Origin of the sequence: Wolbachia endosymbiont (group A) of Dendrolimus pini (assembly GCF_964026835.1) — a bacterium.
Lineage (GTDB): Bacteria > Pseudomonadota > Alphaproteobacteria > Rickettsiales > Anaplasmataceae > Wolbachia > Wolbachia pipientis.
Window position 1 is genome coordinate 1,095,758 of the sequence record NZ_OZ034702.1, and the last position, 230,686, is coordinate 1,326,443.

The following is a 230,686-nucleotide window of genomic DNA, read 5'->3' on the forward strand; positions in this document are numbered from 1 at the left end:
TGGGAGAAGCAAAATATTAAAGGCAATATTCAGTTACAGGCACGAAAAGCACGGTATAAGTTACTAGCAGAGTGGTGTAAAAATAATAATGTTAAATATTTACTTGTTGCTCATCACAAAGATGATCAAGCAGAAACGTTCTTGTTAAGATTAGAGCGAGGTAGTGGCGTAGATGGATTATCATCAATGGACTACAAGTCTTTCCTAAATGGTATTTATATATTTAGGCCATTGTTAAATTTTAGTCGTAGTGAAATAGAAAAGTACGCTAAGCTTCATCGGTTAAAATGGATCGAAGATAGAAGCAACTATGACTTAAAATACAGGCGAACTTTATACCGTAACTTACTTAAAGCAAGTGATAATCAAGAGATTTTAACAGAGCGAATATGCCTCACAGCCCTTCATATGAAAAGAGCTGCAAAAGCGTTGATGCACTACACACGCCTTGCGTTTAATGACTGCGTTAATGTGCATGATCTTGGTTATATTGAAATTAAACTAAGTGAGTTTTATCAATTGCCAGAGGAAATAGCCTTGAGGCTTCTTCTTTACTCCATAATGGCAATTGCCAGTAAACATTATAAACCAAGGTACAACAGCCTTATCGTAATATTTAATAAAATATTGCAAAAGGATAGTAATGTTAACTGTACACTTTCTGGGTGTAAAATAAGAAAACATGGAGAAAATATCTTGATAATTAGAGAATCGTCAAAGATACAAGAAATTACCTTAAACCTACCTTTAAATGAACCTACTCAATGGGATAACAGATTTAGCTGCACAATACTCGGAAATCAAGAGTGTTCAGTTATCATCGCTCCATTAAAAAAAACACAAAAAGTTCCTGAATTTCTGAAGGATTACAACTGCTGCCCTGAAGTTTTCTATTCTTTGCCTGTAGTGCTAAAAGATGGAAAGGTGCTTGCTTATCCTGATGTAAATTATAACGGAAAAAATACCAATGACGATAAGGTTCAATGCATTATTAATAGCACGATAAAACAAAATTTGGTAAGCTTGATTAGTATTTAGTTAGAAATAGAAATGAAAAAATTTTTAGAAGGCTTATTGATCTGGTTAGTAATTATTGTTCTTATTTCAGTTGCTTATATTCAGTTCAGCGGAAATGTAGGTAAAAGTAAAACAATTATACCTTTTTCGGAATTTTTAACTAGACTAGAAGACAATGATGTAGAAAATATTGTCATAAAAAACCAGAGCATTGAAGGCAAGTTCAGGGACGGTTCAAGTTTCAATTCAAGCGGTGTCATATATAGCGACCTAATAAAAAATTTACATGATAGAAAAGTGAGATTCTCCTTTTCAACTGGAGATTCTGCCATGAACGTAATTGGTGGATTACTTATCTCATGGGTCCCAACATTTATCTTTATTGGCTTCTTGCTATTCTTTCTTAAACAAACACAAGCGGGGGGCAACAGAACTATAAGCTTTGGCAAATCAAGGGCTAGACTCATGACTAGTGGAAAAAAAGTAACATTTGATGATGTTGCCGGAATTGATGAAGCAAAAGAAGAGCTAGTAGAGATCGTTGATTTTCTTAAACAAAGGCAAAAATTTCAAATATTAGGTGGAAAAATACCAAAAGGGTGCCTTTTGATTGGCTCTCCTGGAACTGGTAAAACTTTACTTGCTCGTGCAATTGCAGGAGAAGCTAATGTGCCATTCTTTAGTATTTCTGGATCTGATTTTGTTGAAATGTTTGTGGGTGTTGGTGCAAGTCGTGTTCGTGATATGTTTGATCAAGGCAAGAAAAATGCTCCTTGTATAATTTTTATAGATGAAATAGATGCGGTGGGTAGACATCGTGGCATTGGTCTTGGTGGCGGCAATGATGAAAGAGAACAAACATTAAATCAGTTATTAGTTGAGATGGATGGCTTTGAGTCTAATGAAGGTGTAATAATAATTGCTGCGACTAACCGTCCGGATGTCTTAGATCCAGCACTGCTTAGACCTGGTCGTTTTGACCGACAGATTACTATTTCTTTACCCGATATAAATGGGCGTGAAAAGATATTAAATACTCATATAAAGAAAATATCAATAGCACCAGATGTAAACGTGAAAACAGTTGCAAGAGGAACACCAGGTTTTTCAGGGGCTGATCTAGCAAATTTGGTGAATGAATCTGCACTTATCGCTGCAAGAAGAAACAAGAAGATTGTTACCATGGATGATTTCGAATATGCACGTGATAAAGTGATGATGGGCGTAGAAAGGCGATCTCTCATTATGACAGAAGAGGAAAAGAGACTGACTGCATACCATGAAGCTGGTCATGCGATGATTGCTGTTAATATGCCTGCTTCTGATCCTATACACAAAGCAACAATTATTCCACGCGGTAGGGCACTCGGTTTAGTTATGAGACTACCAGAAACAGATAGAGTGTCCCTCACAAGAGAAAAGATGCTAGCAGATATAACTGTTGCAATGGGTGGAAGAGTGGCAGAAGAGCTAATTTTTGGCTACGATAAAGTCACAAGCGGTGCATCTTCGGATATAAAACAAGCATCTGATTTATCACGCGCTATGGTAACAAAATGGGGAATGAGTGACAAAATAGGCCCGATCTATCACAATCGCGAACAAACCATACATGGTTCTGAGATAATTTCTGAAGATACGTTAAAACTTATAGATGAAGAAGTGAAGAAAGTTGTATCTTCTTGCTATGAAAAAGCAAAAGACATTTTGACCAAGCATAAGAAAGGCTTAGATCTCATTGCCGAAAATCTACTGGAGTTTGAAACTTTAACAGGAGATGAAATAAAGGACATATTAAATGGAAAAAAAATTGTTAGAGAGGAAAATGAGAAGAATGAGAAAATAAAAAAATCCTCTCTCTATGAGAGTTGACCTCATCTTAAAAATGCTAATCAGCTAACGCTGCAATAAAACATTCAGAATTGTAACTGTCAATATAAATTGTATTAAAATATTCATAATATTGCATTTTCATCACAATAATGCTATCATTCAGTTAGTATTAATGTTTAATGAGGTGTGAGTAATGATTGATATAGCTTCTATTGGTGTAAGTACAGTTATTGATCAGAATTATAGAAGAAAAGCACAATTATGTTTATCAGGATTATTTGTAACTGTGTCAATAGCAACTGTTACCTGGTTTATTTTCCCTGCGTCACAAAATGTATTAGCTCCGTTTTTACTTCCGGCTATGTTCTTGCTCTTCACTTTATCGATGGGTTATTACATGTTCATATTTAGTTGTGAAGAAAAATCTTTGGTAAAGAATGTTCTTGGTATGGTTGAACCGGCTGAATCGGTAAAGAGAGTGCATTGCCAAGAAAATATTAAGTCCTTATTAGCAGAAGTGAGAAGTACTACGAAAGATAGGTTTCGTAACGTGCTTGTTAATCTTTGTTTTGAAGATCGTAGTAAAGCACACAAACTTGCATTATATGTGAAAGAAATTGACGATATTGTGTCTTCAATAAAAAATAAAGACCTCTTAGACCATTTTGATCAATTTTTTACTATTACTGAAGTAAGCAATAAAAAAAATAGAAGTGAATTAATGAACCTCGCAAGGGCATATAAGATGATAAGTGAAGAAGATCCAGACAAAATACAGGATTTTTTAGCTACTCAAACAAAAAGTTATTCATATGAAATAATGTTACCTGAAATTGATAATTTTCTATCACAAGCTAGGTGATTTTATCAATAATTTCATTGTGTACGTGATTATCATTTTTTGTTTCAATTCCAGTGATAACACTGCACCTAACGGGCTCTTTTATGGCTATTTCCTGAAATCCTTTTCTGACCTTATTGTAAAAATTAACATCCATTTCTTCATATTTATTCTTGTCTTTTGCTCTATTTAACCCAACTTTAACATCAATATCTAGAATGAATGTAATATCTGGATATTTAATTTCCACTAGCTTATGTAAGTCCCTTATTAGCCCTAAGTCAACTCCAAACCCATATCCTTGATATGCAATAGTTGAATCAATAAACCGATCACAAATCACTATTTTTCCTTCTGCAAGAGCTGGTAATATTAATTTTTTCATATGTTCGTGCCTCATCGAGATAAGTAGCAAGAGTTCAGAAATAGGATCAATATTATTTGTTAACAACACTCCTCTTATCTTTTCTGCAAAATCAGTACCACCTGGTTCTCGAGTCAATACCACATTATTTTCGCCGTGAATTTGCTTAAAATGATTTGCAAGTAGCTTAGATTGTGTTGTTTTACCAGAGCCGTCTATTCCTTCGAAAGTTATGAACATAAGTTTTATAATTATAATACTAAAAAAGAATATGCAAACAGTATACATAGAAACCGTTTGACATTTAAATAATAAGACCGTAAATTACATGTGGTATAATAATAGTCTATGGTTGCTCTGAATACTCCTAAAGTCGATTTTAGTTTTACTGCAAAAGATTTTAATCTTTTGGGAGTAGACAATAAATATTATGCATTAAGTGACTGTTGTGGAAAAAATGGTCTTATTATAATGTTTATATGCAATCACTGTCCTTACGTTCAGTCAATTATTAGCAATCTGGTAAGCGATGTTGATCAATTGAAAAAAGATTATCAGGTAAACACCATTGCAATAATGCCAAATGATGTAAATGAATATCCAGAAGATTCCTTTGAAAATATGATTAATTTTGCCAAGGAAAATAAGTTTACATTTCCATATTTAATTGATAGTACACAGAAAATAGCTAAAGAATACGGGGCTGTTTGCACTCCTGACTTTTTCGGCTTTAATTCCAATTTAAACCTTTGCTATCGTGGACGTTTTAACGACACAAAAAAAGAAAAGGTTCAAAGCTATGAAGTAGGAAGTAGTGACTTATTTCAAGCTATGAAATTTATTGCAGAAACTGGTAATTCTCCAATTGACCAAAAATCAAGTATTGGCTGCTCAATTAAATGGTCTAATTCTACAGGTTAAATATCATGCACAGTGGCTCTCAGCATTTGTTTGATATTATAATTTTGCTTTCTGCTGCTGTGTTTATAGTCATAGCATTTTGGAAAATGAATATTAGTCCAGTGCTTGGTTACTTCGTTGCAGGTGCAGTTATTGGTTCTCACGGATTTAATCTGATACACTCAGCTGAAGCAATGGATAATCTTGCAGAATTTGGTGTAGTTTTTCTATTATTCATTATAGGCCTTGAATTGACATTTGAACGCCTGATCGCTATGCGTATTCATGTATTTGGGTTCGGTTCTCTTCAAGTTATAGTTACCATGGTAGCAATATGGTGCATCGCTCTTGCTTTCGGAGTGAATACGAATATAGCAACAGTTATTGGTGGTGGGCTTGCGCTATCCTCAACAGCAATAGTGTTGCAGGTTCTGCAAGAAAAAGGTTCTCAAGCAAGTCAGGTTGGTAGATTGTCGATAGCAGTGCTATTAATGCAAGATTTTGCAGTGGTACCATTAATAGTATTGGTACCTTTACTTACTGGCAATTCTGAGCACAGCCTGATAAGCTCATTGGCAGGTTCATTGGTGCAAGCAGCTATTGCATTAGTGCTGATATTTATAACTGGTAGATTATTGCTTAGACCTTTATTTTCGGTTATTGCTAAAATGGAAAGTAATGAGATCTTTATATCAACAACGCTTTTAATAGTATTAGGAGCAGCATTTATTACTGAGCAATTCCATTTATCGTTAGCATTAGGTGCATTTGTTGCTGGATTGTTAGTTGCAGAAACAGAATATAGACACTCAGTAGAACACGCAGTATTGCCATTTAAAGATTTGTTTCTTGGCTTATTTTTCATGACTGTTGGTATGTCCATCAATACCGAACTTTTACTCAATAAGTTACCACTAATTACTTTATTATCGATTATCCTTATCGTTTTAAAAACATCTATTATATATATATTGTGTAGATTTTTTGGGTTTAAGAGTGCACCTGCTATACAAGCTGGGTTACTGCTTTCACAAGGCGGTGAATTTGCGTTTATTTTGTTTCGCTTAGCAGATGAGCTAAATGTGCTACCAAGTGAAATCGCTCAAGTACTTATGATGGTAACTACAGTAACCATGGCTTTCACTCCTCTTTTATCGGGGCTTGGAGATTGGATAGCAAACTCATTTAGCACTGAGAAAACAATATTAGATGATGAAGCTGTTGAAACAGATACACAAGATCTTTATAACCATGTGATAGTTGCTGGATTTGGTAGAGTGGGATATATGGTAACAAAAATGCTTACGGCAGAGCATTTAAGTTACGTTGTTGTAGATATTCAATCGAAAATAGTCAAAGAAGGAAAAAGTGATAGTTTTCCTATATATCTTGGAGATGTTACAAGATGTGAAATTTTAAAATCGGTAGGAATAGAAAGAGCTCAAGCTCTCGTTATTTCAATAAAGAATGAAGTTACTATAAAAAAAGTTGTTTCTTTAGTTGCAGCAAATTTTCCGCATGTAAATATTGTAATACGCTTACCAGATCTGAGTAATGTGGAGGTTTATAGAGATCTAGGAGCTAGTAAAATTATTCCTGAAACATCTGAGATAGGATTGCAGCTAGGTGGAGCTGCACTGAGCCTTAGTGGTATTAGCGAAAGTGGAGTTACGTTTTTAAAAAGTAGATTCAGAAAAGGCAATTACAGTATGTTAAAAGACCTTGGTAGTGATAAAGATGAATAACTACTTCTCTAATTTTATGTACAGAAAGCTTCAAGCTTTATTGAGGTTTTGCCTATAGTAAATTACGCACATAATCAACCAAATTAAGGAAAGTGCAAACCAAGTGATTGCATATTCCAAATGCTTCATTGGCTGTATAGCTACTTTGCTGCCAAAATTGTTCGGCCACAATACACACTTCTCTAGCTTAATACCTAACTCATTGGAAATTTCTTCTGTACTCAGGGTAAACCATATATTCGAAGCAGTATCGTTCTTGATAAACCAATTTTTACTTTTATTGCTATCGCAATATAAAATTCCATCTGCAACTACTTTTTCAATTTTTACTTTTTTCTCCTTTTTTTCTCCGACTATTCCTTTATTCACCAACATGTAACGTCCAGTGGTGAGCAACATAGGAGACAGCACGTGATAGCCGTGTTGCCCTGCAAAAACATATAGTTCTATGTCACTTAGAATCCCATCAATCTTGACATGCCTATAGTTAAATTTTTCAAGGTCGTTATTGGGCAATAGATGAACCACTGGAAGACTCATACTTTTAATAATATTATTCTTCCAGTTCAATCTGAATATTTGCCATAACCCTAATAAAAAAAGAAGTGAGCAAGGTATAATTAAAATAAATACTATCTTTTTTAACACTCTATATTTGTGTTCTTAAATAGTTTTCAACACCCATTAGTTCAATAAGATCGATCTGTTTCTCAATCCAATGAAAGTGCTCTTCTTCATTTTTTAACATCTCTTCTAATAACATTACACTAACAAAATCCTTTTCTTTCTCAGCGATAGAAATCGTTTCTTTGATATCCTTAATACCTTTTCCCTCTAATTTCAAATTAGCTTCTAAGATTTTCCGTATTGTGTCTTTTGTAAACTTTCCATCATACTTTGATATTTCGTTTGTATCCTGAAAATTTGGGACTCCTTTAAATAACAAAATTCTTTCTGCCAACTTGTTTGCATGTTCAAGTTCTTCGTTAAGCTCATTTTTTACCTTTTCTGCAAGTCTATTAATTCCATTGTTTTTGAGAATCGCAAAATGCAAAAGATACTGGCGTACAGAAGTCAGCTCATTGGTCAATAATTTGTTCAAATGTTTTACTATCTCTTCATTCATAATCTTCCCTTAGTTCAATTCATCAGCATAATTTATATGATAACGATAGTTATAGCAACTCATTTAATAGTTCCTTTGATAACAACCGTATTAAATAGCATGTCGTGGTATGTCTGTTTTTTCTTAGAGAAGCAAGCAACTAGATACCAGCAGAGAGTGAGCAGCACCGTTAATATAGTGAGTAGCACTATTAATATATCGAAAGCGTTTATTAACACGTCCTGTTCTTGGAAAAGCTCGATAAGGATAACTATTATGTTATATAATAGAGAAAGAAAAAACTGAGAAATGCTTCTATCAAATGCTAAACTCAAATCTATTTTAGAACCGTCCAAGCTTATGGTATGTATGTTCATTAATTGCTGACCAGGAGTTGCTTGGGCTTTTGAAGATATAAAATATGTGAAGTAACTGCAATCTATACACATAGATGAAATTAACGGAAAATTCTTTAACAATAGTCTGATTAATAAGTTTGGAATTAATAAAATTGCTCTATCTATCAAATATGCGCAAAAGCGTCTTGTTATACTGGCAATCTCTGTAACAGCGGTCATTACCTATCTTCTAAATACTTTATTACAAAATCTGTAAGTTTATCAAAATGTTGAAAACATAACAAATCTTCATAACCGCTTATTGATTGACCGTATATAATAGGTAAACAATTGGCATTTTGTGCACACAGAACATCTGTGATGCTATCACCAACGAAAAACACATTTTCTCTATTTATAGGCAACGTACTCTCTTCTAATGCAAATAGCAGTGGGGTTGCAGATGGTTTATCTTCTGCAGTATCGCATGACCCAACCACTCTTTCAAAGTAGGAATCTAGTAAAATAGGCAACTTCTTTACGTAAATTAGTATTTTTCTTATTACTTACTATTGCTAGATAAATATTGTGGCTTTTCAGTGTCTGCAACATTTTCTCTACTCCTTGATTCAAAGCAATGTTTTGCAATAGTGCATCATCTAAATATTGTTGATATATCTGATTCGCTTTTTTCCACTGATCGCCAAATAAATTGACCATATAGCTCTTTCTCGACTCATGGGAATTTCTATCAGCAGCTTTATTACTATACCCCATTGAGTTTATGGTATGCTTAATAGCATTAAAAATGTTATCTTGAGTGTCAACTAAGGTATTATCCCAATCGAATACTACTGCTAATGGGCTGTTTTTCATTTCTATATTGTTATATATTTTAAATTAATAAGTAAATAACATTTTAATAAAAAAAATATAAATAGGACGCTCTACCACAAGTTATGTTAACTGTTTTTTATATAATTAGCTAACATACTGGTTATATGATATGTTTTAATAGGTAACAGGTATGGCCCAGACATCTAAAGAAAGTGTTGAAAAAAAGTTTAAAGATGTTTTTGAACGTTCTCCAGGTGCTTTTCCAGAAGGTACCTCATTAGAAAAGAAGGTTAATTATATCGCAAAAGGAACAGAGGCTCTAAAAGCTGTGAAAAGTAAGGAGCTTGAGAACAAAATGAAAAACGTTGCAGAATTGAGTCAGAAATTTGAAAGTCAAAAAGGACGTGCAGATGAAAAAGTACGTCAAGATTTTGAAAGAATTGCTGAGCTTGACCAACAATATAAAGGGAAGGGCATCTTCACAAGTGAAAAAGTTGCAGAGCCAAAAAGTGACAAAAAATTCCAAGACACTCCGAGAAAAACTACAACAGCAGTTAAAGACCTTGAACATAATACACAAAAAAAGACTACTGAAGCTTCTGTGCAAACAGCATCAGAGCACGATTCACAAACCGTTAATCCCTCAGTGAGCAAGAGTTCTGTAAAAGAGAAGCTCAACACTGAGCCGGACAAAAAAGATAACACGCCTCAACCACAAGAAAATCAAAAAGAAGAAGGGTTTTTGAGTCTTCTGAAGCGCTTTGTTAAGAAAATATTAGAAAAATTTTTAGGTGAAGGTGAAAAGGATGTAGAGAATGCTCGTGGCATGAAAGAAGATGCTCAAAGAGATACGTCAAATAACGAAGAGCAACAAAAGAGTAAGCAGCTTGATGAAATTTTAAAGGACAAAAGTGTAAGCGAGGGTTTGAAGCAGGCAACAAAGCTTGAGAACTCGGCAATAACGCCTGTTAATACTCCTAAAGTGAATGAAGTAAACACGGGTCGTGAAAGGTGATCCGCTTTCAAGCTTCATTATACCGCCACGAACCGTCATACCGCCGCGGTATCTCATCCGCTAACAAGTAGCGGGATGACGATTGTCAGGGTGTCATCCCAGTGTCCCTATGATGTCATCCCAGTGCCCTGACTACTTGGATCTAGCAAGCTTTGCTTGCAAATAAGTCTAATACGCGTCGCGTTTTATGCCAAAACACAATTGGAGTTACATGCAAAATAGATCCCAGTGTCAGCTACTCGGATGACAAAAAAAGGAGCACTGGGATGACACCATTTGTTGTATTTAACAAAGTTCGTACTTAGCTTCATGTTAGCTATAAACATTAAGAAATTTACCAAGCGAAAAAAAAGGCAAAAGAAGCCCCAGCTAATATCTATTTTAGAACATTGGCGTTTTTTAAGTCTTAAACACTGCAATTTAGCTGCTTTTAAATGCAACTCACCTTAGTTTAAATGTTTAAGAAATTTACTAAGCAGAAAAAAAGGCAAAAGAAAACCCGTGTTAGCTAGTTGTCACTCCCTAATCCTGCAAATTGGCGTACTATACTGTCTTAAACGACTTATAAGCGCGTTTCAGCTTGTGTAGGTAAAAACCTAGAAATATTGTGAAGACATAAGGTGCACATAGTGCAAAAAATTAAAAATAAGACGCCAACTACGTTGTTTTCTTGCTGTTTAATCTGCACAGATGAAGATAACTGAATACCTTCAGTTTCATGATAAGGGGGCTGGCGGAGTTTGTCAAGTAAGTTTTTTCGTTTCTAACGGTTGTTGCCAAAAACTATGCAAGAAGTCTATTGACAGGTGATTAAATTATAATGTAGCCTATCGCCGTATATCCGGGGGTGGGTTGTTGTGAGGCTTTTTCACTTTTTATTCTTGTTAATGTGTTTTTCTCTGTATTACTATGCGGGTTTTATATTTTCGCCCTGCCCAAAAGCTACGGTTTGCTTTTCACCTGGAGAAGATTGTGCTGTACCGATAATCAACGTAATAGATCAGTCTAAAAAATCTATCTTAGTTCAAGAATATACATTTACTCTTGGAACAGTTGCAAAATCTTTGATTAATGCTAAAGAACGCGGTGTTGATGTTAAAGTCATCTTAGATAAATCGCAACTCTACTCAAAATATAGTGTTATAAATGAATTATTTTCAGGTGGAGTACCAATTTGGATCGATGATAAGCCAAAGATTGCTCATAATAAGATAATGATTGTTGACAATCAAAAAGTCATCACAGGGTCATTTAACCTTAGTAAGACAGCTAAAAAAGGAAATGCTGAAAATTTATTAATTATTACAGATTATCCTGAATTGATTCAGCAGTATGTGAAAAACTGGGAGGCACGAATGTCACAATCTTACAAATACGCTCCCAACTAATCGAGAGCGCTTGCTCAAAATCAGTTTTAAAAACAGCAAGGGAGAGCTTTTTTGATTGATTGGCATAATGATTATGATATAATGAACTAAAAATTTAAGGAATAAAGTAATGGATTATATAAATGATGCTGCCGGTAGCTACACTGCTATTCATGATTTTTTTCAAAACAACGGTGTTGGAGATTACAAAGTTCAATGCAATTATGGTGGGGTGCCGTATGCTACTGATGAGTACGTGCATTCTGGCGATAAATTTTGGAGTAATAATTTCATAGACTCACATTTTGGCAGGGAAATAAAAATGTATCCTCAAAGTGAACTTTTAGCTAAAGAATATGCTGGAAATACGTTGCCAGTTTCAATATCACTAGATAAGGATTTAATAAAAATGAAGGAATGTCAGAAAAAAACGAAATTTGTGGAACTAGAAAGGGAGTCAGGTGATTTAGTGCATGATAAGCAAAAGTATGTAAAGTGTTACACAACAAAGCTATCATATGATGATGTACATATTTACAATAACGATAAAGTTTCAACATTTAGCATAAAATACGACGTGCCAAATGATCCGAAATACAGTTTAAATATAACATTTACAAAGGTTAATGATAATAAACCAGGATTTTGGCAGAAATTTAAAAATATGTTTTAACGTGACCATTCACTGGTTTTTACTCAATCAACCAACAACAGTTAATATCAAATTTTTATAATTAAAAAATATGCTATTTTTTAAAACTTTCATTCTCCTTGACTCTGTCAACTTCACAAAACAACTCTTGGACCAAATGTATCTGGCATAACACCTTTTGGTAACTTGCTACTTCTTTTTTTCCGCATCTCCGACAACAGCCATTGATATTCCACTACATAAGGCTTGATTTTTGGTAGATCAACTTTTTTATGAATAATACTATGCTTCTCCTTAAATTGACCATTTACCCTAAACGCTATTAGCTTCCTTAAAATTTACATTAATGCCTATTTTGCCTAAACTGAAGCGTCTTTTCCAATTTTTTCTAGCATCAACTCAGCAGCTTTTTGTTCAGCAATCTTTTTACTAGAAGCGCATGCAGAAACTTTACCATAATCTTCTATGCAAACTGATATAGTAAATTCAGGATTGTGCGCTGGTCCAGTTTGTTTTACAAGCTCATACTCTGGTAAAGGCAATTTGTTTTTCTGAGTCCACTCTTGCAGTGAGGTTTTAGGATCTTGAGGGGGGTCAAGCATGCCTTTAGCTAGCTTTTCCCAATATTGGATAATAAATTTTTCAACATTTTCAAGCCCGCCATCAATATAAATTGCACCTATTAGTGCTTCAAGCGAGTTTTCTAAATTTTTTAAGTTACATCTCCCTCCATTGCAGCGTTCACTATTATTCATGATGATAAAGCTGCCTAATTTTATTTCTTTAGCAACATTAGCAATGGTATTGCCACAAACTAAATCCGTCTTTCTTTTTGCCAATGCTCCTTCTTTTTCTTCAGGAAATAGTTTAAACAGTGTGGCAGATACAACCATATTCAAAACACTATCGCCCAAAAACTCTAGTCTTTCGTAGCTTACAATCTGGTTTTTGCTATTCCTTTTATTTACGCTTGGGTGAGTTAGTGCCTCTTCTAATATTGCATAATTTGTAAATTTATAATCAATGATCTTAGATATTGCATCATTCAAACTCTTCATACCCATTATTTAAAAGAATAACACTTCCTACCACACCTTTATACCAAAGAATTAGTTTTGTTTTATTAAAATAATACCAACAACTTCCAAAATATACAGTTTAATAGACTTCTTGCATAACCATTATTTGAATAATGATTCATCGATGTTATTCCAGTGTCGGCTACTTAGGTGACAGAGAAGATGCTTAATGTATACAACCCACCACCTCACTAATGTTACTAAATCCATCTCTCCTTATTAGTTCTGCAAGTTCTAGATTAATTTTGTTTACAACTTGAGGTCCGTGGTATATGAGAGCAGTGTACAACTGCACCAAAGAAGCTCCTGCCTTTATTTTTTTATATGCATCAGCACCACTTGAGATTCCTCCGCATCCTACCAACAATATTTTGCCCTTAGTAAGTTTGTACATATCGCTCAATAACTCGGTTGAAAGTTTAAACAGCGGTTTGCCACTCAACCCACCACTCTCGTTGTGGTGGGAATGTAAGTTATTCCGACTGATCGTAGTGTTGCTCACTGTTAATCCGTCAATCTTATATTCCAACGCAAGCTCAGCGATATTTTCTTTCGTTTGCTGATCTATATCTGGTGAGATTTTTAATATTATTGGTATGGATTTAGAATTATCAATTGATTTCCGGGTTAGAGTTACGGATTTCAACAATTCCGATAATTCTTGCTTATTGTGCAGATTGCGTAAATTAGGCGTGTTTGGGGATGAGATGTTCAGCACTATATAATTGCTTTTTCCATATACTATCTTTATTAAGTCAACATAATCGCTGATTTGGTCCTTTGATGTACTGTTTTTTCCTATGTTGATGCCAAAAATGCAATCATCAAGCTTGGTTTTATCTATTTGTTTAAGAAAGTAGTCTATTCCTTTATTGTTAAATCCCAATCTGTTAATTACCCCTTGATCTTTAATTAACCGAAAAATTCTTGGTTTTTTGTTTCCATATTGTGGATTACGAGTTACAGTACCAGTTTCAATAAATCCAAAACCAAATGAAAGCATAGGCCTTATAACTTCTGCATTCTTGTCAAAACCTGCAGCCAGACCCACGGGGCTTCTGAGCTTATTACCAAAAAAATTCACACTCAAAGATTCTGGTAGCTCTATAGGATTCTTATAAGGTATTTTCTTTAATGCCATAATTGCCAAAGAGTGAGCAACTTCGGGCGGCAGTAAAAACAATAAATCACGTAATATCATTTTGTAAAACACTTTGCTTATTTTTAGTTTATTTTTTACCATGAAACGCTATAAGAGTATAACCATAACTTGAAAAGAAATTGATTTTACTTATGAATAATTTTCTCTATAGGTTACACACTTAAAGCTACTGTTGAATTGAGCAACTTTTACAAGATATAGAAAATGAAAGAGGCCGGGACCGGAATTGAACCGGTATAAAAGGATTTGCAGTCCTCTGCATAAGCCATTCTGCCACCCAGCCGTTTTTTATGTGTAGATATCCATTATATCTTTTAGCATAGATAAAGCTTCCTCCCTTTTGCGTTGGAAAGTGTTACGTCCAATGATTGAACCATTACCACCACCCTGCTTAATTTCTTTCGCTTCATTGCATATGTCATTCACTGATTTCGACTCGCCACCAGAAAAAACTACTATTCTTTTTCCTGCAAAACAAGATCTTTTAACATATTCAATTCTTTTAGGTAATGATTCAATATTTTCTGTTTCTATTTTCTCCCTTTCCAAATATTTAGTTGGAAGTTTTACTTTTATTATATTAGCGCCAAGCAAAGCTGCCATGTGTGCAGCATAGGCAATAACATCAACCGCTGTTTCACCTTCTTTGGAAATTCCTTCACCGCGTGGATAAGACCATAACACTACTGCAAGCCCATAAGATTTAGCTTCAGCTACGATTTCACGGGCTTCTTCCATCATATCGAAACACTTAGCAGAACCAGGATATATAGTAAATCCAACAGCCAAGCAGCCCAAACGCAGTGCATCTTTCACAGAAGAGGTTATTGCTTGATCAGAAGTCAGATTCTTCGAATGTAAGGAGTTGGAACTATTAAGTTTCAAAATAAGTGGGAGCATTCCAGCATAAGTTGAAGCACCAGCTTCAATCATACCAAGTGGAGCAGCATATGCACTTACTCCCGAATCAACTGCAAGCTGAAAATGATAATGTGGGTCATAAGCATCAGGGTTAACTTCAAAACTTTTTATTGGCCCGTGTTCAAACCCTTGGTCTACAGGGAGAATTACTAATTTGCCAGTGCCGCCAAGCTTTCCATGCATGAGAATACGAGTAAGATTTGCTTTTACCCCAGGGTTTTCACTTTCGTAGTAGCTTAGGACTTGTTTTACTTTATCACTTATCACTATAATTCAAATTGAATTTAAGTTATAGATTGTAACAAAGATGAAGTTCAATACAAGGATTTTAAACTATATCAAAAGCAATTTTATTTTCTACTTTATTCATATAGATTCTTAATTTCTTTCCTTTTATTAATTTACGATTCAGTATTTCTTCCGCTAAGTAACTTTTTATCTCTTTTTCAATAAGTCTCTCTATCGGACGTGCTCCCATTTCCTTACTATAACCCATTTGTACAAGATAAGATTTCACTTCATCCTCTACCAAGCAGTTTATGCCTTTTTGCGTCAGCTGCTTTTTCAGTTCCTGAATAAATTTATCTACAATATGCAGAATTATATCCGCATTTAAGTCAGAAAAAGAAATAATCGCATCAAGACGATTACGAAATTCAGGGCTAAAAACCTGTTCTATCGCTTTTTCACTATCACCAGTGTTAAATTTTTTATGCCCAAAGCCAACAAAACTTTTGCTGCGTTCAGCTGCTCCTGCATTAGTTGTCATAATTAAGATTATATTGGAAAAGTTAACTTTACGTCCGTAAGTGTCTGTAACGCAACCATAATCCATAATTTGTAGCAATATATTATAGATATCGCTATGAGCCTTTTCAATTTCGTCAAGCAGCACAACACTATATTGATTATTAGATACAGACTCTGTGAGTAATCCACCCTGATCATAACCTACATATCCAGGAGGAGAACCAATCATCCTTGATATCGTATGAGACTCAATATATTCGGACATATCAAAGCGTATAAGATTCATGCCCATGCTTTCTGCTAATTGTTTTGCTAGCTCGGTTTTACCAACACCGGTTGGCCCTGCAAAAAGATAATTTGCTAAAGGCTTATTGTAATTTCTCAACCCAGATTTAGCAATTTTAATAGAATTAACAAGAGATTCTATTGCCTGCTCTTGGCCAAAAATCACCTTCTCTAGATTAGCTTTTAAAGACTTTACTTTCTGCAAATCATCAGATTCAGATCCGCAAGGCACATTTGTAATTCTAGTAATGGTATTCTTAATATCTCTACTATTTACAATTTTACCCCTGTTTCTTAGCAATTTACAATATGCCCCTGCCTCATCAATAACATCAACCGCTTTATCAGGTAATATTCGCCCAGTAATATACTTATGCGAAAGTTCAGCCGCAGACCTAATGGCATTCTTTGTATAATATACTCCATGATACCCTTCATAGTAGTGCTTTATACCATCTAGTATCTTTATCGTTTCGTTAACAGAAGATTCCTTAACATTAATTTTTTGAAACCTCCTCGCTAATGCTTTATCTTTTTCAAAACTATTGCTGTATTCTCTATATGTAGTTGCACCTATACAACGCAGTGTACCTCTTGCAAGCGCAGGTTTGAGTAGGTTACCTGCATCAAGAAAGCTACCACTTGTAGAACCTGCTCCAATGATAGTGTGTATTTCGTCAATAAAAAGGATAGCACCTGGTTTTGCCTCAATCGCTTTTATTATAGATTTTATTCTCTCTTCAAAATCACCTCTATAGCGTGTCCCTGCAAGGAGTGACCCTAAATCCAAAGCATAAATTATACTGGACCTGAGCGCACTTGGAACACTGTTTTCAATGATTTTGAGTACCAAACCCTCAACTATTGTGGTTTTGCCAACACCTGGATCTCCAACATATAAAGGGTTGTTTTTTCTACGCCTCAATAATATTTCTATAGTGCGATTTAATTCATAATCACGACCAATAACATAATCTATTTTTTTGCTTCTTGCATAGTCATTTAAATTTTTACAATAACTTTGTAGAATTTCCTCATCTTTTAGTAGCTCACCTTTATTTACTGTAGTAGGAGCATCATTATTTTTATCAAGTTTTACTTTATGATTAGTGGTGTATTCATCTATATCGTTAGAGTATTTCATGTTAGATATGTGGTAAATCAAATTGGAATCTTTCGCACTTTGTTTCTGCAATAGATCTTCAACGTATAAATCTTGCCCAGACAAAATTTCTACTAGAACACTTGCTCCATTTATTTCTTTTTTCCCCAAGCTATGAGCCCGTATTATTGCTCTGTGTATTATGCATTGAAACATTGAGCTAGGTTTAACTCCACTGATAATCAATTCAGAACTGCTTTGTAAAAACCCTTTTATATTATTATTATAATCATTAGCCTTAATATTGCATCTTGATAGAATGTTATCCATACTGATGATTTCATCGGCTCTGATATTACATCTTGATAAAACGTAATTTACATCCACGTCTTTAGTTAACGCCAGCAATAAATGTTCTACTTTCGCATATTTAAGATTAAAATTAGAAGCAATGAATAGTGCTCTATTCAAACTTGCCTCTAAGTTTTTGGAAATCATCTCCTATTCTCTTTAAAAGTGGGAACTCATATATAATGAATAGCACACAATTATTAAAAAAATTGAAATCCAGCAGTTCGCTGTAGCCAATTTGAATCCCACTCTGGATCTACGTCATAGCACCGCAATATCTCAGCATAGATTCCGCTAATGAGTAGCGGAATGACGAGTTTTACGCTTATCAAATTGTAGGTAAATCCTATTTAATACGCTTTTTCTAGTACTCTGCTTTTCTTCTTAAATGCATTGATCTTTTTTCTACCGTATTTAGTCTTTAACGTACTTGGCCTTTTAAAGACCTTTTTGCTGTTACGTTTTTTAAATTGCACACTACAATCAAAATTTAGCTCTCCTTCTTTGTCTGCCAGTGCAGGCAGTCTTCTCTTATCTTGAGGTGTAACAAAAGATAGCGCATACCCTTCAGCTCCAGCGCGTGCAGTTCTACCTATACGATGAATATAGTCAGCTTGCGATTGTGGTGCATCATAATTGATAACATGTTGAATGTGGGGAATATCAAGGCCGCGAGAAGCAACATCTGTTGCAACCATGATTTGATTACGGCCACGACGAAAAGAATTAATGACCCTTTCGCGCTTGTGCTGCCTTAAATCACCATGAATTGCTAAAGCGCTATAGTCATCTTTGTGCAATCTGTTAGCTAGCTGATCCGCTCCTCGCTTTGTTTTGACAAAGATAATGATTGATCCTTCGCGCTGACATAGTTGTGTAACAAGCTTTTCATATTTTTCTGATTCTGATGCATAAACAATTTCTTGCTTAATTTTTACAGAAGTTGTAACCTCACAATCAACAGAAATACGTTCTGGTCGATTAAGGTACTTCTCAGCAAGTTTTACTATATCTCCAGGAAGAGTTGCAGAAAACATAAGAGTTTGCCTTATTTTAGGCAAATGCTTCATAATTTCTTCAATCTGAACTCCAAAGCCCATATCAAACATACGATCCGTTTCATCAAGCACAAGAACGCTAACATTGCGAGTAATCAAAGTTTTACGCTCAATATGGTCTATAATACGACCAGGAGTACCTATTACAATTTGTGGTTTTTTCTGAAGCTGATTTAGCTGCCTAAAAATAGGCTCACCACCAATCAACAAAGCGACCCTTAGTGCAGAATTTTGAGATAAGAGTTTTCTTATCTCATTTGTTACCTGATGCGCAAGCTCTCTGGTTGGCACGATGACTAAAGCTGAACCAGTGTTAGGCTCATTCAGCAACTTAGCAACCAACGGAATAGCAAATGCTAAAGTTTTTCCAGTCCCCGTTTGAGCAGATCCGAGAATATCTTTACCTTGTAGCGCTAAGGGAATCGCTTGTATTTGAATCGGAGTTGGGACGAAAAGATTATTTTTATCTAGAGCTTGTCTAAGCGAAGCTGGGAGACCCATCTCATGAAAATTATTCACAATACGTTAATCCTGTTAAAAGACTTCATAATAGATTAATCTTCCAATCTTAAATTTATTGCAGATTTTTTATCTTCTCCGTTTCTACCGCGCTCCTCTTTAACCTCATAACTCACCCTTTCTCCTTTTATTCCCTTCTCTTTATTCTCTCCTTTAAGTGCCTCAGGTCTTATTCCCGAACGTTCCAATGTGCTAATATGTACAAAAACGTCACCCCCTTTACCTTCTGGCTTGATGAAACCATAGCCTTTTTCGGCATTAAACCATTTTACATTACCAAATTCCATTTAAACAACTCCTAAATTATTAACTAACATTACTAATGTGATGAAAAACTTTGGAATTACGATTGAGAATGCTTTAAGCTTAGCTATTGAAACTAAACCTTTATACTCCATAGTCTATTCTTAACATTACATGACAATAATACACAATTGTTGTACTTGATGCAAATAAATTTTTTAATCGTTAAGCGAACCTGCAACCGTCATTTCGCTAACTTTAATCGTTGGTGAATTAAATTGCCCACAAAAAGTTAGATCATCTGCAACGACTAAATTGCTAAACATATCCTTCAAATTGCTAGCAATGGTAATCTCATGTATTGGATACGTTATTTTTCCATTTTCTATAAAAAATCCGGAAGCGCCTTGGCTGTAATCGCCATTGATTAAATTGACACCAAAACCAAATAAATCAGTTACATATATTCCCTCTTTCACTTCCTGAATTAATTCTTCAAACGATACATCACCATTCTCAATGTAGAGGTTACTAGCTGCAGGAATAACTGCAGCATTACTTGCACGAGTTGCACTTCCGGTTGTTTCTGAGTCTAATTTTCTAGCCGAGTATAAGTCTAAAATCCAATTTTGTAATATTCCGTTTTTTACAAATATATTTTTCTTGCTAGTTATCCCTTCTCCATCAAATGGTCTCGATGCTATGCCTCTTGGCAACAATGGATCATCGATAATATTAATTCTATCGTTGAAAATCTGAGCGTTTAAACTACCCCTCAAGAAAGAACTGTTGCTTATAATACTGCTCCCATTTATAGCAGAAGCAAAACTTTTTACTAGCCCTTTTGCTGCTCTTTTTTCAAAAATAACTGGAAATTTACCAGTTTTCATTGTACGTGAATTCAATTGATCAACTGCTCTTTTTGCTGCTTCTTTTCCCATTAACTCTGGCAACTTTAAATCACTAAAATTACATGCTATATCATAATCGTAACCAACCTTCATTTCACTTTCTCTTCCAGCAACAACAGAGACCTGATTAGCAAAGGTTGATTTACTAAACGAGCCAATAAAACCAGAAACAGTCGATAATACTGTATTCACTAAAGCGTATGAAGAAGAGGCTCCTTCAGAATTAGTGATACTCTTATGTGCAAGGGCTGAATTTTCTGCAGCTTCAGCAATTTCTTTTAGGTTATCAACGGTTACAACATTATTATCTGAGATACTTAAATCTGCAGAAGAGATATAATTACTACCATTTACAGCAAAATTAATGCAAGGATCTTCTGGCGCATTCTTTGCCATTTCTACCACTTGGCTTACTGTATCACTCAGATTATTCAAATCGTTTGTAGAAATATACGCAGCTTTGTTTTTACCTGCTATAGCTCTGATTCCTACAGTGCAATTTTTAGATTGTGATATTTGCTCAATTTTTGATAGACGCTGAGAAACTGAAGTCTTATTAGTTTCATATATTGTAACTTCCGCATCTTGATTTTGCTTTTTTATTAGTTTAGTAATATCTGCTGCAATATTTAATATATTCATTTTCTATTCCTTAGATTTCTATAAAGATTCTGCACCACCTATAACTTCAATTAAATCAGTCGTAATCGCTGCTTGACGAGAACGATTATAAAGCAATGCTAATTTGTTCAGTATCTCTTTAGTGTTTCTGTTTGCTGATTCCATAGCAACCATTCTAGCACTATTCTCACTCGTTGCACTTTCAAGTAAAGCAGAGTAAAGAGCAATTACAACGTAATCTTGAACTAAAGATTTTAAAATAAATTCAATATTTTGTGGTTCATACTCATAGCCGTAATCTGTTGTTGGACCAGCCAGAGAGCTATCAATCAAGGATGAGTCTTTACTCCATGGTTTTATTGTTTCCAACATTGGTTTTTGCGTGAAGGTATTATAGAATTTACTATAAAAAACTTTAACTTTATCGTATTTACTTAAATCTATACCATCAACCAAAGCTTCTACGTGCTTTAACGTGATTCCCTTACTATTTTCAATTTTTAAGATACTTTTAGAGTCAAATCTATTTTTACCTACATCAAAAGCTTTTTTACCAAGAAATACAATATCTACTTTTTTGCCATTTGCGATTGACTTATTTACACGCTCTTGACTAAATTTGACAATAGAAGAGTTAAAGTTGCCGCACAAGCCACGATCAGACGCAATAATGAATACTAGGTAAGAACCGTCGTTACTGACATTTAGAATTTTTGCCAGTAATTCTTGATCAACTGATAGCATTAATGAAAAAATAATGTTATGCAGCTTAGATACATATAATTTTGAATTTAATAACTTCTTTTGGCTTTGTAACAACTTTGCTGCAGAAACCATTTGCATTATTTTCGTGGTTTTCTGTACAGACCTAATATTCTTAATTCTTAAGGATAATTCCTTTAAGCTCTTCATTTTGTATACAACCCTGATTTATTAAAATATATAACTGTTAGTGTCTAAAAGCAAGTTTTTTTGACATTAAAACCAAGTCTAGCTAAGAAACTTGCAGGTTTATTGTTTGGAGATAAGGATTATATTAAGAAAGTGCTCTAACTTCAGCAATATCAATGTGAAAGTAGCCTAATGGTAATTTCTACACTTTGTGGAATTTTATAATATATAATAAACACAATTAAAACTATTACAACTTGAACACTTATGATCCCATTGTTCTAGTTCCCTGTTACAATTTTTACATTTCCAGCCTGGATCAGGCAAAGCTTCTGAGTCCATCTTGTTTAGCCAATAAATTACCTTGTCGTGTTCTTGCAATGTAACCTTGAGTTGTATTACAATAAAGTAGATTGACATGTAATTAGCTTTTTTCATAGCAGTGTCTAAATATTGACTTGCAAGATCATATTTACCTGAACTCATTGAGGACAAAGCAAGTAAACAGTAACTAAAATAATAATCAGGGCGTAAGTTGTATAGTCTTTCAGCACCTTTACTATTTAAATTGATGTACATTTTAGCTGACTGAGGAGTAGGATTTACTGTATACTCTGCCTCTAGCACTGCAGAAGCTTTTCTGATTTTTCCAAGTTTAATATATAATTCTGCCTTTAAATAATTGATGGGCTGAAAAATTGCACTATAACGTTGTGCTCTAAATAAAGACTTTATAGCCTCCTTAAAATTTCCTTTACTTTCATATTGCTTTGCTAAAGCGCAATAAAACACTGCAAACATTTCTTTATGATCAAAGGGGAGAAAAATATTGGACTTAACTGCTTCCTTCAACCTCAAAATTGCATTAATCCAATCTTCTTTCAATATGCAATGCTCTATTTGAAAGGGAATAGATAGCATTTTATCGTTAATTGAACTAGAGCAATATTCTATAAATTTTTGAAAGACTACTTTTTCTTGTTTGAGGTGGACAATCAGCTTATTGGCTAGAAGTAGAGCTAAGTTACGATTTTTATTTGCAATATTTGTTAAACCGTTACTGAAAAAGCTGTAATTTCCCGTCTTACCTGAGTTAAAGAGCTTTATTAAAGACAACCTATCGCTCTCCTCACTCAGACTTTTAACTAGCTTTTGGGCATTCTCTATATTGTCTAAGTCTATGCTAAAGAAAGCTTCAAAGAGAAGCAATTCTTCCCTATCCCTTCTTCTATTTCTTATGTTGGCAAATGTTGATGAAATGGAGGAAAAAAAGCGTACAAGTGTAATTAATAAAAATAATAAAACTACACAAGTAAAAATAATGAAATATAGATCAATACTTATAGTGTAATTGCCTAATTCCAATTTTATTACTTCACCACTTACCTTGACCCATATACCAAATAAAAACGAAAAAGCGAAAATTATAAAATAAATCATGAGATATATTGTAATAAGTGATGATATATTGTTGAAATATTCTTAGAAGCTACAATAAAACCATTCAATTTATTCAGCCATGGCTTGAATTCTGAATGCGTTAAATTGCTTACTGTAACAGTTATATTTTGCCAATCATTATCATTTATTGACTCCTCAATTTCTGCGAATTTTACTCTTAATGGATCATTTCGGTCGTCTACCTTTATCCAGTTTGAAATGATTTTTTTAGACAATGTACTTTTGTTGTAATCGATAGTATCAATAGTTTTTTCAAAAGATAACTTCAATTCGTGTAAGGTATTTATCTCTTTCAAATTTTCTAATTCATCTACTGCATTTTCTATCTCTGGATCGTCAAGCTCTGATATCAAAGGCTTTATTGAATTTATATGGTTATCAAATTTTGCTTCTCGCAATAACGAATTCTTCATTTTAACCACAAGTAATAGCAATTTTGCAAGGTTCTTACATCTTGAGTTATTATCACCTTGCTCACATTGAGTATGCTGACTTCTCTTGAGGTCAAATATCTTTTTTTCTATTCTAGATTGATTAACTTCAAGCAACATTCTAAATTCATCCATGTTTTCCGTTAAAGCTTTCACATTGTTTTCACTCTCTTGCTGATTTATTTTTAAAAAGATTATGTTATTTATTGTGATGTAACCGGTAAATAACAATACAATTAAGAACCAACCTATGTACTTTTGCTGAGTATCATTCATAACGTAATATCTCCGCAGGATCTTGTGCAGCTGCCTGTAATGCAGGAGCAATTGTCGCTAAAAATGATAAGAATAATGCAAGTGCAGAAATGTTCACTACATCTTGAGGAACTAATATTACTGGCAAACTTGAAAAAAAGTATATCATAGGATCAAACAGCTTGACATTAGTAATGTTTTCTAAAAACACTCTAATGCTTTCGATATTGAGAGAAAAAACGACACCTATAATACAGCCAAGACAAGTTCCCGTAAAACCGATTAATAGACCACAAGCACAAAATATGCGCATAATGCTTCCACTTGTTGCACCAAATGTACGCATAATTGCAATCGCGGATTTCTTTTCTCGCACTATCATCATTAAATTTGAGATAATATTAAACGCTGCTACAACTATAATCAAAGTAAGAATTAAAAACATCACATTTCTTTCAGTTTTTAAAGCACTAAAATAATGGCTTTGCTGTGATTGCCAACTTTCAGCTTCCATTCCTATTTCTTTTTCTATAGCATCTGCCAGCTTATCAGCTCTAGTAACGTCGTCTACAAGTACTTCTATATTTTTTATGCTATTTTCATAATTAAAAAAGGCTTGTGCTGATTTTAGAGGCATATATATCAAGGTATTATCATACTCAAACATACCCATATCAAATATTGCTATAACTTTATATTTTTTCATTCGTGGCATTTCACCAAGTAATGCATCAAATTCTTCAGATGATATAAACGTAATTTCGTCGCCATAGTCAATGTTCAAAGCTTCTGCCAATCGTGCTCCTATTATTATCCCTTCATCAAATTTTTTTACATCACCTATAATTACATTATTTGTAACGGCAGTACTATCAAGCAAGTCTTTAGTTGACACACCTCGCACTACGCTACCTGCAATTTTACCATTTGCTGCAATAATGACTTGATCATTGGTCATAGGAGTAGCTTTTAATATACCAGGAATTCTCTCAATAGATTTTGAAACTGCGTAGTAATCTGAATTTATGTTCCTATCAAAATAAACGTTAATATGGCCATCAATGCCAAGTATTGAGTCAAGCAACTTTGCTCTGAATCCGTTCATCACAGACATCACCACTATTAGTGTTGCAACTCCAAGGGCAATGCCGATAATAGAGAACAAAGTCATTATAGAGCAAAATCTGGCATTTTTCGCTCGCAAATAGCAAGCAGCCATAGTAATTTCAAAGGCAATGGACATTACAAAATATTTTGAGGTTAGACATTATATTTTTGAAACTTCGTATAATTGTAGACTTTTCTTTATTTGAAAACTAGAGATTTTTGCTTCCTTAAATTTAGCAGACTTATAGAGTATCTTTAACATTAGAATTTCAAAATCTTCCATATACATCATCCAACCTCACTATATCATTATCAGATAAATGCTCTCCTATCTGAAATTCAACTATTTCAAGTGGAAAGCTTGTGCTTCTATTTTCAATCCTATGGGAAACTTCCCTTGGGATTTCTATCATATGGTCTTTTACTATAGCATATTCTTTGTCGTCTAAACTAACATACCCAACTCCTGATAGTACCATATGGTATTCATCTCTATAGTGATGGAATTGCTTAGAAGTGCAGCTTAATGGATTTATAAAAAGATATTTTATGAGAAAATTTTCGCTCATTAAAATTATACTACAAAATCCCCATGGTTTAACTTCTTTCCTTATCGCCTTTACTTTCTTAACTTTATGAATAAATGAAATTAGACTTTTGTTTGGTTGCTTACAAGCTCCACCCAATAAATTTTTATTACTTTCTGTCGTTGAAACTGGTTCTTTTTCTCTAATCACATGCTGAAATGGCACCGGTTCTTTACTAAACTTCTCACTCAATTCTAAAACTGAATTCCAAGTTCCAACATCCAACCAATCGAAATTAGCTTCTATCATTGCAACGTTTTTTGCTTTCTCCATCACCAAATAATCAATGGATATGTCTTTAATTCCTGCAAAATCTTGTTGTTTTAAATATAGAAATCTCTCTTGCGGTGTGAAATGTTTAAAACATGAATTGTAAAGATTCAGGGCAGATTTTTTGATCTCATCTATGTAGCGTTTTGCTTTAAACACAAATATTCCAGAGTTCCAATAATGATCGTTACTTAACTTACGCTCGGGTTTTTCTGTAAAATCTTTCACTATATGATATTTTTCTTTCTGATCATAAACTGCATTTATATAACCGTATTCAGAATTGAATTCATTAGGCTTAACCCCAAAAGTGACTATAGAGTTAGTTTCAGAGGCTAACTTAGACGCTTTTTGAGTAGAAGCATAAAAACTATTCAAATCACCTATGAAATGATCTGAAGGCAGAATTAACATTGTCTCGTTTTCATTGCAGAGAAGCGCAGCAATTAATATTGCCGCTGCTGTTCCAATTTTCACTGGTTCGAAAATCACTTTATATTCTTGCAGTGCATGCAATTCCTCCATCACTAATGACTCGTACTGTATATTTGTAGCAATTATGGGCGGCATATAATCGCTTTTCAGCCTCAACAAAGTGTTGTGAAACATAGTGTTCTGACTAAATATTTTCTGAAATTGCTTTGGCTTAGATAAAGGCCAAAGTCTGCTACCACTACCACCACACAATATTACAGGGCGCATTTAGTTAAGATATTAATTAAATAATTAATATCTTATACTGAGGGCAAAATACATGCAAGTTTTTGTTGTGGAATAGTTAATAAAGAAAGTAAATGTTGATTTAAAGTAATTGCTAATGAGAGTGATCATGTGTAGCGCCTTGCCCTTGCTGTGAATTTCTTCTATTTTGTAATTCCTCAACATGACCTTTTCTTTTATCACTTAATATTTCATTACCCTTATTTTGTTCTTCCTCAGGACTCTTTAGTATTTCATTACTCTTGCTAACTTCTTTATCATTCCCTTGTTTCTTTGGCCTTCTAGCGTTAAGCTCATCCCATGTGCCCACTATACTAAGTGGCTTATGATCCTTTTGCCCTGGCTTTAGCCTTTCTCCACCCTTAATAACATTAAAGTCACTTTTTGCTTCTTCCCAACATCCTTTCAATTGGTGTTTCCACATAGTGAAGTAAGCATCACCATATTTTTTCTCATTTGCTACAAACAATAAAATTGGAGCCTTAAGTATGGTAGCTCCCATATCCACTAAATTTTTTACTGCCGCTGCAGGAGTGAATAAAAGATAACCAAAAGACTTTGCAATTGGGTTTTGTTTGCTTATTAAATGCTCCCCTAACTTTATAGGAAGAGAAGTCAACAATTTAGTACAAACTTTAGCCAAGCTTGTAGCAAAAACGATAGGAACAGATATAAGACTTTTATCTAGCTCTAAATTACCATTCTGATCTCTAATTTCTGAAAAATGGGTGCTTAGCTTTTTGTAATCACTAGTGTATAATAATTCTCCATTTCTTCCTTTTTCATCAACAACTTCCTGAACTTTACCTTCTTTATTTTTTACCTCTTTAGTTAGCACAGAAGAGTTAGTTAATTCAAACGGATATTGAGGATCTTTAGTTTTTTCAGCTTCAAAAATTGGCACGTGTTTTTTCAAATCCATTCTCGAAAAGCCTAATGGCTCAAAATATGACTTATGCAACTCATTTATCGGAATTTGCTTACCCTGATTGTCTATGTAATTGATAGTAAAATAAGATCTATCATTATCTTTATCTTTGGTAACTAAAGATAATCTGAAACTTGGTTGTTCTCCATTCTCATCTTTTTGACCATACAAAAGTTTATAGGTTGGATTTTTATCTTTATCTAGTATAGCATTTCCATGCATATCCCTGTTTTCTATGATTTTAGCAGACTGTACAATTTGATCATAATTTTTTGGATACTGGCATTTCCTTCCATCATACATCATTACCTTTCTAAGGTCTTCGACGTAAACTTGAGATTCAGGTGAAGTAAGCAGACCTTTTGCTTTAAGTGTAAGATCTATTGCTCCCTTTTTTAATGCTTCAAACATATTGTCAAACCAAAATCGCTATAATGCTATAGTTCAATAATAAAACTAGTACACTAATAATATATTAACACAGCACCGGTGATTTTACAAGAAAATATGCCTGTAGAAGATAAAGATTGTAAAAGCGAGGGTTATATAAGTAATGCTTGATAAGTACTTTATGCATGTAATTGTAAAAATCCTCAAAGGTACGCTGTGTATATAATCTTCGCATACTACCTGCATTCCAAGAACTGCGTGCCAAAAAATGCAAAACAACAATACAACAAAAAATAAAAGCTCTAGAGGGTGATTAATAAATTTTTCACTAAAAGACAAAGAGCTATCAGTATAAAATGTGCAAGAAAATGAATAGATAAACCAAGGAAACAGGAACAGTAAAATTACCGCAGAAACACGCTGAACCCACCAATGATGTACTGAATTTCCAGACTGACTCATATAAACATAAATAAAAAAGCCATAGTAGAAAGAAGTAGCGTTACTGTCAGCAGTATAGCACTCCTTGAAACGCCAGTAATTTCTAAATTAAGCCCAGCATCCCACAATAAATGACGAATACCATTAAGAAAATGATATACAAAACTTATAAAACATAAGACATAAGCTAATTTAGCAACAGGAGTGAATAATAATGCATTTAAGTACCTTACTATAAGTAACTCAGGAAAGTAAACATGTAATATGAAATACCAAGAAAGTATCATTAATAAAAGGAATAGCAAGATACCAGTCAATCTATGCATAATAGAGAAAAAACTAGTAACTTGTACTTTATATATTTGTAAATGTGGAGAAAGAGGTCTATCACTCATAAAATCCGTTATCGGGAAATTAAAATAAAGTAGAAGTAAAGACAGCAGTATAGCACATAACAACACCATCATTAAAAATGGTAAATTATGTGCAAAGCCTAAGGAGGTAATCCAGCTGCAGATTCCCCTACTGCTACCTTGTTACGACTTCACCCCAGTCACCGATCCCACTTTAAATAACTCCCTCCTTGCGGTTAGGTCGTTAGCTTCGAGTGAAACCAATTCCCATGGCGTGACGGGCAGTGTGTACAAGACCCGAGAACGTATTCACCGTGGCGTGCTGATCCACGATTACTAGCGATTCCAACTTCATGCACTCGAGTTGCAGAGTACAATCCGAACTGAGATGGCTTTTAAGGGATTAGCTTAGCCTCGCGACTTTGCAGCCCATTGTAGCCACCATTGTAGCACGTGTGTAGCCCACTCCATAAGGGCCATGATGACTTGACATCATCCCCACCTTCCTCCAGTTTATCACTGGCAGTTTCCTTAAAGTCCCCAGCATTACCTGATGGTAACTAAGGATGAGGGTTGCGCTCGTTGCGGGACTTAACCCAACATCTCACGACACGAGCTGACGACAGCCATGCAACACCTGTGTGAAACCCGGCCGAACCGACCCTATCCCTTCGAATAGGTATAATTTCCATGTCAAGGAGTGGTAAGGTTTTTCGCGTTGCATCGAATTAAACCACATGCTCCACCGCTTGTGCGGGTCCCCGTCAATTCCTTTGAGTTTTAATCTTGCGACCGTAGTCCCCAGGCGGAATGTTTAACGCGTTAGCTGTAATACAGAAAGTAAAACTTCCCATATTTAACATTCATCGTTTACAGCGTGGACTACCAGGGTATCTAATCCTGTTTGCTCCCCACGCCTTCGCGCCTCAGCGTCAGATTTGAACCAGATAGACGCCTTCGCCACTGGTGTTCCTCCTAATATTTACGAATTTCACCTCTACACTAGGAATTCCTCTATCCTCTTTCAATCTCTAGATTAGCAGTTTTAAAAGCAATTCCAAGGTTGAGCCTTGGGATTTCACTTTTAACTTACTAATCCGCCTACGCGCCCTTTACGCCCAATAATTCCGAATAACGCTAGCCCTCTCCGTATTACCGCGGCTGCTGGCACGGAGTTAGCCAGGACTTCTTCTGTGAGTACCGTCATTATCTTCCTCACTAAAAGAGCTTTACAACCCAAAGGCCTTCTTCACTCATGCGGCATGGCTGGATCAGGCTTTCGCCCATTGTCCAATATTCCCCACTGCTGCCTCCCGTAGGAGTCTGGACCGTATCTCAGTTCCAGTGTGGCTGATCATCCTCTCAGATCAGCTATAGATCATTGCCTTGGTAGGCTATTACTCCACCAACTAGCTAATCTAATATAGGCTCATCTAATAGCAATAAATTTTTCCCCCGTAGGGCGTATACGGTATTAGTTGCCGTTTCCAACAATTATTCCGTACTACTAGGTAGATTCCTATACATTACTCACCCGTCTGCCACTAAGTTATACTATAGCAAGCTACAATATAACTCCGTTCGACTTGCATGTGTTAGGCCTGCCGCCAGCGTTCATTCTGAGCCAGGATCAAACTCTCAAATTTAGACTTCAACCTATAAAAGGTTGACGGTACATCGGATAAATCCGACAAAAAAATAATTTAGCTTAATACTGCTGTCTTTATTTCTACTTTAGAAATATTTTAATCTCCAACTATTCAAACAACTTTGAGAACATTATTATGTGATATAATCACTATGTCAATATGTTTTTGCAAATCAAAAGCATTAATGTATAAATATATAACTATTTGGAATATTACCATGAAAAAATACATCTTTCTGCTTGCACTCGCGCCAATGTTAGTTGGCATCACATTATACTTATTGCGCAACATTGATAACACAAAACAATCTATAACTGCAGGTGACAAGTTTTACGAAGTATTATTCTTAAAAAAAGATAATAAGCCGCTGCTAGAAGAAATAGATTCAAATTGGGAGTATTTAGCAAATTTTGAACGCGCATTCAATCATATCTCAGATTCAATGCCAACAGACACAGCATCTATTTATAATGATTTGGCAGATGATAAAGATGCTCCTGATGTTTTTCGTGAGTTAGCACAATATTTAGAAGTAATGAGCTTACTTCACTCCAACGGTGAAAAAATAAATAAAGACAAAATTGATAATTTAGAATCAAGCACAGTATACCCTTATTCAAGCCAAGAAGCCATCGCTATAGTAAAGATACACAATAACGACGTTAAGGGTGCAACTGAAATATTACGTTCCCTATTAAATGATAGAAAATGCCCTATCCTAATCAAAGCTAATGCACAAGAATTACTCAGGATATATGGGAGTTAACTCATTAGACTTTTTACATAGCTTTTGGCAGCGCATTGGATGAAACGAAAAACTTCCTTGACAAGCCTCGCCAGCTCCCTTATCATGATAGTGAAGCTATTGTATTTGCTTTCGCCAATCTGCAGATTAAAAGGTAAGGATTACTTAATGTATCGGCGTCTTATGTTCAATTTTTTGCAGTATATAGATACTGTATGTCTTTACAAAACTTCATCTACATCTAGATTTTTATCTAAATAAGCTGAACGCGCTTATAAAGCGTTACAAGACATCAAAAAATGCCAATACTCGACAGAGATAGTAAAAGACTAGCTAACTCGGGGATTCTTTGTCTTTTTTTCTGCTTAGTAAATTTCTTAAACATTTGCAGCGTAAGTTAGTTGCAATTAAAAGCAGCTTAATCTTGCTTGTCAAGCGTTTAAAACATAAAAAACGCCAATATTTTAAAGCGGATAATAACCCCAGGGCTTCTTTTGCCTTTTTTTTCATTTGGTAAATTTCTTAATATTTATGGCTAAACGACAATCGTCATCCCGCTACTTGTTAGCGGGATCTAGAGATACCGCGGATGAATCGCGGTATGACGTGTTGAAACAATCCGATAAGCGTAAACCTCGTCATCCCGCTGCTTGTTAGCGGGATCTAGAGATACCGCGAATGAATCGCGGTATGAGGGACTGCTGTTATTCCAGTGCTCCTTTTTTTGTCATCCGAGTAGCTGACACTGGGATCTATTTTGCATGTAACTCCAATTGTGTTTTGGCATAAAACGCGACGCGTATTAGACTTATTTGCAAGCAAAGCTTGCTAGATCCCAGTGTCAAGCACTGGGATGACAGGAGAAGGCACTGGGATGACAGGGGAGGGAGGCTACTTGCATGACACCGAAGGGGCTACTGCCCTCTTGGATGGAAACCAGTGTCAGCTACTTTCATGACACCAACAGTTGATATTGGTTTGTTGCTTTACTGGCAGCTACTAGCTATGCCTCAAGTTTCCTATTCAAAACTTTCAATATTAGATCCAATTCATTTGAATTATTATACCGTATCATAACTTTACCCTTAGAATTGTTGTCATTAATTTTGATCTTTAAACCAAGTTGAGAAGATATAGCGCCTTCTATTACCGTCATATCTTGATTTCTAGTATATTTCTGCTCTTTTTGGTTGTTGCCTTGATGCAAATCTTTTATCAATTTTTCAGTTTGTCTAACGCTTAAGCCTTGAGAAACTATTCTTTCTGCAATACCTTCAGCATTTTCAACATTAATCAACGCTCTTGCATGACCCATAGATAGTTTTTTTTCGTTGATCATTGTTTTCACCCTACAGGGAAGTGACAACATCCGAATCATATTGGTTATGTGGCTGCGGCTTTTGCCTATAGCTGAAGCTAATTCCTCATGTGTATAGAAAAACTCATCTATCAGTTTCTTATACGCTTCACCTTCTTCTATTGGATTAATATCTTGTCTTTGTATGTTTTCAATTATGGATACTTCCAAGCATTCCTTGTCGCTCAGATCTTTTATGATAACCGGTGCACTATTAAGATTTGCAATCTTGCTTGCTCGCCAACGACGTTCCCCGGCTATTATTTCATAACCGTCATCATTTGAATCTTTGCGTACCACGATAGGCTGTATAATGCCACTTTTCTTTATCGAATTTGCAAGTTCTCTTAATGACTCCTCGTCAAAATGTTTCCTCGGTTGAAATTTGCTTGGGTGCAGTAATGAAATAGGCAAATGCTCTTGTCGATCTTCTTTATTATCATAATTATCGCCTATGAGGCCGGCAAGACCTCTGCCGAGGCGTCTATCATCCTTCATACTACGCCCTCGCTTACTAGTTTCTTCTCCTTACAACTGCTCGCGTGCTTTTTTAAAATTTCCCTTGCCAAACTTATATATGCTTGTGCACCAGGACACTTAAGATCATACACAATAGCAGGTTTTCCATGAGAAGGCGCTTCTGATAACCGTACGTTACGTGGAATAACAGTCTCATACAATGGGATGATAGTTTTGTATACTTTATCATTTAAATACTGGCAAATATCGTTTTTAATCTGTTCACTGAGTTTGTTACGCCTGTCATACATTGTTAACACTATCCCTTCTATTGCCAAAAAAGGGTTTAGGTTATTCCTTTTTATCAGCTCTACAGTTTTAACTAAATGGCTTAATCCTTCCAGAGCAAAAAATTCACACTGAAGAGGGACAATAATAGAATTAGCAGCAGTCAAAGCATTTATGGTTAGAAGCCCAAGTGATGGAGGGCAATCGATGATTATATACTCATAATTATCGCGTATCTTCTCTAATGCGCTTTTTAGCACAAATTTTCCTCGCTCAAGTTGCGATAATTCAATTTCTGCAGCTGATAAATCAACTACTGACGAAATTAGTGATAAATTTGGAATTTCCTTTATATTGAAAATTGCCGATTCTATCAATTTATTTTCGCTGCTTAGTAGTATTTTGTATATATTTTTTTCTTCCCTACTACGATAAGAAATCCCGAGCCCGGTGCTAGCATTTCCTTGAGGATCAAGATCTACCAATAAAGTGCTTTTTCCCACAGCAGCAAAGGCTGTCGATAAATTTATACTAGTTGTGGTTTTGCCAACTCCACCCTTTTGATTTACTATTGCAATAATCTTGCTCACGCCTTTTATCTTATGTATAAAATAATTCTATTGTATATATGCAAGAAACTTTTGCATTAGAAAATTTTTTTGTTGTTAACCACACTAAAATTAGACTGTCTTTTTTGCTTTGTGTAACACACTTTGAACCTTGTTTCCTAATTCATTCAGAGTGAATGGTTTTGGCAAAAAGTGAAAATCTTCTATATTGATGTCATCACTCTTTAAAAAAGCATCTTCTGCATACCCAGAAATAAAAATAACGTTGATATTTGGCCTATGGATCAATGCTTCTTTAACTATTTCTGGGCCGCTCACCTCTGGCATGATTACATCAGTGATTATAAGATCTATGTGTTGACTTTTTTTACTGATTATTTCTAGCGCCTCGCTGCCTATGCTTGCTTCTATTACATCAAATCCTTTCCTTTTTAGTGCTTTAGCAATGAATTCCCTTACTGAATCTTCATCTTCAATCAATAAAATTATACCTTTACCTTTAATTTCACTTACTACCGGTCTTTCTATTTCTTCACTATCTTCCTCTCTCAGATTTTCATCTGATATGTAAACCATGGGCAAAAATATGCTAAATTTAGTTCCATGATTTACTTTGCTAGCAACATAGATGTATCCTTCAGTTTGTTTAATAATGCCATATACAGTAGAGAGGCCAAGACCTGTACCAGAGGTAATATCTTTGGTAGAAAAAAATGGGTCAAATACCTTTCCAATTGTATCACTTGTCATTCCACATCCAGTATCAATTACTTCAATCACAACATAATTTCCATGTTCGATCGTTTCCTTGTCTGGAGAAAACATATCCTGAGATGTAGAATTTAATGAGTCAATCTTTTGATTAAAGGTTCGTATAGTTAATTCCCCGCCCTTTTCCATAGCAGCACTAGCATTGACTGCTAAGTTAAGTATAACTTGCTCTAATTGCCCTTGATCAGCCCTAACAGCACCCAAGTCTCTACCATAATAAATGTTAAATTTTATATTTTCACCTATTAATCTTTTTATCATTTCATAAAGATTAGCTATAGTTCTATTTACATCAATAATTTTTGGCTGCAAGGTCTGTCTTCTTGAAAAAGCAAGCAATTGTCTTACTAAATTTGATCCACGCTTTGCATTTTGCTGTATCTGTATTATATCTCCAAAAGATCGATCACCAGCTGAATGCTGGAGTAAAAGCAAATCGCAAAATCCTATTATCCCAGTCAATATATTGTTGAAATCATGCGCAATACCACCTGCTAACTGCCCTATAGCTTGCATCTTTTGATAATGCTCAAGCTTTATCTCTAGGTTTTTGTGTTCAGTATTGTCAATAAAATAACAAAGTATGAAGATCATTTTATTATGAAGAAACTTATTGAAATATATTTTTATGTTATTACCGCCGTTGAGCTGTACATCAAAAGACGCATTATTTATTCTATTACTCGAAAAATATTCACGTATTTTCACATGATAACTATCCAATATCAACGTAAAGATTGAATTATTATCTGACCCTGCAAGCTTTATTAGTGCCGTATTTTTCTTTACAAAGTTGCCGTTTATGTCACATTGTGCAATAGCAATTGATGAATTTGCAAAACAAGGGTGTAATTGATAATCAACAATATTTGATTCGGTTGGTGTTATAAAGCCATATATATAGCTATGGTTGTATTTATCACAAAATATAGCAGTGCTCATATAAGCCTTGAATGGAATACCACTTATAGTAAAAAACAAAATTTCATTATCGGTTGTTGTATTGTTATATTTAGATTGAGATATAAAATCACTGATTGAGCTACCTTTTTCCAGTTTTTTTAGTTCAAATATGTCTAAAAATCTTTTATTTACAGATAAAATCACCCCTTTGGCATTTGCAATGTAAGTTCCTATGCTGTGTTTTTCTATTAACTCTTCATATATCTGCTCCTTGTTTATCTGTGTTGCTTTTAATACAAAATACCCATCTGGCCTTGCTATTGGCACTAATGATAAATTTAAAATCTTATTACTATTTATAGCAATTTGGGGATTATCTGGTATCGGCTCAAAGAGCAAAAGAAAGTTAGATACTCTATTCTTCTTGTTTAAGGAAATGCATACCTGTACAGAAGAGTTATTTTTTAGTGCATGATAGAGTACTTTTTTGTCTGCTTCTGAAACATCTCCTATTTCAAGAATCTTGCCTAACGTAATGTCATTATCTATTATATGATCTTTAAACCTTTCGTAGAACCTTGCATCAGCATAAATAACACCCTCATCTTTATGTAAAATAAGGCAAAATTCTGTATTATGATTTAGTGCATTTGCAAATATTGCATTTTGAAATTCTATAGTATTAAGTAGGTATCTGTAGCGTTTTACATTATATATCATAAAGAGAGTTGTTAGAATGCTAACTAATAAATTAATCTCTATATTAATATGCTGACTATATATATCAAAAAAGTAGAGTATCGATATTGCTACTGAAGGTAAGAGCATAATAACTGCCATCACAACAATTGACATTCCATAATTTCTTAGTATGAAGTCAACCCTGTTCTCTTTTTTGTTATCTATGTATCTTTTATTCATTATTGTTACTTGGCATTGTTGTACATACGAAAATGTTCTATTATATTGATTTAATTATTATAGATTTATTAACGTCTTTGATAGATAATTACCATCCAAATCTAATTAAGTTCCTTAAGTATCAGATATAACAATGTTAATAAGCTAGTAAGAGGATATTATGGAAAAACAAAAAACACAAGCACTTAAATGGTTCTGTGCACTAAGAGATAAGATCATAGAATCTTTCTTATCAATTGAAAAACAATCATCCGCAGAACCAAAGATCGAAAAGAGAAAGTGGGATCGCCCAGGTGGTGGAGGTGGTGAATCTACAATTATTTTTGGTAATGTTTTTGAAAAAGTTGGAGTAAACGTTTCAAAAGTACACGGAAAATTTGCAGATTCAGCCATTAATGAGATTCCTGGTGCAAGTGAAAGTAACGGAGAGTTTTGGGCAAGCGGTATATCTTTAGTGTCTCATATGCAATCGCCCCTTATCCCTGCAGCACATATGAACACAAGGCTGATATATACTTCAAAACAATGGTTTGGTGGAGGAATGGATTTTACGCCAATATATAAAAATGAAGAAGATTGCAAGTATATCCATGAATCAATCAAAATGACATGTGATAGATTTGACACCGGATATTATCCAAAATTTAAAGAGCAATGTGACAATTATTTTTTCTTACAACACAGAAAAGAGCCACGTGGTATTGGTGGCATTTTCTATGATAATCTGAGTTCTGGCAACTGGGAAAACGATTTTGAGTTCACAAAAGCAGTAGGTGAAGCCTTTTTGGAAATTTATTCGCACGTCATACGTAAACATATGCAAAAATCTTGGACAAAAGAACAACGAGAAAATCAATTAATAAAACGTGGCAGATATGTAGAATTCAATCTGTTATACGATCGTGGCACAAGGTTTGGTTTAATGACTGACGGCAATCCAGATGCAATTATGATGTCAATGCCACCACTTGTTAAGTGGTTATAGAGAGCTGCTATTAGTAGAAAATAAATCATCATAGTTTAAAATTGTACCATGGTAGTGAGCTTTTATATAGGGGGTATAATCATGGGCATAATAGATAATTTTTTAATTAAATCTGTCAAAAACAATGACATAAAAGGTGTTAAACTGACTCTAATGCTCTATGATGCATTAAATAGTTTTAGAAAATTCTTTTCAAAGACTATGTCTTTCAAGAATACAGGATCATTTGATATAAATAATAATCAAGCTTTAAATCAGGCTTTAGGACATGCTACAGATCACAAAATAATGGAATTGCTGATTAATCGTGGAGCTGATATCCACTCAATAGATGAGAATGGAAAGAATGTTATAATTCGTGTTATTGAGAGTTTAGCAGAATCAAAAAATCTAAAATTGGATAGTGAGAAAAACTTACCAGCAGAGATAATTCTTCACCCCACAGTTTCCTTTTTACTAGGCAGTGTCGACATTTATTTTAACCAAAGATAAATGCCAGCAATGTGAACAAAAGACAGAAAAGCTATGGCCAATTTGTCGTAGCGTGTAGCAACTCTGCGGAAGTGCTTGATTTTGTTGAACATCCTTTCGATTAAGTTTCTCTCTTTATACAATTCTTTGTCATATTCTCTTGGTGTTTTTCTGTTGGAACGCGGTGGGATTACTGGCTCAGCATTTACAGCTTCTGCAGCCTCAATCATATAATTTGCGTCATACCCTTTATCGGCAATAAGTGCCTCCATGTTCTTGCCTTCTATCAGGTCTAAAGCTTTTACGTAATCCGATCTTTGCCCTGCAGTAACAAAGAATCTCAGTGGGTTGCCCAAAGCATCACAAGCAGCGTGTAATTTGCTTGAAAATCCTCCTTTGCACCGTCCCAGCTCTTGTTCTTGTCTACCAGTTTCCACATTTTTTTCTTGCACCAGCAGCATGTTGATGTGCCCTGATTATTGTTGAGTCTATCATGAGCCACTCTGTGTCTCCATTAACAGCTAATGTGTTGAAAATCATCTGCCAAACACCAGATTTTGCCCACCTTATAAAACGTTTATGTACACTTGACCATTTTCCATACTCAGCCGGCAATGCTCTCCATGTTGCTCCTGTTCTACCTATCCACATTATTGCAGCTACGAATCTCCTGTTATCTTTTGCGCTTCTTCCTCTATCTCCTTCCTTACCTGGCAGACTGTTTTTTATTCCATACGCGTCAAGTTAAGAGATTGTGAGCAAATTTAGAGAGGTTAAAGTGGATACTCTAGCCCTTCTACGTTTGTCTTTTAATGAAAATCGCGACCAAGTTATAGTGAGTTTTTTAAGAAATGCTTTTAAACTATTAATTTTGGTTAATACTAAAAATAACTCTCTAACCCGCCTTTTTAGCTCAATAAATGCCTTTGTTAAGCTAAGTTCTGTATTCTTTTTCACTTCTGTGCAACCAACTATGCCGTGAAATATAAGAATTGCGCACAATTTAGCATATAGTTCACATAATACTCTGCATGGCTTTCCTTTTAGCTTATCAAGCCTGATATGGCTTTTATACAATTTAAATAATAACTCAATTTGCCACCTTACTCTGTAAATCGTTAATACTTGCTCAGCACTAATTTTATTTTCTGGAACATTAGTTATAAATATTGACCAGTTCAACAATTTTTGATTTCTTTTAGAGGATGTATATCCCTGCGATCTTGCTAATCTATTAGCTTTCCTTCTTCTGGCCATAGACTGTTCTTCAGTTAGTTTCTGACATATAATTCTTACTCTAATTTTTGCTTCTTTTCCTAACAATACCTCGTTTTCTAAAAATAACTTATCCTCTAAACATTCTAATAACTCCATTTTTTGATTTGTTTCTACATCATATATGTTGGTATCGGATTTATAACGACTTATGAAATAAGCTCCTATTTCATTGATTTGTTTAAAAGAACTTGGCACAAAATAACCGAGATCAGATATTAGCAAATCATTGCTTAATATATTACTTAAATGTTTCCTATATCCCTGGTCTGATCTTACCCCCTCCGTTAAATTAAGTTGGTCTATTATCTGATTCATGTAGTCGAAAACTAATTGTAACTTTATTCCAGACTTAGTATTGCTTTCATAGCCACTGTAGCTAGTACCATAACCTTTATACATCTCTTCCATACTGTTAGGTAGAGTAATATAGCTACTGTCCAATAATTTAACACTATTAAATTGCTGTAAGATTTTGCAATCAACTTGCAAGATATTTTTAAAGAGAATCACAGATTCATTATACATCCTTTTCATAAATTCCACTGCTTCTTCAGTAAATCTAAAATCCAAACCTTGTTTTGTTATATCTATCGAGTCCTCGTTTAGTAATTGACACATTGTTTCTACGCTACAATTATCAACTCCTATATTACCCAAGACCATGGCTTTTACGAATGATGAACCTTTTAGCTTTCTCTTTCTTTTTATAAACCTTGTTGTAATTGAGATTTTCTCTGCTTTTTCATTAAAAAATTCTTTGAGCTTTTTTGATAAGCAAGTTATTTTATTCATTGGTTCTCTCACTAAAAGTATATCTGGGAGAACTTATACCTTATTATTCTATCTCTTTCATACCTTTATTTCCTTAACTTGACGCGTATGGTTTTTTATTCTCTCCCATTGCTCATCTTTTAAATCATATAGCATTCTCTTTACCTATTAATAAAGAGTACTCTATATCACTATTTTTTTATGTCGACAAGACCTAGTTAGAGACTTAAATCCAGAGCAAGTAAAAGAAATTTTACCTCACTTAAAAGTGGATCAGTTCAAAGCACTTATTAAAACTTTAAATGACGAGCAATTTACAGTGCTTGCAAAAGACTTGGCTGAGCACCACTTGACAATACTCTCCAAAGAATTAGAAGGTGATCAGTTGAAAGCTTTAGTAAATAGTCTGCAAGAAGAACAACTGAAAGACTTAGTTAATAAGCTTGATCATGAGAAACTCGAAGCAATTGCTCAGGATTTAACTGATTCTAATAAGATTCAGATTATCATTAAGTCTTTAGTTGATAATCCAGAAAAACTTCAAGCTTTTGCTCGCAATATGTCTAATGAGCAGTTTAAAGAACTTTTGGATAACGTAGGTGCAGAAGAGCTTAAAGACATCATTCACAAACTGCCTTATGAGAAAGTGACAGCTGTGATTGGTGATCTTGGCAATCAAGATCAGTCTAAAGCTATTATTGATGCGTTAAAAGAGAAGTTTGATGAACAAAACAAGAAACAAGAGGAAATGAAAGAAAAACTTGAAGAACTTAAGGAATTGCTGGAAGGTGATGATATAGTTAACCCCAATCAATTTAGCTATCAACATTCTTCTGTAGTAAATGAAGAGTATTACCTTAACAGTAATGATGCTTATACTGTTCAGGATTACTCCATATCTGTTTAGCAGATTACAGAAGATAATGAATAACATTATTTTTAATATTATTATTTAAGGAGTTAATAAATATGAGTAATTCAACAGAAGATAAAAAATTTAATGTGGAGTTAATTGAGGCACCACTAAAAGAGATAGAAGGAAAGACAGGGATGGTAAAAGTTTCCACATTTGTAGAATCAGTCAATCCCATAATAAGACATATCAATAACGTAGTAAGCAAAACCACACAGCATTTATCTACAATAAAGAAGGAAATTGGTGATGAAGATTCAGGTTTAATTGAGAAAATCGATAAATTGAGAGAAGAAGTAGATTCATTCACGGATTCTGACATAATAAACCCCAACACCTTTTTTTCTCCAGAGTTAAATCCACTAGGATAGAAAATAGCTAATAATTAGCAAAAATAAGAAAAAGTAATAGCCCACTGGGCTATTACTTTTTTCACATATCATTTCAATGTAGCTGAGTTGATTTTGAAAATTATAATTTTTTATAGGAGTTAATATGAGTGATTACAGTATGAAGGCAACAGGAAAAGACTTTGAATTAATAGGCATAATAGGCGGAGATAACTCTAGAGTAATAGATGACATAGAAGTCAAAATTAAGCCTAAATCTTTTGAGAGCAATAAAGAAAAGAATGCGTCGGTTGGCTATGTTCATAAAGTTCTAGACAAACTAGTCGAAGATTTAAACGACACATTTGTTTCTGGCTTGGATTACCAATTGAGGCTTAATGCAAACTATGTTCAGAATAAATTGAGTAAGGATTTATATGATTTAGACAAGGTAGTTATGGGTACTAATCAGAATTATGAAAGTTTGGAAAAAAACTTTAATAATCTAAGAGAAGAAGTTGAAAAATTAAAAACAGGAACGGTTAGTGATGACGACATAGATGAATGGGAAGCACCAACTCACTCTGATATATTGTAGTAGTTAGGAAAGTCACAGCTTGCTAGCAGGCTGTTACTCTCTCTACATACTATTTCAATATAGCCAGATTAAGGAATCTATTTTAAAACTTTCGGCATATAGTTCTCATCATGTTTTGCAAACACCGTATCTGCAAGAAAGGTACTGTTATCAGACATTTTACCTTGCACAACAATACCACTTTTTTCTGAAAACATTGGTGGAAGTATTCCCTGATATTTCACCATAACGCTCTTATTAAAATCTGTCATTTGAAAAATCACTTCACTTTCGTTGCGTATCACGCTATTTTCAACAACCATTCCACCAACACGGATTAGTTTTTGACTATTTGGTAAAACTATTGCCTCACTTACTGTATAGAAAAATGAGATATTTTCTTTGAGCGTTGTTAAAATAAAAAAAACTGCACAACTTAAAAAGCAGAAAATTCCTGAAGTTATAAGTAATCGCTTATGTTTCTTCTTCATTATTATCTTTCAGGCTTTCTAGAATTTTTTTACTTTTAATATAGCAAGAAATGGTAAGAATCAGTTCTCCGGTAATCAATGTAAGACTAATAAGGTAAGCAAAAATCACATACGTGTTCATAATATATCGTTAATAAATAACTCACCTGCATCAAAATAAATTAAGCTTCCATCCTTTTGCTGCAACACCAATTTACCACTTTCATCTATATCAGCAAAAATTCCTTCGTACAATTTGTCAGCTAACTTTACACTGATTTGCTCGTTCATCTTGAATGCTCTTGTGAGCCACATTTTTCTTATAGCATAAAACCCATCAAACAGCCATTGCTTTCTTAGCTTATTAAAATTTATTATTAATTTCTCTAATAGATCTATGTTAGACACAGATTCACCGTAATTGCTAATACACGTTGTTCCTGGAAGTGGTGCATGATTGACATTAATTCCAATTCCTACAATAAGCCAATTCGAATTGGATCTTTTTTCAAGCAATATTCCACTGATTTTTTTACTATCAACTAGGACATCATTTGGCCATTTATATTGAATGTTACTATCATCCATAAATGACAGTAAAGTATTCCCTACAACAAGAGCAGTCACAAAAGTCAATTCTGTTAATTTGCTGATGTCTTTAACTTGACTCGTTAAGCCTACTGTTATCCCAGTACCATCCGATGTCATCCCAGTGCTTGACACTGGGATCCATGCTTCTTGATTCCTAGATTCCAGCGTCACGCACTGGAATGACACCGAAAGCTGGCTTTCATTCAGATAATCGTTAAAGAGGTTTATCACCAAACTCGCATAGAAATTACCTTCTGGAGAAACCCAACTTTTTCCGGTGCGCCCCCTGCCTTCTGTTTGTTTATCGGCAATAATAACAGTTTCATTTGATATTCCTCTGTTAATTAAGTCCAGTGCTTTTCCATTAGTGCTTAAAACTTCTTTGTAATGATGAATATGAAAACCCTCAGGGATCACCTTGTCAGCCCTTTAGTTCAATGAGTGAGTAAAACGTACAAGAAAAGAACGAGGTTAATCAGTGAAGCCACCGAAGTGATAATGAATAGACCCTTAGAATAAGTAACCTTATTACCACTAGCTTTATCGAAATACATAGCTTTTATAATATTTAGATAATAGTAACACGATATAACACTTGCCATTACAAGGATCAAAGACAGGGTGATAAAGCCAGAATTTATTAAACTTTTGAATATAAAAAATTTAGCGATAAAACCCGCAAGTGGAGGTATTCCCGACATCGAGAGTAACAGCACAGAAAGATGAAATGCTACAATTGGGCGTTTCTTCCCTATACCAGACAAGTTTGCAATATCACAATCGTCATCGTCAATTTGTACGAGATATGAGAATAGCCCTATGCTTGTGATGATATATATCACCAGATACATTAAGGCACTATCTGTTCCTGCTTGTGTAAAAATAGAAAGTGAAGCAAATATAAAACCAATGTGACCAATTGAACTGTAAGCAAGCAGCCTTTTTAAGTTTTGCTGACGCAAAGCCTCAAAAGCTGAGATAAGCACAGACAATGCTGAAACGTATAAGAAAATAGGCTGAACATAACTTTTTACATTTACTAACTCTTCATTCATCAATCGAATTAAAAATGTTACAAGTGCAGCTTTTGGGGCCGTAGAAAAAAACGCAGTTACTATGGTAGGTGCACCTTGATAGACATCTGGAGCCCACATATGAAAAGGAGCAATAGCAAGCTTGAAACACAAACCAATAAGGATAAAAACTAACCCAAAAACTATTCCATAAGTTATCTGATGGCTTTGCAAGAATGAACCGAGCTCAGAGAAATTGACTTGTCCTGTATATCCATAAAGCAGCGACATTCCATATAGCATAATGCAGGAAGATAGTGCACTAAGTGTAAAATATTTCACTCCTGCTTCACATGAATAAGCTGAATCTTTATTAAAGCTCGCAAGAACATACAAAGATATACTCATCAACTCAAAAGCTAAATAAAAAGAAATCAGACTATTTGCTGAAACCAAAGTTATCATGCCAAATAGCGCAAAAAGAATCAGTATTGAAAATTCATATTTATAGTCATATTTTGATAAATTCAGCATCAAAAGTATTAAAATTCCTGTGCTGAGAATTAACCCTTGGGCTGACCTGATGTATAAATTGAGTTTTAACAACGAATTAAAGAGAAAAATTTCATTGTTTTCTGCCGAAATAATTAAAATAATCAAAGTTACCACTGTGCAGCCAAGTGCTAATAAGTTGATAGTTCGGCGGTTAAATATAATTCCAAGCAGTAGCAACACTAACGAGGAGATAATAGAGAACGTTTCCGGCAATATCTGTATATAATTCATAGCGCATTATATTTGACTAACAAATTTGCCATACATGGCTTCAAATAATTCAGTGCAAGGGTTGGGTAGAATCCAAGCAAAATAACAAACACTGCAAGCAGAATTAAGACAGAAAATTCTATGCTATCCAAGCGGTTATTTAATAATTTAGAATAGCTAACCCCCCATATTATTTGCTTACATAAATTCAGCATATAAACTGCGCTTAAAATAGTGCCAAGTGCGATAAATCCTGTAAAAAACCCTATGCTCTTAAACATTCCAACCATAGCCAAAAACTCACCTATGAATCCAGATGTTCCAGGTAGCCCTATTGAAGCCATTGAAAATAAAATGAACATAAAACCAAATTTTGGCATTGTGTTTACTATGCCAAAATATTTTGCAATCTCCAAAGTTCCAGTTCGAGTATATAGCATTCCAACACACAAAAATAAAGCAGCAGAAATAAGGCCATGACTAATCATTTGAAATATGCTACCCAGTACTCCTTCCTCACAAAATGAAAAGAGGCCAGCAGTAACGATCCCCATATGTGCTATTGAAGAATAAGCTATTAACTTCTTTATATCATCTTGAGCAAACGCAACTAGCGAAGCATATATCACCGCAATAATGCTCAGCACAACAACGAAATTTGAAAAATATAAACTTGCCTGAGGAAGCATTGGAATAGAAAACCTTAAAAATCCATATCCTCCCATTTTAATAAGCAAGCCAGCTAAAATCACAGATCCAGAAGTTGGTGATTGTACATGCGCATCAGGAAGCCAAGTGTGAAATGGAAACATCGGTACTTTTATTGCAAAAGAAATAAAAAATGCAATCCACAGCAATGACTGCACTTCAAGATCAAGGCTTGGCACTAATGTAGCTAATTTTTGTATATTAAACGTTCCAAAAATGTTATAGATGTAAACCAATCCAAGTAGAAATAATAATGAGCCAGTTAATGTATAAAGAAACAACTTAAACGTTGCATATACCCTGTGTTTTCCTCCCCAGATGCCAATAATAAAGAACATTGGTATTAAAACAGCTTCAAAAAACACATAAAAGCTTATAGCATTCAGTGAAACGAAAAAACCGACTACAAAACTCTCAAGCAGTAGAAACAATGCCATATAGGCTTTTAGGGTCGTATAACTCATTTTGCAGTTGTAGAGTATACAAATTACAAACAAGAAAGTTGTAAGCAGAAGGAAAAGCAACGATATACCATCTATCCCTATTCCAACATTTCTAATTGGGTAGCTGACAAACTGAAAGTCCGCATTGTTATAATCAAATTCTATACAAACTACAATGCTAAGCAAAAATGGAAGTACAGCAAAAAATAGAGCAAGGAATCTTAGGTGTATAGATTGATGATTAATCCTGATTAAGGATAAAATCAACGCTCCTATCAGTGGAAGCAAGAATATACTAAGTAACAACACCTTCTATTTAATTCCAATAATATATAAAGCACCGATTATTAGAGTAACAAACATAATAAATGCATAATCAAATATATAACCAGTTTGTAACTTTATAGAACTTTTTGAACATTCATTAACCAACCTTACAACACCATTTGGTCCAAATGAATCAATAGCCTTAACATCAAACTTCCATAGAAGCCTAGATATAAACCTTATCGGTGCAATTATAACAAACTCATACACCTCATCAAAGTACCATTTATTCTGCAAAAACTTAAGTAAAAATTTACTCTTAATTTGCCTAATTACTTGATATTGGTAAATTAGGTACGCAAGTGCTATTCCACTTAGGCTTGCTAAGGTTGGCAGTAGTTTTATAAAGAAATTATGAACTCCATGCTCATCAATCATCACTAAACTTGATTTCCAAAACGCATTACTAGTTATGTTCAAAATATTTGCTCCCCATATTCCAGAAAATACTGATCCAAAAGCGAGTATCAGTAATGGTATAAGCATAATCTTTGGTGCCTCATGTATATTAATTTTACTTTGTTTTTGGCTGTGGAACACAAGAAGCAATAACCTCCAAGAGTAAAACGCTGTGAAGAATGCAACAACTAAGCTTATTACAAAAGCAAAGCTATCCGTGCTATAAGCATGTTCAATTATCAAATCCTTTGAATAAAAACCTGCAAATGGGAATATCCCAGAAAGCGCAAGAGATCCAATCCACATGAGAGCGTAAGTGCAAGGGATTTTCTTCCAGCAATTTCCCATTTTCTGAATGTTTTGCTCATGATGCATTGCATGAATCACATTGCCAGCACCAAGAAATAGTAGAGCTTTAAAAAAAGCGTGTGTCATTAAATGAAAAATAGCAACATTGTAAGCAGAAAGCCCACATGCCATGAACATATAACCAAGTTGACTGCAGGTTGAATAAGCAATTATTTTCTTTATATCGTTCTGAGTAATTGCAACGGTGGCTGCAAAAAAAGCAGTGAGTGCTCCAACGATAACTATTAATTCTCGTGCCACATTTGATAACTCAAACAATGGAGAACACTTTGCTACTAAAAATATACCTGCTGTTACCATCGTTGCTGCGTGAATAAGTGCAGAAACAGGAGTTGGCCCTTCCATTGCATCTGGCAACCAAACATGTAAACCAAGCTGTGCAGATTTACCCATACAGCCAATAAAAAGTAATATGCATATTATATGAGTTACTTTGAATTCACAGCAGAATGCCCTAATGTTCTGCGTGCCAAGAAGATCAGTTGTGTCGAAAACTTCAGTAAAATTCAAAGAGTGAAATGTATAATAAATAAGAAAGATTCCAATCAATAGTGCAAAGTCTCCTACCCTATTCACAACAAATGCTTTAATTGCTGCATTATTTGCAGAATATTTTTGGAACCAAAATCCTATGAGTAAATAAGAACATAGGCCAACCCCTTCCCAGCCAAAAAAAAGCTGCACGAAATTATCGCTTACAACCAGCACAATCATGCAAAACGTAAATAGCGATAGGTAAGAAAAAAACCTCGACTTCCCCTTATCATGCTCCATATAACCGATAGAGTAGAGATGTACTACCAGTGAAACGGTGGTAATAACAATAAGCATTAAGGATGAGAGAGCATCCACACTAATTGCCCAATTTACTTTTAAGATGCTCAATGAAAACAAAGGAAATAAACTCAAGTGATAATTTTCAGAGAAGGTGAGAAAAACATACCAAGATAAAACTGCAGATATTCCAATCCCTGCCGTTGTAACTAACTGACTTTTTCTAAAAAGTGCTGCAAATAGCGAACCAAAAAGTGGCAAAAATACTATTAATTTCAGTATATACGTCATACTTTTATTCTTTCATTAAGTTCGCTTGTTCAACGTCTATATTGCCACGGCTTCTATAATATACAACCAATATTGCAAGCCCAACTCCTGACTCTGCTGCCGCAACAGTCAACACAAACATCACAAAAATTTGCCCAACTATATCATTCATAAAGGCAGAAAAAGCAACTAAGTTGATATTAATTGCCAGCAATAATATTTCTATTGATAACAATATATTGATTATGCTCTTACGGTTGATGAAAATACCGCACACTCCAATAGTGAACAAAACAGCAGCAACTATCAGAAAATGATTTAATCCTATTTCCATTCTACTCCTTTTCCAAATTTAGCCTTAATCAATTTTACAGATGAAGATTGCGTCAATTGCTTTAACACATTCTGTTTTTTAACTCCTTTTTTCTTATCCTGCAAAGTAAGAGCAATTGCACCGACAATTGCAACAAGCAGCAAAATTCCAGAAAGATGAAAAGCATACATATAGTCAGTATATAGCAAATTACCAATAGCTTTCACGTTATTAGTATTATAGTTTATAACATTGCTTATATTCGGTGCTGAGCTGCGGATTACAAAGCTGATGATTAGAAAAAACACAACACATAATATAGCACCAAGAGTGAAATGCTTTGCAAAACCCTGGCGCAACCTTATGTAGTCAATATCGAGCATCATAACTACAAAGAGGAATAACACTGCAACTGCACCGATGTATACTATCAGTACCATCATAGCAATGAATTCAGCTCCAAGAAGAATGAAAAGCACTGCAGAGTTAACGAAGGTGAAAATTAAAAATAATACTGCATGCACAGGATTTCTTACGCTAATCACGCATACAGCAGATAAAATGCTTAGAATTGCAAAAAAATAAAAGAAAAAAGGCATTGATACTTTAACTGCAACAATAGTTACTAATTTAAAGTGACTATTGTTGTAAAGTCAATACTAAATGCCTACCTTATGGATGAACTTGCGATTGTGATTTTAAACACTCAGGAGTAAGGACATTCTTAATCACAGTACCTATGCTCATATGGCGATCCTTTTGCCTTTCTTCACTGACCTTTTCACAAGATTTTCCAATACCATAACCCACCAGTGCACCAACAACAGTGGCTGCAATAAATACTGCAACAGCAACAATAGCAGGAGCTAAAGTGGCAGCTCCTGCAAGGTATGCTATAGCTGCTCCAATAATTGCACCACCACTTAAAGCACAACAAGTTCTACAAGCGTTTGGCTTGCTTTTAGGATTTGAAATCTCTTCTATTATTTTAAGTTTTTCTGCTACTAAATCACTACCTTGTTATTTTTCTTCATCATTTAACTTACCAAATTTATATAAAATCTTTGAAGTGCATTCTAAGTATTGTCCAACAGATTGCACATGTTCTTTTAGTGCATCTATTGTTACTCCTTCATTAAAGTGTTCTCTCAAAGTATCATGATCAAGACGATCAAGTTCCCACATAAATGAAGTATGTATCTCATTGATTTGCTTAATAAATTCCTCAAAGGGCTCCTTTATTTGTTCAACATAATAACTTATTATGTCAGTCGTTTTTTTAACTGATTCAACATTATGGATTCTTAAATTTTCCACAGATGTTAAAGACGTAATAACTATCCGTTCTTCAAGTGAAAGTTTTCTTTGCTCATCAGAATTAGTAGGCATATTTTCTCCTATTTACTATACTTAACATACAATAATTTTAACTAATATTTTCACAATTGTCAAATTTAGGCGTCCATTTTTCTCAAAGTTCAAAGTACACAACAAAAACTTTACAGAGTGCAAGTAGTAAAATTCTTGACAACTTTAATTTATTAATGCATAATATATGTATATTAATAATCAGCGGTAGCTCAAAATGTACAACATATTTGGTTATTTCAAAAGCAACAATAGTTCTAATACCAATTCCCGCTACACAAGTAACGGATAGACAATAATAGAAAAAAAGCCATACTGAAGTAAGTAAAGTAGCGAGGTTTAAATGGCATTAAGATCAAAATTATTGGATGAAAAAGTGGTGGAATCAGCAAAAGAAATGCTGAAGAAAGTAAGAAATAACGCATATGTTGCAAAAAAACTAAATGCTGTAATTGCAGCAAAAAAGCACAGTATAACAGCCGTAGCAAAGATATGCTGCATTTCAAGAAAGGCACTTACTGCATGACCTAAAATTTGGCAGAGAAGAAAAATTATTTGCTCCGCCTCAACGCCGTAGAAAAACTATATTGAATCAAAGTCAACGTGAACAAGTTGAGGTGTGGATAGAGGAAAACCCCAATATTACTATAAAAGAAATGAAAATAAGAATTCAAGAAAAGTTTGGTTTGAATATCAGCAAATCTACAGTACACCGTAATATGCAAAGAATGAAATTCTCATATATCACACCAAGACCAGTGCATAACGGACAAGATAAAAGTAAACAAGAGGAATTTAAAAAAAAATCTTAATGAAACTATTGTCATGTATCATGAAAAAGAGCTATTTTTCTTCGATGAATCGCGGTTTGGCACACATTCAAAGATTGGACACGGGTGGTTTAAAAAAGGCATTAGGACACAGGTTAAGGTAAAACTAGGTAGGCAAAATTTTTATCTCTATAGTGCAGTTAATCCCAGAAATGGAGAAAGTTCTAGCTCAAACGTCAATACTGATTGTATGAATATATTCCTTGAGCAGATGTCACAATATTTAGGAACAAGGGAGGCATTTCTTATCATGGATTGTGCTAGTTGGCATAAGTCAAAAAATTTAAAAGTACCTAAAAATATCGACATTATATACCTACCACCATACTCACCTGACCTCAATCCTGTTGAGAGGTTTTGGTTATATATAAAACAGAACATTTTGCGTAACAAAATCTACGACACAATTGCTTTGCTTGAGAGCGCTTTGTGCAAATTTATTACCTCTCTTTCTCACTCCACAATTAAAAAACTCTGCAATGCCGCTTATTTGATTCACTAGTAATGAGAATTGGTATAACGCACAAAGTAGCAGACTAGATGGAGAAAGTTATCAATACACCACAAGAGACTATATGACAATTTACTTTAATAACACACTAGCAAGTTTCAGTAGATCATTGAGAGAATTTAAAGAAAAAGCGTATGGATTTATGTATGATATCGGAACTTGGTTGAAAGAAACATATGAAAATCTCACTGAACGACCTGCAACGCATAATCGCTATACCCCAAAAGAAAAACCCCTTGTTGAAGTTGAAGAAATAGAAATGAAGGAACTAAACCGTACATATAAGCCATTCCAAACTCCACTTATCCACCCAACAAGCAGAAGTTCTGGTGCCAATACCTCAAATCAAGTTGTTGTTACTCGACATACACCTGAAACTACTAAAACAAAATAGATGTAAAACCTACGTTTAAATATGTAGTACTTGAGTGAAGCATTCTTTAACTGTTCTATTCAATAAAACCTTTACAATATTTCAATCATAGGTTTAACTTTACGAAGTTATAATCTATAGGGCTACGATGAACGATTATCTCTCACTGCTAAATCCAGAACAACAATCAGCTGTAACTAACATAGATGGACCGGTTTTAATATTGGCAGGAGCCGGAACCGGAAAAACAAGAACGATTACTTCAAGAATAGCACACATAATTAGAAATGGTCACGCTTATTCTGATGAAATATTAGCTGTTACATTCACAAATAAAGCAGCAAATGAGATGGTATCAAGGGTACTTGAGCTAACGGGCACAAACATACCATGGCTTGGCACTTTCCATGCAATTGCAGCAAAAATTTTGCGCCTGCACGCAGAAATTGTGGGCTTAAACCCCAATTTTACAATCATTGGTGTGGATGACCAATTACAGGTAATAAAAAATATTATCAATGAAATAAGCCCTGATTACCTATCAGAAAAATGTAAGACCATTATGAATATTATTCAGCAATGGAAAGAGAAGTGCTTATTGCCATCTGAAGTGGAAGATATTCAATCATTTAGGCCAGTGTACGTAACTGCACTCAAAGTCTATCACCAGTATCAGGAAAGGTTGAGATTCCTTAACTCTGTCGATTTTGGTGACTTATTGCTATATAACATACAACTCTTTAATCAAAAGACCGAAGTTCTGTCCTACTACCAAAACAAGTTTAAATATGTCATGGTAGATGAATATCAAGATACAAATGCGATACAATATCTTTGGCTAAAATACCTTGCAAAAGAGCACTCAAATATTTGCTGTGTAGGAGATGATGACCAGTCGATATATAGTTGGCGTGGTGCAGAAGTTGAAAATATTTTGAAGTTTTCTGATGATTTTAAAAATGCAAAAACCGTTAAACTAGAGTGTAACTACAGGTCAACATCCCACATACTTGCAACTGCGTCATATGTTATCAATCACAATAAGACTCGCTTAGAAAAAAAATTGTGGACAACAAACATTGAAGGGGAAAAGGTAAATCTAATAAAATTATGGGACGGAAAAGCTGAAGCAAGGTTCATAAGCGAACAGATATTAAAGCTCAATAAATACAGATTTAGTGACATTGCAGTGCTGGTAAGGGCCACTTTTCAAACTAGAGTTCTCGAAGAGTATTTTATAAAATATTCAATTCCCTACAAGATTATAAGTGGCGTAAAATTCTACGAACGTCAGGAAGTCAGGGATATAATTGCATATTTAAGACTCGTTACAAACAATAACGATGACTTAGCTTTCGAAAGGATCGTAAACCGGCCAAAAAGAAGCATAGGAGCTACAACTCTAAAGAAAATATACACGACTGCTCAGGATAACAAAATTTCTTTTTTTGAGGCAGCAAAAATATTAGTTAATAGTAATCAAGTAACCGAAAGAATTAAACTCTCACTAAATGATTTTTTAAATAAAATTAAAGCTTGGGAAGAAATAGTAAGCGTAAAACCACTGCATGAATTCGTTAAAATCGTAGCAAACCAATCAGGGTATATTGAAATGCTTGAAAATGAGGAGGTAACAGGCTTAGCACGAATAGAAAATGTCAAGGAGCTCATCTCATCTTTAAAAAATTTCGATAATGCCACAACTTTCTTGGAGCACATAAGTTTGGTGATGGAAGTGGATAATATGAATAACGATGACACCGTATATGTTATGACTCTTCATGCAGCCAAAGGACTTGAATTCCCGTGCGTGTTTCTACCTGGTTGGGAAGAGGGATTATTTCCTCATCAAAGATCTTTTGATGACAAAAGTGGTAAAGCTTTAGAAGAAGAAAGGAGACTCGCATATGTTGGCATAACCAGAGCCAAAGAAAGGTTAATCATTTCATGTGCAGATAGGAGGGAAATTAACAACCAGTGGCAACCGATGCGCACTTCTCGGTTCATTAAAGAATTGCCAAGAGAAAATGTTGAGGTAATTAAAAGCAACATTGCCTACTGTTGAAGCTATAATTGCAGATAAACATATCTTACAAATCTGAATTACTTTAACTATATGTTTCTCCTGGCAAAAATTCTGTAACCGTTCACACTTAATTCTTCAATCTCATACCAATTTCTATTACATAACAAACAAATAGACAATAGAAGTGAGAAGGTTATACTAAGGCAGTATAATGATGGAGTTTTGGAATGGCATTGGTATCAGGTTGCAATTTTAGCTTACATTGTGCCAATCTTTCTTCAATTGCTGCTCGCATAAATTCTGCCTGTCTTTTAGTTCTGCAGTGCACTATCGCATCATCCACATATCTTTCAAATGGTACTGTTGGGTGATTTTGTTTCATCCATATATCAAATGCATGGTGCATAAATATGTTTGAAATGATTGGGCTTATTGAACCTCCTTGCGGAACTCCTTTTTTCCCTAACTACCTTACTGCCATCTGCTTGCTGAATAGGGGATTTCATCCACCTTTCAACATACAGTATGACCCATTTGCAGTCTGTGTGCTTCTTGATAGCCTGCAGTGCTAAATTGTGGTCCAGATTGTCGAAAAATCCTGTAACATCAACAGCTTTCTTGGTAATCGTATCCTGTCTCCAATAAACAGCGGTTTTGCTATGTATCCTTGATCAGCAAAAAACTTACGTAAAGTTGGAGCCTTGTATTTAGCTTGAGTGAAAAGATTTAGAGCACCATCACGATCTTGAACACTTGCACTATGAACATCAGCCGCAATAATTAAGCCCACTGTATCTACAACAATATGACGTTTTCTACCCTTTATTTTTTTTTCAGCATCATATCCTCTGGATCCCCTTTTTGAGTGGTTTTTACTGATTGACTGTCAATTATTCCTACTGAAGGTGTTTCATTTTTACCAAACATTTTTCTTACCTCTTTTACTAGCATATTATGTATTTTTTCCAATTTGCCATTACTACGTCACCTGAGAAAATAGTCATACACCGTCTTCCATGGAGGAAAATCTTTCGGCAGCATTCTCCATTGACAACCACCTCTCATTATATACCTTATTGCATTAATAATTGTTCTGATATTGTGCTTTCTTGGCCTCCCTATCTTTCCTTGTGCAACATGTGGCTCCAAAATTTCCCATTCCTTATCACTTATATCACTTGGATACAATTTTCCCTCCTATTTTTTACTTACACTATCATATTTTTTTCCTCATTCCTTTTCAAGACATACTCTTAGACAACTGGACGTCAAGCCTATCCTAGTGCTGCATATCAAGCTCATACTCAGTATGTAAATCTTTGACTAAAGCTACAGCGCATTCTTTTTGAACAATTATACTGATTTTGATTTCAGATGTTGTGATAGCAAGTATTTCTATCTTTTTTTCGCTTAAAACCTTGAGTGTGCGGTGCATCACTTCAGTGTTAGACATAACACCAATACCAATTATTGAAATTTTAGCTACATTATCGTTTATAGCATAATTTTCATTCTTATTCAGTAACTTTTCCATTAAATCAATATCAAATTTGGAGATAACAAAACTTGACCCATGTATCATATCAATTTTAACGTTTGCTCCTGCTATGTCTCTTAAAGTGCGCAAGTTATTTGCAAGGTTAGTGAAAGTTACAAGAGCTTCATTAGTGCTATAAGCTATTCCAGTAATTAAGTATCTCTCTAGTACCTCCCTTTTGTGTAGCACTGTGGTGCCTTCTACTTCCTTAAAAGTGGATAGCACTTGCACTTTAATGTCATGTTTCATTGCAAGTTGTACTGAACGATTATGCAATATTTTAGCACCAGATGACGACATTTCCAACATTTCATCGTAAGAGATAAATTTGAGCTTGCGTGCCTTTGGAACAATTCTCGGGTCTGCTGTATATATTCCATCAATATCAGTAAAAATTTCGCAAGTTCTAACACCAAAGGCTACCGCGAAGGCAACTGCTGATATATCAGAGCCTCCTCTTCCAAAAGTAGTGATTCTATCATCATTTATACCCTGAAAACCAGCAATGATCGCAGCAGTATAACCCTCAGCAAAAGATCTTTTCACACGTTCAATCTTTATTGTTTTTATTTTAGACTCAGAATAAAAATCATCAGTTACAATTGGTAACTGCCAGGCAAGCCACGATTTAGCATTAACTCCGATCGATTGGAGAGTGATAGCTAATAGACCGCAAGAGATTTGTTCTCCTGCTGAAAGCATAACGTCATACTCTGATAACTCTTGTCTATAACTTAAATTTGAGATTTGCCTAGCCTGAAAAACCATTTGGTCAGTAAATCCTGCAACAGCAGATACAACAACGATTACATTACAACCTTTCTCAATATCGTTTTTTATCAAATTTGCAACTCGGTTTAAATCAGTTAGCGAAGTCCCACCAAATTTTTTTATGATTATTTTGTCCATAGTTACAATATAACTCTCTTCTGAAGAAAAATATAGTTTTTGTAGAGATAGCAGCTTGCAAGCCATTCAGAAAAGGGAAGACAAAGCTATAGCTAACGCGTCATACCACGATTCATTCCATAGCTGTACGAACATTCATTTTTGAAGGTAAATTGCACAGCAAATGGTGTCATCCCAGTGCCTAGACACTGGGATCCAGAAGACTTAATTTCAACCAAGTGGCTGCATAATAAAGGCTGGATTCCAGTGCCAAGCACTGGAATGACACCCTCCCTTGTGGAAATTGCTCTCAAATCACAATGTTCGTACAGCTATGGATTCATTCGCGGTATAGATTCCGCTAACTAGTAGCGGAATGACGAATTTGTTGTTTTAAAATTGTCAGTAAATCTAAGTTAGTTTAGCTATATAGCACGAACTAAACCACTAAGCAGCAGAAGACCTTGCATGACCTCCAAAAAATGCTTTTACTCTTTCAAGATAAGTAGGTGGTTCTGCAGGGATTTCTATTTCATCTATTTTAGAATATATTGCCGCGTCTACGACTTCATCCGTTATTAACTCCCTTAACCTTTGTTTTATCTGCCCTCTCTGAATATGCTCCCCATAGTCGTTATAAAACTTTACATATAATTCCTTAAACACGAATTCTTTTATAGCATCTCTTGTATAAGAAATGCCGTCCTTTACTTCATCACTCACGTTGCTCAAATCCACCCCAGAACTTGGTGAATACAAATTATCAAAATTTTCTTTCAAAACTTTTATTTTATGGTAGTGCTTATCCACATATTTCTCAAGAAATCTTTTAGTAGCATTACCAGCCAACTTCCCCATTAGCTGAGGCTCCAGTTGAGCTGCAAAGTTGTTTTCTGCTTCAAGGCCACTTAATGCATAAATAATACGGAGAAGCATTCCAGGACCACATTGGCGGTTACTTTCTTCAAAGCGAACCAGTAATATAGATTTCAATAGTTCTACGTCTGCATTTTGCTCTCTTGCCGCAATTAAAACTAAATTTATAGCCTGTGTCAATGTCAATCCGGTTTGTGAATCTACCCAATTTACCCACTCCCCAGTTTCATAACCATCCAATCTTAGATAAGGTTCTATCATTCGTTTTTGCTGACTTGTTAAACCGCTTATATAACTTTTAAACTCTTCATCCAACTCATTTAACGGCGTACCATGTTCTTCCTTTAATTTTTTGGCACATTCAATAACGCTTTGCTGAAAACTTCTAGTATGAACGCTCTGACTACTAGTACCCACATCACTTACATTAAACAAAAAGCTTAGCTGCTTTACATTCAAACCCAAAGGTGAAAAGAGTTTTACTGATGGATATTTTATTAACTCAAGAAGTGCTACTGGAATTAGCAGTGCATAATTTAACAATAATAAACCAAAATTAAATATAAGAAACCCACGTAGAGCTGATACCTTTGATGCAATATACAAAAATGGAAGCTGTAGGTAATATATCAAGTGTATACTGAAGAATAAGATTTTGTCCTTTAATTTTATTGTTGGATCTTTATAAACCTCAAACAACATGCTATTGCTATCAATATTGTTGTTTTTAAAGGAGGTATAGTTGTTTATGATCTTCTCTTGCAAGGGAAGAAGCATTTTATTCAGGCAAATAAACGCAGCAATAACAATAAAACCTGTAGCCAAAAATGCTAGTGCAGGGCTAGAAGTGCTTGTAGATAAATAGGCATAAAGACCATCAACAATTAAGTTTTTGTATAATCTTTCAAAGGGACGAACTAGAATCGGGTCAAGGATATAGTTAACAAGAAGATTTAAATAATACACGAGAAACAAAAGTGCAATCAAAAATGCAATAATACTACAAACAACCAAAAATGCTTTTAATCTCGGATTCATAACCCCCTCTTAATAATCTGTTAATATAATCTATTTTAGGAATAAATTGAAAAAAATGCAAGTTTTTATGTTAAAAGATCAATTGAAATTTCTGAGTTTAGGGTATATTGTTAATCTATTTAGATAAGAATTATTGTGTCAAATAAAATAGGTTTTTGGGCTATTTTTGCCTTAGTGATTAGCAGCCAAATTGGCTCTGGAATTTTTATGCTTCCAATTAGCCTTGCTCCATATGGCATGTATAGCCTTATAAGCTGGATAATATCAGGGCTTGGTGCTATATCTCTTGCTTTAGTTTTTGCCTCACTCTGCGCAAAATTTCCGGAAACGGGTGGCCCTCACGTCTATGTAAAGCATGCTTTTGGCCCTGCTGCAGCTTTTTTTGTTGGTTGGACGTATTGGGTGATCTCATGGGTTAGCACAACAGCCGTAATAGTTGTGGGTGTTGGTTATCTTACAACATTTTTCCATGAAGATATTCAAAACGTACATCTGTTTTTAGAGATGTTATTACTTACAATTATTACACTAATAAATTTTAGAGGAGTAGCTACTGCTGGACGTGTTGAGTTTTTATTGACGGTGATAAAAATTTCTGTATTGCTTGTAATACCTATAGCAGCATTGTTTTTTTTTGATAGAAATAACTTCATCATAAGTGAAGAAATATCAAATCTTACAACATCGCAGATTCTTGCCCGTTCTACACTTATTACTCTATGGGGTTTTATTGGAGTTGAATTGGCAACAGCACCTGCAGGGTCAGTTGATAATCCAGCTAGAACAATACCAAGAGCTGTGGTACTTGGAACAATCTCTGTTGCTGTTGTGTATTTTATCAACAATCTTGCAATTATGGGATTAATAAATGGCAATGATTTAGCAAGTTCAAGAGCACCATATGTTGACGCAATAAAAATTATGGCCTCTGGCAATTGGCACTTGATTATTTCTATAACTGCGTTCATTTTTTGTGTTGGTACTTTAAACGCTTGGGTACTAGCTAGTGGACAAGTGGCCCTTGGCCTTGCAAAAGATAAACTGATGCCACAGTTTTTTGCTCAAAGAAACAAGCACGGTTCTCCTTTCTGGGGCATAACAACTAGCTCAGTTGGAACTGCAACTTTACTAATCCTCACTTCAAGCAACAATTTTGCTAAGCAGATCACATCAATTATCGACTTTTCTGTAGTTTCATTTTTATTTGTTTACCTTGCATGCAGTCTTGCTTTTCTCAAAGTTATTGTGCAAGAAAAGAGTTGTTACAAATTTTTAATTGGCAGTATAGCAACAACCTTTTGCTGCTGGGTAATATTTGAAACTTCTGTGAATACCTTGCTGATCGCAAGCTTATTCACTGCAAGTGGCGTACCTCTTTATTTATTTTGGTATCGCAGAGTTTCTGTATAGCAAATGTTATGTATCTGTTCAGCAGAGTGGCAAAATAAGGTAGACGAGAAAAGACAACTATAGGAAGAAATGGGTGTCATGCCAGTGCGTGACACTGGCATCCAGTTCTTTCGCGCAGTTCCATCAAAAACGTTGTAAAGGATTAATCGCTTTCGTGTTTACCAACTTAGTGCCCAATCTGGATCCCAGATACTGTCTCTGCTGTCAAACAAATTATCCAACAAAATTACAATTAAATGGTTGATTATTTTTAAGAATACCAAAAAAGACATGCATTAATTTTCGCATTAACGCAAGAACTATGACTTTTGGACATTTGCCTTTACTTGCTAGACGCTGACAAAACTTTTGAAAATGATTATTATGGTTTTTGACTACTATAGCTGGCATATAAAGAGCTTTTCGAATACGCTCAGATCCTATTTTGCATATGCAACTTCTCTTACTTACTGACGATCCCGATTGATAATGTCCTGGCAGCAAAAGCTGTAAATTGTTTAGCATTGTCAAAGTTATCAACTGATGGCATTTCTGCGACAACAGCAACAGCAGTAAGATATCCTATACCTTTTATAGTCTTAAGGTTTTCCACCATATTTTTTAGATGTGGATAGTTATTTATATGCTCATTAATTTCTTTTTCGAGAACAATAATTTGCTCCTCTATTGCCAAAATTACTTTAGATATAGCTTCTTTGCAACTGGAATGCATATTTTTGTTTTCCAAGCGATTTGTCTGTTGCACCTTATCATCTTTTAGCGATTGCATGCAACGGTAAAGCTCCCTCAAATGCCTCATTTCAGGTGCAATGGGCTTCCAAAGAGCAGGTTTGTTGGCGATACAAAATCTAGCTATCATAGCTGCATCTGATTTATCTGTCTTATTTCTGAGCAGCTCACTTTTGCCAAAAGCTTTCTGGGTTTACTATACTGACATTATGTCCTAAATCGTGCATAAAAGTAGCCAAATCTTCTCCATACCAACTAGTTGCTTCAAGACATAAATGAGTAAGATTTGCTCCATGGCCATTGCACCAAACTACAAGTTTTGCAAAACCATCTTGATTATTTTGAAAGACTTTGTGTCGTTTTTTACTTTCCACTAACAAACAAACATCAAATTTCTTTTTTGAAATATCCACACCCAAAATAGCATTTACTTGCATAAAATTGCCTCCAAGACTATAAATAAACTGAGAGTTTAGACTAACCTTGTAATACGGGATATAATTCCAAAAGATACTGTTCAGTCTTTAACTCTATGGGAGGGAAGCAAAATCTGGCTTAATGGCATTAGTGTCGCATCAGCTTCACCCTCCCTGTGAGGTATTTTAGCTCTAATGCCTCACATCATAAAGATACAAGTGTCACGCACTGGGATGACGAGAAAGGAGCACTGGAATTTTTGTTTCAATATTTGTACATGAGCCATGCATCTGAACCATACGCGTCAAGTTAAGAGATTGTGAGCAAATTTAGAGAGGTTAAAGTGGATACTCTAGCCCTTCTACGTTTGTCTTTTAATGAAAATCGCGACCAAGTTATAGTGAGTTTTTTAAGAAATGCTTTTAAACTATTAATTTTGGTTAATACTAAAAATAACTCTCTAACCCGCCTTTTTAGCTCAATAAATGCCTTTGTTAAGCTAAGTTCTGTATTCTTTTTCACTTCTGTGCAACCAACTATGCCGTGAAATATAAGAATTGCGCACAATTTAGCATATAGTTCACATAATACTCTGCATGGCTTTCCTTTTAGCTTATCAAGCCTGATATGGCTTTTATACAATTTAAATAATAACTCAATTTGCCACCTTACTCTGTAAATCGTTAATACTTGCTCAGCACTAATTTTATTTTCTGGAACATTAGTTATAAATATTGACCAGTTCAACAATTTTTGATTTCTTTTAGAGGATGTATATCCCTGCGATCTTGCTAATCTATTAGCTTTCCTTCTTCTGGCCATAGACTGTTCTTCAGTTAGTTTCTGACATATAATTCTTACTCTAATTTTTGCTTCTTTTCCTAACAATACCTCGTTTTCTAAAAATAACTTATCCTCTAAACATTCTAATAACTCCATTTTTTGATTTGTTTCTACATCATATATGTTGGTATCGGATTTATAACGACTTATGAAATAAGCTCCTATTTCATTGATTTGTTTAAAAGAACTTGGCACAAAATAACCGAGATCAGATATTAGCAAATCATTGCTTAATATATTACTTAAATGTTTCCTATATCCCTGGTCTGATCTTACCCCCTCCGTTAAATTAAGTTGGTCTATTATCTGATTCATGTAGTCGAAAACTAATTGTAACTTTATTCCAGACTTAGTATTGCTTTCATAGCCACTGTAGCTAGTACCATAACCTTTATACATCTCTTCCATACTGTTAGGTAGAGTAATATAGCTACTGTCCAATAATTTAACACTATTAAATTGCTGTAAGATTTTGCAATCAACTTGCAAGATATTTTTAAAGAGAATCACAGATTCATTATACATCCTTTTCATAAATTCCACTGCTTCTTCAGTAAATCTAAAATCCAAACCTTGTTTTGTTATATCTATCGAGTCCTCGTTTAGTAATTGACACATTGTTTCTACGCTACAATTATCAACTCCTATATTACCCAAGACCATGGCTTTTACGAATGATGAACCTTTTAGCTTTCTCTTTCTTTTTATAAACCTTGTTGTAATTGAGATTTTCTCTGCTTTTTCATTAAAAAATTCTTTGAGCTTTTTTGATAAGCAAGTTATTTTATTCATTGGTTCTCTCACTAAAAGTATATCTGGGAGAACTTATACCTTATTATTCTATCTCTTTCATACCTTTATTTCCTTAACTTGACGCGTATGTGCATCTGAACAGATACAATGTTATAACTAGAGATAATTTTTAAATGATTGATATTTATGAACTACGACTTTTCTTGTTGTCCACTTGTTCAACATTACCCTTCTCAAGTTTACTATCTAGTTCTTTTGTGTGTTCATCATCTATACTAGTTTCATCTTTTATCTTACTAGGGTAATCTTCCTGCGATTTTTTATATGCTTCCATGTTGTCATATATAGGGTTACTGATGATTTCTATTTTTTCAGGTGTGAAAATCCTTGCTAAAAATCTCCTTATTATTGGTATTGACCTTAAGAGATCTCTTAGCTTTGAAGATTCTTGTCTTTTGTTTAGAGACTGTTGGTCTATTTTAGAGGTTTTTACACCATACTTTTTATCATCAAAATTTATTGTAGGCTTTCTTTTATTCGAAAGAACACTTTGGGCCTTTGATCCATTGGTTCCTTCAGGCCCTTGAGGTGTAGACATTGCAGGTTTAACCTTAGTTTCATCGTATTCCTTACTCATCTTTCATTTCATTATGTAATATTACTAATATTGCATAATAATAGCTAAATTACAATTAATTGCAAGGTAAAAATATTAAAACAATTGTAAATTTTGTCAGTAAAAATATAATAGAACTTTAAAATTAGAGGTTCATCTATATGAGATACAAAATTGCTGTTATTGGAGCAACCGGAAGAGTAGGGCGTGAGGTATTAAGCACGCTTGCTGAATTTCAAGATGAGGCGATAGATTGCGTTATTGCACTTGCATCGAAAAAATCAGAAGGGAAGAAGGTGAGCTTTGGTGACAAAGAGTTAACAGTTTTATGCCTTGAGGATTATGACTTCGTTGGAACTAATGTAGCCATTTTCTGTGCTGGATCTCATGTTTCTGAAGAGTATGTACCAATTGCAACACAGGCTGGATGCATCGTGATAGATAACAGTTCCCATTTTAGAATGAAAGAGGGTGTGCCACTCATTATTCCAGAGATTAATAAAGAAAAAATTATGGAATATAAAAACCACAACATAATATCCAATCCAAACTGTACTACAATACAGATGCTGCTAGTACTACATCTATTACACCAAAAAGCAAAAATAAAGAGAATCGTTGCTTCAACTTATCAATCAACTTCTGGTGCAGGCAAAGCAGCAATGGATGAGCTCTATGACCAGACAAAAAAAATCTTTATGAACGAAGCTAAAAAACCCAAGATATTCTCTAAGCAAATAGCATTCAATTGCATTCCCCATGTAGGAGAATTCATGGAAAATGGCTCTACAGAAGAGGAATGGAAAATGCAAGAGGAGACAAAAAAAATTTTAGAGGAAAATATAAAAGTTACTGCAACTTGTGTAAGGGTACCCGTCTTTATCGGTCACGCTATGGCAGTAAATGTGGAATTTGATCAACATATCACTGAAGAACAAGCTCGTGAAGTGCTAAGTGAAGCCGAAGATAGTGGAGTTTTAGTGTACAACAGGCGTGAAGATAGTGAATACATAACTCAAATTGATGTTGTACAGGAGAATGCTGTATATGTATCGCGTATTAGAAGAGACAATACTGTTGAGCACGGATTAAATATGTGGATAGTGGCTGACAACCTGCGCAAAGGCGCAGCATTAAATATAGTGCAGATTCTTGAGATTTTGATAAGAGAGCATTTGTCAATCAAGTGCATATAGAGCGCACGTACGTTGTAATTCGAAGGAAATTGTATATCACATGGCAGCGCGTGACGCTGGAATGGCTTTGTTGCATCGCTACTTATGAAAGGCTAACTATAATTAGGATTATAAGCAACTTATTGAAAATCTTGTTTTTTTTGCAATCAATCTGATCAAATTTAAGAATAGTAACTTGTTATTTATATTAATAAATTTAATTCTATTGAAAATAGCTAAAGCATTGAAATTCTTGAATTTTAGCCGGATTAGTGAGTGGTAGTGAAATTTCTTTTACTCAAATTTAGGTATTCACTGACCGTTCTTGTTATAAATACCAGAATAATAAGCTACTGATATTCTCCACCTTTTTTATCTTTAATCCATCATAGCTAGCGATGCAACAAAGCCGGCTGGATTCCAGTGTCAAGCCCTGGAATGACACCATTTGCTGTGCAGTTTACCTTCAAAAATGAATGTTCGTACAGCTATGGAATAAATCGCGGTATGACGGTTCGCAGCGGTATAGTAACTCGTCACCCCGCTACTTGTTAGCGGCTGAGATACCGCGGCGGTATGACGTAGAAGCTATACTTTTATACTCACCAACTCAGTATCCAATCTGGATCCAAGTAGTCAAGCTATTCGGATGACACCCTCATAAAGTGAAATGAGATCCCGCTAACACGTAGCGGGATGACGGGAAAAGAGGTACTGGGAGACATCCCTCCTGGTAGACCCAAATCACAATGTTCGCACAGTTGTGCGTCACGCGCTGCCGAACACTGTATGGTTATACAAGAAAAATTAAGGCTTAAAAGGAAACTTAAGCAGCTAATAGGACCTAAGCCTTCTTAATAAAACATAAAAAGCCCCTTTACCACCATGTTTTTTCGTAGCTTGCTGGTAGTATAGAACCATATGCTGGATTTTAGTATCATTTAACCACTTATTTAAGTTATTCTTTATAGTGTCTGTTTTATTTGTTGCACTGCCGTATCCCGTAATTACTAATAAACATCTATTTCCTGCTCGATAATTTTTGATAATAAAATCTATCAATTTACAGTAAGCATCCTCTATATTATAGCCATGCAAATCGAGCTTATCGCTTATAAAATATTTACCCCTATCAACTTTTGATTTTGTGTTTTTGTCAAGACAAAATGATGAGTTACCATTATTGGTATTAAGAAAATTCCTTTGTAAGTCGGAGGTACCTTTATCAACCATAGACTTTATATTTACTTTATGATCAACTTTTAAAGTAACTTTTCCACATTTTATTGGCTTAACATTTTTTTGCCAATCCAACTCATCGTCCGACATAAACGCATTAATCGAATTGTATAATTTTACAACAATATCCAAACATAGTAAAATGTTGCTTATTCTATGAAAATCCAATTTTCGATAATACGATGAAATCGTCAAAAACTAATGAGAATTTTTGGCTGTATGGAAAGCACACCTGCATGTCAGCACTGAAGAATAAAAATAGGCGGTGTATAGAACTGTTAGTAACAGAAAATTTCTATAGAGAACATGAAAAAGAAATTAGGCAATGTGCAAATAGTAAGGGCATTAAAGTTCGATTAGTAGAAAACAAAATACTTAATGACGTTTTACCCAAAGGTGCTAACCATCAAGGAATTGCTTTAAATGTTGCCCCTATTCTTTATAACTTAAGCATCGAAGAAGTAGCTGAAAGCTCAAACGACAGCTCTACTATAGTCATTTTAGATCAAGTCACTGACACACACAATATTGGGTCAATTTTAAGAACTTCGGCCTGCTTTAATGTTAACGCATTGGTTTTACCACATAACCATTCACCAAGTGAAAATGCATCTATTGCAAAAGCAGCAAGTGGAGCTTTAGATATCGTTCCGCTAATATACGTTACAAATATAGTGAAAACTATGGAGTATTTAAAAAAGGTCGGTTACTGGTGTTATGGGTTTGATTGCAATACTAAAGAAAATATAGATGAAATAAAGAGTTTTGAGAAAAAAAGAGTAATTATTTTTGGTTCTGAAGAGAAAGGGGTACGAAGACTAGTTAAAGAAAACTGTGATTATCTTTTAAAAATACCAATGTCAAATGCAATTAACAGTTTAAATGTTTCAAATGCAGCAGCAATAGGCCTATATTCTATTTATATTAAAACAAATGCCAGCGCATAGCTGTTTATAATAAAAATACTTGATAAAAATGTGGTTTTATATTATAATGTGTTAAATAATAGACAAAAGGAGTTATATTATGTCTTACATGAGAAATGAACAGGATATTCGCTCTCAAGGCGTTTATTATAGTGCTGGGCTTAGAAGTTACCTAACTAAAGTATACAATTACATGGCTTTAGCTTTGGGCGTCACAGGACTTGTTGCATTTTTAACGGTGTTTTCTGGTCTTTTTCAGGTGATTTATTCTAATCGCGTCCTATCGCTTGTGGTAATGTTATCTCCGGTTGCATTGGTGTTCTACATGTCTTATAGAATTCAACACCTAAGTGCTCAGTCTGCCGTTACTATATTTTTCTCGTTCTCAGTGTTAATGGGGCTTTCCTTATCTTATGTTTTTATAGTTTATACTGCAGAAAATATAGCAAGGGCGTTTTTCATTACATCAATCATGTTTGGCTCTATGGCTTTATATGGCAATACTACAAAAAGAGATCTTACAAGTATGGGCTCTTTCTTGATTATGGGAGTCTTGGGGATAATTATAGCATCCATAGTAAATTTATTCCTTGGAAGTAGTCCTCTCTACTTTGCAATATCGTTCATATCAGTAATAGTCTTTACCTTAATGACTGCGTATGATGCTCAAAGAATCAAGGACGTTTATTATAAACATAATGACGGATCAGAAGTTGCTACTACTAAATTGGCAATACTCGGTGCAACTAATCTTTATTTTGACTTTATTAATATATTTCTCAATCTACTCAGGTTACTTAACTTGTTCAACAATAGGGATTAGATGTTTTCCTTTTTAAGGAAAGGCAGTAAGAATTCTATAGTTTTCTTTCTAATATCTCTAGTTGTATTGATGTTATGTCTTGCATATGCATCGGTGCCTCTATATAGCATTTTTTGTAAAGCTACTGGGTATGGTGGCACAATAAGAAAAGTAACTAACACAACAACAAATATAACTAACCAAAAGATCAGGGTCCATTTCAATGCTGATATAATGTCCGATCTACCTTGGGAGTTTAAATCAGAAACTAACTACTTTGACGTAAACATAGGAGAACAAAGTTTAGCGTTTTATTACGCAAAAAATCTATCTGATCAGCCTTCATTTGGTATGGCAGTATATAACGTTACGCCTTTCAAAGCAGGTAAGTATTTCAATAAAGTTGCATGTTTTTGCTTTGAAGAACAAATGTTGCTAGCAAAACAAAAAGCAGCTATGCCCGTATCTTTCTATATAGATCCTGAGATAATGCTTGATAGTAATACAAAAGATTTGAGCGAAATAACACTATCATACACGTTTTTTAAGCTTAAGTAATAAACTTTTTCCTATTGTCACCCAAGCAGCGTGAGCTATAGCTAAACTGACTTAGATTTACCGACAATTTGAAAAACTGTCATTCCGCTACCCGTTAGCGGGATCTATGCTTTGAGATACCGCGGCGGTATGACGTAATCCGATAAGGTAAACCTCGTCATCCCGCTACTTGTTAGCGGGATCTCCGCGGCGGTATGACGTGTTAGCTATAGAAGGAGTGCGTTGTTATTCAAATAATGATTAGGCAACAGATCTATTGAATTGAGCAGGAGTTCTTATTTGCTTTTTGCGCACCGACTACTTGTGTCTCAGTGCTTGGTGTTATCAATTCCCATCCTTCATTATTTGCTTCACAAGCATCCCAATACTTAGCCAATTCCTTATTATTTTTTACAGAATTTGGCACTTCTATGTTGGGATTTTTTTCTAATGTATGCTTAATTAGAATCTTACAGCAATCTTTGCATTCAATTGACTTCTCTGCATCATATAATTTAGTAACACAATCTAAAGCGGTATTTCCACCGTAGTGTTCATGTGGGCTATCACTTACCCCCGCTTCTATGAGAGCCTTTAACACATCTGGAGAACGCGTCAAAGCGCAGGCATGTAAATATCCTTTCTCATTTTGCACGTTAGCCCCTGCTTTTATTAAAACTTGCGCTAGATTTGGTAAAGCGTAAGGCTTGTGATTAATAGCAATAGAAAAAAGACTATCTACTGGAAAGCCATCATAGTCTTTCAAATCAAATTTGTGATTAATATCAAAACCTTTTTTTTCCCAAGAAGCATATAAATATTCATAATAGTTTTCTTTGCTTGAAGTTCGCATTCCACTTTCTAGCCTTTCTTTTATTTTTTTTATTATATTACTAGTATCTAAATCGTTATCTTCATCCACTTTGTACAACACATTATACAAAACACTATAAAGCCAAGTTTCTCTATTCATTATAATTTATACCTTAAAACTATTAATATACACTTATGTAGTATATAAACTCTAAATAACATTTTGCAAAATATTAATTGTTAGATAACATAATCAAAGTTTTTATCTTACATTCATCATGGTTAGAGCTATACAAATAAAAAAAACTGGGGGACCAGAAGTATTAGAATTTGTAGATAAGAGTATAGGTGAGCCAAAAGGCGAGGAAGTCTTAGTGCGTCACACAACTATCGGCTTAAATCGTTATGATTTAGAGCACAGAAAAGGTACACGCAAAATTAAAAATTTACCATCAGTGCTTGGAGTGGAAGCAGTGGGAGTTATTGAAAAGCTTGGTAAAAAAATCAGTGATGGGTTGAAGGTCGGAGATAGAGTTGGATATTGCACAGCTCCTCCAGGGGCATATTGTGAAAAGCGCATTATACACCAGAAATATCTGATAAAAATTCCAGATGACATATCTGATGAAGTTGCTGCTGCAGTGCTGTTTAAAGGTATGACAGCTCACTATTTAGTTAATCAATCTTATAAAATCAGGCCTGGTGCTTTCGTGCTAGTTCATGGGGCTAATGGTGGCTTAGGACAAATAATATGCCAATGGGCAAAGGATAAAAAAGGTGTAGTGATAGGTTCTGTAAGCTCTGATGAAAAAATGAAGATAGCTTTACAAAGTGGCTGCACATACGCAATAAACTACAATGATAAAGACTTCGTTTCTAAAATTATGGAGATTACGCAAAACAGAGGAGTAGGTGCAGTATATGACCCCATAGGTTACGCTACAAGCAAGCTCTCTTTTGAATCTTTAGGCAGGTTCGGCATATACGTTTCCTATGGGCAGATATCAGGTAACGCTCCTATTAGTTTTTCTTTACTTAGTTCACGTTCGTTATTTGCAACTGGAACCTCAATATACCATTATAAGCATGATAGATTCACATTAGTGCTTACCACAATGGAAATCTTTGAGATGATAAGAAAAAAACTTTTAACTGTACGGATCAATAAAAAATATAAATTTGATGAAATAATTCAAGCACATCGTGATATGGAAAATAGAAAAGCGAGTGGGTTAAATATTATCAAAATCTCTTAAATAAATTAGTAATTTAAACTAACCATTCATTAAGTCATATCAACTAGAACTTCACATATTTAATTCTCCTTTTGGGGGAATTAAAAGCATATAGCTAAACTGACTTAGATTTACCGACAACCGTCATCCCGCTACTTGTTAGCGGAATCTATACCGCGAATAGACTTCTTGCATAACCCAAATTAAGTAGAAAAAGGTATCATCCGAGTAACTGACACTGGTTCCTTTATGACGGTAGTAGCCCTCCTTCTCCTGTCATTCCAGTGCTCTCTTCTTGTCATCCCAGTGCCCAGACACTGGGATGGCTTTGTTGCATCACACTTTATGAGATGGTGATTTATGGTAAATTCATGTAACTATCTCAAATTTAGCCATACCAATATCAGTGAATTTATTAAGCAAATAGCATTTGATTAGCAGTTCTTTTTCTCGATTTATCTCAGATTTATTCCTAAAACTAAATCCGAATATTTGCTTTAATCTTGAGAAAAACCCTTCAATATAAGATCTTTTCCCATAATTTACTTCTTTTTTCCATTCTTTCATGCCATCTTCACCGTATAATTTTATTAACCTAATAGCAGCATTCCTGTCAGACATATAATCTATTTCTGGATGTTCTGCCGCATTGTTTATTGGTGGAATTTTTGTCTTTATATCATATTCGTTACACAACTTATAAAACTTGTGCCTATCACATGCTCTATCTGCATATAGTGCTTTTATGGCATGCTGAAAATCAACTTCTTTTAGCAAATCACAAGCTCCATAGTGATCAGAGTAGACACCGTTACTGTATTTTACAGCTATGGCTTTTTTGTTGTTTATATTCAACATTACGTGCAATTTTCTCGTTTGCTCATAGCCACGATATTTTCTGTCAGTGCTATCAACTATGTTTTTTAAAAATTTTTTTATTTGTGTAATTTTGCAAATTATATGGGCAATAAAAACCCGTTTGTCATAGAAATAGAATTTTATATCAAACAGCTACCACAGCAATTTCTGCTTAAGCTAATGAATATGTGCTTTAAGTCTGTGTGGACGCACATATTCATTAGCCAATTTCAGTTACCGTTGTGAAGATTTTTAAGTATGCAAATTAATTGCTTCTTTAAGTCTTGTATTAGCAATTACTATAATTTTACGCATTAGGGCTGTTATAGCCACCATCTTCTTCTTACCACTTTCAACAAGCTTAGAATAAAAGGCGCCAAGTATAGATTTCGACCTTGTAGCAGCCATAGCGGCTGTAAAGAGCTTTGAACGAACGTTACTTCTACCACCTGTAATCCTTCGGTAACCAACAGCTTTACCACTTTCTTTTGGATGCGGTGCAACTCCGGCAAGACTTGCTACTTCTTTTCTATTTAAGTAACCAAGCTCTGGCATTAAACACAAAAAATCTTGTGATAACTTTTTACCTATTCCAGGAACTGTTTTAAGAATTTTTTGGCGTTGTTGTAATTCGCGGCTTTCATCAATAATCTTTTGTATAGTATCATTGAGTTCGTTTATTTGACTATCGAAAAACTCAATGGTCTTTTGACAGCTTTCTTTTATATGATCATTTTCCGGTGCTTCAAGTCTGCATTTTTCTTGAGTTCTCATTTGCGTAATATCATCACGACGTTGACAAAGTGCAGCCAAAGTTGATTGTTCTGTAGAGGTAGGTACAAATAGAGAGATAGTTCTATGGCGTTCAAATCCATATTGAGCAAGAGCTCTTGCATCTGATCTATCAGACTTTGCTAAAGTTCCGTGAGATAAAATAAAGCTTTTTACTTTACGAGTATTAGCTCGATGCACGGCAATATTTTTGTCGGTAAGAAAATGTGATAAGCCAAGCTCATATTTCCCTGTATTTTCTAAAGTCACTAAAGCATTAGGTAGAATATCTGAAAACTCTTGAAATAATTGTTGCCAACCAGAAGCATTATTATCAAATTCGACAGCATTCTTCTGTTTGTGAATTGCAACGACATTTTTAAATTTTCCGATGTCAATGCCAATAAAATTTTGATAAGATGTAACCATAATAAACCTCGATAGTTTTAGTTAATTTAAGATTGTAAACGGGTGCATATATATGTCCCAAGCAACTATTCAAACGTATCGAGAGATAGGGCTAGCGTACCTTGATACCAACGGTTGTAATACCAATTTCCTTTCGGTCGCGCACGCCCGCTATTCCTAGTGAGCAGGGTTATCTTTCTCTCTTATCTCTTTTATATCACGTTTTTAACTTACAATTTCTTCTAATGTACCAATAGCAGTAGGTTTTCTTGCTCCCTTGTTAGCAGGATCTATTTTGAGTCTAGCTGTTAAGAGCATTTATACTAGAAATGGGAAAGAGTTTAATCATCAGACTAATATTTTATTATTGTTTAACTTTGACCAAGAATGCGAAAATTTTTCAAAGAGTGATAGGACTAAATTAAAGTGGCTAAAAAATTCAGTTATTTTGAGCAACACAATCTGTACATCTTTAATGTTTTTCGGTGTGGGATTAGATTTAGTTGCCAACGGCTTTGGTATAACTAACTCTATGATGTTATCCGGCTTATTACTTTCATTACCATTCACGCTTTTAATTGTTACTTCACCTATTTTAAATGCTGCAAGTAATTATATTCTCAAAAAGACAGCTATAAATTCAATTGAGGAGCAATTTAAAGGTGATGATCAGTTTATAGAAGTCGATAACGAAAAGCCAAGCAGTACTATGAGCAATCAAAGTTATTTCCCCATCGGTCAGTTATAGCTCTTTCCATAAAAGTCCGGATGTGATAGGATAAGGGTAGATGATGATAAGGAGGTTGAATGCCAGCAGCATATAGTTATGATTTAAGAAAAAAAGCAATGGAAGCGCTAGACGAAGGAGAAAGCAGAGAAACAGTGGCAGCAAGATTTAAGATTGGACGAACTACTTTATGGGAGTGGCAGCAAAGAAGAAAAGAAACAGGAGACTTTCAATCAAAAAAACTTGGAAATGGGGGTTACAATCACAAAATTACCGACTGGGATACCTTTGCCAAATTTGCCAGAGAACACGGAGGAAAGACTCTATCGGAAATGGCTAAACTTTGGAACAACGTTAGTATCCAAACGATCTATCGAGCCCTTAAAAAAATTGGATTTACGCGCAAAAAAAGACATATGGATACAAGGAAAGAAACGAAGAAAAACGTGCTGAATTTTTGAAAATTATAGCGACAAAAGAACCTAAAAACTTAGTGTATATAGATGAGTCTGGCATTGATAACACCGAAGACTACCCCTACGGATATTGCCAGAAAGGACAGCGGTTTTATGCCTTAAAATCTGGAAAGAAAACTCAACGAATCAGTATGGTTGCAGCCTTAAGTGGAAGAAAGATAGTTGTTCCGTTAACCTTTGAAGGCCACTGTAATATGGATGTTTTTAATGGATGGTTTGAGCAATTTTTGACACCGATCTTGGAACCTGGACAGACTGTCATTCTTGACAATGCTACTTTTCATAAGTCTGATAAGATTATCGAGCTTGCTAAAGGGGTTGGTGCAGAAATTTTGTATCTGCCGCCTTATTCTCCAGATTTCAACAAAATTGAGCATCATTGGTTTGCTATAAAAAACAGAGCCAGGAAAAACATTCCTCTATTCGAATCCTTTCGTCGTGCTGTTGATTCTGCCTTCCTATGACCTGTTCGGACTATTATGAGAAATGCTATAATATCATCAAAGTTAGCTATTCTCCATAGCGAAGTCTCTAGCTAGGAACAATGAGCCACAGATTAGTATGGTTTTGACGTTTTGGGTAGAGGCTTTTAATATGTGATTTGATATTGCATCGCCAATTGATTCACATTCAACTGCTTTTATTCCTATGTTATTGGCTTTTTCCCTAATCAAATTTGTATTTGTTGCTTTAGGTTCAAACTTAACACAAACCGCACATAGTAGCTTGATATATGGCTTTAAGTGCTCTAAGAACTCTTCCACATTTCTGTTACTAGTAACACCAAAAACCATATAAATACCTTCAGCAAAATTATCTTTTACCCACTGAGATAGTACTCTAGCACCATCATTATTGTGTGCACCATCTAAAAATAATTGCCAATCTTTCGGTAGTAGGAAAATTAAATTACCTTCTTTTATAGACTCTAGCCGTGCAGGCCAATAAGTGCACTGTAAACCTGAAGTGATATCCTCTTCTCCAATATCAAATTCATACTTTCCACTTAAAATACTACATGCTGCAATAGCATTGCCTGCATTAATCACCTGATGATCACCCTTTAAAGATGGCAAAGGAAATTCTATTGATTGAATAGCTGATTGAAAAACCATTTTGTTGTTCTTTTTTTTGCAATTCCATTCAAGACCTCCTCTATACAAGGGAGATTTCTTATTTATTGCGTGGTGTTCTAGCGTGTTCACTATAGATTTTTCTTGCGGTGCTATTACGCAAGGAACATTAGGTTTCATTATTCCAGCCTTTTCACCTGCTATAATTTCTACAGTAGGGCCAAGATATTCCGTATGATCAAGTGCAATGGAAGTAATTATTGTTAAAATCGGATTATCTATAACATTTGTTGCATCAAGCCTTCCACCCATACCCACTTCAACTAAAGTTATATCGGCTTTATGACGAGAAAAAGCTAAAAAAGCTGCAATAGTTGCAGCTTCAAACAGAGTGATAGGTTGTTCTGCAATTACTGCACGACATTCTTCTAATAAGCTATATAATTCATTATCGTCGATATAGCTGCCGGCTATCACTATCCTCTCATTAAAACTCACTAAATGTGGAGAAGTGTATGCGTGTACCTTATACCCTGCTGCTTGCATTATATATCTTATAAATGCTAGTGTTGAGCCTTTCCCATTAGTTCCAGCTATATGAATTACGGGAGGCACTTTTTTCTCGGGGTTATCTAGTTTGCTAAGAAAGCCTTTTATGCGATCAAGAGAAAAATCATTCGGCCTGCTACCAAGTGGCTTAGGCCAATGAGGCATATATATCATGGATTGTTATTGCATTTTAATTCAGCTATAACGCTTGCTATGCCATGCGTGTCGATTTTTTCACTAAATTGATAACGTTGATTAATAGCAATACTTATTCCACTCATTACAACATCACTTATCAAGAAAGAACTGTTATTTTTAGTAACTTTAAAATCAATATTTGTAAATTCTTCATCACCGTAAGAAAATCTTGTACCAATTAAGCAAGTTTCATCGTCAACTGCTTTTGTACTCATTATGATCATTTCACTATCATGCATGTATTTATATAAAATTTTAACGCACAAACGCGTAAGATACACTTCATACTCTCTTAAAAAATCTTCTTTTTCTTTTTGTTTAACTAAAGCCCAATGTTTTCCTATGACGAATTGCGATATTCCTTTGAGGTTAACATTGTTTTGAATGACCTCCTGAAGCTTTTTTTGCACACATTCCCGGTTTTTTTTATTCTCCTTTGTAGATATACCATCCACTTGTTGCTTCATAGTATGCACAAAAATTTTGTGATCTGTACAATTAGTGTAAGCACTTGAAGAAATTACAATAAAAACAATGATAGTTAAAACTTTAGTAATGTTCATAAGATATATTTATTAGCTATGATACTTAGAATGCAAAGTTTAATAAAGATTAAATAATAATCGCTAGCTTTAATATATCTATAGACACACCTTGTATAAATCATCTACAATTAATTAAGGGTCTGTTCTATGCGTTATGAGTTAAGTTAAATTTCCCGAGCGATAATTTCTAGTCAAGGGAATTGCCTCTGTTAATTTCGTTGAAATTGATACGCGATGCCCACCTTAACTTTAGTCTCAGGAATCTACTAAGGCTGACGGTAGATACGGATCCTATTTTGATTGGTTTAACATTTATGCTTCATCAATACAAAGAACAGGGTGTTTTCCTATGTTTGCCTAATGAAGTATTCCAAATTGTAATTGATGTTGAAAGGTATCCTGATTTTGTTCCTTGGTGCAAAGCCGTTTATATAAAAGAAAAAATTAACAACCAAATGGTTGTGGATCTCCTCGCAGCTTTTCATGGAATTAAAGGTAGATATACATCAGAAGTTACTTCTCTTTCTCCAAGTGGAACAAATGAAGGTTGGATAAAAGCTGTATCATCAAATGGAATATTTAAACATCTATACAATGAATGGCAATTCATTCCCATAGATGAAAATAAAACTATGGTAAAGTTTTATATAGAGTTTAAGTTTAAGTCCAACTCATTTTCCACTTTATTAAACTCAGTATATAAGTATACACAAAGTAAAATAATTGCTGCATTTAAAGATAGGGCTGAAAGCCTTGCTAAACAAAAGTTATCTTGACATTATTAATATAAATGTATAATTTTTTTTAGTAAGTTAAGTGTTTATATTGTAATGATTTTTAGACTATTGTTTTTATTAATTTTCATAAGTGTTAATTCTTATGCAGTTGTTAAGCAAGATTTATCCGATAACCAATACATTCAAAAAAAACCCAATGAAATAACATCAAATGAGCTATTATCGCCATTACCTAATGATAAATTATTAGGAGATCCAAAAGCACCAATTCTAATGATAGAATATGCTTCATTAACTTGTTATCACTGCTCTCTTTTTCATAGGAATGTTTTTCCTAAAATTAAAGAGAAATATATAGACACAGGTAAGATGTTATATATATTTCGTCATTTTCCTTTGGATTACAGAGGGCTAAAGGCTGCAATGCTAAGTCATTGCTACGAAAAACAAGAAGACTACTTTAATTTTAACAAAGCTGTTTTTAACTCAATAGATTCGTGGAATTACTACAATTTAAGTGATTTGACTTTACTACAAAGAATTGCTGCACTAAGCAACTTAAAGCAAGATGCATTTAACCAATGCATTAATGATAAGAAAATAATGGATAAAATCGTAAATGATAAATCACTGGCAATTAATAAACTTGGTATCACAGCCACTCCAATATTTTTCATCAAGCTTAACGATGATAAATCATATATAGAGCATAATAAAGTTAAACATGGAGGGTATAAAGAGCTGAAATATTTCACTAATGTGATAGATAAATTATATGGAAAAGCTATAGTGAAGTAATACCACTGTAGCTTACCATATAAAAGACTCTATGCTGAGTCATTGTTTTTCACTACTGTTTGTTGTTTTTTACGCTCAAACTCTCTTTTTTTACTGTGCCAAGTGTAGTAATACATAGCGATTTTATTCTCTATTAATACTATTGTCCCATCATAAAACTGAACCATATCCATAACTTTTCTCTGAGCTTCATCAAAACGTTCTTTATACTTTTCACGATAAGCTGGATTATGTAGTAACATAACCCCTTCATTCTTGTTAGATTTTTTGTTTAACGTTTCAACTTCACCAGCAATAGTATAAGACATATAACCCCCTCTAATTGATTATAAAAATTATATTTTAAAAAGAGAAATGCGCATAAACAATCCCTTTAATTCTAGCATAATAATCGACTGTTTATTATACTAGTTAACTATAGTACGATATATAATAATTTTTGTCACTTAAAATTTTATACTATGAAATAATAACTTAAAATAAATGTTTTTATTATTTTAAACTATATTATTATATTTATAAATTGTGTATGAATTAAGTCTCCCTAATTTATAATATATGCGTAATAATTTTAGTATAAAATTGTCATACATAAGAAATCTATTTGCAAAAGAATATAAAAAAATAGAAGAATATTGTATTCTTGAAAAAAAGCAACATATTCAAATTGGCCCTGAAGAAGGAAAGCTATTAAGTTTATTTATAAAAATCCAAAAAATCAAAAGTATTGTTGAGATTGGCACGTTATACGGTTACTCGTCGATTTGCATGGCAAAAGCTCTACTAAAAGACGGTCATATATATACAATAGAAAATAATCCTCAACACTCAAGAATAGCAAAAAAAAATTTTAGTGCTTTTAATCTAAGTGATAAAATTACTCTAATAGAAGGCGATGCACTGGAAAAAATTAATGAATTATCAGCAAAAGCACCATTTGACATGATATTTATTGATGCTGACAAAAGTAGTTATCCTAAGTATTTAGATTGGGCAGAGTCATACATTAAACAAGATGGGCTAATCGTTGCAGATAACACTCTACTGTTTAACACAGTATTTTTAGAATCGCCTCCAAAAGAAGTATCAGAAAAATCATGGCATGCCATGAGGGAGTTTAATAATAGATTATCAGATGAAAAAAAATATTTCTCTATATTGATTCCAACTGATGAAGGAATGACTGTAGCTTTAAAGCTAACATAAGTTAAAAATCAAGGTCAGCATAATGTTTAGGAGGGATTAAACCAGAAATCCTCTCTAATAATATCTCACGAAAACAAGGCTTTGATTTAACAATGGAGTACCATTCTTTTAAAATTTTACTTTTTTCCCATGGAAAACTACTTACATAATCCATTACGGAAATATGCGATGCTAAAGTAATATCAGCTAAAGTGAACTTATCAGTTGCAAGCCAAACGTTCTTGTTAATTAAGTGTTCGATGTATTCCATATGGCAAGGCAGGTTATGCTGAGCTGCATGAAGAAATCTAGAGTCAGGGCTGCGGTTAGTAATTACTTTTTCATTCATAATATACTTAGTAACTTCATTGTAAAATTTGTTATCGAACCAATTGATTAGAGCGCGTATTTTAGACTTAATAATAGTGGATGAACCAAGTAATTTGACGTCGCTATTGTAAGTCTCTTCTATATATTCACAAATGGCATTACTATCCGCTATTACAAAGTTATTATCTATTAACACTGGTACTTGCCCGGTTGGATTGATCTCCATAAATTCATTCCGCTTTTCCCACGGATTTTCATACACTAGATCACAGCCTAATTTTTTTTCTTTTAGAAAAGCTCTAACTTTTCGTGAAAATGGACAAAGAGGAAAATGATATAAAATCATAATGTTCCTCTTTTGTTATACCAATATCCTTTTTTTGTTACTCTATGGCTTGACCTACAACTGTACGAACTTTCTTTGTAGTCCACAGAAGTTTGCGTAGCAGGTAGTGTCATGCAAGTAGCTGACACTGGAATCCAGTTCTTGTTATACAATTGCCTAGTGCGCTCATTTACAGTTAAGTTTTCTGGATCCAAGTAGTCAAGCACTGGGATGACATCCTTTTCGGTAAAAATTGCTCTTATATCACAACATTCATACAGCTGTATGCCTAGGCACTGGGATGACATAAATAAGCGCTGAAATGACATAAATAAACATTGGAGTGACAATCTTGTAGTGACTTGCATGACAACTAACTTTTTATTTACTTCAAAATAGCACTGTAAAAAATTTAACATATCAAATTATAGAGCTAATATAGGATATACCTTGCTAAATAAAAAAAAAAGTATAATATTTTATAAGGTATGCAGGCAAAAACTCTGTAATTTGGTCAGATCAGAAATGAAGCAGCCATATCAGAACCTTTTTGGGTTGCATACCTATTTCATTATTTGTTTTATCCGAGGCTATGAATATAGCATTAAAACATCGTCCTAGTAGCTTCAAAGATCTAGTAGGTCAAGATATATTAGTGCGTGTATTAGAAAATGCTTTTATTTTAAACAAAATCCCACAATCTATACTGCTCTCTGGTAGTAGTGGAGTTGGTAAAACCACCACTGCAAGGATAATAGCTTTATGTTTGAATTGTTCCCTGGGGCCAATTTTTGAACCTTGCGGATCATGTGAAAATTGTCTAGCAATAAAAAATTCAAGCCATCCAGATGTAATTGAAATCGATGCAGCAAGTCACACTAGCATTGACGATATTAAAGTAATCCTGGGAGATATTTGCTATTCACCTATAAGCTCTAAATTCAAAGTCTACATTATAGATGAAGTACACATGCTATCTAGCAGTGCATTTAACGCATTACTTAAAACCCTAGAAGAGCCACCATCTAGTGTAAAGTTCATTTTAGCAACTACGGAAATAAAAAAGATACCAATAACTATTATTGCACGTTGTCAAAGATTTGATTTACACAACATTCCTGTAGCTAAAATAGTGGAACGTTTAAATGATGTTGCACAAAAAGAGAGTTATTCCATTGAAAAGGGAGCATTAGAATTAATTGCACGACACTCTGGAAATTCAATGCGTAACGCCTTGTTTTTGATGAATCAAGCAGTGCTATATAGCAAAGATGGTGCAATATCCACTAAAAATGTGACAGACATACTTGGCCTAGTGGATAAAGATATTATATTCGATCTATTAGGGGCAATATTAGAAGGTGATTTACAGAAAGCTCTATCAGTGTTTGACAAGGCGGTAAAAACAGCAAACCCACTTAGTATTTTTGAAGGTCTATTGCAAACAATTCAGTTAGTATGCCGTTTTTTGATTACAAAAGAGATTGATAATGCAGTTACAGAGCATGAAAAGAATAGGATAAAAGATTTAAGTATAAAGAGATCTTTAATATTTTTTTCGAGATTGTGGAAGATGTTGCTTAAAGGTATTCAAGATATAAAAACTTCAACATGCAACGATGTTGCTGCTGAAATGATGTTAATTAGCCTCTGTTATCTTTCTGATCTGCCTTCTCCGGAACAGGTGATCAAAAAAGTTCTTTCACAGAATGTAGAGCAAGGAAATAGACAGGGCAGACCTGTTGCACCTTCCCCCTCTGTCATCCAAGTAGCTGACTACTCGGATCCAAAAAAATATGTGGAAAGTAAACAACAACCCCACTCTGTCATCCCAGTGCGTGACACTGGGATCCATGTGGAAAATAAACAACAAAATTACGATTTTGATAAGATTTTGCAACTATTAAGGCGAAGTAACCAAATTTATCTTTACAAACAACTGTGTAATAATCTACAATTAATAGATTGTAAACCTGGATATTTAAAATTAAAAGCTGTATCTAAGTTGGATAGTAATTTTTGCAATGATTTAAAAAATTACTTAAACCAGGTAACTCAGCAAGAGTGGGTTATTGCAGTTGATACAGGTTATATAAACAGGGAAGTGAGTAATTTAAATTATGCACCTGCAGTTAAGGATATCCTTGACACGTTTAAAGGTGCAAAAGTAGTTAATATAGAAAATAAGGAGTAAGTTGTGGATTTTAGTCAAATAATGAAACAAGCGCAAGAGATGCAAAAAAAGCTTGCAGAAGCTCAAGAAAAATATGTTGGAAAAGAGTTTCAAGGTATTTCTGGTGGTGGCAAAGTTTCTGTATTAGTGGAAGTCATAAAAATAGGTAGCTATAAAGCTAAAAAGGTGAACATAGACTTAGAACTTATGAGAAATGAGGAAAAAGATATAGTAGAGGATTTAGTAACAGCAGCGTTTAATGATGCCGTTAAAAAAGCAGAAGAAGATATGGCGAATGCAACTTCTGATCTTGCAGGTATGATGGGTTTACCATCTGGGTTTAAACTTCCTTTTTGAATTTACTACTGAAGTTTCTTTTAGTGTAAGTATTTTTTTTCTAATATTCCCAACGCTAGTACTTCTTCATATAATGTACCTATACTAGCATAGCCCTACGTCATACCGTGATTCATTCCACAACTGTACAAACATTGCAATATGGCACATAGTAAACGATGTCATTCCAGTCTGGAATCCAGCCTTGCCGTAATCTCATCAAGAACATTGTGTTTTAACATAAAACGGCTACTTTTATGCTTACCAACTTAATAAAATTCCTGGATCCCAGACTGGGATGACAAGAAGATGGTACTTGGATAAGAGGCATTGCCCTCCTGGTAGGCCCAAATTGCAATGTTCGTACAGTTGTAGATTTCTCATCCGCTAACAAGCAGCGAGATGACGAGGTCTTTCGATAGTAAATCTTACCTGTGTTAGCTATACCAAAAAATCAAAAGTCGTATTTATTCATTAATAAAATCTTTGTCTTCTCCTAAAAATTAGTTAAAATGTAGAATATTTTGTGTTATTAAGTTAGCACTTGACTTAACTTTAGTTGTTACTTAGACTGCTAAAGTGGAATTTTAATTTTTTTACGAGGACAATTATGCATTATAAAAAGTTTTTTTCAGCAGCCGCTTTAGCAACGTTGCTAAGTTTATCAAACTCTGCTTTTTCAGATCCTGTTGGTCCAATAAGTGATGAAGAAACTAGTTACTATATTCGTTTGCAATACAACGGTGAAATTTTACCTCTTTTCACAAAAGTTGATGGTATTACCTATAAGAAAGACAATAGTGATTACAGTCCATTAAAAGCGTCTTTTCTAGCTGGTGGTGGTGCGTTTGGTTACAAAATGGACGACATCAGGGTTGATGTTGAAGGAGTTTATTCATACCTAAACAAAAATAATGTTACAGATGCAAGATTTACGCCAGATACTATTGCAGACAGTGTAACAGCAATTTCAGGGCTAGTTAACGTTTATTACGATATAGCAATTGAAGATATGCCTATCACTCCATATGTTGGTGTTGGTGTTGGTGCAGCGTATATTAGCACTCCTTTGAAAGACGCTGTGAATGATCAAAAAAGTAAATTTGGTTTTGCTGGTCAAGTAAAAGCTGGTGTTAGTTATGATGTAACTCCAGAAGTCAAACTTTATGCTGGAGCTCGTTATTTCGGTTCTTATGGTGCTAATTTCGATAAAAGCGGTGGTGAGAAAGACAAAGGAGGACATACAGTCCTTTACAGCACTGTTGGTGCAGAAGCTGGAGTAGCGTTTAATTTTTAGTCTATCTCAGTCTTGTTATCCCAGTGGGTTTTTTCTTGTCATTCAAGTAGCATGACACTGGGATCTAGAAAAAAGAAATGTGGATTCCAGTGTCAAGGCACTGGAATAACACTATTTGCTATGTGTTTAAGCTATAACGTTTACCATTGTACTGGTAGAATATCATCTAAAGTTACATAATGTTATCCAATTAGCTAACACTGCGGCCTACTGTCTCCAAGAAATTAGATGGAAAATTTGTACTTTTTTCAAATCAAAGCTTGAATTTTTGCTGGAAAATCAATATATTATATGCATGAAGTTTTAATTTAAGTTGTTATGTTGACCCCAATGGCAAGCTTATGTGTCGATAGCAGAACCAATCTCATGCAATATATTGCTAGGGTGCGAAAATTTCCCATGCTGTCTCAAGAGGAAGAAGTACAACTAGCAAAAAATTGGAACCAATACAAGGATATTTCTTCTGCTCATAAATTGATTACCAGCCATTTGAATTTGGTAGTGAAAATTGCAATGAAATTCAAAAATTATGGACTATTGTTGATGGACCTGGTCATGGAAGGGAATATGGGTTTAATGCATGCAGTAAAAAAGTTTAATCCTGATTTAGGGTTTCGTTTTTCAACTTATGCAGTGTGGTGGATTGAAGCTTCAATAAAAGACTTTATATTGAAATCTTGGTCATTTGTGAAAATAGGCACAACGCAAGCACAAAGAAGATTATTTTTTAGTTTACGTAAAATAAAAAAAAGAATTTTACAGTATACAAACAGAGAAACTTTAAATAATGAAGAAATAAAAGCAATATCTAATGAGCTTTCTGTATCCGAAGGAGATGTTATACAAATGAATTACCGTTTGGCTTGTAAGGATCAGTCGCTAAACGATTGCATAAAAATAGGTGATGACTCTAAAAGGGAGTTACAAGATATGATCCCATGTAACTTGGTCAGTCAAGAAGTAACCTATCAGAATCATGAAGAAAAAGAATTAAAAGAAACAATTTTAAACAATGCACTAGCGAGCCTCAACGAAAGGGCAAGAGACATTTTTATCAGTAGATATTTGTCTGAAAACATTCAAACTCTGGATGAACTTAGTAAAAAGTATTGTGTTTCAAGAGAAAGAATAAGGCAGTTGGCTGAGCAGGCGATGGCTAAGGTAAAACGATATATACAATCTGAAAGTTTGAAATTTGGTTTGCATGCGTAGTTTTTTTATATTTCTAATATTTTTTTCGATAGGCGCTTTTGCATCGGTTAGTGATGTACAATTGAAGGAAAAATATAAAGATTGGCTCGTGTATACTGCATTGGAAGATGGAGAGAAAGTATGTTATATTGTATCCTATCCTAAAAAAAAAAGCGAATATTATACAACCAATCGCAAGCCGTATGTAATGATTAGTTATGTTGATAAAAAAGCAGATGAGGTAAGCGTTACCTCTGGTTTTCAGTATGATAAGGAGCCTGTAGCTCTCAATATCGACAAAAAAATTAAATATACACTGCCCATAATACAGGGAAGTTTTGCGTGGGCAGAGCATACAAAAATAGATCAAGATCTCATTCTAAAAATGAAGCAGGGATTATCAATGGTAGTTAATGGAAAAACAAAAACAGTGACCATTGATGATACTTATTCCCTACTTGGTTTTCAAAAAGCGTATCAAAAAATGCATGATTTATGCCATACAAAGTAAATTATTGTAACAGAATACCCAGCTATAGTATAAACTAGACTACTCTTTCAATGGAAATATAAATAGCACTTTACTTTATATGGGATGTGGATATCATTTAAAATATATTTTTGAGAGTTAGCAATGTCAGAGGTTGCAGGTGTAGATACAGAAATCAAAAAGCAAAATTCTGTGTGCGAGCAGATGCGTTTTAGCGTGAGCCGCACAAGTCTTTTAAATACATTATCCAGAGTAAGTGGAGTGGTTGAAAGGCGTAATGCAATAGATGTTTTGGCGTGTATAAATATCAAAGCACAACACGGCAGCATAAAATTAATGGCAACTGATCTTGACATTTCAATGTTTGCCTCACTTGCTGCAACCGTATTAACAGAAGGAGAAGTAAAAATTTCAGCGCATACTTTACATGACATAGTGAAGAAGTTACCCGCTGATTTGGATGTCAATTTTGAAGTAAACAATCAAGGAAAATTATTGATGTCTTGCGGAAATGCAAACTTTTCTTTACCGAATGTAGTTTCAAGCAGCTTTCCTGCTCTTGAAGAAGACAATTATAAACATGATTTTACTCTACTAAATACAGACCTGATAGACTTATTAACTAAAACAAAATTTGCTGTATCACTAGATGATACAAGGTATAATTTAAATGGAATATATCTACATACAGATGAGCAATTTCTGTACTGCGTTGCAACTGATGGCCATCGTTTATCATGTATAAAGAGGCCAAAGCCTGGGAACATCAATGGCGAATTTGGTGTGATCATTCCACGTAAAACTGTTATGGAGCTGTTAAAAATATTGGACGATTGTAATGAAATTAAAGTAAAACTCTCAGACAGAAAAATCAAGTTTACATGCGGTGAATATATTCTAATATCAAAATTAATAGATGGAACTTTTCCAAATTATAAAGCAGTTATTCCAGCATCTCAAGATAAGCATATGATTATTGAAAGTAAAAAACTTTCAGACGTTATAGATCGAGTTTCCGTTGTTGTATCTGATAAAGTAAAATCCATTAAATTCTCACTACAAGAAAAGCTGCTAACTCTGCATTCAAACTCCCAAGAGTGCAGTGATGCAACTGAATCCATAGAAGTGGACTACAATGAAGCCCCTATAGAAATAGGGTTCAACTCGCGTTATTTACTTGATGTTCTATCCTGCATAAAAAATAAATGTAAGTTTAGCTTAGCCGATGGTAATAGTGCTACAATTATCACTGATGAAGACGATTCAAGTGCATTATATGTAGTAATGCCAATGAGAACTTAAACTCGTCATCTCGCTGCTTGTTAGCGGAATCTGGAGATACCGTGGCGGTATGGCACTTATTTCACTAGCTTTTATTAAATTAGTAATCTATCTTTACCAAATATAAGCCAAAAGGTGGTGCAGTAACTCCAGCGGCACTTCTTTTGCATTGGTTTAATATATTTAGCATTTCTTGCGGATTGGTTCTATTTTTTCCAAATTCAACTAAAGTACCCGCAATAATCCTCACTTGGTTATGTAAAAAGGAAATAGCAGATATTTTGATGTGTATATGATTCCCGTTTTGTACTATATCGATATCATCAATTGTTCTTATCGGATTTGCGGCGTGACAATCTTTTGAACGGAAACTTGAAAGGTCATATTTTCCAAGTAGATGTTTAGCAGCTTCACGCATAATATTTACATCAAGTGGACTAAACACTTGCCATACATAACCTGTCTCCAGAGCGGCAGGAGCATAGCGATTAACTATTCTGTATTCGTAATATCTTTTTTTTGCTGAAAACCGTGCGTGAAACGCATCATCTACAACTTCTACATTGAGCACGACTATAGGAATTGATTTTAAATGATAATTTATTGCGTTTCTTATTCTATAAAGCTCAAATTCCTTTTCCATATCAAAATGAGCAACTTGTCCTAAAGCATGAACCCCTGCATCAGTCCTGCCACCACAGTACAAGGCAATTTTCTCACCACTAAAATTAAATATAGCATTTTCTATCTTCTCCTGGATTGAGTTAGCAGAGTGTTGCTGTTTTTGCCAACCAGAGAAACTACTACCATTATATTCTACCGTTATTTTGTATCGCACTGCATTACATCAAGCTCTATCTAAAATAGTCATTTTCTATCTTAACATAATTTATGGTCAAGCCTACAGTGCTGCCACTCCCATAAAGTAGTTCGTCCAATCTTAAATCTTGCTGCCACTGCTTCTCTGCTTTCTCCTTCGTCTAGCGCCTCCATTGCTTTTTTTCTTAAATCATAACTATATGCTGCTGGCATTCAACCTCCTTATCATTATCTATCCTTATCACATCCGGACTTCTATGAAAAGAGCTATAAATCGTGAAAAAGAACTGCTCATTAAGTGCTATTTGCTTAATAAATTTACTGACATTGGTATGGCTAAATTCGAAATGGCTACATGAATTTATCGTAAATTATTACCGTATAAGGTATGATGCGACAAAGCCATCCCAGTGTCAGCTACTCGGATGACACCGTCATAAAGGAACCAGTGTTAGCTACTTGGATGACAACCATTGTGCTTGAGGCAAAATTGACTATCACTTCTTTTTATAGAGCTTGCTCCAAACTTTGTTGTTAGTTAATACAAAAAACACTGTTAAAATTATAAAATACGCCACTACTTTTAATCCAAGCTTATGCCGGTGCTCTAATTCTGGCTCTGCCGCCCACTGTAAAAAATTTATCACATCATACGCCATATTTTCAACTGTGGCTTGCCTTGCACCATCATATTCCACCATTCCTTCAGAAAGTGGTGGCGCCATAGCTAATCTGCCTGTTGGAAAATACGAATTAAAATATAAATCATTTTCATCGTGTTCGCCGTTTTGATAGCCTGTTAACAATGAATAGACATAATTTGCACCATCATGCCTTGCTTTAATAATTAATGATAAGTCTGGTGGGACTGCACCATTGTTGCTTGCTGCAGCTGCTTCTTTTGTATCAAAAGGCGCAATAAAATAATCCGAAGGTACTCCAGGTCTGTCAAACATTTCACCCAAATCATTCGGACCATCTTTAACTTGATAAGAAGCTGCTATTTGTTTTACATCTTCTTCAGAAAAACCGACATCTTGCAAATTACGAAATGCTACCCTATTCATTGAATGACAAGCAGCACAGACTTCTTTATACACTTTATAGCCACGCTGAATTGACTCTCTATCGAAAGATCCGACAATTCCATCAAATTTCCAGTCTATTTTCTTATTTGGTGATGATTTAAATTCTTCTGCAGATATAAGACTAGATAGAAATAACATGCAGAAGATTGCAAATACATTAGATCCCATGCATAACCACTGTTTTAGTAAATTTCGAATTGATGTCATGCAAGTAGCTGACACTGGAATCCAGCTTATTTCATCACTGACATTATGGTTATCATGCACTCCTAGAATCTGTTGTCCATTGCATGATTTGTAAGTATTTTTATACCTGGATCCCAGTGTCAAGCACTGGGATGACAACGGAAGATAGTGGAATGACACTGTGTGTTGTATACAACGTTCATACAATTGTGTACATGATGCTGGAATCCATTTATTTTTTTTCTGGATCCCAGTGTCAAGCACTGGGATGACAAAAGAGGGCTCTGGGATGACAGAGAATTTTGTAAGAGATCTGCTTTGAATTGACATCACCTCATCTCCGGCACAGAATCACTTAAGGTTTTTGGTGGTTCTTTTGGCTTTTCATACTTACTAAGCAGTGGTAAAACTATCACAAAGTATGCAAAGTAATAAAGAGTAGATAGCCTACTCATAGTGATGTAAGGCTCTTTCACCTCTTGTCCTCCAAGCCAGGCAAGAAGTGCAAAATTTATTGCAAAAACCCAAAAAAATTTCTTGAATACCGGGCGATAAGCACCACTTTTAACTTTTGATCTATCAAGCCAAGGTAACAAAAACCACACTAAAATAGATGCAAACATGGTAAGCACACCAGTAAGTTTATCTGGAATTGAACGTAGCATTGCATAAAAAGGTAAAAAATACCACTCTGGCACTATATGTACCGGAGTGACCATAGAGTCAGCTTCTATATAATTGTCTGGATGTCCAAGATAATTAGGAGCATAGAAAACAAATGCGAACAAAACTACAAAAAATAGACCAAAAGTTATGCAATCCTTGACTATATAATAAGGATAGAGAGGAATGGTATCCTTATCTGATTTTACCTCCACTCCACTTGGGTTACCAGAGCCAAACCTATGCAGAGCTATCACATGAAGCATAGCTAAAGCAATAATAACAAAAGGCAGAAGATAATGCAGAGCGAAAAAACGGTTAAGAGTTGGATTATCAACGGAAAAACCACCCCATAACCATATAACTATTTTATTGCCAACTAAAGGTATAGCAGAAAATAAGTTGGTTATAACTGTTGCACCCCAGAAACTCATTTGTCCCCAGGGAAGAACATATCCCATAAAGGCAGTTGCCATCATTGCAAAAAATATAAATATACCAACAAACCACACCATCTCTCGTGGTCTCTTGTAAGATCCGTAATATAATCCACGCATTATATGAATATAAACTACCATAAAGAAAAGTGATGCTCCAACAGCGTGAGTGTAGCGTATTAACCACCCGTAATTCACATCCCGCATTATGCGCTCTACACTATTAAACGCATAATCAACATGCGGAGTGTAGTGCATAGCAAGAAATATACCTGTTATTATTTGTAAAATTAGCGCTATACCAGCCAAAGAGCCAAAGTTCCAAGCATAATTTAAGTTTTTTGGTACTTGATAAGAAGCGGTGTGTTTTAGAAAAGAAAATATAGGCAGTCTATATTCTATCCACCCTAATATGCCTTTTTCTTCTTTTATTACTTCTTTTTTGTTATCTTCCTGCATAACTTAAACCTTTCTGAACACATGTCCATTGCTACTTTTATCTTATTTTTTTATTGTAGCAACTTATCCTTTACGCACAAATAAAAACTTTAAAGCAATATTAATTACCTCTTCAGCAACCTGTCACGTGCTGCGTTTAACTTTTGTGCAAAATATTCCGAGCCTCCCTTATCTGGGTGAACTAATTTCATTAAATTTTGATATGCTTTATTGATTTCATTTTGACTTACCTCAGGATTTAATCCCAGTATTTTAAATGCTTTATCTTTGGACATGTTACTATTACTGGACTAGTATGATTTTGTCTTGTAAATTTATTCAACAACACTACTCTAACTATATAATGAAAAGTTATCTACAAAGTGTTTATGAAGATGGTATGAAAATCCAACTATCTAAAATCAACAAATATTTATTAGTTTTACTGATTACTGTCTCAGCATTTCTCATATCTGGGCAAGTATCCAGTTCAAGCAGTATCGAGAATGATTTTCAAGATTTACAAGAAAAATTACCATTATTGAAAGATCAGGATTTGTTATTTTTAGATCCAGCTTCAGCTTTAAATTATGGTGATAGGGCCGGTGAAAAAGTGTTAATGGTTATAGTTCACCATACTGAAACATCAACATTAAAAGGTACAAAAGATATGCTGAATGCTAGAGGATTGTCAGTTCATCTTATTGTCGATAGGGACGGCAGCGTTACCTTAATGGTTCCATTAGAGAAAGAAGCATGGCATGCTGGTATTAGTTATGCAAGAGTTAAGATAAATAGCAAGCTTGAAGAGCTGCAGAAGCTTAACAATTATTCTGTAGGTATTGAAATTGTAAACACAGGACTTGAGCCTTTTCCGGAAGAGCAAATGAGATCTGTTAAAGAGCTGATTTTATACCTTATGGAGCGTTTTAAAATTAAAAGGGATATGATATTTAGTCATTCTGAAATAGGAACTATAGTGCATGATCCAGAGCTTAGCTATACAATGCGTAAACCAGATCCACACAAATTGTTTGATTGGGAGTTATTAGAGAAAAATGGAATTGGATTGCACATAAGTGATAGAATAAACCCTAAAGATGCTAAACACAAAATGGGCAAAACATTGTATAAAGCAGGTGATAGAAATGAAGGTATTTTGAAATTAAAACAAAGGCTGAACAGATTTTTCTATAAGATAGAACCTTGGAATGATAAGAAAGGTAATGTAATTTTTCCTGATAATAATGCTGATTACTCAGATGAGTTTGATGAGAATTTTGTATGGGTTATTTATCAGTTTTCAATACATAATTTACCAAGAGAAATTAGAAAAGATCTACCTCTTAAACTAGAACAAGCAGATATATTTCCTGAATTCTTTAGTGAATATAGTCATGGCATTTCTTCTAGTTATCTAACCTTTAGTGAAAAAATTAAATCGACTCTACAACCATGTTTAAGCAAAGTAGATTATGAGAATTTATTATCTTCTCTTGCACAATATGAGAATAACATTTCTCCTGATGCATCTACCACTTTAATGTACAAAATTAAGTTATACTATGATTCTTATTTAAGATATCGCATATGGTCTTCACTCTATAAACCATTTAAGCTTAATGTATTGGAAGAGTTAGAGATTTTAAAGAGTGGAGTGTTATCTTTAAAATCACTAGATAGCTCTAAAGCTGCAGAAGTTTCCAGTTTAATTGATAGCTTTAAAGTAGATATTTCTTTAGAATTTCAGGGTTTTGAAAAACAGTGGTTTCAGGAGTTTAAGAATGCTTGGAGACAAGAATTTATACCTTCCCTGGAAGAACAGATAACATGGACTGCACTACATGAAGCAATATTGGAGTATTTAGAAAAAGCAAAGGAAGAAATTCGTTAAACGAAAACTTTTTTTAAGATCACTTTTTTAACAATTTATCACGTGCCGCATTTAGCTTTTGCGCAAAATATTCCGAGCCTCCCTTATCTGGGTGAACTAATTTCATTAAATTTTGATATGCTTTATTGATTTCATTTTGACTTGCCTCAGGATTCAGCCCCAGTATCTTTAATGCTTCATCCTTGGACATGTTATCACCAGTGTAATTTTCAGTACAACTTCTACTGCTATTAAATTCGTTCAAAAACTTACTCAATATAGAGTTCATCATGAAACTCATATTATTTTTTTTTGTCAGGAAAAGAAAAAATACAACAACGCTAGGCAAGACAAATGTAATTACTATGAATACTAAAAAAAGAAAAAAGATGAATGACATGTATATTTTTTTATCATTTTATGATTAAATAGTAACAATTATAATTGTCATGGTAAATAACATGTTCATCCAGATTGAAGAAACACCAAACCCAAATACGCTAAAATTCCTTCCTGGATTTGAAATTTTAAACGAAGGAGAAACGGCTGATTTTTCAAATGCAAATGAGATAAAAAATTCTAAACTAGCAGCAAATCTTTTTCAAATAGAACATGTGGTAAGAGTGTTTTTTGGTCATGATTTTATTTCAGTAACAAAATTGGGTGGAATTAATTGGGATACATTAAAAGTAGAAATTTTAACTACAATCATGGATCACTTTACTTCAGGTGGAAAAGCACTAGATAAAGAAGGAGTAAATGATAATAATATACCGGATGAAGAATTTTTCGATGAGAATGATATAGAAATTGTAAATAGAATAAAAGAATTGATGGAAAGTTATATCAAACCTGCAGTTGCTCAAGATGGTGGCGATATCAAATTTCGTGGCTATAAAGACGGGATAGTTTATGTTGAATTACAAGGAGCTTGCTCTGGGTGCCCAAGTGCTGCAATTACTTTAAAGCAAGGAGTGCAGAATATGCTGAGCTACCACATACCAGAGGTTGCGGGTATAGAGACTACACTATGACTAATCAAACAGTTAGAGGAACGAAAGACCTTCTATTTGATGAGTGGTATAAGTTTAAATACATTCAGCAAACAGCAAATAGAATCTCAAGTCTATACGGCTTTTTGCCCGCCCAAACTCCAATATTTGAGTGCACGGAGGTTTTTACAAAAACCTTAGGTGATAGCTCAGATATCATCACTAAAGAGATGTATAGCTTCAATGATAAAGGGGGAAAGAGCATAACTTTACGTCCTGAGTTCACTGCAGCGATTGTCAGGCTATTAATTGAAAAAAAACTGCAAACACCGATAAAATTATTTTCAACAGGGCCTGCATTTCGTTACGAAAGACCGCAAAAGGGAAGACAAAGGCAATTTCATCAGATAAATTTTGAGGTTTTTGGCATAGAAGATCCAAAAGCTGATATTGAATTGATATCACTCGCTCAGCACTTACTAACTGAATTTGGCATCAATAAAGATGTAAAGCTGGAAATCAACTCTTTAGGTGATGGTGAAACAATAACTAAATATAGAGAAGCTTTGATCTTGTACTTTACAAAGTATCAAAATGACCTATCAGAAGATAGCAAAAATAGGTTGATTAAAAATCCACTCAGAATACTGGATTCCAAGGATGAGAAAGATAAATCAATAATTTCTGATGCGCCTAAAATCAGCAATTATTATACGAAAGAGTCCTCAGATTTCTTTGAACAAATACTAAATGGATTAACAATTCTTGATATACCTTATACCGTAAACAATAAACTAGTTCGAGGTTTGGATTATTATTGCCACACAGTGTTTGAGTTTGTTACAGAGGATTTAGGTGCACAAGGGGCAGTTTTTGCCGGTGGAAGATACGATAATTTAGTATCTTCAGTAGGTGGAAAACACACTCCAGCAATAGGATTTGCAGGGGGTATTGAGCGCATAATGGAGTTAATCAATTATTCTCCGAAAGAAGAGCGACCTATTTACCTAATTCCAATCGGTAGAGAGGCTGAAAAACATGCTTTAACACTTGCAAATGAATTGCGCAGAAATGGTTTATATGTAATCTATGAATATAGCGGAACGCTCAGAACCCGAATGAAAAAAGCAAATCAAGCAAATGCTAAAGCTGCTTTAATCTTTGGCGATGAAGAATTGAGTAGTAAAACTTTAAAGATTAAAAACATGGATACAGGTGAAGAAAAAATAATTGCTCGCGATAACACAATAGAAAATATCTATTAGGAGCAATGCAAATGTTTTTCTCAGTCAGCTATAGAAGAAAATTCGTCTGCACAAGAATTTCTCATAGTATTCAATGTATCATAATCTGTAAAATCTAATTTTACCGGTGTAATAGTAATAAATCCTTCTTTTATTTTATTTATACTACCACTGCCTGAGTGCTCTCGAGACCAATTTAAGCTAAAAGAGCCATTCGAATTTTCAGTAAAAGTTAAATCCCCATCAATGTTATATTCACCTTGTTCAGCAAATTCTACTCCTTTTACTTTTTCCGTAGCAGGAAAATTTACACTCATCACTATGTTTTTAGGCCAACCAACCTTAACTAGCTTGGCAATAACCTTTGGTGCAAAAACCTTTGTATTGTGCCAGTCTATTTTATCATGATAAACTTGGCTTAGCGCAATAGAAGGTATAGACCTTGCAGCACCTTCCATTACAGCACCAATTGTTCCTGAATAACAAATATCGTCCCCGACATTTGATCCAATATTTACTCCGGACAATATTAAGTCTGGTTTTTTATTCATAACTTTATTTAGCGCAATAATGACACAATCTGCAGGAGTACCAGACACACTAAATTCCCTTTCACTATGTTGTTTTATTCCAATAGATTGTTTCACTGGATAATCAAGAGATCTTGCAGCTCCGCTTCTATCAGTATCTGGTGCCACTATCCATATTTCTGACGCAAAATTCCGTGCAATCTCTTTGAGTAATTTTATTCCTTCACTTCCAAAGCCATCATCGTTTGTTATCAATATTATCATATACAATACTCAGCTATACAGTTCCAAATTATGTAAACCACTGGCTGTAAATAAACTCATGAGGCTTTAAGTTTCTTTGCATAACTGTGGACTGTAACAAAGAACCTGCTGTAAATCAATGGATTTCTTGCCCAAGCCACAATTGTCATTCAATAGAAACAAAAAACTTACTTGACAAACTCCGCCAGCCCTCTTATCATGATAGTGAAGCTATTGTATTTGCTTTCGCCAATCTGCAGATTAAAAGGTAAGGATTACTTAATGTATCGGCGTCTTATGTTCAATTTTTTGCAGTATATAGATACTGTATGTCTTTACAAAACTTCATCTACATCTAGATTTTTATCTAAATAAGCTGAACGCGCTTATAAAGCGTTACAAGACATCAAAAAATGCCAATACTCGACAGAGATAGTAAAAGACTAGCTAACTCGGGGATTCTTTGTCTTTTTTTCTGCTTAGTAAATTTCTTAAACATTTGCAGCGTAGGTTAGTTGCAATTAAAAGCGGCTGAATCTCGCTTGTCAAGCGTTTAAAACATAAAAAACGCCAATATTTTAAAGCGGATAATAACCTCAGGGCTTCTTTTGCCTTTTTTTTCATTTAGTAAATTTCTTAATGTTTATAGCTAAACGACAATCGTCATCCCGCTACTTGTTAGCGGGATCTATGCTTTGAGATACCGCGAATAAATCGCGGTATGACGGTGTAATGATGGTTAAGTAATTCGTCATCCCGCTGCTTGTTAGCGGGATCTAGAGATACCGCGAATGAATCGCGGTATGACGGTTCGCGGCGGCGTGACGATAAGCTCGTCATCCCGCTACGTGTTAGCGGGATCTCTTGTTAGCGCCGCGGCGGTATGACGGTTCGTGGCAGCACGATAAGCTCGTCATCCCGCTACGTGTTAGTGGGATCTCTTGTTAGCGGATGAGATACCGCGAATGAATCGCGGTATGACGGTGTAGATAGTATCCCGCTGCTTGTTAGCGGATGAGATACCGCGAATGAATCGCGGTATGACGTGTTGAAACAATCCGATAAGGTAAGCCTCGTCATCCCGCTACGTGTTAGCGGGATCTAGAGATACCGCGGCGGTATGACGTGTTGCTTGGGTCAGCTATAGTATTTCTTAAAATTAATAATAAATTTCTTGGCTAGCAAGAAGCTGTAAATTTTTTTGCGAGACCTAAGCCGCTTTTGATATAGCTAAAGGTTTACTGATGATTTGTCTCATTCCACTACCTGCTGACTTACTTTCTGCTTAGCATATCCATCAAATCAGATTCTTTGAGTTTACTATGGTCAACTTTACTGAACTTATTTACCATAGAGCTCATTTGATTATACTGCTTAATTAGAAGATTAATGTCAGTTACAGTTGTTCCGGACCCCTTAGAAATTCTAAGTCTTCTTTTGCCATTTAAAATATCTGGATTTTGCCTTTCTTTTTCAGTCATTGAGTTTATGATGGCTATATATTTTTTCACTTTATTGTCATCTGGCACACTGCTACTTAGCTTTTTTGTAAATGAACTAGGAATGAATTTCATTATGTTGCTAATGCCATCCATTTTACTCAGAGTTTTTAACATTCCCACTAGGTCGTTTAGGTCGAATTTACCTTTTTTCACTTTCTTTTGTAACTTATCAATTTCTTCCTGACCAACAATCTCAGCAGCTTTTTCAACCAATGAGACAACATCACCCATGCTAAGTATTCTTTTTGCAATTCTATCTGGATAAAAATCATCGAGGTCACTTAATTTTTCACCACAAGCAATAAATTTAATTGGACAATCGGCGATCATTTTCATAGAAAGAGCAGCACCACCACGTGCATCACCATCAACACGGGTAAGAATAATGCCGGTTACACCTATTACCTCATTGAATGATTTGGCAATGTTGACCGCATCCTGGCCTATCATTGCGTCGGCTACTAAAATAACTTCTGCAGGTGAAGCTATTTCCTTTACGGCTTTCAACTCATTCATCATATTATTGTCAATATGAAGCCTGCCTGCAGTGTCTAGTATTAATACATCATAATTATCGTTCTTTGCTGCTGCCAGTGCCCTTTTTGTAATTGTAATGGGCTTCTCATCTATTACTACAGGTAAAGTTTGCACATCTATTTGTTTACCTAGCACTTCAAGTTGTTTCTGGGCAGCAGGCCTATAAATGTCTAAAGAGGCAAGCATCACTTTTTTCTTTTGCTTTTTTAGTTTTAAAGCAAGCTTTCCTGAGGTAGTTGTTTTACCTGCACCTTGTAAGCCCACCATCATAATCACAGCAGGGGGTTTAACTGCTAGATTTAAGTCACTTTTCTCTGATCCGAGAACTGCAACTAAATTATCCTGTACAATTTTAATTATCATTTGTGCTGGAGAAACACTTTTTATGACTTTTTCCCCAATCACTTTATCTTTAATGTCGTTGATGAATTTTTTTGCAACTTCAAGTGAAACGTCAGCTTCAATTAAGGCTATGCGTATTTCACGCATGGCAAGATTAAAATCATCTTCAGAAATGATTGACTTTCCTCTCAGTTTACTAAATACAGAATTTAAACTTTCAGTTAACGATTTAAACATAATAGCATTAGTAGAATACTCATTAAAAAGAGAGAAGAAGCTGAAACAAAACTCACTGAGTTATAACCCAGCACTTCTTTAAGTTTAGTAATATTATTAAAGTATAAACCAGTAAGTGGATTAGTCAAGTTTTGCACTACGCTGGCAAACATTTCTCTAGTTTTAGAGACTAACTGATTGAACAACAAGACAATATAGGATATGAAAGTTCTAAAAATCCAATCAACATCCATTTTAAAATTTACTCTCGGGTAAAATAACTTGCGTAAAGGAATAAACAATAAAGTGGTACATAGTAACAAATTAAATTGCGACAAAATATTTTTTGTGTTGTACACAAAATCGAAAATCGAAGGTTTATTGTAAATAGGTAAGTAAGGATTGCCAGCGATTACGCATATAAATGCTAAAATAATCATAGTCATTTTGCCTCCTCTCTCTGCTAAAGGTTTTGACTTACTTTTTGCAATAAATAAGTAATAAAGAAACTTTAGCCCCACGCTTAAATAAAGCAGCAAATTTAGAAGCTTATATAAATTTTTATACCCTTTTAAGGCAACAGTGTTCATTTCAATTTCAGCTGTGATATATGATTTACTGATAAATCCAACGGTTCCAGGAAATGCAGCCATTGTAAGTATTGCGATTATAGCACACATGCCTTCCACTGACATCAGTTTACCCACTCCATTAAAACTAATTGTTTTTGTTTGTGAAATAATCGAATTACTGACCACAAACAATAATGATTGATAAACAAGAGAGAAGATTATATGCAGTATCAAAATTGGTATTGCTTTTTCCGAAGGACTGAGCAAACTTCCTGCAATAATCAGCAAGCCCATTTGTCCTACAACGTTATAGCATAAAAATCTACGAATATTTTGCTCAAGAGAAGCAAATATAATGCTGTAAATTGCAGTGATGGCGCCTACAAGCGCTAACATTTCAGTACAATCTTGCCATAGGTTATAAGTGTGTAAAAGCATCACTAAAAAAGAGACTTTAGTGGTAAATAAAGAGAGATATGTGGTGCCATGTAGCGATGCAGCAGGATATGCATCAACAACCCAAAATGAAAAAGGAAAACAAGCGCAGTTTATCAATAAACCCAAAATTATCAGGTTAGTGCTTTGAAGTGCCAATCCTGCTATTAATATAACTCCAACGAAAAAGTGTACACAAGCGTACCTTATTGCAGGTCCACTATCTCTACAGCTAGCTGCGATAATAAAAAATGCACTGATGGTCATTAATTCACAGAATATTATAACCAATATCATATGTTCAGATAAAACTGCATAAAGTGAACTAATAGTGTAAGCAGCAAAAGATAGCATCTCTGAAAAAGTCAAATTTTGTGCTGGTAGAACAGCTAAAAATGCAACTGATAAAAAAGATATTAGTATGGTACGAAAAGATAAATCAAAATCTAGAATTGGGAGAGACCAATTTACTGCAATGCTCAAATTTTCAGGTAATTTTAGGACTATAACTATTAATACAGTCAGTAGAAGTAACAGTGACGATTTATAAAGTTGCACAATAATTAAAACCAATATGGTTTATGCTATCTCAATATATGAATAAAATCAATTTGCATATTAACCACTAATTAAACTAATTATCATATAATTATATCAGAGTTTAGAGGGTTATAGAGAAACCGGTCAGATTAGGTTTTTAATCTAATCTGACCGATAGCTTTAATAGTGAGGTAAGCTTTAATATAGCACTCCTAATTCATAACGCTACACTCGTGCATAATTTATTTTTAATTTGTGCACGAGCGTTAGTAAATTATTTACTTTTTGAAATAAAATTTGGCATCACTTTAATATTGAGACTTAGTAAACCTCAGTAGGTCTGCCAGTTGGGCCCATAAGAATTATTTGCTCGCCTTCTCTTAAGTGTCTGCATAAATTAGTGGAGCCGCCGATTTCCAGCACAATAGTGGAAATAATTCCTTTTTTTTTGTCTACTTCAGTGCCAGTCACAGCTATACCTTCCATAGCAAGGTTAGTTTTTCTGCTATTGGTTTCAAAATTTTGCAACCTAAAAAATTGTCCAGGTTTAAAATTCTTTGCCGCAAGAGGTGCTTTAATCACTATTTCTATCACTTTATCTGTTAAATATTGAACTTTTATGACTTTTGCAGCGAATTGCTCTTTGATTCTATTGAAGAATTCTTTGTTAGCCAGATCTTCAATGCTTGACCACGCATTTTTTTTCTGGCCCACAACATCACACACTGGAATGACAGAAACGAAGCTATTAACTCTATTCAAAAGCTGGGAAATAATAGGGTAGCCGTTCTTAGCACTTGCCATAGCTTTCACGACGCTACCGCTATACGAAGGGTGAAGATCACCAAAAAAGCTGATTGTTTTATTGCCTTGCTTATACACTAATATTCTATCTTTATTTTGCATTTTTGGAGAAAATATTGGATCTATTTCTTTTCCCAATGAATTCAATTGAGTAAAATACCCATTACTTAATTTAAAATGCTTTTCATCTTCTGTTGCAATAACCGTATTTGGCTCAGTACCTGCTGCTATAAAAATAGAACGTGCTTTTATACGTTTGATTTCGCCGGATTTTGTGTCTATCAGTTTTATTGACTCAGCATGGTTATATTTATCCGTCACAACTTCAACTGGCTCTAAGTTTTCAATAAAGTAAATTCCTTCTGACAGTGCATTTTGCACCTCTTCGCTATTTAATCGATAACTCGGTGAATCTTTTAGCTCTTTTCTATATATAACTTTCACTCCCCCGAGGCTCTGCATCAACTCTAATATTTTTATTTCTCTACTCTCTTTTTTTGCTAATTCTTGCTCTGCTTGGATCAACTTTGCATGCGATATGAGCCCATTCGCAATTTCGTGCTCTTCTTCTGTCCAATCTTTTTCAACACAGTCCTTTCCATACTTATCAACTAATATCTCATAACGAAGAAGAAATTTTTTTACTTGAATTGGATAATACGCTAAAGCTTCAGTGGCAGTGTCAATCGCAGTAAGCCCCGCACCTATGACAACTATCGGCATGCGAACTTGCAGATTTGCTATAGAATCGAATTTAAGAGCGCCAGTCAGTTGTAACGACATCAGAAAATCAGATGCCATGCGTACTCCACGAGCTAGTATGTTTTTTATTTTGATCATTCGTGGCTTACCAGAGCCAAGTGCTAGGGCGATGTGATCAAAACCCAAGTTGAAAGCATCATCAACATTAATCGTGCCACCAAAACGAATGCCTCGATAAAGTGCGAAATTCTCACGTCTTTCCAGCAGTAATCTAATAATCTTTAAGTAATTCTTATCCCACCGAGAAGTAATGCCATATTCTGCCACCCCACCAAACCCATCTGCCGTGCGTTCACTCAATTTTTCGTGTTTGAAATCTTTAATTAGCTGGAAATTATCGATCAAAGGTTCAATCTTTAGTCCATCAATGGCGATAACGTTATGCCCATCATTCAACAAATGATGAGCTAAATTAAAACCAGCAGGACCAAGGCCTACAACTAGAACGTTTTTTCTGGTGTTTTCTCTTGGCAATGAACGCTGAAAATTTAAAGGATTCCAACGGCTGAGCAGAGAATATATTTCAAATCCGTACGGTAAACTGAGCACATCATCCAGAATCCTTGTTTCAATTGCTGGCACATTTACGGGTTCTTGTTTTTGATATATGCACGAATTCATGCAGTCATTGCATATTCTGTGTCCAGTAGCCGCGCATAATGGGTTATCTATCATCACAATTGCAAGACTTGCTATGCTGTACCCTTCGCTTTTCACCAGATTCATTTCTGATATTTTCTGCTCTAGTGGGCAGCCGTGCAGTTCAACTCTAAGTGGAGACTTTTTGAAAGTATTGTCATCATTAATTAGCCCCTTTGAGCAGCTATCCTTACTTTGCTTATGACAAAATATGCAGTAATGAGCATTATCCAATGCTTTATCTAAACTAGCCTTTTCACTTGTTAGGTCAAAACCGTATCGTCTTTTTACTTCATTTGAATACAGCACTTCAACTTTGTCTACTTCTTTTTTAGAAAATGGTATGAGGTTTTCGTGGTCAATTTTTTTATGTATGCTAAATAATATGCTCTGTTTATTTTTTACTCTCCACACTGCATATTGTGCTGCAAGTTCTATTTCTTCTTTGTGATTTTCTTTATCTTCAAACCAATGCATCACCTGCTCAGCAAAATTTTTTTCTGTTGTTGGCAAAGTGAGAAAATGACTTAGTTTGTTAGTAATATCTATATTCGCCACATTAGTGTATTTCTTCAATGCATAGCGTTGGACAAATAATCTTTTGCACTTATATATTACAGCAAAGTCATTGTGCTTTTTCTTTAGCTCCTCTATTTCTTTTTCAACATTGAAAAGTTTTGCAATAAATTCATCAAGTAAATATGAGAGGTCTACTATTAACTGACTATCTGTCATCCAAGTAGCTGACCGTCCTTCTTGTTTTCTAGATCCCAGTGTCAAGCACTGGGATGACGGGGGGTGACACTGGGATGATGGGAGGTGACACTGGGATGACATCGAAGAAGAAGCTGCTTTTTCTCTTGCTTCAATTAATGAACAAAACAAGCTCTCATCACATGATTTGATATAATTCAAAAATGTCTCATCTAATTTTATTAATCCATTGCGAGTATATAGATTAGAAAATGAGATGTTGAAATTCAGCTTCATTGCTATACTATACAGTGTACATGCTGTTTCTTACAGATGAAGATTTTATTTATTTTGCAATACTGCTGAGATTGTTGCTTCTGCAACTTTTTCTTCGCTAACAGATGCAATACACCTAAATTTGTGTACACCTAAACACACACTTTGAATGTTAGCTTGAAGAATCAATGTGTCCCCTGGAGTAACTAGCTTTCTGAATTTTGCATTTTCAATGGATCTCAAGTAAACAACTTTATTTTCTATTGTTTCTTTACCTAGAACACATATAGCAGATGCCTGAGCTAGAGATTCAATTATCAAGACTCCTGGCATTATTGGATGACCAGGGAAGTGGCCAATAAAAAATGGCTCATTGAAAGTCACATTTTTGATTGCTTTTATACTTTTACCAGGATCACACTCTATAACTCTATCTACTAAGAGAAACGGATAAGAATGTGGTAATATTTTTATAATATCACTGATATTAAATTGCATAAGCCTACTCAATGCCTTTCAAAGCAAATTCAGGTATTTTCTTGTTTATATTGTTTAATACCACATCTGATAAATCAACTTCATCCATGGAGTATAAAACTTGGTTCTTTTTTGAAATAAATAGTACCAAATCTATGTTGTTTTTTTCTGCCGTTTTTTTAGCGACTTCTTTTATCTTGTTAAAAACACTCTCTACTGCGTCTCTATAGCTTTCTTCTAAATGTAACATTTTTTTAGCGTAATTATCTCTAGTATTTACAGTGTGCTTATTAAACTGTTCTGTCTTTTCTTTTTTTGCTTCTTCTGACAAAAGTTCAAATTCTTCTTTTGATGGCTTAAGTTTTTCTAACTCACTTTCAAATTCTTGTTGTAATCTAGAATTCTGCTCCTTTATTTGTTGTTGTATATTTTGCAGAGCAAGAGATTCATTGATGACTTTGTCACTATCGATAATTGCAGCTTTTGTGTTCTGAGGTTGATATCCTACAAACTTATACCCCACAAATAAGGAAATAATTAAGGCAATAACTGATATAAATAACTGTATATATTTCATTCAAATCCCCGCTTCAATAGAAAATTTAACATTTGGTGATGGTATTATATCATAAGATTCCTTTACTAAAGGAAACCCGAAATCCAATCTAAGTCTACCAAAAGGAGAAAGCATTGAAAAGCCAAAACCTGGTGACACTCTCACAAGCTTGCTATCGTAGTATTTCCCTTCATACTTCTTATTTTTATCATCTAAGCCAAAAAGTGTTGCATAGTCAACAAATAGTGAGCCTTTGATACCAGCATAGTCATATAGTTTTGGTAGAGGAAAATCCACTTGCTGTGTTAGATTAAAATAAGTTTTGCCTCCTAATGAGCTTTTATTTTTGTCTTCTGCTCTTGGTCCAATACCGGAAAGGTCAAACCCTCTAATCTCATTACCCCCTTTAAAAAAGTGCTGGCCAATGTTTAGATTTTCATCAGTATAAGAAAAAATATGACCTGCCGCCATCTTAAAGCGTAGCGTTATATCATCGTCAATTTTGCTTAATATAGGGTGCGTATAAAAAGATAAGAATTCAGATTTTAGGAAATTCACGTTTCCTCCCAATCCTGAAATATCCTGACTTAAGCGCAGTAAATACCCTTCTTTTGGAGCATATAGATTATCCAGTTTATTATATGCCAACGTGTATCCCACTGATGAAATCTGATGTTTACCTTTTCGGTCCAGTATTATTTCAGAGATATCGGTGTCTTGTCCACCCTTATTATCCATGTGTATATGATTATACTTATAAGAATAGCGAAGGGAATTAGTTAAGTTCTCTGTGACTTTATATGATAACTTTGTAAAAAATCCCATATCGCAACTATCAAAAGTAGTGTTTGGTTTATCTTGTTTTTCATAAAATACACCCATGCCTAGTGACGTATCAGAATCGTTAAAATTATTTTCAACAAACTCTAAATCAGTAGAAAATACGTATTGACTTTTTTCAAGAGCAAAAGAGAGCTCTTTTCCAGTACCAAATAAATTACGGTCTTTGAGGTCAATTTTAATCAATGCTCCACCAGGAAGAGACACACCTCCTCCCAAATACAACGAAGTAGTGTTTTTTTCTTTAACACTTAAGTCAAGATTTACTGCATTATCATTAACTGCATAACTATTTACTTTCACTGTTTCAAAAAAATCACTACTCATTAGTTTTTTACGTGACTTTTGAATCTCAGATATATTGTACGCATCACCTTCTGCTACACTTAGCTTACTTCTGATCACTTTATCTAAAGTGCGATCGTTACCATCAATTGTAATTTGATTTATATAAATCTTTTTACCCGGCAGCACTCTGTAGGTTACATCTACAACATTGTCACGTTGTGCATACTCTGGATTAACTTTTGCAAATATATATCCTTTCTCATTTAAATATTTGTTTATTTTTTCTACTGTATTATTAATTTTAACTCTATTAAATATCTTATCGTTTTCCTCTGTTATAAAATCCAATATTTCTTCTTTTAGGCTCAAATCCTGAATTTCAGTTTCAATATTAACCTCATTATTTCCAAATAAATACTGCTGTCCTTCGTCAATCAAAAAAGTTAACTCTGTTTGATTGTTATTATCAACCTCAACAATTGGTTGAATATTATTTTGAATATATCCTTTAGATGAATAAAAATGATCGAGCAATTCTGTGTTAATCAATAGATATTGCGGTGAATAATGATTTCCGCCTTTAAAAATAGCTCTAAATAACTTACTAAATATGTCATTACTATGTCTTTTGATAACTTGCTCTAGCTCATTTTCAGAAAAGTTTTTATTGCCTATAAATCTTATATCCTTAATTTTAGAGGTTTTGCCTTCTTTTATTTTAAAAATTAGATTGACCCTATTGCCATCAAGCTTATTCAGGTCATATTCAATTTTAACACCAATCTTACCGTTATTTCTATAAGTAGTGACTAAATTCACTAAATCGTTTTGCAATTTTGTTTCAGTTAAAATAGTTAGCGACTTTGATTGAATCACATTACTTAGCAGCTCTTTGCTGTTAAATAACTTATTGCCTTTTAACACTACCTTGTTAATCAGTGGATTTTCTTGAATTTTTATTACTAAATTTTTTTTATCATCTATGTAAGCATTAACACTAGCAAATAACTTTGTTTTATATAGATCTTTTATAATTGAGTCTATATCATCGTCGTTTATATAATCACCAGATTTTAGTTTTATATAGAACCCTATTGTCTGGTTGCTTACCCTCTCATTACCAATACATTTGACATCTTTCACCTGCACTTTTTCCGCAGTTCCTAAAGCAACAAGCAGGGCAGGAAAAGAAATAAAAACCACTACCAGTATATAAAATAGCTTTTTCATATTTTATTTCAAAAAAGATCCCTAATATCATTTGACATTCCAGTTGCCATAAGCAAAAACAACACTAAAGCACCAAAAATAGCTGCATATTTTTGACATTTCAAGCTTAAATCCCTACGTATAACCGCTTCTATGATATAATGAAATAAATGCCCACCATCTAGCAGTGGTATTGGCAGCAAGTTAATTGCAGCTAAATTAGCTGAAATAATTGCCATGAAATACACAACCATAACGAACCCCTTTTTAGCTGATTGCCCTGAATACTTTGCGATTTTTATTGGCCCACCTATTTCATTGATACTCCTTTTACCAACAATAATGTGAAAGAGAGCTTTGATCGTTAAGCACATAGTGTGGTAAGTTTCACTTACTGATAAGCTCACAGCCCCAAGAAAAGACGACTGCTTTAATGTATTGACTGAAATAATCCCTATAGTTTCTCTTTCTATTGTGTTGCCAAAAACGTCTTTGTCCTTGATTATTAATGGAGTTAAACTGGTCCTGTGCTTCTCATTATTTCTGCTATACTCAATCTCCATTCTTATTTTAGGATTCGACATTATCACACGTGAAATATCTTCAAAGTATTTTATTTTATGCTCATTGATTTGTGTAATAGTGTCACCTGGCAACAAACCAGCTTGCTTAGCTGCACTACCTTCGATTACATTTTCAATCACCGGTGGAGTGCGATAATAACCTGCTATGCTAAAAAATATTGTAAAAGCTATAACAGCAAATACCATGTTTGCAAAAGGCCCTGCAAAAACTACTGCTGCTTTTTTATGACGCGGTTTTGTATGAAATGAATACAATTTTTCTTCTTCCGTTAATTCTTGTTGATCAGCTGGGACACTCGCTGCATTAGTATCTCCTAGCATTTTAACATAACCACCCAATGGAACAACGCTTAATTTCCATCTAGTTCCAGACTTATCGTTAAAACCAAAAATTTCAGGACCAAAACCTATGGAAAAAGATTCAACTTTAACTTTGCATGCTTTGGCAACAACATAATGCCCATATTCATGCACGAATACTATGACAGAAATTATTAAAGAAAATGATAAAAAATAATATATTCCATCGCTAAATTGATGGATAAGATTAGAAATTAATTCCACCTGTATATTTAGATCTTAACAAAATGTTAAGTATATTAAAATGCGCCTCGCTTGACAAGTATTTAGTTTAACTTTTAAATTAAAAAAAGTTTAATTGTAATGACAGATACCTCACTACTCAGAAGAAAATTAATATATAGAAGCTGGCATAGGGGTTGCAAAGAAACCGATATACTTTTAGGGCATTTCGCATTGAAATATCTTGATAAATTTTCCTTAAGCGAACTAATCGAATACGAAAAAATAGTTGATCTTGATGATTACGAATTATATTGTTACATAACTCGTAAGACAAACCTCCCTCCTGGCTTGAATAGTCAGATAGTCAATTTAATTGCTTGCTTTATTGAAGCTAATCCTTTATGCACTCAAGATTAGTGATAATCTTATTTACCTTATCTAGTACCTCAGTATATTCTATTCTTTTCTCGTTTCTATACTTTTCGCGCTCTTGATTTACTTCATCTAATCGCTTTGTTAATTCTAAAATTTTATCCTCAAGAATTAGTGCTGCAAGTAAGAAATTTAATGCATCCGAACCCTTACCTCCAGTTTTTTGAGATACAGAACTAACTAACTTGTCAAAACTATTAGCAAGGCGTAATAAATGATTCCCCTTCCCACTTTCGCAAGATATTTTATATGTGTTATTACGTATAACTATTTCTACTACTTGCATATGGTGCTAAAAATTTCTATCGTACAGTATAAACTCAAACCCCTACTTTCATCTTATTTATGGTATAAATTTTTATTCATTTATCAAATCAGATAATTTTTTACTGCTACGAAAATATGTTTTAAAGTATTGATTCTTTGTAAACTTCTGTAACATTAAATGGCTTGTTTCTTTCAAGTTATAACTTCTAACTGAAAAAGAACCAAACCCCCTAATTTCAACTCTATTATGATGTTTCAATGTGCTTGAAAGTATCCCAAAAAATCTATCAACTATAGCTGCTATAACAATCTTATCTAAAAAAGGATGTCTTTTTGCTACCCTCGCTATTATATCAGACTTTGTTGCCATTTATATGAAGCCAAAATAAGTAAACCTTATCACTTAGCAGATAATGCTATGTTATATTCTTCAACACCCAATACTTCAACTTCTATTTTTTCTGATATAGAGAATTTTTTATTCTCTGGTAAATGCTCTTGATCTATTAGAAGGGTTACATCGTTCTCAACTTCAACGACTAGTCCATTATCTTCTCTCTTACCTACAATAACCTGTATTTTATCACCTACCTTAACTTTCTTTATCAGTTCTTCAAGAGGATCATACTCTATTTGTTTTATTCCAAGATAAATTCTTGCCCGATTCACGTTAGCCCTTATTACTTTTGCTTCTATTTTATCACCTACATTATACTTCTTTATCTCATCTGAACCATTTTTAGACCAACTAAAATCTTTCACATATATTGTCCCTTCTACGTTCTCATCTATTTCAGAATCACCGAAAGCAACAGATACATATGAGCCGGTATTATTCTTCACTTCACCAGAAACAATAGAACCAGGAGGATATTTATTGATAAATACTTGCCAAGGGTTGTCTACACACCTTTTCATGCTTAAACTCATCCTACTCTTAGCAATGTCAATACTGAGAATTTTTACATATACTTCTTGTCCCCTTGTTACGAGACTACTAACTGGTAAATTACTCTTAACCCAAGTTATTTCTGACGAGTGCACTAAACCTTCAATTCCAGGTCTAAGCTCAACAAATAATCCATAATCTTCTATGCTTGTTACATAACCCTTATGCACACTATCAACTGGATATTTTGACTCTGCATCTTGCCAAGGGCTATCTTCTAGCTGCTTCACACCCAAGGAAATTTTAGCATTTTCCTTATCTATTTTTATAATTTTAACTTTTATAGTCTGACCACAAGTAAAAACTGCAGACGGATGACTTACCCTACTCCAAGAGATATCTGTAATATGTAACAATCCATCTATAACTCCCACTACATCTGATTCATGAATACCGACAAATACACCGTAATGAGTGATACTTTTTATTTTCCCTTCTATTATATCGCCTTCATTTAAAGATTCTAAAAATTTAATTTTTTCACCAGCGTGCAATTTTTCTAACACCAGCTTTCTTGATACTACAATATTGCCCTGCTTCTTATCCATTTTAAGCACGATGAACTTTTGTTCAGTTTCAATAAGGTGCTTCGCATCTTTTACTTGCTTCAAATCCACATGACTCAGCGGTAAAAAAGCGCTTATTCCGTCACCAAGATCAACAATAAAGCCACATTTAATTGAGCGTTTAATAACTCCGCTTACTTCAGCCCTTGTAACTGTATCTTCTTCCAACTTATTCCATTTTTCGTCCCTAATTGCTTTTTCACGACTAAGAACAACATTACCATGATAATCTTCAATTCTTTCCACATAAACTCTGATTTTCGAGCCAATAATGACCTCATCATTACAACCGAGTTCCTTGATCAGAATTCTCCCGTCAGATTTTAAACCAATATCAACCACAACGTCGTTAGGGTTTATTCTTGTAATTACACCTTCTACCACATCTCCTTCTTTAATTTTGTTAACAAAAGAATCTTCAAACAAGGTATTATCTTGATCCTCAAATTGGCCTTGACATATCTCTTCTATAAATTTGTTTGATGATAGCTTTCTGATAGTAACCGGTAGATTTACGACTGGATTATTATTATTCATACCTTTAACTTAAACTTTATTAGAACTCATATATTATATAATATTAACAATTATTGACAAGTAATTTTTCATTAACTCATTTCGAGAATTGTTTAAGCTATATAAAATATAGTGAGAAAATTATATATGTATCAAGAATATGCTATTTAAGAATAGCAAGTGGATTAGATCGTTCTCCAGAAGGTCCAGGCTAAAACCTGATGTTGATGAAATATTGGAAAAATATTCTATTCAAAACAGCAAGGAATCTATAGAGAAAATTGTAAATTCACAAAAAAGAATATGGGTAGAAATAGGCTTTGGCAACGGTGAAAATATGCTTTACCAGGTGCTCAATGAACCTGATCTATTATTTATAGGATGTGAGCCCTACTTAAAGGGGGTTTCTCGCTTGCTAACAAACATAGAAATACAGAACATAAAAAATATTTTAATGTGGACAGAAGATGCAAGAGAATTGATTGCAAATTTTCCTGATAACAGTGTTGAAAGATTCTTTATTCTCTTTCCAGATCCATGGCCAAAAAGAAGTCACAATAAAAGACGATTAATTAATACGGAATTTTTAAATTTATTAGCAAAAAAAATACTTATAACAGGGGAAATATTCATTGCAACCGATCATCAGGACTATGCAGAGTGGATAGCATCACATATAAAGCAGTGTAACTCTTTAATCTATAGGGAAGACGATTTCACAAGTTATACTCTTACAAAATACCACAGAAGAGCGCTCAAAGATCAGCGTAAAGTGAGGTTCTTTAAAGTAAGTGTTATTAATAATTTGCAGACTATGGATCAATAGAGTTTTTGCATATCTCTTTTACGTTAACTATAGATTAAAAATAATAAAAAAAGAGGGAGAAATAGAGTAAATTCCTTTAACTACTTCTCCTTATGAAGGAATAGACTTCTTGCATAACCCAAACTAAGTAGGAAAAAGGTATCATCCAAGTAGCCCCTTTCTCGTCATGCCGCCGCGGCGCTAACACGTAGCGGGATGATGAGGCTTATCGTCATGCCACCGCGAACCGTCATACTGTCACGGTATCTCTTAGCCGCTAACAAGTAGCGGGATGACGGTTGTCAGGTTAGCTGTTATCCCAGTTTTTGACACTGGGATGACAACGAAGGGCTACTTGGATGACAGGGAAGGATGCTGGAATGAAGGTTTTTCAAATTGTCGATAAACCTAAATCTATAATAACTATTTGCCTTTTTTCTAGGTTATGCAAGAAGTCTACTGAATAACAGTAAGATTTTTCAATCCTGTTCCACAGCAAATTTTAGTGCCATGTGAGTAGTTATGGTGCTGTTAACAATCAAAATAACAAAAACTAAGATGGTGATTAGTAGTGTATAAATATTCAAGGATAAATTTTCAAATTGAGTTAGCATTTTAAAATACACAAAGGTTGGCATTATCATTGGCAAAACAAGAATTTGCGATACTCCTGATGCTAAGTTGTTTCGACCAATCATCAATGCATTTCCAGTAGCTGAAATATTAATGATTATCAGCGTATTAAATAATAAAGACACTCCAACTGCTATTGAGTGTTCAATACTATTGCCTAGAATTGCAAAGCTGAATATGGAAGAAATTACTGAAATCGGTAACCCAAATAATAACCAGTGAGCGAAAATTTTATAAGCAACTATAAGCCTAGAAGAGAGTGGCTGTACAAAGATTTGCTCTAATATTCCATCATGATAATCAGATGTAAACAAATTATTTGTAGAAATCTGCAAAACAAATGTAGCACATATCCATGTTAATGTTAACATAACTTCTTGTTTATTGTTGTTTTTAAGTGTAAATGAAGATAAACTTAACATTATGATAAAAATACATACTATATAGGTAAAGTTCTTATCATCTATTACTAATTTTTTTACTGAGTCGATCATACTAGGCTTTTAAATGTTTATTATAAATTATAGTGTTTACTTTGAGGTAGTATAATTTTTTGTTCATAAATTATATAGGTTTTATTATTTTTTTGATAATGCAATTATGGAAAAGTTACCAAAAATAAAGTCACCAGAAGATTACACTCCTTCAGAAGATGAAGAATATATGAGCGTAAAACAACTGGAATACTTCAGCTTAAAGTTACAATCAATACTCGCTGAGTTAGAGAAACAAGAACTAGAAGATAATAGTATTGATACATACTATTCTGATGAAGATAGTGGAAACGAGGAATTAATCAAGCGTCGAAAAGATAGAAAAGAAAAAATTAAGGAGGCGTTAGAAAAAATAAAATTAGGCACTTATGGTTACTGCGATGGAACAGGAGAAGAAATAGGAGTCGAAAGACTTAAAGCTAATCCGCTTGCTATATATTGTATTGAAGAGCAAGAGAGAGTAGAAAAAGAAAAGAACGTGTACAACATTAACGATTAATTTACACATAAGTGGTGAGCCCATTGGACTTCAAGAGGAGCAAGAGGCGCTGAAGTATGTTATGCTATAAAGAAAGTGGAAAATTGGACATTCTCAACTTGACTCCTGCAGATTAAAAATTAAGTTGTATCCGTTCAGGCAATGGCGTCAACTTAAGGAAAAATATCAGCGATAGTGTATAAAATTTCTCTCTAAATTTTTTATCATTAAATTATCCAAAGAGTGCAAAAAACAGCACTTTTGTTTCTATTTTATTGCAACAAAAAAGTTTAAAATGTGTCTTTTTTAGGTGAAACATGCAAAAAGGAAAAAACCTTATTCTACAAATTAAAAATATAATATACTCGAAAACTTTTCAGAAAATCCATTGTGTTGAGTTTTACACGAACAAGAAAACTTCCTTTTTCGACAGTATTTTCTATGATTTTAAAGTTAGTTAAAAAAAGTTTGGGAATAGAATGTGAACTTATGGAGCCATTGACATGTACCCTCAAAGCAAGCTTTTTCTAAAGCAAGATATAAGATTTGCCATACAGGCTTTCAAGAATTTAAGCATCCAAACAGCCTATCAGGATGAACCTGAGTTGGAGAGGCTATAGACTTATTGCAGCAGATGGTTCTGGTATGAGATTACCCAGCTCTGGGGAAATTGTATCCGAGTTTGAACCAAATGGAACAACAGGCACCATTGGCAATTTGTTTGTTGATTTGTGTACTTCGCTGATTTGTAGTGCTCGTCTTGCAGCTTGGAATATAGGTGAACAAACGTTGGCGGCAGAGCAATTACCCGAAGTTATCACTCAAATGCGTTTATTAAATCAAGAGAAATTATTATTTATCTATGATCGTCTTCAGTAAAATTCATTCAGCAGCATTATGATTTGGAAGTAGATTTTATTTTTCGCTTGCAAAAAAGAAATTATAGTAAGCTATGGGAACGCTGGCGAATTAGATTTTGATTTTATATTAGAAAATGAAAAGCTAAAAAATAAAATGAAAGGACAGAAAGTAAGAGTTATAGTGCTGACATTAGCCAACTGAGAAACAGAGTTTTTGACCGAGACTTTGGAGCAAAGCTTATGTGTTAAGGTGGCACATAGAGGAGTGCTATAAACGACTCAAAGTAGGAGCAGAGTTAGAGAATTTTTCTGGAGAGGCTGTATTACAAGAATTTTGGGCAAACTTGGTCATGTGCAATATATTATCGCTTCATATGTGTGATGCACAAGGGCCTTGGAACCCAGATCAAATTACTGAGTATCGTTTAAATTTTTCAGTTTTATTTAGTGTAATGAGACAGAAACTCTATCAGGTACTTATTGCGCCAAAAAACTTTCAAGCCCTTTTTAAGTATACGCGCTAAAGTTAAAATCCGACCGGGACAGCCGCAATAAAGTAGATAAGCCTAAACGCCATCATGTCTTTAGGAGAGTTTGCTAATGAAAGTTCTTAAGTTGACGTCATTGACTGTTCCGATTCGTTATATGACATAAGAGCATCATATATTTCATGCAATGTATTTGAGATGTTTTTTTCCATATGTTGATTAATATGCCCATATATTGTCGTCTCTTCCGAACACTCTGTATCTTTATGTATATGATTTTGTTGCTTTAATCCTTCTCTATCTACACTCTCTATTTGCTCTGACACTAGCATAACTACCTCATATTTTACATAACGAAATAAAAAAATTCTAACTGTAGTATGCTTATATAATCTACGAAGTCAATAGTTAAATTGAAAAGTTTCGGTTATAATTTACTTCATATAGAACATGCCCTTGAATTATGCTAAAAATCGCCATAGTAGGCCTACCAAATGCTGGAAAATCGACCCTATTCAACAGATTAGTAGGAAGAAAAGCAGCAGTAGTGAGTAACATTCCAGGAGTGACAAGGGATAGGCGAGAGGGAATGGGGAGAATTAGCGATTTGGAGTTTAAAGTTATAGATACAGGAGGATGGAACGACCAAACTAGTTTTTCACTGCAAGTTATTGAGCAAATAGAGTTTTCTTTATCCAGTTCAAACATAATTTTCTTTCTTGTTGACGCAAAAGTGCAAAATGAGCGAAATAAAGAGTTTGCAAAGTGGCTGAAGAGAAAAATAAATAAACCTGTGATACTGATAGCAAATAAATGCGAGAGTCATAAATCCGAAAATGTTGATTATTTGCAGTTTTTTGATTTTCTTGGCCCGGTGTATATCTCTGCCGAGCATAATCTTGGCATGGTTGATCTTTATGATGCATTAGCTGGTGTTATTGAAAATTTTAACGAGAACACTGAGTTACCTAACAATGAACTGAGTAGGCTGAGGATCGCGATCATCGGCCGTCCGAATGTTGGAAAATCAACTTTTTTAAATGGTTTACTTGCAGAAAACAGACTAATAACAAGTTCAGAGCCAGGTACCACACGTGATTCTGTGGATATTACATATGATCATGATGGAGAGTTAATTGCTCTAATTGACACTGCCGGAATCCGCAGAAAGGCGAATGTTGTAGATGGCTTAGAATCAAGATTTGTTGAGAAAAGCATGGAATCAATCAAGCGCTCTCATGTGGTAGTTTTAATGCTAGACTCCCTAGTTGGTATTGAGCAGCAGGATTTATCAATTGGTGAAGCTGCAATTAAGGGAGGGAAAGGGATTATTGTTGTTTTAAATAAGTGGGATTTAATAGGTAAGGATGACAGAAGCAGGTTAATAAAATTTGTCAAACAACAGGAAGTAACTAGGTTATTCTTGGAAGTGCCAACTATAACAATTTCTGCGTTAAAAGGCATGCGCTGCGGTGATGTGATAGATAAGTGTCTTGAAGTGAGTGAATCCTTGAACAAGAAGATCAGCACTGCAAAACTGAATAAGTGGCTCATAGATGCTGTAGGAAAACATTCTCACCCTCTTGTAAAAGGCAAAGCAGTTAAAATGAAGTATATCGCTCAAATTGGTACTAAACCTCCAGCTTTTTCTTTGATATGTAACATACCTGAAAGTGTTGATGAAAGTTACAAACGCTATTTAATTAACGATCTCAGAAAAAATTTCTTTGCAGACGGTGTGCCAGTTAGATTGCTTTTGAAAAAAAATAAAAATCCCTATGTAAAATGAATACTCTGCTTTATACTTTCAGGGATAATTTACTTAAAGTTATGTGTAATAATTCCAGAATTCCTGCAATCTTTCTGCTGTCGAGTGCCGCTGCTCTAATTTTTGCATATGTGCTAGAATATTTTTTCAACATGCTGCCATGCAAGTTATGTACATACGAGCGAATAGTTTACTATATCGCCGGATTACTTGCAGTAGCGTGCATGCTTAAAGACAACAAAATTCTAATCTATGCAATGTTTTGCAGCTACCTCATAGGTGCAGTAATATCTTTTTATCATATAGGTCTTGAACTCCACTTATTTCATGATGTTTTAGGTTGTACAGAGCAAGCAAGTGGTAACGTTAGTATAGAAGAGCTCAGAAATAATCTACTAAATCCTAATTACTCTCCATCTTGTGACAGACCTCATTACGTTCTAGGTGTTTCCTTAGCAACATGGAATCTAATTTATCTCATAGTAGCTCTGTTCGTATCAGGTAAGGTGTATTGTGGAGAAAGAAAGAAATCTAAATAATTTAAGGTACAGCAACAATCAGTTCTTGCAACAGGCAATTAGAGTAGATCACGCTGGAGAATATGGAGCTATTTGCATTTATTCTGGTCAAAAATTTATTCTTAAGAAATCTTCTATAATCAATGAAATAATTGAAATGGAAGAGCAGGAAAAAAAGCATTTTCACTATTTTAATGAGAAAATCAAAGAGCAAAAAGTTCGTCCTACTGTTTTGTTGCCTGTTTGGCGTGTTTTAGGAGTGTCGCTTGGCGTTGCAACTGCCATTATGGGCAAAAAAGCTGCTATGGCTTGCACTGCTGCAGTTGAAGAAGTTATCGGGGAGCACTACAAAGAGCAAGTTTCACATTTAGAAGATGGGGAATTAAGAGAAACTATAAGTAAATTTCGCGACGAGGAGTTAGAGCACAAAGATATTGCAATTCAGCACAATGCTGAAAGCGCATTTGGCTACAACATTTTATCATCATTCATAAAAACAGGCTGCAAAACTGCTATTTACTTGTCTAAGTTAATTTAACTAAGCAACTTTCTTAAAGTGTTTTAAATGTTCTGATAACAACAGAAACCAGGAAGGAATTCAAGTGTAACAATTATTTTATAACTATATTTACATATCACCATTATTAATAAATAATTAGTATTTGTAAATTAAATACATCTAAAGTATAGACTGCAAAGGAGGCAAAAGTGCGTTTTAATTTAGAAGAGGGAAATGCTCTTATGTAATACCTGCCACAGGTTCACAACTGTACGAACATTCATTTTTGAAGGTAAATTGCACAGCAAATGGTGTCATTCCAGTCTGGAATCCAGAAATTTTGCTTATAACTGAGCTGATAAGCTAAAGGTAATTGTCTTACACTAAAACAAACGTTTTTAATTAAGTTGCATAGAACCAGTGTCTGGGCACTGGGATGACACCCCACTGGTGGTCCAAACTACAACGTTCGTACAGTTGTGGATTCCAGACTGGGATGACACCCTACTGATGGGCCCAAATCACAATGTTCGTACAGTTGTGGGTCAGGCTATAGGATGACAGAAGTTGACTTTATTAGCTATAGGTGGTATGACACTTAGTCAATTTAAGTAAGCAGATGATCTTAGCTACAAAAGTATTTTTTACCTCATTTGTTTTTGGGTTTATTCTTTTTCCCTATTTTATAAAGCTTCTAAAAAAAATAAGCAAAGATGGGCAACCAATTAGATCATGTGGACCAGAAAGTCATTTAATAACAAAAAAGAATGTACCACCTATGGGCGGAATAATAATACTGATTTCTTCTTTATTACCAATTTTACTCTGGGCTCAGTTAACACCAGAAATTTTGCTGCTGATATTGATAACTCTATTTTTTGCTCTACTTGGATTTATTGATGATTATTTAAAATTGAAGACAAATCACTATCGAGGTTTAAGTGCAAAAACCAAAATACTTATTCAGTTTATTGTTGCTCTGGTTGGTGTGTTTATACTTAAGCTATACTCTGCTGAATGTTTTACAAAAACGTCCCTATTTAAAGGAGTAATAATAGATTTTGGCTATCTATATGTTCCGTTTGCTGCGTTTGTAATTGTCGGCTCTTCTAATGCTGTGAATCTCACAGATGGTTTGGATGGCCTTGCTGCAACTCAAGTTATCACTTCCTTTGCTTTTTTGGGGCTAATTGCATATATAACTCAGGCAGATATGAATATTACTTTATTCTGCATTGCATTTATAGGAGCTATTCTAAGTTTCTTGTGGTTTAACACACATCCAGCAAAAATATTTATGGGTGATGTTGGTAGCTTGTCGGTAGGTGCGGCTTTAGGGTTAACTAGTGTCCTAATTAAAAGAGAAATGCTTTTTGCCATTATTGGAATAATCTTTGTAATAGAGACTCTATCTGTTATTATTCAGATATCATATTTTAAATATACAAAGTTTAAATATGGAGAAGGAAAAAGAGTTTTTCTTATGGCACCAATACATCATCACTTTGAGAAGAAGGGATGGTCAGAAAATACAATCGTTATGAAATTTTGGATAATTTCTATTATCTGTTCAGTTTTTACTATAACTTTCTTATTATAAAAACCTATGAAATACCCAGACTTTACATTAGAAAATAAATTATCAGGAGTGATAGCAGGAGTGGATGAAGTTGGAAGAGGTCCGCTAGCTGGTCCAGTAATATCCGCAGCCGTAGTGTTTATTGATAGAAATACAATTATTGATGGAATCAACGACTCGAAAAAGTTGACTCCTCAATGTAGGCAAGTCCTATATGAAAAAATAATATCCGTTGCAAAATTTGGTATAGGAATGGCAAGCGTAGAAGAAATAAATTCATACAATATCTTGCAAGCAACAAAACTTTCAATGAAACGTGCGTTGATAGACTTGGACCTAGAATTAGATTATGTGCTAGTTGATGGTAATCAACCACCTGAAGTGAAATGGCAAGTGAAATCCATAGTAAATGGTGATAATTTGAGTACATCAATTGCAGCAGCTTCAATCGTTGCAAAAGTTACGAGAGATCGGCTTATGCAAGAATTGCACAATAAGCATCCTGAATATAATTGGTATAAAAATAAAGGATATGGGACAAAAGAGCACCTTAACGCTATTGGCCTTTATGGAATTACAGAACATCATAGAAAAAATTTTGCACCCATATCTCGGGCATTATAGCCTTTACCCTTTTTTGAAAGGTATGGTTTCATTAAATAGGCAAACTGTACTCGATCCATTCCTTAAGGTAAACACTGAACTTACCCTTTCGATTATCAGGTAGTTATCAACTGTACGGAAATTTACTAAAGACTCATATCCTGCAGAATCAACCATAAAAACTGCCGGAAAATCAGAGTTTATTTTATTGAATTGTAGATATGTAAATTTTCCGTCATCAAAAACCTTAATTGGTATTATTGACTGACTACCTTTGACGTGCGAGATGGAATAATTAAAATTTAATCCCTTCTTTACAACTTCAATATCATTGATATCAGGAATAATGGTATGACTAGCTTGTTCGAAGATATCACCGTTATTTGTTGTGTAAATCTCATCACTGCTAAATAGTGGATAAAGAAACCTTACTTCATATGCTAATCTTGGATCATCTAGTCCAGTTGCTTCTTCAGCATGAAGTTCAAAGTAATAAACTCTTTTATTGGTAATTATAGTTGCATTAGTATCGGCAATATCATCTATAGGCTTAATAAACAATCTATTACCTTGAGGAAGGAGTTGCCAACCAGTTGAATCACCCATTGAAAGGTTTTGTATTACCTCCCCTGGTTCAAACAATATACTGGACTGATAACCATAAAAACCCGTATACTTATGTATAGCTTGTGGGTTATAATTTATCACCTTTATGTGATTATCTCCAGCTATTGAACGTGGCTCCTGTTTTGCAAGTGCATCACTACCACAGAGGAACAACAGTACGGCAAACAGTAAACCAATCATAATATCAAAATAAATTAATTTTCATTTTATCATTGATAGACATGCACTGCAACTATTAAGGCACTTTCTATACTATAAACCCCAAAGCAAGCGGTAGAAAAGGCAAGAAATAAGGCAAACTCCTTAAATACTTTAGAACTACAGGAGGCTTTACCTGAACGGATATACTTGGAATCCTGCCATTTTCACTTTGTAAACATACCAAGAATTCTGTCCATTATTCCACCCATATTTGCTTCAGCTTGAGTATACTCTATTTTACCACCATGCAAGATTAGTTTAATATCTGATCCAGGTGATATATTAACAAATTTACTGCCAACAACTCCACTGCTAGTGATCAGAGCTGAACTATCAATTGGCAATTTTATGTCTTTGCTTATACACATATCGATTCGTGCTACGTAGGTAGCTTTGTCAAGTGATACACCAGTTATGCTTCCAACATCTACACCAGAGATCTTGACACTATCACCAACTCCTATACCGTTAGCGTTAGCAAAAAGACCATATATTTTATAGCAATCCTTATAGTTTTTCTTTATGTAAGATAGCTTATCAATAGCAAAGAAAATCAGAAAAATAGTAAAAATTAATACAAATAATCCAGCGGTTATTTCAAGTATATTTGACCTTCGCATCTTTAGTTATCAGGACTCCAGCTTTTATAGTAATTTTTCACTTTTTGGTTTGGATAGTATGCATCTTTTGTACCCGTTAAATTAGGAGTATGTTTTACTTTTCTTTTTTTATTATTAACTGGTACTACATTATCAGTATAGTGAAGCCATATATGCCATTCCGGAGGCACTGTTGTAGGCTCAGAGACACTGCTATACATAACCCACCTTTTTCCTTTACTTGATTCATAGTAAGAATTTCCATTTTCATCTCTTCCTACAAATTTATCTTCTCTTCGTAATAGGCGTTTTATTGCGTTACAAATTTTAGATAACATAAGGGTATTAAAACAAAAAGTATTATATATACTAATACTTTAACGATATATTAACAACAATTTAATGCAATTACCAATTTTACAAGTTATTATCCCAATAATTGCATCAATGTTTTGCTTTCTTGCCAAGAAACACAAGGTATCTTGGTTTATTTCTTTTATTGCAACAACAATCACTCTTATCATTTCATCAATACTACTCATTAAAACATATAAAGGCGAAATTATAACTTATCACCTTGGGGATTGGGCTCCCCCGTACGGCATAGAGTTAAGAATCGACGTGTTGAACTCCTTGATTCTAACTTTGGTGAATTTTATAGCGCTGATTAGCGTGCTTTATAGCTTTTATATTAACGAAAAAGAAATTAGCAAAAACAAAATCACTGGTTTTTACTCTCTATTTCTACTGTGCTTAAGCGGACTGTTCGGGATTCTAGTAACAAACGACATATTTAACCTTTACGTTTTCTTGGAAATTTCATCTCTTTCTTCTTATGTATTAGTTTCAATGGGAAGGGATAAAAAAGCCTTGGTTGCAGCATTTGAATATCTAATTAGTGGAACAATAGGTGCAACATTTTATTTATTTGGCATCGGGCTCTTGTATTCAATGACTGGAACGCTCAATATGTCTGACATGGCTGAAAGAATAGTTCCATTATACGATAACAACATCATAAAACTTGGCACGTTGTTCATTTTTGTTGGTCTCTCAATCAAAATGGCACTGTTTCCATTAAGCAGGTGGCTGGTTAATGCATATAGTGAGGCGCCAAGTTTCATTAGCATATTCTTTTCAGGCACAGTGACAAAAGTGATGATATATGTTTTCATCAGAATCTTTTATACTGTTTTTCATCAAAATTTTTTCTTGTTTAAGCCGCTACTGGACAATGTGATAATTATCCTCGCACTTTGCGCTATTGTATTTGGGTCGATATTTGCAATAACCGCAAAAGACATAAAAAGACTGCTTGCTCACTCTAGTATTAGCCAAATTGGTTATATAATTTTAGCACTGAGTTTTAACTCAAAAACAGGTGTATTTGCAGCAATTCTTCACATAGTAAACCACAGCATAATAAAAACATCTTTATTTATGGCTGCAGGATGTATTTCTTACAAATTTGATACAACAAAAATAGAGAATTTATCGGGACTCAAGAAATCAATGCCTTATACAGCACTTGCGTTCACTCTACTCAGTTTAGCATTAATCGGTGTGCCTTTAACAAATGGCTTTGTAAGCAAGTGGTATATAATGAAAGCAATTATCGAATCTCGCGCGTGGATTTCCCTGATAGCTTTTGCTGCCGGTTCTTTTCTTGCACTAATATACATGTGGAAGATGGTAGAGAAAATGTATTTTGAAAATGATGCAACGTCACGCACTAGAATGACACTAGGCAAAATTAATGATGTGCCATTTCCTATGCTTTTCTGTCTATTGTTTATGGCAGCTTTAACAGTAGTAACTGGAATATATAGCACTCCAATTCGGTTAGTAGTTGAGAAGTTGGTTTTTTGATTTTTATCTTTGTTTCATATTTTACTATACTTTAAGGTTATAAGGTCTTTATTGTGGGTAGGCTGAAGAAGATTCATTGGTTATTAGTCATTAACGTGATAGCGCTGTTTTGCGTTGGCATTGTTGTTCAATACTCTTCTGCTGGAGGAAAGTGGGTGCCATTTGCGATTCACCAACTGGTCATATTTTCCTTCTTTTTCCTACTCGCTATAGCTATGTCATTCATAGAGCTAGATTTTTATTTGAAGTACGCCTACTTTTTTTATATAGCAGCAGCGATTTCACTATTAGCAGTAAATTTTTTTGGCTCACACATAATGGGTGCAACAAGGTGGATAAGAATTGGATCAATTAGTTTGCAACCATCAGAATTTGCAAAAGTAGGCTTAATACTTGCGCTTGCTCGCTATTTTGATAAGCAGAGTATGTATAAAATGATGGAATTTAAAAGATTGCTTAAGGCACTTATAATTATTTTCTTACCCGTGTTCTTGGTGTTAAAGCAACCTAATTTAGGCACAGCTATGATAATGTTATTTATAGGGATATCAATTATATTCACAACAATAATAAAAAGATCTCATTCAGTAATATGTGGAACTCTTGGCATTTTTGCAGTACCGGCTATTTGGCCTTTTTTACGTCCTTATCACAAGCAAAGGATATTGTCATTTTTGGATTCATCAGTGGATCCACTTGGAATAGGTTATAATGCGCAGCAATCTCAGATAGCTATTGGTTCAGGGGGTTTACTTGGCAAGGGTTTTTTGAGTGGAAGTCAAACTCAACTTGGATTTTTGCCGGAGAAACGTACGGATTTTGCTTTTGCAGTGCTGAGTGAGGAGTGGGGCTTTTTAGGTAGCATGGCTTTAATTTTGCTTTATACCTCATTACTTGGAGTAATTTTCTCTATCGCTTATAGGTCGAAAAATTATTTTTCTAAGTCGGTATCTATCGGCATTTTCGCCTTTTTTAGCGCTCATTTTTTTGTAAACATTGGAATGTCAATAGGCCTCTTGCCTGTGATAGGCGATCCACTGCCATTTCTTTCCTATGGAGGAAGTACAACTGCTGCAAGCTTGATATGCATAGGATTATTGCTGGCAATAAAAGCAGATGAACAACAAAATGCTTGTATTTTACCTATGCTAAAGTAAAATTAAACTTTACTTAATAGTTTTTATGCTAGATGAAATGCGTGAGGAATGTGGGGTATTTGGCATAAGTTGCAACCAAAGTGCTGCTTTTAACTCTATACTTGCTCTCCACGCTTTGCAGCATAGAGGTCAAGAGTCTTTTGGCGTAGTAACCAGTAACAACGATAAGCTGCACTCTTATCACTTTCAAGGTCAAGTGAGCAGCGTATTTGATGATATAGATGAAATAAAGAAATCCTTACCTGGGGATTGTGCAATAGGTCATGTTCGATACTCAACAAGTGGTAGTAAATTTGGAGTGCAGCCCATGTTTGGCAAAAGTGGCAAATTTGGGAATTTTGCCATAGCACATAATGGTAATTTAATTAATATTTCTCCGATACGCAAACAATTAATTAAACAAGAGTGCGTTTTTCAGTCAGATATTGATACAGAAGTAGTAGTGCATCTGACAGCAAGCGGTGAAAAAGATAGCTTCTTAGAGAGTTTTATATATGCATTAAAGCAAATACAAGGTGCTTATTCTTTTGTGGCAATCAATCAAGAAGTAGTTATTGGAGTACGTGATCCGTCTGGAATCAGGCCTCTTGTTTTAGGAAAGTTAAACGGTTCTTACGTTCTTGCATCTGAAACTTGTGCTCTTGATATAGTAAATGCAGAATTTGTTAGAGAAATAGAACCAGGCGAATTAGTTACCATCAGTTCGGATAGTAAGCTAGCCTCAATGTTTCCTTTCCCACAGCAAAAATCAAGTTTTTGTATTTTTGAATACGTTTATTTTTCAAGACCAGACAGCATAATGGAGAATAGGTCTATATACGATACAAGAAAAGAAATAGGAAGAATACTTGCGAAGGAAAGTCCACCAAAAAACAATGTGGATATGATTGTACCAATACCTGATTCTGGAATACCTGCAGCTATTGGATATGCAAAGCATTCAGGGTTACCTATGGAACTGGGAATAATTCGTAATCATTACATAGGAAGAACTTTTATACAACCAACCGCTGAAGTACGTAAAGTTAGAATAAAATTAAAATTCAATGCTAATAAGCACACTTTGAAAGGTAAAAACATAATTTTAATAGATGATAGTATAGTGCGTGGTAGTACGTTAACAAATATAATAGTTATGCTAAAGGATGCAGGAGTAAAAGAGATTCACCTCAAAATTTCAAGCCCACCAATTAAGCATTCTTGTTTTTATGGAATAGATACGCCAGAGTGCAAAGATTTAATTGCTGCAAATAAATCTGTAGAGGAAATTAAGGAAGTTATAGGAGTAGATAGCCTAGCCTTCTTGAGTATTGATGGATTATATCAGGCTGTTAAAGGAGAAGTGCGTAACAATGCTACACCACAATATTGTGATGCTTGTTTCACTGGTGATTATCCGATTGGCAAATAGTCTACGCAAGATCTTAAGTTTAGAAAATCTTAAACCGCCAAAATTTCTCTTGGCCTTTACTAATTCCGATTCTCGGAGTGCAAATATAATCTGGTTTGAGGTGAGATTCATAAACACAAAATTCGTGGCTTATAGTGAGGTCCAGTTTGTTGTGTTCTTTTATAATATTTAATCTTTTACACAATATTCCTGGCCCACCTAAATTTGCTTCAAGTGGTTCAATAAGCTTTAATCCCCGTATTAACACTGCTGCTGGGAACCCTTCTGTTTCTGTTACAATATTTAAACAGTAATACATTCCATATATAAAATACACGTATGAAAACCCCGGCATACCAAACATTACTGAGGTTCGGTTAGTATAGCCTCTTGCCGCGTGACAAGCTGGGTCATTCATTCCTATATAGGCTTCAACTTCGGTTATTATTCCACTAAAGTTAGAAAATTTGAGGACTTTTCCCAATAACTCTCCAGCTACAGTTAAGGTCGGCCGCTCGTAGAAATTTCTTGGCAGTATTGTGCTACCCATTTTTTATTTTTGTTCTGAGGTTCTATATAGAGTTCAGTTTAAGAATTTCTGGATCCCAGTGTCAAGCACTGGGATGACAAGAAGGGGAGCTACTTGAATGACAAGAAAATGGTACTGGCATAATAAGAAAGAAACATTGAGATGGTGAAAGAGAGAATATATGCAAGCAGTCACCCATAGGGTAGCGCGTGACGCTGGAATCCAGTTTTCTCCTATTACCCAAACCATAGCTTAATTAGTTAGAATAGCATAACTAGCGAGTACGAAATGGAGAAGTTTTAATTTGAACTACAGTTTCAGTGCTATTTAACACATATGCCTTCATACAAAAAGATGCCAGTATATGATATTATGCCAATCAATATATATATAATTGAATTATGGTAGAAAAGCTCTCTAATATTAAAGGCTCAAATACTCCTTTGCTTGATCGGTTAGAACGCGCCCTCTTGGTGTGCGCTTTACAAAACTAATTTTGATTAAATAAGGTTCTACTGTTTCTTCAATATTGCCAACATCCTCGGATAGCGCAATAGATATAGTGTCAATTCCAACAGGCCCTGAGGTGTTGAATAAAAATCTTAGATAATGCATATCAAGTTTATTGAGTCCCATTTTGTCTACACCCAATTTTAGCAATACAGAATCAGCAACTTCATAAGTGATTTTTTTATCATCTTTCACTTCAACAAAATCCCTTATTCTCCTCAGTAATCTCAAAGCAATTCTTGGAGTGCCACGTGCACGGCAGGCAATTTCCCGCGCGGCATCCTCTGCAATTTCAGCAGAAAGAACTCTTGCGCCTCTTTTTATAATATCGACTAGCTCCTCAAAAGAATAAAACTCAAGGTGCAAAGGAATGCCAAAACGATCTCTGAGTGGCGCAGAAAGTAATCCAAGCCGCGTTGTTGCTCCAATTAGCGTAAATGGTGGTAGATCTATCCTTAAAGTGCGAGTAGATGGACCTTCACCTACTAATATGTCCAGGCAAAAATCTTCCATAGCAGTATATAAAACTTCTTCGATGCTGCGATTTAATCTATGGATTTCGTCGATAAATAGAACATCTTTTGCATTTAAAGTGGTAAGCACTGCAGCCAAGTCCCCAGCTTTACTAAGTAAAGGACCAGAAGTTGCGCGAAAGCTAACTCTTAATTCTTTAGAAACAATTTGTGCTAAAGTTGTTTTGCCAAGCCCTGGAGGACCGTACAATAAGACGTGATCTAAAGCTTCAGTTCTCGTCTGTGCAGCGTTTATAAACACTTTTAAATTTTGTATTAAGTCTTTTTGCCCGACAAAATCATCAAGTTGCTCAGGCCTGATGTTAATATTGCGCACATCTTCAGTATATTCTTTACCGCACGATATTGATTTCATAATGTTAAGAGCTCCTTAAGCGCCATGCGAATAATATCCTTAGTATCCAGGTTTGACGATTCGTCTTGTATTTTTTTTATCGTATCATAAGCTTTCATTTTTTCATACCCAAGATTGATCAATGCTGAAAGGGCATCTTCATTAATTGGATTAAAGTTATTGTTATTTATTTCTAGTTTACTTACTTTGCCACTCAATTCAGTGATGATTCGATTTATGAGTTTCAAGCCAAGTCCACTCATCTTGAGTGCTACTTTATCTTCATTCATAATTGCCAAAAATAGCTGTTCTGGAGTTAATTTACTCAAAATTGACATTGCAGTTTTATAGCTAACGCCGCTTACTTTGACAAGCAACCTCAAGCACTGCTGTTCTTCTTTGCTTATAAAACCATATAGCTGAGCGACATTTTCTCTGTTATTTGCATAGGTTTCGATAAGTAATTTGATTCTACTTCCAATTGCACAAGCACTTAAAGTTTTGGCTGAAAGATACACCATATAGCCAACATCATTCACGTTCAGGATTATGTGATCACTGCGCACTTCATCAACTATTCCGCTTAGATTTCCTATCATTTTTAGCACTGTATAGGGTTCAGTTTAAATACTCCTGGATCTTAGGTCAAGCAAACGAACATTATAACAGGGAAACGTGGCTAAAAAACCACTTGACAAACTCCGCCAGCCCCCTTATCATAAACACTGAAGCTATTTATTTATCTTCTCTGTACAGATTAAATGACAAAAAAACTCACGTATCTGGCGTATCATGTTTAATTTTTTGCACTATGTGCACCTTATGTCTTATAAAATTTCTACCTACATAAGCTGAAACGCGCTTATAAAGCGTTTAAAACATAAAAAAACGCCAACTTAAAAAATGGATAGTGAATAACTAGCTACCCTAGGGTTTCTTTTGCCTTTTTTTCTGTTTAGTAAATTTCTTAACGTTTATAATTTAGATTAGTTGCGGTTTAAAAGTAGCTGAATCGCGGTTATTAAGTGTTTAGAATAAAAAAACGCCATACTTGAAAGTATAATGTAAGTAATTAGCCAATTATGGGGCTTTTTTTGCCTTTTTTTTCGTTTGGTAAATTTCTTAATGTTTATAGCTAAACGACAACCGTCATCCCGCTGCTTGTTAGCGGGATCTATGCTAAGAGATACCGCGGATGAATCGCGCGGTATGACGGTTCGTGGTGGCATCTCGTCATCCCGCTACGTGTTAGCGGCTAAGAGATACCGCGGCGGTATGACGTCTTAGCCATAGATTACCTGATCTCACCATCTTTCCGGTTGTTTTATACATAATTCTCGGATTTTGAAAGTTCACTTTGAATAAATTGCTCATATTCTTTATCCTCTAGTTCTTCAAAAATCTCAGGATAATGTTTACTGGAACGAGTAATTATTGAAATTAGCTCTTGCTTTGTTTTTCTTAGTAAAACCTTTCAAAGAGAGTCTGTTCATCTGGGCGCGCAGACGATCGATACTCCTTTCTATCAAGTGCAACCAAAGCAAAACCTGTTGCAGCCATATGCTTACATGGACCATAATACACAAATGCAGGACAGGAACATGTTCCACTCAAAAGAGGACCATCGTGCTTTAGTGTTACTCGATATACATTTGATCCAACTACCTTTGATTTAGCTTGAGATTCATTAACAGATATAATCTGTACCTTTCTTTTGTCAAAATAATCCCTTCCTCTGGAGCGGTAGGGTTCTTTGATAAGACCTGTGATATCTTTATAATACAGTCTCATTTTTACCTCCTTTAAAACCCTCAATTTTCTAATATATCCTTTCTTCCATAAAAATTTATTAACTCACCACGACTTTTATATGGCCCTGCGGACAATTTTATAGTGCTATAGCTAACTCAAGAAAGGTTTCCCTACGTCATACCGCGATTCATTCCATAACTGTATGAACATTCATTTTTGAAGGTAAATTGCACAGCAAATGGTGTCATGAAAGTAGCTGACACTGGAATCCAGCCTTGCCGTAATCTCATCAAGAACGTTGTGTTTTAACATAAAACGGCTACTTTTATACTTACCAACTTAATAAAATTCCTGGATCCCAGTGTCAAGCACTGGGATGACAAGAAGAGGGTACTTGGATAAGAGGCATTGCCCTCCTGGTAGGCCCAAATTGCAATGTCCGTACAGTTATGGATTCATTCGCGGTATAGATTCCGCTAATGAGTAGCGGAATGACGAATTTGTTGTTTTTCAAATTGTAGGTAAACCTAAGCCACTTTAGCTATATATAATAGAATTTCGCTTTCTACTATCTTTCCAGTTGTTTTATACATAATTCTCGAATTTTGAAAATTTGCTCCATATCTAATTTCTCACTTGTATAAAATTTGTTTTCTTACTTCGAGACCTAATCTACCACAACTTTTATATGGCGTTTCTTTCCTGCAGATAATTTTATAAATGGCTGATCTTTAAAGCTCTCGAAATTTATTACATGATCAATATTGTTTACAACATTATCATTAATCTTGCATCCGTTGCCCTGTATTAAACGCTTTGCAGCGCCTTTTGAAGGTTCAAAACCGGTGTCATGTAGTAGGTCTACTAAGGATATGCCGCTTGCCACTTGTTCTTTTTTTATGATGTAATCAGGAAGTAGTGAGCTATCTTCATTCTCAAAAGCAGAAATTGCAGCAAATTGTGCAAGTTCCGCTTCTTTGTCACCATGACATATTTTTGTCACTTCTGTTGCCAAGACCTTTTTTGCTTCATTTATTTCTTGATCCTTTAAAGACTCTAATTTTCTAATCTCATCAATTGGCACATCAGTGAGCAATCTTAAAAAACGTCCAACATCTTGATCATCAACGTTGCGAAAATATTGCCAGTAGTCGTAAGGCTTTAGCATATTATCATCAAGCCACACTGCTCCACTTTCAGTTTTGCCCATTTTTTTTCCTTGTGCATTTAATAAAAGAGGCATGGTAAGGCCAAATAGCTCAGGTAAATTCAACTTTTTTCCAAGTTCAATTCCTTTTACTATATTTCCCCACTGGTCTGACCCTCCAATCTGCAGACGACAATCATATTTTTTGTTTAATTCAATAAAGTCGTAAGCTTGCAATAGCATGTAATTAAATTCCAGAAAGCTTAAGGTTTGCTCTCTATCCAGCCTGGTTTTCACACTATCAAAACTTAGCATACGATTTACAGAAAAATAAGCTCCTATATCACGCAAAAAATCTATGTATTTTATGTTATCCAACCAATCTGCGTTATTTACTATCATTGCACCAGTCTTGCTGTCATTAAAAGACACCATTTTTTCTAATATTCTCCTTATACTGGATGTATTTTGATTGATGTTCTCTACAGGCAAGATGCTTCTTGCTTTATCTTTGAAGGATGGGTCACCAATTTTTGTTGTGCCACCTCCAAGTAAGACTATCGGCTTATAACCAAATTTTTGTAGGTGACAGAGCATCATAATCTGAATTAGGTGACCAGCATGAAGACTTGGTGCTGTGCAATCAAACCCAATGTATGCAACTATATAATTGCTCTGCAATAATAATTGATCTAGTCCTTCAATGTTTGTGCATTGGTATAGGTACCCTCTTTCTTGGATGAAATTTAAAAATTCAGATGCGTGTTTCATTTTATAAACCCCAGTCTATCCTGTCATTAATGCCGAAGGTAACCCTAATAGAGAAGCCAGTGCCCAGACACTGGAACTTAATTATAAACAAGCACACTATACAACGTTTTCGATGAAATTGCATGAAAAACTGGATTCCAGTGTCAGCTACTTTCATGACACCACTACCTGTGCAGGAGTTGCCTTCAAAATTACAACGTTTGTGCAGTTGTGCACCAGCTATCCAGGCAATCAGTTCCATAACTCTTCTATTTTATAATACTCCCTTACTTCCGGCCTGAATATGTGAACCATTATGCCTTGAAAATTCAAAACTACCCAATTGCCTTCATCCATACCTTCTACATCTATTTTATCATGTGGCTTGAGGCTTTTTATTACGTGCTCAGCTAAAGCTTTAACGTGACGGCTTGAATCACCAGATGCAATAATCATATATTTTGCAATAACGGTTTTATTCTGCACATCAAAAGTTACTATATCATGACCTTTATTTTGATCTATTATCTCTTCAATTGTACTTCTTATCGATTCCATATCGCTAAGCATTGTTTACAGGTTATATGATTCATTTATAATTATATACTCAAAATTTCTAAATATGAACTATTTTCAACGCAACTACTTGTTAAAGGTATTACCTGCATCTATTTTATCATCATGTTTTTAGCATGTACAATGTATATACTTTTTATATAATTGAAAATAGCTTTTTACTAGTATTCATTATGGGCAAGACTCTCATCTACTTAATCGGCTTTCCAGGCAGTGGTAAGTTTACTACTGCAAAGGAACTGTGTAAAATCATTGGTGCAGTAATAGTAAGCAATAATCTATTCAATAATATTATATTTGATATTGTTAAATTACAAAACGCTGAAGTTCCAGATGACCTATGGGAAAAAATTTTTGCAGTTAGGGAAAATGTATTAGCAATACTGGAAAAACACTACGTAAAATCAAAACATTATATATTTACAAATGAATTGATAGAGGGTGATCCCTATGACCAAAGATTATATAACTCAGTGGTAAATTTAAGTAAAAAAATGGACATGGAAATTTTTTCTGTAGTATTACATTGTAATAATGAAAAACTAGTAAGACGTGTCCAATCAGAAGAGAGATATCAGGAAAATAAAATTACTGATCCGGATTTTGCTATAAAGAAAATTGAAGGGAAAAGGCTATTTATACCTGAGGGTTCGCTTGAAATTGATAACTCGAACTTGAGTGCAAAGGAAGTTGCAAAGAAAATTGTTGAAGAGATGAAGAAAGAAAAAAATGGAAAATTAATTAAAACTTCTGTAACAAATCATTTAAAAACAGAGCGTACTCGTGGTTGAGCAGAAAGATAAGTACCGTCCTTGTGTTGGCATAATGCTATTTAACAGACAAGGACATGCCTTTATTGGAAAACGCTTTGATAGCGATTCTTACTGGCAGATGCCACAAGGAGGTGTTGATGATGGTGAGGAACTGGAACAAGCAGCGTTACGTGAGTTGCTAGAGGAGGTTGGTACTAATAAAGTAAAGGTTATAACTAAAAGCAAGGATTGGATATACTACAACTTGCCTGAAGAAGTTATACCAATATGCTGGAATGGAAAATATTCTGGTCAAAAGCAAAGGTGGTTCTTAATGAAGTTTTGCGGAGAGGATGAGGACATTGATATTAATTATACTGGTCATCCAGAGTTCAAAGAGTGGCGTTGGCAAGGTATAGATAGTTTAGTAGCCAGTGCTATATCATTTAAAAAAGAAGTTTATAAAACAGTGATAGAAGAGTTTTCTTCTATAATAAAAGCCTCAACAATAAGCTCATGATAGTAGATTCTCATTGCCACTTGATTTATTTTTCTGACGATGAAATACCAAAAGTAATTTCAAGGGCAGAGCAAAATGGTGTAAAGGTTTTGCATAACATATGCGTAAGCATTGACGATGTTCCTAAGTTATTAAAAATTTCTTCATCCTATGATCAGGTCTACTCCTCTGTTGGTATACATCCGCTTGATGCTGCTATAGAAAACGGTGAGTGTATACATGTTGATGAATTAGTTGAATTTACCAAAAATCAAAAGGTAATTAGTATCGGTGAAACCGGGTTAGATTTTTATAAATCTGACAACAAAGACAATCAGAAAAAAAGTTTTGCATTACATATAGAAGCGTCAAGAATAACTGGACTACCTTTAGTTATTCACACAAGAAGCGCTGATAATGAGATGATCGATATGTTAAGGTCAGAAATGAAAGCCGGTGCTTTTAGTGGAGTAATGCACTGCTTTGCTTCCTCTAAAGAACTTGCTGATCAATCTATAGATTTGGGGTTATATATTTCATTTTCTGGAATTATTACTTTTAAAAATGCGAGCTTACTCAGAGAAATTGCACAAAATGTACCACGCGAGCGTGTTTTAGTCGAAACTGATGCACCATATCTATCACCTGAGCCTTATAGGGGAAAAAAGAATGAACCAGCAATGGTGAAATACGTTGTTGATTGTTTGGCAGAGTTGTGGAATGAGTCACCAGAACAAGTAGCGAAGGTAACCACAAGCAACTTTTTTAGGCTGTTTGAGCTATAAAGAAGCTCTATAAAACCATTAATTTGCTTATGAACCTAAAGATTTCACCAGCTCTCTCACCGAGTTTACAGACTTATTAAACATTTCTTGTTCACTATCATTCATTTTAACTTCTAGGATCTTTTCAATTCCGTTTTTTCCAATAATTACAGGAACACCAATAAACAACTCTTCTACACCATATTCACCATTAAGGTAAGCAGCACATGGTAATATGCGCCTCTTATCTTTTAAATATGATTCTAACATGCATATAGCTGAAGATGCAGGAGCGTAGTATGCAGATCCAGACTTAAGCAGATCAACTATTTCTTTACCGCCATTGCGAGTGCGTTCAACTATTTCATCGACTTTTTTCTGTGTGATAAGACCCATGTCGATAATTTGAGTAAGTGGAACTCCAGCAACTGAAGCACAATTGATTAGTGGTACCATAGTGTCGCCATGTCCTCCAAGCACAAAAGCAGATATATCTTCAACTGAGATATTTAACTCACTTGCAAGAAAGTAACGAAAACGGGAAGAATCAAGCACTCCTGCCATGCCAACAATCATATTAGTTGGAAGGTTTGAAAATTTATGCACCACTGAAACCATGGCATCCAAAGGGTTGGTAACCACTATTACAAACGCGTTTGGAGAATATTTTTTAATATTTTCGCCAACCTCCTTCATTACTTTAGCATTGGTTTGCAGGAGGTCATCCCTGCTCATTCCAGGTTTTCTAGCGATGCCAGCGGTTATTATAATTGCATCGGAGTTTTTTATATCTTCATACCTATTTGTGCCAGTAATATTGACATTAAATCCATCAATAGGGGATGATTCTGCTATGTCGAGTGCTTTACCTTGTGGTATTCCATCACTAATATCAAGTAAAACAACATCACCGAGTTCCCTTAGTGCAATCATATGGGTGAGAGTTCCACCGATATTTCCTGCACCGATTAAAGATATTTTTTTTCTTTGTACTGTCATTTTCTACTCCTTTGTATTTACTTTTATGGTTTTACCTTCCCAAGGCGATAAGCTATCAAACATACGAAAATCTTGCGGTAAATCTATAGGATTATACACAACCTTTTTTGTCTCTATATCATATCTTACTTCCTCATAACCAGTGAGAGGGAAATCTTTTAACATTGGATGACCTTTGAATCCATAGTCTGTTAGAATCCTACGCAAATCAGGGTGATCAGAAAACTCTATTCCATACATATCAAACACTTCACGCTCAAACCACAAAGCCGTACTAAATATCTTCGCTACACTTGGAGGCATGTCGCTTTCACATAACTGAAGCTTTATGTGTACTCTAATATTATGCACAATGCTGAGCAGATTGTATATTAGCTCGAAACGCTTCTCTCTATTTGGATAGTCAACCCCAAAAATATCAACTAATAGTTCAAACCTACACTTTTCATCATCACGTAGAAAGAATAGGTACTTTTCAATTTCATCTAAAGTTGAATATATTACAATAATGCCATCATCTTTTTGAATGCACTCGCATTTGGTCTTTTTTTGTATATACTTTGCAGTTTTATCCATTCCGAGTCCGTTTTATTTTGTTTTGTAGGCATAGCATTCCATATAGCAACGCCTCAGCGGTTGGTGGGCATCCAGGGACATACACGTCAACTGGCACAATTCTATCACAGCCTCGGACTACTGAATAAGAGTAATGGTAATAACCACCACCATTTGCACAACTTCCCATGGAAATAACATACTTCGGGTCTGCCATTTGATCATAAACCTTGCGCAATGCTGCTGCCATTTTATTAGTTAGTGTGCCAGCAACAATCATCACATCTGATTGACGTGGGCTTGCACGAAACATTATACCATATCTATCAAGATCATAACGGCTGGATGCAGTATGCATCATCTCAACTGCGCAACATGCAAGACCAAATGTCATTGGCCACAATGAACCAGACCTTGCCCAATTCATTACATAATCTGTTAAATCACCAAATTTAGTGACAAGAAACCCTTCTTTTTTATAACGACCCCAGTCATCATTAGATAGAATTTGATTTGTCATAAACTACTCCCACTCTAATGCACCTTTACACCATTCATAGATAAAACCTATAGTGAGTATTGCAAGAAATACCATCATAGACCAAAATCCACCATAGCTTATCTTAGATAAAGAAACAGCCCAAGGAAAAAGAAAAGCAATTTCTAAGTCAAATATTATAAATAATATTGAAACTAGATAAAATTTAATGTCAAAATTTTTTCTTGCACTGGATAGTGGATTGAAGCCACACTCATATGTGGAAAGCTTTTCACCATCTGGCTTACTCACTGCAAGAAACATAGGCAATATACCTAAAGCAAAAGATACTACAATTGATACGCAGATAAAGATTACTATGGTTAAATATTCGCTCATTTAACAAAACATATAACACTATGAGTTTACATGCTTTCCTAACTTTTTACCACCTAAAATATGCACGTGAAAGTGTGGTACAACCTGCTCTCCATTTTCACCGTAGTTAGTGACTAATCTATATCCTGTTTTTTCTAGATTATATTTGTGTGCTATCTCTCTTACAGTTTTAAAGAAATCCGCTATTTCCTCTTCAGGAGCTTTTAGAATGAAATCATCATATGAAATATATTGATTTTTTGATATAACTAAAATATGAACTGGTGCGTCAGGGTACTTATCATGAAAAGCTAGTACATTTTCATTTTCATGTACCTTCTCACAAGGTAACTCACCTCTTAATATTTGAGCAAAGATGTTATCGCTATCATAAACTTCATTGCTCATATTTTAAGAGCGACCTTTCCCTCTTTCTTCGTTTTTCTCTACATTAGGTGTAGATAGTGGTTTTATCGCTTCACCAGAAGCATCTTCAAGATTTAAAGAGCTTACAAGTTCCCTTACTTTTACCATGTCCTGCTGTTCTTTCAAAAAGGGTTCTATTCCACTTACCCTTTTTCCAGTAATAACTCCTGGTTGTAAGTGATACATATCCCCAGGAACAGTTAGACTATGATGTCTTTCCTCTATTTTTTTAGCTTCACTCATAATACTCCCCTATAACTTATTTTTGCATTCCACAACTTTGCGACTTACCTGCTTTTATAGCTTCTTGCGCCCATTTTTTCTCACCTGAAGCTATAGTTTCTGAAGGCTGACCAACATCAGACTTCACAACTTTGTCTGATGACTGCTTTTGATCATCATATTCCTTATACAATTTTTCTGCAATACCATACAGCAATTTTAAGTCTGTGTGAACTTTAAATTCTCCGCCAGTAATTTTTGCTAGCTTTTTAAGGTTGCCACCAACTCCTTCAGCTCCTTCAGCAATTTTTTCAAGAGCAAGCTCTTTTATTCTTTTCTCATCAATTCCTGGATTGTTCTTTTTGATGTCTTCAATTATTTTTTTAACATCAACTTCAATTACAACTTTGTTTTCTTCTTTAAAGATAGTTACATTTGGCAGGTTTTGCTTTATTTCACCTAATCGTTCTGGCGTCAAATAGGGTATATCCCCTGTCAGAGTCCTTGATGCTAAAAAAGTTACCTTTCCTGTTCCTTTCTTTTGCTCCATTATTTGGACACCAAGATCCTCACTAGCTTGTGTGGTTTCTATAGGTGGATCATATTCTTCAAGTGGGTTGCCAATAATAGAACGTCCGCCATTTTTTATGTCGTGCCGCATTTCATCCCAGGACTTAAACCAATTCTTTGGCCATATAGGGTACACTGCACCCTTGACTAGAACTTTTACACCTCTACCCAGAAAACTTCCTACTCCCGAAGCTGCATTACCAACTTTAGCTAGTATAGAAGTAGATTTTTCATTTTTTCCTGTGAACATACATACCTCCAAGGTACTTTCTACAACTAAATACATTTTAATTATAGACGAAAAAATTTAAACTTCTATATTCATTATAAGATAGAATTATAGGGATTGCAACCATTATTTGTACATTGTCTAAAACATGTAGTATTTTCGCTACTTTTATTGTTCAATTTATTATAAAGAATACTCTCTAAATTATGTTTAAATGGAGCACAAATAATATCATTGATGCAACTGGCGGAAGAGACGTAAATGGTTGTAATTGGATACATAGCTCAAATATTTCAACGGATACAAGAAGCATAAAAAAAGGTGATTTATTTATTGCACTCAAGGGAAAGAATTTTGATGGCCATAATTTTTTGCATGAAGCGTTTTTAAAAGGGGCAGTAGCTGCAATAGTAAGTGAGGGTAAATATAAAAATTTTCCTCTCGTTATTGTACAAGATACCCTGAAAGCTTTGCACGATATGGCATCATACTATATTAGAAATGTTCTTGTTGACGCTAAAGTTATTGCAATTACAGGCAGTGTCGGGAAAACTACTACAAAGGATATGCTGCACACTGTTTTATCGCAATATGGAGTGTCCCATGCAAACGAAGGTAACTTAAATAATAATATAGGATTGCCTTTGACAATTCTAAAAGCTCCAAAAAACTGCCAGTACTTAATCCTTGAAATGGGAATGAATAAAGCTGGTGAAATAAAAGAATTATCAAAGATTAGTAATCCGAATATTGCAGTTATTACCAACATCGAACCTGCACATACTGAAAATTTTTCATCACTATTTGACGTTGCACAAGCGAAGTTAGAGATTCTGTATGGTATGAAAAATAACGGTACTTTGATTTTGAACAGAGATAATAAATATTATGATTATCTCTCATCACATGCCAATAGAAATGTAATAAGCTTCGGTAAAGATAAAAATGCTGAAGTTTGTTTGTTGGACCTAATAAGAAATGATGACGGGCTAAATTTAAAAATCAGGCTGAGTGATAATCAAACTATAAACTGTAATTTACGTGTGCAAGGTGAGCATTTTGCTTATTCGCTACTTGTTGCAGCAGCAGTTGTGCAGAGCCTCGGACTTGATTTATCAAAATTACCACTTGCACTTAAGAATTTTAGTGTAACGAAAGGTAGAGGCAATATTCATAAGGTCAAATACAATAGAAAATATATACATTTAATTGATGACTCCTATAACGCCAGCCCTGCTTCGATGAAAACTGCGATAAAAACTTTGAGTACATATTCTAATCAGAGAAAAGTAGCTTTGCTTGGTGATATGTTGGAACTTGGTGATGAAAGCATAAAATTTCATACAGATCTGGTTAAGGTTATCACAGAAAATAATGTAGATAAAGTTTATACAGTTGGTAAATTTATGTTAGAATTGCATGAGTTTTTGCCAGATAATATAAGAGGCACGCATTTTAATGATTCTAATCAATTGAAAAGTGATTTAGCTAACATTATTCAGAATAATGACGCAATTCTAGTTAAAGGCTCACGAGGAATGAAAATGGATCTTATTGTACGGGAATTCGTAATAAAATATTAAGCGAAATCATTGTATTAATTTACAGTAACAAATTATTAGGAACTTTAATTGTGATAAAACGTGTAATTATTTTTGGTGGAACGGGGTTTATAGGGAAACACATCGTAAGACGCTTGGCAGCAGAAGGATATTTAATAAAGATATTCACTCGTAATCAGGAAAAAGCTGCTTGTTTAAAATTGTGTGGCAATTTAGGACAAATATCAATATTTAAAGGCGATTTTTTTGATGAAAAATCAGTTCTGGATGGTATGGAAGAATGTGATGTAGCTATAAACTTAGTGGGAATATTATATGAAGCAAAAAAGCACGATTTTTACGCTGTTCACGTTAAAATAGCTGAAAGGATAGCAAAAGCTGCAAAAATGAAAAATGTACCTATGATGATACATTTTTCTGCTATGGGAATAGAAAATAGCAAGTTGTCAAAATATGCCAAAAGTAAATTGGAAGGTGAAAAAGCTGTAACTTCAGCATTTCAAAAAGCAATAATAATTAGGCCAAGCCTTGTATTTGGTAAAGAAGACAACTTCTTTAATAAATTTGCAAGATTAGCAACTATTCTTCCTTTCTTACCACTAATTGGCAATGGAACAACTAAATTTCAGCCAATATGTGTAACAGACTTAGCTGAAGTGGTATATCGTATTATCAGTTTTAATAAGCAAGACAAGAAAATTTATAACATGGGTGGACCAAAGGTTTACTCTTTCAAAAGCTTATTGAAGTTTATTCTGAATGTTACTAACAGAAAGTGTTTGTTGATCAATGTATCTTTTCCAATGGCAAAGTTAATAGCTTTCTTTTTAGAAAATAAAATTATTTCTATGCTGCTAAAACCAATAACCGGAGATACGAACCCTATGCTTACTCAAGATCAGGTGAAAGTTATGATGAATAGTTCAATCGAAAAGTCAGTTGACCTTGAAACAATGAAGGTTCGACCATTAGCAATTGAAAATGTGGTGCCAGAGTACTTGAAGATTTATAGAAAGTATTGATAAAAGAGTGTGCCCGGTGGGATTCGAACCTACGACCCACAGCTTAGAAGGCTGTTGCTCTATCCAGCTGAGCTACGGGCACACAACATATATAAAATGCTTCTTAGTACAAGTGAAGTCAAGTACTTCGTGTGAATATGATGTTTATCTTACAAAACCTTGTCATTGCAGTTGTGTGTCGCGCGCTACCGAAATTGGATGCGAGAAGTCTATTTATTTTAGAAAATATTATATAGAAAGTTGCTTGACAAACTCCACCAGCGCCCTTATCATGATAGTGAAGCTATTGTATTTGCTTTCGCCAATCTGCAGATTAAAAGGTAAGGATTACTTAATGTATCGGCGTCTTATGTTCAATTTTTTGCAGTATATAGATACTGTATGTCTTTACAAAACTTCATCTACATCTAGATTTTTATCTAAATAAGCTGAACGCGCTTATAAAGCGTTACAAGACATCAAAAAATGCCAATACTCGACAGAGATAGTAAAAGACTAGCTAACTCGGGGATTCTTTGTCTTTTTTTCTGCTTAGTAAATTTCTTAAACATTTGCAGCGTAGGTTAGTTGCAATTAAAAGCGGCTGAATCTCGCTTGTCAAGCATTTAAAACATAAAAAACGCCAATATTTTAAAGCGGATAATAACCACGGGGCTTCTTTTGCCTTTTTTTTCATTTGGTAAATTCCTTAATATTTATAGCTAAACAACAACCGTCATCCCGCTACGTGTTAGCGGCTAAGAGATACCGCGGCGGTATGACGGTTTGCGGCGGCATGACCTCGTCATTCCCCTACGTGTTAGCGGGATCTAGAGATACCGCGAATGAATCGCGGTATGACGGTTCGCGGCGGCATGACGGTTCGTGGCGGCATGAAGATAAGCTCGTCATCCCGCTGCTTGTTAGCGGGATCTATGTTAAGGTATAGTAGGGGATCTATGTTAAGAGATACCGCGAATGAATCGCGGTATGACGGTGTAATGATGGTTAAGTAATTCGTCATCCCGCTACGTGTTAGCGGGATCTATGTTAAGAGATACCGCGAATGAATCGCGGTATGACGGTTAAGTAGGGTGTCATTCCAGTGCTCCTTTTTCTGTCATCCCAGCGTTACGCGCTGGTTTCAACATTATATCATGAACTTTCTAAAATTCATTGAACTGTGCTTTCAAACGGTAGTGCCGGGGTGTGAGTATAACGATTATCAGTATATAAAAGTCATAGCAGACAGGCTGGAAGCAGCGAGCGCTGGTGAAGTGAAACGAATAATATTCAATATGCCTCCGCGCTCGATGAAGTCCATGTGCATAAGCGTTGCGTGGCCCGCATGGATACTGGGAAACCAACCAACTGCGAGAATAATAGTTGCAAGTTATTCTCAGCGGCTCAGCGAAAAGCACTCGCTCGACACCAGGTGCGTGATGCAGTCTAGTTGGTATAGAGCGCTATTTCCAGAGATAGAACTATCCAAAGACCAGAATACCAAATATAAATTTCAAACAGTGCAGAGAGGATACAGAATCGCAACATCAGTTGGTGGAACACTAACTGGTGAAGGTGGTGATTTTATCATTGTGGACGATCCGCTCAGTTCTGCTCAAGCTTTGAGTGAAACGCTTAGAAAGCGTGCCACAAACTGGTTTGATCAGACTTTAGTAACCAGGCTGAACGATAGAAAAAAAGGAGTCATCGTTCTTGTAATGCACAGGCTACACCAGGAGGACTTAACTGGACACCTTCTCTCCAAGCCAAAAAACATATGGCATCATATTTGTTTGCCAATGATTTCTGAAAATAAGCAGGTTATTTATTCAATCAAAAAGCCAATACCTCCCGTTCCTATCATCCGAGTAGCTCAGCACTGTGCGACCAGGCGATTATATAATAAACCAGCGTCACCTGTAAGGATATTATATTCAAGAGAAGAAGGTCAGTTGTTATATCCCCTCGATGGAGGAAAAGAAGAAGTTGAGATAATAAAAGCTGAACTTGGGAGTTACGCTTTTGCTGCTCAATATCAACAAAACCCTCTGCCGCTTTCAAGTGGTATAGTCAAACGAGAGTGGCTAAAGCGCTATAAAAATGTTCCTGATAATCTCTCGCATGTAACACAAAGTTGGGATACTGCGGTTTCAACAAGTAACATGAGCAACTTTAGTGTCTGCACCACCTGGGCAAAAATAGATAATAAATTCTATTTACTCGACGTATATCGCGCAAAGCTTGAGTATCCAAAGCTTAAAGAACAGGTTTTGTCACTAGCTGCAAGATGGACGCCACACGCAATTTTAATCGAAGCAAAAACAAGTGGTCAACAATTGGTGCAAGAGCTAAAGACAAACAGTGATTTACCGATTATTGAAATAGTGCCACATGATGACAAGCTCACTCGATTTCATCAAATTGTTCCGATTATAGAGTCTGGCAAGGTTTTTCTGCCACATCAAGCAGTATGGCTGAACGATTTTGAGTATGAGATTTTAATGTTTCCTGAAACTCGACACGATGATCAAGTAGATAGTACCGTGCAATATCTCCAGTGGGTGAGAAACAGTACCTCCAGGGTTACGGCTGTACGGGCATTGTGATTTGAGAGCAATTTCCACAAGGGAGGATGTCATCCCAGCGCTCCTTTTTTTGTCATGCAAGTAGCTGACACTGGAATCTAGCTTCTCGTTGCTGCTGCGATCATATACTATTGTAATGAGCCTTCAAAGTCGCTTGAAAATATCAACATCCAAGGGTTTTCTAAAGAGGGTCAAGAACCTACTTTGTAAAATTCACAAGACCTATTAAAATATTTTTTTACTTTTCATTGTATATTTCTCAACATATTATCTTTAAGTACTAAAATAATTAACAGTATGGCGTTATTAATAGTTGAATCACCTGCAAAAGCAAAGACAATAGGTAAATATTTGAGTAAAGAGTTCAAAGTAGCTGCATCCTTTGGACATGTGAGGGATCTTCCAGCAAAAAACGGTTCTGTCGATCCTGATAATGATTTTGCTATAAAGTATGAAACCATTGAAAAAGCAGAAAAATATATAAAAGAGCTAGTAAAAGCAGCAAGTAAAGCATCAGATATATATCTTGCAACAGACCCAGACAGAGAAGGGGAAGCAATGGCTTGGCATGTGATAGAGACATTAAAAGAAAAGAAAGCAATCAGTAATGAAAACAACATTTATAGAGTAGTCTTTAATGAGATAACAAAGAGAGCAGTACAAGAAGCAATAAAAAATCCACGTGAAATTAATATGGATTTAGTGCGTGCACAACAAGCACGTAGAGCTTTGGATTATCTAGTTGGATTTAGTTTGTCACCACTGCTGTGGACAAAATTGTCGGGAAGCAAGTCTGCAGGGCGAGTGCAGTCTGTTGCATTAAAGATTATATGCGAACGAGAAGATGAAATTAGTAAATTTATAACACAGGAGTATTGGAGCATAAAAGCAGAAATGCAAAATAGCAAAGATGAGGCTTTTTTTGCTATGCTAAGCCACTATGACAATAAAAAGCTAGAAAAATTTGATATTAAGAATGAAGAAGAAGCAAAGAACTTAGTCAGGGAGATTGAATCAAGGCAATATGCTGTAAGCACAGTAGAACGCAAGCAAGTTAAGAGAAACCCGCTTCCTCCGTTTATTACTTCAAGTCTTCAGCAAGATGCGGTGAATAAACTGTATTTTAATGTGAAAAGTGTTATGCGCATAGCGCAAAATTTATATGAAGGTATCGATATTGGTGGTGAAACTGTAGGGTTGATAACTTACATGCGTACAGATGGGTTTCATATTGCAGATGAGGCTATAAACTCAATTAGAGGGTCAATTAAGTCATTATATGGTGATAAATATTTACCGCAGTCTCCTCGTAAATATGTAAAAAAGGTCAAAAATGCTCAAGAAGCACATGAAGCAATTCGTCCAACTGATATAAGTAGAACGCCGGGTAGTATTAAGGATTACTTAACGCCAGAGCAATTTAAATTGTACGATTTAATCTGGAAAAGAACCATTGCAAGTCAAATGGAATCGGCGATCCTTGATCAAGTGGTAGTTGAAATTAGTTCTACTGACCAGAAAGTAATTCTGCGAGCAAGTGGATCAAGTATATTCTTTGATGGTTTTTATAAAGTCTATCAAGATAACATGGAAGCCGAAAATGAAGGCCTGCTACCTGCCATGAAGGAAGGGGAAGCGTGTAAGCTGATTTCAGTTGAGCCAAAACAGCATTTCACTCAACCGCCACCTCGTTATAGTGAAGCAAGTATCGTTAAGAAAATGGAAGAAATCGGTATAGGTCGACCATCAACTTATGCAACAATTATTTCGGTATTACAAGATCGTGAGTACGTTTCATTGGATAGCAAAAGGTTTATTCCAAGCAGTCGTGGTAAAATCGTTACTATATTTTTAGAAACTTTTTTTCAGCGTTGTGTAGAGTATGATTTCACAGCACAAATGGAAGAAAAGCTTGATTTAATTTCAAATGGACATGCAGATTGGAAAAAAGAGTTAGGCCACTTTTGGGTGCCATTTTTTGGTCATGTAAACTCTGTCAAGCAAATGACGCATGATGAAGTTTTCAGCGGCATTCACAATTTGGTAGTCGATTGGTTTTGTTCAGAAGAAGGAAGAAAAGAGGTGAATACAAAATGCCCTGCTTGCTCTGATGGCATATTGAAATTGAACTTTGGAAAAGCCGGGGTGTTCCTTGGATGTTCTAACTATCCTGAATGCAACCATACAAAAGAAATTACAGGTAGTAACGACAATTCAGAATATCCAAAAAGTTTAGGTATAGATGATATAACAGGACAAGAGGTAGTAATTAAAAAGGGTCCTTTTGGACTTTATCTGGAGTTTAATAACGAGTTAAAAAAGAAAAAAACGGTTTCCATACCAAAAGATATAAATGTTAATGAGATTGATCTGAGCACCGCTACTCAGTTACTTTCCTTGCCAAAAGTAATCGGAGAACACCCTGAAACCGGAAAGGAAGTAAAAATAGGCCTTGGGCGATTTGGGTACTATATTTTCTATGATGGTAGATACTTTTCTCTTAAGAAAAGCTCCAAAGAGGTGCTGAATACAGAATTGAGCGAAGTTGTACAAATTATTGCAAACAGTCCACGCAAAGAGCTAAAATCTCTCGGGCTTAATGAAAAAGGAAAAGAAGTTTTTATCTGCAACGGTAGGTACGGATTCTATATAAAATGCGGTAAAACAAACGTTGCTTTGGGCAAGAGTGCAGATATTGAAAGCATAGATTTGAAGAAGGCTTTAGAGCTGATTAAGGGTAAGAAATAGACTTCTTGCATAACCATTATCTACGTTAAAAATCAGCTTTTTTGTCATTCCAGCGTGTGACGCTGGAATCTAGAAAAAAAGAACCTGGATGCCAGTGTCTGGGCACTGGCATGACACCCTTTCTGGTAGAGGTTGCTCTCAAATCACAACGTGCATACAACTGCAGCAGTATGATGTTTTATTTATTATAGCTATAACACTGAAGTTTACAATCAGAACAAACCACTTGGCCACGTGGAACTGATTTCAGTTTATCAGTTGAAACTTGATTTGAGCAGAGTATGCATTTTATTGTGTTGCTTGGAGTAAGTGAGTTATCAACAGCAATTCTATCATCAAAAACAAAACACTCACCTTCCCAATTATTATTTTTATTATGAGTTTTTTCGAGGTAAGAAAGAATGCCGCCTTTCAGGTGGTACACATCGTTAAATCCAAGATTTTTCATGTACGCTGTTGATTTTTCGCATCTAATTCCACCAGTGCAGTACATAGCTACTTTCAGGTCTTTACTCTCAGAAAATGACTCTGTCCACTGAGGAAACTCACGGAAACATTGTGTGTGTGGATTAATTGCATTCTTAAACTTGCCTAACTTCACTTCATACTCATTTCGTGTATCTATTACTAAAACGTCAGGTTGAGAAGTAAAATCATCCCAATGCTCTGGATCAACATATTTACCCTTAAGGGAAATATCAAGATTGCTTACACCAAGATTCACAATCTCTCTTTTTAATTTTACCTTCATCTTGCTAAATGGTTGATATTCTGCTGCACTCTCTTTCCATGTAAGGTCCCTTAGCCTATAATCAGAACGTAGAAAATCGAATATTTTATCAATTGCGTTTCTTTCACCAGATATTGTTGCATTAACACCCTCTTCTGCAAGGAGTATAGTGCCCTTTAACTCAACGTTGTTGCATGTAGCTTTTATTTCGTCTTTCATGTCATAATAATTAGAAAGTTCTACAAAATGATAGAAAGTTGCAATGACGAAGCTCATGATTATTCACTTATCAACTAAAAACATGATATACAAAATTATAAAGATATTCAATAGTACGGCTGTTATAGCTAAAGTGGCTCTACAATTTGAAAAACAACAAATTCGTCATTCCGCTACTCGTTAGCGGAATCTATGCTGAGATACCGCGAATGAATCGCGGTATGACGTAGGGAAACCTTTCTTGGATTAGCTATAATTACTGGATATCTTCAGTTTTTACATATAACATTTTAATATAAAATATAGATTCAAATTAATGTTTTTAAGAGTATTTAAAAATATATTCTTATTTCTAGTAAGTATATTATTCGTCTGTCCAATATTATCATTAATATCAATTCTATTTACAGATACAACAAATTCCGGATGGGTAATCAGCACACTTTTCCCTGAATATATACTGAGTACGTTAATTTTGATGATAGGAGTGGGGGGAATATCCTTCATATTTGGAGTAATTCCAGCTTGGCTCACTACATTTTTTTCATTTCCTGGAAGTAAAATTTTTGAGATTGCTTTATTCTTTCCAATATCGATTCCTGGATATATAGTAGCGTTCGTCTATGTAAATACACTAGAGTTTTCAGGTCCGGTGCAGAGCTCATTAAGAGACATTTTAGAGTGGAGCAAAGGTGACTATTGGTTTCCTGAAATAAAATCTCTAGGTGGTGGAATATTAGTAATGGGATTCAGCCTATATCCATACGTTTATATGTTAGTCCGCTCAAGTCTAAAGAATGTTAGTAACTCAGTCACTATTGCGTCAACGCTTGGGTTCTCCTCATTGAAGAGCCTGTTTTCTGTCATCATACCCTCCATACGCCCATCAATTATAGCTGGGTTGTCTTTGGTACTAATGGAAGTAATTACAGATTTCGGCACACCACAGTTTCTTGCTATCGATACTTTTACGACAGGAATATATCGCACCTGGTTTTTACTGCATGACAAATATTCAACTACTGTTTTAGCAGTTGCAGAATTAATTTTCGTTGTGATACTAATAGCTATCGAAAAAAAACTACAAAAAAAAGGAATATCTTACTCTTCAATCAATACCAATTCAGATTATCACAATAAACGGAGTATAAGTGGCGCTATACCGTTGATCTTTGCTTATCTTATGTGTGTATTGCCGATATTAATAGGTTTTATTTTGCCAATGATTCCGCTCATATATTGGAGCATAGAGAAGGGGTTGTTCATATACGAAGCAAGATTCTATAACATAATAGCAAATAGCATTAGTTTATCAGTTATTACCGCACTAATCTCAATTAGCATTGCAATAATGATTGGATATACGGCGCGTAAAAATAAGGTAATCAATAATGTAGCACGTCTCATTTCTTTAGGCTACGCAATTCCAAATGCAATTATCGCAATTAGTATAATAATATTTTTAAGCAGAATATCCTCTTTCATTACTCAATATGTTGTGGAAATTAGCTTAGTAGGAACTATTGGCGCATTAGTTTACTCATATTTATTCCGTTTTTTTGCTATATCTTTCAAGGCGGTAGAGTCAGGGCTCAAAAAAACACCAAATGAAATTGAGTGGACTGCATATACCATGGGTCATGGACCTATTTCCACATGTTTGAATGTTCATATCCCTCTCATCAAGAAGAGTATATTATCGGGATTTTTGCTCGTATTTATGGATACTATCAAGGAGCTCACAGCAACACTCATTATAAGACCATTTAATTTTGAAACTATATCAACTAGAATATATGAACTTGTAAGCGATGAGCGCTATAGAGAAGCTGCCCCATTTTCGTTAATAATAGTTATAATAGGCTTAATCTCTACAATAACCTTATTTACACTTGATGATAAGGATAAAAAATAAACGTAACCGTTCACAGATTTCCACTTAATTCTTCAATCTCACTAATAGAAAGGCCAGTAAACTTGACAATAGTGTTGACATCAACATTATTAGCCAGCATTGCTTTTGCGACTTCAATTTTCCCTTCCTCTTTACCAATTTTTTTGCCTTTTTCAGTAGCAAGATCAAGTCTGTATTCAAGAATGGCTTCTTCTTTGCGTAGATCCATTATCCTTTCTTCATAGGCTACTAAATCTTTTTCGTTCCAACGAAACTTGTCTAACTCATCATACGCCAGCTTTATTATTGGTGCTTTTTCTGCTATCTCTTTTAAGTCCTCTTCTGTTGTTTCTTCTGCATATTTAAAAAAGAAACACCACCTTTCTATTGTACTTTCTAGCTGCTCTACTTTACTTTTTGAAAATTTGGGCAATTCTATAAAGATAAATTGAAAATCTTTTAAGTAATGGCCGTTAGTTTTTATATCACGTATATTGTGAGTAGAAATATAATCAACTTCTTCAGGAAGTAAGTTACAATTTGATATAGCAATAAAGAAGACTTTCTTTAAATCAATGTAGTTGCCAGATTTATCTAATTGTCTTGAGTAGGCTTTAGCGGCATATAATTGAGCGCGTTTTTCGAAGCCCTTGTCTCTAGCGAGCTGCATTTCTGCTATATATCTATTTCCGTGAGAATCCTTGCAGAGAACATCAACAATACTTTGTTTATCAGAGGCAACTTCGGGATCCATAATAGTGCTAAGAAACTCAACTTCTTGTATTGCATTTATCTCAGTAAACCCTAAAATATCGTTCAAAAAGTGGATCAGGATATTCTTATTTTTTTCCGTTCCAAAGATTTTTTTGAAACACAAATCATTGCGAGGATCGAGAAATTTTGAAAGAGCCATGGCAAAAATGCTTGAAAATATTAATAATTATACACTATTATTAACAATTATTCAACCATATTTTTGAAGATAGCTATAGCTAACACGTCATAACCGCCACGAACCGTCATACCGCGATTCATTCGCGGTATCTTAGCATAGATCCCGCTAACAAGTAGCGGGATGACGATTGTGTATCGTGCTTTGCTAAAAATCACAGAATGCAGTCTGGTTACAAATAAACTATTTTGACAGTTAATGGGGTCTAGTTTTGATGTATGGACTATCCAAAGAAAAGGGTGGTATCATAACTTCAAAAACTTTTATGCTTTCTTCATTCAGAAATTCATACTTACCCTGCATTATTCCTGACGGTACATTTAAGTATGTTCCACTTGTGTATTTAAATACCTCTCCAGATTTTATCACAGGTTGTTCTCCGATAACACCAACTCCGGCAATTTCATTTACTTTTCCCTTATAATCTATTATTTGCCAATGACGACTTAACAATTGAATAGTTGATTGGCTTTTGTTTTTTATCTTAACGTTATACATCCATACATAGCAATTTTCATAAGGAATGGATTGCTCTTCAATGTAAATTGGTAAAACTGTAACTTCAACAAAGTTGGTAGTCAATGTGTATTCTAGAATCATTATAGAATATTCATGATAAAAAGATAATATTCTAATTATATGCTTTTTTCATAGATTTTTCAAGTATACTTTAATTAGGAAATATCAATTTATAGTATGAACGAACCAGATGCGCTTAGCAAAAAAGTAATAGGAATAATAGGTGGTGGACAATTAGGTAAAATGACTGCTATCGCTGCAACAAAACTTGGACAAAAAATACATGTTTTTGCCAGTGCTAAAGACGATCCGGCTTGCTCTGTTGCTGATGATTTCACAATAGCAGATTTCTCTAATAAGAAAGCTCTTGAATCTTTTGCACAGAGTGTGGATTTAGTTACTATTGAGTCTGAAAATATTCCATGTAGTGCAATTGATATCGATGTAAATTTTTATCCGGGTAAAAAAGCGTTACACATTTCGCAGAACAGACTGAGAGAAAAGGATTTTATTAAAAACTTGGGTATAAAAACTGCTAACTATAAGAGTATACAAAATTATAATGAGCTACTGAAAAGCAGTAGAGCTTTTGGCTATCCAACAAGGCTGAAAACAACAGAAATGGGTTATGATGGAAAAGGGCAATATGTGCTTGAGAATGATTCTGAAGTGAAGCAATTTGCTTCCTTTGATTGGAATACAGAGTACATTCTTGAAGCAAGTGTTGATCTACTGAAAGAGGTTTCAATAGTCGTTGCAAGAGATAAAAACGGTAAAGTAGCTTTTTTTCCTATAGCAGAAAATTACCACGTTGATGGAATACTTGATACTTCAACAGTGCCAGCTAAAATAGATAGTAAATTAACTCAAGAGGTACAACGAGCTGCAAAGAAAATAGCAAATGCGCTTGATGTAATAGGAATTCTGGCTATTGAATTTTTTGTTACTAAGGATAACGAATTGTTAGTTAATGAACTAGCTCCCAGACCTCACAATTCTTGCCACTGGAGCTTGGATGCATGTAACGTTAGTCAATTTGAACAGCTAGTTAGGATAATATGCGGGTTACCTATGCAGGAAGTAGTATTACGCTTTCCTTGTATGACGAAAAATATAATAGGTAATGATATATATGATTCTCATAAGTATTTGAGCAACGAAAAAGCTAGTTTAACCATATATGGGAAAAAAGAGGTTAGGGATAAGCGTAAAATGGGACATGTCAATATAGATTTAAGTTAACAGTTTTTCTACGTCATACTGCCACAACTGTACGAACATTGTGATATGATGAGATGTTACATAGTAAACGGTGTCATTCTAGCACCTCTTTTCCCGTCATCCCGCTGCTTGTTAGCGGGATCTCATTTCACTTTGTGAAGGTGTCATCCCAGCACCTCTTTTCCCGTCATTCCGCTGCTTGTTAGCGGGATCTCATTTCACTTTATGAAGGTGTCATCCGAGTAGCCTGACTACTTGGATCCAGGAATTTTATTAAGTTGGTAAGCATAAAAGTGGCTGATCTTATGTTAAAACACAACGTTCTTGATGAGATTACAGCAAGGCTGGATTCCAGCGTCAGCTACTTGAATGACAGCAGTCCTACGTCATGCCGCCGCGGTATCTCTAGATCCCGCTAACACGTAGCGGGATGACGGTTGTCGTTTAGCCATAAATGTTTAAGAAATTTACCAAACGAAAAAAAAGGCAAAAGAAGCCCCGTGGTTGGCTAGTTATAGCTCTTTTTACAATAATCCGAACAGATCATAATATGCTACTGCTCTACCATAGCCATAAGCACATATCTTATCCTATTCGGACTATTGCGAGAAGTGCTATACTTACATTATACTTTCAAGTATGGCGTTTTTTTATTCTAAACGTTTAATAACCGCGATTCATCTGCTTTTAAGCCGCAACTAATCTAAATTATAAACATTAAGAAATTTACTAAACAGAAAAAAAGGCAAAGAAAACCTAGGGTAGCTAATTACTCACTATCCATTTTTTAAGTTGGCGTTTTTTGATGTTTTAAATGCTTTATAAGCGCATTTTAGCTTGTATAGCTAGAAATTTGATAAAGACATAAGGTGCACATAGTGCAAAAAATTAAACATGAGACGCCAAATACGTTGAGTTTTTTTGTCATTTAATCTGTACAGAGAAGATAAATAAATAGCTTCAGTTTCATGATAAGGGGGCTGGCGAAGGGTGTCAAGTAAGTTTTTTCGTTTCTATTTCCAATAAAAGTTTGTATGCAATAACACAGAAGCATGCACTGCTATTCCTTCATTTCTTCCAATATAACCTAATTTCTCTGCAGTGGTTGCTTTGATATTTACAAATTCATCATCAATTTCTAATGCTTTTGATATGAATTTCTTCATTTCTACTTTGTAAGGCGATATTTTAGGCTCTTCACAAACTATAGTAATATCTAAATTAGACACGCTGTACCCTTTTTCTTTTGCTTTTTTAGCAGCAAAGTCAAGAAAGTGAGATGAATTGCAATCTTTCCATTCAGAGGAACTAGGAGGAAAGTGCTCTCCTATGTCGCCACATCCCAGTGCTCCGAGTATTGCATCAACGATTGCATGTATTGCAACATCACCATCAGAGTGCGCTTCTATTGCCATGTTGTGTTCAATTTTCACACCGCAAATTTTTATAAAGCTTTCAGCACCATTTTGAACTTTAATGAACTTATGTATATCATAACCGGCTCCGACACGAAATTTTGGCTCTTCAAAAAGAAGCTTTGCCATATTGATATCCTCTTTTGTGGTTAACTTAAAATTGCTTTTCTCACCTTTAATAATCGCAACATGTTTTTTGTGCTCTACCATTAGTGATGAATCGTCAGTAAATTCTTTGACTGATTGATGGCATGATAATAATTCTTTGAAATTAAAAATTTGAGGGGTTTGTATGGCTCTGAGCTTTCCTCTTGAGATCGTAGATTCAATAAAACTATTACTCACCAATGACATAGTGTCTTCAACTTCTATTGCTGGAACTACTCCTGTATATTGATCATTAATCATAGATTCAACCAAGTTATCTATCAGAACATCTGACACAAAAGGCCTACAAGCATCGTGTATAACTACAAAATCTGGGTTAATTTTTTGTAAGCTTTCAAGCCCTAGTTTAACTGAACTTTGCCTGTTTTCTCCTCCGTATACAGGGCTTAGTAATTTAGTGTCTGTAATTAGTGATATAGCTTTCTCATAGAAACTTTCATGGTCTCTATTAATTGCTATTCTTATGTAATCTATATATTGGTTAGCCAGAAATCTTTTAATTGTATGAAATAAAACAGATTTACCTGCCAGTTTTATATATTGCTTAGGAATCGTAGAATTGCATCTACTGCCTACTCCCGCTGCAACTATTAATGCTGCTATTTTGTATTTCTTAGCGCACATATTTCTTTTTGTAGAAGCTTTCCTCTCTATCCAAGATTCTTTCCGAAAAATAAAATTTCTGACATCATATAAAAGTTACTTCCCCTATTAACTAGCATAATTATAATAGCAAAAGAGATATTTAGAGAGCTCAAAATCTATCTTTGCCTGCGGATTAAACAACTAAATTTTAGTAAAAAACGATAGTATTACAAATCGTAAAATACTTTCAACATAGGAAAAATAAATTGCATATTTTTCAGTAAATTAGCTATGCTAAACACATGCAAAAACGTCATATAACTATTTGTTTCATACTGCTTTTTATAATAGGGATGTTATTCCTGATGCGTCCTATGATTTTTCCATGTTTAATATCTATTATTATTGCATATTTGTTTAATCCGCTAGTAGTCAAGTTTGAAAAGTATAGAATACCACGTTCATGTTCTGTAATTTTTATAATACTTATTTTATTAATAGCTTTTATACTAGTCATAACATTTGTTTTACCTATTATATATGTTCAAATTACTTCAATATTAAATTTCTTAGTGAGTAAAGTGCCTTCATTAAAGCTTAAAGTAATCCCCTCTGTATTAGAATTTCTTAATATGAAAATCGAGGATAGCTTATTTGATCATTTATCTAAAAATCTAGCAGAAAATTACAGCAACTATGTATCTTATTTCATGAATGCTCTTGATATTGCTAGTAACTTTATAATCCAAGTGTTAAGTTCAAGCTTTAACACGGTATCATTAATGGTGATTACTCCTGTAGTGTTTTTCTATATATTACGTGATTGGCCTTTAATTATAGAAAAAGCTAGTAAATTAATCCCTATTCCTTACAGAGGAAAAATTGCAGATTATTTTTCCAAAGTGGATTTCATTATATCTAATTATCTAAAGGGGCAGGTAAATGTATGTATTGTCATGATGGTCTTTTACTCTGTGAGCCTGAGCATAATCGGATTGGAACACTCTATTGTTATTGGAATTTTATCAGGAATGTTAACGTTCATACCTTACGTAGGGCCATTATTATATACCATTATTGGGTTTTTGAGCGCTATCACTCAATTTAGTGGATGGTTTGAAAGTGCTGCTGTTTTGCTATTATTTGGTGTTGGACAATTAATAGATTCAAATATATTAGTTCCTTTATTAATAGGAAAAAAAGTTCATATACATCCAACTGTAATTATTCTGGGAATTACTATATGCGCTTCATATTTTGGATTTACAGGTATATTACTTTTTATTCCAATAATAGCAATGTTCAATGTATCAGTAGAATATGCAATCAATAAATATTTTAAAAGTGAGCTTTATAAAAACGGCTAACAGACCTTTTGCATAATCAATTTATGGTAAGAGGAGAAATGAGCCCAGAATACCTGACACATTTGAGGAGCGTAAGTAAATTTCTGCGCAAAAATTACTACCAGAAAGAGGTTACGTAAGAGGTTCAACGTGCAATTAAATTTATTTAACAACAATCAAGCTGATTATAGCCGGCAAAATTACATCATCTTAGATGAAAATAAGCACGTATATAATTCGGTAGTTAATGATTTATCTTGGAAATGTCTGATTCTTTTTGGACCTAAAAGCTCCGGTAAAACTCATCTTGCTCATATTTGGCAATCAATAAACGATGCAATCTTTATCAATGTGAATAACTTCGTAAGCGAGATTAGGTATAGCGATGCTTTTATTTTAGAAGACGTACAAAACATTAAAGATGAAGCAATGTTATTACATTGTTACAATTACATGAAAGAAAACGACAAGAGGCTGCTAATCACTTCTTCAATTTCACCAAAAAAGCTTAACTTCAAACTAAGAGATTTAAGTTCTCGAATATTATCAACTATCAGCGTAAAAATTTTGCCTGCAAGCGAGGAATTATTAAGAATTATGCTAATAAAACGATTTTCAGATAAACAGTTAAAAATTGATTTAAAAGTGATTAATTATATTTTAGCAAGAATAGAACGTTCTTTCTATAGCATTGATAAAATTATAGAAAAGATAGATAATGAATCTATAGGGTCAAATGTGACCGTTCCTTTTATTAGCACTTTATTAAAAAAAGATGCCATTTGATTTCTTCTTTTGTAAAGGTGTATATTAAAAATTTATTAACACCCATAACACTAACGTAATTGGAATCTCTATCTGTCCATGTTAGAATTATAATCAATGTTATGTTATAATAAATATAGATAGATACAGCTAAGAAGTATTCTATATTTATAGTAGAGCTCACTTTATAAGGTGTTTTTTATAGATTTAACGTTATAATTTAACTATGATAAGAGTAAGATTAAATTTAAGAAAAAGGTTAAAGCAAAAGTTTGTGATGTTCACTCTATTGATAAATGCTTTATTTGTCTCATATTTTCTCATAAGAAACACAGGGAACACTTCTAATCAAATTATAGCCAAAGAAATAAATATAGGAACTGATAATGAAAAATAAACAGTCGCAAAATAAAAAAGAAAATCTTTACATAACATATTACATAGATGCTTTAGCTTCAGAGAGGTCCGCTGCACAAAATACTCTGGAAAGTTATCGTTCGGATTTACACCAGTTTGAAGAATTTTTATTGGAAAGCGGCACTACCTTGGTTGGTGTAAACAAAACCAATATTAAAGATTATGTGAAATCTTTATGTACACAAAAAAAATATAAAAGTAGCTCTATATCAAGAAAAATATCCGCTATGAAAAATTTTTACAAGTGTCTATTTAATGACGGAATAATAGATTTTAATCCAGCGCCGGCTAATGATGCTGAATTAAAGAATCCAAAAGTTTCTCGTCCTTTGCCTAAGTATTTAAGTGTCGAAGAAATATTTTTGCTAATGGACACAGTGAGAAAATCAGCAAGCGAATCGAATAAAGAGATAAGCAGTAAAAGGCTATGTGCGATTTTAGATATCCTTTACTCTTCTGGAATGCGTGTTTCTGAACTAATTAGTATGAAATTATGTGAAGTGTCACATTTAATAAACAGTAATAACAAAGAATGCTATATAATAATAAAAGGAAAAAGTGGTAGAGAGAGGCAAATTCTTTTTAATGAACAAGCATTGCAGAGCCTTAGAAATTATTTATCAGTTCGTGATAATCTGATCTCTAAAGAAAAGGAATCCGATTGGCTATTCCCAGGTGATAAACCTAATAAACCAATTACAAGGCAGAGGGTCGGTCAATTAATGAAGGAGTTGGCAAGAAAATGCAATATTGATGAAAATAAGATCTCTCCACACGTGATTAGGCATTCTTTTGCTACCCATCTACTAAATAGCGGAGCAAATATTGTGTTGATACAGAAAGTTCTTGGCCATACTAACCTTTCTACAACACAAATATATACTCATATTGCTAACGAAAAGTTAAAGGACAAATTAGCTGATTCGCATCCTATTACTCAGATGATCAATAATTAAATTTATTGTTTTTAATTTGTAATAAAGTTAAATTTAAATAAATTTATGTGAGTTTGTGATTTCAAGTTTATTGTTTAATTTCTTTCTTATATTATGGGAGGTATTCTATACTTTCATTACTCTCCCTGTAATTTTCTTTTCTGAGTGTGTAATAACCATTTTCCTCGTCTGTTCGGTGAGAGTTGTATTATTCATGCTGCGTTTATTATGTGGCATTAAATATGAAGTGAGGGGAATGGAAAACATCCCTAAGCAACCTTTTATCATTGCATCTAAACACCAATCTCCATTTGAAACATTTATTTTTATACTACTATTTAGAAAAGCGGTTTTTATTTTAAAACGTGAATTGAAATGGATTCCATTCATTGGTTTGCATCTTATAGCGCTGAAAATGATTTTTATTAACCGTTCAGATGGTATCAGTTCTATACGCCATATAATCAAACTAGCAAAAATGCGTATAAAAGAAAATAGAAGCATAATAATATTTCCTGAAGGTACAAGAACAACTATAAACCAAAATATAAAATATCAACCAGGTATTGCTGCTTTATATAGCGTATTATCTGTTCCTGTGTTACCGGTTGCTTTAAACACTGGTTTGTTTTGGCCAAAAAGCATACTTTCTCTGAGAAAGAATCCCGGAAAGGCAGTAATAGAAATATTGCCCCCAATATATCCTGGGTTAAACAAAAATGAATTCTTGCAAAGTTTAGAAAAAATTATTGAAGAGAGAAGCAGTAGATTAACCATAGGAAAAACTGATATTGCAAATTAACAAAAAAACTTTATAATTAAAAGAAAAGTACAGTATTTTAGGTATTAATATATGGCAAATCATAAGAGTGCTAAAAAAATGATAAAGGTAATAGCAAAGCGCACTTTAATAAATAAGATGCGGAAAAGTAAAACTCGCACCTCTATTAGAAAATTGGTTGATATAATCAAGTCTGGCGACAAAGAAAATGTTGTTCTGGCATTTCGGAATGCTGAATCTAATTTACACAAGTGTGTGAATAAAGGTGTTATTCATAGGAATACTGCTGCGCGTAAAATAAGTCGCTTAAATGCAAAAGTAAAAGCATTGATGACCGCTTAATACGGTTAATGTAAAGTTAACTGTATTAATATATACTCCTCAGTTTGTATATTCTGTATAAAATTTAAGTAGCTTAAGTGATGGATAAAAAAGTGCTATTAGAACTAAGTAATGGATTAAAAATCGAGCTACCTGTATTAAGCGGAACAACAGGTCCTGATGTGTTAAATATCAAGGATTTATATAAGATGACAGGATTATTCACTTACGATCCAGGGTTTGTTTCTACAGCTTCATGCTCTTCTACAATTACATTCATTGATGGAGATGAAGGAGTTCTTAAATATAGGGGACATAATATAGCTGATTTGGCAGAGAATAATAATTTTACTGCTGTGATTTATTTATTGCTCTATGGTGAATTACCCAGTTCAGAGCAACACAAAAAATTTCTTCTCAAAATACAAGAATCATCCAAAGTATCAGAGCAAGTTACAAATGTAATTAAAGCATTTCCAAAAACTGCTCACCCTATGTCAATCTTAGTTGCATGTTTTGCAAGTTTGTCAGCATCTTATCATGAAAAGCATGGCAACAATGTCAATGGTGAAGACCTAGATTTTGGAATTTCTGCAATAGCGCAAGTTTCCACAATTATTGCAATGATTTATAGGCATATCAACAATCAGGAATTCATAAATGCTAACAATGAATTAAGTTACAGTGAAAATTTCTTAAAGATGATATTTGGCGATGCTGTTGATAATGATAAAAGCGCCCTTTTTGCAAAAGCTCTGGATAAAATATTTACTCTCCATGCTGATCATGAACAGAATGCTTCTACGGCGGCTGTCAGATTGGTGGGATCGGCTGGTTCTAATCTGTTTGCAAGCCTCTCTGCAGGAGTTGCTACACTTTGGGGACCAGCACATGGTGGAGCTAATGAGGCAGTTATAAATATGCTAAAAGAGATAGAGCAAAGTGGAGATATAGATAAATTCATCGAAAAAGCTAAAGATGATAAAGATCCATTTAAATTGATGGGATTTGGACATCGTGTTTATAAAAATTATGATCCGCGCGCGCGTATATTGAAAGGCGCTTGCCATGAGGTTCTAAGTAAACTAGAACAAAATAATGAACTGCTTAAAATTGCAAAAAAACTTGAAGAAATAGCTTTAAAGGATGAATATTTTATCGTGCGTAAGTTATATCCAAATGTTGATTTTTACTCAGGTATAATAATGAATGCTATTGATATCCCCTCAAATATGTTCACGCCTATTTTTGCACTTGCAAGAACCACTGGTTGGGTTACTCAGTGGTATGAAATGATAAATGATAAAGAAACTAAGATCTGTAGACCAAGGCAACTCTATTTTGGTAAATAAATTTATTTTCACTTCATTAGACTTCTTGCATAACCCAAACTAAGTAGAAAAAAGGTGTCATCCGAGTAGCTGACACTGGTTCCTTTACAACGGAAGTGTCCAGAGGTGTCATTCCAGTCTGGAATCCAGAAAAAAGGATGGTGTCATTCCGTATCCGTTTAGCCAATGGCGTCAACTTAAGAACTTTCATTAGCAAACTCTCCTAAAGACATGATGGCGTTTAGGCTTATCTACTTTATTGCGGCTGTCCCGGTCGGATTTTAACTTTAGCGCGTATACTTAAAAAGGGCTTGAAAGTTTTTTGGCGCAATAAGTACCTGATAGAGTTTCTGTCTCATTACACTAAATAAAACTGAAAAATTTAAACGATACTCAGTAATTTGATCTGGGTTCCAAGGCCCTTGTGCATCACACATATGAAGCGATAATATATTGCACATGACCAAGTTTGCCCAAAATTCTTGTAATACAGCCTCTCCAGAAAAATTCTCTAACTCTGCTCCTACTTTGAGTCGTTTATAGCACTCCTCTATGTGCCACCTTAACACATAAGCTTTGCTCCAAAGTCTCGGTCAAAAACTCTGTTTCTCAGTTGGCTAATGTCAGCACTATAACTCTTACTTTCTGTCCTTTCATTTTATTTTTTAGCTTTTCATTTTCTAATATAAAATCAAAATCTAATTCGCCAGCGTTCCCATAGCTTACTATAATTTCTTTTTTGCAAGCGAAAAATAAAATCTACTTCCAAATCATAATGCTGCTGAATGAATTTTACTGAAGACGATCATAGATAAATAATAATTTCTCTTGATTTAATAAACGCATTTGAGTGATAACTTCGGGTAATTGCTCTGCCGCCAACGTTTGTTCACCTATATTCCAAGCTGCAAGACGAGCACTACAAATCAGCGAAGTACACAAATCAACAAACAAATTGCCAATGGTGCCTGTTGTTCCATTTGGTTCAAACTCGGATACAATTTCCCCAGAGCTGGGTAATCTCATACCAGAACCATCTGCTGCAATAAGTCTATAGCCTCTCCAACTCAGGTTCATCCTGATAGGCTGTTTGGATGCTTAAATTCTTGAAAGCCTGTATGGCAAATCTTATATCTTGCTTTAGAAAAAGCTTGCTTTGAGGGTACATGTCAATGGCTCCATAAGTTCACATTCTATTCCCAAACTTTTTTTAACTAACTTTAAAATCATAGAAAATACTGTCGAAAAAGGAAGTTTTCTTGTTCGTGTAAAACTCAACACAATGGATTTTCTGAAAAGTTTTCGAGTATATTATATTTTTAATTTGTAGAATAAGGTTTTTTCCTTTTTGCATATTTCACCTAAAAAGGACACATTTTAGACTTCTTTGTTGAAATAAAACAGAAACAAAAGTGCTGTTTCTTGCACTCTTTGGATAATTTAATGATAAAAAATTTAGAGAGAAATTTTATACACTATCGCTGATATTTTTCCTTAAGTTGATGCCATTGCCTGAACACTTACCTAATGATGAAGCTATCGAAAACATAGCAAAGAGACTTCAAAAATCTATAGACGATGCAAAAAAGCACAAGGTCATGTTTAGTGTTGATGTATTCCAAGGAGAAAAAAGTCATCAATAATAGATTATTCGATACTGATCTTATACCACCTCATGGAGCAAGATAAAAATGTTACTGAGACTGGAAAAGAAAAACTACGGCCTCTTATGTTAGAAATGTTTAATCTAGTTTCAACAGGCACTGATGTGAGCCAAGAAGTTCGGAGATTATTGCCAGAAGATATACTGAAAGAACGCGGCGAATATTTGTCACGTCTAAAACAAATTGTAAGTGATAGTATTGAAAATGACAAAAAAAAAGAAATTGTAGTAGAAAGAGATAATAAATTTTATTATGTACAGTGTCCAGAAAAAAGTGTGATCACTCCTGCAAAATTTATGAACTCCCCGGAATTTAAGGACTTAGAATATGGTGCATTGCGAATAGGAGAAGGAGATAATCTAATCTGAATAAAAAGCTGGCAATATCATGATATGCAAGGCAAAGTAAAAATGACCTTTAGGGTAGGCGATGAAAAGATCGAAATGATTTTATCTTCTGAAAAAGCTGAAAGTTTTGGTAAAATAATGGTACATATGGATGACAAAAGTTGTGAAATCTTCTCAAAGTACCTAAAAGAGCTAGAAAAAGAACCTCGTATAAGCAAGGTTGTTGAAGCTGCTAAAAGTTTTGCACAAACAAAAAGCAGTGCAGTTAGTCCACCTCTTTCTAATATGAAAAGTGTTGACACATCGCAACATTTTCAAAGTAGTGACCATGAATCACCAGAGCATTAACAATTATCATACATACATTGTTGCATATAGCAATAGTGTATGTGTATAGTTAGTAGGGTTTGTAAACTTAATAAAGTCTACAACTAATTTGAAAACTACTTTATTGTATGCAAGACTTTAAAATACTAGAAAATCTAAAAACCAAAGCACTAGAAGCTGAAAAAGGAGGCGGTTCTGACAGGATTACCAAACAACATGAAAAAGGGAAATTAACTGCTAGAGAAAGGCTCAGTATATTGCTCGATGAAAGTTCTTTTGCAGAATACGATAAATTCGTAAAACATCATGCAAATGATTTTGGCATGCAAAATGCTAATTTTTTAGGTGATGGGGTAGTGATTGGTCATGGTACTATTTATGGCAGAAAAGTTTTTGTTTATTCTCAGGATTTTACTGTCTTTGGTGGTTCACTTGGTGCGTCACATGCAAAAAAAATATGCAAAATTATGGATATGGCAATTAATGCCAGAGTTCCAATTATCGGACTAAATGATTCTGGTGGAGCCAGAATTCAGGAAGGAGTAAATTCTCTTGCTGGTTATGGAGAAATTTTTCAAAGAAACGTAAATGCATCGGGTGTTATACCACAAATTTCTTTAATTATGGGCCCATGTGCAGGAGGTGCAGTTTATTCCCCAGCATTAACTGACTTTACTTTCATGGTGAAAAACAGTTCATATATGTTTATAACCGGGCCAGATGTAGTAAAAAAGGTTACCTACGAAGATGTAAGTTTCGAAGACCTCGGTGGAGCAAAAATTCATACAAGCAAAACAGGAGTAGCGGATTTTGCATTCAATAATGATGTTGAAATGCTGCTAAAAATGCGTGAATTCTTTACTTTCTTACCAGCAAATAATCAAGAATCACCAAAATCTGCACCAATCTGTAATGATGTTGACGACATTGATGAATCCTTAAACACTCTAATTCCTACCAATCCTAATACTCCTTATGATATGTATGAACTCATTGAAAAAGTTTGTGATGAAAGGAATTTCTTTGAACTGAAACCTGATTTTGCTCGTAATATCATAACTGGTTTTGGTAGAATTGGAGGAAATACTGTCGGTATTGTTGCAAATCAACCTATGCACCTTGCAGGATGTTTGGATATTGATTCTTCAAGAAAAGCTGCGAGGTTTGTAAGGTTTTGTGACGCATTTAACATTCCGATCATCACACTTATTGATGTTCCAGGATTTTTGCCGGGTACAAATCAAGAATACAATAATATAATACAACACGGAGCGAAACTGCTTTACGCTTACGCTGAAGCGACCGTGCCGAAAATTAGCCTTATCACTAGAAAAGCGTATGGTGGTGCATACATTGTTATGAATTCGAAACATCTAAAAGGTGATATAAATTATGCCTGGCCAACTGCTGAAATAGCTGTGATGGGCCCTGAAAGTGCAGTTGAGATTATATTTCGACACGAAAAAGATCAGCAAACGTTAATTAAAGAATATAAAGAAAAATTTGCTAACCCATTTTTTGCTGCATCATATGGATACATTGATGACATTATAGTGCCAAGTAAAACAAGGTATCACTTTTGTAAAGCATTAGAGCTACTCAAAAACAAGAAGGTAGAAAGGATATGGAAAAAGCATGACAACTTACCTCTGTAACTTTCTTCTAAGCCTTGCTTACAAGTTATGCAATATTATAAGTATAATCAGTGTGCCGTTACCAAGACTCGAACTTGGGACCTCGTCATTACCAATGACGTACTCTACCACCTGAGCTACAACGGCAAGTTTATATATTATGATAATGAATAACACAAAAAAGAATAAGGAAAAAGAAGAGGAGAAAAAAAGATTAGCGAAAGCTTTAAAGCAAAATATTTTGAAAAGAAAAAAGCAGCAACAGAGTAGACAGAGAACCCTTTCAAAACTCGTTTGTGGTGAGGAATTTTTAGGAGAAAGCACCGCAGAATACTCGAATGTATTTGAGAACGACAAAATTACCATCAGAAACTTAAGTTTTGAAGGAGGTATCATGCCAGAACTACCGGAAGTGGAAGTAATCTCTAATTTTTTGCTTGATAAAATTAAAAACAAGCAAATCAGTAATGTTATAGTGAATAATTGGAATTTACGTGCCCCAATAACAAAAAATATTGATGATATGCTAAAGGGCAAAGTCATACGCAACATCAAGCGTAGAGGTAAGTATACCATCTGGAATACAGATGGTAGTGTGGCTGTAATCATACATCTTGGCATGAGCGGAAAGCTTATATATGCTGACCACGATCAAATGCGGAATAAGCATGATCACGTGGTATTTTTATTTTCTGACAATACTTCAATAATTTTTAATGACCCAAGAAGATTTGGATTAGTTATCGTTTTAAATAAAGAACAAGAAACGGATTTTTTTAGCGATTTTGGAATAGAGCCCCTCACGGATGAATTCAGTGGAGACTATTTACAGGAGTTGCTGAAAAACAAAAAAGTGAATATCAAATCAGCGTTAATGGACAATAAATCAATAGTTGGCGTAGGCAACATATATGCTTCTGAGAGCTTGTTTAGAGCCTGTATATCACCACTCAGGTCAGCAAAAAACTTGACCTATAGAGAGTGCGAAAAACTTGCTGCTGAAATAAAAAATACTCTGAGTGATGCAATTGCTGCAGGCGGTTCAACACTGAAAGATTATGCACAGCCATCTGGATCTGCTGGATACTTTCAAAATAACTTTTACGTATATGGTAAAGTTCAAAAACCTTGCAAGATTTGCAATAATATCATAACACTTATACGACAAAATGGCCGTAGCACTTATTTTTGCAACGCGTGCCAGAATTAAGATTTTATTTTTTGATATGATATTTTCACTTGAAAAAGATCCATTTGATTTGTTTTCAAAGTGGTACAAAGCAGTACTTAATTCTCCGTGTGAACAACCAACTGCAATGACGCTAGCAACTTGTAGCAAAGACTGTATTCCATCTGCAAGAGTGGTATTACTAAAGGAATATAGCAAAGAAGGTTTTGTGTTTTTCACTAACGTAAACAGTAAAAAAGGGAAAGAATTGACTGAGAACCCCAAAGCTGCGTTAGTGTTTCATTGGATAGAATTTGCTAGGCAAGTGCGAATTGAAGGAGAGGTTAAACTTCTAAACGATGAAAGAACTGACAAATACTTCTCTTCTCGAGCGCTGGGTAGTCAAATTAGCGCATGGTGCTCAAAACAATCGAGCATTCTGAAAGATTGGCAAGATTTTGAGCAAGCTATAAAATTGAAGGAAAAAGAATTTCACAATACACAAGTTTCTCGTCCTGATTTTTGGGTGGGATTTTGCGTAATCCCAAAAGTAATTGAATTTTGGCAAGAAGGTGAATATAGGAAGCATATTAGATTTAGATACACTCTTGTTGAGGGAAGCGATTGGAAAGTGGAACAACTATATCCTTAAAAATGGTTGCGGGAGTAGGATTTGAACCTACGACCTTCAGGTTATGAGCCTGACGAGCTACCGAGCTGCTCCATCCCGCGTCGTTGCTTATTTAGTTATTATATATACAAATAATGAAAAAAGAAAAATAAAATTTCACCACATGCAAATATCGACACACTTATTAACTTTTCTTGACATAATAGTTAGTTATATACGTAACAATCTGCGCAATGAACAATATAACTTGATACTGTGGTTTCCTGTTTTTCAGTGTGTAGGAATTCTAACCTATTTTTCCCTAAGTTTTGAACCAAGCTGCATATCTATTTTTCTTTTGCTTTTACCCACACTAATTTTGATTGCAATATTGTATAAAAGGTACGCGATATTGTGTATCGCTTTAATTGCAGTGCTCATAGGATTTACAGCTAGTAAATTAAGAACAGCTTTAGTTGATACTCAAATTCTTGATAAAGAGAGATATGTAAAAGATATCGTTGCCACAGTGAAGGATATTAACGACAGGGGCTCATATAAACAATTTCTGCTTTCTGTTGAAAAATCCCCTACTATCTCAAAATCCTCTCCTGTCATCCCAGCGCCCCCTTTTGTCATCCCAGTACTTGATACTGGGATCCAGAAAAAAAAGATATGGATTCCAGCGTCACGCGCTGGAATGACACCGGATAGAGCTCTAGATAACATCAGAATATCAGTTAGAACCAAAGTGGAAAAAGGCATTAAAATAGGCGATCAAGTAAAATTATCAGCAAAACTCTTCCCTCTAAAGATTGCGCCCTCGGAGTATGCATACGATTTTGCAAGAATAGCATATTACCAGAAAATAAGTGCAACAGGCTTTGCAACAAGCAAAATAGCCCTGCACAAAAAGGCTGAAGCAAGGAAATTTCAAGAATATATAGAATCTTTCCGTCAATACATTTATGAAAACCTGCAGCAAAATATCAAGAAACCACATGCGGATATAATCTCTGCATTACTGATCGGTAAAAAAGATGGCATAGATCAAAAAACTATGGACGCGATACGAGATTCAGGTATAGCACATTTGTTTGCCATATCTGGTTTGCATTTATCATTCGTTGCTGGTCTGTTTTTTGTAGTGTTTCGTAATTTATTCGCAATATCTGAAACTTTGACTCTTAAGTATAACACCAAGAAAATATCTGCATTCCTTACTATCTTGCCAACCACGTTTTATTTGTTGATTACCGGTATGCAAATTTCTGCTCAGCGTGCCTACATCATGGTGATTTTAGTACTCGTTGCAATAATGATAGAGAGAAAATATCGAGGGTTAATAGCAATTGCGTTTGCTGCTGCAGTGATACTTATCATAGAACCTGAAGCAATTTTAAAGCCAGGCTTTCAGATGTCATTTTCTGCTGTTTTGGCACTGGTTGCCAGTTATCAAATTAATGCTAATAAATTATTCAAAATAAAAATAATGAAATATTTTGTGTCGATAATGATCAGCTCAGTAATAGCAAGTTTAGCAACTGTTCCGTATACGATATATAATTTTAATTATTTTTCAATTAGTGGCATTATCACAAATTTAGTTGCTATACCAATAGTTACATTAATTATTATTCCACTTGGAATAATCTATGTTTTGTTGATTCCTTTCGGTATTGAATGGATTATAGCGCCATTTATAGAGCGCCCAATTGACAGTATTTTGTATATAACAAATGCAATCGCTAGTCTTCAGTATTTGGTTATTCCCATTCGTACTTTTCCTGCCTCATCAATTATTATAATAACATTTGGGTTATTGTGGCTGTGCTTGTGGGAAAGAAATTGGCGCTTCTTCGGAATTTTCTTTATTGTGCTGGGTATTTTCTCTAGTGCTATGTATAGAACTCCTGATATCTTGATAAATGCTGATAATGTTGCTGCAAAGGAGAGTGATAACTTACTATATTCTCTCACTAGAAAAAGCAGAAATTTTGTTATCAAAACGTGGGCAAAGCAAAACGGACAGAACCAAATTTTGAATCATACAAAATATAACAATTCAAATAAAAGGCTACAGTGTGAAGATTATGATTGTATATATAATAAAGGAAATAATAAATCAGTGCTACTTGCTTATAAAAAAGAAGATATTTCAGAAAATTGTGATAAAGTTGATTTAATAATTCAATTAAGTGAATTCGACTATTCAGCTTGCAACGCTAAAATTATTAAACATGCTGATCTAGAAACGTATGGCACACATTCTGTTTGGTTAACAAATCGTTACGTAAAGATTAATACAGTGCGCTCCAATAGGCCTTGGCACATGTTGAAAAATTAAGAAACTTGATTTTAAGGTTTGGTTAACGTATACCTAAATAAGTTTAAACTAGAAAAATGTTATGGTTACAGACACTCAAGATCCTTTCAAAGACTATTTTGATTTTTTAGGATTTAGAAAACTTTCTGACCAGCCCAGTAGAATTTTGAGCTCTATAAGAAAGTATTCTGGTACTATATCGATAGCAAGTACCATTGCTACTCTTATAGCATTTACTGCCTTTTCTATTCAGCCTGTTACAGTAAGTATTGCTGGGTTTGCGTTCACGCCAGCACCTCTTGCCTTTATTCCTCTTATAGTTCTCTTATTTACTGCTGTTATAAACTTTATAAATACACAAAAAATAAAAGAGAATGAAATAGATAAAAAAATAGGAAACTATCAAGTTGATGAACAGTACAGCCAGATTGCTCAAGAAGCTAAAAAAATTGAAATTGTAACAAATTTAGATAAAAAGGGGGAAAAGCTTTCAATAGTTTTACCAATTTCTAAGACGCAGAGAGAAATACTAGAAGATATAGAAGCAGAAAATAGAAATAGGATTCTCTTGTTTACTGGATCATATGTATTTGGTACTATTATAGTAGTTTCAGCAATATCACAATCCATTAATGCTCCAATAATATTAATAGCTTTATTAGTCGCTATTCTTTTATGCATCATATCAACACTTAGCAATCTAATAAGTAATAGCGTGGATCATGAAAATCATACTATTAGAAAACACAGTTCTTTAGGTCTTCTATTTCCATACTGGTCTGGAAAGGGCATGGTTGTATCAGTAGTAGAAAATAAGCTTGGTAAAAGGGAAAATGAACTAATATCTCTAATGAAAAAACTACTTAGTCCGCTTTGCAACTCATTTGACAGTAACCTTAAAAAAGCTTGCGATTTACTTGATAATAGTCTTTTAAAGCCTGCAAATATTAACATTAAAGAAACGCTTGATCACCTAAAAAAAATCAGAGAAGACATCAAAAAAGATTTAGATTGGCTACATGCAGAAATTTCAGAAGTTTTAAATAACACTAAAGAATTGACAAAAAAAGCACATTCACTAGATATTGAAGGTACTTTTTCTAGGTTAGAGAATGCTATTAAAATTGCTGAAGATAAAATTGAACGATTTGAACCAAGCCGCCTTGTAGGCTGGCTTCGATCAACTACGCAGTCTAATGATAACGAGTTCCTTATCATGCTAAAAAAGTTAAAAGAGGATACAGAAGAGGAAAAAACGGAATTGAAGGAGCAATTAAACGTAGTAAGGAATGAATTAGAAGAAATAAAAAAGAAGCAAGCTCAACCAAGTACGCCTGATTTAGAAGCTAACAATGGAAATAATACTAATAAATTATTAGTATTAGAAAATAAAGTCAAAGAACTACGTGACACAGTTAGAAAGTTAGAGCTGGAAGCAGAACAAAATAAGCTGCAGCAAAAGAAGGAAAAGTTAGAGCAAAAAAAATCTGAACAAGAAAAAACAGATGAATGGAAAGAAAAAATCAACGGCAAACCAAGTGACTTTCTATATTATTTATTAGAATCTATTAAGCTGGAAGAAAAAGATAATAAAGAAAAAAAGGTTGAGGCAACATTACGGGATTTTGATAACAAAATAATAATTCACTGGAAAGATGGCTCTCAAACAATTTGCCATATTAAAAAACAAGGTGATCTTCCTAGTACAAAAGTTGATTTTGTAGATCAAAATATTCAAGCAGCATTTGCAGTAGCTCGCGCGGGGTAGTTGTTATAGACCACTTAGAAGTAACCTTAAGTGTTAATAATGATAAAGAGAAATTAAGGTTAGACACCTATATAGCTGAAAAATGCAACATATCATGCAGCAAAGCGCAAAGATTGATACAAAATGAGCAGGTGAAATTACTTGGCACACCGATAATTAATAATGACTACATAGTAAAACCAGATGAAGAGTATGTGGTGCATCTCGTTCAACCTGACATATCCACATCAATTGAGCCTAATTATGACATAAAACTTGATATCGTCTATGAAGATGAGGACATTATAGTTCTGAGTAAACAAAGTGGATTAACAGTGCACCCAGGTGCTGGGACAAACAATGATACGCTTTTGAACGCAGTTATCGCTCACCTTGATGTAAGACCAGGAATTGTTCATAGACTCGATAAAGATACTAGTGGGCTAATGGTAATTGCAAAAAATGAAGCAGCCCATAGTTTTTTGTCTGAATTGTTATCGAATCGCAAAATAAAGCGGGAATACTTAGCAGTAGTTTGGGGAACATTATCTTCTCAGCAAGGCACGATAAAAACTAACATTGCTCCCAAACGCGGTAATAAAGAAATGATGTGTGTAACAAAAATCACAGGCAAATTAGCAATCACTCACTATTTAGTGCAAAAAGTTATAGGACAAGTAAGCCTCGTTAAATGCACTTTAGAGACAGGCAGAACACACCAAATTCGAGTCCACATGAGCCACATAGGACATTCCATAGTTGGTGATCAAGTTTATGGAAAAAATAGTAGTAAAAGCACAAAATATGCTAAAAACTCTAGTTTCATTCGTAATTTCAATAGACAAGCACTACATGCTTATACACTGGGCTTATACCACCCAAAAAGTAAGGAATACATGGAATTTGTCTCTGATTTACCGCAAGATATAAAAACTTTAATTGGTGAGTTTGAAAATATACCTAAGAAAGGGTATCCGTTCAGCAGAGTAGCAAAGTAGGTAGATAAGATAAACCAAAAAATCAAGAAAAAGTGAGTTTACAACAAATGGGTGTCATGCAAGTAGCTGACACTGGTTCACTTTATGATGGTGTCATCCCAGTGCTTCCTTTCTTGTCATCCCAGTCTGGGATCCAGATTGGGCACTAAGTTGGTAAACACGAAAGCGCTTTACAACGTTTTTGATGGAACTGCGCGAAAGAACTGGATGCCAGTGTCAGCTACTTGCATGACACCCATTTGTTCCTATAGTTTCTTTTTCACTTCCACTATTTGTAAACCAAATGTTAGCCAGTTCATCTTTAAGTAACTCCAAATCCGCATCTGGCGTAATCACTTATATATTCCTTTCACTACTTCTTGATGCTGCGGACAACTAAGTAAAATTTTGAAATCTTCTTTATCTGGATGTGCTCCCCAATCTCCACAAACTTTCAACACTCCTCTATCGAAGTCAGTTAATTCTGAAACGGTGGCTGGTTGTGAACTGAAAAATGGTTCAAAATTGACTTCAACATTTTCTTCTACATAGCCGGTGTGAAAATAATGATCCTTAATATAAAAAATAAATCCTATTATTGGTATTATTAAACACAAAATTAGTTTAACTGTCTTCGACATAATCACGTTCACAAAAAAGCTAGCCTATAAGAAATAATTTAAAAAAGTTTTAATCTAATCGTTTTTGCAGAGCAGCAACTCCCGGCATTTCATCGCCACTTAACCAATCTAAAAATGCTCCTCCACCAGTGGAAACATATGTAAAATCCTTATCGGTAAGGCCTGCAGCGCTTATTGCAGATAGACTATCGCCTCCCCCTATTATGCTGGTTAACTTTCCTTTGTGCGTTAAGTCACTTACGATTTTCATTACCCCTATTGTACCGCTTGCAAAAGCTGAATGTTCAAAAACACCAATAGGTCCATTCCACAGCAGAGTCTTACTGCTTGCTATTATACTGCTTATTGTACTCAAAGTTTGTGATCCGATATCCAAAATTATATCACCGTCCAAAATGGACTCAGTTTTTCTTGAAATACTAGTGCTGTAATCAGAGTTTACTGCAACCAGAACGTCTTCTGGCACAACTATTTTGCAATTGTTTTTATTTGCTGTTTCAAGAATATTATGCAGAAGGTCGTCAACACCATTTTGAAAGAAAGATTTCCCTATATTTACTTTGCTAAATGACAAAAAATTATTGGCTATTGCACCACCTAGAACTAGGTAATCAACCTTTTCTGTTAGCTTTATAAGCATTTTTATCTTAGTTGATATTTTAGCTCCCCCAACTATCGCAGTAATAGGTTTAGCTTTAAACGATACAGCTTTTTCAAGATACTTTAGCTCATCTTGCAAGCAAAACCCTGCATAAGAGGGTAAAAATTCTGTAATGCGTGAAATAGAAGCGTGAGCTCTGTGAGAGCAAGAAAATGCATCATTTACATATATATCCGCTAGAGATGCTAGTTGTTTGGCAAAATTTGAGTCACTTTGCTCTTCCTCTTTATAAAATCTTAGATTCTCTAGTAATATTATATCTCCTGCATCCATAACACTTACTGCTCTTTGTACTTTTTCACCAACGCAATCGTCAATGAATTTCACTTTTTTATTTAGTAACTGCGATAAAGTGTCAATTACATTTTTTAGCGACAGATTATTGTCTCTGGCCTTTGGGCGTCCAAAATGTGATATAATAATAATCTTTGCACTCGCATTCACTAAATACTGAATAGTAGGCAATGCTCTCAAAATACGAGTGACATCACGAATTTCTCCATCTTTTATAGGAACATTGAAGTCAACTCTAAGTAAGACGGCTTTATTGTGAAGATCACAATTTTCTATACTAGGTATGTTCATTACAAAATTGAAGCTATAAAGTCACTATACAGCAGTTTGATCTAAAGTAAAGTTTTAAGCTTACGAACGTTTAAGGAAATTTGCATGCCAAACGCTTGACACTGGAACTTTATCGTCATGCCACCACGAACCGTCATACCGCGATTCATTCGCGGTATCTCTAGATCCCGCTAACACGTAGCGGGATGACGATTGTCAGGGTGTCATCCCAGCACCCCTATGATGTCATTTAAGTAGCTGACACTGGTTCCTTTATGATGGCAGTGCCCCTATGGTGTCATTCCAGTGCTTGACACTGGAATCCAGCCTTTCCATAATCATCAAAACATTGTATTTTAACGTAAAACAGCTATTTTTATGCTCACCAACTTAATAAAATTCCTGGATTCCAGCGTCACGCGCTGGAATGACATCACAGGAGCACTGGAATGACACCATTTGTTGTGTTTAACAAAGTTCGTACTTAGCTTCATGTTAGCTATAAATATTAAGAAATTTACCAAATGAAAAAAAAGGCAAAAGAAGCTCCGTGGTTATTATCCGCTTTAAAATATTGGCGTTTTTTATGTTTTAAATGCTTGACAAGCGAGATTCAGCCGCTTTTAATTGCAACTAACCTACGCTGCAAATGTTTAAGAAATTTACTAAGCAGAAAAAAAGACAAAGAATCCCCGAGTTAGCTAGTCTTTTACTATCTCTGTCGAGTATTGGCATTTTTTGATGTCTTGTAACGCTTTATAAGCGCGTTCAGCTTATTTAGATAAAAATCTAGATGTAGATGAAGTTTTGTAAAGACATACAGTATCTATATACTGCAAAAAATTGAACATAAGACGCCGATACATTAAGTAATCCTTACCTTTTAATCTGCAGATTGGCGAAAGCAAATACAATAGCTTCACTATCATGATAAGTGGGCTGGCGGAGTTTGTCAAGGAAGTTTTTCGTTTCTATGTTCTGAATGACAGGATTGCTCTTGAATTTACATTGTCGGTAAATCTAAATTGCTTTAATAATTTTGATTGAAAAATAGTTTTTCTATTATATAAATGCTACTTTAGGGTAATCAAAATGGAAGACGATAAATATAGCCTAGGTTTAAGGGTTATCCATTGGTTGATGGCTGTTTTTATTATCGGTATGCTTTGTTCTGGACTTTATATGAAAAGCCTGCCACTTAGCAATGAAATTAAGTTCAACATATACGCTATTCATAAGGCTTGCGGTATCACTATTCTTGGATTAATCATAGTACGCATATTTTTTCGCGTCTTTACTTATGTTCCACCACTTCCAGCAAATTTTTCTCGGTTTGTAATCAATATAAGTAAAGCAGTACACTTTGGTTTATATTCTTTGATGGTGCTAATGCCACTATCTGGCTATGTCATGTCTTCTGCTTCTGGCAAACAGATCAAATATTTTTTTCATATCCCTTTGTTGATTAATCAAAACAAAGACCTAGCTAACACGGCTAACGAGCTACATTCGATGCTTGCATATTTTATGGTACTCTTTATAATCTTACATATACTTGGCGCTTTGAAGCACACATTTATAGATAAACAAAACATTTTTAAACGCATGATATAGGTTATATGTTAAGTAGCCTCTGGAAAAAAGGAACAGATTTTCTTGGCAGTGAGTTTGCTATAATGGGTGGTGCTATGAGCTGGGTTTCAGAGAGAAACTTGGTCTCAGCAATCTCAAACGCTGGTGGTTTTGGTGTGATTGCATGTGGTGCAATGTTCCCAGACTTACTGGAAAAAGAAATCATAGAGACACAAAAATTAACTAGCAAGCCATTTGGTGTAAACCTAATTACTATGCACCCAAAGTTGAGTGAGTTGATAGATGTGTGTATTGAAACGAAAGTGAGCCATATAGTGCTTGCCGGTGGACTGCCAACAAAGCCTAATATAGAAAAAATCAAGGGTGCAGGCATTAAAGTTATGTGCTTTGCACCAGCATTAAGCCTTGCGAAAAGGTTAGTGAAAATGGGAGTAGATGCGTTAATAATAGAAGGAATGGAAGCAGGTGGACATATAGGTCCAGTGAGCACTTCTGTTCTTGCACAAGAGATATTGCCTCATTTTAAAAATGAACAAATACCAGTGTTTGTTGCAGGTGGAATAGGCAGAGGCGAAGTGATAGTTAATTACTTAGAAATGGGAGCAAGTGGCTGTCAAATAGGCACATTATTTGTCTGCACTAATGAGTCAATTGCCCACAAAAATTTTAAGGAAGTGTTTATTAAATCGGCCGCACGTAATGCAATACCTTCTGTACAGATAAGTGCTGATTTTCCTGTAATTCCAGTAAGAGCTATAGCCAACAAAGCAAGCGATGATTTCATGAAGCGTCAAAAAGAAGTTATTGATGAATACCAAAAGGGACAGATCTCAAAAGAAGATGGGCAGCTTGAAATAGAAAAGTTCTGGGCTGGAGCTTTAAGAAGAGCAGTGATTGAAGGAGATGTTGAAACGGGATCTTTAATGGCCGGTCAAAGTGTTGGCATGGTTGATAGGGAAAAGCCTGTAAAAGAAGTAGTGGATATGTTAGTTCAACAAGCAAACAATTATATTGAGAGCAAATCTGTAGAAGTAGAAAACCCAGAAAGCAAATAGTTAAGCGACCTCACAATAAGCAAGTTGCCATTAATTATCCATAATATGGCATAATTATCCAATTTTAATGTAAAATTAACGCTAAAGAGGTATCTATACATTTTATTTGTATGGAGGAGTCTATGCCAGGTACTTTAAAAAAACCTCAGAATAATAAAGAAGTTATTAACCAACAATTGCACGACACTATATACAAAAAGGTAACAAAAAAAACACATAATCATGAAAGCCCAAAAAAAAATGGAGATGGAACTATCAAAAAATGCATAGAGTTGTTCAAGGAAGGAGCTAGTCCTGAGGTATTAACTGAATTAGAAAAATCGCTGAGAGAACAATTAGAAAAATCACCAGAAAAACAAGAGGAATATCAAAAACATTATAAGTATTATATCGAAAACTTTCTTCCTGCATTGAAAGATGAAGTAATAAAATCAGAAGAACTAGCTGTACCTACAGTATTTAACAATGAAAGAGAACAATCACAAAGACCACAAACAAAAAGAGGAAAAATAGTAAAAACAATTTTGGATATTACTAACAGGAGCAGCAGTGTAAGCTCAATACCAAATGCTGTTGAAGAAAATATTGAAGATCAAATGCAGCTAGGACATATTGAAGAGCAAAACAACACACAAGAAACACCCTTGAATGTAGCTGAGAAAAAAAGTGGTGATACTAAAATACTTGGCCAATTAGATATTCCGAAAGAGGTATCTAGAAAATATAGTAAAGTTATGGAGCAATTAAAGAAGAATATAAAAACTCCTAAGCTTGGTAACGGTAGTGGTTCAGATAGTGGAATAAACTCACCTGGACTGAGTGAAAAAAACTCGATATCACCAATAAATAGTAGAAAAAACAGTTTAACATCAATAGCAAGCACTTCATCTGAGGAAAGTTTAAACTCAACATTGAGCTCTGTTGAAGAAGATAATGGCTTACAACCAGAGGGTGGAGAAAAAACTGAGTTATTAGAATCAAATTTGGAATCCCCAAAAGAAAACGAGACTCAAGTGCAGCCAGAGCAGACTGTAAAAAAAGAGCCAAAAATGCAAGAAAATGAAAACTCAGATGGTCAAGCAAATCCAGATCAAGTTAAGAAAGATATCCTACTTAAAAACCAACCCAATAACAGAAATCTTCACGTTGCACTTGTAGCAGGTTGTGCTCTCTCCACAATAGGGTGCATTGTTGCAGGAGCAATGACATCAGGATTGATAGGAGCAGGACTACTTGCTATGGTTGCAGTGCTTGCTATAGCAGCAGTAGCTGAATTGCATTCAAACTTCCTATCAAGTAAATTAACATCCATTAATGTGAGTCCTCTTGTTGATGATAAGAGCTTACAGCATGTTCGCAGCGGTAAAAATTAAATATGTGTTACTTGTAGTGGATAAGTGAATTCAGTTCTTGCCTATTGATATAAAAGTTGTTATATTTGAGGAATGTTTAAAAGGTGTTTAGTTGATGCGCATTCAATTGAATAAAGTTTTGGTTTTTATAGCCTTATTAAGTTTCATTTTTGCATCATATTCTAGCGAAGCAAGTTCGGCGAGTGATGAATTAAAGGGTATACAAGAAACGGTAAAAAATTTTATTTCTTCATTTTCAGTTAAAGATACTGTAGAAAATATGAGTCCTTCAACAATCATAGGGTTGTGTATAGCTGCAGTGATACTTGCAGTAGTGTTCAGAGGTCTAATCTTTTTTATGATAATGTTTGGTGTACTGGTCCTGATGTTCGGTAGTACAGAAAAGGCAACAGACTACTTAAAAGAAAAATTTAACTTTGCAAAAGATATAAAATTACAATCCGATAGCGAAAAAAAAGATAAAAATTAAGATAGTATTTTTATCTTTTTTAATTATCTTTATTGAATACGCATATGCAGTTAAAAGTACCAACAGTTAACTCTAAGCTTAAAAAAAAGAACAACTTAGCATTACTAGAAAGCATTGATTTAGATTTTGTTCCTTATGCTTGTCATTACGATGAAGAAACCATACTCACAAAACAGGGAGAATTGTTAAAAATAATCAAGTTAGAAGATTATTCTTCTGTTGATAACTACAGCGACCTCAGAACTGAAATTAGAAAAAGCATATCAAAAAATATTAATAGCCTGTATTTTACCGTTTGGATTCATACCGTTAGAAAGCGCAATAAACTGAGCTTGAAATGGAATAAAACTGAAGACTTCTCTGACAACCTACATTCAACGTGGTTTAATAAACTAACTGATAGTAAATTACAGTATATAAATGAACTATACATTGTAATATTGTTTAGCGATTTTGGCAAGCATACTAATAATTCGTTTTTTTTCAATAGAATAAAGAATAAGCATAAGTTGTCTTTACAAGAAAGCCATCAGGAGTTGCAAAAGATAACTGACTTAATTCAAAATGATTTAGAACCTTTTGGAGCTAAAAAACTGGGTCTAAGGTTTAGTGAAGGTAAAATATATTCTGAAATGATAGAATTTCTCCACTATATTGTTACATTAACGCACAAAGATTATCCAATACATGAAAGGGACCTGTCGCAATATATTAGAAATTTTAAAATAGCTTTTGGTTTCAATACGTTTCAAACAATATTTGAAAATCAACAGAAATTTGGCTCTATTTTCAGCATAAAAGAATACCGGGAAATCTCTTTAGGTAATATAGATAGATGCTTGCAGCTTGAATCTGAATTTATCATTACAGAAATAATGATATTTACTAGTAATAATAAAGCAATAAAAGAATTTAAAAAACAAATCAACATGCTGCAAATTAGTGAGGATAATACCTTACTTAAAAGCTCAGGAATTGAAGAAATAATAGAGCTTGAAAGGACCTCTAGTATAGACTTCTGCCAACAGAAAATTATTTTTACAATATTTGCAGATGATAGGAATAAGTTAGCTGAAAGTATTAGTGATTTATCTTCTATAATGTCATTAGTTGGCTTCATGATGTTTAGAACTGATTTACATATGGAAAGTCATTTTTGGGCACAACTTCCAGGCAATTTTGCTTTTATTACGCAACCGAAAAATATCTTAACAAAATACGCTTGCAGCTTTGCTATGCTGCACGATTTTACGTCAGGTACATTAAAAGGAAGAAGGTGGAAAGAAGCGGTAATGATTTTTTTCTCAAAAAAAGGAAATCCTTACTTCTTTAATTTTCATGGAAAAAGAAATAATGGCCATACTACGATACTCGGAGCTCCAAATTCAGGCAGAACTTCACTCATTAATTTTCTATTATCAGAATCAAGAAAGTTTAACCCAAGAATTGTCATATTGGATAACACTGGAAAATCAATAATTTTTACTAAAGCAGTGAGTGGTAAATATTACATAATCGATCCAAAATATAAGGACAAAAGCCTAAAATTTAATCCACTAAACATTGAAGATAGTGCTTCCAATCGCAATATGTTGGTTGAACTGATCAGAAGAATGGTAGCCGATAAGAGCTTGGTGGACGTAGAAGAAAAGATAAGAAAAATTGTGGATTCTATATTTGCTATACCCAAGGAATCACGTTCTATTTCACAAATTTCTGAGGTGCTCTTGCTCCTTGGGGGTAAGATAAGTAGATGGTGTGACGATGGTGACTTTGCTTACTTATTTCAAGATGGTGATGAATCAGATATTGACTGGGAAACAAAAATTATATCTCTCAACACCGCAAACCTTACAAAACAAAAGGAATGTATGTCCGTGATACTTTACTATTTTTTATATTCTTTTGAGGCAAAATGTGATGGCTCGCCTGCAATACTTGTTTTGGATGAAGCATGGGAGATAAGTAATATTTTTCCTACAGAGAAAGAGTTTGATAACTGGATGCAAAGAATGACGGAACTAAATGTTGTAGTAATCCTAAGTACTGAGAATTTAAATCTCGCATTTGCTAGCAAATTTACTCAATATTTAGATAAACATGTTGATACAAGAATCTTGATGCCGAACGTCAATGCAAATAGATTATACATGAAGGCATTTTCTCTATCGAAAGAGGAGCTGAATATAATTCTGCAGACGCCAACACAGGAAGGTTTATTTTTGATAAAACAGTACAAAGGATTAGTAACCTTAAATCTGGATTTGAAGGATATGCAAGAAATACATGTACTTTCAGCTAACAAAGAGACTATAAAGTATATGTATGAGGCAATAAAAGAAAAAGGAGAAGAAGTTAATGAGTGGTTACCGGTATTTTATGAGAAGTGTAAAGCTTAATTTCTTATTGATATTTTTTTTGATACTTGGTCTTTCGTATCAAGGATATGCTGATTGTCCAACATTTGTAGAAAGTAATACTTGGTGGGAAGCAATAGTTGGTGGAGATTGGGTAAAGGAAATTAAGGTGCAAGCAATAAAAGATCAAGGAGTTGATGGTTACTTTAATCCCAAAATTAGAGTATGTGCTTATGATGGACAAAGTTATTGTTATGACTTACAAAGTGGGGAATCCTGCCGCCAGATATATGGAACGCAAGGTACAGGAGCTGGAGTTTCTGCTGCAGCTTTTATTGATTGGGAAGGGGATAAAACAAAAGCTGGAGGAGAAATTGCTCGGGGTCTTAAATGGGAATGGGCAGACGGTGTTACTGATGAGGAAAAAAGAAGATTCGCTAACTCTCCTAAAATATGTGCTTGCAGTCAAAAAGGGGCTTGTATGTCAGGAATTTCTTCATGGGGTTCTAGAGTATTTTCGGGTGAGAATATTTTTCGTCCTGGGGAGATGGAAAAAGTCTGTGATACCTGCTACCAAACGGCAGTAAAATGTGCTCCCGTGCCACTTGCACCTAGCCCCCCTCCATTTTGCGAGCAACTTGCAATGTCACCTCCACAAGTTAGAATTGTTCCTATAACAGATAAAGACAATGATTACTTCGATCCAAGAGTTGGGGTGATAATTAGCGGACTGGAGGAAAGAAAAGAGTTAGGTTTTCCACACGTTGTTTCAAATAATGAGAACATTCCAAATCACTCATATACTGTTACAGATAAGGATACTCACTATTACTTCAAAACCTATAGAAAAAAGGGCCAGCTCTGCGCTGAATACCATGGAACTCAAAGTATAGACAAAAAAAATCCACAGTTCGTCCGCTGTTTCCCGGCACCACCTGCTCCAGAGCCTGAGATAGTGAAGGTAGCAAATGAAAACACGCTAGAAATAAAAATGAAGATGAGCGAGAGCACTTGTACTTATAGAGCACATGGAGTCTACAGCAATGGTGTCTGTACTTTCAATGTTATCACTAATTCTACTAAGAACATCGGCCCTCTATCTTTAAAAGTAGTAAAACCAGCAATAGTAGCAAAAACGACTGACAGTAGTAACACAAAAAGTTACATTGATAATATTATAGAAGGTATATTAGAAAGTAATCCGCAACAATTTAAAGTTCTGAAAGAATATGGCTATGTTCCTGATATTGAAACGGAATGTAAAGAGTTTCAGGGGAATAAGTGCAAATTGAACAACTTAGGACAACCAGAAATAGAAGTAAAGTATAAAGGAAATTCTAACAGTAAAATGCTTTGTCTTTCTGGATGGCAGCCAGAACCAGAGGAGTTTGTTCTTAAAAGAGAAAATAAAATAATACCACTAAAATTAATGGGAACAAGATATACTAAATACAATGCTGTTTACTCCAAGGAATCAAATCAGTTCTATTATCTTCCAAGCAAGGAAAATAAAAGAGCCGATCTCTTAAACAGAGATCAGAGTGAGTTAGATAAAATAATATTCAATAAGCAAGGGTATGTTTTCTTCCCTGACAACAATAAACAGGAAAAGGGGAAATGCAGTTACTGTGTAAAAAGAAATGATGAGATAGACGATACATTTAAATCTAGTAAAGGACTGAAAGTAGTGTACAAATTGACGGATGTAGAGCATAGAGAAAAATGTAATCAAGGTGATGATGGTTGTATCTGCTTTACTGGAACATGCAGCCGTTCAACACGATATGTAGACAAAAAAAACACTCAACCTTTTTATACAAAGATTTCACAAAATACAAATGGCGTTGTCACGCAACCAGAAGCACCAATAAAAGCAAACAGAACGGAGGTCTTTTACGCTGATAAATTGTGTAGGTTCGATTTAGAAGGTCTCAAAAAGAAATTAAAAGAAAAATTAAAAGAGATAATCAAGGAACAGCTGAAAAATAAGAAACCAGATCTTGAAAAAAATAATGAAAAATCCTATGATCATAAAAATAAAGATGTTTATACAGATGACTTATCAATAAAATTTGATCGTATTAAAATAGAAGCGTGGGGAAGTGGTGAAGCAGGTCATATACAAGGTAGTGGCTGTGACAATCAAAAATGCCATTCTACTGAAAGCAGAGTAGGGATGCCAGGAGATTATATTAAAGCTAAACTGAAAATCGATCCTAATTATCCTATAATTAAGGTGCAAGTCACAGAGGGAGGGGGTAACCAGGAAAGTAACCTCTCAGATAAGGACGGGGGACCTGTTTTCATAGAAATGTGCAATTCGCAGAAGCAACATTGCCAGCAACTGATTACTGTTGCAGGTGGAGGTGAGTATAGAACATACGGTGGTAAGGGTTATGAGGAAACAGTAATTCATAAGCAAGATTTAAAGCTAGAGGAGAAAATTGTAAAGGCAGATAAACTGAAGTCTACACAAGACAATCAAATAGCATATATAGAAAATGGTGAAATCAAGTATGAAACAGTAGAGTGTGGAAGTGGTTTGAGAAGCAGTAGATCTGGTGCAGGTGGCTGCATTAATAAAAGCAAAGGAATTTATGGTAAAGGCTCTCCAGGGTATGTGAAGATTAGACCTATTATAAAGGAATTTGACGAAGAAGAAATAAATGCTGCTATTAAAAAAGTAATAGAGGATCTATACGATCTTGAAACTATGACTGATTTTTGGGTAGGGGATCTTAACGTGAATATAAGTGGGATAATTAAAGAGGAAGTCAAAAAAGAATTATCAAGGTAAAAAGATATAGCTCTGGAAATGATGCTCTTGTTTTAATAATTAATTAAAGTAAAGCATGTAGTAAATGGTGTAATTGCTGTATCTTAACAAAAAGGTATAACGAATGTAAGAGGAGGGTGCTTTATGTCTCTAAAGAATAAAATTTCTGAGTTAATAGAACAACAATTTAGCATTAAATACCATGACAATTATTTGGCTTACACTATACATAATTGGGCTGCAAGCGAAATATCTGATTCTATTACTTTTTGCATAATTGGTTGTGGAAATTGCAAGATTGGATATCAAGATGTTGCAAAGTCATTCAACATAACAAAAGAAGAAATTGACCAAGGTAATATTGCAAGCATAGAAAGTAAAATAAAAAGTGAAGCTGAAAAATCAGGTAGCGAGTTTTCTGAGTTGATTTCTAGAGTGGATCAATCGCTAAAAGAGCAGAGTGAAAAGTCTATTGTACAAATTTTAGATTCATCCGCTGAGGAGATGTTAAGGAGTTTCTGTGATAGCCCTGTACAGTCTCCAGAGCCTCAAGAACCCTCTGCTTCATCTGAAGAGCATGCTACAGAAGGCCCAGAAACTAGTGTTAATTCAGATCTTTTGTCAACCTAATCAACCCCATATATATGTTTTTTTTGTACCCATGCTTTGCGTTTTGGGGTGGAAAGAAAGCACCATTCTTCGTTGCATTTTTCTATCTTCATCACAACAAACTTGTCTATTTTCATAGTAATCTTGCTGTCTACACTCTGTTTTTGATATCCATAAGTATCTTCTTTTACAATCGCGTAGCGCTTATCACTAAGAAGATTGCCTTTTATCCATCCGCAGTCTTCATCTATATCGCAGACCTTTTTCCAACTCTCAAACTCTTCTATCACTTTCAGGGGCAGATTTTTGCAAGTGTATATCCATTTTACAGGATAGTGAAACCCTGGCCCCGTTCTCATGTTGATCTTATTTGATTTGGTTGAAACAAAGTTGTTAGCAAACAAGCTATGGCTAAATAATAAAAACAATAGGATAATAGTACTGAACCAAGATCCCAGTGTCACGCACTGGGATAACGTGAGGGATAGTGTAACAGACTTATTCATCATAATTCACGATTAGGTTGACATAAGATAAAGAGTAAATTAAAAATTGAATAGATCTTTAAATGCAAAATCAATGCCTATAGAAATATTAATGCCTGCTCTTTCACCGACAATGAGCAAAACTGGAGGAAAAATTGTAAAGTGGCATAAAAAAGAACAAGACAAAGTTGAAGTAGGCGACGTAATTGCTGAGATAGAGACTGATAAAGCCATAATGGAGTTTGAATCTATAGATGAAGGAGTTTTAGCAAAAATTTTAGTAACAGAAGGAACAAGTGGCGTGCCTGTAAATCAACCAATAGCTTTAATGCTGGAAGAAGGAGAAGATGAAAGTGCACTTAACAACTATACTTCAACTTCCATCAATAGTGCAGTTAAAAAGGAAGTGACAAAAAGTGCTGTTGATAATCAAAAATCAGAACACCAAGATTTAAACGGAAAGCCAATAAGTCATTCTTCGGTGTCATTCCAGCGCGTGACGCTGGAATCCAACCCCTCAATGTCATCCCAGTGCTTGACACTGGGATCTAGAAAAGAAGAATGGATCCCAGTGTCAGCTACTCAGATGACAGAGGGTTATGCAGAAGGTAGAACAAAAATAAGCCCATTAGCTAAGAAAATAGCTCAAAATGAAGGGGTTAATGTGCAGCAATTAAAAGGTACAGGACCATATGGTCGCATAATTAAGGCTGATGTGTTGGAGTTTTTAGGCAGTGGTATACATACTGAAAGTCCTGAGAAAGATACCATAGTTGAAGTAAGCAACATGCGCCAAGTGATAGCACAGCGCCTGACTGAATCAAAACAGAATGTTCCACATTTTTATTTAACTGTAGACTGCCAGGTTGATAAGTTAATATCGTTAAAAAACGAGATTAACTCAGCAGATGAAAACAATAAAGTAACAATTAATGATCTAATCATAAAAGCTGCAGCTTTCAGCATGAAAAAATTTCCTGATATAAATTCTTCGTGGATAGATAATAAAATACTGAGATATTCAAATATAGATATTTCAATCGCTGTGGCACTTGAAGATGGGCTAATTACTCCTATAGTAAAAAATGCTGATAAAAAGGGTATTTTATCTATATCAAAAGAAGTGAAAGATTTAGTAAGCAGAGCAAGATCTGGAAAATTGAAACCTGAAGAGTTTCAAGGAGGAGGGTTTACTATCTCCAACTTAGGGATGTTTGGTATAAAAGCCTTCAGTGCTATAATCAATCCGCCGCAATCTTGCATTATGGCAGTTGGTGCATCTAAAAAACAACCAATTGTTATGAATGAGAAAATAGAGATAGCAGAAATAATGACAGTAACACTTTCTGTTGACCATAGAGCAGTTGATGGGGCACTCGGAGCAAAGTTTTTAAATGCCTTTAAGCATTATATAGAGAATCCTCTGGTGATGCTTATTGAAACTGCGGTAATCTATTAGCATTGTTATTACAAAATTAATACCTCTAAGTTTATACTTTTATTAGTTAATAGGTTTAGAGGTAAAAAAATGAATACTACAGTAGAAAAAAATAATCCAAAAATTTTTCCTCAAAATGAAGGAAAGATTAACTCAAAAGGTATGGTTGCTCCACCTGTTCCTCCAAAATCTTCCCAAGTTAAATTTGCTGGAATAAGAGCAATTTTTGAGCAAAATGCATCTTATTCCCAAGCAAATGATAGTAATAAAACAGTAAGTAGCAATCTTGGAAGAACATTTGGCCCAACAATGCGAAAACTCATGGAAGACAACATTCATAGCACTCCTAACAAACAACGCCGTGATTCAGGGGATAGTGGTATCAGTGATGTTAGTAGCAGCACTTCTGATGATGAGGATAGAACAATAAAAGATAAAATGATGGAAAATGTTAAGCAGGATAACCATCAAAAAAGCTTTGATTTACATAAAGTACAAGCAACTGATGAATTAGAAACCGTAAAATTTCTCAAAACGCTAAGCAAGAAAGAAAGAGAAAAACTTGGTTTTTCTCCTAAACAGCAAAATAACCAAAAGGTTGAGACTAGCAAAAAAACTTATAATCCACTTGATTGGAATCCAATCTATCAAGGTAAAAAGCTCTTTAGCTTAGGCAATATGTCGAGTAATTCGTCTTCATGTAGTGAAAAAAGCAATATTTCAGATGTAAGCGATAAGTCTAATAATTCAAACATTGTTAGATGTAATATTACTAGGAGTAACAGTAAGGAAGACCTTCGTAAACCTGATGCTTCACATAATGACAAATCTGCAGGTAAAAAATTATCTAATGTCAATGTAAGCGAATTAATCAGAAAGTTTGAACAAGGTAATGACATAGTAAAAGGGCGTTAATCAAATGTTACCCTATCTTTGTATATGTGAAGGTAGGGTATCTTTTCAAAATAGTATATCCTTTATAGCTTTGTTAATTTTTGACTCCCTCTCTGCAAAAGCAGTTTCTAGAGAGGTTTTAAGTTTTTCCCATTCTTCTTGACCATTTAGAACTAAAGATTTATATTCATTTTCAATTTTTTCCAAGGATCTTTGACATGAGGAATCTAGTTCCTCATATATATCAATATTTATTGATTGCAGTATTACCAAAAATGCAAACAAATTCGGATCAGGTAATTCTTCTCTTGTGTGATTCAGAAGACACAGCTTTATTTTTTTTACGCAGTATTCTATTGTTTTTAACGATAGTGACAGGCTTTCTGCATAAAATATAAAACTATCTACAATCAAATTTTTTGACTTTTTCGGTAATTTAATATTTTCAAATAGTTCTTTTGTAAATTTTTCTATCGGTTGTTTTGGCAAATGTAAAGAGAGATCAGTAAAAGATTTTAGGTCAAAATTTGGTCCAAGTATTGTGCTGATTGCTCTTTGTACATTACTCTTATCTTTACTTACAGAAATAATGAAAACCAGCCCCTCCACATCAAGCATATACTTTATAGATTCCAAAAAATCGACAACGAATTTAGGACGGCACACATCAAGATTATCCACCATTATATAAATGTTTTTGTCTTTTCTGATTTTATTAACCACATCCGCTAACTGTATTTTGAAATCTCTAGTACTCTCTTTTCTTCTTTGGAGAAGACTTAATTCACTCAAGACAAAACCTATGTCTTTTTTATCAGCCTCTTTTGCAGCATCAAGAAATACTGAAAGCATAGCAAGTGGAGATTTACTGATCAGCTTTCCTAGTGTGTTTAGAGAAAATAGCTCTTGGTTTATGTTCTTGAACTGTTGTATAACGCTTCTTTTTACTTCATACGATGCAAATAAATCTTCAAATAGAAAATTTAAAAAAGAAGGAAGTGGTTGGTCCAATGCATTGATATCCCATGCACTATAATAAGCTACAATTTCATTTTGCTGTTTTAACTCTTTTACCCATTCTTTCAAAAAAAACGTCTTGCCCCATCCATCATATCCTTCTAAAGATATTATTGTAAAAGACTGATCAATTGTTTTAATTATAGTGTTGAATTTACCTGAAAATTGCTTATAGTTTAGGCGGTCATTTTCCCAAGCCACCACTTTAAGTGGTGGCACTATTTTTTTCTTTTTGAATGTTATTAGCGATATAAGTTTTTTTAAGCACATGTCTTATTTTATATTTAACTCATATTCTTGTCTTGAAGTAAGTGCTATCCTCAGCGTTCCTTCATCAAGATAGTCAATTTCTCCGCCCATTGGTATGCCGCAAGCAAGGCGTGATATTTTCACATCCAAATTTTTTAGCAATTCAATTATATATTGTGCAGTAACTTGGCCCTCTAATGTCGGATTAATTGCGATAATTATCTCTTCAATTTTAGACTCTGTCACTCTTTTCAGAATAGTGTCAAGGTTGAGTTCTTTTGGACCTATGCCATTTATTGCAGACAATCTGCCACCCAAAACATGGTATAAACCTGAATATATATTTCCTTTTTCAAACGCCCATAGATCACCTAATTCTTCTACTACACACAGTAACTTAGTGTCACGTTTTGGGTTAGTACAAATAGAACAAGGTGACTTAGTATCTAGATTTCCGCAAACTTCACACTCTATTATAAGATCTGCTAGCTCTTTAATCAAAGATGCAAGTGGTAGCATAACTTTTTCTTTGTTTTGGAGTAAATGTATAACTAACCTGCGTGATGATGATGGCCCTAAACTTGGCAATTTAGAGAAAGCATGAACTAGATTTTTTATGTTAATGTTCATCCAATAAATTCAGAATAGGTAGTCAAATGGTAACATCAAACCCTTTGTAAAGAAAGTGGTAAGTTTCTCTTGATCCACTTTGATTAGCTATAGAAAAAATTTTTTACTCTAACGCAAAAAATTACTTCCGCACACTTAGGCAGTGTCGACATTTATTTTAACCAAAGATAAATGCCAGCAATGTGAACAAAAGACAGAAAAGCTATGGCCAATTTGTCGTAGCGTGTAGCAACTCTGCGGAAGTGCTTGATTTTGTTGAACATCCTTTCGATTAAGTTTCTCTCTTTATACAATTCTTTGTCATATTCTCTTGGTGTTTTTCTGTTGGAACGCGGTGGGATTACTGGCTCAGCATTTACAGCTTCTGCAGCCTCAATCATATAATTTGCGTCATACCCTTTATCGGCAATAAGTGCCTCCATGTTCTTGCCTTCTATCAGGTCTAAAGCTTTTACGTAATCCGATCTTTGCCCTGCAGTAACAAAGAATCTCAGTGGGTTGCCCAAAGCATCACAAGCAGCGTGTAATTTGCTTGAAAATCCTCCTTTGCACCGTCCCAGCTCTTGTTCTTGTCTACCAGTTTCCACATTTTTTTCTTGCACCAGCAGCATGTTGATGTGCCCTGATTATTGTTGAGTCTATCATGAGCCACTCTGTGTCTCCATTAACAGCTAATGTGTTGAAAATCATCTGCCAAACACCAGATTTTGCCCACCTTATAAAACGTTTATGTACACTTGACCATTTTCCATACTCAGCCGGCAATGCTCTCCATGTTGCTCCTGTTCTACCTATCCACATTATTGCAGCTACGAATCTCCTGTTATCTTTTGCGCTTCTTCCTCTATCTCCTTCCTTACCTGGCAGACTGTTTTTTATTCCATACGCGTCAAGTTAAGGAAATAAAGGTATGAAAGAGATAGAATAATAAGGTATAAGTTCTCCCAGATATACTTTTAGTGAGAGAACCAATGAATAAAATAACTTGCTTATCAAAAAAGCTCAAAGAATTTTTTAATGAAAAAGCAGAGAAAATCTCAATTACAACAAGGTTTATAAAAAGAAAGAGAAAGCTAAAAGGTTCATCATTCGTAAAAGCCATGGTCTTGGGTAATATAGGAGTTGATAATTGTAGCGTAGAAACAATGTGTCAATTACTAAACGAGGACTCGATAGATATAACAAAACAAGGTTTGGATTTTAGATTTACTGAAGAAGCAGTGGAATTTATGAAAAGGATGTATAATGAATCTGTGATTCTCTTTAAAAATATCTTGCAAGTTGATTGCAAAATCTTACAGCAATTTAATAGTGTTAAATTATTGGACAGTAGCTATATTACTCTACCTAACAGTATGGAAGAGATGTATAAAGGTTATGGTACTAGCTACAGTGGCTATGAAAGCAATACTAAGTCTGGAATAAAGTTACAATTAGTTTTCGACTACATGAATCAGATAATAGACCAACTTAATTTAACGGAGGGGGTAAGATCAGACCAGGGATATAGGAAACATTTAAGTAATATATTAAGCAATGATTTGCTAATATCTGATCTCGGTTATTTTGTGCCAAGTTCTTTTAAACAAATCAATGAAATAGGAGCTTATTTCATAAGTCGTTATAAATCCGATACCAACATATATGATGTAGAAACAAATCAAAAAATGGAGTTATTAGAATGTTTAGAGGATAAGTTATTTTTAGAAAACGAGGTATTGTTAGGAAAAGAAGCAAAAATTAGAGTAAGAATTATATGTCAGAAACTAACTGAAGAACAGTCTATGGCCAGAAGAAGGAAAGCTAATAGATTAGCAAGATCGCAGGGATATACATCCTCTAAAAGAAATCAAAAATTGTTGAACTGGTCAATATTTATAACTAATGTTCCAGAAAATAAAATTAGTGCTGAGCAAGTATTAACGATTTACAGAGTAAGGTGGCAAATTGAGTTATTATTTAAATTGTATAAAAGCCATATCAGGCTTGATAAGCTAAAAGGAAAGCCATGCAGAGTATTATGTGAACTATATGCTAAATTGTGCGCAATTCTTATATTTCACGGCATAGTTGGTTGCACAGAAGTGAAAAAGAATACAGAACTTAGCTTAACAAAGGCATTTATTGAGCTAAAAAGGCGGGTTAGAGAGTTATTTTTAGTATTAACCAAAATTAATAGTTTAAAAGCATTTCTTAAAAAACTCACTATAACTTGGTCGCGATTTTCATTAAAAGACAAACGTAGAAGGGCTAGAGTATCCACTTTAACCTCTCTAAATTTGCTCACAATCTCTTAACTTGACGCGTATGGTTTTTTATTCTCTCCCATTGCTCATCTTTTAAATCATATAGCATTCTCTTTACCTATTAATAAAGAGTACTCTATATCACTATTTTTTTATGTCGACAAGACCTAAAGCCTGATTATAATAGACTTCTTGCATAACCCAAACTAAGTAGAAAAAGGTATCATCCGAGTAGCTCTCCTTTGTCATCCTAGTGCCTCCTTTTTTGTCATCCCAGTGCCCAGACACTGGGATCCAGGAATTTTATTAAGTTTGTAAGCATAAAAGTATAGCTAACGTGAGCTCTACGTCATACTGCCGCGAACCGTCATACCGCGATTCATTCGCGGTATCTCTTAGCCGCTAACACGTAGCGGGATGACGGTTGTCAGGCTAGCTGTCATCCCAGTGCCCAGACACTGGGATCCAGAAATTTTAATTGTAAGTAAGCATACTGGGTTGATAAGTATAAAAGTAGCTAGAAAATAAACATTTTTGATGAGATTATATGGAAAACTGGATGCCAGTGTCAAGCACTGGCATGACACCCTTCACGGACTTTTAAATTACTTTAGCTATAAATATTAAGAAATTTACCAAATGAAAAAAAAGGCAAAAGAAGCCCTGGGGTTATTATCCGCTTTAAAATATTGGCGTTTTTTATGTTTTAAACGCTTGACAAGCGAAATTCAGCTGCTTTTAATTGCAACTAACTTACGCTGCAAATGTTTAAGAAATTTACTAAGCAGAAAAAAAGACAAAGAATCCCCGAGTTAGCTAGTCTTTTACTATCTCTGTCGAGTATTGGCATTTTTTGATGTCTTGTAACGCTTTATAAGCGCGTTCAGCTTATTTAGATAAAAATCTAGATGTAGATGAAGTTTTGTAAAGACATACAGTATCTATATACTGCAAAAAATTGAACATAAGACGCCGATACATTAAGTAATCCTTACCTTTTAATCTGCAGATTGGCGAAAGCAAATACAATAGCTTCACTATCATGATAAGGGCGCTGGCGAAGGGTGTCAAGTAAGTTTTTTCGTTTCTATGTTGTCAGCTACTTGGATGACGCCAATCTGAGTTAACTACACCAACTCACATTCAGCAAAAAAGAAAGCTATCTCCTTACGAGCATTTTCTAGACTATCCGAGCCGTGGACTCTATTTTCACTAATATCATCAGCAAAATCACCCCTGATTGTGCCTTTATCTGCCTGTTTTGGATTGGTAGCTCCCATGATTTGTCTGTATTTACTTACTGCATTTTCACCAACTAAAACTTGAACTACCACAGAACCAGAGGTCATAAACTCTACTAATTCCCCAAAAAAAGGCCTATCTTTATGAATTTCATAAAACAGCTCTGCTTGTTTTTTTGTTAGTAACATCATTTTTTGTGCTGTGATTTTCAGCCCAGATTGTTCGATGTAGGAATTTATATTGCCTGTAATATTATTTTTTACTGCATCAGGTTTTAATATCGAAAGTGTCTTCTCAATTGCCATATTATTTCCTTATATAAGATTGTATATTTATGGATTCATTTTATTGCAAATTTTGATTTGATAAAAGTAGTTTTTTATTTATAGTTAAGAATAAACCATCAAGGAGGTATTGTATGGGTGAATGTTGTAAAAATAACACTACTAAACAAGCTGAGCCTACCACTAAAAAACAAGCTAAATCTACTACTAAAAAATTAGTAAGTAACTTTAAGTCATCACTTTTTTGTGGAACAAAAGGATTTTTAACTTTTAATTTGGCCTTTTTAAGTTATTTGGAATATAGCATATATAAATGCACTTCATCTGCTCATGTACAACAAAAGGAAAATATTGAAAGATGTAACAACATACAGGCTTCCAAGCTTGCACTTGCTGAGGATACAGATGGCAATTTTGCTACACAAGAAATAGAGCAAAAAGAAAAAAACTTTAACCAGCAACACAAATTTTTAAGAGATACTGCTGCCTTTGCAATGAAAAGGAATACTATTCCATTGCTTGAAATGGCTATCATAGTGCCATTTGTTTGTTTTGCGCTGCCAGCTATGCTAGGCAGTATGAGCCTCATGCAATGCGCACTTTTATGTGCTTCCTTAATGATTGCCACATGTTTTATTGTCAGAACTTTTCATCTGCGTGAGAAGTTAATGGAAAAAATCACTAACCATAGTAGAAAAGAAATAGACGCGGAATTTAAGAAAGATACTATAAAATTTCCTATCTTTGATCAAAATAGAAAACACACCGAGTATAATTCGCCTAACTCAGGGCGACTACTGGATGAAACAAGTAGCACCTCTCTTTTCGTTAAAGTTTTACTTTTTCCCCTCAAGGTTCTTCTGAATGTCCTGCAAAGTTGTATAATGCTATCTTTAGCTGCTGTTGAACTTCTTGAAACGGTACCAAGTCTTTTTGTCGATACATTTTTCGATTGGAACTTCACATCCACCAAGAGTAACCTGAAGAGATCAGGCCACTTATTGTATGCCAGTGTAAGAAATTTAGTGCCTATAACTAAATTTGATGAGTGTGTAGCTAATTTTATAGGCACCCCAGAAGTAACTTGTTGTAGTAGTGCGTAGGTGAAAAAGGCAGTTATCTTATTTAATCTTGGCGGGCCTGATTCACTAAATGCGGTCCGTCCTTTTTTATTCAACCTTTTTTATGACAGGAGAATAATCAATCTACCGAATCCCTTTCGGTTTCTTTTAGCAAAGTTTATATCTGCGAAACGAGAAAATACTGCACGAAAAATATACGAGGAAATTGGAGGTAAATCGCCAATTCTAGAGAATACAAAAATGCAAGCTAATGCTTTAGAACTAAAATTAAACGAAAATAGAAACCATGTACACAAGGTATTCATCTGCATGCGCTATTGGCGTCCATTTGCTGACGAAGTTATTGAAAGTGTAAAACAGTTTGATCCTGACGAAGTAATTCTGCTGCCACTGTATCCACAATATTCAACTACCACAACTCTGTCATCCATCGAGAATTGGCAAAAAAATGCTAAACGGTATGGCCTAAAATGCAATACAAAAATGATTCACCGTTATTATGATAACCAAGATTTTATTGAAGCTCACACTAATCTGATAGCTAAGTACTATAAATTGGCTAGAAAAATCGGTAAACCAAGAGTCCTATTTTCAGCCCATAGCTTACCTCTTAGTATCATTAAAAAGGGCGACCCTTACGCTTCACAGGTAGAAAGAAGCGTAGAGTTAATAGTAGAAAAGTTAGCTATCAATAACTTAGATTGGTCGATATGTTATCAGAGTAAGATTGGTCCTGTAAAATGGCTAGAGCCAAGCACTGAAAGTGAGCTATTACGCGCAAAAGCTGATGGTGTACCTGTAGTTCTATCACCTATATCTTTTGTTTCTGAGCATTCAGAAACTCTAGTTGAACTTGATATAGAATATAAAGCAATTATCAAGGATGGATATTACTTTCGTGTGCCAACTCTCAGTACCGATCCCTTGTTTATAAAATGCTTAGCCGATTTGTGCATAAATCTCCCTTAAAGTCCTGATTCATAGGGCTTTTCTTTTAGGATTTTATGTGATAGAATAACAGGAAGTTATTAACTATTTCATGCCAAACAAGCTAAAAAAGAAATCTAACATACTCGCACAAAGGGTGCATGATATTTATGATCATGATTTCAGGAAGGTAATCTGCATCACAACAGGTTTAACAGCCCTATTGTGTAAGATTTCACTGCAATTTTGCTGCGAGTTCATTGACAATAATAGATCCAATATTTTTCTTATACGGAATGTTGCTCGACTAGTAAAGTTTCCGACATCTATTCTATACATTGCCCATTCTGCATTTACTCTACAGGATCTAATTAAGGATTACAGAAACCCTGAGAGTAAAAAAGAGCTGGCAAAAATTGTGGGTAAATCGGCTAATCTTGCAAGCAGCACCATAGAAGCGCTAATGATGTTGAAAATCATCCATTTTTGCACTGGAAGCAATACAGACATAATAAGTTATATTAACTTAACCTCAACGATCCTATTTTTGTTCATTTCAGAACCTATAAGCTATTATTATACATGCAAGGAATATCTGGATAATAAGGATCCTGAAAAGTCTGCTGAGTGTAAGAAGGACCTTATTATTAGCACATTAACTTTGTCGTTAGGTTTATTAAACTTCATATTAAGAAGGATAGAGACTCCAACTATACCAATAAACTTAGGTAATGATATAATCTATAATTTCAACTTAAGCGTAACAGTCAGCATAATATATAGTGCAGTATTTCTTGCAGTTCAGCTTGACAAATTGTTTCAACAACCTGTCAATGATGATCCTTCCACTGAACTTGATGATGTTCATAATATAAACGGTCATTCTAATGACAGCACTGTAGAGGTATAAGAATTAGGGATGAAAAGATTTTATTTCTACTGCCAACGCTAGTACTGCTAATTTGCTAACAATACTCCAAAGTGATAGAATTTTACCTTCTACAACCTGGCTAACATCATGAAACTCACAGTCAGTGGCATTCAAGCTAGAATATACATCTTTTCTGCTATTACATCGGTATAAGTAACATGTTGGAGTATCTCCTATATAGTATATTAGCGGTTCTGCAGAACTGCTTTTAAACATGTCAATGGTTGGTACACCTTCTTGTATAATAACGCTATTGATTGCTATTCCTTCTTTTATCTTTTTCATTTTATGACGCTTTTTTTTATTGAGGTTTAATATTTCCTCTCCACTTGTTGCTGTTATAATGCCCATCCCATATGTGCCATTGCTTGCTTTGATAAAAACGTAAGGTTGTGTTTTTATTTCATATTCCTCATATTTTTTTTGCACTAGAGATAATATTTGGTCAACTTTAGTTGCTACTGCTCCTAGTGACAAATCATCATCAAAATCAACTCCATCACAGCTCTCTGTAAGCACAGAAATTAGCCATGGGTCTATTTTAAATTTGCCACAAAACTCAGATGCTAATTCTTGATAGATTTCAAAATACTTAAATTTCTGCCTGCTATGCCAACCGTATAGTGGGCTTGGTACTATATCTTGCTTTACGTCTTTCAGCGTGTCTGGAATGTGGCTCGTCATATCACGGTTCAGTATAATAACATCAGGCACAAATCCTGAAGTTGTCTTTAGCAGAGAGTTTTCTTTCACAACAGTTTCATACTGTTCTATTAAATTGTATACTTCATTATATAAAAGGCCAATTCTAGTCTCAAAACCTGCGAGTTGTAGTATTTTCTCTATAACAAATACGTTTTCTATATACATTTTATTGCGTGTATAATTTTCCGGTATTATAAGAACCTTTTTGTATTGATGTCTTTTAAAATAGCTTTTTATCAATCTTGCTGCCATCGTTCTTGATTCTTCACTTAAGTTATTGAACCCCGCAGGAAATAAATTAGCGTCTACTGGAACGATTTTATAGCCAGAGTTTCTAAGATCTATAGAGCTATAAAATGGCGATGTAAGGCCATTAAATTTTGCTTCGAACCAATTATTTATACTTTTTTCCAAATCTGGGTAAATTATGTTTTGCATCTGCACTTTAAATGTTATAAGGAAGGTATTATATTATAAGCTATAGTTGAACATATTTAGTAAATTTGACTAAAGATTAAAGTATAATGAGATTCTTATTTAAAGTGATAGAAAAATGATTCAACACGATAACAATAAAATGTATGGCACTACTATATTATCAATTAGAAAAGATAAAAGTGTAGTAGTAATAGGTGACGGACAAGTTTCACTGGGCCACACTGTTATAAAATCTGGAGCAAAAAAAGTTAGGCGTCTTTCTGGTGATTCCGTAATTGCTGGATTTGCCGGGGCAACAGCCGACGCATTTACTCTTTTTGAAAGATTAGAATCTAAACTTGACAAGCACCCAGGGCAATTAATGAGAGCATGTGTTGAACTTGCAAAAGACTGGAGAATGGATAAATATCTGAGGAAATTAGAAGCTATGATGATCGTTGCAGATAAATCTATTTCATTAGTAATTACGGGAACAGGTGATGTTCTTGAACCTGAAGATGGAGTCGCAGCTATTGGCTCTGGGGGAAATTTTGCTCTATCTGCAGCAAGAGCTTTAATTGACATTAAAGGAATATCAATAGAGGAAATTGCGAAAAAGGCTATGAAGATAGCTGGCGATATATGTGTTTATACAAATCATAATGTAGTTATTGAAAAGATAGAGGAGTGATATGTCTTCCAAGCAAAAAACTTTATGCACCAATTTTTCCAATCAGCCCATAACCCTTTCAGAAGGGCGGTCTTGTAGTAGTGACACCTACGATGAAAAAGATAACCTCTATAAAGATACTAAGAGTGGTTTTGATTCAAATGACAGCGATGTTCAAGTTAATGACAGCACTCAAGTTTTGTTAGATGACCTGCCACCACAGAAGATAGTTAAAGAATTGGACAGATTCATAATCGGACAGGATGATGCAAAGCGTGCTGTTGCTATTGCGCTCAGAAATCGTTGGCGTCGCAATCAGGTTCCATTTCCATTGCGTGATGAAATCATACCTAAGAATATATTGATGATCGGTCATACAGGGGTTGGTAAAACTGAAATAGCTCGTCGCTTAGCAAAACTTGCCGGTGCACCGTTCATAAAAATTGAGGCAACGAAGTTTACTGAAATAGGGTACGTTGGACGTGACGTTGATTCGATAATACGCGATTTAGTTGATGCAGCAATAGTTTTAGTTAAAGAGAAAGCCCGTAAAGCCTTAGCTAAAAAGGCTTTAATTTTAGCTGAGAAAACAATAGTAAACTCTATGGTAGGCGAAAATGCAACCGAAGAGAGTAAAAAAATTTTTAGAGAAAGGTTGAGGAATAAAGAGTTTGAGGACGGAGAAGTTTCTATTAACGTCAGAGAGAGCAAGAGTATGTTACCTACTTTCGATATACCAGGCATGCCAGGTGGGCAAGTTGGTGTGATGAATGTAACAGAAATAATGGGCAAGATGTTTAACGGGAGCAAAAAAACAAAAACTATTACGGTGAAGGTAAAAGAAGCGCGTGAAATATTAATTAATGAAGAAAGTGAAAGGCTAATGGATGAAGATAAGATAATCAAAGAAGCCATTGATCTTGTTAGTAATGACGGTATAGTATTTTTGGATGAAATAGACAAAATTGCAGCGCGTACAGAAGTAAAAGGTGAAGTAAACAGAGAAGGAGTGCAACGCGATCTGTTACCATTACTTGAAGGAACAACTGTTACAACTAAGTATGGCCATGTAAAAACAGACTATATATTATTTATTGCATCTGGTGCTTTTCATCAGTCTAAACCATCTGACCTCTTACCGGAATTGCAGGGCAGATTACCGATCAGGGTAGAACTTAAGGCACTTACTCAAGAGGATTTAATAAGAATATTAAAGGAACCAGAATCTAGTTTGTTAAAGCAGTACATAGCTTTAATGAAAACAGAAAATGTGACACTTGAGTTCACTGATGATGGTATAAAAACCATAGCTGAAATAGCGTTTACAGTTAATAGGCAAGTGGAAAATATAGGCGCAAGAAGGCTTCACACTGTCATGGAGAAGCTTTTAGATGAAATAAGTTTCATTGCTTCTGAGAAAAATAGCGAAAAATTCATTATAGACAGCAAGTATGTAAAAGATAAACTTGAGTCAATTTCGAAGCAGCTTGATTTATCTAAGTTTATACTTTAGGAAAAACGAAAAGCCTACTTTAAGTAGTATAGAGAGTGTTCAGAAGATTAGCCAGTAGACCTAAAATTTCAGCTATATTCTTTAGGCTGTTTTTCAACAGTAGAATGGTGTGCTGCGACCTCTTGCTTAACATCTAAGCTTAAGTCAATTATTGAGATATTTTCTTCATCATAATCTATGTCTTTTATTAACATATCGTCAGTAATAGTCAAAAGGTCAGGCGGAGAAAGAATAGTTCTTTTATTACCAGCTCTCATTCCCACAACTCCAAGCTCTATAGCAAGTGGTATTTTTTTATCGCCAACCCTAAATTGCACTGTTTGATCTTTGACTATATATTCCCCATTATGCTCCTTTACGCTATATTTAACCGATATCTCATCACTGCACCTTACTTGTTTTCCAGTCTTGTTAATTAAGTCATTAAAAACCATCAGATTATTTACTGAGTCGGGATATTTATCCTTTACTTCGATCAGTTTGACGTAATAAGAATTAAAATTCATTTTGTTCTCATTGGCAATAGTAACTACACGCTCTCCGCCTTCTTTCATACCTATTACCCCTAAACTCACTTCTTTTAGGTCATCTTGACCTATTTTCAAAGTAACATCAGAAACTTTGCTAGGGAGTGTTGCTGAGTTATTATTAGAAATTTTATATATTTGCAATAGGACTTCCAGGCCACAAAAAGCCTTGCTGCCACTGCCTTCAGTAATTTCATAAAAATTTATTGAATCTTCTTCCTTTTGCTGCGTTATTTCTTCTAAATATTCTGTCAGCCCATGCTTTTCAATATAGCGGTCAAGTGCTGATTCAAGTATTGGCTTCACTAGGTAATGTGCTATCGTCTGTATCAAACCACCATGCGTGGCATTTATCTCATAAAGCTTGTCCTTTTTTTCCGGTTTACCTTTGTTTATATAGACAATAGTAAACACAAAAGCAGAAGTTAAAGTGAGAATCATTACTACGGAAATAAGCATTTGTAATATAATTTTTCTAACCATCTTTCTTTACTTGATTCAATAAATCATATAAATAATTAGTATCCCCTGAAAGCGCACTCAAATTATCCAAGCCTTGTTTAAAGAGGCCGTCTATATAGTCCTCTACTTCACTTTTACCAAGCACAGACATAAGATTATTTGTTTTATCTTGTTCGTAGTCTTCAATATCATCCTTAGCTTGAAAGATAAGCCCTAGATTTATTCCATAGTTATATAACGCTTTACGTTGCTTGTCTGTAGCACCCCCGATTATAGCACCTATTTCACATGAAGCTGCAAATAGTTTTGCGGTTTTCATCAAATGAATTTCTTTTATTTTATCAGCTTGGCCCGACGTCATTCCAGCGTCATACATACAGCCGTACGAATGTTGTAGTTTTAAGGTAGAAAGGGTGTCATTCAAGTAGCTGACACTGGAATCCATTTCATGTTCAGCTCCACTATCGCATGGCTTTTTGCACGAAATGCTTGTAGGCAAAGCCTTCTGGATCCCAGTGTCCGCTACTTGAATGACAGAGGGTTGGGGGCTAAAATCTATATGCTCACTGTTAATATCTAAAGCCTGTCCTCCCACCATTCCCCTAATTCCTATTGCCTGAGAAAGAACTTTTATGATCTCACAGCGTTTCTCATTTAACGAAGATAATACCTCAAAAGCCAGAGTAAGTAGTGCATCTCCGGCAAGCACTGCTGTTGCTTCATCAAATTTTTTATGGCAGCTTAGCTGGCTTCTGCGAGTATCACTGTTGTCCATGCACGGTAAATCATCGTGAATTAGAGAGTAAGCATGAACAAATTCAATTGCTGCAGCAACTGATATTACTTTTTTAGCTTCCGCGTTAAACACTCGCGATGAAGCTACGACTAAAAAGGAGCGTATATGTTTTGCAGGAGCAAGGAGTATATAACGCATAGCTGATATAAGCTTATTCTCGCTATTTTCGGGTAAGAGTTTATTTACTTCTACAATAAGCAAATTTTTTGTTGTTTCGTCTAGCATTTTTGAATTGTTAATTGTTTAGCACGTAACGCTAGCCAGCTAGGGCAGTAGAAAACTTTACTGTAGTTTACCAGTTATAAAAGATATTGCAAACATAAAAATTTTTTATAACATCAAAGAATAGGTTATTTTTTTGGTAAGAAATGTGAATAGCGAACTAGCAAAGAGCACTAGAGAAGACATAGAAGAAAAAGTGAAAAAGATTATACTAGAGCATATTAGTAAGGATGTAGAGAAATTCAACAGCTCTTCAAAGCTTTCGGAGCATGGTACAGACAGCTTAGATGCAGTTGAAATCATCATGGCAGCAGAAGAAGAGTTTGGAATAGAAATTCCAGATGAAGACGCACAAAAAATGGAAACTATGGAGCAAATAGTTGAGTACATTAATAATAAAAAAGGCTAATAGTTAGTGTTAAATGAGCAGAAGAGTAGTAGTCACTGGTGTTGGTTTAATCACTCCACTAGCGGCAGATGTTGACAACACTTGGTCAAGGCTAATAAAAAGTGAGTCTGGCATAAAAGCAATCAATACGGATAGATTTGACTCTTCTGATCTTGCTTGCAAAATTGCAGGGCAGGTGCCGTTGCAATCAGATAACATTGAGCACCATTTCAATCCACTAGATTATATTTCTGAGAAAGACTCAAAAAGGACAGATCGTTTTATCCATTACGGTATTGCAGCAGCTATTCAGGCAGTAGATGATTCATTAATTTTGGAAAGCCAAAATATCAATCGGGAACGTGTTGGTGTGACTATTGGCTCTGGTATAGGTGGTCTTCCGTCAATTCAGGAAAATGTTATTACCATGCAGGAAAAAGGGCCCAGACGTGTCAGTCCATTTTTTGTCCCTGCAAGTCTAATAAATTTGATATCTGGCCATATTTCTATTAAATACGAATTTACAGGTCCAAACGATTCAGCAGTAACCGCATGTGCAACAGGTGCGCATGCAATCATAAACTCAGCAAGAACTATAAAACTTGGTGAAGCGGATGTTATGATTGCAGGTGGAGCAGAAAGTGCACTGTGTAGAGTTGGAATTGCAGGTTTTGCATCTATGAAGGCGTTATCAACTAAATTTAACGATAAACCGGAAGAAGCTTCAAGGCCATGGGATGAAGAACGCGATGGTTTTGTTATGGGTGAAGGAGCAGGTATATTGGTGCTGGAGGAATACGAACATGCGAAAAAAAGGGGGGCAAAAATACATGCTGAACTGGTTGGGTACGGACTCACAGGAGATGCGCACCACATTACAGCACCACATCCAGAAGGAAGAGGCGCATTTAAGGCAATGCAGCTTGCTTTAAAGAGCGCACAAATTAATCCCAATCAAGTAGGGTATATCAATGCACATGGAACTTCAACGCCACTTGGAGATAAAATTGAAGTAATAGCAATGAAACAGTTATTCGGTGACTACGTTTATAAAATACCTGTTTCTTCAACTAAATCTTCTATAGGACATTTACTTGGTGCTGCAGGGAGCGTTGAAGCAATATTCAGTATTCTTGCGTTAAATAATGGAATTATTCCGCCAACCTTAAATTTACACAAGCCTTCAGAAGGATGTGATTTAAATTTTGTACCGTTTAAAGCTCAGGAGCATAAAATTCAATATGCACTTTCTAATTCGTTTGGTTTTGGTGGCACTAATGCATCGCTCATATTTGGACAAGTTTAGTTGATGTCACCCCAGTGTCTTCCTCTTGTCATTCCAGTACCCTCCTCTTGTCATGCAAGCAGCTCTCCTACTGTCATCCCAGCACGTGACACTGGGATGACAAACGGTTGTGAAAGGGAATACATATAAAAATTAAACTATCAATAGCAATTCAAAAAGAAAAAATATTCTATTCATCCCTGAAGAAGTATTTTATTGACAATTTATGAATAAAGATCAATAATGCAGAAAAGGAATTGATGGGCGTATGCATGAATTTAACCACTATTAATTGTACATTATTTGTTGTAATTACATATTTTTTGACGTGCATTATAGCTTGGTGCTTACCTTTCAAAGACATAACATTATTAACAACATTTGTTCCGGCTTCAGTTGCAATTTTGCTAACCATTTATAATAAACAGAAGGTAAGGGATCTTTTTAAACTTAGTTCGCCAAAAAACTGTCTATTAGGGTTTATACTTATTCTGGTAAGTATGCTAATTTCCAATGGTCTTTTGTCAATTTACTGCGGTTTTTCATTTTTCCGAGAGTCTTTTACGTTAGACCGTGTAAAGGATTTGAGTGCAGTTTTGAGTCCATTAGTGATGTTATTTGTTTTATTATCAACCTTTGTGATGTGGATCATTATGTCTCTTGGTGAAGAGATCGGTTGGCGTGGCTATCTTTTGAAAAATCTTAAAAGCAAAATATCAAATTTTTATATCAGAGCAATTATTGTCGGTATTATTTGGTCAGTATGGCACATACCAACTTATGTGGTTGCTGGCTCAGCTTTGTGGAAGGATGGCTTTACATTCCCGACTATTTGTGCTTATACCCTTTATATTTGTGCAATGTCTATAATGTTTACCTGGTTGTTTGAAAAAGACAACTCGATTTGGCCAGTAACTATTGCTCATGCAACAAATAATCTTGTGTATAGTGTTTTGAGCATTCTAATGCCGTCTCCTCCTCTGTCAACTTTCGATGCAGTAATTCGCCTTACATTAGGAGCAGCTGGTTATTTCATTGTTGCAATTGGTGTTATTTGGTTTGATAAAGCTCGAGAGCGTCATTTGAGTAATTCATAGTATAAAATTTCGGGGGCAATTCGCATCAGGTGTCATGCAGGTAGCATGACACTGGGATGATGAGGAAGAAAAAGCAAATTTTGCCTTTTACGGTCAATCTATTATACTTAGTAAGACTTCAATAAACTAATGAATTATACTTTATATCTAATTAAATGCACAAGATATTAATAAGAAATAACTACAAACCTTTGGTCGGAAAAATCAAGATTAATGGCTCAAAAAATGCTGTTTTACCAATAATGGCAGCAAGTCTATTAAGTAGCTCCCCGGTAATTTTGCATAATGTACCTGATTTAATTGATGTGCATCTAATGTCTAAGTTGCTTGAAAGTCTTGGAGCAGAAGTGAACTTTATGCACAATAAAAATTATAAAGCGAACCATACTTTGAAAATTGACTGCAGCAATATCAACAATCACGTGATGCCATATAAAACCGCAAGTAAGCTAAGAACTTCTTTTCTAATATTGGGTCCAATGCTTAGCAGATTTGGCAAAGCGAGAACAGCATTTCCTGGTGGATGCAACATTGGAAAGCGTCCCGTTGATATGCATATTAAAGCATTAGAAGAAATGGGAGCTAAAATTGAAATTGACGGCTATAATATAATTGCAACAGTGAAAGGAAAGCTACAAGGAAAAGAAATCACATTTGAGAAAATAAGTGTTGGCGCAACAGAAAATGTAATAATGGCAGCAACATTTGCAGAAGGAGTGACAACAATAAACAATGCTGCAACTGAGCCGGAAGTTCTTGATTTAATAGATTTTCTGAAGAAAATGGGTGCTGATATTGAAATTGATAATACAAAGGTCATAATAACAGGAGTTGAAGCACTAAATGGATGTGTTCATAAAATAATACCAGATCGCATAGAAGCAGGCACCTATGCACTAGCTGCTATAATAACCGGTGGTAAGTTGGAGTTGGAAGGAATAAATCTATCTGATATAAGGTGTATTACAAATGAGTTGGAGACTATAGGAGCTATGGTTGAACTGTATGATGGAGGCATTGTTATTTCCAGAAAAAATGGCTCTATTAAGTCTGCTAACGTTGCGACAGATCCATATCCCAATTTTCCCAGTGATATGCAACCACAACTGATGTCTGCAATGTGCATCGCTGATGGGATATCAGTAATTGAAGAGAACATTTTTGAAAACAGATTTACACATGCAGATGAATTGAGAAAGTTAGGTGCTAATATCAGCATCGAGAAAAGCAAAGCTACTATAAGTGGAATAAAAAGCTTATCTGGAGCTAATCTATATGCTACTGACTTAAGATCAACAGCAGCTTTGGTGCTTGCTTCTTTGGTAGCCGGTGGAGAAACTATAATAAACAATTCACATCATTTATGGAGAGGATATGAAGCAATGCATGAAAAACTCAATTCATGTGGAGCTGATATCTCCATTTCGTCTTGAGGATATTTTATGAATGAAGCAACCAAACGAACTATAGTAAAAGAAATAGATGCAATCTTATATGAAGAACATAAGGTATTAGACCATGGATTTATTCGAGTAGTGGATTATATGGGCTCTGATAGCGCTATAGTTCAAGCTGCTCGTGTTTCTTATGGCAAGGGAACAAAACAGATAAGTCAGGATGAAGCACTTATAAAGTATTTAATGAGACATCATCATACAACTCCATTTGAAATGTGTGAAATTAAGTTTCACGTGAAACTTCCAATTTTTGTTGCAAGGCAATGGATAAGGCATAGAACTGCAAATGTGAATGAATATTCAGCAAGGTATTCAATACTTGATAATGAATTTTATACACCTAAACCAGAACAAGTTGCAAAACAATCTGACAATAATAAACAAGGTAGCGGGGAAGCTTTTGATCCAGATACCTCAAAGGAAATAATAGATTCTCTAACAAATGACTCTAATTTAGTATATTCTCATTATGAAAAATTTATTGAGCAGGGGCTTGCAAGAGAAATTGCCAGAACTAACCTAATGCTTAATTACTACACGCAATTTTATTGGAAAATAGATCTGCATAATCTCCTTCATTTTTTGAAGCTTAGAGCTGATAAGCATGCCCAATATGAAATCAGAGTTTATGCAGAAGTTATGCTGGATATAATAAAAAAATGGGTTCCACTGGCCTACAATGCCTTTGTTGAATATTGCCTAGAATCAGCCTGTATTTCAAGAACTGGTCTAGAAATAATTCGCAAATTAATTAAAGGGGAAAACGTTACTAGAGAAGAAAGTAATATTGGTAAAAGAGAATGGGGCGAGCTGATGTCTATACTTGATAAACAATCTTAAAGATAAAGGCATACGTGTCAATCTCCTCTGTCAGTTAACTCTCGTTCACCAGATTGAATCTTGCTTTTTACATCACATTAACTCATCACTTTTATAGAACATCTCATTAAAATCATTTAGAGTTCCAAAATCCTGACCCTTGATAAACAGGTGATCATTAGCAACATGTGCTTCATCAAGAGTAAACAGCTCGTAATGATGATTGTGAGCGGGCCTAACAATTTCATTATATAAAACCATTACTTGTTCGTAGTTATATCCATCGCCAGCATGATATTTACCACGTACGGTATCATAAAAATTCTTTACATCATCATATGTCACTTGCAGCTCCACCTTATACTTTCCCACTTCAAGAGGACTTCCTGTCTTTATTTTTAAGGGATGTTGTGAATTTGCAACACTGTTAGAAGTTTCTGCTTCAATATCAGAATTTTTATCCATATTTTCTATCACACTTGCCATAACAGTTTCTTGTTCATCTTCTGTTGGTTTTGTTTGTTTTTCAGTCTTATTACTGCTACTGTCAGTTTCCACAGTTACTTTTTTTACTTCTATATCTTTTTGAGCTTTCTCATTACTTTGCTTGTGTATTTCATCTCCATGCAATTTTTCCTGCAGAGCTTTTTTCGTATCAGCATAATCATCACGATTGCTTTGCAAAGCTGGTTTATAACTGCTGCTATCATCCGCTTGCATTTGATCTATATAGTTAGATTCTTCTTCCTGTATAGTATTTTTTGCGTTATCCTCACCAACCGTTCCTTTCTCCCCAGACTTGGCTTCACTCTCTACCACAACTTCTTCGTCTACTTGCTCATCATCAATTGTAAATTCAGTACCTATCTGATTGCTATCTTCCTCCAATTCATTAGATAATTTTTCAGATAGCTGGTCACCACTCAAATATGGTTCCTTTGAATATTTAGCATAATTATGGGGATCGGTTCTGTTTTCTGAATAAAACCCACTTTCAAAGTCTGAGTAGGAGCTTTGATTGAGCACAAAAAATAAGTTTTCATAATTAACCAGCATATCACTATCAGGGCTAACAAAATTTAAATATTCATCGCCTTCCCATTCTGGGTGGTGTCTATACTCTGCTATGTAGTATTTACTAGAGTCGAGAGGTATCTTGTCACCTTCTTCCCCATCAAGTTGTAAAACTACTGCTGAATGCCCATTACCTAAATCATTACCTTTTACCACTTTGAATATTTTAATCTCATCCTTTTCTACAAGTTCTTTTAACTCCTCGTTCTTTTCATTTAACTCTTCCTCCCTTTGTCTTTCTGCTTCTCTCTCTCTTGCCAATCTTTCTGCTTCTTCATCAGCTTTCTTCTGCAGTTGTGAGAATACATTTTGTAATATATCTTGTGTGGTTAAGCTATTTGTGTTGCTTAAAAAATTATCTAACACATTTGATGCAATTGGTGACAATTCACCGTGATCATCAAATACTTTTTCCTTTGCTTTATCATAGTGATTTGGGTTATAGATTGCATACAGAGGATAAAAACCATAATCTGCAATTGACGCTCCGTCAGGTGATAGTTCCATTGAGAATCCATAGTAATTAAGTGGAAGATTGGAGGTTAAATATTTACCGTTATCATCCCTAACGTGTAGCTCACTTCTACCATTGTGCTCACTATATTTGTTGTAGTAGATATAAAAATTCTCATGGTTAAGATTGAAGTGATCATCTAGATTATCGAATTGAATTGTACTGCCAAGCTTCTCGCGCAAAAGATTTTTGCTTTCATCTGTAAGCTTTATATGTGCAGAAAAGTAGTATCGATCTATAGGTTCGCCTTTTTCTATTTCAAAGTTCAAAGTAATCTTGTCGTTGACCATTGGTAGCCTCCACAAATTCTATAAATCATTTTATTTATCAATCATACGGTCTGTACTATGAAAAATGTGTTAAACGTTAAGATTTTCTCTGTACCGATTCATCTATATTGCCAAGCTTAATAAAGTTACAAGCTCTTTAAAACAATGTTAAACTCAATCACTATGGCAAAAACAGTTGACGTATTACTACCACTTCCAATTGATCAGTTATTTTCATATGCAATTGAGGAAAATACTGAGATTTTACTTGGAGATTACGTAGTGGTGCCATTTGGCAAAAAACGCTTAATCGGAATAGTTTGGAAATACAGTGATAAAAGTAACCGAGAATTAAAATTTATTGAGCAAAAAATCGATTTACCAAATATTAGACCAAAATTGATTGCATTTGCAGAGTGGGTTGCACAATACAATTTAATACCTATTGGTATGCTTGCCAAAGTGATAATGGGAGGAGTGTTAAAAGTAAATCACATAGATAAATTGGTTTGTGTTGAACAAAAGCAGGAAACAAGTGAAATAAGTTGCCAATTAAGCCCTGAACAGCAGATAGCTAGTGATAAAATAATCAGCAATTTGAACGAGTATTCAGTGACTTTGCTTGACGGTGAGACAGGATCTGGAAAAACGGAAGTTTATCTCTCTGTGATTGCACAATTGATTAAGAATTACACTGCCGTTCCAAATGCTGCTCAGACTTTACCATCCCAGTGCCCAGAGACACAACTGTACGAACATTGTGATTTGGGTCTACCAAGAGGGTGTCATCCGAGTAGCCTGACACTGGGATCCAGTTTTTCATATAACCTCATTACAAATGTTTATTTTAACTTAAAACCAATACCTAATTTACAATCAAAATTCCTGGATTCCAGTGTCAAGCACTGGAATGACACCTTTATACTCAAGGCAAAACCCACTGTAACATTTAGCATACCGTCTTTGCCAGGTACTAGTATGACACCAGAATATGTTGAAATGACATCAGGAGAAGGTAATACACAAATTTTAATCCTCCTACCTGAAATTGTTTTAACTTCACAATTGGTAAATCGTGTTCGCGGTCAGATATCAAAAAACTTAGTTGAATGGCACTCAGGGCTCACTCCAAAAACTCGCCGGAATAATTGGCTCAATATAGCAAATGGAAATGCGCAGATAATTATTGGTGCACGGTCAGCGCTTTTTTTGCCTTATAAAAACCTAAAATTGATTATCGTTGATGAAGAGCACGACTCATCTTTTAAACAAGAACAGGGAATTATATATAATGCTCGAGATATGGCGATAATCTTAGCCAAATTTGAAAATATTCCGATTATTTTATCATCAGCTACTCCACTGCTTGAAACGATTCATCATGTTAAAAACGGGAATTACAATCATGTAAAGCTAACTAAACGATTTGGTGGTGCAGAATTGCCACTCATTAAAGTAGTAGATATGAGGAACAACAAGCAATGGATCTCCTCTGAGCTTTTTGAAAGCATCAAACAAACCATAGAGAAAAAACAGCAGGTTATGCTTTTTCTAAACCGCAGAGGGTATGCACAACTGGCAGTTTGTAAAAAGTGTGGATATAAAATTTCCTGCTTAAATTGTGCTGTTTGGCTTACATATCACAAGAAAAAAAATGCTCTTTTGTGCCACCACTGCTCTTATCAATTGAAACTTCCAGAAAAATGCTCTAATTGCCAAAGTGAACAGCCGTTGTCCCTCTACGGCATAGGAATTGAAAAGTTACTTGAAGAAATGGTGAAATTAATACCAAACGCAAAAACTGCGATGATAAGCAGCGATCAAAAGTCGGTTAGTAACGTAATTGACTTAGTGTTGAAAGAAGAGGTGAACATTATAATCGGCACACAAATAATTGCTAAAGGGCACAATTTTCCCAAATTAACTTTGGTTGGAGTAATGAATGCAGATTTGAGCCTCGAAAATTCTGATTTGAGAGCAGCGGAAAAGACGTATCAATTATTGCACCAAGTTGCAGGCAGGTCAGGAAGGTTTAATGAAAAAGGAATGGTAATAGTGCAAACCAATAACCCTGAAAGTTCAATAATAAAAGCATTGCTGCATCAAAAAAGGGACTCATTTTATGAAATTGAACTTAAGTCAAGACGTGAAGCCAAAATGCCACCATTTAGCAGATTAATAGCGCTTATCATTTGTGGTAAGAATCAGATTGCAACACAAAAAGCAGCGAATGAAATAGTAAAATCTCTTCTTTGTCATCCAAGTAGCTTAACTACTTGTATCCAGGAAAAAAATGTAGGTGTAGACAAAAAGGAATTTGAAATTCTTGGCCCATCACCAGCAGCGATAAATTTTTTAAATAATAAGTATCGGTATAGGGTATTATTAAAAATACACAATAAACACAGTTTATCTATACAAAAAAAGCTGAAATATTGGATTAAAAATTGTAACTTGAATTCGAGTATTGCAGTGATAATAGATGTTGATCCTGTGAGTTTTTTTTAACGAGTTCCGTTAAGCCTTCTTGCCAATTACCACAACATTCTCACTGGGAAAAAAATAATCAGGTACAACCATATTTTTTGGTGCAGGACCCCCAATCACTCGGCCTGATGTATCATAATATGAACCGTGGCAAGGACAGAACCAACCATTACCATCTCTTGTAGCGTGGTCAACCGGTACACACCCAAGATGTGTACATATTCCGATCATGATTAACCATTCGTCTTTTCCTTCGTATACTCTCTGCTCATCTAATTGAGGATCCCTCAAGCTCTTCACATTCACAGCTCTTGCAGCCTCAATTTCTTGCTTTGTGCGTCTACGAATGAATACTGGTTTACCTTGCCACTTTACTTTTACTCCATGTCCTTCCTGAATTCCAGACAAATTCACTTCCACTGTGGAAGTTGCTAGAACTTCAGCAGAAGGATTCATAGATTTAACCAGTGGCCAAAGTCCACTTGCAGCTCCTATACCTGCCATAGCGCATGTAGTTAATGTTATAAAATCTCTCCTACTCTTATTTTTAGTAAGATCTTTAACAGGAGGTGTTTTTTTATCCTCTTTGTCTGCCAGTGGTTTTTTATTTTTAGTTAAATTTTTGTCCATTGATCTTTACTTAGCCATAAGTATATATTTTAATTTAAATACTGCGTATTAATCAACAAAAACTTGCGCTTTTTGTTTAACCTGTACTACAGTTGAGAAGAGATAGAGTTTTCAACTTCAGAAATACTATCTTCAGTGGAATCAGGATCTTCAATTTTCGCTACTGACACCACCTTTTCTCTACTTTCTGTTTTAAATAGAGTTACTCCCTGAGTGCTACGTCCTGCAATCCTGATATCATTTACTGAAATACGAATTAACTTTCCTTTATCTGTAATAAGCATTATATTATCACCCTGCTCAACTGGAAAACTAGCAATAACATTACCATTTCTGCTAGTAGTAAGAATATTGGTGATACCAACACCACCCCTGTTAGTTATTCTATACTCATACGCAGAAGTTCTTTTACCAAAGCCATTTTCAGTAATAGTTAATATAAACTCCTCATTCACTGCAAGTTTTAAGAATAATTCGTTATCTATTCCTAAATCATTTAAAGTCTTTTCCAATTTAGAATCAATGGAGTTATTAATTGCAGTTCCCAGTCTTTTTGCAAGTGGAACTTTTAAGTAAAGTTCTTTTGTTTCTGTTGCTACACCTATCCCATTTAATATGGTCATGGATATCACGCTGTCATTCTTTGCAAGTTTGATACCTCTTACGCCATCTGAATTGCGACTTTTAAATTGACGCACATCACTTACAACAAATCTGATACTTTTGCCGAATCTTGTTGAAAGAAAAACATGATCAATTGCATTGCATACTTTAACCGATATTAATTTGTCTCCTTCATCGAGCTTTATTGCTATTTTTCCATTGCTTGGAATATAGTGAAAGTCCGCTAAAGAGTTACGCCTTATGTTTCCATGAGCAGTAGCAAAAACTATGTTTTGATTTTCGTCATTTTCACTTGGCAATGGCATGATATTAGTTATAGTTTCACCATCGCTAAGCGGAAATATGTTAACAAGTGCTCTTCCACGTGCAGTTGGTTCTGCAAGAGGCAACTTATAAACTTTTAATCTATAAACTCGACCAATATTAGAAAAGAATAAGAGGCTAGTGTGGGTATTCCCAACAAATAATTTTGTGATTACATCCTCTTCTTTTAATCCTTGTCCTAGCTTTCCTTTTCCACCACGACGCTGAGTTCTGTAGTGAGAAAGCTTCACACGCTTGATATAACCATTCATAGTTACGGTTATCACCATATCCTCTTGTGGAATTAGATCTTCAGCTTCAATGTCCGTATCTGATTCCTCTATTGAAGTTTTTCGCGGCACAGCAAATCTGTTCTTTATTTCTTGTAGATTGTTTTTTATTTCCTTCATCAACTTCTCTTCTGAGCCAAGAAAAGCGATATATTCTTTTATCAGGTTGATCATTGAACTTAGCTCAGCTTCTAATTTGTCTTTTTCAAGGCCTGTTAAACGCTGCAGTTTCATATCAAGGATAGCTTTAATTTGTAGCTCAGTTAATCTATACACTCCATCTTTCAAAAAGCTTGCGCTATCTGAAATCAACTCGATGATAGTGTTGATTTCATTCGAAGTTTTCCATTCTTTATTTAAAAGTTCTCTACTTGCTTCCGCAGGATCTTTTGCACCGCGGATGATTTTTATCACTTCATCTATGCTGAGGACCGCAATGTAGAGCCCTATATATATATGAGCTTTTTCTCTCGTTTTTCTTAGATGAAATTCTGTTCTCCTGATTAACACTTCTTTTCTAAAGTCAACAAAAGCAGCTATGATTTCTTTTAACGACATCAAAGCAGGTCTGTTGTTATTGAGTACTAAAGTGTTAACACTAAAACTACTTCTTAGTGGAGTTAGTCCCAATATTTGATTAAGTATAAAACTTGCTTCAGCATTTCTTCTGAGGTCAATTACTACTCTAATACCAGACTTATCGGACTCATCCCTAATTTCTGTTATGCCATCAATTCTTTTTTCTTTTACAAGCTCACCTATCTTCTCAATTAATTTTACTTTATTTACCTGGTAAGGTATTTCATCAATCACTATTGCTTGCCTATCTTGTGGCAGGTCTTCTATGTGAGTCTTGCCTTGCACAACAATTGATCCACGACCCGTTGCAAATGCTGATCTTATTCCAGACCTTCCAAGAATCGTTCCCCCAGTTGGGAAATCCGGCCCTGGCATCACTTCAAGTAACTCATCCAAAGTAACTTCAGGATTATCTACATATAATATACAAGCATCTATTATTTCTCCAAGATTATGAGAAGGAATATTGGTTGCCATACCAACTGCAACACCACTTGCACCGTTTACCAATAGATTCGGAAACTCTGCAGGCAGCACAACTGGTTCTGTTTCATTTCCATCGTAGTTTGGCCTAAAATTAACTGTATCTTCATCAATATCATTCAGTAAAAAGTGCGACACTTTTTGAAGTCTTGCTTCTGTGTATCGCATTGAAGCTGGTGGATCTCCGTCTATCGAACCAAAGTTACCTTGCCCATCAACAAGTGGTAAAAGAAGAGAGAAATCTTGGGCCATTCTAACCAAGGAATCGTAAATAGCTGCATCACCATGTGGGTGATATTTCCCCATTACATCCCCTACTATACGAGCTGCCTTTTTATATGGCTTACCAGCATCGAATCCAGCTCTCGACATTGCATATAATATGCGCCTATGAACAGGTTTAAATCCATCTCGCACGTCAGGTATAGCCCGGCTTATGATAACGCTCATTGCGTAGGAAAGATAAGAATCTTCCAGCTCTTTTACTATTGAGATTGGTACTATATTATCCTGCATTTTCTATACTTTAATTGAAGTAATTAACAATACTAACATTCAGTTAAGCAAATGGGCAATGACAGACTTGAACTGCCGACCTCCTCGGTGTAAACGAGATGCTCTACCAGCTGAGCTAATTGCCCCTTTAGATCTAATTCTATAGCTCAATATTATTATTGTAAACAAAAATAGCGATAAATTGTATCCGTTCAGCCAATGGCGTCAACTTAAGGAAAAATATCAGCGATAGTGTATAAAATTTCTCTCTAAAACTTTTACCATTAAATTATCCAAAGAGTGCAAGGGACAGCACTTTTGTTTCTGTTTTATTTCAACACAGAAGTCTAAAATGTGTCCTTAAGTTGACGCCATTGCCTGAACAGATACGATAAATTAGCTTTAGGTAAGCTATAAGCTTTTATGAAATCTTTGGGTGCGTGCTGTGAAGTTTTATAAATTTTAGTCTTGCTGTCACTTTGTATAAAGGTATTTTTTCACTCACATCTTTCGAAGTTGTAGCCATGTTTAACAACTTTAAGTAGAATATTGTAGCATTTTGAAAATCTGAAAGTTTATCTAGAATAACAGCTAAATTATAAGTATAAAAAATATTGTTTTCATCGAGGGAAATAGCAGTTATCATATACTCTTTACCTTTTACATAATCCTCCTTTTTCATATAGATCAGACCTAAATTTGCTAATAAAGGAGCATAATTTTTATGTATATCATACAATTTTAACATTTCACTCAACGCCAGATCAGGATCATATTGTGAGATTATCGTCAGAAAATTTTTTAATATGTAAGGGTTACTAGGGTGTTCTTTTAACAGTCTTGTGTAAATCTCTACAGCTTTTTTGTATTCTTTATTAGCGTAATAAATATTTCCCAATCCAATTAAAGCATTTTTATGATAAGGAAACTTTGCAATGATCTGATTAAGGAGAGAAATAGCTGTTTCATTATCTCCTGATTCAAAGGAATCTTTTGCTTTTTTTAAAGTAGAGTATATGTCAAAACTCTTGCCAGAATTCTGCGCAATTTTGATGTTAAATTTATCACTTTTTCTCTCAATAACATCAAGATCTTTATATTTTTTATCAGCTTTTATATGCTTGACAACACTATCAAAGGCCTTCTGTATCTCCAAATTTTCACTAGCATAGGTAACAGAAGACCTCCATAAAATCACAACGCAAATTAACATGCAGATAAACATAGGTCCTAGTGTTGTGGCATTGGCTGCAGCGTGTAACCAGTAAACCTTATTTCTTTGAGCTATATGCAACACATTACAAATTCATAAATGCTAAATTACCTATCTCATACAATAATAAAGATATTATTAATTAGCGGGACGAACATGCTGTGTAGCCTTTCAGAATGCATTTATCTTTTGTCTTCCATATTTCGCTTTATTTCCACAAAAATGCTTCGATTTATCTTAACATTTTGTCAACTACCTTTATAGGAATGACAATTTAAAAGGGCATTTTTACATATTCCATATGGCTGCCAGTTGCACCCCTCACATGCGTACTCGAATTTCTCTAAAGACATTTTCTCCCTAATCTTTTCTACCGCTTCACTCCAGGTCAAAGTCTCGCCAATTTTAATTCCTAAAATTTCCATATGCCTTCTATCTAGCTCTAAAACTTTAGCTTGTGTGGTGCATTTACCTTGTTTAGTCTGATTTGGACAAGCACTACAGATATTATCAAGGTTACCAACTACTTCGATTTGAGTACTAATTACTTTGCTTGCTATCCTTTTATAATTTTCTACAAAACCCTGAGAATACCCATATCCCCGAAACGCGAGGGTGCACATGAAATGATGAGGGCGGAATTTTATCATTTTTTCAAATATTGCAAAGCTGCTACAAGTAGAAAAATTTTTACCAAACCAGGAAGGATAAATGGCAAAACACCCACCATTATTGCTTGTCTCAGACCCAAGTAAACAGCAAGCCAACTAACACCACAAATAAAGATTATAACTGTACCAGCCAGACAACTTAAAGAATTACACACAAATGATTTATACTTAGAGTTCAGTAATTCATTTACTTTGCTCATTACCATAACGGCAGCTAAACAGCCAATTAAATATCCACCTGTTGGTCCGAGAAAAATGTGATAACCACCAGAAAAATTCGCAAGAACAGGCAATCCTGCTGCACCAAGTGATAGATATGTAAGCACAGAATAAAATGCTGTTCTGCGGTTAAATTTAAGCCCAATAAGCATTACTCCTAAAGTTTGCAATGTGATAGGCACAGGCTGCAATGGTATGCTTATTTGAGCCATCAAGAATAAAAGTAAAATGCAAGACAATATTTCAGCCAGTGTTGATCTGCTGCTAGATTGTGTTATAAACATACCTTCCCAATAAAAATAACTTATTAAATGTAATATATGTGTATGAGAGGTTTTGCAATTTAAATTTTGCTTATATTGTGCTACAATGAATTATTTATGCACTATTAAATTAAAAATGATGAGTAAACAAGATCTATTATCGTTGATGAAAGCAAGACACAGCGGACGTTCATACGATCCTACAAGAGCAATATCTCAGGAAGACATGGATATTTTAATGGAAGCTGTAAGGCTGACTCCCTCATGTTTTGGTGATGAACCCTGGAGATACGTAATATGCAACAAACAGAACAATCAAAGCGCATGGGAAAAGCTGCTAAATTGCCTTGATGAATCTAATCAAAAATGGGCAAAAGATGCACAAGTGTTAATCATATCTTTAAGTGCTAAAAACTTCCGTAAACAAGGTAAAGGAGAAAATCTTTGGGCTAATCATGATACTGGTGCAGCAAATTATGGACTTATGTTACAAGCTGCAGTTATGAACTTAATGGCCCATCAAATGGGTGGATTTGATAGAGATAAAATAGTGAAAGAGTTCAATATACCCAATGACTTTAACGTAATGTCAGTGATAGCGGTTGGTTACGAAGAAGAGGGCGCTGAAACAAGTAAGAAAAAAAGGAGACCAATAGAAGAAATGTTTTTTTATGATGAGTGGCCAAGGTCCTGAAAATTTTATCAAAATGCACGGCACTGGTAACAACTTCGTTATCATAGACTCACGTTCAACAAACAATTTAGACTGGAACCATAGACAAATTGCTGATCAAAGCAGTTGTGATCAAGTGATAATTATAACAATGTCTAATGCTGCAGACTGTTTTATGCATATCTATAATGCTGATGGCAGTCGAGCTGAAATGTGCGGAAACGCAGCACGCTGTGTTGGATATTTGATAATGTCAGAAAAAGGTACTGAGTATATCACTATTGAGCTGGTAAACAAACGCATTTTAGAGTGTTTTAAAGTGGGTGATAAATCCATAAAGGTTAACATGGGCAAACCTTTGCTAAAATGGCATGAAATTCCCTTGTCTACTGAGTGTGACACTCTTCACTTACCTATAGAGCTTGAAATGCTAAAAGATCCTGTTGCAGTAAATATTGGTAATCCTCACATAGTTTTTTTTGTTGATAACGTAAATGAAATACCATTGCAAAGTTTAGGATCAAAGTTGGAAAGTCACGTATTATTTCCTCAGAAAATTAATATTAGTATTGCACAAGTTGAAAAGTCTGGAGAAATAGCTTTAAGAGTTTGGGAAAGAGGTACAGGCATTACTGCATCATGCGGTAGTGCAGCCTGTGCAGCACTTGTTACATCCACACTACGTGGATATCTGACTGTCCAACAGACTTCAGTAAATTTACCAGGAGGGAAGTTATTAATCGAATGGGCAAATAACGTATTCATGACCGGTGATATAGGGTTTTTGTGACCCTAATTCTAGTGATGCATTACTTCCAATACCTTCTTACCAATTACTGCAGGGGTTTCAGCAATTGCAATCCCGGCACTCCGCATAACTTCTAGTTTTGCACCAGCACTTCCACCGCTGGAAGAGATGATTGCTCCAGCGTGTCCCATACGTCTTCCTGGAGGTGCCGTTTGGCCTGCTACAAAACCAACGATTGGCTTTTTAGTTTTTTCTGTTTTCACAAAATGTGATACATCTTCTTCTTCGTTTCCACCTATTTCACCAATAACTACAATACCATGAGTATCGTTATCTTTTAAAAAGAGCTCCATACAGTCAACAAATGTCATACCATGAACTGGATCCCCCCCAATTCCGATACATGTGGATTGACCAAGACCAACAGCAGTTGTTTGTGCTACTGCTTCGTAAGTTAAAGTTCCAGAGCGAGACATAATTCCTATGTGTCCACGCTTATGGATATGGCCAGGCATAATTCCTATTTTGCACTCTTCAGGCGTAATAATTCCCGGGCAGTTGGGACCAATCAATCGACTTTTTGAATCAACAAGCGCGCGCTTAACTTTCACCATATCAAGTATAGGAATGCCCTCTGTAATACAAACTATCAATTCTATTTTTGCATCTATTGCTTCAAGTATTGCAGCAGCAGCAAATTTAGCAGGTACATATATAACTGTAGCATTTGCACCGGTTTTTTCTTTGGCTTCTGCTACAGTATTAAAAACCGGTAAACTAAGGTGAGTGCTACCACCCTTTCCAGGAGTTACACCGCCAACCATTTTCGTTCCGTAATCAATTGCTTGCTCTGAATGAAATGTGCCTTGTGCACCAGTAAAACCCTGGCATATTAATCTTGTATCTTTGTTTACTAAAACGGACATGCTTTATTTTACCTCTTTTACTATCTTTTGTGCAGCATCACCCAGTTCATCTGCAGCAATAATATTTAATCCCGACTCTTCTAAAATTTTTTTTCCTTCTTCAAAATTAGTACCTGATAATCTAACCACTAGAGGAACTTTAATGCTCATTTCTTTTGCAGCAGCAACAATTCCACTTGCAATAATATCGCAACGCATTATACCACCAAATATGTTAACCAGAATTCCTTTTACGTTGCTATCAGACAATATAATTTTAAATGCTTCAGTTACAGTTTCTTTACTCGCTCCACCACCAACATCCAAAAAGTTAGCAGGCTCTGCTCCGTAGTATTTTATTATATCCATTGTTGCCATAGCAAGACCTGCACCGTTTACCATGCAACCAATACTGCCATCCATTTTGATGTAACTGAGCCCATATTTTGAAGCCTCTATCTCTTCTTTCACTTCTTCATCATAATCACGAAGTTCCATAATTTCTGGGTGACGATATAAAGCATTGTCATCGAAATTAATTTTCGCATCGAGCGCAATAAAATCTCCAGAATTTGTTTCAACCAGTGGATTAATTTCAATTTGGCTCGCGTCAGTTGCAATAAACGCATCATATATTTTTTTTGCAATGTTCGATATCTTTTCTATTTGTTCTGGACTCAAATCAAAACTGCTGCTTAACTTGCTGCTATCAAAACTTGTAGCAGAATCAATATCAAATTTCACAATTTTTGCAGGAGAATTTTTCGCCACTTCTTCAATGTCCATTCCACCTTCTGAGGAAAATATGAATATTGGCCTACTGAGCTTCGGGTCGATTACCAGGCTTAAATAATACTCTTTCTTAATGCTTGAGCCTTCTTCAACGTACACTTTTCTTACTTGCTGCCCGCTTGGCCCTGTTTGATGAGTAACTAAAGTCATACCAATCATGTCCTTTACAAACTGTTGAGCTTCTTCAACTGACTTTGCTAGCTTTACGCCACCGGCTTTACCCCTACCACCTGCATGAATTTGAGCTTTAACTACAAACACGTCAGATTTTAATTGACTTACTTGAGTCTTTACTTCTTCTGCAGATGTAGCAACAAAACCTTTTGGCACTGGGACATTAAATTTATGCAAAACTTCTTTCGCTTGATATTCGTGAATATTCATAAAATAACCAATGATAAACTATTAACTTGAGTACAAACTACCAACCATAACGTTGCCTTCTGCACTCTTGTTGGTACCTCTTTTTTTTAGCTTCAGCTTTCTTTTTAGCTCTTTTTTCTGATTTTTTTTCATGATATTGTTTTTTCATTTTCAACCCTCTTCCTTCCTTTTGAATTGTTTTTTTCAATACTGGAAGAGCTCTGTCTACATCACCATAATGGACTGATACTTCTATCAAACTCTATACCTCCTTCGGTAATCATTTCAAAATCTATTTATAAATTAGAAAATTAACATTGTCAATTATTTTATAAACTTGAGCGTTAAAATGTAATATGCCATAATTTACATGGTGAATAATGTCATTCCAGTGTCAGCTACTTGCTTACTGATGGAGATTACTCTTATGTTACAGCGTTCTTACAATTATACTAACATCGGGGCGGAGAGATTTGAACTCCCGACCCTTTGGTCCCAAACCAAATGCGCTACCAGGCTGCGCTACGCCCCGACTTCTTTACTCAGAGTATCAATAACTCAGGCAAAATGCAAGATTCATTTGTTTACTTTAGAAAAAATATAATATGAGATTTAATATTATCTTAGAATATGTTTTTTATTAGCTCCTCTTTAACAACAGACTGCTTCGTAGAAAGTCTACAGGGTTTTTGTGCGCGCAACACTGAACCAGATTTCTTTATCTTAGCCATATTTAAAAATCTAGCTACACCAATTGGTGAAAGTTAGTGCAGCAACCACAGCGGTATCGACTCTTAAAATTCTTTTTCCTAGACTCAATTTTTGACAAAACTTATCGGCAAGATCAAGTTCATAAGATGAAAAACCACCTTCAGGGCCAACAATAATAGCAACATTTTTCTTACCTTTCAGCACTTTATCAGCTTTACCTGTTTCATCACATAAAACAAAATTTTTACTCTGGGAATCAGGTAATTCGCAAAAGTTAATAGGAGGCAAAATCTCTGGTATACTCATCCTACCGGATTGTTCCGCTGCTTCGATTGCTTGTAATTTTGCTCTACTTAGTTTAATGTTTTTTACTACTGTACGTTCCGTTGAAATAAATTGAATGCAAGTTATTCCCATTTCAGTTGCCTGTCTTACTATGTTGTTCAAAGCAGCACTTTTTACCATGGCACAATACAGGTATAAATTTCCCTCATATTGCTGTTGTTTGGCACATTCTTTGAGTGTAATTTTTGTCAATTTACGCGATATATTAACTACTTCTCCTAACCATTCTCCATCTTTTCCATTAAAAAGAGAGAGATTATCATACTTCTTAAGCCGCATTACATTGCAAATATAGTGACTTTGTTGTGGATTAAGTGCTAAACTCACGCCTTGTGATAAAGCTTCTTCAACATAAAGCCTAATTTTTCCCATTTAAAACTTTAATTATATTCTATTTGAGTGACTCTTACGGGATTTGAACCCGTGTTACCACCGTGAAAGGGTGGTGTCCTAACCACTAGACGAAAGAGTCAACTTGAATCTAACTAGGTTATATCGATTACATATATAAAGTCAATTCAATTATTTTGAATCACATAGTTAGAGGGATATATCAGTAATCTTATATCGACAGCCTCCTATTACTCCATGCTCAATACTCACTGAACCTATCTCAGATTTAGGAGCTAATTCTAATTGTTGTTCAACTTTTGTATCGGAATCATAGCCAGAATCGTAGCCAGAATCTCTACGCTCATATTTCTGCCTTATTTCTTCTACACTAAAGCCAGCCTTGGTCTTAATTTTTTGATCATTAGTCTGTTGCTGACTTATCGACTTATTAGCACTTAGCTCATTTAGCTTCACTTGCCAATCATTCACTTTATCTTGCACTAACCCATGGCAAGTTCCAGAATTAGCTTTTATGTCTTTTGCTTTTCTTTCTGCTCTTTTCTTGGACAAATCTACCCTAGCATAAATAGGTTCTGACGACTGTTCTGGCTCTTTCTGTTTTAGGCTAGCAGGCTTTTTTTGTTCTGAAAGATCATCTATAGTGCAATAAATAGGTTCTTCTGATATACTCAAATAACCACTATCTTCCAATGATAAATTTTCAGTGGATTTTTTATGTGAATCATATATTTCAGCATAAATAGATTCTTCTGATACACTCAAATAACCATTCTCCCCTAATGAGTTACTAACCTTAGCATCATACACCTCAGCGTAAATTGGCTCTTTTGAAGGCAAAGCATCATAATTAGTGCTCTTTGGCTTATACTCAAAAGTTCTAGGAGGTTTTTGAGGTGGTATTACATTGTTGTTCACCTCAGCGTACATAGTTATTGGCTCATATTCAGAGGTTCTAGGAGGTTTTTGTTGTATAGCTTCAACATTCAAATCATCTGTAGAATAATACTCTGCGCCTTTTCCTAGGCAGTGTCGACATTTATTTTAACCAAAGATAAATGCCAGCAATGTGAACAAAAGACAGAAAAGCTATGGCCAATTTGTCGTAGCGTGTAGCAACTCTGCGGAAGTGCTTGATTTTGTTGAACATCCTTTCGATTAAGTTTCTCTCTTTATACAATTCTTTGTCATATTCTCTTGGTGTTTTTCTGTTGGAACGCGGTGGGATTACTGGCTCAGCATTTACAGCTTCTGCAGCCTCAATCATATAATTTGCGTCATACCCTTTATCGGCAATAAGTGCCTCCATGTTCTTGCCTTCTATCAGGTCTAAAGCTTTTACGTAATCCGATCTTTGCCCTGCAGTAACAAAGAATCTCAGTGGGTTGCCCAAAGCATCACAAGCAGCGTGTAATTTGCTTGAAAATCCTCCTTTGCACCGTCCCAGCTCTTGTTCTTGTCTACCAGTTTCCACATTTTTTTCTTGCACCAGCAGCATGTTGATGTGCCCTGATTATTGTTGAGTCTATCATGAGCCACTCTGTGTCTCCATTAACAGCTAATGTGTTGAAAATCATCTGCCAAACACCAGATTTTGCCCACCTTATAAAACGTTTATGTACACTTGACCATTTTCCATACTCAGCCGGCAATGCTCTCCATGTTGCTCCTGTTCTACCTATCCACATTATTGCAGCTACGAATCTCCTGTTATCTTTTGCGCTTCTTCCTCTATCTCCTTCCTTACCTGGCAGACTGTTTTTTATTCTCTCCCATTGCTCATCTTTTAAATCATATAGCATTCTCTTTACCTATTAATAAAGAGTACTCTATATCACTATTTTTTTATGTCGACAAGACCTAGATATGCATCTAATTCTGGCCTAAAATCATCCCCTCCTGCTGATATAAATTCACCTGCTGAAACATTTTCCACGTCCCAAGTATTCTTATTCACTACCCTTGTAATTTCCGCTGCCAGTGACCTTACAACCACCGAGGAATCCTCGACTGTTCCATCAACTATCACTCTTGCCTCAAATCTTGCTCTTAGTGCTAATTCCTCTGTTCCCGGATCTTTCCCTGGTTCTAAACTTGCAAGCTCTACAAACACTGCTGGCGCTATTATTTCCCGACGTACCGTTCTATACACTTCACATGTCTGTATTGCTGGTATCTCTTCCCTGAGCTTATTACAGATTGCCTGATGTAAATTTCCCCAGAACATTATTTCATATAACTCATTTGCTGATCAAAATACTTCTCAAATACTCTTTCTACTTCATTATCAACTAACTCTTTCATTGTTTCCCGAGCATGAGTGTTTATTTTAATTTCATCTATTGGCAAAGACGTGGTATACCTTCTTTTGAATATTCCTATATGACCATTTTTCATTGTTGCTATAAATGCTCCTTCATACGTACGGCTTCCTACTTTTGCTCCTATCTTTGTCTGTTTTATACTCCCAAGTTTTACTACTCCTATCCACTGCGAACTAAGCTTTATTATAGACCACAAACGCTTTCTATTTGCTTTATCCACACTTAACTTTTTTCTCATTGCTTTTTTTGGTATTTGTTTTTCTTCGCTAACTTGTTTGACAGTTTGCGATCTTACCCATAGTGCTGTTTTGTTTAATGCCCTCACCGTCGCTTTTTCCACTTTTTTCCTTTCAGCATCTATACTTTGTATTACCTTTTCAATACTACCGGTGACTTCGATGTTAATACGCATCTACACCCCTGATGCTTGAATTTTCCACAATATTCCTGAATTATCCCTAAGTGGTGGTGAATATACTTTGTACTTACGCTTACCAATAATAAAGATATCTCCTACTACTGGCTGCAATACATCGAATATACTCACCTCGAGAAAAACCATCTCCCCTACAAATTGTCCTTCACCGATACCATAGAGTTTGTCTGGTTGCTGTTTTAATATCTGCACCATGTACGACTTATCCTTTGACTCATACAAAGCTTGCTGCCCTAAATGTGTAAAACAATCTTTCAATAATCTCTTAATATTTCCTTGCATGTCTTCTTTTTATGTATTAACTTTTACTTCGAGCAGAGCAGCTTTTTCATACCTCTTTTCTTGTAGTTGCTCTGCCCACAAAAACCATTTTACCTCTTTATGCAATAAACTTGAAAGGCACACAAAGTGGCTATATTGGTAGGAGGAAAGTCATTCTTTCCTTTTTGGCTCCTCTATGCTGCAACGATTTTTGTTAATATCCTCGGACGGTGGCACATCGGTAAAGGGTTTGATTGGGTATGAAGGTCAGTCCCTCTATCAAATCTTCTTGGCTCTTGTTTTGCATACAATGGCTGACCAAGGGTATTCACCGTCTCATTAAAGTCCGCTGGCGCAAAGTAAGTAGTAAATGTGCTTGCTGTACCAAGTGGAAAACAGTGTCCTGTGTCTTTTTCTATAAACCTTCTCACATTTCCTTCAGGGTCGGTTGCTTGCCCTCTGTACTCCTCAAATGTTATTCCACAGAACGTAAATCCTGACCTCATGTCGTTCCGGAGTGCTTCTCCTTCTTGCCATCTCTCATATGCCTCTTTTACTTTGGCATGCGAAGTTAGTGCATCAAAAAACTCTGGACTTACCAGCGCATGAATCCCGGTCATGTATTCACCACTTAAGTTGTCCTCAACATGCCTCAATACTTCCAGACACTTACGCTTGACATCGGTGGTTGCTGTTCCCAGCGCAAAATTTACTACTTTTGGCGTAATTTCAAATTCGTTGTAGAGGTTTAATAACTCTGACCCATCTGCGTCTAAAATTATTCCTTTGAGCGCCCCCATTCGCAAATGTTCTAACGTTATCGCGTGCTTGTTTCTCATCAATTCCAGATGATCTGTTACCACGTTAGCCAATGCTTTCAGTTCATTCTCTGACCCAAATGCCCTTATTCCTTGCACTTCCTCAGGTAACACTACGTCATCATGGGGAATATGTGGTATCGTAAATGTTCTTATTTTTCGTTTTCCGCGTTTTCCCACTGTTGCTGGTGCTCCGGGAACTTGCGTTGGTAATAAACTCAATACTCCGTTTTGCTCTTCTATCGTAATATGTCGAAATCTTACCGATCTACTTGGAAATAAATTTAAGCTTTCTGTTCGACCATAATTTATCGGCAATATGTTTATTGCTTTAGTTAATTCCGTCATACTAAATGCTGGATTTGTAAATGGATTTTGCATGTTTTTCCCCTTTAGTGTTTTAAGTTGGTTTTGCTCTTCAGTTGAGCAGTTTTAAACTTCCTTACGAATGATGATGCCCCGTGCTTCAAGTTGCTTGATTGCTGCAGCTTTTTGCTCTTCAGTGATATTTGTTGGCCACACAACCGCATGATCAGCTAGCATTGCTATACGAGTAATGATTACTGCTTTGGTGGTTTCCGTTGCGTTTACATCGCTTGTTATCACACCTATTGCTGTTTGCGTGCCATCTGTAGCCGCTAAGTTTATAATTTTAATTAGATCATCTTTATCACGACCAACAACCGCACCAAGTTTAAGGTTTTGCCCCTTTGCTACTGTTATTTGGTCTCTTGAATATAGGTTTGATGCCTCATACTTTAATAGGTCACCAAGGTTATTTTGTTCAGTTATACAACTCATAAATGTTTCTCCTTAATTGTTTTACCGCCGCTTTTGTTAGTGTTATATACGGCGGTTATAAGATTTGTTTACCGCGGTGTTTAAAGTTGCTATACGTCGCGGTAAAAACTTTATAATTGGCTATTCTGGCGGACCGCGGCATTTGTAATTGCTGGTACCTAAATTTCTCAAATGCCAGATTGCGCTCGAGTTCTTGCTACCTGCATCATTAAATCTTCTGATGAACTTTGTGGTATTGTGCTCAGTATCTCTGTCTTCTTCGTTCTCTCCGCCAGTATCGACATTAATATCTCTTGGGCTTGTTTTGCGTTTACATCCTGCTCAATAAATTCTCCTATCTTCTCTGGCATCTTTGACAAATTACACAATCTTATTACCTCTAATACTTCCTTGCGGCACCTCTCATAACCTATTCGTTTTGATTCTTCCATTAACTCATCAGCATCGATGGTGTGGCCCTTATAGTTAAATTCAGCTTTACTCATATTGTTTCTCCTATCTATAAATTCAGAATATGTTATCACTTCATCAGCAAGTCCAATCTCTATTGCTTTCTCACCAAAATATAGCCCTGCTTCCGTTGATTTGATTTTTTCCGTGGAAAGATTCCTATTTCTTGCTACAAGCTCGACAAACATCTCATATAGGCGGTCTACTTCATCTTGTAAGCTTTCCACACTTTCTGATGTTATCGGCTCATGCGGATTTAAATCGTTCTTTCGACTTCCAGCAAAAACAGTTGTATATTTTATCCCTTGCTTTTCATCAAATCCACTTTGATCAATGTGACTTGCTATTACTCCTATGCTTCCAACTCCCGATGTTCTGCTTACATACACCTTTTCAGCGCTAGAAGCTATAGCGTACGCAGCAGAGTAAGCATCATCATTTGCTATCGCCACAATCCTCTTTTTTGTCCTTGCTTCGTAAATAAAGTCCGAAAGGTCGAATAAACCGTTTACTTCTCCTCCGGGGCTGTCTATGTCCAAAATTATTGTTTCTACTTCTTCATCTATTAAAGCTTTTTCTATCTCTTCACGTATCTTCTCATACGATGTCATCCCCAAAATATCGTCAAAAGCCTCTGAATTCTTCGTCAAGATTCCATGTACTTTTATTCCCCTTTCATTATTTCTTACTGCATGTTTTATGTTTTTAAAAATCGGCTGCTTTCCTGCTTGTAATGACAATAGATCAAAACTTCTTTGCTCCATCATTACCGGTCTGTTCAGCCACATTGCTTGTTGTTTCATGTCATTTCCGCAAAACTACTGTTATCTAAGTGAGGAAAGTCGCCTCTCCCCACTCGACTTCAGAACCGGACTTGATAGTTTGCCCATCATCCGGCTCCTCTGTAATTTGGTGCTTGTCACGCATACTTTTATGTAATTGATCATGACAATGCCCGTGCAACAATGACAAGTTTTTTATCATATTGTTTCTTTTATTCCGGTCTTTATGATGAACTTCTAAAATATCATCATTCTTAAACCAGAGTTGACAATGATTGCACTGACCATGTTGCAGCTTCAATAAATTTATTACTCTTGTTGATTTGTCTGGTACTTTCTTTAGACGATTTCCCCAATATACCCAATCACCATCGTATGGGGATTTGGTTCCAACTACTTTGATATGCCGTTTTATAGCATGACCTCTGTGTTTGATAAGATTCATTTTATTTGTCATAAACACCCAATTGTCATTGATGTACCTTCCAAAGTATTTCTTCTTTATCCAGCATCTTCCTTTGTTTGAATGTCTACGAGCTGCCCAGTTCCAAATCTTTCTGAACATGATACTATCCAGTAATTCAAAGATCTTGCTCGAAACTACAGAAGTATAATATTGACACCATCCTCTAATAATTAGATTGAGATCCCTTATTATAGCTTCTTGTGGTGCTCCTCGCATTTCTCTGAGTTTCTTTTTGATAGTCCATGCATGTCGTTTTATAGAATCGCGACTTGGTTTGATAATTGGTTTGAATGACATCTTATTTTGTTTTGTCGGGTACTGTCGTATAGTAAAGCCTAGAAAATCAAAACCTGGTCTCTGTCCATTTATTGATCTGAGCGTGTGGGAGATTTTTGTCTTTGAAGGTTTCAGTTCTAATCCAACAGTTTTTAACCACTTTTCGATTAAATCCTTTGCCTTGAGTATTATCTCTTCACTCTCGTGTAAAACAATAAAGTCATCAGCGTAAAAAATTACACTTAGAGATTGCCTTGTCCACTGTTGCGACACTGTGCTATACTTTCTCTTTCTGTACTGAAAGAGTTCATCGCTCAGTTCTGCCTTAATATATTGTTCCAAACCATTTAGTGCTATACATGCCAGTAATGGAGAAATTGTTCCACCTTGAATTGTACCGCACCTAGTTGGGTAAAATATTCTATTTTCCATCACCCCTGCTCTCAACCATCCTTTTATAATTCTTTTCAAAGTTGGTGTGGTATTAAGTTTTTCCAGCAATGCGTGATGGTTTATATTATCAAAGCACCCAGAAATGTCAGCATCCAACACAAATGCCGTTTTCTTAATAAGTGTTTGAAATATAGCTTCAATGGCATCATGACATGATCTACCAGGTCTAAAGCCGTAAACGTTTGGCTCAAACTTTGCCTCCCATTCCGGTTCTAGTGTCATTTTAACAAGTGTTTGTTTTGCTCGACACGATATAGTGGGAATACCGAGCGGGCGATACTCCGACGGTCTACCAGGTTTTGGAATCCAGACCCGTCTTGATGGTTTTGCTTTTTTTCTTATATCTAAAGAATATGCTACTTGTAACCTTTCTTTCTGATTAAGATTCGCTTTTCCATCAATACCTGCAGTCTTTTTCCCTCTGTTATCCTGAGTCACTCTCCTAACAGCTAGCATTCTTGCACTTGTTGATTTTAGTAATAATCTCTGAAGATTATGCATCTTTTTGATATCCTTACATTTAGAAGCTCGATAAATTCGTTTTTGTAGCTTAAATGAAGATTTCTCTAGCTTGCGCCAAGGAATTTCATTCCATTCATACCTGACTTTTTGTCGGTTCATAACATATTCACTACTACTCATAACTTTACCTTCCAAACTACAGTGTCCACGTCTGCATATCCTAGACATTACTCTAGGCATTAGCTTCTTGGACAATCCTTCCACAATGAAAGCTTGCGGTTGGCTACCTTCTTAGTTACTCCTTAAAATAAGGGACAATAAGAGCTTTCATGTAGTTACTCCGTTTCATGATTACCGTTTCTCGTTGTACTTAGGTTCCTACTATCTGCCGGAAGTTTAAGAACATCTAAATCAGGCGTACACCACCCTAATTCCTCATTCACTTCTCACCTTTTGGTCTATGCGTATCAACCCCTTTTCGCATATTCTCTGTAACGACAGTTCTATCATAGGTTTCTTTCGTAACCATATACAACCTGTTCAGGGGGATTTGTTATAAGGTTTAACATTACCCCTTTTTGTTTCATGCTTGCACTATCAAAAGTTGCCACCTCTTGAAGTGTGAAACATACTTTTACCCCGATGTCTGGGGAGAAGGAATTTAACCTTCCCAGTAATCACGACTTTCGGATCGCACTTGTACATCAGAATCAAAACTTAATCCCAATTCACTCGCACGTCTTTGATCTTCGGCAATTTCTTGGTCTATTTCTTCTACATCATAACCCAGCTCTGAAACCACCTCTGACCTACTTTTAAACCCATTTCTTACCCCCATTTGCTGTGCTTGCTGGTCTTTCAGTGGATCTACCCAATCAAACCCTTGCGCTATCCATTTTACCTTTTTTGCCCCTTTTTCACTTATGTCTAATTCTCCAGATAGTATTGCTAATTCTAACCATCTACACCATACTGGCCGGCAAAACTGAAATACTACCACGTTATGCTGTAACATTGCACACCTCCGGCGAAACTCTATTAACCCTGCTCGTATCGATGAATAATTGACACCACTTAGATCTCCTGTTAGCTGCTCGTAAGTTATTCCCATGCCTACTGCTATTGCTCTGAGCTGCTGTTTCATGAATGCTTCATAACTTCCCCCAACGTCTGATGGTTCCGAGAACTTAATATCTTCTCCGGGATCAAGTAATTGCATAGTTCCAGGTTCTAAACCAGATAATGCTACCCCTTGCTCATTGCTTTCCCCTTCTCCCATGATGTTTGCCTCAGGATCAAGTCTCGTAATAAACCCAGCAAACATCGCTGCAGTCTTTTTTCTGACTAATTCCGCATCATCATATTGATCTAGTTCATAGAGCTTTAACAGTACACTGGACAACCACGGTACTCCTCGAATCTGCCCGGGCCTCTGTAGTCTATAGATATGTAAAACATCATTTGCTGGTACTCTAACTGACTCTCCAAATGATCCTTCACCCGGATGTTCTCGAAATAGGTAATACGCTTCTCTTTGCCCAAGTCGGTTAAATTCAATCCCGTTTCTTATTACATTACCATTTGCTAAAGTTTGATTGCTCTTATTGTCTAAATGCTCTGATTCAAGTACTTGCAGTTGCAACGGCACACAAAGACCATCTTCTCGTTTTCTTGTTCGAAGTCTTACAAAACATTCTCCTCCTTCTATCATGCTCCTACAAACCAAAGCTTGTAATCCATAAAAATCACTTACTCCGCTACTGTCTGCTTCATCTGTCCATCTCAGCCATAATTCTTGCACTTTTTTCCGAAATTCTGCATCTTTCGCCTTTGACTGCGGTTTTATTCCTGTCCCAACGCAATTACTCACTATCGTATCGATGATGTTTGCTGCATAGGAGTTCTTTCTCACCATATCTCGAGATCGACTACGCAAAGTTTCAAGACTGTGAGAGAGTAAGCTATTTATACTTCCTGACTCTGGTTGAAAGTGCAATAATCTTCTTCCTGAGCCTGACGCATCCCATGCTGAACCTTTAGGCTTTGGTGGTTTGCGGAATAATTGTTTGAATGATTTTAGTAGCATTACTTTTCCTTGTCTGAAACTTTTGATAATTCAGCTTCCAACTCTTCTATTGTTGGCAGAGCTGTTTTTACCTCTTCTGGTAGATTTTCAGTGATTTGATACTCTGCTAACCCTATTGGCTTGTTCATGTCACGTAATGCATACTCGGCTACAACTCCAACTTTAGAGCGATAGAGGATAAGACCAATAGATTGATTATCACCTGGCTGTCTTAATAAATCATCAACTGCTGAAAGGTAAAAATTCATCTTTCCAGTGTATTCTGGCTTGAATTTCCCTGCTTTTAGTTCAATTACAATATAGCAACGAAGCTTAACGTGGTAAAAGAGCAAATCCAAATAGAAATCTCTATCTTCAACCTGTAAATGGTACTGCCTTCCTAAAAATGCAAACCCTTCACCAAGTTCTAAAAGGAAACGTTCTATGTGAGCTACAAGAGCTTTTTCTACTTCCCTTTCATGCGCTTTTTTACCAAGACTCAAAAAATCAAATACGTAAGGATTTTTAAGCGTTTGCTGTGCTAAATCTGATTGAGGCGATGTAAGCTTATTCCTAAAGTTTGTTATTGCTTTACCTTCACGTTTATACAAATTTGTTTCAATTTGCATCGACAAGATATTACGAGACCAGCCGTGTTCACGCGACTTTTTAGCATACCAAAATCTTTCTTCTTTGTTTTTAATTTCGTACATTATTACGATATTGTGACCCCAAGGTAATTGGTCAACAGCTTGTTGACGAATTTCGTTTTCGCTATATTCTTCCGCAAACCTTCTCATATACTTTAGATTTTGAATGCTAAACCCCTTCATATCAGGAAAAGCATCTCGCAAATCTTTACTTAGTTGTTCAATAACTTTCGCTCCCCAGCCATATTCTTTTTGCCGTTTTAAGATTTCTGTACCAGTATAATGATAAAGCAAAATAAGCTTACTATTAACCGCAAGTGCTGCTTTGTAACGATTAGTAGCAATATAACCTTTCAACTGCTCTAAAAATTCTGTATATTCTTTTCCTATAATTTTTGTCATAGCGTTCCTTTCAACGATTTTTATCATTATATGATCCCTTTATTCGTTGAAATAACAATCTTTCTCTTCACACCTGCAACTTTCAGCTCAGCTTTAATGCGTTGTCTTAAGCTCAAGAGGTCATTTATCTGCACTTCTCCGTACCTAACCACGTGATCGCCATATGCAATCGATACTACCCGTTTCCCGCTCTGTAGCTTCTTTATCGCTTCTTCTACTTGATCTAAATATTCTTGGCTATACATCAACTTTTCTTATTCAACCATTGACTTCTTCTCACTCTTTTTGACTTTTTAGTTTTTTCACCTACTAAACTTTCCCACTTACTCTCTGGCCATCTATCTATTCCCAGTGCTATCGATGCTGCTCTTGCATAAACTCTGCAATCTAGTACTTCATTTCGATCCCTTATCTTTTGCCACTCTTGTTTGGTATACCCTTTTACTACCTTGGTAATTAGTTGTTCTGCAGTAAGTTGCTTAAAATATTCAGGTGGATATTCGGGAAAATGACAATACCCCGGCGCCCCTTCTGTTAAAACATTAAGTAATTGGAAAAGCTCGGACTTTAATATCGATACCCCAACTGGCCACAGCTTCATTCCTCTCTTTAGCTTTTGTCCGCTAACTGTTACATCTACTCTACTTGGGCTGCTAAGTGGCACTAGCGCTTTGTTTGCCCCTTTTACTGCCATTACTCTCCCTGACCCTTGGTGACCTCTTACCCAGTTGTATACCTCTTGTGTTGCATACCCAGCATCTACCGCCATCCATACGCGTCAAGTTAAGAGATTGTGAGCAAATTTAGAGAGGTTAAAGTGGATACTCTAGCCCTTCTACGTTTGTCTTTTAATGAAAATCGCGACCAAGTTATAGTGAGTTTTTTAAGAAATGCTTTTAAACTATTAATTTTGGTTAATACTAAAAATAACTCTCTAACCCGCCTTTTTAGCTCAATAAATGCCTTTGTTAAGCTAAGTTCTGTATTCTTTTTCACTTCTGTGCAACCAACTATGCCGTGAAATATAAGAATTGCGCACAATTTAGCATATAGTTCACATAATACTCTGCATGGCTTTCCTTTTAGCTTATCAAGCCTGATATGGCTTTTATACAATTTAAATAATAACTCAATTTGCCACCTTACTCTGTAAATCGTTAATACTTGCTCAGCACTAATTTTATTTTCTGGAACATTAGTTATAAATATTGACCAGTTCAACAATTTTTGATTTCTTTTAGAGGATGTATATCCCTGCGATCTTGCTAATCTATTAGCTTTCCTTCTTCTGGCCATAGACTGTTCTTCAGTTAGTTTCTGACATATAATTCTTACTCTAATTTTTGCTTCTTTTCCTAACAATACCTCGTTTTCTAAAAATAACTTATCCTCTAAACATTCTAATAACTCCATTTTTTGATTTGTTTCTACATCATATATGTTGGTATCGGATTTATAACGACTTATGAAATAAGCTCCTATTTCATTGATTTGTTTAAAAGAACTTGGCACAAAATAACCGAGATCAGATATTAGCAAATCATTGCTTAATATATTACTTAAATGTTTCCTATATCCCTGGTCTGATCTTACCCCCTCCGTTAAATTAAGTTGGTCTATTATCTGATTCATGTAGTCGAAAACTAATTGTAACTTTATTCCAGACTTAGTATTGCTTTCATAGCCACTGTAGCTAGTACCATAACCTTTATACATCTCTTCCATACTGTTAGGTAGAGTAATATAGCTACTGTCCAATAATTTAACACTATTAAATTGCTGTAAGATTTTGCAATCAACTTGCAAGATATTTTTAAAGAGAATCACAGATTCATTATACATCCTTTTCATAAATTCCACTGCTTCTTCAGTAAATCTAAAATCCAAACCTTGTTTTGTTATATCTATCGAGTCCTCGTTTAGTAATTGACACATTGTTTCTACGCTACAATTATCAACTCCTATATTACCCAAGACCATGGCTTTTACGAATGATGAACCTTTTAGCTTTCTCTTTCTTTTTATAAACCTTGTTGTAATTGAGATTTTCTCTGCTTTTTCATTAAAAAATTCTTTGAGCTTTTTTGATAAGCAAGTTATTTTATTCATTGGTTCTCTCACTAAAAGTATATCTGGGAGAACTTATACCTTATTATTCTATCTCTTTCATACCTTTATTTCCTTAACTTGACGCGTATGCTACCGCCATCATGCTTATCATGTATTCAAGACCATTTTCACCGATAAAATGATGATTCAAAAGCTCTGAAAGTTTTTCCCATACTTCTCCACTTCCAGTATCACCTTCTAATACCTGATAGTCTATTGACCAACTCTCACGACCCATACCCCATGCTACTACTTCTGCTTCTAAGCGGTCTTTTTGTACATCAACCCCTGCCGTTAACACTATTTTTCCACCTTTTGGCACCATGCCTATCGGAAAATTTTCTCGACGCTCAAATAGTTGCTTCCAGTCTGGTACTTCTCCCTTATCTACCCAGGTTTCTCCGAGTGTTGTATTTATCCAAACTTTTAGTAATTGTTCATTTTCCTTTGCATGCAGATAATCTTCCACTGCTTGTTTCCAACTATACCAACCAACTGGGCTATACAAGCTTGAAAGGTGGAATCCTTTTTTTTCACCTTTTATTGGATTAGTAGGCCTCCATTCACCTCTAGCTAACATCTCTGTTTTCTGATGATTTTTTATTTCTCCCCTACACTCTATGCAAACGTAGTGGGCTGTTGAGGGATCTTTATCTTTCCACTTTATCTGTGGCCATTTCAGCACCTGATAGTGATCACAATGTGGACAAGGTACAAAAAAGTATCGTTTGTCTGAATTCTCAAATTCCTTCTCTATTCTGCTTATTCCGTGAACCGTTGGTGTTGAAACTAAGAATATTTTTCGCCGCGTAAATGTATTAGTTCGGGCAATGCTGAGTAAAACTGGATCTCCTTCTCCTCCTGAATCTCCTGGATATGCATCTACTTCATCTAAAAAAAGATATCTTACCGGCATTGAACGTAAACCCACTGGACTGTTGGCACCTGTTACTACTACCGTTCCTCCCGGAAATTCCTTACTTTGTACAGTGTTGCCTGAATCTCTCGACCTTGGGTCTTTTATTTTACTCCTTAAACATGGCGTATCTTCAATTAATGGTGCAAATCTTCCCTTTGACCAACGTTTTCCCATCTCTACAGTTGGCTGCACTACCAACATTGGACCTGGTGTTTGGTCGATAATGTAGCCGATCCAGTTGTTTCCTGCTTCTGTTCCTCCTATCTGCGCTCCTTTCATGAATACCACTTTTTCAGCCGGTGAAGATGAAGATAGTGAATCCATGATTTCTTTAAGATATGGGGTTCTCTCTGTTCTCCATTTTCCTGGCTCTGATGATGCTATCGTCGAAAGCTGACGGTTCTTATCTGCCCACTCTGATACTTTTAGTGGTGGATCTGGCCTTAGCCCTGCATAAAAACTACTGCTGTATATCATAATGCTGCAATTGTTGCACTTTTAAGGAGAAAAAGAGGTATTTTTTGTCTGCAATAAGTATCTGCTGATGCCTTACTTAAAATCAGTATTGCAACTAATATGTTTATTAAACCTATCAAGTGCTTCCTTAGTATCATTGAAATGTATTTTCCACTAACTCTTCCAACGCAGTTCTGATTTCCTCAGTTAACGTTTCATGGATCTTCTCTGTGTCATTTATCGATGCTAGTAACGCTGAAACCCTATCTGGAATGTTAAGCAAATTATTACGGACAACTCTTGCAACATTAAATGCTTCAGTCTTTACTTCTTCTACTGAGATAAGTTCACCAATTTCAGCTTTTGCTTTTGCCTCGAGCAGTTTTCCCCGCTCCATCTCGTTTTTAATTCGGGTTTTAAGCAACATCGTTGAAAGATCATTATTTCCTCTTTTTTCCCCTTCTTCTCCACCTTTTCTCCTCAGTGGTTGACTTGGATCTCTAATTGCTTCTATTGCTCTATTTGCTTGTTCTCGGTCAATCAAACCATCCTCCAGCTCAACTATTCCTTTCTTTACTAAGTAACAGACGTATTGCTTTGAAACTCCTAGTTCTCTTGCCCATTCTGTCTGCGTGATTTTCCCCTCTTTCACCCCTTTTTTACCGTTTTTCTTCTTGAATTTGTGCAAAAGTCTTTCCAGTATCCGAAAGTATCGCTTCTCTTCCCGTATACACCCGCCAACGCTTTATCGTTACATCGACGAAGGCGGAATCAAGTTCTATAGTTCTGCATATTC

The 230,686-nt window shown here is 35.0% G+C and carries 213 protein-coding genes, 7 tRNA genes, 1 rRNA gene, 2 other RNA genes and 15 pseudogenes (2 of these 238 cut by a window edge); 99 read left to right on the forward strand and 139 right to left on the reverse strand.

Translation table 11 applies throughout. From position 1 onward, the window contains the following. From tilS to AAGD66_RS05435, 3 genes are all read left to right on the forward strand, one after another. Positions 1 to 1,038: the 3' portion of a tRNA lysidine(34) synthetase TilS gene (gene tilS, locus AAGD66_RS05425; RefSeq protein ID WP_007548788.1), read on the forward strand. 258 nt of this gene lie to the left of the window's left edge; the window shows 1,038 of its 1,296 coding nt (coding positions 259-1,296); the start codon falls outside the window, past its left edge; the stop codon is at positions 1,036 to 1,038. Positions 1,039 to 1,050: 12 nt separating this feature from the next. Then, a complete protein-coding gene (gene ftsH, locus AAGD66_RS05430; protein ID WP_012673393.1) occupies positions 1,051 to 2,889 on the forward strand; it encodes an ATP-dependent zinc metalloprotease FtsH in 1,839 nt (612 codons plus the stop codon). Positions 2,890 to 3,043: 154 nt separating this feature from the next. After that, positions 3,044 to 3,712, forward strand: a complete 669-nt coding sequence (locus tag AAGD66_RS05435; protein ID WP_010081999.1) for a hypothetical protein — start codon at positions 3,044 to 3,046, stop codon at positions 3,710 to 3,712. Here AAGD66_RS05435 and tmk read toward each other — a convergent pair. Beyond that, a complete protein-coding gene (gene tmk / locus AAGD66_RS05440; RefSeq protein ID WP_182309943.1) occupies positions 3,705 to 4,295 on the reverse strand; it encodes a dTMP kinase in 591 nt (196 codons plus the stop codon). The genes AAGD66_RS05435 and tmk overlap by 8 nt on opposite strands. 108 nt (positions 4,296 to 4,403) lie before the next feature. On the opposite strand from tmk, the gene AAGD66_RS05445 reads away from it, so the two are divergent. Both AAGD66_RS05445 and AAGD66_RS05450 read left to right on the forward strand, forming a co-directional pair. Continuing rightward, complete coding sequence (locus AAGD66_RS05445; protein ID WP_006279694.1) at positions 4,404 to 4,976, forward strand: thioredoxin family protein; 573 nt, start codon at positions 4,404 to 4,406, stop codon at positions 4,974 to 4,976. Between the two features lie 5 nt (positions 4,977 to 4,981). Continuing rightward, entirely contained in the window at positions 4,982 to 6,700 is a 1,719-nt protein-coding gene (locus tag AAGD66_RS05450) for a monovalent cation:proton antiporter-2 (CPA2) family protein (RefSeq protein WP_264723801.1), read from the forward strand. A 30-nt stretch (positions 6,701 to 6,730) separates the two neighbouring features. Here the strand turns inward: AAGD66_RS05450 and AAGD66_RS05455 are convergent, their stop codons facing one another. The 4 genes and pseudogenes from AAGD66_RS05455 to AAGD66_RS05470 form a co-directional block, all read right to left on the reverse strand. Beyond that, a complete protein-coding gene (locus AAGD66_RS05455) occupies positions 6,731 to 7,348 on the reverse strand; it encodes an SURF1 family protein (protein ID WP_265041019.1) in 618 nt (205 codons plus the stop codon). A 1-nt stretch (position 7,349) separates the two neighbouring features. Further along, positions 7,350 to 7,826, reverse strand: a complete 477-nt coding sequence (gene bfr, locus AAGD66_RS05460; RefSeq protein WP_077188433.1) for a bacterioferritin — start codon at positions 7,824 to 7,826, stop codon at positions 7,350 to 7,352. A 59-nt stretch (positions 7,827 to 7,885) separates the two neighbouring features. Continuing rightward, positions 7,886 to 8,383, reverse strand: a complete 498-nt coding sequence (locus tag AAGD66_RS05465; protein WP_265024536.1) for an RDD family protein — start codon at positions 8,381 to 8,383, stop codon at positions 7,886 to 7,888. Then, a pseudogene (locus AAGD66_RS05470) lies at positions 8,383 to 9,019 on the reverse strand (HAD family hydrolase). Before AAGD66_RS05470 ends, AAGD66_RS05465 begins: the two are co-directional and overlap by 1 nt. Positions 9,020 to 9,170: 151 nt before the next feature. On the opposite strand from AAGD66_RS05470, the gene AAGD66_RS05475 reads away from it, so the two are divergent. The 3 genes from AAGD66_RS05475 to AAGD66_RS05485 all read left to right on the forward strand — a co-directional run bounded on the left by AAGD66_RS05475 (position 9,171) and on the right by AAGD66_RS05485 (position 12,035). Beyond that, positions 9,171 to 9,995, forward strand: a complete 825-nt coding sequence (locus tag AAGD66_RS05475) for a hypothetical protein (protein ID WP_264723808.1) — start codon at positions 9,171 to 9,173, stop codon at positions 9,993 to 9,995. Between the two features lie 857 nt (positions 9,996 to 10,852). Beyond that, positions 10,853 to 11,383: a phospholipase D family protein gene (locus AAGD66_RS05480; protein WP_015589462.1), complete on the forward strand. Its 531-nt coding sequence runs from the start codon at positions 10,853 to 10,855 to the stop codon at positions 11,381 to 11,383. A gap of 109 nt (positions 11,384 to 11,492) precedes the next feature. Further along, the gene (locus AAGD66_RS05485) at positions 11,493 to 12,035 is read left to right on the forward strand and encodes a hypothetical protein (protein WP_006279913.1); all 543 of its coding nucleotides are present in this window, start codon (positions 11,493 to 11,495) and stop codon (positions 12,033 to 12,035) included. 338 nt (positions 12,036 to 12,373) lie between these two features. Here the strand turns inward: AAGD66_RS05485 and rnc are convergent, their stop codons facing one another. The 17 genes from rnc to AAGD66_RS05575 form a co-directional block, all read right to left on the reverse strand. Further along, positions 12,374 to 13,072 (reverse strand): ribonuclease III, encoded by a 699-nt coding sequence (gene rnc / locus AAGD66_RS05495; RefSeq protein WP_006279914.1) that lies wholly within the window; start codon positions 13,070 to 13,072, stop codon positions 12,374 to 12,376. A gap of 187 nt (positions 13,073 to 13,259) precedes the next feature. Further along, positions 13,260 to 14,336: a quinone-dependent dihydroorotate dehydrogenase gene (locus tag AAGD66_RS05500; RefSeq protein ID WP_151807528.1), complete on the reverse strand. Its 1,077-nt coding sequence runs from the start codon at positions 14,334 to 14,336 to the stop codon at positions 13,260 to 13,262. Positions 14,337 to 14,466: 130 nt separating this feature from the next. Beyond that, positions 14,467 to 14,538: transfer RNA gene (locus AAGD66_RS05505), tRNA-Cys, on the reverse strand. A gap of 5 nt (positions 14,539 to 14,543) precedes the next feature. Next, the gene (locus tag AAGD66_RS05510) at positions 14,544 to 15,440 is read right to left on the reverse strand and encodes a class I fructose-bisphosphate aldolase (RefSeq protein ID WP_264724270.1); all 897 of its coding nucleotides are present in this window, start codon (positions 15,438 to 15,440) and stop codon (positions 14,544 to 14,546) included. Between the two features lie 64 nt (positions 15,441 to 15,504). Further along, positions 15,505 to 17,811, reverse strand: coding sequence for an AAA family ATPase (locus AAGD66_RS05515; protein WP_155969133.1), 2,307 nt, complete (start codon positions 17,809 to 17,811; stop codon positions 15,505 to 15,507). A gap of 203 nt (positions 17,812 to 18,014) precedes the next feature. Beyond that, positions 18,015 to 19,241, reverse strand: a complete 1,227-nt coding sequence (locus tag AAGD66_RS05520) for a DEAD/DEAH box helicase (RefSeq protein WP_038199603.1) — start codon at positions 19,239 to 19,241, stop codon at positions 18,015 to 18,017. A gap of 35 nt (positions 19,242 to 19,276) precedes the next feature. Then, positions 19,277 to 19,528, reverse strand: coding sequence for a cold-shock protein (locus tag AAGD66_RS05525; RefSeq protein WP_006279919.1), 252 nt, complete (start codon positions 19,526 to 19,528; stop codon positions 19,277 to 19,279). Between the two features lie 174 nt (positions 19,529 to 19,702). Next, on the reverse strand, positions 19,703 to 21,037 hold the full coding sequence (locus tag AAGD66_RS05530; protein ID WP_010081974.1) for a TldD/PmbA family protein: 1,335 nt from the start codon (positions 21,035 to 21,037) through the stop codon (positions 19,703 to 19,705). Between the two features lie 18 nt (positions 21,038 to 21,055). Next, positions 21,056 to 21,928, reverse strand: a complete 873-nt coding sequence (atpG, locus tag AAGD66_RS05535) for an ATP synthase F1 subunit gamma (protein ID WP_010081973.1) — start codon at positions 21,926 to 21,928, stop codon at positions 21,056 to 21,058. A 198-nt stretch (positions 21,929 to 22,126) separates the two neighbouring features. Further along, positions 22,127 to 23,347: a heme biosynthesis protein HemY gene (locus tag AAGD66_RS05540; protein ID WP_155969131.1), complete on the reverse strand. Its 1,221-nt coding sequence runs from the start codon at positions 23,345 to 23,347 to the stop codon at positions 22,127 to 22,129. Beyond that, positions 23,344 to 24,075 (reverse strand): hypothetical protein, encoded by a 732-nt coding sequence (locus AAGD66_RS05545; RefSeq protein WP_038250643.1) that lies wholly within the window; start codon positions 24,073 to 24,075, stop codon positions 23,344 to 23,346. The genes AAGD66_RS05540 and AAGD66_RS05545 overlap by 4 nt, the downstream gene beginning before the upstream one ends. Then, positions 24,068 to 25,297, reverse strand: a complete 1,230-nt coding sequence (locus tag AAGD66_RS05550) for a lipoprotein-releasing ABC transporter permease subunit (protein ID WP_341814444.1) — start codon at positions 25,295 to 25,297, stop codon at positions 24,068 to 24,070. Before AAGD66_RS05550 ends, AAGD66_RS05545 begins: the two co-directional genes overlap by 8 nt. Positions 25,298 to 25,430: 133 nt before the next feature. Then, a complete protein-coding gene (locus tag AAGD66_RS05555; RefSeq protein WP_155969127.1) occupies positions 25,431 to 26,720 on the reverse strand; it encodes a sugar phosphate nucleotidyltransferase in 1,290 nt (429 codons plus the stop codon). Between the two features lie 112 nt (positions 26,721 to 26,832). Then, a complete protein-coding gene (locus AAGD66_RS05560; RefSeq protein WP_155969125.1) occupies positions 26,833 to 28,077 on the reverse strand; it encodes a hypothetical protein in 1,245 nt (414 codons plus the stop codon). Between the two features lie 84 nt (positions 28,078 to 28,161). Continuing rightward, positions 28,162 to 28,518 carry a succinate dehydrogenase, hydrophobic membrane anchor protein gene (gene sdhD / locus AAGD66_RS05565; RefSeq protein WP_010963113.1) on the reverse strand — a complete coding sequence of 119 codons (357 nt, stop codon included), beginning with the start codon at positions 28,516 to 28,518 and terminating at the stop codon, positions 28,162 to 28,164. Then, positions 28,515 to 28,892 carry a succinate dehydrogenase, cytochrome b556 subunit gene (sdhC, locus tag AAGD66_RS05570; RefSeq protein WP_007548462.1) on the reverse strand — a complete coding sequence of 126 codons (378 nt, stop codon included), beginning with the start codon at positions 28,890 to 28,892 and terminating at the stop codon, positions 28,515 to 28,517. Before sdhC ends, sdhD begins: the two co-directional genes overlap by 4 nt. 99 nt (positions 28,893 to 28,991) lie before the next feature. Then, positions 28,992 to 30,496, reverse strand: a 16S ribosomal RNA gene (locus tag AAGD66_RS05575). A 154-nt stretch (positions 30,497 to 30,650) separates the two neighbouring features. Between AAGD66_RS05575 and AAGD66_RS05580 the strand changes: the two genes are divergently transcribed. Beyond that, complete coding sequence (locus tag AAGD66_RS05580; protein ID WP_264707467.1) at positions 30,651 to 31,265, forward strand: hypothetical protein; 615 nt, start codon at positions 30,651 to 30,653, stop codon at positions 31,263 to 31,265. A 982-nt stretch (positions 31,266 to 32,247) separates the two neighbouring features. Here the strand turns inward: AAGD66_RS05580 and AAGD66_RS05585 are convergent. The 3 genes from AAGD66_RS05585 to AAGD66_RS05595 form a co-directional block, all read right to left on the reverse strand. Then, positions 32,248 to 33,099, reverse strand: a complete 852-nt coding sequence (locus AAGD66_RS05585; RefSeq protein WP_182321205.1) for a ParB/RepB/Spo0J family partition protein — start codon at positions 33,097 to 33,099, stop codon at positions 32,248 to 32,250. Next, positions 33,096 to 33,938: a ParA family protein gene (locus AAGD66_RS05590; protein WP_006280226.1), complete on the reverse strand. Its 843-nt coding sequence runs from the start codon at positions 33,936 to 33,938 to the stop codon at positions 33,096 to 33,098. The genes AAGD66_RS05585 and AAGD66_RS05590 overlap by 4 nt, the downstream gene beginning before the upstream one ends. 90 nt (positions 33,939 to 34,028) lie before the next feature. Then, the gene (locus tag AAGD66_RS05595; protein ID WP_341814445.1) at positions 34,029 to 36,512 is read right to left on the reverse strand and encodes a response regulator; all 2,484 of its coding nucleotides are present in this window, start codon (positions 36,510 to 36,512) and stop codon (positions 34,029 to 34,031) included. 160 nt (positions 36,513 to 36,672) lie between these two features. Between AAGD66_RS05595 and hemF the strand changes: the two genes are divergently transcribed. Together hemF and AAGD66_RS05605 are read left to right on the forward strand one after the other, a co-directional pair. Continuing rightward, positions 36,673 to 37,497 (forward strand): oxygen-dependent coproporphyrinogen oxidase, encoded by an 825-nt coding sequence (gene hemF / locus AAGD66_RS05600; protein WP_264707465.1) that lies wholly within the window; start codon positions 36,673 to 36,675, stop codon positions 37,495 to 37,497. An 81-nt stretch (positions 37,498 to 37,578) separates the two neighbouring features. Continuing rightward, positions 37,579 to 37,989, forward strand: a complete 411-nt coding sequence (locus AAGD66_RS05605; RefSeq protein WP_341814446.1) for a hypothetical protein — start codon at positions 37,579 to 37,581, stop codon at positions 37,987 to 37,989. Here AAGD66_RS05605 and AAGD66_RS05610 read toward each other — a convergent pair. Both AAGD66_RS05610 and AAGD66_RS05615 read right to left on the reverse strand, forming a co-directional pair. Then, positions 37,971 to 38,697 (reverse strand): annotated as a pseudogene (locus AAGD66_RS05610) (IS5 family transposase). The gene AAGD66_RS05605 and the pseudogene AAGD66_RS05610 sit on opposite strands and share 19 nt — an antisense overlap. 15 nt (positions 38,698 to 38,712) lie before the next feature. Next, positions 38,713 to 40,038, reverse strand: coding sequence for an IS4 family transposase (locus tag AAGD66_RS05615; RefSeq protein WP_264339118.1), 1,326 nt, complete (start codon positions 40,036 to 40,038; stop codon positions 38,713 to 38,715). A gap of 193 nt (positions 40,039 to 40,231) precedes the next feature. Here AAGD66_RS05615 and AAGD66_RS05620 point away from each other — a divergent pair. From AAGD66_RS05620 to AAGD66_RS05630, 3 genes and pseudogenes are all read left to right on the forward strand, one after another. Next, positions 40,232 to 40,924, forward strand: a pseudogene (locus AAGD66_RS05620) (magnesium transporter MgtE N-terminal domain-containing protein); the annotation flags it as partial. A gap of 62 nt (positions 40,925 to 40,986) precedes the next feature. Beyond that, positions 40,987 to 41,301, forward strand: a complete 315-nt coding sequence (locus AAGD66_RS05625; protein ID WP_264723876.1) for a hypothetical protein — start codon at positions 40,987 to 40,989, stop codon at positions 41,299 to 41,301. Between the two features lie 124 nt (positions 41,302 to 41,425). After that, positions 41,426 to 41,857: a hypothetical protein gene (locus tag AAGD66_RS05630; RefSeq protein WP_264723875.1), complete on the forward strand. Its 432-nt coding sequence runs from the start codon at positions 41,426 to 41,428 to the stop codon at positions 41,855 to 41,857. Positions 41,858 to 41,934: 77 nt separating this feature from the next. Here the strand turns inward: AAGD66_RS05630 and ccmE are convergent, their stop codons facing one another. The 8 genes from ccmE to AAGD66_RS05670 all read right to left on the reverse strand — a co-directional run bounded on the left by ccmE (position 41,935) and on the right by AAGD66_RS05670 (position 49,088). Then, the gene (gene ccmE / locus AAGD66_RS05635) at positions 41,935 to 42,327 is read right to left on the reverse strand and encodes a cytochrome c maturation protein CcmE (RefSeq protein ID WP_264723874.1); all 393 of its coding nucleotides are present in this window, start codon (positions 42,325 to 42,327) and stop codon (positions 41,935 to 41,937) included. A gap of 117 nt (positions 42,328 to 42,444) precedes the next feature. Then, entirely contained in the window at positions 42,445 to 43,314 is an 870-nt protein-coding gene (locus AAGD66_RS05640; protein ID WP_264723873.1) for a biotin--[acetyl-CoA-carboxylase] ligase, read from the reverse strand. Between the two features lie 17 nt (positions 43,315 to 43,331). Beyond that, positions 43,332 to 44,696 (reverse strand): NADH-quinone oxidoreductase subunit N, encoded by a 1,365-nt coding sequence (locus AAGD66_RS05645; protein ID WP_264723872.1) that lies wholly within the window; start codon positions 44,694 to 44,696, stop codon positions 43,332 to 43,334. Beyond that, positions 44,693 to 46,135, reverse strand: coding sequence for a NuoM family protein (locus AAGD66_RS05650; protein WP_264339642.1), 1,443 nt, complete (start codon positions 46,133 to 46,135; stop codon positions 44,693 to 44,695). Before AAGD66_RS05650 ends, AAGD66_RS05645 begins: the two co-directional genes overlap by 4 nt. A 3-nt stretch (positions 46,136 to 46,138) precedes the next feature. Continuing rightward, entirely contained in the window at positions 46,139 to 47,986 is a 1,848-nt protein-coding gene (gene nuoL / locus AAGD66_RS05655) for an NADH-quinone oxidoreductase subunit L (protein ID WP_182309334.1), read from the reverse strand. 4 nt (positions 47,987 to 47,990) lie between these two features. Beyond that, positions 47,991 to 48,299 (reverse strand): NADH-quinone oxidoreductase subunit NuoK, encoded by a 309-nt coding sequence (nuoK, locus tag AAGD66_RS05660; RefSeq protein WP_006012916.1) that lies wholly within the window; start codon positions 48,297 to 48,299, stop codon positions 47,991 to 47,993. Then, on the reverse strand, positions 48,290 to 48,877 hold the full coding sequence (locus AAGD66_RS05665; protein ID WP_264339643.1) for an NADH-quinone oxidoreductase subunit J: 588 nt from the start codon (positions 48,875 to 48,877) through the stop codon (positions 48,290 to 48,292). The genes nuoK and AAGD66_RS05665 overlap by 10 nt, the downstream gene beginning before the upstream one ends. A 73-nt stretch (positions 48,878 to 48,950) precedes the next feature. Continuing rightward, the gene (locus AAGD66_RS05670) at positions 48,951 to 49,088 is read right to left on the reverse strand and encodes a hypothetical protein (RefSeq protein WP_265024484.1); all 138 of its coding nucleotides are present in this window, start codon (positions 49,086 to 49,088) and stop codon (positions 48,951 to 48,953) included. A gap of 16 nt (positions 49,089 to 49,104) precedes the next feature. Between AAGD66_RS05670 and AAGD66_RS05675 the strand changes: the two genes are divergently transcribed. From AAGD66_RS05675 to AAGD66_RS05690, 4 genes and pseudogenes are all read left to right on the forward strand, one after another. After that, positions 49,105 to 49,440 (forward strand): hypothetical protein, encoded by a 336-nt coding sequence (locus AAGD66_RS05675; protein ID WP_341814447.1) that lies wholly within the window; start codon positions 49,105 to 49,107, stop codon positions 49,438 to 49,440. Positions 49,441 to 49,989: 549 nt separating this feature from the next. After that, positions 49,990 to 50,978 (forward strand): annotated as a pseudogene (locus AAGD66_RS05680) (IS630 family transposase). Between the two features lie 73 nt (positions 50,979 to 51,051). Further along, the gene (locus tag AAGD66_RS05685; protein ID WP_246165590.1) at positions 51,052 to 51,381 is read left to right on the forward strand and encodes a hypothetical protein; all 330 of its coding nucleotides are present in this window, start codon (positions 51,052 to 51,054) and stop codon (positions 51,379 to 51,381) included. Between the two features lie 127 nt (positions 51,382 to 51,508). Continuing rightward, positions 51,509 to 53,425 carry an ATP-dependent helicase gene (locus tag AAGD66_RS05690; RefSeq protein ID WP_155969319.1) on the forward strand — a complete coding sequence of 639 codons (1,917 nt, stop codon included), beginning with the start codon at positions 51,509 to 51,511 and terminating at the stop codon, positions 53,423 to 53,425. Positions 53,426 to 53,579: 154 nt separating this feature from the next. Here the strand turns inward: AAGD66_RS05690 and AAGD66_RS05695 are convergent, their stop codons facing one another. From AAGD66_RS05695 to AAGD66_RS05715, 6 genes are all read right to left on the reverse strand, one after another. Beyond that, the gene (locus AAGD66_RS05695; protein ID WP_065094389.1) at positions 53,580 to 53,792 is read right to left on the reverse strand and encodes a hypothetical protein; all 213 of its coding nucleotides are present in this window, start codon (positions 53,790 to 53,792) and stop codon (positions 53,580 to 53,582) included. Between the two features lie 162 nt (positions 53,793 to 53,954). After that, the gene (locus AAGD66_RS07035) at positions 53,955 to 54,212 is read right to left on the reverse strand and encodes a transposase (RefSeq protein ID WP_138264905.1); all 258 of its coding nucleotides are present in this window, start codon (positions 54,210 to 54,212) and stop codon (positions 53,955 to 53,957) included. Between the two features lie 158 nt (positions 54,213 to 54,370). Further along, complete coding sequence (locus AAGD66_RS05700) at positions 54,371 to 54,574, reverse strand: IS5 family transposase (RefSeq protein WP_007549940.1); 204 nt, start codon at positions 54,572 to 54,574, stop codon at positions 54,371 to 54,373. A 91-nt stretch (positions 54,575 to 54,665) separates the two neighbouring features. Further along, positions 54,666 to 55,832, reverse strand: coding sequence for an aspartate kinase (locus AAGD66_RS05705; protein WP_264723870.1), 1,167 nt, complete (start codon positions 55,830 to 55,832; stop codon positions 54,666 to 54,668). A 92-nt stretch (positions 55,833 to 55,924) separates the two neighbouring features. Further along, positions 55,925 to 56,125 (reverse strand): hypothetical protein, encoded by a 201-nt coding sequence (locus AAGD66_RS07040; RefSeq protein ID WP_010962949.1) that lies wholly within the window; start codon positions 56,123 to 56,125, stop codon positions 55,925 to 55,927. 133 nt (positions 56,126 to 56,258) lie between these two features. Next, positions 56,259 to 57,725 (reverse strand): hypothetical protein, encoded by a 1,467-nt coding sequence (locus AAGD66_RS05715; RefSeq protein ID WP_265024486.1) that lies wholly within the window; start codon positions 57,723 to 57,725, stop codon positions 56,259 to 56,261. 135 nt (positions 57,726 to 57,860) lie between these two features. Between AAGD66_RS05715 and AAGD66_RS05720 the strand changes: the two genes are divergently transcribed. Beyond that, complete coding sequence (locus AAGD66_RS05720) at positions 57,861 to 59,135, forward strand: APC family permease (protein WP_341814448.1); 1,275 nt, start codon at positions 57,861 to 57,863, stop codon at positions 59,133 to 59,135. Positions 59,136 to 59,348: 213 nt separating this feature from the next. Here AAGD66_RS05720 and AAGD66_RS05725 read toward each other — a convergent pair whose 3' ends face one another. The 4 genes and pseudogenes from AAGD66_RS05725 to AAGD66_RS05740 form a co-directional block, all read right to left on the reverse strand. Further along, positions 59,349 to 59,525 (reverse strand): hypothetical protein, encoded by a 177-nt coding sequence (locus tag AAGD66_RS05725; protein WP_265041098.1) that lies wholly within the window; start codon positions 59,523 to 59,525, stop codon positions 59,349 to 59,351. A gap of 9 nt (positions 59,526 to 59,534) precedes the next feature. Beyond that, positions 59,535 to 60,301: pseudogene (locus AAGD66_RS05730) on the reverse strand (IS110 family transposase); the annotation flags it as partial. Positions 60,302 to 60,590: 289 nt separating this feature from the next. Then, on the reverse strand, positions 60,591 to 61,916 hold the full coding sequence (locus AAGD66_RS05735) for an IS4 family transposase (RefSeq protein WP_264339118.1): 1,326 nt from the start codon (positions 61,914 to 61,916) through the stop codon (positions 60,591 to 60,593). 145 nt (positions 61,917 to 62,061) lie between these two features. Beyond that, positions 62,062 to 62,514 carry a hypothetical protein gene (locus AAGD66_RS05740; RefSeq protein ID WP_341814450.1) on the reverse strand — a complete coding sequence of 151 codons (453 nt, stop codon included), beginning with the start codon at positions 62,512 to 62,514 and terminating at the stop codon, positions 62,062 to 62,064. A 140-nt stretch (positions 62,515 to 62,654) separates the two neighbouring features. Here AAGD66_RS05740 and AAGD66_RS05745 point away from each other — a divergent pair, with 140 nt between their 5' ends. Together AAGD66_RS05745 and AAGD66_RS05750 are read left to right on the forward strand one after the other, a co-directional pair. Next, the gene (locus AAGD66_RS05745) at positions 62,655 to 63,689 is read left to right on the forward strand and encodes an aspartate-semialdehyde dehydrogenase (protein WP_264723912.1); all 1,035 of its coding nucleotides are present in this window, start codon (positions 62,655 to 62,657) and stop codon (positions 63,687 to 63,689) included. Between the two features lie 402 nt (positions 63,690 to 64,091). After that, complete coding sequence (locus AAGD66_RS05750; protein ID WP_264723914.1) at positions 64,092 to 64,223, forward strand: hypothetical protein; 132 nt, start codon at positions 64,092 to 64,094, stop codon at positions 64,221 to 64,223. Positions 64,224 to 64,502: 279 nt separating this feature from the next. Here the strand turns inward: AAGD66_RS05750 and AAGD66_RS05755 are convergent, their stop codons facing one another. Beyond that, on the reverse strand, positions 64,503 to 64,997 hold the full coding sequence (locus tag AAGD66_RS05755; protein WP_264723915.1) for a Smr/MutS family protein: 495 nt from the start codon (positions 64,995 to 64,997) through the stop codon (positions 64,503 to 64,505). A 92-nt stretch (positions 64,998 to 65,089) separates the two neighbouring features. Here AAGD66_RS05755 and rlmB point away from each other — a divergent pair, with 92 nt between their 5' ends. The 3 genes from rlmB to AAGD66_RS05770 all read left to right on the forward strand — a co-directional run bounded on the left by rlmB (position 65,090) and on the right by AAGD66_RS05770 (position 67,193). Continuing rightward, positions 65,090 to 65,854: a 23S rRNA (guanosine(2251)-2'-O)-methyltransferase RlmB gene (gene rlmB / locus AAGD66_RS05760; RefSeq protein ID WP_264723916.1), complete on the forward strand. Its 765-nt coding sequence runs from the start codon at positions 65,090 to 65,092 to the stop codon at positions 65,852 to 65,854. Positions 65,855 to 65,933: 79 nt separating this feature from the next. Then, complete coding sequence (locus tag AAGD66_RS05765; protein WP_341814451.1) at positions 65,934 to 66,656, forward strand: Bax inhibitor-1/YccA family protein; 723 nt, start codon at positions 65,934 to 65,936, stop codon at positions 66,654 to 66,656. Further along, positions 66,657 to 67,193, forward strand: a complete 537-nt coding sequence (locus AAGD66_RS05770; RefSeq protein WP_264723918.1) for a cytochrome c oxidase assembly protein — start codon at positions 66,657 to 66,659, stop codon at positions 67,191 to 67,193. A gap of 253 nt (positions 67,194 to 67,446) precedes the next feature. Here AAGD66_RS05770 and AAGD66_RS05775 read toward each other — a convergent pair whose 3' ends face one another. Next, on the reverse strand, positions 67,447 to 68,145 hold the full coding sequence (locus tag AAGD66_RS05775; protein ID WP_265024489.1) for an ankyrin repeat domain-containing protein: 699 nt from the start codon (positions 68,143 to 68,145) through the stop codon (positions 67,447 to 67,449). Between the two features lie 118 nt (positions 68,146 to 68,263). Here AAGD66_RS05775 and AAGD66_RS05780 point away from each other — a divergent pair, with 118 nt between their 5' ends. Next, a complete protein-coding gene (locus AAGD66_RS05780) occupies positions 68,264 to 69,241 on the forward strand; it encodes a quinone oxidoreductase family protein (protein WP_264723920.1) in 978 nt (325 codons plus the stop codon). 348 nt (positions 69,242 to 69,589) lie between these two features. Here AAGD66_RS05780 and AAGD66_RS05785 read toward each other — a convergent pair whose 3' ends face one another. Both AAGD66_RS05785 and AAGD66_RS05790 read right to left on the reverse strand, forming a co-directional pair. Then, positions 69,590 to 70,078, reverse strand: a complete 489-nt coding sequence (locus AAGD66_RS05785) for a transposase (protein WP_151807721.1) — start codon at positions 70,076 to 70,078, stop codon at positions 69,590 to 69,592. A gap of 252 nt (positions 70,079 to 70,330) precedes the next feature. Further along, positions 70,331 to 71,278, reverse strand: a complete 948-nt coding sequence (locus AAGD66_RS05790) for an IS110 family transposase (RefSeq protein ID WP_209472550.1) — start codon at positions 71,276 to 71,278, stop codon at positions 70,331 to 70,333. A 256-nt stretch (positions 71,279 to 71,534) separates the two neighbouring features. Here AAGD66_RS05790 and AAGD66_RS05795 point away from each other — a divergent pair, with 256 nt between their 5' ends. Both AAGD66_RS05795 and AAGD66_RS05800 read left to right on the forward strand, forming a co-directional pair. Next, a complete protein-coding gene (locus AAGD66_RS05795; protein WP_264723165.1) occupies positions 71,535 to 72,005 on the forward strand; it encodes a hypothetical protein in 471 nt (156 codons plus the stop codon). Between the two features lie 59 nt (positions 72,006 to 72,064). Further along, positions 72,065 to 72,924 (forward strand): IS630 family transposase gene (locus AAGD66_RS05800; protein WP_264705388.1). Its coding sequence is split into 2 segments (ribosomal slippage): positions 72,065 to 72,389 and positions 72,389 to 72,924, totalling 861 coding nucleotides; the frame shifts between segments, so codons are not numbered across the junction. 42 nt (positions 72,925 to 72,966) lie between these two features. On the opposite strand, the gene AAGD66_RS05805 is transcribed toward AAGD66_RS05800, so the two are convergent. After that, positions 72,967 to 74,256, reverse strand: coding sequence for a bifunctional folylpolyglutamate synthase/dihydrofolate synthase (locus AAGD66_RS05805; protein WP_264723944.1), 1,290 nt, complete (start codon positions 74,254 to 74,256; stop codon positions 72,967 to 72,969). Beyond that, positions 74,253 to 74,843, reverse strand: coding sequence for a phospholipid-binding protein MlaC (locus AAGD66_RS05810; protein ID WP_010963011.1), 591 nt, complete (start codon positions 74,841 to 74,843; stop codon positions 74,253 to 74,255). Before AAGD66_RS05810 ends, AAGD66_RS05805 begins: the two co-directional genes overlap by 4 nt. 116 nt (positions 74,844 to 74,959) lie before the next feature. Between AAGD66_RS05810 and ssrS the strand changes: the two genes are divergently transcribed. The 3 genes from ssrS (at position 74,960) to AAGD66_RS05825 (ending at position 76,360) form a co-directional block, all read left to right on the forward strand. Then, positions 74,960 to 75,120, forward strand: a non-coding RNA gene (gene ssrS / locus AAGD66_RS05815) — 6S RNA. 19 nt (positions 75,121 to 75,139) lie between these two features. Further along, the gene (locus tag AAGD66_RS05820; RefSeq protein ID WP_010963012.1) at positions 75,140 to 75,601 is read left to right on the forward strand and encodes a type II toxin-antitoxin system RatA family toxin; all 462 of its coding nucleotides are present in this window, start codon (positions 75,140 to 75,142) and stop codon (positions 75,599 to 75,601) included. A gap of 54 nt (positions 75,602 to 75,655) precedes the next feature. Further along, a complete protein-coding gene (locus AAGD66_RS05825; protein ID WP_038199341.1) occupies positions 75,656 to 76,360 on the forward strand; it encodes a DsbA family protein in 705 nt (234 codons plus the stop codon). A 29-nt stretch (positions 76,361 to 76,389) separates the two neighbouring features. On the opposite strand, the gene AAGD66_RS05830 is transcribed toward AAGD66_RS05825, so the two are convergent. Further along, entirely contained in the window at positions 76,390 to 76,668 is a 279-nt protein-coding gene (locus AAGD66_RS05830) for a DUF2671 domain-containing protein (protein WP_006279425.1), read from the reverse strand. Between the two features lie 250 nt (positions 76,669 to 76,918). On the opposite strand from AAGD66_RS05830, the gene AAGD66_RS05835 reads away from it, so the two are divergent. Beyond that, positions 76,919 to 77,566, forward strand: coding sequence for an O-methyltransferase (locus AAGD66_RS05835; protein WP_010081993.1), 648 nt, complete (start codon positions 76,919 to 76,921; stop codon positions 77,564 to 77,566). Position 77,567: 1 nt separating this feature from the next. Here the strand turns inward: AAGD66_RS05835 and AAGD66_RS05840 are convergent, their stop codons facing one another. Beyond that, on the reverse strand, positions 77,568 to 78,221 hold the full coding sequence (locus AAGD66_RS05840) for a glutathione S-transferase family protein (RefSeq protein WP_065094500.1): 654 nt from the start codon (positions 78,219 to 78,221) through the stop codon (positions 77,568 to 77,570). Between the two features lie 107 nt (positions 78,222 to 78,328). Then, positions 78,329 to 78,445, reverse strand: a pseudogene (locus AAGD66_RS07045) (WPE palindromic element domain-containing protein); the annotation flags it as partial. A 236-nt stretch (positions 78,446 to 78,681) separates the two neighbouring features. On the opposite strand from AAGD66_RS07045, the gene ffs reads away from it, so the two are divergent. The 7 genes from ffs to dnaN all read left to right on the forward strand — a co-directional run bounded on the left by ffs (position 78,682) and on the right by dnaN (position 84,989). Next, positions 78,682 to 78,771: signal recognition particle sRNA small type (gene ffs, locus AAGD66_RS05850), an RNA gene on the forward strand. Between the two features lie 21 nt (positions 78,772 to 78,792). Then, the gene (dnaX, locus tag AAGD66_RS05855) at positions 78,793 to 80,394 is read left to right on the forward strand and encodes a DNA polymerase III subunit gamma/tau (RefSeq protein ID WP_012673353.1); all 1,602 of its coding nucleotides are present in this window, start codon (positions 78,793 to 78,795) and stop codon (positions 80,392 to 80,394) included. 3 nt (positions 80,395 to 80,397) lie between these two features. Further along, positions 80,398 to 80,730 (forward strand): YbaB/EbfC family nucleoid-associated protein, encoded by a 333-nt coding sequence (locus AAGD66_RS05860; protein WP_010963017.1) that lies wholly within the window; start codon positions 80,398 to 80,400, stop codon positions 80,728 to 80,730. 589 nt (positions 80,731 to 81,319) lie between these two features. Next, positions 81,320 to 82,006 (forward strand): acyloxyacyl hydrolase, encoded by a 687-nt coding sequence (locus AAGD66_RS05865; RefSeq protein WP_265024501.1) that lies wholly within the window; start codon positions 81,320 to 81,322, stop codon positions 82,004 to 82,006. 318 nt (positions 82,007 to 82,324) lie between these two features. After that, complete coding sequence (locus tag AAGD66_RS05870) at positions 82,325 to 83,218, forward strand: RNA polymerase factor sigma-32 (RefSeq protein ID WP_264723946.1); 894 nt, start codon at positions 82,325 to 82,327, stop codon at positions 83,216 to 83,218. Beyond that, complete coding sequence (locus tag AAGD66_RS05875; protein ID WP_264723947.1) at positions 83,211 to 83,708, forward strand: invasion associated locus B family protein; 498 nt, start codon at positions 83,211 to 83,213, stop codon at positions 83,706 to 83,708. Before AAGD66_RS05870 ends, AAGD66_RS05875 begins: the two co-directional genes overlap by 8 nt. Positions 83,709 to 83,831: 123 nt before the next feature. Next, positions 83,832 to 84,989 carry a DNA polymerase III subunit beta gene (gene dnaN, locus AAGD66_RS05880; RefSeq protein WP_038199350.1) on the forward strand — a complete coding sequence of 386 codons (1,158 nt, stop codon included), beginning with the start codon at positions 83,832 to 83,834 and terminating at the stop codon, positions 84,987 to 84,989. A gap of 79 nt (positions 84,990 to 85,068) precedes the next feature. Here the strand turns inward: dnaN and truA are convergent, their stop codons facing one another. From truA to AAGD66_RS05905, 5 genes and pseudogenes are all read right to left on the reverse strand, one after another. After that, positions 85,069 to 85,806, reverse strand: coding sequence for a tRNA pseudouridine(38-40) synthase TruA (truA, locus tag AAGD66_RS05885; RefSeq protein WP_264723949.1), 738 nt, complete (start codon positions 85,804 to 85,806; stop codon positions 85,069 to 85,071). 71 nt (positions 85,807 to 85,877) lie between these two features. After that, positions 85,878 to 86,000, reverse strand: a pseudogene (locus AAGD66_RS05890) (IS630 transposase-related protein); the annotation flags it as partial. A gap of 284 nt (positions 86,001 to 86,284) precedes the next feature. Beyond that, a complete protein-coding gene (locus tag AAGD66_RS05895; protein ID WP_341814563.1) occupies positions 86,285 to 87,043 on the reverse strand; it encodes a cytochrome c1 in 759 nt (252 codons plus the stop codon). A 347-nt stretch (positions 87,044 to 87,390) separates the two neighbouring features. Next, on the reverse strand, positions 87,391 to 88,620 hold the full coding sequence (locus AAGD66_RS05900) for a cytochrome b (protein WP_264723950.1): 1,230 nt from the start codon (positions 88,618 to 88,620) through the stop codon (positions 87,391 to 87,393). Positions 88,621 to 88,724: 104 nt separating this feature from the next. Beyond that, positions 88,725 to 88,895, reverse strand: a complete 171-nt coding sequence (locus tag AAGD66_RS05905) for a DnaJ domain-containing protein (protein WP_264723951.1) — start codon at positions 88,893 to 88,895, stop codon at positions 88,725 to 88,727. Between the two features lie 68 nt (positions 88,896 to 88,963). Here AAGD66_RS05905 and AAGD66_RS05910 point away from each other — a divergent pair, with 68 nt between their 5' ends. Next, positions 88,964 to 90,493 (forward strand): N-acetylmuramoyl-L-alanine amidase, encoded by a 1,530-nt coding sequence (locus tag AAGD66_RS05910; protein WP_265041081.1) that lies wholly within the window; start codon positions 88,964 to 88,966, stop codon positions 90,491 to 90,493. A gap of 19 nt (positions 90,494 to 90,512) precedes the next feature. On the opposite strand, the gene AAGD66_RS05915 is transcribed toward AAGD66_RS05910, so the two are convergent. Then, positions 90,513 to 90,761 (reverse strand): J domain-containing protein, encoded by a 249-nt coding sequence (locus tag AAGD66_RS05915; RefSeq protein WP_264339529.1) that lies wholly within the window; start codon positions 90,759 to 90,761, stop codon positions 90,513 to 90,515. 172 nt (positions 90,762 to 90,933) lie between these two features. Between AAGD66_RS05915 and AAGD66_RS05920 the strand changes: the two genes are divergently transcribed. Both AAGD66_RS05920 and hisS read left to right on the forward strand, forming a co-directional pair. Next, positions 90,934 to 91,506 carry a NifU family protein gene (locus AAGD66_RS05920; protein ID WP_264723955.1) on the forward strand — a complete coding sequence of 191 codons (573 nt, stop codon included), beginning with the start codon at positions 90,934 to 90,936 and terminating at the stop codon, positions 91,504 to 91,506. Continuing rightward, positions 91,503 to 92,729, forward strand: a complete 1,227-nt coding sequence (gene hisS / locus AAGD66_RS05925; protein ID WP_264723957.1) for a histidine--tRNA ligase — start codon at positions 91,503 to 91,505, stop codon at positions 92,727 to 92,729. The genes AAGD66_RS05920 and hisS overlap by 4 nt, the downstream gene beginning before the upstream one ends. 20 nt (positions 92,730 to 92,749) lie before the next feature. On the opposite strand, the gene surE is transcribed toward hisS, so the two are convergent. From surE to rseP, 8 genes are all read right to left on the reverse strand, one after another. Continuing rightward, the gene (surE, locus tag AAGD66_RS05930; protein ID WP_264723958.1) at positions 92,750 to 93,502 is read right to left on the reverse strand and encodes a 5'/3'-nucleotidase SurE; all 753 of its coding nucleotides are present in this window, start codon (positions 93,500 to 93,502) and stop codon (positions 92,750 to 92,752) included. A 1,253-nt stretch (positions 93,503 to 94,755) separates the two neighbouring features. Then, complete coding sequence (gene ffh, locus AAGD66_RS05935; RefSeq protein WP_151808007.1) at positions 94,756 to 96,099, reverse strand: signal recognition particle protein; 1,344 nt, start codon at positions 96,097 to 96,099, stop codon at positions 94,756 to 94,758. Continuing rightward, positions 96,084 to 97,643 carry a proton-conducting transporter membrane subunit gene (locus tag AAGD66_RS05940; RefSeq protein ID WP_264723959.1) on the reverse strand — a complete coding sequence of 520 codons (1,560 nt, stop codon included), beginning with the start codon at positions 97,641 to 97,643 and terminating at the stop codon, positions 96,084 to 96,086. Before AAGD66_RS05940 ends, ffh begins: the two co-directional genes overlap by 16 nt. A 303-nt stretch (positions 97,644 to 97,946) precedes the next feature. Continuing rightward, entirely contained in the window at positions 97,947 to 100,820 is a 2,874-nt protein-coding gene (locus AAGD66_RS05945; protein WP_265024503.1) for an FAD-dependent oxidoreductase, read from the reverse strand. A gap of 45 nt (positions 100,821 to 100,865) precedes the next feature. After that, positions 100,866 to 101,297 carry a 3-hydroxyacyl-ACP dehydratase FabZ gene (gene fabZ, locus AAGD66_RS05950; RefSeq protein ID WP_065094742.1) on the reverse strand — a complete coding sequence of 144 codons (432 nt, stop codon included), beginning with the start codon at positions 101,295 to 101,297 and terminating at the stop codon, positions 100,866 to 100,868. A 4-nt stretch (positions 101,298 to 101,301) separates the two neighbouring features. Then, entirely contained in the window at positions 101,302 to 101,853 is a 552-nt protein-coding gene (locus AAGD66_RS05955) for an OmpH family outer membrane protein (RefSeq protein ID WP_077188197.1), read from the reverse strand. After that, positions 101,854 to 104,190 carry an outer membrane protein assembly factor BamA gene (gene bamA / locus AAGD66_RS05960; RefSeq protein ID WP_253303390.1) on the reverse strand — a complete coding sequence of 779 codons (2,337 nt, stop codon included), beginning with the start codon at positions 104,188 to 104,190 and terminating at the stop codon, positions 101,854 to 101,856. 8 nt (positions 104,191 to 104,198) lie between these two features. Next, complete coding sequence (gene rseP / locus AAGD66_RS05965; protein WP_341814453.1) at positions 104,199 to 105,317, reverse strand: RIP metalloprotease RseP; 1,119 nt, start codon at positions 105,315 to 105,317, stop codon at positions 104,199 to 104,201. Between the two features lie 99 nt (positions 105,318 to 105,416). Here rseP and AAGD66_RS05970 point away from each other — a divergent pair, with 99 nt between their 5' ends. Beyond that, positions 105,417 to 105,695, forward strand: coding sequence for a succinate dehydrogenase assembly factor 2 (locus AAGD66_RS05970; protein ID WP_006279484.1), 279 nt, complete (start codon positions 105,417 to 105,419; stop codon positions 105,693 to 105,695). Here AAGD66_RS05970 and AAGD66_RS05975 read toward each other — a convergent pair. The 3 genes from AAGD66_RS05975 to AAGD66_RS05985 form a co-directional block, all read right to left on the reverse strand. Next, complete coding sequence (locus AAGD66_RS05975; RefSeq protein ID WP_010082086.1) at positions 105,670 to 105,996, reverse strand: cell division protein ZapA; 327 nt, start codon at positions 105,994 to 105,996, stop codon at positions 105,670 to 105,672. The two genes, AAGD66_RS05970 and AAGD66_RS05975, sit on opposite strands and share 26 nt — an antisense overlap. Before the next feature lie 72 nt (positions 105,997 to 106,068). Continuing rightward, on the reverse strand, positions 106,069 to 106,347 hold the full coding sequence (locus AAGD66_RS05980) for an HU family DNA-binding protein (protein WP_010963035.1): 279 nt from the start codon (positions 106,345 to 106,347) through the stop codon (positions 106,069 to 106,071). 29 nt (positions 106,348 to 106,376) lie between these two features. Then, complete coding sequence (locus tag AAGD66_RS05985; protein WP_012673366.1) at positions 106,377 to 108,029, reverse strand: 30S ribosomal protein S1; 1,653 nt, start codon at positions 108,027 to 108,029, stop codon at positions 106,377 to 106,379. Between the two features lie 139 nt (positions 108,030 to 108,168). Here AAGD66_RS05985 and trmB point away from each other — a divergent pair, with 139 nt between their 5' ends. Further along, positions 108,169 to 108,834, forward strand: coding sequence for a tRNA (guanosine(46)-N7)-methyltransferase TrmB (trmB, locus tag AAGD66_RS05990; protein WP_012673367.1), 666 nt, complete (start codon positions 108,169 to 108,171; stop codon positions 108,832 to 108,834). 458 nt (positions 108,835 to 109,292) lie between these two features. On the opposite strand, the gene AAGD66_RS05995 is transcribed toward trmB, so the two are convergent. Further along, complete coding sequence (locus AAGD66_RS05995; RefSeq protein WP_151808123.1) at positions 109,293 to 109,940, reverse strand: heme exporter protein CcmB; 648 nt, start codon at positions 109,938 to 109,940, stop codon at positions 109,293 to 109,295. Positions 109,941 to 110,046: 106 nt separating this feature from the next. Here AAGD66_RS05995 and AAGD66_RS06000 point away from each other — a divergent pair, with 106 nt between their 5' ends. Continuing rightward, entirely contained in the window at positions 110,047 to 110,439 is a 393-nt protein-coding gene (locus AAGD66_RS06000) for a TraR/DksA family transcriptional regulator (protein WP_010963040.1), read from the forward strand. Positions 110,440 to 110,735: 296 nt separating this feature from the next. Next, positions 110,736 to 111,879: pseudogene (locus AAGD66_RS06005) on the forward strand (transposase). 9 nt (positions 111,880 to 111,888) lie between these two features. On the opposite strand, the gene AAGD66_RS06010 reads toward AAGD66_RS06005, so the two are convergent. Beyond that, positions 111,889 to 112,098: a hypothetical protein gene (locus tag AAGD66_RS06010; protein WP_155969249.1), complete on the reverse strand. Its 210-nt coding sequence runs from the start codon at positions 112,096 to 112,098 to the stop codon at positions 111,889 to 111,891. A gap of 131 nt (positions 112,099 to 112,229) precedes the next feature. Here AAGD66_RS06010 and der point away from each other — a divergent pair, with 131 nt between their 5' ends. From der to AAGD66_RS06035, 5 genes are all read left to right on the forward strand, one after another. Further along, entirely contained in the window at positions 112,230 to 113,555 is a 1,326-nt protein-coding gene (gene der / locus AAGD66_RS06015) for a ribosome biogenesis GTPase Der (protein WP_265024507.1), read from the forward strand. Then, positions 113,552 to 114,073 (forward strand): disulfide bond formation protein B, encoded by a 522-nt coding sequence (locus tag AAGD66_RS06020; RefSeq protein ID WP_015589379.1) that lies wholly within the window; start codon positions 113,552 to 113,554, stop codon positions 114,071 to 114,073. The genes der and AAGD66_RS06020 overlap by 4 nt, the downstream gene beginning before the upstream one ends. After that, positions 114,048 to 114,590 carry a demethoxyubiquinone hydroxylase family protein gene (locus AAGD66_RS06025; protein WP_006279362.1) on the forward strand — a complete coding sequence of 181 codons (543 nt, stop codon included), beginning with the start codon at positions 114,048 to 114,050 and terminating at the stop codon, positions 114,588 to 114,590. The genes AAGD66_RS06020 and AAGD66_RS06025 overlap by 26 nt, the downstream gene beginning before the upstream one ends. Positions 114,591 to 115,170: 580 nt before the next feature. Then, a complete protein-coding gene (mraY, locus tag AAGD66_RS06030; RefSeq protein ID WP_155969251.1) occupies positions 115,171 to 116,151 on the forward strand; it encodes a phospho-N-acetylmuramoyl-pentapeptide-transferase in 981 nt (326 codons plus the stop codon). Positions 116,152 to 116,157: 6 nt separating this feature from the next. Further along, positions 116,158 to 116,754 carry a ribonuclease HII gene (locus AAGD66_RS06035; RefSeq protein WP_015589381.1) on the forward strand — a complete coding sequence of 199 codons (597 nt, stop codon included), beginning with the start codon at positions 116,158 to 116,160 and terminating at the stop codon, positions 116,752 to 116,754. A 3-nt stretch (positions 116,755 to 116,757) separates the two neighbouring features. Here the strand turns inward: AAGD66_RS06035 and virB9 are convergent, their stop codons facing one another. From virB9 to AAGD66_RS06050, 3 genes are all read right to left on the reverse strand, one after another. Further along, the gene (gene virB9 / locus AAGD66_RS06040) at positions 116,758 to 117,540 is read right to left on the reverse strand and encodes a P-type conjugative transfer protein VirB9 (protein WP_010082330.1); all 783 of its coding nucleotides are present in this window, start codon (positions 117,538 to 117,540) and stop codon (positions 116,758 to 116,760) included. 185 nt (positions 117,541 to 117,725) lie between these two features. Continuing rightward, the gene (gene mlaD / locus AAGD66_RS06045) at positions 117,726 to 118,181 is read right to left on the reverse strand and encodes an outer membrane lipid asymmetry maintenance protein MlaD (protein WP_007548591.1); all 456 of its coding nucleotides are present in this window, start codon (positions 118,179 to 118,181) and stop codon (positions 117,726 to 117,728) included. Positions 118,182 to 118,183: 2 nt separating this feature from the next. After that, positions 118,184 to 118,498, reverse strand: a complete 315-nt coding sequence (locus tag AAGD66_RS06050) for an NADH-ubiquinone oxidoreductase subunit NDUFA12 family protein (RefSeq protein ID WP_007548590.1) — start codon at positions 118,496 to 118,498, stop codon at positions 118,184 to 118,186. Between the two features lie 64 nt (positions 118,499 to 118,562). Between AAGD66_RS06050 and AAGD66_RS06055 the strand changes: the two genes are divergently transcribed. From AAGD66_RS06055 to purF, 3 genes are read left to right on the forward strand one after another with little or no spacing between them, the layout of a single operon-like run. Then, on the forward strand, positions 118,563 to 120,029 hold the full coding sequence (locus AAGD66_RS06055; RefSeq protein WP_155969254.1) for a proton-conducting transporter membrane subunit: 1,467 nt from the start codon (positions 118,563 to 118,565) through the stop codon (positions 120,027 to 120,029). A 53-nt stretch (positions 120,030 to 120,082) separates the two neighbouring features. Further along, positions 120,083 to 121,186 (forward strand): rod shape-determining protein RodA, encoded by a 1,104-nt coding sequence (gene rodA, locus AAGD66_RS06060; protein ID WP_264723846.1) that lies wholly within the window; start codon positions 120,083 to 120,085, stop codon positions 121,184 to 121,186. Between the two features lie 25 nt (positions 121,187 to 121,211). Continuing rightward, entirely contained in the window at positions 121,212 to 122,597 is a 1,386-nt protein-coding gene (gene purF / locus AAGD66_RS06065) for an amidophosphoribosyltransferase (RefSeq protein WP_265024510.1), read from the forward strand. Between the two features lie 19 nt (positions 122,598 to 122,616). Here the strand turns inward: purF and AAGD66_RS06070 are convergent, their stop codons facing one another. The 7 genes from AAGD66_RS06070 to rsfS form a co-directional block, all read right to left on the reverse strand. After that, on the reverse strand, positions 122,617 to 123,126 hold the full coding sequence (locus AAGD66_RS06070; RefSeq protein WP_264723848.1) for a DNA-3-methyladenine glycosylase: 510 nt from the start codon (positions 123,124 to 123,126) through the stop codon (positions 122,617 to 122,619). A 402-nt stretch (positions 123,127 to 123,528) separates the two neighbouring features. Continuing rightward, positions 123,529 to 124,503: a Holliday junction branch migration DNA helicase RuvB gene (gene ruvB, locus AAGD66_RS06075; RefSeq protein ID WP_264723849.1), complete on the reverse strand. Its 975-nt coding sequence runs from the start codon at positions 124,501 to 124,503 to the stop codon at positions 123,529 to 123,531. Next, the gene (ruvA, locus tag AAGD66_RS06080) at positions 124,500 to 125,081 is read right to left on the reverse strand and encodes a Holliday junction branch migration protein RuvA (RefSeq protein ID WP_265024512.1); all 582 of its coding nucleotides are present in this window, start codon (positions 125,079 to 125,081) and stop codon (positions 124,500 to 124,502) included. Before ruvA ends, ruvB begins: the two co-directional genes overlap by 4 nt. A gap of 862 nt (positions 125,082 to 125,943) precedes the next feature. Next, entirely contained in the window at positions 125,944 to 126,273 is a 330-nt protein-coding gene (locus AAGD66_RS06085) for an SWIM zinc finger domain-containing protein (RefSeq protein WP_007548583.1), read from the reverse strand. 628 nt (positions 126,274 to 126,901) lie between these two features. Continuing rightward, positions 126,902 to 128,152, reverse strand: a complete 1,251-nt coding sequence (gene tyrS / locus AAGD66_RS06090) for a tyrosine--tRNA ligase (RefSeq protein WP_265024513.1) — start codon at positions 128,150 to 128,152, stop codon at positions 126,902 to 126,904. Position 128,153: 1 nt separating this feature from the next. Further along, on the reverse strand, positions 128,154 to 128,393 hold the full coding sequence (locus tag AAGD66_RS06095) for a hypothetical protein (RefSeq protein WP_010963049.1): 240 nt from the start codon (positions 128,391 to 128,393) through the stop codon (positions 128,154 to 128,156). Continuing rightward, positions 128,384 to 128,701 (reverse strand): ribosome silencing factor, encoded by a 318-nt coding sequence (rsfS, locus tag AAGD66_RS06100; protein WP_006279567.1) that lies wholly within the window; start codon positions 128,699 to 128,701, stop codon positions 128,384 to 128,386. Before rsfS ends, AAGD66_RS06095 begins: the two co-directional genes overlap by 10 nt. 179 nt (positions 128,702 to 128,880) lie before the next feature. On the opposite strand from rsfS, the gene AAGD66_RS06105 reads away from it, so the two are divergent. From AAGD66_RS06105 to AAGD66_RS06115, 3 genes are read left to right on the forward strand one after another with little or no spacing between them, the layout of a single operon-like run. Continuing rightward, on the forward strand, positions 128,881 to 129,498 hold the full coding sequence (locus AAGD66_RS06105) for an AAA family ATPase (protein WP_022626414.1): 618 nt from the start codon (positions 128,881 to 128,883) through the stop codon (positions 129,496 to 129,498). Positions 129,499 to 129,532: 34 nt separating this feature from the next. Then, positions 129,533 to 129,979, forward strand: a complete 447-nt coding sequence (locus AAGD66_RS06110) for an RNA pyrophosphohydrolase (protein ID WP_007548581.1) — start codon at positions 129,533 to 129,535, stop codon at positions 129,977 to 129,979. Further along, positions 129,976 to 130,743, forward strand: coding sequence for a TatD family hydrolase (locus tag AAGD66_RS06115; RefSeq protein ID WP_264339544.1), 768 nt, complete (start codon positions 129,976 to 129,978; stop codon positions 130,741 to 130,743). The genes AAGD66_RS06110 and AAGD66_RS06115 overlap by 4 nt, the downstream gene beginning before the upstream one ends. Positions 130,744 to 130,770: 27 nt before the next feature. Here AAGD66_RS06115 and mdh read toward each other — a convergent pair whose 3' ends face one another. From mdh to AAGD66_RS06150, 7 genes are read right to left on the reverse strand one after another with little or no spacing between them, the layout of a single operon-like run. Continuing rightward, on the reverse strand, positions 130,771 to 131,721 hold the full coding sequence (gene mdh / locus AAGD66_RS06120; RefSeq protein ID WP_007548577.1) for a malate dehydrogenase: 951 nt from the start codon (positions 131,719 to 131,721) through the stop codon (positions 130,771 to 130,773). Between the two features lie 3 nt (positions 131,722 to 131,724). Continuing rightward, positions 131,725 to 132,297, reverse strand: a complete 573-nt coding sequence (locus AAGD66_RS06125; protein WP_006279573.1) for an NADH-quinone oxidoreductase subunit C — start codon at positions 132,295 to 132,297, stop codon at positions 131,725 to 131,727. Next, positions 132,290 to 132,796 (reverse strand): NuoB/complex I 20 kDa subunit family protein, encoded by a 507-nt coding sequence (locus AAGD66_RS06130; protein WP_006279574.1) that lies wholly within the window; start codon positions 132,794 to 132,796, stop codon positions 132,290 to 132,292. The genes AAGD66_RS06125 and AAGD66_RS06130 overlap by 8 nt, the downstream gene beginning before the upstream one ends. Before the next feature lie 3 nt (positions 132,797 to 132,799). After that, positions 132,800 to 133,153: an NADH-quinone oxidoreductase subunit A gene (locus AAGD66_RS06135; protein ID WP_006279576.1), complete on the reverse strand. Its 354-nt coding sequence runs from the start codon at positions 133,151 to 133,153 to the stop codon at positions 132,800 to 132,802. An 18-nt stretch (positions 133,154 to 133,171) separates the two neighbouring features. Continuing rightward, positions 133,172 to 133,540, reverse strand: coding sequence for an HIT domain-containing protein (locus AAGD66_RS06140; protein WP_010082356.1), 369 nt, complete (start codon positions 133,538 to 133,540; stop codon positions 133,172 to 133,174). 3 nt (positions 133,541 to 133,543) lie between these two features. Next, positions 133,544 to 133,801: a hypothetical protein gene (locus AAGD66_RS06145; protein ID WP_006279579.1), complete on the reverse strand. Its 258-nt coding sequence runs from the start codon at positions 133,799 to 133,801 to the stop codon at positions 133,544 to 133,546. Between the two features lie 16 nt (positions 133,802 to 133,817). Further along, entirely contained in the window at positions 133,818 to 134,600 is a 783-nt protein-coding gene (locus AAGD66_RS06150; RefSeq protein ID WP_155969270.1) for a hypothetical protein, read from the reverse strand. Positions 134,601 to 134,785: 185 nt separating this feature from the next. Between AAGD66_RS06150 and AAGD66_RS06155 the strand changes: the two genes are divergently transcribed. Together AAGD66_RS06155 and AAGD66_RS06160 are read left to right on the forward strand one after the other, a co-directional pair. Further along, the gene (locus AAGD66_RS06155; protein WP_264723856.1) at positions 134,786 to 136,162 is read left to right on the forward strand and encodes a UDP-N-acetylmuramoyl-tripeptide--D-alanyl-D-alanine ligase; all 1,377 of its coding nucleotides are present in this window, start codon (positions 134,786 to 134,788) and stop codon (positions 136,160 to 136,162) included. Positions 136,163 to 136,212: 50 nt separating this feature from the next. Then, positions 136,213 to 137,163, forward strand: coding sequence for a complex I NDUFA9 subunit family protein (locus tag AAGD66_RS06160; protein ID WP_264339548.1), 951 nt, complete (start codon positions 136,213 to 136,215; stop codon positions 137,161 to 137,163). An 8-nt stretch (positions 137,164 to 137,171) separates the two neighbouring features. On the opposite strand, the gene AAGD66_RS06165 is transcribed toward AAGD66_RS06160, so the two are convergent. Beyond that, positions 137,172 to 137,245 (reverse strand) — tRNA-Arg (locus tag AAGD66_RS06165). 1,054 nt (positions 137,246 to 138,299) lie between these two features. On the opposite strand from AAGD66_RS06165, the gene terL reads away from it, so the two are divergent. Together terL and topA are read left to right on the forward strand one after the other, a co-directional pair. Next, positions 138,300 to 139,751 carry a phage terminase large subunit gene (gene terL / locus AAGD66_RS06170; protein ID WP_265041048.1) on the forward strand — a complete coding sequence of 484 codons (1,452 nt, stop codon included), beginning with the start codon at positions 138,300 to 138,302 and terminating at the stop codon, positions 139,749 to 139,751. Positions 139,752 to 140,027: 276 nt separating this feature from the next. After that, complete coding sequence (gene topA, locus AAGD66_RS06175) at positions 140,028 to 142,478, forward strand: type I DNA topoisomerase (protein ID WP_264723857.1); 2,451 nt, start codon at positions 140,028 to 140,030, stop codon at positions 142,476 to 142,478. 178 nt (positions 142,479 to 142,656) lie between these two features. Here topA and AAGD66_RS06180 read toward each other — a convergent pair whose 3' ends face one another. Beyond that, complete coding sequence (locus tag AAGD66_RS06180) at positions 142,657 to 143,484, reverse strand: rhodanese-related sulfurtransferase (protein WP_264723859.1); 828 nt, start codon at positions 143,482 to 143,484, stop codon at positions 142,657 to 142,659. Between the two features lie 259 nt (positions 143,485 to 143,743). Between AAGD66_RS06180 and AAGD66_RS06185 the strand changes: the two genes are divergently transcribed. Further along, the gene (locus AAGD66_RS06185) at positions 143,744 to 145,342 is read left to right on the forward strand and encodes an ABC transporter permease (protein ID WP_265024516.1); all 1,599 of its coding nucleotides are present in this window, start codon (positions 143,744 to 143,746) and stop codon (positions 145,340 to 145,342) included. 10 nt (positions 145,343 to 145,352) lie between these two features. Here AAGD66_RS06185 and AAGD66_RS06190 read toward each other — a convergent pair whose 3' ends face one another. Together AAGD66_RS06190 and apaG are read right to left on the reverse strand one after the other, a co-directional pair. Next, positions 145,353 to 146,234 (reverse strand): Rpn family recombination-promoting nuclease/putative transposase, encoded by an 882-nt coding sequence (locus AAGD66_RS06190; RefSeq protein ID WP_264339551.1) that lies wholly within the window; start codon positions 146,232 to 146,234, stop codon positions 145,353 to 145,355. A 234-nt stretch (positions 146,235 to 146,468) separates the two neighbouring features. Next, entirely contained in the window at positions 146,469 to 146,870 is a 402-nt protein-coding gene (gene apaG / locus AAGD66_RS06195) for a Co2+/Mg2+ efflux protein ApaG (protein ID WP_179951370.1), read from the reverse strand. 99 nt (positions 146,871 to 146,969) lie between these two features. Here apaG and AAGD66_RS06200 point away from each other — a divergent pair, with 99 nt between their 5' ends. Beyond that, positions 146,970 to 148,034: a 5-(carboxyamino)imidazole ribonucleotide synthase gene (locus AAGD66_RS06200; RefSeq protein ID WP_264723861.1), complete on the forward strand. Its 1,065-nt coding sequence runs from the start codon at positions 146,970 to 146,972 to the stop codon at positions 148,032 to 148,034. Between the two features lie 992 nt (positions 148,035 to 149,026). On the opposite strand, the gene AAGD66_RS06205 is transcribed toward AAGD66_RS06200, so the two are convergent. Continuing rightward, entirely contained in the window at positions 149,027 to 150,220 is a 1,194-nt protein-coding gene (locus tag AAGD66_RS06205) for a bifunctional 2-C-methyl-D-erythritol 4-phosphate cytidylyltransferase/2-C-methyl-D-erythritol 2,4-cyclodiphosphate synthase (RefSeq protein WP_010963060.1), read from the reverse strand. Positions 150,221 to 150,483: 263 nt separating this feature from the next. Between AAGD66_RS06205 and AAGD66_RS06210 the strand changes: the two genes are divergently transcribed. From AAGD66_RS06210 to AAGD66_RS06235, 6 genes are all read left to right on the forward strand, one after another. Continuing rightward, the gene (locus AAGD66_RS06210) at positions 150,484 to 151,548 is read left to right on the forward strand and encodes an AI-2E family transporter (protein ID WP_151808091.1); all 1,065 of its coding nucleotides are present in this window, start codon (positions 150,484 to 150,486) and stop codon (positions 151,546 to 151,548) included. A 129-nt stretch (positions 151,549 to 151,677) separates the two neighbouring features. Further along, positions 151,678 to 152,313, forward strand: coding sequence for a DnaA ATPase domain-containing protein (locus tag AAGD66_RS06215; protein WP_006280257.1), 636 nt, complete (start codon positions 151,678 to 151,680; stop codon positions 152,311 to 152,313). A gap of 365 nt (positions 152,314 to 152,678) precedes the next feature. Beyond that, complete coding sequence (locus tag AAGD66_RS06220) at positions 152,679 to 153,665, forward strand: tyrosine recombinase (RefSeq protein WP_151808093.1); 987 nt, start codon at positions 152,679 to 152,681, stop codon at positions 153,663 to 153,665. A gap of 244 nt (positions 153,666 to 153,909) precedes the next feature. Next, positions 153,910 to 154,446: a lysophospholipid acyltransferase family protein gene (locus AAGD66_RS06225; protein WP_227738645.1), complete on the forward strand. Its 537-nt coding sequence runs from the start codon at positions 153,910 to 153,912 to the stop codon at positions 154,444 to 154,446. Positions 154,447 to 154,497: 51 nt separating this feature from the next. Then, positions 154,498 to 154,767, forward strand: coding sequence for a 30S ribosomal protein S20 (rpsT, locus tag AAGD66_RS06230; RefSeq protein ID WP_012673338.1), 270 nt, complete (start codon positions 154,498 to 154,500; stop codon positions 154,765 to 154,767). An 80-nt stretch (positions 154,768 to 154,847) separates the two neighbouring features. After that, a complete protein-coding gene (locus AAGD66_RS06235) occupies positions 154,848 to 156,098 on the forward strand; it encodes a citrate synthase (RefSeq protein WP_015589409.1) in 1,251 nt (416 codons plus the stop codon). 189 nt (positions 156,099 to 156,287) lie between these two features. On the opposite strand, the pseudogene AAGD66_RS06240 reads toward AAGD66_RS06235, so the two are convergent. Beyond that, positions 156,288 to 157,431: pseudogene (locus tag AAGD66_RS06240) on the reverse strand (transposase). Positions 157,432 to 157,815: 384 nt separating this feature from the next. On the opposite strand from AAGD66_RS06240, the gene AAGD66_RS06245 reads away from it, so the two are divergent. The 3 genes from AAGD66_RS06245 (at position 157,816) to AAGD66_RS06255 (ending at position 160,070) form a co-directional block, all read left to right on the forward strand. After that, entirely contained in the window at positions 157,816 to 158,109 is a 294-nt protein-coding gene (locus AAGD66_RS06245; RefSeq protein WP_264723843.1) for a hypothetical protein, read from the forward strand. 24 nt (positions 158,110 to 158,133) lie between these two features. Then, a complete protein-coding gene (locus AAGD66_RS06250) occupies positions 158,134 to 158,436 on the forward strand; it encodes a hypothetical protein (RefSeq protein ID WP_231115838.1) in 303 nt (100 codons plus the stop codon). 107 nt (positions 158,437 to 158,543) lie between these two features. Continuing rightward, on the forward strand, positions 158,544 to 160,070 hold the full coding sequence (locus AAGD66_RS06255; protein ID WP_015589410.1) for an acyl-CoA carboxylase subunit beta: 1,527 nt from the start codon (positions 158,544 to 158,546) through the stop codon (positions 160,068 to 160,070). 53 nt (positions 160,071 to 160,123) lie between these two features. Here the strand turns inward: AAGD66_RS06255 and AAGD66_RS06260 are convergent. After that, a tRNA-Thr gene (locus AAGD66_RS06260) sits at positions 160,124 to 160,196 on the reverse strand. A 247-nt stretch (positions 160,197 to 160,443) separates the two neighbouring features. On the opposite strand from AAGD66_RS06260, the gene mutM reads away from it, so the two are divergent. Together mutM and pdxH are read left to right on the forward strand one after the other, a co-directional pair. Then, on the forward strand, positions 160,444 to 161,259 hold the full coding sequence (gene mutM, locus AAGD66_RS06265) for a bifunctional DNA-formamidopyrimidine glycosylase/DNA-(apurinic or apyrimidinic site) lyase (protein ID WP_015589411.1): 816 nt from the start codon (positions 160,444 to 160,446) through the stop codon (positions 161,257 to 161,259). Positions 161,260 to 161,275: 16 nt separating this feature from the next. Continuing rightward, the gene (pdxH, locus tag AAGD66_RS06270) at positions 161,276 to 161,869 is read left to right on the forward strand and encodes a pyridoxamine 5'-phosphate oxidase (protein ID WP_022626142.1); all 594 of its coding nucleotides are present in this window, start codon (positions 161,276 to 161,278) and stop codon (positions 161,867 to 161,869) included. Positions 161,870 to 161,872: 3 nt separating this feature from the next. Here the strand turns inward: pdxH and AAGD66_RS06275 are convergent. After that, a tRNA-Met gene (locus AAGD66_RS06275) sits at positions 161,873 to 161,949 on the reverse strand. 62 nt (positions 161,950 to 162,011) lie between these two features. Between AAGD66_RS06275 and AAGD66_RS06280 the strand changes: the two genes are divergently transcribed. The 3 genes from AAGD66_RS06280 (at position 162,012) to AAGD66_RS06290 (ending at position 166,898) form a co-directional block, all read left to right on the forward strand. Next, entirely contained in the window at positions 162,012 to 164,174 is a 2,163-nt protein-coding gene (locus AAGD66_RS06280; RefSeq protein ID WP_265024520.1) for a ComEC/Rec2 family competence protein, read from the forward strand. Positions 164,175 to 164,235: 61 nt separating this feature from the next. Beyond that, the gene (locus tag AAGD66_RS06285) at positions 164,236 to 165,921 is read left to right on the forward strand and encodes a hypothetical protein (protein WP_265024521.1); all 1,686 of its coding nucleotides are present in this window, start codon (positions 164,236 to 164,238) and stop codon (positions 165,919 to 165,921) included. A gap of 71 nt (positions 165,922 to 165,992) precedes the next feature. Next, positions 165,993 to 166,898: an RluA family pseudouridine synthase gene (locus AAGD66_RS06290; protein WP_264724273.1), complete on the forward strand. Its 906-nt coding sequence runs from the start codon at positions 165,993 to 165,995 to the stop codon at positions 166,896 to 166,898. A gap of 332 nt (positions 166,899 to 167,230) precedes the next feature. On the opposite strand, the gene AAGD66_RS06295 is transcribed toward AAGD66_RS06290, so the two are convergent. Together AAGD66_RS06295 and AAGD66_RS06300 are read right to left on the reverse strand one after the other, a co-directional pair. Next, positions 167,231 to 167,518, reverse strand: coding sequence for a hypothetical protein (locus tag AAGD66_RS06295; protein ID WP_012673373.1), 288 nt, complete (start codon positions 167,516 to 167,518; stop codon positions 167,231 to 167,233). A 49-nt stretch (positions 167,519 to 167,567) separates the two neighbouring features. Continuing rightward, positions 167,568 to 168,764, reverse strand: a complete 1,197-nt coding sequence (locus AAGD66_RS06300; protein ID WP_264723839.1) for a phosphoglycerate kinase — start codon at positions 168,762 to 168,764, stop codon at positions 167,568 to 167,570. Between the two features lie 1,071 nt (positions 168,765 to 169,835). Here AAGD66_RS06300 and AAGD66_RS06305 point away from each other — a divergent pair. The 7 genes from AAGD66_RS06305 (at position 169,836) to AAGD66_RS06335 (ending at position 178,996) form a co-directional block, all read left to right on the forward strand. Further along, on the forward strand, positions 169,836 to 170,357 hold the full coding sequence (locus tag AAGD66_RS06305) for a cytochrome b (protein WP_010082022.1): 522 nt from the start codon (positions 169,836 to 169,838) through the stop codon (positions 170,355 to 170,357). A 5-nt stretch (positions 170,358 to 170,362) separates the two neighbouring features. Continuing rightward, complete coding sequence (locus AAGD66_RS06310) at positions 170,363 to 171,391, forward strand: nitronate monooxygenase (protein WP_341814455.1); 1,029 nt, start codon at positions 170,363 to 170,365, stop codon at positions 171,389 to 171,391. A gap of 122 nt (positions 171,392 to 171,513) precedes the next feature. Then, on the forward strand, positions 171,514 to 172,764 hold the full coding sequence (locus AAGD66_RS06315) for a hypothetical protein (protein WP_264723837.1): 1,251 nt from the start codon (positions 171,514 to 171,516) through the stop codon (positions 172,762 to 172,764). Positions 172,765 to 172,858: 94 nt separating this feature from the next. Continuing rightward, complete coding sequence (locus tag AAGD66_RS06320; RefSeq protein WP_022626145.1) at positions 172,859 to 173,233, forward strand: hypothetical protein; 375 nt, start codon at positions 172,859 to 172,861, stop codon at positions 173,231 to 173,233. A gap of 44 nt (positions 173,234 to 173,277) precedes the next feature. Then, entirely contained in the window at positions 173,278 to 175,632 is a 2,355-nt protein-coding gene (locus AAGD66_RS06325; RefSeq protein ID WP_341814456.1) for a type VI secretion protein, read from the forward strand. Next, positions 175,613 to 178,387 (forward strand): hypothetical protein, encoded by a 2,775-nt coding sequence (locus AAGD66_RS06330; protein ID WP_265024524.1) that lies wholly within the window; start codon positions 175,613 to 175,615, stop codon positions 178,385 to 178,387. The genes AAGD66_RS06325 and AAGD66_RS06330 overlap by 20 nt, the downstream gene beginning before the upstream one ends. Positions 178,388 to 178,510: 123 nt before the next feature. Further along, positions 178,511 to 178,996 (forward strand): hypothetical protein, encoded by a 486-nt coding sequence (locus AAGD66_RS06335; RefSeq protein ID WP_010082090.1) that lies wholly within the window; start codon positions 178,511 to 178,513, stop codon positions 178,994 to 178,996. Here the strand turns inward: AAGD66_RS06335 and AAGD66_RS06340 are convergent. Further along, entirely contained in the window at positions 178,993 to 179,481 is a 489-nt protein-coding gene (locus AAGD66_RS06340) for an SH3 domain-containing protein (RefSeq protein ID WP_006280060.1), read from the reverse strand. The two genes, AAGD66_RS06335 and AAGD66_RS06340, sit on opposite strands and share 4 nt — an antisense overlap. Before the next feature lie 73 nt (positions 179,482 to 179,554). On the opposite strand from AAGD66_RS06340, the gene AAGD66_RS06345 reads away from it, so the two are divergent. After that, positions 179,555 to 180,919, forward strand: coding sequence for a pyruvate dehydrogenase complex dihydrolipoamide acetyltransferase (locus tag AAGD66_RS06345; protein ID WP_006280214.1), 1,365 nt, complete (start codon positions 179,555 to 179,557; stop codon positions 180,917 to 180,919). A 69-nt stretch (positions 180,920 to 180,988) separates the two neighbouring features. Beyond that, positions 180,989 to 181,813 (forward strand): hypothetical protein, encoded by an 825-nt coding sequence (locus AAGD66_RS06350; RefSeq protein ID WP_265024525.1) that lies wholly within the window; start codon positions 180,989 to 180,991, stop codon positions 181,811 to 181,813. Between the two features lie 45 nt (positions 181,814 to 181,858). On the opposite strand, the gene AAGD66_RS06355 is transcribed toward AAGD66_RS06350, so the two are convergent. The 3 genes and pseudogenes from AAGD66_RS06355 to AAGD66_RS06365 form a co-directional block, all read right to left on the reverse strand. Continuing rightward, positions 181,859 to 183,079 (reverse strand): P-loop NTPase fold protein, encoded by a 1,221-nt coding sequence (locus AAGD66_RS06355; RefSeq protein ID WP_155969219.1) that lies wholly within the window; start codon positions 183,077 to 183,079, stop codon positions 181,859 to 181,861. Positions 183,080 to 183,082: 3 nt separating this feature from the next. Further along, a complete protein-coding gene (gene recR / locus AAGD66_RS06360) occupies positions 183,083 to 183,682 on the reverse strand; it encodes a recombination mediator RecR (protein ID WP_400772272.1) in 600 nt (199 codons plus the stop codon). 158 nt (positions 183,683 to 183,840) lie between these two features. Then, positions 183,841 to 184,567: pseudogene (locus AAGD66_RS06365) on the reverse strand (IS5 family transposase). Positions 184,568 to 184,659: 92 nt separating this feature from the next. Here AAGD66_RS06365 and AAGD66_RS06370 point away from each other — a divergent pair. Then, positions 184,660 to 185,985, forward strand: coding sequence for an IS4 family transposase (locus tag AAGD66_RS06370; RefSeq protein ID WP_264339118.1), 1,326 nt, complete (start codon positions 184,660 to 184,662; stop codon positions 185,983 to 185,985). A gap of 1,076 nt (positions 185,986 to 187,061) precedes the next feature. Here the strand turns inward: AAGD66_RS06370 and ndk are convergent. Next, entirely contained in the window at positions 187,062 to 187,481 is a 420-nt protein-coding gene (gene ndk / locus AAGD66_RS06380; protein WP_182309846.1) for a nucleoside-diphosphate kinase, read from the reverse strand. Positions 187,482 to 187,594: 113 nt separating this feature from the next. Here ndk and AAGD66_RS06385 point away from each other — a divergent pair, with 113 nt between their 5' ends. From AAGD66_RS06385 to AAGD66_RS06395, 3 genes are all read left to right on the forward strand, one after another. After that, the gene (locus tag AAGD66_RS06385; protein ID WP_264723830.1) at positions 187,595 to 188,563 is read left to right on the forward strand and encodes a hypothetical protein; all 969 of its coding nucleotides are present in this window, start codon (positions 187,595 to 187,597) and stop codon (positions 188,561 to 188,563) included. Continuing rightward, positions 188,564 to 189,511, forward strand: coding sequence for a ferrochelatase (gene hemH, locus AAGD66_RS06390; RefSeq protein ID WP_007548918.1), 948 nt, complete (start codon positions 188,564 to 188,566; stop codon positions 189,509 to 189,511). A gap of 70 nt (positions 189,512 to 189,581) precedes the next feature. Further along, positions 189,582 to 190,379 carry a hypothetical protein gene (locus AAGD66_RS06395; protein WP_264723828.1) on the forward strand — a complete coding sequence of 266 codons (798 nt, stop codon included), beginning with the start codon at positions 189,582 to 189,584 and terminating at the stop codon, positions 190,377 to 190,379. A 3-nt stretch (positions 190,380 to 190,382) separates the two neighbouring features. Here the strand turns inward: AAGD66_RS06395 and gshA are convergent, their stop codons facing one another. After that, positions 190,383 to 191,543 carry a glutamate--cysteine ligase gene (gene gshA, locus AAGD66_RS06400; RefSeq protein ID WP_264723826.1) on the reverse strand — a complete coding sequence of 387 codons (1,161 nt, stop codon included), beginning with the start codon at positions 191,541 to 191,543 and terminating at the stop codon, positions 190,383 to 190,385. A gap of 115 nt (positions 191,544 to 191,658) precedes the next feature. On the opposite strand from gshA, the gene hslV reads away from it, so the two are divergent. Together hslV and hslU are read left to right on the forward strand one after the other, a co-directional pair. Further along, the gene (gene hslV / locus AAGD66_RS06405; protein WP_006280198.1) at positions 191,659 to 192,213 is read left to right on the forward strand and encodes an ATP-dependent protease subunit HslV; all 555 of its coding nucleotides are present in this window, start codon (positions 191,659 to 191,661) and stop codon (positions 192,211 to 192,213) included. A 1-nt stretch (position 192,214) separates the two neighbouring features. Then, positions 192,215 to 193,705 (forward strand): ATP-dependent protease ATPase subunit HslU, encoded by a 1,491-nt coding sequence (gene hslU / locus AAGD66_RS06410; protein WP_006280200.1) that lies wholly within the window; start codon positions 192,215 to 192,217, stop codon positions 193,703 to 193,705. A 68-nt stretch (positions 193,706 to 193,773) separates the two neighbouring features. Here hslU and AAGD66_RS06415 read toward each other — a convergent pair whose 3' ends face one another. Then, a complete protein-coding gene (locus AAGD66_RS06415) occupies positions 193,774 to 194,715 on the reverse strand; it encodes an FKBP-type peptidyl-prolyl cis-trans isomerase (RefSeq protein WP_264723824.1) in 942 nt (313 codons plus the stop codon). Beyond that, positions 194,708 to 195,715, reverse strand: coding sequence for a polyprenyl synthetase family protein (locus AAGD66_RS06420; protein WP_341814457.1), 1,008 nt, complete (start codon positions 195,713 to 195,715; stop codon positions 194,708 to 194,710). The genes AAGD66_RS06415 and AAGD66_RS06420 overlap by 8 nt, the downstream gene beginning before the upstream one ends. Positions 195,716 to 195,896: 181 nt before the next feature. On the opposite strand from AAGD66_RS06420, the gene acpP reads away from it, so the two are divergent. Together acpP and fabF are read left to right on the forward strand one after the other, a co-directional pair. Continuing rightward, on the forward strand, positions 195,897 to 196,121 hold the full coding sequence (gene acpP / locus AAGD66_RS06425; protein WP_213863337.1) for an acyl carrier protein: 225 nt from the start codon (positions 195,897 to 195,899) through the stop codon (positions 196,119 to 196,121). Between the two features lie 13 nt (positions 196,122 to 196,134). After that, positions 196,135 to 197,406, forward strand: a complete 1,272-nt coding sequence (fabF, locus tag AAGD66_RS06430; RefSeq protein ID WP_010082030.1) for a beta-ketoacyl-ACP synthase II — start codon at positions 196,135 to 196,137, stop codon at positions 197,404 to 197,406. A 169-nt stretch (positions 197,407 to 197,575) separates the two neighbouring features. Here fabF and AAGD66_RS06435 read toward each other — a convergent pair whose 3' ends face one another. After that, positions 197,576 to 197,800 (reverse strand): hypothetical protein, encoded by a 225-nt coding sequence (locus AAGD66_RS06435; RefSeq protein WP_010082031.1) that lies wholly within the window; start codon positions 197,798 to 197,800, stop codon positions 197,576 to 197,578. A gap of 238 nt (positions 197,801 to 198,038) precedes the next feature. On the opposite strand from AAGD66_RS06435, the gene AAGD66_RS06440 reads away from it, so the two are divergent. The 3 genes from AAGD66_RS06440 (at position 198,039) to thyX (ending at position 200,779) form a co-directional block, all read left to right on the forward strand. After that, complete coding sequence (locus tag AAGD66_RS06440; protein ID WP_231115834.1) at positions 198,039 to 198,482, forward strand: CPBP family intramembrane glutamic endopeptidase; 444 nt, start codon at positions 198,039 to 198,041, stop codon at positions 198,480 to 198,482. A 155-nt stretch (positions 198,483 to 198,637) separates the two neighbouring features. After that, on the forward strand, positions 198,638 to 199,915 hold the full coding sequence (gene murA, locus AAGD66_RS06445; protein WP_006279833.1) for a UDP-N-acetylglucosamine 1-carboxyvinyltransferase: 1,278 nt from the start codon (positions 198,638 to 198,640) through the stop codon (positions 199,913 to 199,915). Positions 199,916 to 199,924: 9 nt separating this feature from the next. Continuing rightward, positions 199,925 to 200,779 (forward strand): FAD-dependent thymidylate synthase, encoded by an 855-nt coding sequence (thyX, locus tag AAGD66_RS06450; RefSeq protein ID WP_015589436.1) that lies wholly within the window; start codon positions 199,925 to 199,927, stop codon positions 200,777 to 200,779. 72 nt (positions 200,780 to 200,851) lie between these two features. Here the strand turns inward: thyX and AAGD66_RS06455 are convergent, their stop codons facing one another. Continuing rightward, entirely contained in the window at positions 200,852 to 202,636 is a 1,785-nt protein-coding gene (locus tag AAGD66_RS06455) for a hypothetical protein (RefSeq protein ID WP_010963093.1), read from the reverse strand. A gap of 144 nt (positions 202,637 to 202,780) precedes the next feature. Here AAGD66_RS06455 and priA point away from each other — a divergent pair, with 144 nt between their 5' ends. After that, entirely contained in the window at positions 202,781 to 205,123 is a 2,343-nt protein-coding gene (priA, locus tag AAGD66_RS06460) for a primosomal protein N' (protein WP_341814458.1), read from the forward strand. Positions 205,124 to 205,132: 9 nt separating this feature from the next. Here the strand turns inward: priA and petA are convergent, their stop codons facing one another. The 6 genes from petA to AAGD66_RS06490 all read right to left on the reverse strand — a co-directional run bounded on the left by petA (position 205,133) and on the right by AAGD66_RS06490 (position 210,893). Further along, positions 205,133 to 205,732 carry a ubiquinol-cytochrome c reductase iron-sulfur subunit gene (petA, locus tag AAGD66_RS06465; protein ID WP_182309809.1) on the reverse strand — a complete coding sequence of 200 codons (600 nt, stop codon included), beginning with the start codon at positions 205,730 to 205,732 and terminating at the stop codon, positions 205,133 to 205,135. Positions 205,733 to 205,818: 86 nt separating this feature from the next. Next, complete coding sequence (gene gyrA / locus AAGD66_RS06470; RefSeq protein ID WP_265024527.1) at positions 205,819 to 208,527, reverse strand: DNA topoisomerase (ATP-hydrolyzing) subunit A; 2,709 nt, start codon at positions 208,525 to 208,527, stop codon at positions 205,819 to 205,821. A gap of 52 nt (positions 208,528 to 208,579) precedes the next feature. Next, positions 208,580 to 208,652, reverse strand: a tRNA-Val gene (locus AAGD66_RS06475). Between the two features lie 275 nt (positions 208,653 to 208,927). Beyond that, the gene (locus AAGD66_RS06480; RefSeq protein ID WP_007548480.1) at positions 208,928 to 209,803 is read right to left on the reverse strand and encodes a tetratricopeptide repeat protein; all 876 of its coding nucleotides are present in this window, start codon (positions 209,801 to 209,803) and stop codon (positions 208,928 to 208,930) included. Between the two features lie 164 nt (positions 209,804 to 209,967). Beyond that, entirely contained in the window at positions 209,968 to 210,369 is a 402-nt protein-coding gene (locus AAGD66_RS06485) for a DUF1284 domain-containing protein (protein WP_174515668.1), read from the reverse strand. Beyond that, positions 210,366 to 210,893, reverse strand: coding sequence for a biotin transporter BioY (locus AAGD66_RS06490; protein WP_264723819.1), 528 nt, complete (start codon positions 210,891 to 210,893; stop codon positions 210,366 to 210,368). Before AAGD66_RS06490 ends, AAGD66_RS06485 begins: the two co-directional genes overlap by 4 nt. A gap of 85 nt (positions 210,894 to 210,978) precedes the next feature. Here AAGD66_RS06490 and AAGD66_RS06495 point away from each other — a divergent pair, with 85 nt between their 5' ends. Both AAGD66_RS06495 and dapF read left to right on the forward strand, forming a co-directional pair. Next, positions 210,979 to 211,566: a nitroreductase family protein gene (locus AAGD66_RS06495; protein WP_151807513.1), complete on the forward strand. Its 588-nt coding sequence runs from the start codon at positions 210,979 to 210,981 to the stop codon at positions 211,564 to 211,566. Further along, positions 211,547 to 212,335: a diaminopimelate epimerase gene (gene dapF / locus AAGD66_RS06500; RefSeq protein WP_179951353.1), complete on the forward strand. Its 789-nt coding sequence runs from the start codon at positions 211,547 to 211,549 to the stop codon at positions 212,333 to 212,335. The genes AAGD66_RS06495 and dapF overlap by 20 nt, the downstream gene beginning before the upstream one ends. 8 nt (positions 212,336 to 212,343) lie before the next feature. Here dapF and sucD read toward each other — a convergent pair whose 3' ends face one another. From sucD to AAGD66_RS06615, 23 genes and pseudogenes are all read right to left on the reverse strand, one after another. Further along, positions 212,344 to 213,219, reverse strand: coding sequence for a succinate--CoA ligase subunit alpha (gene sucD / locus AAGD66_RS06505; protein WP_264723818.1), 876 nt, complete (start codon positions 213,217 to 213,219; stop codon positions 212,344 to 212,346). 3 nt (positions 213,220 to 213,222) lie between these two features. After that, entirely contained in the window at positions 213,223 to 214,374 is a 1,152-nt protein-coding gene (gene sucC / locus AAGD66_RS06510) for an ADP-forming succinate--CoA ligase subunit beta (RefSeq protein ID WP_015589445.1), read from the reverse strand. 37 nt (positions 214,375 to 214,411) lie between these two features. Continuing rightward, a complete protein-coding gene (gene rpsU, locus AAGD66_RS06515) occupies positions 214,412 to 214,612 on the reverse strand; it encodes a 30S ribosomal protein S21 (RefSeq protein ID WP_006279819.1) in 201 nt (66 codons plus the stop codon). 199 nt (positions 214,613 to 214,811) lie between these two features. Continuing rightward, positions 214,812 to 214,885 (reverse strand) — tRNA-Pro (locus tag AAGD66_RS06520). A 209-nt stretch (positions 214,886 to 215,094) separates the two neighbouring features. Then, positions 215,095 to 215,781, reverse strand: a complete 687-nt coding sequence (locus AAGD66_RS06525) for a 16S rRNA (uracil(1498)-N(3))-methyltransferase (RefSeq protein WP_341814459.1) — start codon at positions 215,779 to 215,781, stop codon at positions 215,095 to 215,097. A gap of 28 nt (positions 215,782 to 215,809) precedes the next feature. Further along, positions 215,810 to 215,881: transfer RNA gene (locus tag AAGD66_RS06530), tRNA-Glu, on the reverse strand. Positions 215,882 to 215,949: 68 nt separating this feature from the next. Next, positions 215,950 to 216,786 (reverse strand): annotated as a pseudogene (locus AAGD66_RS06535) (hypothetical protein); the annotation flags it as partial. A gap of 13 nt (positions 216,787 to 216,799) precedes the next feature. Continuing rightward, positions 216,800 to 217,562: pseudogene (locus AAGD66_RS06540) on the reverse strand (IS5 family transposase). Between the two features lie 59 nt (positions 217,563 to 217,621). Further along, a pseudogene (locus AAGD66_RS06545) lies at positions 217,622 to 217,987 on the reverse strand (hypothetical protein); the annotation flags it as partial. Then, positions 217,987 to 218,496 (reverse strand): phage tail protein, encoded by a 510-nt coding sequence (locus AAGD66_RS06550; RefSeq protein ID WP_265041215.1) that lies wholly within the window; start codon positions 218,494 to 218,496, stop codon positions 217,987 to 217,989. The gene AAGD66_RS06550 and the pseudogene AAGD66_RS06545, both read right to left, overlap by 1 nt. Then, positions 218,497 to 218,802, reverse strand: coding sequence for a hypothetical protein (locus AAGD66_RS06555; RefSeq protein ID WP_264724213.1), 306 nt, complete (start codon positions 218,800 to 218,802; stop codon positions 218,497 to 218,499). It lies immediately after the preceding gene. A gap of 173 nt (positions 218,803 to 218,975) precedes the next feature. Beyond that, positions 218,976 to 219,980 carry a major capsid protein gene (locus tag AAGD66_RS06560; protein ID WP_264724214.1) on the reverse strand — a complete coding sequence of 335 codons (1,005 nt, stop codon included), beginning with the start codon at positions 219,978 to 219,980 and terminating at the stop codon, positions 218,976 to 218,978. Positions 219,981 to 220,031: 51 nt separating this feature from the next. Then, positions 220,032 to 220,400, reverse strand: coding sequence for a head decoration protein (locus tag AAGD66_RS06565; protein WP_264724215.1), 369 nt, complete (start codon positions 220,398 to 220,400; stop codon positions 220,032 to 220,034). A gap of 167 nt (positions 220,401 to 220,567) precedes the next feature. Then, positions 220,568 to 221,653 carry a S49 family peptidase gene (locus AAGD66_RS06570; RefSeq protein ID WP_264724216.1) on the reverse strand — a complete coding sequence of 362 codons (1,086 nt, stop codon included), beginning with the start codon at positions 221,651 to 221,653 and terminating at the stop codon, positions 220,568 to 220,570. A 25-nt stretch (positions 221,654 to 221,678) separates the two neighbouring features. Then, positions 221,679 to 223,469, reverse strand: a complete 1,791-nt coding sequence (gene ltrA / locus AAGD66_RS06575; protein ID WP_264724217.1) for a group II intron reverse transcriptase/maturase — start codon at positions 223,467 to 223,469, stop codon at positions 221,679 to 221,681. 481 nt (positions 223,470 to 223,950) lie between these two features. Then, complete coding sequence (locus tag AAGD66_RS06580) at positions 223,951 to 225,375, reverse strand: phage portal protein (RefSeq protein ID WP_341814461.1); 1,425 nt, start codon at positions 225,373 to 225,375, stop codon at positions 223,951 to 223,953. Then, positions 225,375 to 226,406, reverse strand: a complete 1,032-nt coding sequence (locus AAGD66_RS06585; RefSeq protein ID WP_264374238.1) for a YhcG family protein — start codon at positions 226,404 to 226,406, stop codon at positions 225,375 to 225,377. The genes AAGD66_RS06580 and AAGD66_RS06585 overlap by 1 nt, the downstream gene beginning before the upstream one ends. A gap of 26 nt (positions 226,407 to 226,432) precedes the next feature. Beyond that, on the reverse strand, positions 226,433 to 226,651 hold the full coding sequence (locus AAGD66_RS06590) for a gpW family protein (RefSeq protein WP_264374239.1): 219 nt from the start codon (positions 226,649 to 226,651) through the stop codon (positions 226,433 to 226,435). Next, positions 226,651 to 227,175 (reverse strand): annotated as a pseudogene (locus tag AAGD66_RS06595) (terminase gpA endonuclease subunit); the annotation flags it as partial. The pseudogene AAGD66_RS06595 and the gene AAGD66_RS06590, both read right to left, overlap by 1 nt. A 14-nt stretch (positions 227,176 to 227,189) precedes the next feature. Continuing rightward, the gene (locus AAGD66_RS06600) at positions 227,190 to 228,515 is read right to left on the reverse strand and encodes an IS4 family transposase (protein WP_264339118.1); all 1,326 of its coding nucleotides are present in this window, start codon (positions 228,513 to 228,515) and stop codon (positions 227,190 to 227,192) included. Positions 228,516 to 228,606: 91 nt separating this feature from the next. Beyond that, positions 228,607 to 229,911: pseudogene (locus AAGD66_RS06605) on the reverse strand (phage terminase large subunit family protein); the annotation flags it as partial. 133 nt (positions 229,912 to 230,044) lie between these two features. Then, positions 230,045 to 230,542, reverse strand: a complete 498-nt coding sequence (locus AAGD66_RS06610; protein ID WP_265024673.1) for a MarR family transcriptional regulator — start codon at positions 230,540 to 230,542, stop codon at positions 230,045 to 230,047. Between the two features lie 7 nt (positions 230,543 to 230,549). Next, positions 230,550 to 230,686, reverse strand: partial view of a DNA modification methylase gene (locus AAGD66_RS06615; RefSeq protein WP_264724220.1) — the 3' end only. The gene runs 1,102 nt beyond the window's last position; only the last 137 of its 1,239 coding nucleotides appear in the window; its start codon lies beyond the right edge, outside the window; the stop codon is at positions 230,550 to 230,552.

Coding starts and splice junctions, on each gene's coding strand:
- AAGD66_RS06525 (WP_341814459.1), bottom strand. CDS start 215,781: ATGGGAAAAATTAGGCTTTATGTTGAAGAAGCTTTATCACAAGGCGTG.
- AAGD66_RS05685 (WP_246165590.1), top strand. CDS start 51,052: ATGACAATTTACTTTAATAACACACTAGCAAGTTTCAGTAGATCATTG.
- hslV (WP_006280198.1), top strand. CDS start 191,659: ATGATTCAACACGATAACAATAAAATGTATGGCACTACTATATTATCA.
- mutM (WP_015589411.1), top strand. CDS start 160,444: ATGCCAGAACTACCGGAAGTGGAAGTAATCTCTAATTTTTTGCTTGAT.
- AAGD66_RS06180 (WP_264723859.1), bottom strand. CDS start 143,484: ATGAGCTTCGTCATTGCAACTTTCTATCATTTTGTAGAACTTTCTAAT.
- topA (WP_264723857.1), top strand. CDS start 140,028: ATGGCGTTATTAATAGTTGAATCACCTGCAAAAGCAAAGACAATAGGT.
- AAGD66_RS06560 (WP_264724214.1), bottom strand. CDS start 219,980: ATGCAAAATCCATTTACAAATCCAGCATTTAGTATGACGGAATTAACT.
- AAGD66_RS06135 (WP_006279576.1), bottom strand. CDS start 133,153: ATGAGCGAATATTTAACCATAGTAATCTTTATCTGCGTATCAATTGTA.
- AAGD66_RS06315 (WP_264723837.1), top strand. CDS start 171,514: ATGCCAGGTACTTTAAAAAAACCTCAGAATAATAAAGAAGTTATTAAC.
- AAGD66_RS05820 (WP_010963012.1), top strand. CDS start 75,140: ATGCTTCATCAATACAAAGAACAGGGTGTTTTCCTATGTTTGCCTAAT.
- AAGD66_RS05875 (WP_264723947.1), top strand. CDS start 83,211: ATGCGTAGTTTTTTTATATTTCTAATATTTTTTTCGATAGGCGCTTTT.
- AAGD66_RS05740 (WP_341814450.1), bottom strand. CDS start 62,514: ATGAGTAAGGAATACGATGAAACTAAGGTTAAACCTGCAATGTCTACA.
- AAGD66_RS05780 (WP_264723920.1), top strand. CDS start 68,264: ATGGTTAGAGCTATACAAATAAAAAAAACTGGGGGACCAGAAGTATTA.
- AAGD66_RS05790 (WP_209472550.1), bottom strand. CDS start 71,278: ATGGTTACATCTTATCAAAATTTTATTGGCATTGACATCGGAAAATTT.
- AAGD66_RS05955 (WP_077188197.1), bottom strand. CDS start 101,853: ATGAAATATATACAGTTATTTATATCAGTTATTGCCTTAATTATTTCC.
- AAGD66_RS05905 (WP_264723951.1), bottom strand. CDS start 88,895: ATGTCCAAAGATAAAGCATTTAAAATACTGGGATTAAATCCTGAGGTA.
- AAGD66_RS05560 (WP_155969125.1), bottom strand. CDS start 28,077: ATGTTTGAAGCATTAAAAAAGGGAGCAATAGATCTTACACTTAAAGCA.
- sdhC (WP_007548462.1), bottom strand. CDS start 28,892: ATGAGTGATAGACCTCTTTCTCCACATTTACAAATATATAAAGTACAA.
- ndk (WP_182309846.1), bottom strand. CDS start 187,481: ATGGCAATTGAGAAGACACTTTCGATATTAAAACCTGATGCAGTAAAA.
- AAGD66_RS05770 (WP_264723918.1), top strand. CDS start 66,657: ATGTTTTCCTTTTTAAGGAAAGGCAGTAAGAATTCTATAGTTTTCTTT.
- thyX (WP_015589436.1), top strand. CDS start 199,925: ATGAATGAAGCAACCAAACGAACTATAGTAAAAGAAATAGATGCAATC.
- AAGD66_RS06220 (WP_151808093.1), top strand. CDS start 152,679: ATGAAAAATAAACAGTCGCAAAATAAAAAAGAAAATCTTTACATAACA.
- rpsT (WP_012673338.1), top strand. CDS start 154,498: ATGGCAAATCATAAGAGTGCTAAAAAAATGATAAAGGTAATAGCAAAG.
- AAGD66_RS05445 (WP_006279694.1), top strand. CDS start 4,404: ATGGTTGCTCTGAATACTCCTAAAGTCGATTTTAGTTTTACTGCAAAA.
- AAGD66_RS05915 (WP_264339529.1), bottom strand. CDS start 90,761: ATGAACTCTATATTGAGTAAGTTTTTGAACGAATTTAATAGCAGTAGA.
- AAGD66_RS06295 (WP_012673373.1), bottom strand. CDS start 167,518: ATGTCGAAGACAGTTAAACTAATTTTGTGTTTAATAATACCAATAATA.
- AAGD66_RS06255 (WP_015589410.1), top strand. CDS start 158,544: ATGCAAGACTTTAAAATACTAGAAAATCTAAAAACCAAAGCACTAGAA.
- sucD (WP_264723818.1), bottom strand. CDS start 213,219: ATGTCCGTTTTAGTAAACAAAGATACAAGATTAATATGCCAGGGTTTT.
- AAGD66_RS06385 (WP_264723830.1), top strand. CDS start 187,595: ATGGGTGAATGTTGTAAAAATAACACTACTAAACAAGCTGAGCCTACC.
- murA (WP_006279833.1), top strand. CDS start 198,638: ATGCACAAGATATTAATAAGAAATAACTACAAACCTTTGGTCGGAAAA.
- AAGD66_RS06440 (WP_231115834.1), top strand. CDS start 198,039: ATGTCTCTTGGTGAAGAGATCGGTTGGCGTGGCTATCTTTTGAAAAAT.
- AAGD66_RS06245 (WP_264723843.1), top strand. CDS start 157,816: ATGTTTAATCTAGTTTCAACAGGCACTGATGTGAGCCAAGAAGTTCGG.
- AAGD66_RS06395 (WP_264723828.1), top strand. CDS start 189,582: ATGCCAAACAAGCTAAAAAAGAAATCTAACATACTCGCACAAAGGGTG.
- AAGD66_RS05695 (WP_065094389.1), bottom strand. CDS start 53,792: ATGCACCATGCATTTGATATATGGATGAAACAAAATCACCCAACAGTA.
- AAGD66_RS05465 (WP_265024536.1), bottom strand. CDS start 8,383: ATGACCGCTGTTACAGAGATTGCCAGTATAACAAGACGCTTTTGCGCA.
- AAGD66_RS06020 (WP_015589379.1), top strand. CDS start 113,552: ATGAATACTCTGCTTTATACTTTCAGGGATAATTTACTTAAAGTTATG.
- AAGD66_RS06370 (WP_264339118.1), top strand. CDS start 184,660: ATGAATAAAATAACTTGCTTATCAAAAAAGCTCAAAGAATTTTTTAAT.
- AAGD66_RS05435 (WP_010081999.1), top strand. CDS start 3,044: ATGATTGATATAGCTTCTATTGGTGTAAGTACAGTTATTGATCAGAAT.
- AAGD66_RS05450 (WP_264723801.1), top strand. CDS start 4,982: ATGCACAGTGGCTCTCAGCATTTGTTTGATATTATAATTTTGCTTTCT.
- AAGD66_RS06210 (WP_151808091.1), top strand. CDS start 150,484: ATGCAAAAACGTCATATAACTATTTGTTTCATACTGCTTTTTATAATA.
- AAGD66_RS05715 (WP_265024486.1), bottom strand. CDS start 57,725: ATGAATCCGAGATTAAAAGCATTTTTGGTTGTTTGTAGTATTATTGCA.
- trmB (WP_012673367.1), top strand. CDS start 108,169: ATGCTATTTAAGAATAGCAAGTGGATTAGATCGTTCTCCAGAAGGTCC.
- AAGD66_RS06130 (WP_006279574.1), bottom strand. CDS start 132,796: ATGACAAATCAAATTCTATCTAATGATGACTGGGGTCGTTATAAAAAA.
- AAGD66_RS06420 (WP_341814457.1), bottom strand. CDS start 195,715: ATGCTAGACGAAACAACAAAAAATTTGCTTATTGTAGAAGTAAATAAA.
- AAGD66_RS06250 (WP_231115838.1), top strand. CDS start 158,134: ATGCAAGGCAAAGTAAAAATGACCTTTAGGGTAGGCGATGAAAAGATC.
- AAGD66_RS06335 (WP_010082090.1), top strand. CDS start 178,511: ATGTCTCTAAAGAATAAAATTTCTGAGTTAATAGAACAACAATTTAGC.
- AAGD66_RS06345 (WP_006280214.1), top strand. CDS start 179,555: ATGCCTATAGAAATATTAATGCCTGCTCTTTCACCGACAATGAGCAAA.
- AAGD66_RS05540 (WP_155969131.1), bottom strand. CDS start 23,347: ATGATTTATTTTATAATTTTCGCTTTTTCGTTTTTATTTGGTATATGG.
- AAGD66_RS06125 (WP_006279573.1), bottom strand. CDS start 132,297: ATGGATAAAACTGCAAAGTATATACAAAAAAAGACCAAATGCGAGTGC.
- AAGD66_RS06555 (WP_264724213.1), bottom strand. CDS start 218,802: ATGCAAGGAAATATTAAGAGATTATTGAAAGATTGTTTTACACATTTA.
- AAGD66_RS06550 (WP_265041215.1), bottom strand. CDS start 218,496: ATGCGTATTAACATCGAAGTCACCGGTAGTATTGAAAAGGTAATACAA.
- AAGD66_RS05805 (WP_264723944.1), bottom strand. CDS start 74,256: ATGATATATATGCCTCATTGGCCTAAGCCACTTGGTAGCAGGCCGAAT.
- dnaX (WP_012673353.1), top strand. CDS start 78,793: ATGAATATAGCATTAAAACATCGTCCTAGTAGCTTCAAAGATCTAGTA.
- fabF (WP_010082030.1), top strand. CDS start 196,135: ATGAGCAGAAGAGTAGTAGTCACTGGTGTTGGTTTAATCACTCCACTA.
- AAGD66_RS06070 (WP_264723848.1), bottom strand. CDS start 123,126: ATGGGTAGCACAATACTGCCAAGAAATTTCTACGAGCGGCCGACCTTA.
- AAGD66_RS05775 (WP_265024489.1), bottom strand. CDS start 68,145: ATGAATAGAGAAACTTGGCTTTATAGTGTTTTGTATAATGTGTTGTAC.
- AAGD66_RS06490 (WP_264723819.1), bottom strand. CDS start 210,893: ATGTTTATAACACAATCTAGCAGCAGATCAACACTGGCTGAAATATTG.
- AAGD66_RS05785 (WP_151807721.1), bottom strand. CDS start 70,078: ATGTTGAATATAAACAACAAAAAAGCCATAGCTGTAAAATACAGTAAC.
- AAGD66_RS06190 (WP_264339551.1), bottom strand. CDS start 146,234: ATGGCTCTTTCAAAATTTCTCGATCCTCGCAATGATTTGTGTTTCAAA.
- pdxH (WP_022626142.1), top strand. CDS start 161,276: ATGATATTTTCACTTGAAAAAGATCCATTTGATTTGTTTTCAAAGTGG.
- AAGD66_RS05865 (WP_265024501.1), top strand. CDS start 81,320: ATGCATTATAAAAAGTTTTTTTCAGCAGCCGCTTTAGCAACGTTGCTA.
- ltrA (WP_264724217.1), bottom strand. CDS start 223,469: ATGAGTAGTAGTGAATATGTTATGAACCGACAAAAAGTCAGGTATGAA.
- AAGD66_RS05630 (WP_264723875.1), top strand. CDS start 41,426: ATGAGTGATTACAGTATGAAGGCAACAGGAAAAGACTTTGAATTAATA.
- AAGD66_RS05830 (WP_006279425.1), bottom strand. CDS start 76,668: ATGTCTTATACTATTGCTGGTGAAGTTGAAACGTTAAACAAAAAATCT.
- AAGD66_RS06300 (WP_264723839.1), bottom strand. CDS start 168,764: ATGAACATACCTAGTATAGAAAATTGTGATCTTCACAATAAAGCCGTC.
- AAGD66_RS05870 (WP_264723946.1), top strand. CDS start 82,325: ATGTTGACCCCAATGGCAAGCTTATGTGTCGATAGCAGAACCAATCTC.
- AAGD66_RS06280 (WP_265024520.1), top strand. CDS start 162,012: ATGCAAATATCGACACACTTATTAACTTTTCTTGACATAATAGTTAGT.
- mraY (WP_155969251.1), top strand. CDS start 115,171: ATGATCTTAGCTACAAAAGTATTTTTTACCTCATTTGTTTTTGGGTTT.
- AAGD66_RS06310 (WP_341814455.1), top strand. CDS start 170,363: ATGTTAAGTAGCCTCTGGAAAAAAGGAACAGATTTTCTTGGCAGTGAG.
- AAGD66_RS05595 (WP_341814445.1), bottom strand. CDS start 36,512: ATGAATAAAAGATACATAGATAACAAAAAAGAGAACAGGGTTGACTTC.
- AAGD66_RS06055 (WP_155969254.1), top strand. CDS start 118,563: ATGCAATTACCAATTTTACAAGTTATTATCCCAATAATTGCATCAATG.
- petA (WP_182309809.1), bottom strand. CDS start 205,732: ATGGACAAAAATTTAACTAAAAATAAAAAACCACTGGCAGACAAAGAG.
- AAGD66_RS06455 (WP_010963093.1), bottom strand. CDS start 202,636: ATGGTCAACGACAAGATTACTTTGAACTTTGAAATAGAAAAAGGCGAA.
- AAGD66_RS06590 (WP_264374239.1), bottom strand. CDS start 226,651: ATGTATAGCCAAGAATATTTAGATCAAGTAGAAGAAGCGATAAAGAAG.
- AAGD66_RS05485 (WP_006279913.1), top strand. CDS start 11,493: ATGGATTATATAAATGATGCTGCCGGTAGCTACACTGCTATTCATGAT.
- AAGD66_RS05625 (WP_264723876.1), top strand. CDS start 40,987: ATGAGTAATTCAACAGAAGATAAAAAATTTAATGTGGAGTTAATTGAG.
- dapF (WP_179951353.1), top strand. CDS start 211,547: ATGAGTGGCCAAGGTCCTGAAAATTTTATCAAAATGCACGGCACTGGT.
- AAGD66_RS06000 (WP_010963040.1), top strand. CDS start 110,047: ATGGAAAAGTTACCAAAAATAAAGTCACCAGAAGATTACACTCCTTCA.
- AAGD66_RS06115 (WP_264339544.1), top strand. CDS start 129,976: ATGATAGTAGATTCTCATTGCCACTTGATTTATTTTTCTGACGATGAA.
- AAGD66_RS06305 (WP_010082022.1), top strand. CDS start 169,836: ATGGAAGACGATAAATATAGCCTAGGTTTAAGGGTTATCCATTGGTTG.
- AAGD66_RS06205 (WP_010963060.1), bottom strand. CDS start 150,220: ATGTGCGCTAAGAAATACAAAATAGCAGCATTAATAGTTGCAGCGGGA.
- AAGD66_RS06150 (WP_155969270.1), bottom strand. CDS start 134,600: ATGTTCACAGGAAAAAATGAAAAATCTACTTCTATACTAGCTAAAGTT.
- AAGD66_RS06325 (WP_341814456.1), top strand. CDS start 173,278: ATGCAGTTAAAAGTACCAACAGTTAACTCTAAGCTTAAAAAAAAGAAC.
- der (WP_265024507.1), top strand. CDS start 112,230: ATGCTAAAAATCGCCATAGTAGGCCTACCAAATGCTGGAAAATCGACC.
- AAGD66_RS06320 (WP_022626145.1), top strand. CDS start 172,859: ATGCGCATTCAATTGAATAAAGTTTTGGTTTTTATAGCCTTATTAAGT.
- AAGD66_RS05530 (WP_010081974.1), bottom strand. CDS start 21,037: ATGAATATATTAAATATTGCAGCAGATATTACTAAACTAATAAAAAAG.
- AAGD66_RS06145 (WP_006279579.1), bottom strand. CDS start 133,801: ATGAGTGAAGCTAAAAAAATAGAGGAAAGACATCATAGTCTAACTGTT.
- tmk (WP_182309943.1), bottom strand. CDS start 4,295: ATGTTCATAACTTTCGAAGGAATAGACGGCTCTGGTAAAACAACACAA.
- AAGD66_RS05585 (WP_182321205.1), bottom strand. CDS start 33,099: ATGAAGGATGATAGACGCCTCGGCAGAGGTCTTGCCGGCCTCATAGGC.
- priA (WP_341814458.1), top strand. CDS start 202,781: ATGTTAAACTCAATCACTATGGCAAAAACAGTTGACGTATTACTACCA.
- AAGD66_RS06235 (WP_015589409.1), top strand. CDS start 154,848: ATGGATAAAAAAGTGCTATTAGAACTAAGTAATGGATTAAAAATCGAG.
- AAGD66_RS05985 (WP_012673366.1), bottom strand. CDS start 108,029: ATGAATAATAATAATCCAGTCGTAAATCTACCGGTTACTATCAGAAAG.
- AAGD66_RS06415 (WP_264723824.1), bottom strand. CDS start 194,715: ATGGTTAGAAAAATTATATTACAAATGCTTATTTCCGTAGTAATGATT.
- AAGD66_RS05580 (WP_264707467.1), top strand. CDS start 30,651: ATGTCAATATGTTTTTGCAAATCAAAAGCATTAATGTATAAATATATA.
- AAGD66_RS05970 (WP_006279484.1), top strand. CDS start 105,417: ATGACAGATACCTCACTACTCAGAAGAAAATTAATATATAGAAGCTGG.
- mdh (WP_007548577.1), bottom strand. CDS start 131,721: ATGACAGTACAAAGAAAAAAAATATCTTTAATCGGTGCAGGAAATATC.
- AAGD66_RS05945 (WP_265024503.1), bottom strand. CDS start 100,820: ATGAAGCTGAATTTCAACATCTCATTTTCTAATCTATATACTCGCAAT.
- nuoL (WP_182309334.1), bottom strand. CDS start 47,986: ATGACGTATATACTGAAATTAATAGTATTTTTGCCACTTTTTGGTTCG.
- AAGD66_RS06110 (WP_007548581.1), top strand. CDS start 129,533: ATGCTATTTAACAGACAAGGACATGCCTTTATTGGAAAACGCTTTGAT.
- AAGD66_RS05825 (WP_038199341.1), top strand. CDS start 75,656: ATGATTTTTAGACTATTGTTTTTATTAATTTTCATAAGTGTTAATTCT.
- rsfS (WP_006279567.1), bottom strand. CDS start 128,701: ATGCTTAGCGATATGGAATCGATAAGAAGTACAATTGAAGAGATAATA.
- AAGD66_RS05840 (WP_065094500.1), bottom strand. CDS start 78,221: ATGATTTTATATCATTTTCCTCTTTGTCCATTTTCACGAAAAGTTAGA.
- surE (WP_264723958.1), bottom strand. CDS start 93,502: ATGATAATATTGATAACAAACGATGATGGCTTTGGAAGTGAAGGAATA.
- gshA (WP_264723826.1), bottom strand. CDS start 191,543: ATGCAAAACATAATTTACCCAGATTTGGAAAAAAGTATAAATAATTGG.
- sdhD (WP_010963113.1), bottom strand. CDS start 28,518: ATGAGTCAGTCTGGAAATTCAGTACATCATTGGTGGGTTCAGCGTGTT.
- AAGD66_RS06010 (WP_155969249.1), bottom strand. CDS start 112,098: ATGCTAGTGTCAGAGCAAATAGAGAGTGTAGATAGAGAAGGATTAAAG.
- hisS (WP_264723957.1), top strand. CDS start 91,503: ATGACTAATCAAACAGTTAGAGGAACGAAAGACCTTCTATTTGATGAG.
- AAGD66_RS05975 (WP_010082086.1), bottom strand. CDS start 105,996: ATGCAAGTAGTAGAAATAGTTATACGTAATAACACATATAAAATATCT.
- AAGD66_RS05920 (WP_264723955.1), top strand. CDS start 90,934: ATGTTCATCCAGATTGAAGAAACACCAAACCCAAATACGCTAAAATTC.
- AAGD66_RS06600 (WP_264339118.1), bottom strand. CDS start 228,515: ATGAATAAAATAACTTGCTTATCAAAAAAGCTCAAAGAATTTTTTAAT.
- atpG (WP_010081973.1), bottom strand. CDS start 21,928: ATGAAGAGCTTAAAGGAATTATCCTTAAGAATTAAGAATATTAGGTCT.
- AAGD66_RS06340 (WP_006280060.1), bottom strand. CDS start 179,481: ATGAATAAGTCTGTTACACTATCCCTCACGTTATCCCAGTGCGTGACA.
- AAGD66_RS05615 (WP_264339118.1), bottom strand. CDS start 40,038: ATGAATAAAATAACTTGCTTATCAAAAAAGCTCAAAGAATTTTTTAAT.
- ccmE (WP_264723874.1), bottom strand. CDS start 42,327: ATGAAGAAGAAACATAAGCGATTACTTATAACTTCAGGAATTTTCTGC.
- bamA (WP_253303390.1), bottom strand. CDS start 104,190: ATGAAAAAGCTATTTTATATACTGGTAGTGGTTTTTATTTCTTTTCCT.
- mlaD (WP_007548591.1), bottom strand. CDS start 118,181: ATGCGAAGGTCAAATATACTTGAAATAACCGCTGGATTATTTGTATTA.
- AAGD66_RS05895 (WP_341814563.1), bottom strand. CDS start 87,043: ATGGGATCTAATGTATTTGCAATCTTCTGCATGTTATTTCTATCTAGT.
- AAGD66_RS05705 (WP_264723870.1), bottom strand. CDS start 55,832: ATGGACAAAATAATCATAAAAAAATTTGGTGGGACTTCGCTAACTGAT.
- AAGD66_RS05475 (WP_264723808.1), top strand. CDS start 9,171: ATGGCCCAGACATCTAAAGAAAGTGTTGAAAAAAAGTTTAAAGATGTT.
- AAGD66_RS06200 (WP_264723861.1), top strand. CDS start 146,970: ATGAACGAACCAGATGCGCTTAGCAAAAAAGTAATAGGAATAATAGGT.
- AAGD66_RS06350 (WP_265024525.1), top strand. CDS start 180,989: ATGAATACTACAGTAGAAAAAAATAATCCAAAAATTTTTCCTCAAAAT.
- AAGD66_RS05900 (WP_264723950.1), bottom strand. CDS start 88,620: ATGCAGGAAGATAACAAAAAAGAAGTAATAAAAGAAGAAAAAGGCATA.
- AAGD66_RS06355 (WP_155969219.1), bottom strand. CDS start 183,079: ATGTGCTTAAAAAAACTTATATCGCTAATAACATTCAAAAAGAAAAAA.
- AAGD66_RS06485 (WP_174515668.1), bottom strand. CDS start 210,369: ATGATAAAATTCCGCCCTCATCATTTCATGTGCACCCTCGCGTTTCGG.
- ruvA (WP_265024512.1), bottom strand. CDS start 125,081: ATGATAGGAAATCTAAGCGGAATAGTTGATGAAGTGCGCAGTGATCAC.
- gyrA (WP_265024527.1), bottom strand. CDS start 208,527: ATGCAGGATAATATAGTACCAATCTCAATAGTAAAAGAGCTGGAAGAT.
- AAGD66_RS05810 (WP_010963011.1), bottom strand. CDS start 74,843: ATGAACATTACTAAAGTTTTAACTATCATTGTTTTTATTGTAATTTCT.
- AAGD66_RS06095 (WP_010963049.1), bottom strand. CDS start 128,393: ATGGAACTGATTGCCTGGATAGCTGGTGCACAACTGCACAAACGTTGT.
- AAGD66_RS06050 (WP_007548590.1), bottom strand. CDS start 118,498: ATGTTATCTAAAATTTGTAACGCAATAAAACGCCTATTACGAAGAGAA.
- AAGD66_RS06565 (WP_264724215.1), bottom strand. CDS start 220,400: ATGAGTTGTATAACTGAACAAAATAACCTTGGTGACCTATTAAAGTAT.
- AAGD66_RS05765 (WP_341814451.1), top strand. CDS start 65,934: ATGTCTTACATGAGAAATGAACAGGATATTCGCTCTCAAGGCGTTTAT.
- AAGD66_RS06330 (WP_265024524.1), top strand. CDS start 175,613: ATGAGAAGTGTAAAGCTTAATTTCTTATTGATATTTTTTTTGATACTT.
- AAGD66_RS06435 (WP_010082031.1), bottom strand. CDS start 197,800: ATGGTTAGCAAAATTGCAACTGAAGCCGGAACAAATGTTGTTAATAAT.
- virB9 (WP_010082330.1), bottom strand. CDS start 117,540: ATGATTGGTTTACTGTTTGCCGTACTGTTGTTCCTCTGTGGTAGTGAT.
- AAGD66_RS06155 (WP_264723856.1), top strand. CDS start 134,786: ATGTTTAAATGGAGCACAAATAATATCATTGATGCAACTGGCGGAAGA.
- AAGD66_RS05545 (WP_038250643.1), bottom strand. CDS start 24,075: ATGAATGATACTCAGCAAAAGTACATAGGTTGGTTCTTAATTGTATTG.
- hslU (WP_006280200.1), top strand. CDS start 192,215: ATGTCTTCCAAGCAAAAAACTTTATGCACCAATTTTTCCAATCAGCCC.
- fabZ (WP_065094742.1), bottom strand. CDS start 101,297: ATGCAATTTAATATCAGTGATATTATAAAAATATTACCACATTCTTAT.
- hemF (WP_264707465.1), top strand. CDS start 36,673: ATGGAAAAACAAAAAACACAAGCACTTAAATGGTTCTGTGCACTAAGA.
- AAGD66_RS06570 (WP_264724216.1), bottom strand. CDS start 221,653: ATGAAACAACAAGCAATGTGGCTGAACAGACCGGTAATGATGGAGCAA.
- AAGD66_RS06580 (WP_341814461.1), bottom strand. CDS start 225,375: ATGCTACTAAAATCATTCAAACAATTATTCCGCAAACCACCAAAGCCT.
- AAGD66_RS06285 (WP_265024521.1), top strand. CDS start 164,236: ATGGTTACAGACACTCAAGATCCTTTCAAAGACTATTTTGATTTTTTA.
- AAGD66_RS05515 (WP_155969133.1), bottom strand. CDS start 17,811: ATGATTTCCAAAAACTTAGAGGCAAGTTTGAATAGAGCACTATTCATT.
- AAGD66_RS05690 (WP_155969319.1), top strand. CDS start 51,509: ATGAACGATTATCTCTCACTGCTAAATCCAGAACAACAATCAGCTGTA.
- AAGD66_RS05745 (WP_264723912.1), top strand. CDS start 62,655: ATGAGATACAAAATTGCTGTTATTGGAGCAACCGGAAGAGTAGGGCGT.
- bfr (WP_077188433.1), bottom strand. CDS start 7,826: ATGAATGAAGAGATAGTAAAACATTTGAACAAATTATTGACCAATGAG.
- AAGD66_RS05605 (WP_341814446.1), top strand. CDS start 37,579: ATGGGCATAATAGATAATTTTTTAATTAAATCTGTCAAAAACAATGAC.
- AAGD66_RS05555 (WP_155969127.1), bottom strand. CDS start 26,720: ATGCGCCCTGTAATATTGTGTGGTGGTAGTGGTAGCAGACTTTGGCCT.
- terL (WP_265041048.1), top strand. CDS start 138,300: ATGAACTTTCTAAAATTCATTGAACTGTGCTTTCAAACGGTAGTGCCG.
- AAGD66_RS05500 (WP_151807528.1), bottom strand. CDS start 14,336: ATGGTAAAAAATAAACTAAAAATAAGCAAAGTGTTTTACAAAATGATA.
- nuoK (WP_006012916.1), bottom strand. CDS start 48,299: ATGGAAATAGGATTAAATCATTTTCTGATAGTTGCTGCTGTTTTGTTC.
- AAGD66_RS06140 (WP_010082356.1), bottom strand. CDS start 133,540: ATGAGCAATGAAGTTTATGATAGCGATAACATCTTTGCTCAAATATTA.
- ftsH (WP_012673393.1), top strand. CDS start 1,051: ATGAAAAAATTTTTAGAAGGCTTATTGATCTGGTTAGTAATTATTGTT.
- rnc (WP_006279914.1), bottom strand. CDS start 13,072: ATGAAGAGTTTGAATGATGCAATATCTAAGATCATTGATTATAAATTT.
- AAGD66_RS05995 (WP_151808123.1), bottom strand. CDS start 109,940: ATGATCGACTCAGTAAAAAAATTAGTAATAGATGATAAGAACTTTACC.
- AAGD66_RS06035 (WP_015589381.1), top strand. CDS start 116,158: ATGAAATACCCAGACTTTACATTAGAAAATAAATTATCAGGAGTGATA.
- AAGD66_RS05980 (WP_010963035.1), bottom strand. CDS start 106,347: ATGGCAACAAAGTCTGATATAATAGCGAGGGTAGCAAAAAGACATCCT.
- AAGD66_RS05725 (WP_265041098.1), bottom strand. CDS start 59,525: ATGCCAGCTATAGTAGTCAAAAACCATAATAATCATTTTCAAAAGTTT.
- AAGD66_RS05910 (WP_265041081.1), top strand. CDS start 88,964: ATGAAAAGTTATCTACAAAGTGTTTATGAAGATGGTATGAAAATCCAA.
- sucC (WP_015589445.1), bottom strand. CDS start 214,374: ATGAATATTCACGAATATCAAGCGAAAGAAGTTTTGCATAAATTTAAT.
- AAGD66_RS05735 (WP_264339118.1), bottom strand. CDS start 61,916: ATGAATAAAATAACTTGCTTATCAAAAAAGCTCAAAGAATTTTTTAAT.
- AAGD66_RS05645 (WP_264723872.1), bottom strand. CDS start 44,696: ATGAATTATATACAGATATTGCCGGAAACGTTCTCTATTATCTCCTCG.
- AAGD66_RS05835 (WP_010081993.1), top strand. CDS start 76,919: ATGCGTAATAATTTTAGTATAAAATTGTCATACATAAGAAATCTATTT.
- AAGD66_RS05525 (WP_006279919.1), bottom strand. CDS start 19,528: ATGGAATTTGGTAATGTAAAATGGTTTAATGCCGAAAAAGGCTATGGT.
- AAGD66_RS05755 (WP_264723915.1), bottom strand. CDS start 64,997: ATGTCGGACGATGAGTTGGATTGGCAAAAAAATGTTAAGCCAATAAAA.
- AAGD66_RS06185 (WP_265024516.1), top strand. CDS start 143,744: ATGTTTTTAAGAGTATTTAAAAATATATTCTTATTTCTAGTAAGTATA.
- AAGD66_RS06105 (WP_022626414.1), top strand. CDS start 128,881: ATGGGCAAGACTCTCATCTACTTAATCGGCTTTCCAGGCAGTGGTAAG.
- dnaN (WP_038199350.1), top strand. CDS start 83,832: ATGTCAGAGGTTGCAGGTGTAGATACAGAAATCAAAAAGCAAAATTCT.
- AAGD66_RS06585 (WP_264374238.1), bottom strand. CDS start 226,406: ATGACAAAAATTATAGGAAAAGAATATACAGAATTTTTAGAGCAGTTG.
- ffh (WP_151808007.1), bottom strand. CDS start 96,099: ATGTTTAAATCGTTAACTGAAAGTTTAAATTCTGTATTTAGTAAACTG.
- tyrS (WP_265024513.1), bottom strand. CDS start 128,152: ATGAAACACGCATCTGAATTTTTAAATTTCATCCAAGAAAGAGGGTAC.
- ruvB (WP_264723849.1), bottom strand. CDS start 124,503: ATGAAATCAATATCGTGCGGTAAAGAATATACTGAAGATGTGCGCAAT.
- rlmB (WP_264723916.1), top strand. CDS start 65,090: ATGAAATCGTCAAAAACTAATGAGAATTTTTGGCTGTATGGAAAGCAC.
- AAGD66_RS06085 (WP_007548583.1), bottom strand. CDS start 126,273: ATGAGACTGTATTATAAAGATATCACAGGTCTTATCAAAGAACCCTAC.
- AAGD66_RS05665 (WP_264339643.1), bottom strand. CDS start 48,877: ATGCCTTTTTTCTTTTATTTTTTTGCAATTCTAAGCATTTTATCTGCT.
- purF (WP_265024510.1), top strand. CDS start 121,212: ATGCTAGATGAAATGCGTGAGGAATGTGGGGTATTTGGCATAAGTTGC.
- AAGD66_RS05550 (WP_341814444.1), bottom strand. CDS start 25,297: ATGTCCATTGCCTTTGAAATTACTATGGCTGCTTGCTATTTGCGAGCG.
- AAGD66_RS06495 (WP_151807513.1), top strand. CDS start 210,979: ATGAATTATTTATGCACTATTAAATTAAAAATGATGAGTAAACAAGAT.